This window comes from Spirosoma endbachense (genome assembly GCF_010233585.1).
GTDB classification, from domain to species: Bacteria; Bacteroidota; Bacteroidia; order Cytophagales; family Spirosomataceae; genus Spirosoma; species Spirosoma endbachense.
This window is the reverse complement of record NZ_CP045997.1, coordinates 865,535-1,096,220: the sequence shown is the minus strand read 5'-3', so window position 1 is coordinate 1,096,220 and position 230,686 is coordinate 865,535. Positions and strand designations below refer to the sequence as shown.

184 protein-coding genes, 1 tRNA gene and 1 pseudogene (2 of these 186 cut by a window edge) are annotated in these 230,686 nt (G+C 48.4%); 115 read left to right on the top strand and 71 right to left on the bottom strand.

What is annotated here, in order from left to right:
* The 8 genes from GJR95_RS04440 to GJR95_RS04405 all read right to left on the bottom strand — a co-directional run.
* Window positions 1–1,919, bottom strand: partial view of a glycosyl hydrolase 115 family protein gene (locus tag GJR95_RS04440; RefSeq protein ID WP_162384734.1) — the 5' portion only. The gene continues 1,027 nt to the left of window position 1, outside the view; the window shows 1,919 of its 2,946 coding nt (coding positions 1–1,919); it begins with the start codon at window positions 1,917–1,919; its stop codon lies beyond the left edge, outside the window.
* Window positions 1,920–2,618 carry a GDSL-type esterase/lipase family protein gene (locus GJR95_RS04435; RefSeq protein WP_162384733.1) on the bottom strand — a complete coding sequence of 233 codons (699 nt, stop codon included), beginning with the start codon at window positions 2,616–2,618 and terminating at the stop codon, window positions 1,920–1,922. It abuts the gene before it with no gap.
* A gap of 20 nt (window positions 2,619–2,638) precedes the next feature.
* Window positions 2,639–3,631: an alpha/beta hydrolase family protein gene (locus GJR95_RS04430; RefSeq protein ID WP_162384732.1), complete on the bottom strand. Its 993-nt coding sequence runs from the start codon at window positions 3,629–3,631 to the stop codon at window positions 2,639–2,641.
* Between the two features lie 25 nt (window positions 3,632–3,656).
* Window positions 3,657–5,069, bottom strand: coding sequence for a family 43 glycosylhydrolase (locus GJR95_RS04425; RefSeq protein WP_162384731.1), 1,413 nt, complete (start codon window positions 5,067–5,069; stop codon window positions 3,657–3,659).
* Between the two features lie 115 nt (window positions 5,070–5,184).
* Window positions 5,185–6,882 carry a RagB/SusD family nutrient uptake outer membrane protein gene (locus GJR95_RS04420; protein ID WP_162384730.1) on the bottom strand — a complete coding sequence of 566 codons (1,698 nt, stop codon included), beginning with the start codon at window positions 6,880–6,882 and terminating at the stop codon, window positions 5,185–5,187.
* A gap of 16 nt (window positions 6,883–6,898) precedes the next feature.
* Complete coding sequence (locus GJR95_RS04415; protein ID WP_198424805.1) at window positions 6,899–10,237, bottom strand: SusC/RagA family TonB-linked outer membrane protein; 3,339 nt, start codon at window positions 10,235–10,237, stop codon at window positions 6,899–6,901.
* A 222-nt stretch (window positions 10,238–10,459) separates the two neighbouring features.
* Window positions 10,460–11,539 (bottom strand): FecR family protein, encoded by a 1,080-nt coding sequence (locus GJR95_RS04410; protein ID WP_162384729.1) that lies wholly within the window; start codon window positions 11,537–11,539, stop codon window positions 10,460–10,462.
* A 106-nt stretch (window positions 11,540–11,645) separates the two neighbouring features.
* Window positions 11,646–12,239 carry an RNA polymerase sigma factor gene (locus GJR95_RS04405; protein WP_162384728.1) on the bottom strand — a complete coding sequence of 198 codons (594 nt, stop codon included), beginning with the start codon at window positions 12,237–12,239 and terminating at the stop codon, window positions 11,646–11,648.
* A gap of 161 nt (window positions 12,240–12,400) precedes the next feature.
* Here GJR95_RS04405 and GJR95_RS04400 point away from each other — a divergent pair, with 161 nt between their 5' ends.
* Window positions 12,401–15,061, top strand: coding sequence for a hybrid sensor histidine kinase/response regulator transcription factor (locus GJR95_RS04400; protein ID WP_162384727.1), 2,661 nt, complete (start codon window positions 12,401–12,403; stop codon window positions 15,059–15,061).
* A 12-nt stretch (window positions 15,062–15,073) separates the two neighbouring features.
* Here the strand turns inward: GJR95_RS04400 and GJR95_RS04395 are convergent, their stop codons facing one another.
* Window positions 15,074–15,928 (bottom strand): Rpn family recombination-promoting nuclease/putative transposase, encoded by an 855-nt coding sequence (locus GJR95_RS04395; protein WP_162384726.1) that lies wholly within the window; start codon window positions 15,926–15,928, stop codon window positions 15,074–15,076.
* On the opposite strand from GJR95_RS04395, the gene GJR95_RS04390 reads away from it, so the two are divergent.
* Together GJR95_RS04390 and GJR95_RS04385 are read left to right on the top strand one after the other, a co-directional pair.
* A complete protein-coding gene (locus tag GJR95_RS04390) occupies window positions 15,927–16,100 on the top strand; it encodes a hypothetical protein (protein ID WP_162384725.1) in 174 nt (57 codons plus the stop codon). The two genes, GJR95_RS04395 and GJR95_RS04390, sit on opposite strands and share 2 nt — an antisense overlap.
* Entirely contained in the window at window positions 16,097–16,234 is a 138-nt protein-coding gene (locus GJR95_RS04385) for a helix-turn-helix domain-containing protein (protein ID WP_162384724.1), read from the top strand. Before GJR95_RS04390 ends, GJR95_RS04385 begins: the two co-directional genes overlap by 4 nt.
* 271 nt (window positions 16,235–16,505) lie before the next feature.
* Here the strand turns inward: GJR95_RS04385 and GJR95_RS04380 are convergent, their stop codons facing one another.
* From GJR95_RS04380 to GJR95_RS04370, 3 genes are read right to left on the bottom strand one after another with little or no spacing between them, the layout of a single operon-like run.
* Window positions 16,506–17,312, bottom strand: coding sequence for a helix-turn-helix domain-containing protein (locus GJR95_RS04380; RefSeq protein ID WP_162384723.1), 807 nt, complete (start codon window positions 17,310–17,312; stop codon window positions 16,506–16,508).
* Window positions 17,309–17,965, bottom strand: a complete 657-nt coding sequence (locus GJR95_RS04375; RefSeq protein WP_162384722.1) for an NAD-dependent epimerase/dehydratase family protein — start codon at window positions 17,963–17,965, stop codon at window positions 17,309–17,311. Before GJR95_RS04375 ends, GJR95_RS04380 begins: the two co-directional genes overlap by 4 nt.
* Window positions 17,966–17,971: 6 nt before the next feature.
* Complete coding sequence (locus tag GJR95_RS04370) at window positions 17,972–19,000, bottom strand: SDR family oxidoreductase (protein WP_162384721.1); 1,029 nt, start codon at window positions 18,998–19,000, stop codon at window positions 17,972–17,974.
* A 420-nt stretch (window positions 19,001–19,420) separates the two neighbouring features.
* Here GJR95_RS04370 and GJR95_RS42010 point away from each other — a divergent pair, with 420 nt between their 5' ends.
* The 4 genes from GJR95_RS42010 (at window position 19,421) to GJR95_RS04355 (ending at window position 23,484) form a co-directional block, all read left to right on the top strand.
* A complete protein-coding gene (locus tag GJR95_RS42010; RefSeq protein ID WP_262889756.1) occupies window positions 19,421–19,837 on the top strand; it encodes an IS110 family transposase in 417 nt (138 codons plus the stop codon).
* Window positions 19,794–20,531 carry a transposase gene (locus GJR95_RS42485; RefSeq protein WP_262889755.1) on the top strand — a complete coding sequence of 246 codons (738 nt, stop codon included), beginning with the start codon at window positions 19,794–19,796 and terminating at the stop codon, window positions 20,529–20,531. Before GJR95_RS42010 ends, GJR95_RS42485 begins: the two co-directional genes overlap by 44 nt.
* A 433-nt stretch (window positions 20,532–20,964) precedes the next feature.
* Window positions 20,965–21,681 carry a TonB-dependent receptor plug domain-containing protein gene (locus GJR95_RS04360; RefSeq protein ID WP_162384720.1) on the top strand — a complete coding sequence of 239 codons (717 nt, stop codon included), beginning with the start codon at window positions 20,965–20,967 and terminating at the stop codon, window positions 21,679–21,681.
* A gap of 75 nt (window positions 21,682–21,756) precedes the next feature.
* A complete protein-coding gene (locus GJR95_RS04355) occupies window positions 21,757–23,484 on the top strand; it encodes a SusC/RagA family TonB-linked outer membrane protein (protein ID WP_162384719.1) in 1,728 nt (575 codons plus the stop codon).
* 17 nt (window positions 23,485–23,501) lie between these two features.
* On the opposite strand, the gene GJR95_RS04350 is transcribed toward GJR95_RS04355, so the two are convergent.
* From GJR95_RS04350 to GJR95_RS04330, 5 genes are all read right to left on the bottom strand, one after another.
* Window positions 23,502–23,906, bottom strand: a complete 405-nt coding sequence (locus tag GJR95_RS04350) for a VOC family protein (protein ID WP_162384718.1) — start codon at window positions 23,904–23,906, stop codon at window positions 23,502–23,504.
* 257 nt (window positions 23,907–24,163) lie between these two features.
* A complete protein-coding gene (locus GJR95_RS04345) occupies window positions 24,164–25,084 on the bottom strand; it encodes a helix-turn-helix domain-containing protein (RefSeq protein WP_162384717.1) in 921 nt (306 codons plus the stop codon).
* Window positions 25,085–25,147: 63 nt separating this feature from the next.
* Window positions 25,148–26,056: an SDR family NAD(P)-dependent oxidoreductase gene (locus tag GJR95_RS04340; RefSeq protein ID WP_162384716.1), complete on the bottom strand. Its 909-nt coding sequence runs from the start codon at window positions 26,054–26,056 to the stop codon at window positions 25,148–25,150.
* Window positions 26,057–26,212: 156 nt separating this feature from the next.
* Window positions 26,213–26,677: a nuclear transport factor 2 family protein gene (locus GJR95_RS04335; protein ID WP_162384715.1), complete on the bottom strand. Its 465-nt coding sequence runs from the start codon at window positions 26,675–26,677 to the stop codon at window positions 26,213–26,215.
* A 168-nt stretch (window positions 26,678–26,845) separates the two neighbouring features.
* Window positions 26,846–27,691: an alpha/beta hydrolase gene (locus GJR95_RS04330; RefSeq protein ID WP_162384714.1), complete on the bottom strand. Its 846-nt coding sequence runs from the start codon at window positions 27,689–27,691 to the stop codon at window positions 26,846–26,848.
* A 121-nt stretch (window positions 27,692–27,812) separates the two neighbouring features.
* Between GJR95_RS04330 and GJR95_RS04325 the strand changes: the two genes are divergently transcribed.
* From GJR95_RS04325 to GJR95_RS04290, 8 genes are all read left to right on the top strand, one after another.
* Entirely contained in the window at window positions 27,813–28,397 is a 585-nt protein-coding gene (locus tag GJR95_RS04325) for a Crp/Fnr family transcriptional regulator (protein WP_162384713.1), read from the top strand.
* 42 nt (window positions 28,398–28,439) lie between these two features.
* On the top strand, window positions 28,440–29,804 hold the full coding sequence (locus tag GJR95_RS04320; protein WP_162384712.1) for an FAD-dependent oxidoreductase: 1,365 nt from the start codon (window positions 28,440–28,442) through the stop codon (window positions 29,802–29,804).
* 295 nt (window positions 29,805–30,099) lie between these two features.
* Window positions 30,100–30,738 (top strand): RNA polymerase sigma factor, encoded by a 639-nt coding sequence (locus GJR95_RS04315; RefSeq protein ID WP_162384711.1) that lies wholly within the window; start codon window positions 30,100–30,102, stop codon window positions 30,736–30,738.
* A gap of 68 nt (window positions 30,739–30,806) precedes the next feature.
* Window positions 30,807–31,928, top strand: coding sequence for a FecR family protein (locus GJR95_RS04310; protein WP_162384710.1), 1,122 nt, complete (start codon window positions 30,807–30,809; stop codon window positions 31,926–31,928).
* 131 nt (window positions 31,929–32,059) lie between these two features.
* Window positions 32,060–35,461 carry a TonB-dependent receptor gene (locus tag GJR95_RS04305; protein WP_232541077.1) on the top strand — a complete coding sequence of 1,134 codons (3,402 nt, stop codon included), beginning with the start codon at window positions 32,060–32,062 and terminating at the stop codon, window positions 35,459–35,461.
* Between the two features lie 13 nt (window positions 35,462–35,474).
* Window positions 35,475–36,983 (top strand): RagB/SusD family nutrient uptake outer membrane protein, encoded by a 1,509-nt coding sequence (locus GJR95_RS04300; RefSeq protein ID WP_162384709.1) that lies wholly within the window; start codon window positions 35,475–35,477, stop codon window positions 36,981–36,983.
* Between the two features lie 66 nt (window positions 36,984–37,049).
* Window positions 37,050–37,688 (top strand): 3-keto-disaccharide hydrolase, encoded by a 639-nt coding sequence (locus GJR95_RS04295; RefSeq protein WP_162384708.1) that lies wholly within the window; start codon window positions 37,050–37,052, stop codon window positions 37,686–37,688.
* A gap of 164 nt (window positions 37,689–37,852) precedes the next feature.
* Entirely contained in the window at window positions 37,853–40,147 is a 2,295-nt protein-coding gene (locus GJR95_RS04290; protein WP_162384707.1) for a DUF7133 domain-containing protein, read from the top strand.
* 52 nt (window positions 40,148–40,199) lie between these two features.
* On the opposite strand, the gene GJR95_RS04285 is transcribed toward GJR95_RS04290, so the two are convergent.
* The gene (locus GJR95_RS04285) at window positions 40,200–41,222 is read right to left on the bottom strand and encodes a LacI family DNA-binding transcriptional regulator (protein ID WP_162384706.1); all 1,023 of its coding nucleotides are present in this window, start codon (window positions 41,220–41,222) and stop codon (window positions 40,200–40,202) included.
* Window positions 41,223–41,594: 372 nt separating this feature from the next.
* On the opposite strand from GJR95_RS04285, the gene GJR95_RS04280 reads away from it, so the two are divergent.
* The 14 genes from GJR95_RS04280 (at window position 41,595) to GJR95_RS04215 (ending at window position 65,041) form a co-directional block, all read left to right on the top strand.
* The gene (locus GJR95_RS04280; RefSeq protein ID WP_162384705.1) at window positions 41,595–44,672 is read left to right on the top strand and encodes a SusC/RagA family TonB-linked outer membrane protein; all 3,078 of its coding nucleotides are present in this window, start codon (window positions 41,595–41,597) and stop codon (window positions 44,670–44,672) included.
* A 14-nt stretch (window positions 44,673–44,686) separates the two neighbouring features.
* Window positions 44,687–46,102 (top strand): RagB/SusD family nutrient uptake outer membrane protein, encoded by a 1,416-nt coding sequence (locus GJR95_RS04275; protein WP_162384704.1) that lies wholly within the window; start codon window positions 44,687–44,689, stop codon window positions 46,100–46,102.
* 87 nt (window positions 46,103–46,189) lie between these two features.
* Complete coding sequence (locus GJR95_RS04270; protein ID WP_162384703.1) at window positions 46,190–47,956, top strand: exo-alpha-sialidase; 1,767 nt, start codon at window positions 46,190–46,192, stop codon at window positions 47,954–47,956.
* A 2-nt stretch (window positions 47,957–47,958) separates the two neighbouring features.
* Window positions 47,959–49,908: a LamG-like jellyroll fold domain-containing protein gene (locus tag GJR95_RS04265; protein WP_232541076.1), complete on the top strand. Its 1,950-nt coding sequence runs from the start codon at window positions 47,959–47,961 to the stop codon at window positions 49,906–49,908.
* 184 nt (window positions 49,909–50,092) lie between these two features.
* A complete protein-coding gene (locus tag GJR95_RS04260; protein ID WP_162384702.1) occupies window positions 50,093–50,821 on the top strand; it encodes a D-lyxose/D-mannose family sugar isomerase in 729 nt (242 codons plus the stop codon).
* Between the two features lie 25 nt (window positions 50,822–50,846).
* Window positions 50,847–52,196: a bile acid:sodium symporter family protein gene (locus GJR95_RS04255; RefSeq protein WP_162384701.1), complete on the top strand. Its 1,350-nt coding sequence runs from the start codon at window positions 50,847–50,849 to the stop codon at window positions 52,194–52,196.
* A gap of 266 nt (window positions 52,197–52,462) precedes the next feature.
* Window positions 52,463–53,845, top strand: coding sequence for a sulfatase family protein (locus GJR95_RS04250; RefSeq protein ID WP_162384700.1), 1,383 nt, complete (start codon window positions 52,463–52,465; stop codon window positions 53,843–53,845).
* A gap of 118 nt (window positions 53,846–53,963) precedes the next feature.
* Complete coding sequence (locus GJR95_RS04245; RefSeq protein ID WP_162384699.1) at window positions 53,964–55,331, top strand: sulfatase; 1,368 nt, start codon at window positions 53,964–53,966, stop codon at window positions 55,329–55,331.
* Entirely contained in the window at window positions 55,328–56,974 is a 1,647-nt protein-coding gene (locus GJR95_RS04240) for an arylsulfatase (RefSeq protein WP_162384698.1), read from the top strand. Before GJR95_RS04245 ends, GJR95_RS04240 begins: the two co-directional genes overlap by 4 nt.
* A gap of 497 nt (window positions 56,975–57,471) precedes the next feature.
* Window positions 57,472–58,638 (top strand): pyridoxal phosphate-dependent aminotransferase, encoded by a 1,167-nt coding sequence (locus GJR95_RS04235; RefSeq protein ID WP_162384697.1) that lies wholly within the window; start codon window positions 57,472–57,474, stop codon window positions 58,636–58,638.
* Between the two features lie 64 nt (window positions 58,639–58,702).
* Window positions 58,703–60,277, top strand: a complete 1,575-nt coding sequence (locus GJR95_RS04230; RefSeq protein ID WP_162384696.1) for a flavin monoamine oxidase family protein — start codon at window positions 58,703–58,705, stop codon at window positions 60,275–60,277.
* A gap of 101 nt (window positions 60,278–60,378) precedes the next feature.
* Window positions 60,379–61,398: a Hint domain-containing protein gene (locus GJR95_RS04225; RefSeq protein ID WP_162391566.1), complete on the top strand. Its 1,020-nt coding sequence runs from the start codon at window positions 60,379–60,381 to the stop codon at window positions 61,396–61,398.
* A 197-nt stretch (window positions 61,399–61,595) separates the two neighbouring features.
* Window positions 61,596–62,804, top strand: coding sequence for an acetyl-CoA C-acetyltransferase (locus tag GJR95_RS04220; protein WP_162384695.1), 1,209 nt, complete (start codon window positions 61,596–61,598; stop codon window positions 62,802–62,804).
* Window positions 62,805–62,878: 74 nt separating this feature from the next.
* Window positions 62,879–65,041: a 3-hydroxyacyl-CoA dehydrogenase NAD-binding domain-containing protein gene (locus GJR95_RS04215; protein WP_162384694.1), complete on the top strand. Its 2,163-nt coding sequence runs from the start codon at window positions 62,879–62,881 to the stop codon at window positions 65,039–65,041.
* Window positions 65,042–65,169: 128 nt separating this feature from the next.
* Here GJR95_RS04215 and GJR95_RS04210 read toward each other — a convergent pair whose 3' ends face one another.
* Window positions 65,170–66,189, bottom strand: coding sequence for an AraC family transcriptional regulator (locus GJR95_RS04210; RefSeq protein ID WP_162384693.1), 1,020 nt, complete (start codon window positions 66,187–66,189; stop codon window positions 65,170–65,172).
* A gap of 243 nt (window positions 66,190–66,432) precedes the next feature.
* On the opposite strand from GJR95_RS04210, the gene GJR95_RS04205 reads away from it, so the two are divergent.
* Window positions 66,433–66,831: a nuclear transport factor 2 family protein gene (locus GJR95_RS04205; protein WP_162384692.1), complete on the top strand. Its 399-nt coding sequence runs from the start codon at window positions 66,433–66,435 to the stop codon at window positions 66,829–66,831.
* Between the two features lie 55 nt (window positions 66,832–66,886).
* Here the strand turns inward: GJR95_RS04205 and GJR95_RS04200 are convergent, their stop codons facing one another.
* The 4 genes from GJR95_RS04200 to GJR95_RS04185 are packed head-to-tail and all read right to left on the bottom strand — an operon-like array spanning window position 66,887 to window position 70,474.
* Window positions 66,887–67,462, bottom strand: coding sequence for a ribonuclease HII (locus tag GJR95_RS04200; RefSeq protein ID WP_162384691.1), 576 nt, complete (start codon window positions 67,460–67,462; stop codon window positions 66,887–66,889).
* A gap of 60 nt (window positions 67,463–67,522) precedes the next feature.
* Window positions 67,523–68,599: a VWA domain-containing protein gene (locus GJR95_RS04195; protein ID WP_162384690.1), complete on the bottom strand. Its 1,077-nt coding sequence runs from the start codon at window positions 68,597–68,599 to the stop codon at window positions 67,523–67,525.
* A 1-nt stretch (window position 68,600) separates the two neighbouring features.
* On the bottom strand, window positions 68,601–69,611 hold the full coding sequence (locus GJR95_RS04190; RefSeq protein WP_232541075.1) for a hypothetical protein: 1,011 nt from the start codon (window positions 69,609–69,611) through the stop codon (window positions 68,601–68,603).
* Entirely contained in the window at window positions 69,608–70,474 is an 867-nt protein-coding gene (locus GJR95_RS04185; protein WP_162384689.1) for a DUF58 domain-containing protein, read from the bottom strand. Before GJR95_RS04185 ends, GJR95_RS04190 begins: the two co-directional genes overlap by 4 nt.
* Window positions 70,475–70,557: 83 nt before the next feature.
* On the opposite strand from GJR95_RS04185, the gene GJR95_RS04180 reads away from it, so the two are divergent.
* The 4 genes from GJR95_RS04180 to aac(3) all read left to right on the top strand — a co-directional run bounded on the left by GJR95_RS04180 (window position 70,558) and on the right by aac(3) (window position 73,996).
* Complete coding sequence (locus GJR95_RS04180; protein WP_232541074.1) at window positions 70,558–70,941, top strand: DUF4296 domain-containing protein; 384 nt, start codon at window positions 70,558–70,560, stop codon at window positions 70,939–70,941.
* The gene (gene hemG, locus GJR95_RS04175) at window positions 70,938–72,284 is read left to right on the top strand and encodes a protoporphyrinogen oxidase (RefSeq protein WP_162384688.1); all 1,347 of its coding nucleotides are present in this window, start codon (window positions 70,938–70,940) and stop codon (window positions 72,282–72,284) included. Before GJR95_RS04180 ends, hemG begins: the two co-directional genes overlap by 4 nt.
* Before the next feature lie 81 nt (window positions 72,285–72,365).
* Window positions 72,366–73,166 (top strand): polyprenol monophosphomannose synthase, encoded by an 801-nt coding sequence (locus GJR95_RS04170; protein WP_162384687.1) that lies wholly within the window; start codon window positions 72,366–72,368, stop codon window positions 73,164–73,166.
* A 14-nt stretch (window positions 73,167–73,180) separates the two neighbouring features.
* Window positions 73,181–73,996 (top strand): aminoglycoside 3-N-acetyltransferase, encoded by an 816-nt coding sequence (gene aac(3) / locus GJR95_RS04165; RefSeq protein ID WP_162384686.1) that lies wholly within the window; start codon window positions 73,181–73,183, stop codon window positions 73,994–73,996.
* A 293-nt stretch (window positions 73,997–74,289) separates the two neighbouring features.
* Here aac(3) and GJR95_RS04160 read toward each other — a convergent pair whose 3' ends face one another.
* Window positions 74,290–74,700 (bottom strand): energy transducer TonB, encoded by a 411-nt coding sequence (locus GJR95_RS04160; protein WP_162384685.1) that lies wholly within the window; start codon window positions 74,698–74,700, stop codon window positions 74,290–74,292.
* A 313-nt stretch (window positions 74,701–75,013) separates the two neighbouring features.
* Between GJR95_RS04160 and GJR95_RS04155 the strand changes: the two genes are divergently transcribed.
* The 5 genes from GJR95_RS04155 to GJR95_RS04135 all read left to right on the top strand — a co-directional run bounded on the left by GJR95_RS04155 (window position 75,014) and on the right by GJR95_RS04135 (window position 81,087).
* Entirely contained in the window at window positions 75,014–75,466 is a 453-nt protein-coding gene (locus GJR95_RS04155; RefSeq protein ID WP_162384684.1) for a hypothetical protein, read from the top strand.
* Between the two features lie 116 nt (window positions 75,467–75,582).
* Window positions 75,583–76,938, top strand: coding sequence for a sensor histidine kinase (locus GJR95_RS42000; RefSeq protein ID WP_232541073.1), 1,356 nt, complete (start codon window positions 75,583–75,585; stop codon window positions 76,936–76,938).
* Between the two features lie 102 nt (window positions 76,939–77,040).
* Window positions 77,041–78,096: a sensor histidine kinase gene (locus tag GJR95_RS04145; protein WP_162384683.1), complete on the top strand. Its 1,056-nt coding sequence runs from the start codon at window positions 77,041–77,043 to the stop codon at window positions 78,094–78,096.
* On the top strand, window positions 78,093–78,791 hold the full coding sequence (locus tag GJR95_RS04140) for a LytR/AlgR family response regulator transcription factor (protein ID WP_162384682.1): 699 nt from the start codon (window positions 78,093–78,095) through the stop codon (window positions 78,789–78,791). Before GJR95_RS04145 ends, GJR95_RS04140 begins: the two co-directional genes overlap by 4 nt.
* A 25-nt stretch (window positions 78,792–78,816) precedes the next feature.
* Window positions 78,817–81,087 carry a CocE/NonD family hydrolase gene (locus GJR95_RS04135; RefSeq protein ID WP_232541072.1) on the top strand — a complete coding sequence of 757 codons (2,271 nt, stop codon included), beginning with the start codon at window positions 78,817–78,819 and terminating at the stop codon, window positions 81,085–81,087.
* Window positions 81,088–81,177: 90 nt separating this feature from the next.
* Here the strand turns inward: GJR95_RS04135 and phnN are convergent, their stop codons facing one another.
* The 6 genes from phnN to GJR95_RS04105 form a co-directional block, all read right to left on the bottom strand.
* Window positions 81,178–81,810, bottom strand: coding sequence for a phosphonate metabolism protein/1,5-bisphosphokinase (PRPP-forming) PhnN (gene phnN, locus GJR95_RS04130; protein ID WP_232541071.1), 633 nt, complete (start codon window positions 81,808–81,810; stop codon window positions 81,178–81,180).
* 85 nt (window positions 81,811–81,895) lie between these two features.
* Window positions 81,896–82,165, bottom strand: a complete 270-nt coding sequence (locus tag GJR95_RS04125; protein ID WP_162384681.1) for a DUF167 domain-containing protein — start codon at window positions 82,163–82,165, stop codon at window positions 81,896–81,898.
* Between the two features lie 5 nt (window positions 82,166–82,170).
* Complete coding sequence (locus GJR95_RS04120) at window positions 82,171–82,560, bottom strand: tautomerase family protein (RefSeq protein ID WP_162384680.1); 390 nt, start codon at window positions 82,558–82,560, stop codon at window positions 82,171–82,173.
* Window positions 82,557–83,471, bottom strand: coding sequence for an SDR family oxidoreductase (locus tag GJR95_RS04115; RefSeq protein ID WP_162384679.1), 915 nt, complete (start codon window positions 83,469–83,471; stop codon window positions 82,557–82,559). The genes GJR95_RS04120 and GJR95_RS04115 overlap by 4 nt, the downstream gene beginning before the upstream one ends.
* Before the next feature lie 100 nt (window positions 83,472–83,571).
* Window positions 83,572–84,276 carry a peptidylprolyl isomerase gene (locus GJR95_RS04110; protein WP_162384678.1) on the bottom strand — a complete coding sequence of 235 codons (705 nt, stop codon included), beginning with the start codon at window positions 84,274–84,276 and terminating at the stop codon, window positions 83,572–83,574.
* A gap of 31 nt (window positions 84,277–84,307) precedes the next feature.
* Window positions 84,308–84,934 carry an ABC transporter ATP-binding protein gene (locus tag GJR95_RS04105; protein WP_162384677.1) on the bottom strand — a complete coding sequence of 209 codons (627 nt, stop codon included), beginning with the start codon at window positions 84,932–84,934 and terminating at the stop codon, window positions 84,308–84,310.
* A 198-nt stretch (window positions 84,935–85,132) separates the two neighbouring features.
* On the opposite strand from GJR95_RS04105, the gene purN reads away from it, so the two are divergent.
* The gene (gene purN, locus GJR95_RS04100; protein ID WP_162391560.1) at window positions 85,133–85,705 is read left to right on the top strand and encodes a phosphoribosylglycinamide formyltransferase; all 573 of its coding nucleotides are present in this window, start codon (window positions 85,133–85,135) and stop codon (window positions 85,703–85,705) included.
* Between the two features lie 139 nt (window positions 85,706–85,844).
* Here purN and ppsA read toward each other — a convergent pair whose 3' ends face one another.
* Together ppsA and GJR95_RS04090 are read right to left on the bottom strand one after the other, a co-directional pair.
* Window positions 85,845–88,523: a phosphoenolpyruvate synthase gene (gene ppsA / locus GJR95_RS04095; RefSeq protein WP_162384676.1), complete on the bottom strand. Its 2,679-nt coding sequence runs from the start codon at window positions 88,521–88,523 to the stop codon at window positions 85,845–85,847.
* A gap of 28 nt (window positions 88,524–88,551) precedes the next feature.
* Window positions 88,552–88,941, bottom strand: a complete 390-nt coding sequence (locus tag GJR95_RS04090; RefSeq protein ID WP_394369984.1) for a MarR family winged helix-turn-helix transcriptional regulator — start codon at window positions 88,939–88,941, stop codon at window positions 88,552–88,554.
* 571 nt (window positions 88,942–89,512) lie between these two features.
* Here GJR95_RS04090 and GJR95_RS04085 point away from each other — a divergent pair.
* Window positions 89,513–89,893, top strand: a complete 381-nt coding sequence (locus tag GJR95_RS04085; protein ID WP_162384674.1) for a YbjQ family protein — start codon at window positions 89,513–89,515, stop codon at window positions 89,891–89,893.
* On the opposite strand, the gene GJR95_RS04080 is transcribed toward GJR95_RS04085, so the two are convergent.
* Both GJR95_RS04080 and GJR95_RS04075 read right to left on the bottom strand, forming a co-directional pair.
* A complete protein-coding gene (locus GJR95_RS04080) occupies window positions 89,894–90,127 on the bottom strand; it encodes a DUF4834 domain-containing protein (protein WP_162384673.1) in 234 nt (77 codons plus the stop codon).
* A gap of 131 nt (window positions 90,128–90,258) precedes the next feature.
* Window positions 90,259–91,803, bottom strand: coding sequence for a M20/M25/M40 family metallo-hydrolase (locus tag GJR95_RS04075; RefSeq protein ID WP_162384672.1), 1,545 nt, complete (start codon window positions 91,801–91,803; stop codon window positions 90,259–90,261).
* A gap of 143 nt (window positions 91,804–91,946) precedes the next feature.
* Between GJR95_RS04075 and GJR95_RS04070 the strand changes: the two genes are divergently transcribed.
* A complete protein-coding gene (locus tag GJR95_RS04070) occupies window positions 91,947–93,701 on the top strand; it encodes a DUF6044 family protein (protein ID WP_232541070.1) in 1,755 nt (584 codons plus the stop codon).
* Window positions 93,702–93,753: 52 nt separating this feature from the next.
* On the opposite strand, the gene GJR95_RS04065 is transcribed toward GJR95_RS04070, so the two are convergent.
* From GJR95_RS04065 to GJR95_RS42935, 7 genes and pseudogenes are all read right to left on the bottom strand, one after another.
* Entirely contained in the window at window positions 93,754–94,647 is an 894-nt protein-coding gene (locus GJR95_RS04065) for a LysR family transcriptional regulator (protein WP_162384671.1), read from the bottom strand.
* An 8-nt stretch (window positions 94,648–94,655) separates the two neighbouring features.
* A complete protein-coding gene (locus tag GJR95_RS04060; RefSeq protein WP_162384670.1) occupies window positions 94,656–95,114 on the bottom strand; it encodes a DsrE family protein in 459 nt (152 codons plus the stop codon).
* Window positions 95,115–95,227: 113 nt separating this feature from the next.
* Window positions 95,228–96,187 carry a c-type cytochrome gene (locus GJR95_RS04055; protein WP_162384669.1) on the bottom strand — a complete coding sequence of 320 codons (960 nt, stop codon included), beginning with the start codon at window positions 96,185–96,187 and terminating at the stop codon, window positions 95,228–95,230.
* Window positions 96,188–96,190: 3 nt separating this feature from the next.
* Window positions 96,191–99,853 (bottom strand): ABC transporter permease/M1 family aminopeptidase, encoded by a 3,663-nt coding sequence (locus GJR95_RS04050; RefSeq protein ID WP_162384668.1) that lies wholly within the window; start codon window positions 99,851–99,853, stop codon window positions 96,191–96,193.
* Window positions 99,854–99,955: 102 nt separating this feature from the next.
* Entirely contained in the window at window positions 99,956–100,852 is an 897-nt protein-coding gene (locus GJR95_RS04045; protein WP_162384667.1) for an ABC transporter ATP-binding protein, read from the bottom strand.
* Window positions 100,853–101,041: 189 nt separating this feature from the next.
* The gene (locus GJR95_RS04040) at window positions 101,042–102,955 is read right to left on the bottom strand and encodes a polysaccharide biosynthesis protein (RefSeq protein WP_162384666.1); all 1,914 of its coding nucleotides are present in this window, start codon (window positions 102,953–102,955) and stop codon (window positions 101,042–101,044) included.
* Between the two features lie 187 nt (window positions 102,956–103,142).
* Window positions 103,143–103,455: pseudogene (locus tag GJR95_RS42935) on the bottom strand (IS701 family transposase); the annotation flags it as partial.
* 115 nt (window positions 103,456–103,570) lie between these two features.
* On the opposite strand from GJR95_RS42935, the gene GJR95_RS04030 reads away from it, so the two are divergent.
* On the top strand, window positions 103,571–104,440 hold the full coding sequence (locus GJR95_RS04030; protein ID WP_162384664.1) for an AraC family transcriptional regulator: 870 nt from the start codon (window positions 103,571–103,573) through the stop codon (window positions 104,438–104,440).
* Between the two features lie 108 nt (window positions 104,441–104,548).
* Window positions 104,549–105,400 carry a nuclear transport factor 2 family protein gene (locus tag GJR95_RS04025; protein WP_232541069.1) on the top strand — a complete coding sequence of 284 codons (852 nt, stop codon included), beginning with the start codon at window positions 104,549–104,551 and terminating at the stop codon, window positions 105,398–105,400.
* Between the two features lie 711 nt (window positions 105,401–106,111).
* Here GJR95_RS04025 and GJR95_RS04020 read toward each other — a convergent pair.
* Window positions 106,112–106,624, bottom strand: a complete 513-nt coding sequence (locus GJR95_RS04020) for a DUF2480 family protein (RefSeq protein ID WP_162384663.1) — start codon at window positions 106,622–106,624, stop codon at window positions 106,112–106,114.
* Window positions 106,625–106,859: 235 nt separating this feature from the next.
* On the opposite strand from GJR95_RS04020, the gene dnaN reads away from it, so the two are divergent.
* From dnaN to GJR95_RS04005, 3 genes are all read left to right on the top strand, one after another.
* Window positions 106,860–107,981: a DNA polymerase III subunit beta gene (gene dnaN, locus GJR95_RS04015; protein ID WP_162384662.1), complete on the top strand. Its 1,122-nt coding sequence runs from the start codon at window positions 106,860–106,862 to the stop codon at window positions 107,979–107,981.
* 60 nt (window positions 107,982–108,041) lie between these two features.
* Window positions 108,042–109,268, top strand: coding sequence for a TCR/Tet family MFS transporter (locus GJR95_RS04010; protein ID WP_162391558.1), 1,227 nt, complete (start codon window positions 108,042–108,044; stop codon window positions 109,266–109,268).
* A 336-nt stretch (window positions 109,269–109,604) separates the two neighbouring features.
* On the top strand, window positions 109,605–110,456 hold the full coding sequence (locus GJR95_RS04005; RefSeq protein ID WP_162384661.1) for an oxidoreductase: 852 nt from the start codon (window positions 109,605–109,607) through the stop codon (window positions 110,454–110,456).
* Window positions 110,457–110,522: 66 nt separating this feature from the next.
* Here GJR95_RS04005 and GJR95_RS04000 read toward each other — a convergent pair whose 3' ends face one another.
* Both GJR95_RS04000 and GJR95_RS03995 read right to left on the bottom strand, forming a co-directional pair.
* Window positions 110,523–110,828: a hypothetical protein gene (locus tag GJR95_RS04000; protein ID WP_162384660.1), complete on the bottom strand. Its 306-nt coding sequence runs from the start codon at window positions 110,826–110,828 to the stop codon at window positions 110,523–110,525.
* A 25-nt stretch (window positions 110,829–110,853) separates the two neighbouring features.
* Window positions 110,854–111,030, bottom strand: coding sequence for a hypothetical protein (locus GJR95_RS03995; protein ID WP_162384659.1), 177 nt, complete (start codon window positions 111,028–111,030; stop codon window positions 110,854–110,856).
* Between the two features lie 320 nt (window positions 111,031–111,350).
* Between GJR95_RS03995 and GJR95_RS03990 the strand changes: the two genes are divergently transcribed.
* Window positions 111,351–111,533, top strand: a complete 183-nt coding sequence (locus GJR95_RS03990) for a transposase (RefSeq protein ID WP_449618980.1) — start codon at window positions 111,351–111,353, stop codon at window positions 111,531–111,533.
* Window positions 111,534–111,677: 144 nt separating this feature from the next.
* Here the strand turns inward: GJR95_RS03990 and GJR95_RS03985 are convergent, their stop codons facing one another.
* A complete protein-coding gene (locus GJR95_RS03985; RefSeq protein WP_162384658.1) occupies window positions 111,678–112,178 on the bottom strand; it encodes a DUF3299 domain-containing protein in 501 nt (166 codons plus the stop codon).
* Between the two features lie 88 nt (window positions 112,179–112,266).
* Between GJR95_RS03985 and GJR95_RS03980 the strand changes: the two genes are divergently transcribed.
* The 5 genes from GJR95_RS03980 to GJR95_RS03960 all read left to right on the top strand — a co-directional run bounded on the left by GJR95_RS03980 (window position 112,267) and on the right by GJR95_RS03960 (window position 116,621).
* Window positions 112,267–113,811, top strand: a complete 1,545-nt coding sequence (locus tag GJR95_RS03980) for a sensor histidine kinase (RefSeq protein WP_162384657.1) — start codon at window positions 112,267–112,269, stop codon at window positions 113,809–113,811.
* Window positions 113,812–113,815: 4 nt separating this feature from the next.
* A complete protein-coding gene (locus GJR95_RS03975; RefSeq protein WP_162391556.1) occupies window positions 113,816–114,454 on the top strand; it encodes a response regulator transcription factor in 639 nt (212 codons plus the stop codon).
* A gap of 199 nt (window positions 114,455–114,653) precedes the next feature.
* On the top strand, window positions 114,654–115,289 hold the full coding sequence (locus tag GJR95_RS03970; RefSeq protein ID WP_162384656.1) for a peroxiredoxin: 636 nt from the start codon (window positions 114,654–114,656) through the stop codon (window positions 115,287–115,289).
* A gap of 201 nt (window positions 115,290–115,490) precedes the next feature.
* On the top strand, window positions 115,491–115,736 hold the full coding sequence (locus GJR95_RS03965; protein WP_162384655.1) for a hypothetical protein: 246 nt from the start codon (window positions 115,491–115,493) through the stop codon (window positions 115,734–115,736).
* A gap of 111 nt (window positions 115,737–115,847) precedes the next feature.
* A complete protein-coding gene (locus GJR95_RS03960) occupies window positions 115,848–116,621 on the top strand; it encodes a glycoside hydrolase family 25 protein (protein ID WP_174260185.1) in 774 nt (257 codons plus the stop codon).
* 63 nt (window positions 116,622–116,684) lie between these two features.
* On the opposite strand, the gene GJR95_RS03955 is transcribed toward GJR95_RS03960, so the two are convergent.
* Together GJR95_RS03955 and GJR95_RS03950 are read right to left on the bottom strand one after the other, a co-directional pair.
* On the bottom strand, window positions 116,685–118,349 hold the full coding sequence (locus GJR95_RS03955; RefSeq protein WP_162384654.1) for an ArnT family glycosyltransferase: 1,665 nt from the start codon (window positions 118,347–118,349) through the stop codon (window positions 116,685–116,687).
* Between the two features lie 128 nt (window positions 118,350–118,477).
* Window positions 118,478–119,326, bottom strand: coding sequence for a 2OG-Fe(II) oxygenase (locus GJR95_RS03950; RefSeq protein WP_162384653.1), 849 nt, complete (start codon window positions 119,324–119,326; stop codon window positions 118,478–118,480).
* Window positions 119,327–119,547: 221 nt separating this feature from the next.
* Here GJR95_RS03950 and pgi point away from each other — a divergent pair, with 221 nt between their 5' ends.
* From pgi to GJR95_RS03910, 8 genes are all read left to right on the top strand, one after another.
* Window positions 119,548–121,203 (top strand): glucose-6-phosphate isomerase, encoded by a 1,656-nt coding sequence (gene pgi, locus GJR95_RS03945; RefSeq protein ID WP_162384652.1) that lies wholly within the window; start codon window positions 119,548–119,550, stop codon window positions 121,201–121,203.
* 288 nt (window positions 121,204–121,491) lie between these two features.
* Window positions 121,492–122,370: an outer membrane beta-barrel protein gene (locus tag GJR95_RS03940; protein WP_162384651.1), complete on the top strand. Its 879-nt coding sequence runs from the start codon at window positions 121,492–121,494 to the stop codon at window positions 122,368–122,370.
* 191 nt (window positions 122,371–122,561) lie between these two features.
* Window positions 122,562–123,467 carry a hypothetical protein gene (locus tag GJR95_RS03935; protein WP_162384650.1) on the top strand — a complete coding sequence of 302 codons (906 nt, stop codon included), beginning with the start codon at window positions 122,562–122,564 and terminating at the stop codon, window positions 123,465–123,467.
* 102 nt (window positions 123,468–123,569) lie between these two features.
* Window positions 123,570–124,136, top strand: a complete 567-nt coding sequence (locus tag GJR95_RS03930) for a precorrin-2 dehydrogenase/sirohydrochlorin ferrochelatase family protein (protein WP_162384649.1) — start codon at window positions 123,570–123,572, stop codon at window positions 124,134–124,136.
* 22 nt (window positions 124,137–124,158) lie between these two features.
* Window positions 124,159–124,692 carry an NADPH-dependent FMN reductase gene (locus GJR95_RS03925; protein ID WP_162384648.1) on the top strand — a complete coding sequence of 178 codons (534 nt, stop codon included), beginning with the start codon at window positions 124,159–124,161 and terminating at the stop codon, window positions 124,690–124,692.
* A 266-nt stretch (window positions 124,693–124,958) separates the two neighbouring features.
* Window positions 124,959–125,834 (top strand): helix-turn-helix domain-containing protein, encoded by an 876-nt coding sequence (locus GJR95_RS03920; RefSeq protein WP_162384647.1) that lies wholly within the window; start codon window positions 124,959–124,961, stop codon window positions 125,832–125,834.
* A gap of 90 nt (window positions 125,835–125,924) precedes the next feature.
* Entirely contained in the window at window positions 125,925–126,767 is an 843-nt protein-coding gene (locus GJR95_RS03915; protein ID WP_162384646.1) for an SDR family oxidoreductase, read from the top strand.
* 199 nt (window positions 126,768–126,966) lie between these two features.
* Window positions 126,967–127,503, top strand: coding sequence for a YceI family protein (locus GJR95_RS03910; protein WP_162384645.1), 537 nt, complete (start codon window positions 126,967–126,969; stop codon window positions 127,501–127,503).
* 175 nt (window positions 127,504–127,678) lie between these two features.
* Here GJR95_RS03910 and GJR95_RS03905 read toward each other — a convergent pair whose 3' ends face one another.
* On the bottom strand, window positions 127,679–128,032 hold the full coding sequence (locus GJR95_RS03905; protein ID WP_162384644.1) for a hypothetical protein: 354 nt from the start codon (window positions 128,030–128,032) through the stop codon (window positions 127,679–127,681).
* 76 nt (window positions 128,033–128,108) lie between these two features.
* Here GJR95_RS03905 and GJR95_RS03900 point away from each other — a divergent pair, with 76 nt between their 5' ends.
* Window positions 128,109–128,567 carry an OsmC family protein gene (locus GJR95_RS03900; RefSeq protein WP_162384643.1) on the top strand — a complete coding sequence of 153 codons (459 nt, stop codon included), beginning with the start codon at window positions 128,109–128,111 and terminating at the stop codon, window positions 128,565–128,567.
* Between the two features lie 220 nt (window positions 128,568–128,787).
* On the opposite strand, the gene GJR95_RS03895 is transcribed toward GJR95_RS03900, so the two are convergent.
* From GJR95_RS03895 to GJR95_RS03885, 3 genes are all read right to left on the bottom strand, one after another.
* Entirely contained in the window at window positions 128,788–129,969 is a 1,182-nt protein-coding gene (locus tag GJR95_RS03895) for a glycoside hydrolase family 88 protein (protein WP_162384642.1), read from the bottom strand.
* 30 nt (window positions 129,970–129,999) lie between these two features.
* A complete protein-coding gene (gene kduI / locus GJR95_RS03890; protein WP_317167044.1) occupies window positions 130,000–130,926 on the bottom strand; it encodes a 5-dehydro-4-deoxy-D-glucuronate isomerase in 927 nt (308 codons plus the stop codon).
* 329 nt (window positions 130,927–131,255) lie between these two features.
* Window positions 131,256–131,726: an Lrp/AsnC family transcriptional regulator gene (locus GJR95_RS03885; RefSeq protein ID WP_162384641.1), complete on the bottom strand. Its 471-nt coding sequence runs from the start codon at window positions 131,724–131,726 to the stop codon at window positions 131,256–131,258.
* 108 nt (window positions 131,727–131,834) lie between these two features.
* On the opposite strand from GJR95_RS03885, the gene GJR95_RS03880 reads away from it, so the two are divergent.
* From GJR95_RS03880 to GJR95_RS03825, 12 genes are all read left to right on the top strand, one after another.
* On the top strand, window positions 131,835–133,292 hold the full coding sequence (locus tag GJR95_RS03880) for a CoA-acylating methylmalonate-semialdehyde dehydrogenase (RefSeq protein ID WP_162384640.1): 1,458 nt from the start codon (window positions 131,835–131,837) through the stop codon (window positions 133,290–133,292).
* A gap of 33 nt (window positions 133,293–133,325) precedes the next feature.
* Window positions 133,326–134,690, top strand: a complete 1,365-nt coding sequence (locus tag GJR95_RS03875; RefSeq protein ID WP_162384639.1) for an aminotransferase class III-fold pyridoxal phosphate-dependent enzyme — start codon at window positions 133,326–133,328, stop codon at window positions 134,688–134,690.
* A gap of 59 nt (window positions 134,691–134,749) precedes the next feature.
* A complete protein-coding gene (locus tag GJR95_RS03870) occupies window positions 134,750–135,793 on the top strand; it encodes a nucleoside hydrolase (RefSeq protein ID WP_162384638.1) in 1,044 nt (347 codons plus the stop codon).
* A gap of 94 nt (window positions 135,794–135,887) precedes the next feature.
* Window positions 135,888–137,405, top strand: coding sequence for an NCS1 family nucleobase:cation symporter-1 (locus GJR95_RS03865; protein ID WP_162384637.1), 1,518 nt, complete (start codon window positions 135,888–135,890; stop codon window positions 137,403–137,405).
* Window positions 137,406–137,635: 230 nt separating this feature from the next.
* Window positions 137,636–139,018, top strand: coding sequence for a dihydropyrimidinase (hydA, locus tag GJR95_RS03860; RefSeq protein WP_162384636.1), 1,383 nt, complete (start codon window positions 137,636–137,638; stop codon window positions 139,016–139,018).
* A 93-nt stretch (window positions 139,019–139,111) separates the two neighbouring features.
* Window positions 139,112–139,978, top strand: coding sequence for a nitrilase-related carbon-nitrogen hydrolase (locus GJR95_RS03855; RefSeq protein WP_174260184.1), 867 nt, complete (start codon window positions 139,112–139,114; stop codon window positions 139,976–139,978).
* An 88-nt stretch (window positions 139,979–140,066) separates the two neighbouring features.
* Complete coding sequence (locus GJR95_RS03850; RefSeq protein WP_162384635.1) at window positions 140,067–141,422, top strand: NAD(P)-dependent oxidoreductase; 1,356 nt, start codon at window positions 140,067–140,069, stop codon at window positions 141,420–141,422.
* Between the two features lie 85 nt (window positions 141,423–141,507).
* Complete coding sequence (gene preA / locus GJR95_RS03845; protein ID WP_162384634.1) at window positions 141,508–142,776, top strand: NAD-dependent dihydropyrimidine dehydrogenase subunit PreA; 1,269 nt, start codon at window positions 141,508–141,510, stop codon at window positions 142,774–142,776.
* 17 nt (window positions 142,777–142,793) lie between these two features.
* Window positions 142,794–144,149, top strand: coding sequence for a uracil-xanthine permease family protein (locus tag GJR95_RS03840; RefSeq protein WP_162384633.1), 1,356 nt, complete (start codon window positions 142,794–142,796; stop codon window positions 144,147–144,149).
* Window positions 144,150–144,242: 93 nt separating this feature from the next.
* The gene (locus tag GJR95_RS03835) at window positions 144,243–145,658 is read left to right on the top strand and encodes an FAD binding domain-containing protein (protein WP_162384632.1); all 1,416 of its coding nucleotides are present in this window, start codon (window positions 144,243–144,245) and stop codon (window positions 145,656–145,658) included.
* Between the two features lie 54 nt (window positions 145,659–145,712).
* Window positions 145,713–148,028, top strand: a complete 2,316-nt coding sequence (locus GJR95_RS03830) for a xanthine dehydrogenase molybdopterin binding subunit (RefSeq protein WP_162384631.1) — start codon at window positions 145,713–145,715, stop codon at window positions 148,026–148,028.
* The gene (locus GJR95_RS03825) at window positions 147,991–148,965 is read left to right on the top strand and encodes an XdhC family protein (RefSeq protein WP_162384630.1); all 975 of its coding nucleotides are present in this window, start codon (window positions 147,991–147,993) and stop codon (window positions 148,963–148,965) included. Before GJR95_RS03830 ends, GJR95_RS03825 begins: the two co-directional genes overlap by 38 nt.
* Before the next feature lie 66 nt (window positions 148,966–149,031).
* Here GJR95_RS03825 and GJR95_RS03820 read toward each other — a convergent pair whose 3' ends face one another.
* A complete protein-coding gene (locus tag GJR95_RS03820) occupies window positions 149,032–150,702 on the bottom strand; it encodes a RagB/SusD family nutrient uptake outer membrane protein (protein WP_162384629.1) in 1,671 nt (556 codons plus the stop codon).
* Window positions 150,703–150,777: 75 nt separating this feature from the next.
* Window positions 150,778–153,804 carry a SusC/RagA family TonB-linked outer membrane protein gene (locus tag GJR95_RS03815; RefSeq protein ID WP_162384628.1) on the bottom strand — a complete coding sequence of 1,009 codons (3,027 nt, stop codon included), beginning with the start codon at window positions 153,802–153,804 and terminating at the stop codon, window positions 150,778–150,780.
* 614 nt (window positions 153,805–154,418) lie between these two features.
* Between GJR95_RS03815 and ureA the strand changes: the two genes are divergently transcribed.
* The 9 genes from ureA (at window position 154,419) to GJR95_RS03770 (ending at window position 160,982) form a co-directional block, all read left to right on the top strand.
* The gene (gene ureA, locus GJR95_RS03810; RefSeq protein ID WP_162384627.1) at window positions 154,419–154,721 is read left to right on the top strand and encodes an urease subunit gamma; all 303 of its coding nucleotides are present in this window, start codon (window positions 154,419–154,421) and stop codon (window positions 154,719–154,721) included.
* Between the two features lie 96 nt (window positions 154,722–154,817).
* Window positions 154,818–155,192, top strand: coding sequence for an urease subunit beta (locus GJR95_RS03805; protein ID WP_162384626.1), 375 nt, complete (start codon window positions 154,818–154,820; stop codon window positions 155,190–155,192).
* Window positions 155,189–156,910: an urease subunit alpha gene (gene ureC / locus GJR95_RS03800; RefSeq protein ID WP_162384625.1), complete on the top strand. Its 1,722-nt coding sequence runs from the start codon at window positions 155,189–155,191 to the stop codon at window positions 156,908–156,910. The genes GJR95_RS03805 and ureC overlap by 4 nt, the downstream gene beginning before the upstream one ends.
* 106 nt (window positions 156,911–157,016) lie before the next feature.
* Entirely contained in the window at window positions 157,017–157,526 is a 510-nt protein-coding gene (gene ureE / locus GJR95_RS03795) for an urease accessory protein UreE (protein ID WP_162384624.1), read from the top strand.
* Window positions 157,523–158,209 carry an urease accessory protein UreF gene (locus GJR95_RS03790; RefSeq protein ID WP_162384623.1) on the top strand — a complete coding sequence of 229 codons (687 nt, stop codon included), beginning with the start codon at window positions 157,523–157,525 and terminating at the stop codon, window positions 158,207–158,209. The genes ureE and GJR95_RS03790 overlap by 4 nt, the downstream gene beginning before the upstream one ends.
* A gap of 87 nt (window positions 158,210–158,296) precedes the next feature.
* Window positions 158,297–158,809, top strand: coding sequence for a GTP cyclohydrolase II RibA (gene ribA / locus GJR95_RS03785; protein WP_162384622.1), 513 nt, complete (start codon window positions 158,297–158,299; stop codon window positions 158,807–158,809).
* Window positions 158,810–158,843: 34 nt separating this feature from the next.
* On the top strand, window positions 158,844–159,482 hold the full coding sequence (gene ureG / locus GJR95_RS03780; RefSeq protein WP_162384621.1) for an urease accessory protein UreG: 639 nt from the start codon (window positions 158,844–158,846) through the stop codon (window positions 159,480–159,482).
* On the top strand, window positions 159,479–160,291 hold the full coding sequence (locus GJR95_RS03775) for an urease accessory protein UreD (RefSeq protein WP_162384620.1): 813 nt from the start codon (window positions 159,479–159,481) through the stop codon (window positions 160,289–160,291). The genes ureG and GJR95_RS03775 overlap by 4 nt, the downstream gene beginning before the upstream one ends.
* A complete protein-coding gene (locus GJR95_RS03770) occupies window positions 160,281–160,982 on the top strand; it encodes a hypothetical protein (protein WP_162384619.1) in 702 nt (233 codons plus the stop codon). Before GJR95_RS03775 ends, GJR95_RS03770 begins: the two co-directional genes overlap by 11 nt.
* Window positions 160,983–161,012: 30 nt before the next feature.
* On the opposite strand, the gene pucL is transcribed toward GJR95_RS03770, so the two are convergent.
* Window positions 161,013–161,873, bottom strand: coding sequence for a factor-independent urate hydroxylase (pucL, locus tag GJR95_RS03765; protein ID WP_162384618.1), 861 nt, complete (start codon window positions 161,871–161,873; stop codon window positions 161,013–161,015).
* 138 nt (window positions 161,874–162,011) lie between these two features.
* On the opposite strand from pucL, the gene allB reads away from it, so the two are divergent.
* The 6 genes from allB to GJR95_RS03735 are packed head-to-tail and all read left to right on the top strand — an operon-like array spanning window position 162,012 to window position 167,709.
* Complete coding sequence (gene allB / locus GJR95_RS03760) at window positions 162,012–163,355, top strand: allantoinase AllB (RefSeq protein WP_162384617.1); 1,344 nt, start codon at window positions 162,012–162,014, stop codon at window positions 163,353–163,355.
* Entirely contained in the window at window positions 163,352–164,599 is a 1,248-nt protein-coding gene (locus GJR95_RS03755) for an allantoate amidohydrolase (protein ID WP_162384616.1), read from the top strand. The genes allB and GJR95_RS03755 overlap by 4 nt, the downstream gene beginning before the upstream one ends.
* 34 nt (window positions 164,600–164,633) lie before the next feature.
* Window positions 164,634–165,380, top strand: a complete 747-nt coding sequence (gene allE / locus GJR95_RS03750; RefSeq protein ID WP_162384615.1) for a (S)-ureidoglycine aminohydrolase — start codon at window positions 164,634–164,636, stop codon at window positions 165,378–165,380.
* Window positions 165,377–165,883, top strand: coding sequence for a 2-oxo-4-hydroxy-4-carboxy-5-ureidoimidazoline decarboxylase (gene uraD / locus GJR95_RS03745; RefSeq protein ID WP_162384614.1), 507 nt, complete (start codon window positions 165,377–165,379; stop codon window positions 165,881–165,883). Before allE ends, uraD begins: the two co-directional genes overlap by 4 nt.
* Window positions 165,880–166,215 carry a hydroxyisourate hydrolase gene (gene uraH, locus GJR95_RS03740; protein ID WP_162384613.1) on the top strand — a complete coding sequence of 112 codons (336 nt, stop codon included), beginning with the start codon at window positions 165,880–165,882 and terminating at the stop codon, window positions 166,213–166,215. Before uraD ends, uraH begins: the two co-directional genes overlap by 4 nt.
* 57 nt (window positions 166,216–166,272) lie before the next feature.
* Entirely contained in the window at window positions 166,273–167,709 is a 1,437-nt protein-coding gene (locus GJR95_RS03735; protein ID WP_162384612.1) for a DUF6986 family protein, read from the top strand.
* A 149-nt stretch (window positions 167,710–167,858) separates the two neighbouring features.
* Here the strand turns inward: GJR95_RS03735 and GJR95_RS03730 are convergent, their stop codons facing one another.
* Both GJR95_RS03730 and GJR95_RS03725 read right to left on the bottom strand, forming a co-directional pair.
* Window positions 167,859–168,659 (bottom strand): CHRD domain-containing protein, encoded by an 801-nt coding sequence (locus GJR95_RS03730; protein ID WP_162384611.1) that lies wholly within the window; start codon window positions 168,657–168,659, stop codon window positions 167,859–167,861.
* Window positions 168,660–168,960: 301 nt separating this feature from the next.
* Window positions 168,961–169,434 carry a CHRD domain-containing protein gene (locus tag GJR95_RS03725; protein ID WP_162384610.1) on the bottom strand — a complete coding sequence of 158 codons (474 nt, stop codon included), beginning with the start codon at window positions 169,432–169,434 and terminating at the stop codon, window positions 168,961–168,963.
* A gap of 296 nt (window positions 169,435–169,730) precedes the next feature.
* On the opposite strand from GJR95_RS03725, the gene GJR95_RS03720 reads away from it, so the two are divergent.
* Both GJR95_RS03720 and GJR95_RS03715 read left to right on the top strand, forming a co-directional pair.
* On the top strand, window positions 169,731–171,998 hold the full coding sequence (locus GJR95_RS03720) for an aconitate hydratase (protein WP_162384609.1): 2,268 nt from the start codon (window positions 169,731–169,733) through the stop codon (window positions 171,996–171,998).
* A gap of 402 nt (window positions 171,999–172,400) precedes the next feature.
* Window positions 172,401–173,012 carry a hypothetical protein gene (locus GJR95_RS03715; protein ID WP_162384608.1) on the top strand — a complete coding sequence of 204 codons (612 nt, stop codon included), beginning with the start codon at window positions 172,401–172,403 and terminating at the stop codon, window positions 173,010–173,012.
* A gap of 113 nt (window positions 173,013–173,125) precedes the next feature.
* On the opposite strand, the gene GJR95_RS03710 is transcribed toward GJR95_RS03715, so the two are convergent.
* A complete protein-coding gene (locus GJR95_RS03710) occupies window positions 173,126–174,610 on the bottom strand; it encodes a helix-turn-helix domain-containing protein (RefSeq protein ID WP_162384607.1) in 1,485 nt (494 codons plus the stop codon).
* A gap of 280 nt (window positions 174,611–174,890) precedes the next feature.
* Between GJR95_RS03710 and GJR95_RS03705 the strand changes: the two genes are divergently transcribed.
* Complete coding sequence (locus GJR95_RS03705) at window positions 174,891–175,223, top strand: hypothetical protein (RefSeq protein ID WP_162384606.1); 333 nt, start codon at window positions 174,891–174,893, stop codon at window positions 175,221–175,223.
* A 190-nt stretch (window positions 175,224–175,413) separates the two neighbouring features.
* Here GJR95_RS03705 and GJR95_RS03700 read toward each other — a convergent pair whose 3' ends face one another.
* Entirely contained in the window at window positions 175,414–176,715 is a 1,302-nt protein-coding gene (locus GJR95_RS03700) for an aminotransferase class V-fold PLP-dependent enzyme (protein WP_162384605.1), read from the bottom strand.
* A 72-nt stretch (window positions 176,716–176,787) separates the two neighbouring features.
* Window positions 176,788–178,122, bottom strand: coding sequence for an NAD(P)/FAD-dependent oxidoreductase (locus GJR95_RS03695; RefSeq protein WP_162384604.1), 1,335 nt, complete (start codon window positions 178,120–178,122; stop codon window positions 176,788–176,790).
* Between the two features lie 364 nt (window positions 178,123–178,486).
* On the opposite strand from GJR95_RS03695, the gene GJR95_RS03690 reads away from it, so the two are divergent.
* Together GJR95_RS03690 and GJR95_RS03685 are read left to right on the top strand one after the other, a co-directional pair.
* Complete coding sequence (locus tag GJR95_RS03690; RefSeq protein WP_162384603.1) at window positions 178,487–179,296, top strand: helix-turn-helix domain-containing protein; 810 nt, start codon at window positions 178,487–178,489, stop codon at window positions 179,294–179,296.
* Window positions 179,297–179,368: 72 nt separating this feature from the next.
* Window positions 179,369–180,802, top strand: coding sequence for an alpha/beta fold hydrolase (locus tag GJR95_RS03685; protein ID WP_162384602.1), 1,434 nt, complete (start codon window positions 179,369–179,371; stop codon window positions 180,800–180,802).
* A 10-nt stretch (window positions 180,803–180,812) separates the two neighbouring features.
* Here GJR95_RS03685 and GJR95_RS03680 read toward each other — a convergent pair whose 3' ends face one another.
* The 7 genes from GJR95_RS03680 to GJR95_RS03650 all read right to left on the bottom strand — a co-directional run bounded on the left by GJR95_RS03680 (window position 180,813) and on the right by GJR95_RS03650 (window position 189,925).
* Complete coding sequence (locus GJR95_RS03680; RefSeq protein WP_162384601.1) at window positions 180,813–181,154, bottom strand: hypothetical protein; 342 nt, start codon at window positions 181,152–181,154, stop codon at window positions 180,813–180,815.
* Between the two features lie 15 nt (window positions 181,155–181,169).
* Entirely contained in the window at window positions 181,170–181,796 is a 627-nt protein-coding gene (locus tag GJR95_RS03675) for a hypothetical protein (RefSeq protein WP_162384600.1), read from the bottom strand.
* A gap of 40 nt (window positions 181,797–181,836) precedes the next feature.
* Entirely contained in the window at window positions 181,837–182,199 is a 363-nt protein-coding gene (locus tag GJR95_RS03670) for a hypothetical protein (protein ID WP_162384599.1), read from the bottom strand.
* A gap of 249 nt (window positions 182,200–182,448) precedes the next feature.
* Window positions 182,449–185,490 (bottom strand): ligand-binding sensor domain-containing protein, encoded by a 3,042-nt coding sequence (locus GJR95_RS03665; protein WP_162384598.1) that lies wholly within the window; start codon window positions 185,488–185,490, stop codon window positions 182,449–182,451.
* Window positions 185,487–186,254, bottom strand: coding sequence for a LytR/AlgR family response regulator transcription factor (locus GJR95_RS03660; RefSeq protein ID WP_162384597.1), 768 nt, complete (start codon window positions 186,252–186,254; stop codon window positions 185,487–185,489). Before GJR95_RS03660 ends, GJR95_RS03665 begins: the two co-directional genes overlap by 4 nt.
* Window positions 186,255–186,665: 411 nt before the next feature.
* Window positions 186,666–189,413 (bottom strand): T9SS type A sorting domain-containing protein, encoded by a 2,748-nt coding sequence (locus GJR95_RS03655; protein WP_162384596.1) that lies wholly within the window; start codon window positions 189,411–189,413, stop codon window positions 186,666–186,668.
* A gap of 32 nt (window positions 189,414–189,445) precedes the next feature.
* Complete coding sequence (locus GJR95_RS03650; protein WP_162384595.1) at window positions 189,446–189,925, bottom strand: hypothetical protein; 480 nt, start codon at window positions 189,923–189,925, stop codon at window positions 189,446–189,448.
* Window positions 189,926–190,403: 478 nt separating this feature from the next.
* Between GJR95_RS03650 and GJR95_RS03645 the strand changes: the two genes are divergently transcribed.
* On the top strand, window positions 190,404–190,817 hold the full coding sequence (locus tag GJR95_RS03645) for a globin domain-containing protein (RefSeq protein ID WP_232541068.1): 414 nt from the start codon (window positions 190,404–190,406) through the stop codon (window positions 190,815–190,817).
* A gap of 12 nt (window positions 190,818–190,829) precedes the next feature.
* On the opposite strand, the gene GJR95_RS03640 is transcribed toward GJR95_RS03645, so the two are convergent.
* Window positions 190,830–192,521 carry an AMP-binding protein gene (locus GJR95_RS03640; protein WP_162384594.1) on the bottom strand — a complete coding sequence of 564 codons (1,692 nt, stop codon included), beginning with the start codon at window positions 192,519–192,521 and terminating at the stop codon, window positions 190,830–190,832.
* 317 nt (window positions 192,522–192,838) lie between these two features.
* Between GJR95_RS03640 and GJR95_RS03635 the strand changes: the two genes are divergently transcribed.
* Entirely contained in the window at window positions 192,839–194,113 is a 1,275-nt protein-coding gene (locus GJR95_RS03635; protein ID WP_162384593.1) for a thioredoxin family protein, read from the top strand.
* 51 nt (window positions 194,114–194,164) lie between these two features.
* On the opposite strand, the gene GJR95_RS03630 is transcribed toward GJR95_RS03635, so the two are convergent.
* Window positions 194,165–195,223, bottom strand: coding sequence for a PA0069 family radical SAM protein (locus GJR95_RS03630; RefSeq protein WP_162384592.1), 1,059 nt, complete (start codon window positions 195,221–195,223; stop codon window positions 194,165–194,167).
* 241 nt (window positions 195,224–195,464) lie between these two features.
* Between GJR95_RS03630 and GJR95_RS03625 the strand changes: the two genes are divergently transcribed.
* Entirely contained in the window at window positions 195,465–196,250 is a 786-nt protein-coding gene (locus tag GJR95_RS03625) for a DUF3667 domain-containing protein (RefSeq protein ID WP_162384591.1), read from the top strand.
* Window positions 196,251–196,328: 78 nt separating this feature from the next.
* Here GJR95_RS03625 and GJR95_RS03620 read toward each other — a convergent pair whose 3' ends face one another.
* Window positions 196,329–198,320 (bottom strand): ABC-F family ATP-binding cassette domain-containing protein, encoded by a 1,992-nt coding sequence (locus GJR95_RS03620; protein WP_162384590.1) that lies wholly within the window; start codon window positions 198,318–198,320, stop codon window positions 196,329–196,331.
* Window positions 198,321–198,418: 98 nt separating this feature from the next.
* Here GJR95_RS03620 and GJR95_RS03615 point away from each other — a divergent pair.
* The 5 genes from GJR95_RS03615 (at window position 198,419) to GJR95_RS03595 (ending at window position 204,320) form a co-directional block, all read left to right on the top strand.
* Window positions 198,419–198,494: transfer RNA gene (locus GJR95_RS03615), tRNA-Thr, on the top strand.
* Window positions 198,495–198,988: 494 nt separating this feature from the next.
* Window positions 198,989–199,999, top strand: a complete 1,011-nt coding sequence (locus GJR95_RS03610; RefSeq protein WP_162384589.1) for a bile acid:sodium symporter family protein — start codon at window positions 198,989–198,991, stop codon at window positions 199,997–199,999.
* A 548-nt stretch (window positions 200,000–200,547) separates the two neighbouring features.
* The gene (locus GJR95_RS03605) at window positions 200,548–200,940 is read left to right on the top strand and encodes a hypothetical protein (protein ID WP_162384588.1); all 393 of its coding nucleotides are present in this window, start codon (window positions 200,548–200,550) and stop codon (window positions 200,938–200,940) included.
* Between the two features lie 132 nt (window positions 200,941–201,072).
* The gene (locus GJR95_RS03600; protein ID WP_174260183.1) at window positions 201,073–202,497 is read left to right on the top strand and encodes a GH1 family beta-glucosidase; all 1,425 of its coding nucleotides are present in this window, start codon (window positions 201,073–201,075) and stop codon (window positions 202,495–202,497) included.
* 293 nt (window positions 202,498–202,790) lie between these two features.
* Window positions 202,791–204,320 (top strand): Gfo/Idh/MocA family protein, encoded by a 1,530-nt coding sequence (locus GJR95_RS03595; RefSeq protein ID WP_162384587.1) that lies wholly within the window; start codon window positions 202,791–202,793, stop codon window positions 204,318–204,320.
* 65 nt (window positions 204,321–204,385) lie between these two features.
* Here the strand turns inward: GJR95_RS03595 and GJR95_RS03590 are convergent, their stop codons facing one another.
* Together GJR95_RS03590 and GJR95_RS03585 are read right to left on the bottom strand one after the other, a co-directional pair.
* The gene (locus tag GJR95_RS03590; RefSeq protein ID WP_162384586.1) at window positions 204,386–204,787 is read right to left on the bottom strand and encodes a hypothetical protein; all 402 of its coding nucleotides are present in this window, start codon (window positions 204,785–204,787) and stop codon (window positions 204,386–204,388) included.
* A 167-nt stretch (window positions 204,788–204,954) separates the two neighbouring features.
* Complete coding sequence (locus GJR95_RS03585; protein ID WP_162384585.1) at window positions 204,955–206,100, bottom strand: FG-GAP repeat domain-containing protein; 1,146 nt, start codon at window positions 206,098–206,100, stop codon at window positions 204,955–204,957.
* Between the two features lie 72 nt (window positions 206,101–206,172).
* Between GJR95_RS03585 and GJR95_RS03580 the strand changes: the two genes are divergently transcribed.
* The 13 genes from GJR95_RS03580 to GJR95_RS03520 all read left to right on the top strand — a co-directional run.
* On the top strand, window positions 206,173–207,189 hold the full coding sequence (locus GJR95_RS03580) for a glycoside hydrolase family 113 (RefSeq protein WP_162384584.1): 1,017 nt from the start codon (window positions 206,173–206,175) through the stop codon (window positions 207,187–207,189).
* Between the two features lie 258 nt (window positions 207,190–207,447).
* Window positions 207,448–209,382 (top strand): tetratricopeptide repeat-containing sensor histidine kinase, encoded by a 1,935-nt coding sequence (locus GJR95_RS03575; protein WP_162384583.1) that lies wholly within the window; start codon window positions 207,448–207,450, stop codon window positions 209,380–209,382.
* 114 nt (window positions 209,383–209,496) lie between these two features.
* On the top strand, window positions 209,497–209,970 hold the full coding sequence (locus GJR95_RS03570) for a DUF6252 family protein (RefSeq protein WP_162384582.1): 474 nt from the start codon (window positions 209,497–209,499) through the stop codon (window positions 209,968–209,970).
* Window positions 209,971–209,974: 4 nt separating this feature from the next.
* Window positions 209,975–210,601: a response regulator transcription factor gene (locus GJR95_RS03565; protein ID WP_162384581.1), complete on the top strand. Its 627-nt coding sequence runs from the start codon at window positions 209,975–209,977 to the stop codon at window positions 210,599–210,601.
* Between the two features lie 218 nt (window positions 210,602–210,819).
* On the top strand, window positions 210,820–211,434 hold the full coding sequence (locus tag GJR95_RS03560) for a DUF3575 domain-containing protein (protein WP_162384580.1): 615 nt from the start codon (window positions 210,820–210,822) through the stop codon (window positions 211,432–211,434).
* A 102-nt stretch (window positions 211,435–211,536) separates the two neighbouring features.
* Window positions 211,537–212,295: a hypothetical protein gene (locus GJR95_RS03555; RefSeq protein ID WP_162384579.1), complete on the top strand. Its 759-nt coding sequence runs from the start codon at window positions 211,537–211,539 to the stop codon at window positions 212,293–212,295.
* A 314-nt stretch (window positions 212,296–212,609) separates the two neighbouring features.
* Window positions 212,610–214,304, top strand: coding sequence for a hypothetical protein (locus GJR95_RS03550; RefSeq protein WP_162384578.1), 1,695 nt, complete (start codon window positions 212,610–212,612; stop codon window positions 214,302–214,304).
* Between the two features lie 10 nt (window positions 214,305–214,314).
* Complete coding sequence (locus tag GJR95_RS03545) at window positions 214,315–222,132, top strand: hypothetical protein (RefSeq protein ID WP_232541067.1); 7,818 nt, start codon at window positions 214,315–214,317, stop codon at window positions 222,130–222,132.
* Window positions 222,129–224,135: a fibronectin type III domain-containing protein gene (locus GJR95_RS03540; protein WP_162384576.1), complete on the top strand. Its 2,007-nt coding sequence runs from the start codon at window positions 222,129–222,131 to the stop codon at window positions 224,133–224,135. Before GJR95_RS03545 ends, GJR95_RS03540 begins: the two co-directional genes overlap by 4 nt.
* Window positions 224,136–224,146: 11 nt before the next feature.
* Window positions 224,147–226,987, top strand: coding sequence for a fibronectin type III domain-containing protein (locus tag GJR95_RS03535; RefSeq protein ID WP_162384575.1), 2,841 nt, complete (start codon window positions 224,147–224,149; stop codon window positions 226,985–226,987).
* A complete protein-coding gene (locus GJR95_RS03530) occupies window positions 226,984–227,424 on the top strand; it encodes a hypothetical protein (protein WP_162384574.1) in 441 nt (146 codons plus the stop codon). The genes GJR95_RS03535 and GJR95_RS03530 overlap by 4 nt, the downstream gene beginning before the upstream one ends.
* Before the next feature lie 93 nt (window positions 227,425–227,517).
* A complete protein-coding gene (locus GJR95_RS03525; protein ID WP_162384573.1) occupies window positions 227,518–228,255 on the top strand; it encodes an IclR family transcriptional regulator in 738 nt (245 codons plus the stop codon).
* A 192-nt stretch (window positions 228,256–228,447) separates the two neighbouring features.
* Window positions 228,448–230,686, top strand: the 5' portion of a protein-coding gene (locus GJR95_RS03520) for a SusC/RagA family TonB-linked outer membrane protein (RefSeq protein ID WP_162384572.1). 761 nt of this gene lie beyond the right edge of the window; the window shows 2,239 of its 3,000 coding nt (coding positions 1–2,239); the start codon lies at window positions 228,448–228,450; its stop codon lies off the right edge, out of view.

Sequence of the window (230,686 nt, the reverse complement as noted above, 5' to 3'; positions counted from 1 at the left end):
TAAGTGGTTTCCTTTCCGATTGCCTCATAGGCTTGTTTTGACAGCGTCGCATACTGCTGAGCGCTGATTCGTCCCTGTTCTGCGTAGCGATACGCTTTATCCCGATAGAGAAATTTTTTATTCATCAACGACGCGCAGACGACAGGGTATTCGACCAGCTGGTAGTACGAATCTCTTTGCTGTACGGGTAATTTTAACCCGATCGCCTTAACCACGTTTTCCAGTTCACTATATCGATCCAGCCGTCGTTGGGCCTGATCGCCGAAAAAATGATGATTATAGGCCGTCAGCGGCTTAATCGGCGTCGTTGGTTCGGTTTGACTCCAGCCCATAAATTCGGGTTTACGCTCGAAAGCTAACTGATAATAGTCCCATAAAGCACCCGAAATGGTCGTAGCAAACTGGTCCCCAAACAGACACCTTACCCAGTTTTGTAGATGCTGTTTCGAATACTGGCTATCCAGAAAGGGATCGACCCGATAGGCCATATCCATAAAGAGCTGCAAATCATATTCTCCGGGCTTAATATCGCCTACGTTGACGACCCAGACCTGATTTGCTTTCGTCGCATACGCTTTGGTCATTTCTTCGCGAATCAGCGCGGGATGGGTCGTCGATAACCATAAATAATCATGGGGACGCCCCCAATAGGAAGCGTGGTAGTAGACGCCCGAACCACCCGGACGATTTGCCTCTTCCGCATTGCTCAGTTGGTGGATATAGCCATAATTGTCATCAGGCCAGATCAGGGTAACATCATTCGGGACCTTCAGCCCATTCGCATAGACCTCCAGAACCTCTTTATAGAGCGTAAATACCTGGGGGACTTTCGTCGCGTCAGGATTGATGTATTTCTGGAATAAACCGCGCTGGTCGGCAAAAATCTGCTCAATTAACGGAACCGCTTCTTTGGGGTCTTTAACACCTTCCATGCCACTATCATGAACACCGCGCATACCGATGGTGTACATGACATTTGTGGCCCCGGCTTCTTTCACCCGACTCTCCCAGTAGCGATAAATCGCAGATTTGTTGGTGATATAATTGAAGTCGCCCATGCTTTTTTTATCCCATTCGCGGACGTTATTGCGCAGCATCGGTTCGGCATGAGACGTACCGACAATTAGTTCATAGGCATCCGCCACTTCTTTGTTGCCTGGAATCGTATAAAATGGCTTTGTACTGGGATGCATCGCTGGCCAGATCAGGTTTGCTTTAAGCCGAAGCAGGAGTTCGAAGACTTTGGCATATGTTTTAGGCCCGATGTCGGCGGTTTCGGGTTCGAACGTTTTGGCCGCCCAGGGTTGTAATCCCCAATCTTCATCATTGATAAAAATACCCCGGTATTTCACGGAAGGTGGTGATGAAACATACTCATCCTGCTGAATGATTAGTTCACGGTTCTGCTTTACCGGCACATCGGCCCACCAGTACCAGGGCGACACGCCCAGCTTTTCTGAGAGTGTGAAGACACCATAAGCGGTCCCGCGCGAATCACTCCCCGTAATGACCAGCGCTTTGGAAATGGATGCCAGCGGCTTCTCCACCACAGTCATTCCAAAGCATTCCCACTGTCCCTGAAGTTTGCGCTGAAACAGCGACTGTTGGCTTACCAGCTTTAGGATAAGAGTCGATTGAATCGGCCCGATGGCAATGATGTTGCCCGATGCCTTCGACAGATCGGTTATTACCTTCGGCTTAACTGTGGTGACTCGCTCAATATCAAGGGCCAGCAAATGGGCTGCTATTGAGTCAAGCTTAGCAGCATTCGGGTTATAAACAATGGTGACTCGGGACGTGTGGGTAACAATAGGGAATGGGGTAGCCTTTGCCAAAGGGCTCTGAGTCAGCATAGCCAGAATCCAGAACCCGAATAGCCCCAACCGTATCGCTTTATAAAAAAATAGTTCTGCCGACATTTAGTTCAAGAGTAAGCTAACGATGGGTTCGATCAGTTTTCGGGAACCGTTGGCATCGAGATGCAAACCGTCGGCCGTCATGGTTTCAATGTCCAGACCGGGTATAGCAAAGCCGCTGACAAAAAAACAGTCATTCCGTTGAGCGACTTGTTTAAATGATTCGCCCATCGCTTTCACCCGTTGCCCACCGCCTGCATATTTTTCGGTAGCCTCCGCCTTGGTTCCGTAGGGTGGTGGCGAAACGATGACAATTTTTGCCTTTTTCAGAGCTGCGTACGGGCAGTTCTGAATGCTGCGAATGAGTTTTTCCAGATTGGCGGGCACTTCCTGCTGACGGTCCGCAAAAACCGCCTTGGCATCGTTGGTACCCAGTTCGATGACAATGAAATCATAGGGGCTGCTTCCGGTCGATTCGGATGCTTTTTTTAGGTTCTGATCGATGACCATGAGTGAATTGAGGGTGCTATCTCCCAGATTCAAAAATCCGACGGTTCGGCCCGACTTACTGATATTATAGACATGGGCATTCGGAAGTGCTTGCCTCAGCTGCTGTGGCCAGCTATAGGGGAATGTGCCATTGCTGTCGCCAAGGGTAAAAATGCTGAGTCGCTTTTCGGAGAGAATAGCCTGTTGAGCAACAGCTACACTATTGACATACAGTTGCAAAACAAACAAATAGCTGATGGTTGCTTTTTTCATCTTTAGGGTTTGTGCTAGCGTTACTCGTTCAGGAGTTCATTCAGTGCATAGTCTGTCAGCATTTCATGAGCCCCTTCGAAAATAGTTAGTCTCACGTTGCCGACTTCTTTTTTCAGGCAGATCGGTCGGTCAGCGATCTGGCCGAGCTTACCTAATGGCTGGCGAAATTCAAGCAACGTCAGCTTCTCCTGGTCGGACACGTACTTAGATCGATCGGTTACCGACAAGTCCTTCAGTAGCTTGTTGTAGAAATTAATCGAGTGCGTAATTGGTACACTGCCCTGTATACCGTCATATACCCCTGCGTAAATGAACAGCTTCGCCTGTTTCATTCTGTTCACCGGCGTTTTCATATAGAGCGGTGATCTCAGTCGGGCACTTTCCAGATTCAGGCTTTCTCTGGAATCCGTGCAGGCCAAAATATCCGTTGCGTATTTAGCCTTCCTAATCGTACTTTCCCGATACCAGGCTTCCAGATCCGAAATGGAAGCCCATGCCGAAAATTTTCGGATCGGATGTTTCGATTTCATGAAGGTACTCAACGTAGCATATCCGCCACCACTGACACCGATCACGTAGATTTTGCTGGTATCTACATTGGCATGTTGGCGGGCAAACGTGATCGCATCGTCAATGTCGGTTAAGGCCAATTCGCTGCAACAGGCACTCGCCGTCTTGTTGGCTCCGCGAAAATCCGGATGGATATAATTTAAATCCCGCTGCTTACAAAGGGGGGCCAGATCATCCTTTTGCTGATAATCTCCGCTCCAGGTGTGTAAGGAGATGATCAGCGGTTGAGGCCTGGCCGACCGTGTTTTATAGAAATAGGCTTTTTGAATCTGACTATCCGCACTGGACTGAATACCGACTAATTCAACATCCGACGGCCAGGTCGTACTACGCGTATCATCGAACTTGATATATGACTCAGTGGCAGGCTGAGTTTGCGCAATGGAAACAGCACACTGTAACCAAATGATAATCAACACGAACGCGCGAATAAAAGTCTTCATAAATAGAACGGGCATAGTAGATCGCTTAGTTATTAATTAAAATTTTATCAAGCGATACAAAGTTATCTATACTGCCGTAGTTCGACCTTCGTTTATCCGACCAGGTTCCGTGTTCTCCTGCCACCGTAACGGTTAGGGTATATTGTCCTTTAGTCAGAACAGGCGAAAGAAACGCCAGTGATCTGACCGGATATTTACAATACATATCTACCAAGGCTGAACACAGTTTTTTCCCCTGGGCATTGGTCAGCGTTACCTTCGCATAACCTCCATTTGGTCGTAATAACCCGCGCAAACCAACCTGCCTTCCCTTGAATTTCAAGGAGAATGTAGTCCCCTTGACGTTTGAACTGCTTATAGTTGCCGTGTCAGACGTGTGCTGCCACTCGCCCTGATAGTCAATTAATGTTTTATCGATGTTATCGATTACCTTTTTCCCGGCTTCGGCAAAAGACGTTGTTCCGGTTTTCAGATCAATCCGCCAGGCTTCCCGGTAGGTTGGCAGTGAAAGGGACGTACCCGAAACGGAAAGTGGCTGCCAGACGTAGGTTGCCGAGGAAGCCTGACGAGGGAAGGACCATCGGTCACCCATATACATATACGTCGTTTCTTTTGTGCCCGTGATGGGTAAAATAAACGTAGTCTGCGAGTTCCAGGTGAGCGTTCCCTGTGGAGCGAAGGTGCCCCGGTTGATCCAGGGGCCTTTCAGCGAGGTAGCCGTATAGTAGTAATTATCATTACGCTCCCAGCTGGTTAAGTGCGAACCCAAAAAGTAATAGAGGCTGTCTTTCTTTAAAATGGCTGGTGATTCAAATCCTGAAGTCATGCTTTTCGTTAGCTGTTCCGTAACGGATTTGTAATCATCACTGAGTTTATAAATCTCCCCACCGTGAATTAGAACATACCCGGAACCATCGCTGTCCTGAAACGTACCCATATCCCATTTACGAATGGGCAGGCCATTAAAAAACAGTGGCCCCCGAAACGTATAAGGCCCCGTAATAGCGCTTGCCGTAGCATATCCCACAAATTGATCGGTATAACCAAGTGTGTCGGCGTGCATAAACATAATGTATTCTCTCGTTTTGGGGCATTTCATCACCTTCACCCGTTCGCCTACCCGATTAGGACCTAATTTTCCAGAGGCTTGAAGTGGCAACGCCACACGCTCAAATTTCCAGTTGTAAAGGTCAGTCGAGGAGTAACAGGTAAAGCCTGCGAACGCGTTACTGGTATCGCTGTGTGCTTCTCCGAACAGATAAAATCGCCCATTGTCTTTCACGATACAGGCTCCGTGTGCACTGACAACCTGGCCTCTATCGTCGAACCAGGGAATACCGGAATAAATGGCCCCGTAAGTGCCTGGATTTTGCGCGCTGGAACTCAAGGTAGCCGTTAGCGCCAACAGGATCAACGCGAGCGAGGTGAGCGTTTTCATAGGTATTCTGGACACGGCTCGGCTTAACCAAAGAAGTTTGAGCCGGGCAGTGTCAGGAAAGATTTTTTCACCAGCGTAGAGAAATGATCGCTACGCTGATTCGGGTAAGATAAAATTAATAACCTGGATTTTGGGGATATCCGCCGGTATCCCGATCCCTGACCGTTTGCGGAATCGGGCGCAGGTAATACTTGTCCATGACGCCAGCTGGATTTGCCATTTTCGTCAGGATATTTTGCTCAAAGGCCCGGTTCAGTTTATGGGCACGCTTGAGATCCAGCCACCGTTTGTATTCACCTTCCAGTTCTCGGGCGCGCTCATCGAGAATGAAGTCGAGCGTAACGTCGTTGGCTGTAACAACCAGACTTTGACCCGGCAATGTGGCCCGTTTGCGAACAACATTCAGTTTTTCAGCCGCTTTATCTACTTGGCCTCCTTTAAAATAAGCTTCAGCGGCAAGCAGATACGTTTCGGCCAGCCGAAACAGAATGATATCTCTGGTGTTGCGATAATCGTGTTCATTATTGCCGGGGGGCTGAGCCGCCGGATCAAAGAACTTATTGACCATAGGGAATTTCAGCGCCCCGCCAATTCCGTTGAAATCCTGTTTCCATCGGTTGAACCGAATGATCTCAACGTTGGGATTGGCCGTCTTCAACGCAATCGAATCCTGGGCAGTAAACGCCTGATCGGGCTTTGGAAAATAGAAGCGTAAATCCCCTTTCTTCACTGTAGCCGTACCTAGTTTGGCATCCTGAACAGCATAAAACTGGCTTAAGAACGTCCCATCGTAACGGGCATCTTTTCTGGTATCATAGAGGGTGTAGAGAAACTGGGTCGGCATAAAATCAGAGGTACGACGGTTATACAGGGTCGTTTCGCCATCGTAGAACCCCGGTTCCCGGAAAATCCGCCACCCCAGAAAATTGTTCTGACCATTGCCAATCGTTTTATTGCGCAGGCTGGTGGCATCGTATTGGACCGAGAAGATAATCTCCTTATTTTTTTGATTGTCTGCGCGGAAAACATCGGTAAAGGCAGGAAGCAGGGTATAATTCGCCCCGCTGATCACCTCCTCCGCGTACTGGGCTGATTTGGTAAAATCGGTACTGGTTCCGAACGTTTTATAGCCTTTGGTCAGGTAAATCAGCGACAATAAATGTTTAACGACGCCCTGGGTTACGCGGCCAAAATCGGTGGTCGTAACATCCACGCTTGCTACCGCAGCATTCAGGTCGGCCAGGATAAACTCATAGACCTCGGTTTCAGTATTGGGCACGAAGTGGGTTATCGCCGTATTGATTTCCTCCTGAACGATGGGAATACCACCATAGTTTTCGACCAATAGATAATAGTAAAATGCCCGTATGGTACGAACCTCGCCAATGCGCTTGTTCTTCTGACTTTCGGAAAGTCCGGGAATGGTATTTCCTTTATTGATAGCTGTATTACAGCGTTGAATTCCCGCATAAATCATCGTAAAGAATTCATCACTACCTGAGTTATCGGAAGATAAGGTATTGTATTCATTGAGCTGGGTAGCCCGAATGACCCGGTCGCCTACCGTACCGCTGACCGGCTCGATTTCGCCCCGCGTGGTGATGTCGGTTCCCCATTCAAACATTTTAGGGTCACTTTCATAAATATCGCGCAACGAGGCATAGCAGGAGTTCACCAGCGATTCGTAGCCAGCGGCATCAACATAGTAGTTCTCCGCTGTAATGCCGCTCAAATTTTCCTCTTTCAGAAAATCACTGCAGGAAACCAGGCTTACGGTGAGGAGTACAGTTAGTATGGAATATATTTTTTTCATGTTCGAAGGTTCTGATTTAAAAGCCAAGGTTTATGCCAAACAGATAGGAAGCTGAGCTAACGGCTGTTCCATAGGTATTGGTGCTGGTCCACTCGGGGTCGAATCCCTCGTACTTGGTGAATAGAAACGGGTTGGTAGCCGTTCCGTAAATGCGTAAGTTATTGATTTTGTATCGCTTAAGCAGATTGGCTGGCACGTTGTACCCCAGTGTAATGTTGCCTACCCGGACGAAATTGACATTCCGGTATGTCGGCACAGCGGAGTAAGGCCCAGGATTACCGGGCTGAAACCAGGTTTGTGAGGGATTCGTTGGCGTCCAGTAATCGACTTTGAGCTGATTATAGTCCGCATTATAATTCATAAAGGTGGCGTCGAAACTACTGACAAATTGCTCCCCCTGACGGGTATACACCTGGACAAACAGGTCTACATTGCCGTAGCGGAACGTATTGCCAACCGATCCCGTCCAACTGGGAACCCGTTTACCGATAATCTGCCGATCATTGGCATTGATGACGCCGTTGTTGTCCAAATCTTTGACGCGGATTTGTCCCGGTTTTTGATTGAATTTGGCAGCCTGATCAATTTCACTGGTTTGCCAGATGCCATCGTACACATAGGTATAATTCACCTGAACGGGCTGACCGATGAACAGGCTGTTACCGACATCGTCTTTGGTGCCGCCATAGAGCTCAAGAATCTTATTTTTATTGGCATCAAAGACAAAATCGCTTTTCCACATGAATTTTCCAGCGTGAATATTGACCGTACTCAAACCAATTTCGACCCCCGTATTGCGTAGTTTACCGATGTTATCCGTGATGGAGCTAAATCCGGATGGGGCTGGTAACTGACGGTTTAACAGAATATTGTCAATCAACCGGTTATACACGTCTACAGTACCCGTGATGCGATTATTGAGCAACCCAAAATCGAGCCCCAGGTTGATTTCTTTCGTTAGCTCCCAGGTTAAATCCTTATTGGCCAGCTGATTAGGCGCATAGCCGAGAGCGAGGGTTCCGCCAAAATCGTAATACGTTTGGGCGAGGGTGGCCTGCGAAGAATAAGCGGATACACGGTCATTCCCGCTAACGCCGTAACTGACCCTGAATTTAAGGTCGTTGATGGCCGTTATATTCTTCATGAACGCTTCCTGCGACACACGCCAGGCTACTGAAGCCGACGGAAAAAAGCCCCATTGGTTACCTTCCGCCAGTCGTGACGAGCCATCCCAACGGCCCGTAGCAGTTAGCAGATACTTATCTTTGTAATTATAATTGGCACGGCCCATGAATGAAGAGAGTGTATACTTGGTATAGCCCGTGCCATAGCCTTTCACCGTACCGCCCGAGCCCAGGTTGTACCACAGTGATTTATAAGGAAGACCGGCAATATCCAGGTTACTGGTTTCAAGCCGATCCTGCTGCATACTTTGCACGGCTGTAGCAGTAAGCTTATGCTCTCCCCATTGACCTTCGTACGTGGCCTGGTTATCCAACACCCAGGTAAATTGTTCGCTATTGGAATAAATGCCCTCAGTTGGCACGGAACCCCCAAGACTCTGCTTACTTAAGGGACCGTAGTAGGACCCCGAGCGAGCGGTGGACAGGTTGGGTGAAATACTAGATTTCAGGGTCAACTCAGCTGTTGGCTGGAACTGTACATACAGATTACCAAACGCCCGCAAATTTCGGTTTTGACGGAGCTCGTTTTCCTGGTCAAAAACCGGATTGGTAACCGAGTTAGTACCGTAAACGCGAAACGTCAGGTTGCCATTGGCATCGTAGGGATTGGTTATTGGGGGTAACCGGTAGGCTGACCGCAAGGCTTCCGAACTACCCAGATCCTGTAAGCTTTGTACCAGATAAAGATTCAATCCCGTACGCCAACGGTCGTTGATTTGCCGGTCCACATTGCCACGAAGGCTGTAGCGTTTAAAGCTTTCGGGTGAAACATTGCCATTTTCCTGCAATAAGCCGGCACTAATTGCAAAACGGGTCTTGTCATCCCCTCCACTGGCCGTTATATTATGGTTCATCTGCAAACCATTTTTCAGAATCAGGTTTGGCCAGTCAGTAAACTTACCAGCGTCAATGTTTGCCCACTGTTCAGGCGTGAAAAACGTGGTATTGTTCCGCGAGACATCCTTGCCCTGAGCCTGGAACATAGCCGTACGAAAGGCAACATACTCCGGTCCAGTAAACATATTCGGTAAATGGACGGGGACCCGTGCACCCACGTAGGCGTCGTAGGAGAGGGTCGTTTTGCCCGATTTACCCCGCTTGGTCGTTACGATCACCACCCCTTTTGCCCCCCTGGAACCATAAATGGCGGTCGCCGAGGCATCCTTCAGGATGTCTATTTTTTCAATATCGGCCGGATTAAGGTCATTCAGGCCCGAGGTAGTAGGTATCCCATCGATGACATACAAAGGAGAATTAGATGAGGGTAAATTTGAGCCGCCGATGGAACTGGTCCCCCGAATACTAATACTATAACCACTGCCGGGTTTACCGACGTTTTTGACAACTACTGCTCCAGGCACCCGGCCCTGCAAAGCACCGGTGGCATCCGGGGTAGCCGCCTGGGTGATGGCCGTTGAACTGATCGAGGCTATCGCGCCGGTTACATCGGCTTTTTTCTGGGTACCATACCCTACGACGACCACTTCACTGAGGGTTTTGTCGTCGGGTTGCATCGTAATAGCAATAACATTCTGCGCCCCAACCGTAACTTCCTGTGGTAGGTAGCCCACAAAGGAAAAGACCAGAGCAGTTCCTTTTGATGGTACCGCCAGTCGGAAATTGCCATCGGTATCGGTGGTTGTCCCCCGAGTTGTCCCCTTGACCACGACACTAACACCGGGTAACCCCTGCCCTTTCTCATCCGATACTTTCCCCGAAATAGTTTCGTCTTCGGGCATGGCCGTTACCATGGAGGCCATATCGGACGAATTGGCATTTGCTGAGCCAGCAGACGGGTGATCAGTTCCTGAATTTGATTCCCGATTCAGGATAATGTACCCGCCCGATACGGCATACTGAATGTGTAAAGGACGAAGCAGTTTGTTCAGCACCTCTTCCAGGGGTTGGTTTTGAGCAGTAAGGCTCACTTTACGGTCCCGGATAAGCGAAGGAACGTAGGAAAAGCGAACCTTAGCCATCTTTTCCAGTTGGCTTAACACAACTTTCAACTCCCGTTGTTCAACCTCAACCGTAACGGATCGATTGAGTAAATCCTGTGCTAAACCATCCCGGCCGTAGGTCATTCCAGCCAGTAGCAGAACAAGCAGCAGGGGTACACTAATTTTCATGAGAAGCGCAATACGTTTGCGTTTGGTAATCGTTTTTTTCATAATTTACCAACTGTTTTTGATTTTTAGAAAACAAAACCCTCCCTGGCTCCTGTAGGAGGAGCAATGTTTGCCAAGACATCGAGGGAAGTAACTTCAGTCGCGGGGTAGAAATGAACTTGGTTCCAAGCAGGTTCATTTCGATAGCCCGGCGACTTTTTTTGTGGGCTGTACTTGCGTTAGTTCATAGAATAGATTAAGGGTTAAAGACTTGTTACGGAATGGCTATTTACAACCTTCACTGGAAATGGTGATCTGGGTACCGTCCACTTTATAGCTGGCGCCAATGGTTTGGCAGATGATGTTCAGCTTGGTAAAAAAAGGCTCATCCCGCAGTGGAACCGTTAATTGGCAGTTTTGCATCGTCACCTTGTCATACTGAATCGTCAAACCATACGCCTTTTCCAGCCGGGCAAATACCTCCGATATGGGTGTGTTGTCGAAGTTAAAGCTGACCGGCTGGCTCTCAGACTGTAAGGCATGCGGATCGGCAACGATAGTCGGAGTCAGTTGATTGGCTTCAGTAAGATAGGTTGCCTGCTGATTGGGAGTAAGCATCAGGTGGCTTTCCGAATGTTGAGCAGAACCTGATTCATGCATTGGGTAGACGGCCACGCGCCCGGTACGTACCAATACCGATACCTGTTTGCTCCCGGTCCGGATGGTGAAGCTTGTACCAACGACGCGCGTTGTTAATCCATCGGCGTATACTAGAAACGGCTGCCGGGGATTTTTGGTCACCTCAAAGAAGGCTTCGCCCGTTAGAAAGACTTCCCGTTCTGACCGCTTTGTCATATCACGGGCATAACTTAATCGGCTGTGGCCTGCCAGCGTAATCCGACTGCCATCGGGCAAGGTTACTGGCTGCGCTTTATTTTGCGAATTGTTAACTTCCGTTAAAGGTAGATTGGACGATTCAATAACCTGTTCGTAGGCGTAGGTTGGAGTCGGTTTCAGACCTTGCCAGATACCCCAGCTAACGCCTGCCAGCAGTACTACCGCAGCAGCCACCTGCCACCAGGTTGCCCGGCTGTTTAAGTATCGTACCGGTACTTCCACAACTGGAGTTGTACTGGCTAAAATCCGTTGAATCTCCTGCGTAAGTTCAGTGTCGGATAAACTCGACCCCGTTTGCACCTGTACTAAATAGGCACGTGCTTCTTCCAGATCAGCCTTCTTTTCCGGGTAGGTCGTCAGGAGTTCATCCCATCGCGTTCCAGTGATCGCTGATCCATCCCGAACCCATTGGGCAAACTCATCATCGAGCAGGAAATCTTCGACCTCATAATCCTTATATTGCTTCATGGCTGAACACCATTTCAAAGTGCGTCTATAAGGAGGATAAAAAACAGAGCAGATTATAATGAAAAAAAATAGACTATTTTTTTACTAACTTATAACTATCTCATTATTAGCTAATTATAAAAAGTCGAATAAAAACGTATACGAAGACAAAGAGCAAACCCCACTGTTCCCGGAATGATTTTAACGCCTGCGACAAGAGGTTGGTAGCGGCTGGTCGGGAAATGTCAAGGACCTGTGCGATTTGCTCATTTGACAGGTTTTCATAGAATTTCAGATGAAGAACCTCCTGCTGACGCTTCGAGAGTCGACCAATTGTTTTTTGGAGTTGGGATAATTGCTGCTGATCAACTTCGTCGTCGATAATCCGCTTTTCGGCATGGCTACTGGCTTCGGCCTGCTCTTCATCCCATTCGGGAGGGAGTTCAGTCCAGATTGTATTTTTTTGCCGCTGCTGAAAAATGAGATTGCGAAGCGCCACAAACAGATAAACTTTGAGGTTGGTCACATCGCCTAAAAATAGCCGGCGCTCCCAAAGATTAACAAATAGATCGTGAACACAGTCTTTCAATAGATCTCTATCTTTCAAGAACTTAGCCCCATAATCGAATAAAGGTCTATAATATTTATGCAACAAAGCCTCGAAGGCCTGTCGGTCACCTTCCCGAAACGAATGCCATAAAATTGTGTCCTGTTCGGTCACCGTGAAAAACGACTAAAGGGTTGCTATACAAATATATCGGTAGCTCAAATAAAGAACAAAATAAATGGTAATGATTCAATTGAGGCTTTTGCGAAGATCATGCGGGTAACCTCTGGGTGGGTGCTGATGGCGGTGGCCTGAAACGGCTGAATCGGCAAACGATGACCTTCCAGCCGATTACTCCGGACCCGTTGGGGAAGACCAAATTTACGGGTAGCTTACTCATTTCCATCAATGAAGACCATGACCAGAATGTCTGGATTTGTACCGAAGAGGGTGGCCTGAATCGGTACGACCTGCGCACTAACCGGTTTTCGCATTATTTCAACGAGCCAACTATCAAACAGGACCTGGTTGTCATCTTCACCGATAGCAAAGATCGATTGTGGATTGGCAAAAAGGGACTCTACCTCTACAACCGGATTCGCGACCGCTTCGAGTTGTATCCCAATAAAGCGGGTCTAACGAATGAGTTTATCAAAGGTATTCTGGAGGATAAGAAAGGGAACCTCTGGATTTCGTCGTCGAATGGATTGACCCAGTTTAACCCGGACACCCAATCCTTCCGAAAATTTAATCCTCGCGATGGCTTGCAGGGATTGGAGTTTGAGGATAATTCCTGCCTGATGACCCGCGATGGCACCCTATTCTTTGGGGGAGTCAATGGGTTCAATACGTTCAAACCGGAGCAGCTTAATATCAATCGGTTTGTGCCACCCGTTTACGTGGCGGAGTTTCAGGTCTCAAACCATAACGTTGGGGTTGGTTCGGAAGACTCGCCGTTGACAAAAGACATCAGTTATACGGATGAAATTCAATTGGACTACGATCAGTCTACGTTTTCCCTGCTGTTTTCGGCCCTCAACTTTGTCGTTCCCGAAAACAATCAATACGCCTATAAACTCGACAGACTTGAAGATAACTGGATTACCGCCGGTACGGAGCGACGGGCCAGCTACACGAATCTTCAGCCAGGGGATTATACCTTTCAGGTGAAAGCGTCCAACAATGACTATGTCTGGAACAAACAGCCCCGAACCATTCACATTGTTATTTCGCCCCCGTTCTGGGCAACCTGGTGGTTCCAGCTACTGGTGCTGATCCTGGTTCTGTATGGTGTGTTTGCTTTTTTCGAGTTCAGACGCAAACTTGAATTGAAGGCTACTCTGGAAAAACAACAAAATGAGCTGTACCAGCTTCAACTACAGTTCTTTACCAACATTAGCCACGAGTTTCGGACGCCACTCAGCCTGATTCTGGGACCGCTGGAACGGATCAGGAACATAAACCCCGACCAGGAATTTGCGCACTACTACAATACCATTTACCGGAACGCCAATCGATTGATGAGCCTGATTAACGAGCTAATGGATTTTCGGAAAGTGGAGACGGGGGCGCTGAAGTTGAAAGTAAAACCGGGTGATTTACGCCAGTTCCTGAATGGGCTAGTTGATGAGTTCAAAGACTTTTCCAGTCAAAAGCAGGTCACGCTTCACGTTCGGGATAGCGGTGATTATGGGCAAGTTTGGTTTGACAGCAACGTGCTAGAGAAAATCATCCTGAATTTGCTCAACAACTCGTTTAAATACACCGGACAAAATGGGGTGATTACCGTAGACGTGTTTTCGTCACTAACTGATTTTCAGCCAACCTTCACCAATAAACTGGCCTTTGAAGAGCCGAAACGGGCAGGCAATTATGTCTATATCCGCATTGCTGACAATGGGATTGGTATTTCGAAAGAATCCATTACCCATCTGTTCGAACGGTATTTCCGGATCAGTCCGGCGCATCTGGGGTCGGGCATTGGGCTGGCGTTCGTTAAAAGCCTGACGGCACTGCACAAAGGCGATATCTATGTGTACAGCGAGCGGAATGAGGGTGCCGAAATTATTGTGGGTATTCCTGCTGATGAAACCAGCTATGACAATGCCGAAAAGCTATCCAATGTGATCTACGATGGGGGTGTTGATCTGGAGTCGGGCACGATGTCGTTTTTTGCCGATACGGTGACCATTGACCCCGCCGAAGATGCTGCTCCAACTCTTGGGAAAGATAAACGGGAAAGTATACTGTTCGTGGATGATAATGCTGAGTTGCGCCAGTTTCTGCGCGACACCTTGCAGACCAAATACCAAATCTACGAAGCCGAAGAAGGCAATGCGGCTTTTGAGATGGTCCGGCAAATTAACCCTGACCTCATCGTCAGCGACGTCATGATGCCGAGTGTCAATGGCATTGAGTTTTGTAAACGCATCAAAACCAACTTTGAAACCAGCCATATTCCGTTTCTGATGTTAACCGGGCGTGATTCGCTGGAAGCCAAAATTGAGGGGGTGGGTTCAGGCGCCGATATTTACCTGTCGAAGCCGATCAGCGTAGACCTGCTCATGCTGACGATCCGGAATATTCTGGAGCAGAAGAAAAAGTCAAAAGAGCGCTACCTGAGCGATTATTATACGGAAGCGCGTGGCCTGGTCAGTTCGGAGAAAGACAAAGACCTGCTGGACAAACTGAATCAGGTCATGGAAGAAAACCTGATGAATCCCGAACTGGACGTTGAGTTCCTTTGCAGCGCCATTGGGGTGAGCAAAACGAGCTTATTCCAGAAGATTAAAAGCATTACTGGCCAGTCGATTGTCGAATTCATCCGCACCTTCCGACTGAAAAAATCCGTCCAGCTCATGACCGAAGAAGATGTACCGCTCAGCGACGTAGCCTACCGGGTCAGCTTTCAGGACCCTTCCTATTTCAGTAAAGTATTCAAGAAAGAGTTTGGTAAATCGCCGAGTCAATTTCTGGACAGTTTGAAGAGGAAGTGAAGGGGAATACTGCTAACTGGCAGATAGATTTCGTTGAATGTAAAGAACAAAATCCATTGAAACACCGCTATCTTCAGCTATTTCGTCAAGGGTAAGTTTTCCCCGCCTTAAGGCTTTTGTAACAGTCTCAATTTCTTTCTGTTCGACTGCTTCCCGAATCTTTTGTTTTTCAGCTTTTACTGCTTCGGCATTGGCTGCTGTCACACGCGCAAAATAGGCACGCTCTTCGGGTGTCATCTTACGCGTATCCAGTTCATCAATTGCTCGCTTAAGCCATTCCTCATCCCAAAAAGCCGGGTACTGCGTGGGCTCGGTCGTGTGGAGCGTCTTCATGGTATAAACCAGTTTCTCTAGATCAGTTTCTATTTCAGCGACTTGCTTAGTAAACTTAGCCAATTCTACGATGATAAACGTCATTTGGTGGTCAATGATTTCATTCTGTTGGCTCCGTAAATTGGCTATTGTATGAAAATGAGCCGTTGGCAGAATGTTCTTTTCCAGAATCGCAATAGCATAAAGTTTGGGTAAGTTAGCATAATCGAACTCGCCCCGTTCCACTAGGGTATTGAACTTGTGCAAAGCATAGAATTTCAGGCGTTGCACAAAATGCGGTGCCTGCCCTAATTGCATCTCGACAATGAACTGATTGCCATTTTCGTCGGTGCAGGCTAGGTCAAAAATGCCACTTCTACTGTCGACAGTAAGTGCCTCGAACGAATTTTTATCAAACTTGACTTCTCGGATGCGCGTATCAGATTTGATAAGTGCCTGTAATGCTATTCGAAGGAATAAACTGTCAGCTTCATTACCGAAAGTGGTTTTAAAGCCGTAATCTGAAATAATAGGAATGTATATACTATTCTCCATGAAGCAAAGTTATCGGAAACGCTTAAAAAGCCTACTTGTAAGCCACTTGCCTCACCTGAAAGAATTCGGGGTGAGCAAAACGAGCTTATTCCAGAAGATTAAAAGCATTACTGGCCAGTCGATTGTCGAATTCATCCGCACCTTCCGGCTGAAAAATCCGTCCAGCTCATGACCGAAGAAGATGTACCGCTCAGCGACGTAGCCTACCGGGTCAGCTTTCAGGACCCTTCCTATTTCAGTAAAGTATTCAAGAAAGAGTTTGGTAAATCGCCGAGTCAATTTCTAGACAGTTTGAAGAGGAAGTAAAGGACTTAGAAGCTAGTTAACAGTACCTAATATCTGATTTGTAGTCAAGTTCAGCCAAGACTGTCGTATGCACCCCAATTTAGCATGACAGATAAATAGTTGTCGTACGAAATGAATGTATTTTGAGAATATAAATCCTGTGGCTTTAATCTGTTTGTGGCAGTAATCAGGTGTCAGGTGAATTGGGCGGCAGTGGCCGATCGTTGGCATGCCAGTCGCGTCTAGTACAAAGGCTTAGTCAAGCCCTTCAGCCGCCATTAGTCTCATCTTGTTAGCAGCGGATAAGCATCCCCTGTTCATAAAGCGTTGTTGCGGTTGTTCCAAACTCCTTTTTAAACACAAACGAAAAATGCGACAAATCTTCGAAGCCTAAATCCTGGTAGATATCGGTGGGTTTGTGGCCCTTTTCTTCAATCAGGAAACGGGCTTCCTGCAACCGCCGTTTCACTAGCCAACGATTGGGCGTTTCATCAAAGATACTTTTGAAATCTCGTTTGAAGGCCGACAAACTGCGCCCGGTCAGAAAGGCAAAGCGTTCCAGATTTACGTTGAATTTATAATTCTTTTGCATAAATGCTTCCAGATCTACCCGGCCCGGAACCCCATAATCGAACAATATATCCGACAAGTCGGGATGCAATGCCAATAGGATAAGCAGCAATTCTTCTCGTTTTAAGTCAGAAAAAGTGGCGCTGACCATTCCGGACTCATTGTAATAAGGCTCGAGCGACAGCAGAAAGCTGTTGAGTAGTTTGTCTTTTTTGAGCCGGATAAAAGCGTCCCTGGATGAGTGCTTTTGAAACGTTATGATGTGCTTTTTCTGGAAATTTTTTAAAAAGGATTCATCAAAAATGAAGACGACTTTTTCAAACTCGTTATTCTCTTTTACTTTGTTATAGCGGGCCAGTCTGTTTTTGCGAACCAGGCAGCTTTCACCGGGCCTAAGTATATAGTGTTTAGTGCCGTCATATCCGTTCATGAGTCCTTTTGCCAGAAATATAAAGAAATGTTCGGCAACGAATTGCTCTGGTGAAAGAGCAGGGCCAACAAAACACGATTTTATTTCCGTTATTTTCATGGCTTCGCCTGCAATTTTATATCCTGTACTTCTAAAATAGCTTTATCGTATCCTCTGGATACGCAGTTAATCATGGCCAGACCTACTTCCCGCATGGTACAGGTCCAATTGGGTAAAATGGATAGCCATAAAGGATTTAACGCTTCGAAAACGCGATAAATCAGCCGAACGTTCTGCTGCCCTTTGACCGGTTTCATAAAGCCAGGACGAAAATTGTACACCGCTTTAAACGGTAGTTTCAGCAACGCATTTTCGGTTCGCCCTTTTACTCTGGCCCACATTACGTTTCCCCGCTCGGTGCTATCGGTACGGTTTCCCGAAACATAAATGAAAACCAGTTGCGAATTGATGTCGGAAAGCGTTTTGGCAAACGGAACCACAAAATCATACGTCTTTTTTGTAAACGATGCTTCATTTTCGCCAACCGCACTGGCACCGGCACAAAAAAAGCAAGCATCATAGTTTTTCAGGCGCTCACTGTAATTTTTGATTTCTGAAAAATCAGTTACGATCAGCTCGTTTAGCTTTTCGTGTTTACGGCCCAGTGGCCTTCTGTTAATGACCAGCACTTCGGTCACTACAGGGTTTTCCAGGCAAACCAGCAAAACGCCTTCGCCAACTAATCCGGCAGCACCGGTAATGATTAGTTTCATAGCTGTTTAGTTGACAATACTTAATTTGATTAAACTAGTCGCCGTCGCCAAAATGGCGTCTTCGGTAGAGCGAGGCTTCCAGCCTAATTGGGTAATTGCTTTTTCACTGCTTGCTCTTTTGATCATGCCTAAATACGGTTCAACCGCTTTCAGTTTCGGAATGAATAGGGCCAACAGTTTAATGAGCCAATTCGGTAATTCTCTGGTTGGAACTTTCGCTGCTTTTTCTCCCAGATTTTTTCTGAGCACATTGGCCGTATCCAACAGAGAAAATCCTTCGCCTGCCACTGCTATAAAGCGTTGCCCGCTTGCCTGGGGCATGGTCATGGCTTTCACATGCAAGTCGGCAACGTCACGGACATCTACGTAGCCCGAAATTAGCTTAGGACAGGCTTTCATATCCCCATTCAGCATTTGTTTGATATTCTGAATGGAATGCGAAAAATCGTCCGACAAAACGGGGCCCAGCACTCCGGTAGGATTGACCACGGCCAGTTCCATTCCGGCACCTTCATTTTTGATAAAATCCCAGGCTGCTTTTTCAGAAATGGTTTTCGATTTTTGATAGGGGAATACCGTATCGTTCAACACTGTCCAGTCTTCCTCTGTATACGGCGTGGTTTTTACGGTACCAAACCCCACGGCACCAAAAGCCGACGTAAGTACCACTCGTTTTACGCCCTCTTTTTTAGCTGCCCGCAACACAAAAAGGACCCCATTTCTTGCCGGGACAACGAAATCATCCTCCGTTTTTGCCTCCGTATGCGGTGTTGGTGAAGCGACGTGTATAACATACTGGCAGCCTTTGGTTGCTTTTTCCCAACTTGGTTCATTCTGTAAATCAGCTTCTACGAATGATAAATCGTCGACGGAATGAAGACCGCCTTGTTTGAGCATTTGTTTTACCAATTCAGCTTTTTTAAGTGAACGCAGTGTAGCTTTTACTTTATACCCCTCCCTGAGCAAAGCCATGATGCAATAAGTAGCAATAAAGCCCGAACCTCCCGTTACCAATACGGTTTGTTTATTTTCCATTTTATGATTGACATGTTGATACGGCAAAGTTCAATCATGAAACGGGATGTTAGTTTGTTAAAAAGTCCAAAGTTGATTGTTGAAAAGGCCAATTATTTCTAAACTATACCAAGGATGCAGCGGTGTACTGTTGGCGGCTGGTATGCCAACGGTCGGCCGCTCATATCTTTGTTTTGATTGGAGGTTGTTCGAAAAAGTGCAATTTTTGAGTAAGACCTGACACAGGTAGCCAGTACCTCGGGTCGGCCGCTGAGACACCCTCCGGTGATCTTGATTAGGCTGGTTGTGCTGGCTCCCTTGTCGCTTTCCAATAAGCTCCGACAGTACCCATAGACGCGGCTTGAAGCCGTTATCTGCCATCGATGTGCCAGGGCCAGGAAAGTAGTCAGGTTCATGTTTCACTTTTTTATCCCCTTTGTTATGACTTCTTTTCTACGGTACTGCGTGGGGCTGGACATCAGCAAAGACACGCTTCAGGTTTGTTTATCGGTGATGGAGTCCACAGGCCGTGTAACGGTCAAGGGAACAACCAAACTACCCAATAAATCCACTGGCTTTGCCACCTTAATTACTTGGGTAGCCCGTCATCGTAAGCTTGACTTACCCTTGACATACCTTATGGAGTCCACAGGGGTCTATCACGAAGCGGTTGCCTGGTATCTCCATCAGCAGGATCAACCGGTCAGTATTCTCTTACCCAACAAGGCTAAGTACTATCTCAAGAGTCTGGGCTACAACCGGGCAGCCGGCGCTGTCCAAGAACGACAAAATCGACGCCCAAGGTTTGTCCCGCATGGGTCTGGAACAGCAACTGCCGGTCTGGAAACCGCTGTCTAAAAATCTTTATGCCCTTCGTCTATTAACCCGACAGCACCAGCGATTGCAGGAATTAAAGACCCAATCTACCAATCAGCAACATGCCCTATCTCATAGCGCCTTTGATAATGGCTTTATCACCAAGCAACTCACTAACCTGGTCAATGTATATGACCAACAACTGACCGCTTTGGAGCAAGCCATTGCTCAACTCATTGAGGAAGACCCCATCCTCAAACCCCGCATCGAGGGCTTAGTCAAGATCAAAGGTCTTGCCCTGTTATCGGTAGCGGTGCTGATAGCCGAAACTAACGGCTTCGAGGGCTTCACCAATCAGCGGCACCTAGTGAGTTATGCAGGCTACGATGTGGTAGAGAACCAGTCTGGTAACCATACCGGCAAAACCCGCATCTCCAAGAAGGGTAACAGCCGCCTTCGTCGAATCCTGCACATGCCCGCCTTCAATGCCGTTCGCTTCAAGGAGCCAACTTGTAAAGCCCTGTATGATCGGGTCTACGAACGGAGCGGCATCAAGATGAAAGCTTACGTGGCCGTTCAGAAGCGATTACTGCTAATGACCTACGCCTTGTGGCGTCACGGAGTCGACTATGACCCTGAGTATTTGGCGAACCGAGCCGAGAAGGATAAAAAAATAGTCCCGACCGGCGGGACTACACAGGATCAATTAGCCGAAGCCGAGTTGTCCTACTTGTAGTCCAAAGATAGGAAAAAAATCCTATCTCAAAAGTTGCTTTTCACGACAGTACCAACCACCCAGTTCCCTTGACACTTCTCCTCGCTAGATTCTTGCCAGTTCACTGTCTCTTTAAACGCCCGTGGCTGTAGAACGGACTTGTCGATCCCTAGTTTAAGACTTTTCTTAGTCGGATAAGAAGCAACAATACTCCGAAGAGATGACCGGAATTAATTAGTTTTTCCATTGGTCATCTTCCCGGTTAGCCTATAAAATGCCTCCCAAAACAGCTCTGAGCCATTTTTAGCCAGTCGAAGCGAAATTCGCAAATAGCTGAAAATGTCTAAAATTACCAGAAATAAGCCTAAATCTCCATCTCATTTGCTACCGTTCGACTGAAATTTGTCCTACTTAATTCAGGGAAATTCCAGTTTAAATAAACCCAATGGTTGCAATGAAAAACCTATACCTGTTCGTATGGATGGGGCTTATTCTACTTTCCGTTTTGGAAAGCCTGGCCCAAAAATTGGTCGTAAAGGGGAACGTAAAAGATACTGATGGCCATGAATTGCCCGGTGTCAACGTGGTGGTGAAAGGTAGTTCGCAGGGGACCACTACCGACGGTAGTGGAGCGTATACAATCAGCGTCGATCAGACAGATGCTACGTTAGTCTTCTCCTTCGTCGGATATCAGGCGAAGGAAGAAAAACCCGGAAGCCGGGCGGTTCTGAACGTCGTGCTGAGCACCGACGACAAAACCCTGAATGAAGTGGTGGTGGTGGGTTACGGAACGCAGCGGAAAAGTGATATTACAGGCTCCATTGGCTCGGTCTCAGCCAAAGAATTAAGAAGCTTTCCGGTAGCTCGGGTCGATCAGGCGTTACAGGGCCGGTCGCCGGGTGTGGTGGTGCAGAATAATGATGCTTCCCCCAATGCCAGCGTTAGCATTCGGATACGCGGCAGTAACTCCATCAATGGGTCGAACGATCCACTGGTTGTGATCAACGGCTTTATCGGGGGTGATCTGTCGTCCGTGAATCCAAACGACATTGAAAATATTGAAGTGCTGAAAGATGCGTCGGCAACGGCTATCTACGGCTCACGCGGTGCTAACGGCGTACTGCTGATTACCACCAAAAAAGAGCAACTGGCAAGCCCGTTGTTCAGATAAACACCTTTGTGGGATCGCAGTCGCTTCGAAAAAAGCTGGACTTATTGCCCGCTGGTCAATATGCCGAATCTGTGAATGCCAACCGGCAGGAGATCGGGGCTAATCCGGTCTATTCAGCCGCTGAAGTTAACGGCTCAGATCATGGGTGCCGCCCGCCTGATCGACGATGAAGAGAGTTATTACATCAATATGAAGGGAACAGGTGGTGTGGGCGACGCGCAGGCAGGTATTACCAACCGCCGACGGATGCTGTTGCAAAACACCAACCAGCTAACGTACCAGAAAACCATTGGTACTGCACATAACCTGTCGATTACCGCCGTGTATGAACAGCAGCGTGAAGAATATAACGACAATTTTGCTGGCTCTAAAGGTTTCAATACTGATGCGCTGACGTACAATAACTTAGGCTTTGGTAACTCGCCCTATTATCCATCCTCAAACCGGACAAGCAAGACGATTCAATCGGTGATGGGCCGGATTAATTACGCCTACAATGATCGCTACCTGCTCAGCTTTACCAGCCGCTACGACGGGGCTTCGGTATTTGGTCAGGACCATAAGTGGGGCTTTTTCCCGTCGGCAGCCGCGGCCTGGCGGATCAGCAATGAAGACTTCTTCAAAAACGTTTCGCAGATCAGCAATCTGAAACTGAGGGTTAGTTATGGTCTGACCGGTAGCCAGGGTGTAGCGCCCTATACATCACTGGATCAACTAAATACCTATTCGGCTTACTCCATCAACGGCTCGACGCTATCGCCCGGGGTTACATTGGGCGTACAGGGAAACCCAGACTTACGTTGGAAAAAAACAGCCCAAATGGACCTTGGTCTTGATGTTGGGTTGTTGAATAATCGCATTGAGTTCACCGTCGATCTCTACCGTAAAAAAACAAGCGATCTTCTATTGAACGTACCACTTCCGCTCACCTCAGGCTATACGTCGGTGCTGAGAAATGTGGGGCAGGTAGAAAACAAAGGAATCGAACTAAGTTTGGGCGGAACACCCGTGCGGGGATCCTTCACCTGGAATTCGAATGCCAATCTAGCCATCAATCAGAATAAAGTACTTGCCCTGTCGGGTGGGGACGAAATTACGCTGGGTGCACCGGGCTTACCCAATTTTGACAATACCATTTTTCTGACGGTTGGTCAGCCGATGGGTGTATTGAAAGGATACAGTCAGAATGGCACCTGGGGTACAACTGAAGCCGATCAGGCAGCCAAATACGGTGCCATTCCCGGCTCGCCTAAATACGTCGATCAGAATAACGACGGGGTGATCAACGACAAGGATATTACCTCGATGGGCACTACGTTCCCAAAATTCACCTACGGCTGGACGAACACATTTTCCTATAGCAATTTCGATTTGAACGTATTTATCCAGGGTGTTTCGGGAAACCAGATCTGCAACTTGTCTCGTGTGTACATGGACCGCACCTCATCGGATGCCGATGCAACCAGTACCCGAATTCTGGATCGCTGGACGCCAGATCATCAGAATACGAACGTACCGTCTTTCGCTGGAACGAATAAGTCCGAACTGCTCCAATCGAACCGGTGGCTGGAAAATGGTTCGTACCTGCGGGTCAAAACGATTACGTTAGGCTACAACCTGCCTAAGGCGATTGCTAACGTGGCCAAAATTAAAGCGGCCCGGCTTTATGTCAGCGGGGTTAACCTGATTACGGTGACGAAATACACCGGCTATGATCCGGAAGCCCGTACCGGCGTAGACACGTTCGGAGGCATCGATCTGGCCACCTGCCGGATCAAAGCAAGGGATAAAAAGAGAGATTAAATGGGCGCTTAGTGCGACTACCCATCAAACTTTTTAAGCGCTTCTGTAGTAACCGGGGTGAAGAAGTTAACCAGATTGCCATCTGGATCCCGAAACAGCAACGACCGGTTTCCCCAGGGCATGGTCGTTGGCTTCTGAACAATTCGCTCGCCTAAAATAGCAACTAGCCTCTGATAATCAGCATCTACATCATCAACCCGAAACTCGATAATAGCCGAGTGGTTGTCGGCAGGTTTTGCTACGGTGTCTCCTCCGAACAGCTGCAAAGTCCGTGTACTTCCGATCGCTAAAGTGGCCGAAGGCGTATGCAACTCGGCGAAATCATCGGTATACTGCGTTACTGGCATACCTGTAACCTGCTCGTAAAACCGAATAAGCGGTTTGATATCTGTGGTAATAATCCGAACGGAGGCTAAATTCATAGGGCATCTGAGTTTTTAAATGATACAAAATAAAGCACAGCCACTGACAGCCCTATGTCAGTAGAAATTTTGTATCCACTTAGTTTTACCCGATCCTGATTGAGTTTATCGAATTATTTACGCGAGTTTTTCGCCAGAATTCATACTCATACAGGCCATGCAGCGGCTTAGCGCAACGGCCGGTATACCGGAGCGAGACGTAGCTACCAGCTATTTATGAGACAAATCCATAAGATGGAACAATCGTTGAAAATCTGTTAATTGAACGAACGTCTGAAGGCCAATGGCGAAAGGTTAGTTTTCGTTTTGAACAGTTTACTAAAGGATTGTGCGTGCTCAAATCCTAAAGCGTAAGCCACTTCCTGTACCGTTAAATTGGTAGTAGACAGATTCTCTTTTGCCTTTTCAATCAGTTTATCATGAATATATTGCTGGGCATTTTGCCCGATCAAGGACCGCAGCATATCACTTAAATAACTGGGCGATAAGTTTACGTGTTCTGCCAGATAGCCGACCGTAGGCAATCCCTGGCTCAACGAGGTTTTATTGGTAAAATAGTGATCCAGTATCTCTTCCAGCTTTTGGAGAAGATCATGGTTTACCGCTTTTCGGGTAATGAACTGCCGTTTGTAGAAGCGATTCGCATAGTTCAGCAACAACTCAATTTGAGAAATAACAACGTTCTGGCTGAAGTCGTCGATCCGGCTGGCTAATTCCTTTTCGATCATTTTAAAGATCTCAAAGAGCGTTACTTTTTCAGCTTCTGAAAGATGCAACGTTTCATTGGTTGAATACGAGAAGAAGCCATACTGCCTGATGTTTTTGGCCAGAGGATACCCTAAAAAGAAATCCGGATGAATCAGCAACGTATACTCGGAACACGCGCTGATATCGTTGTCATGACTGCCGATAACCTGGCCTGGAGAAGCGAATAATAAACCACCTTCATCAAAATCATAATAACTCTGGCCGTACTTTAATTTGCCGTTCAGTTTTGGTTTGTAAGCTATTTTATAAAAGCCCAGCACATGATGGTGGGTAATTCTGGACTCATCGACCTGAGTATAGGAGCCGTTGATCAAACTGACCAACGGGTGCTGCGGCTTAAGTAAACCAAAGGCCCGGTGCGCATCGGCCAGGGATTCAATTTTTTTTGGGCTATTTTCTTCTTTGTTCATCCCTCAGTACATAAAAAATGATAACCGATACTCGTTAAACTATCGGTTATCACGGCTGTTTTATCAAGCAATTTCACTGGTTGCGAGTTCCTTATCTGGATTACCCTGAGCTGAATTGGAAAGTTCTTCCCACGCTTCCCAGGTAGCTAATCGCTCTGTATAGGCCTGACGCACCCAGGGCAAATTATGGCTGCCCAGAAAGAACCGTAACGGAGGATTTTCTGCATCAACAACGTTGAAAAGTGCTTCAGGCGTTGCATCCGGATCACCTTTCTCCAGGTTTGTTAACGTCTCGAAAAACTGTGCCTTAAAATCTGTGTAGATGTCGTGGCCTTGTGCGAACTTCAAGGATTCCCGACTTCCAAACTCGGTGGCATAGGCGCCCGGTTCGATGATGGTTACGTCAATCCCGAACGATTTAACTTCCTCAGCCAGGCTTTCGTGGATGGCTTCAAATGCCCATTTTGACGAAGCGTAGTAGCCGATCACCGGTAAGGTTACATGACCCAGATTGCTCGATGTGCCGAGAATGTGCCCGCTGCCCTGCTTTCTCAATAACGGCAAGGCCGCCTGAATAACAGAAACCGGCCCAATGATATTGGTTTCATAAAGGGCACGAATATCATCCGCGCGGGCCTCCTCTATGGTGCCAACCAGTGCATAACCAGCATTATTGAAAACAATATCAAGCCTGCCGAAGTGAGCGTAAGCTTGCTCTACGGCTGTTTTTACCTGCTCGGGCCGGGTCACGTCAAGCTCCAGGGTAAGCACGTCTTCACCATATTTTTCGTTCAGGTCGGCAATGCGTTCCAATTTGCGTGCGGTAGCTGCCACCTTGTCGCCACGCTTCAGGGCAGCATCAGCCCACACACGTCCAAACCCGCGGGAAGCGCCCGTGATGAACCAGACTTTAGGCGATTTTACAGGAATTTCCTCAGTTTTAAGGCTTGCCTTTTCATTCAGATGTATCATGTTTTATAACGTTTAATGATACGTCAAAGGTCAGGCTATCCAATTCGTTACCTGTAGTCTAATTGAGGGGATTTGTAGTCAAAATGAGAAAATGATCAGGGTTCAAATACGATCTTTTTTTAGCCAAAAGTAAGTCGTTTCCCCGAAATCGTTAACTTAAGATGGACTGGAAGGTCGTTTATCGGTCCAGTCAATGATGAGCTTGCGCTCAGCAAAGAGCCATTGTCCTTCTTTTCGCACATACATGTCGTCATAGCGAATGCCCATGACCATCAACATCCGCTGTCCGTTTTCGACCCAGCTATGATGGGCCAGACAGTAGACTTCACCCCTGGCTCGGTCACCATCGAGTGCTACGGTATGCTGACCATTAACATGTTGGGTCACATCGTACGTTTTCAGGTCAGCAAAGCCAGCCAGTAACGCCTGTTTACCCTGTATGGTTGTAACCGGCTCCTGTTGATCTGGTTCGCCCTCATAGATGACGATCCTTGCGTCTTCGGTAAAAAGATCTGCCTGCCGGTGGGTTTCCCGGCGATCAGCGTAGCGGGCATAGGCATCGACCAGGGTCCGGATGGACTGCTGATCAGTCGTTTCGTGAGATTGTTCCTTGAATGTCATAGCTATTATAAATGGGTTAATTGCGGTGTTATTGATCAACTTAATGTTACTTTTGATACGAAGGAATTCCCGTTCAGGAAAGTGAATTGGCAACTTCAGACCTTTGGCGTTTATCGAGTATTCGATACAAACCACCCCGACCAACAGCTTAACTCGTGTACCGGAAAGCTATTCCAGTTTCAGCGCCTTATTCGCTGTATTTTTCGTAACAAATCGGTCCATTTGTGCCAGGGCTTCCTGGGCTCCTCTCGTGCTGATATCCAGAAATGGCCATACATGCTGCTCCCCTGGGAATAATTGTAGCTGGGCCTCAACGCCTGCCTGGATCAACCGTTTATGCAGGGTGACAGAATCGTCCTCCAGGATTTCATGAGTGCCACATAAGATCAATACCGATGATAAGCCGGAAAACGAACCCTGAATGGGGAAGACTAAGGGGTTATCTAATGCGGAAGGTGCATACAACTGCGCGGCTTCCAGCAGGAATACTCGCGATAATATGGTATCGACAGCTTTATTCCGGGTGTAACTTGGCAGTTGACAGCGTAAATCCACCCAGGGCGAAATCAGGATACTGTATTGCGGTAGGGACCTTTTCGTTTGCTGTAAGACAAGCTGGGTTGCCATCGCCAGATTTCCCCCGGCACTGTCCCCAATCAGGCCAAAGTTAACCATTGGGTAACGATCGCAGAAAGCCCGAATAACGGCCACACAATCCTGAAGACCGGTGGGAAAGGGGCTCTCCGGTGCCAGCCGATACTCAATGAGGAGAATCTTTCGGTTCAGATGTTGGGCCAGGTAACTCACCAGGGCAGCGTGGGAATTGATCGATCCAAAAATAAAGCCACCCCCATGGATGAAAAAGATAACTTCATCCATGGGGGCATTGATCGGGAAAAACCAGCTACAGGCGATCCCGGCAAGCATTATATCGGCACGATGGATGTTTTTGGCCGGGGGATAAAGTGCACCAAGTGATTCAAAGCCCAGACGACCCTCATTTAGCTGTATCATGGACTTCCGGGATTTGTTCACAAAACACGAACTTACCTGGGAGAAAAAAATTAAGATATCTTAGTTTTTTGCTGAATCGGGATGTGCGATTTTTGTGAGTTTTACTCGTAATCTTATTGTCATGTCGGTCAACAGCCTTTTGGAAAACGTCAGGCGTTATACGTCACTAACTGCGGAAGAAGAAGCTCAATTTTGCACGTTGTTCACCGTCAAAAGCCTCAAACGAAAAGAGGCCCTTTTGCAAGCGGGTACTATTTGTCAGCATGAATACTACGTAAAGGCTGGTTGTTTGCGGACTTATTTTCTGGATACCAAGGGCATTGAGCATACTATCTATTTTGCGATCGAGGACTGGTGGATCTCCGATTTATATAGTCGAACCCATTCCGCCCCTTCCCTGGTAAATATCGTAGCCGTTGAGGATTCGGAGCTTTATCAGGTCAGTCATCTGGACCTGGAGGAGTTTATGAGAAAAACCCCGGCCATGGAGCGGTTTTTCCGACTATCCTATCAGCAATCGCTGGTTAGTCAACACCTGCGAAGCATGCAGATGTTGTCCATGAGTGGTCAGGAGCGGTATGTCCACTTCCGCGAGCAGTATCCGCAACTGGTCAATCGCATACCCCAGAAACACATCGCTACCTTTATCGGGTTAACTCCTCAATTTTTTAATACCATCCACTCAAAAGTCTTACGAGCGGAATAGAAGGCAATTGTTCGTACTTCGTTTACTTTAATCCTGTCAGTGATGAAATCAATCCATAGCTCGTATGATGCCCTAATCATTGGTTTTGGTAAAGGGGGCAAGACACTGGCTGCTTATCTGGCCAATCAAGGCTGGCGGGTGGCACTGGTTGAACAGTCTCCACTCATGTATGGGGGCACCTGCATCAATATTGCCTGCATACCCACCAAATCGCTAATCCATAATGCCGAACTTGGCAAGCCCTATACCGAATCGATTCATGAAAAGGATCAACTGACCGCAGCCCTTCGGCAACGAAATTTCAACATGGTCGACCAATCACCCAATGCCACGGTGATCACCGGGAAAGCCTCGTTCGTGTCTTCCCATCAGGTTTCTGTTCGACTGACGGATACGCAGGAAGATATCCTAATCGAAGCCGAGCGGATTTTTATTAACACAGGCGCTAAACCCATTATTCCGGCTATTTCCGGCCTTCAGCAAAGCCAGCGGGTATTTACCAGTACAACCCTCATCGGGCAGACCCAGCTCCCTGCCAGGCTGGTTATAATTGGTGGAGGCTATATTGCGCTGGAGTTTGCCAGTATGTACGCCCAATATGGCTCGAAGGTCACCATTCTGGATCGATCTACCCAATTCTTACCAAATGAGGATCGGGATATGGCTGATGCAGTCATGGCTGTTCTAGTGAGCAAAGGCATCCGGATCGAGCAGGCAGTGAACGTAGACGAAATTATTCCTGACGGCGGAGATCGTCAGGACACGGTTGTCTATCACACCCAGGCAGGTGATAGACAGGAAGTTCAGGCCTCCGCCATTCTGGTGGCTACTGGCCGACAACCGTATACGGAAGGATTGAATCTATCGGCAGCAGGTATAGACCTGGATGCGAAAGGGTATATTCGGGTTAATGAATACCTGCAGACCAACGTTCCGCACATCTGGGCCATTGGCGATGTAAATGGTGGGCCCCAGTTTACGTATGTATCCCTGGACGATTATCGAATCATCCGAAGCCAGTTCTTCAACTACAAGCCGCATACACTTCTTGATCGCAACCTGGTAGCCTTCAGTTTATTTACCAGCCCTCCCTTTTCTCATGTCGGTCTGCGCGAACAGGAAGCCCTGGCCAAAGGATATCTCATCAAAGTAGCCACCTTACCGGCCGCTTCGATCACGCGCGCTCAGATTTTAAATGAAACGGAAGGTCTGTTGAAATGCATTGTCGATGCGGATACGGATCAAATTCTGGGCTGTACTTTACTTTGTGCGAACTCGAGTGAATTGATCAATCTGGTTCAACTGGCTATGCGTGCCAGATTCGATTATACCGTATTGCGGGATACAATTTACACCCACCCAAGCATGAGTGAAGGCCTAAACGACTTATTCGCCAGGGTGCTATAAAGCTTGAATGATACCTTCTGCTCCCAAAAAGACATATAGCTTAACTAACCGCGAATACGTCACCAGTTGTATTGACCAGGATTTCAATAGGATCTTGTTTGTCATGTCTGGCCGTTGGTTTAGGCAATGGCCCAAACAGGTGGTGTAAACAACGAGCGAACGATGAAGAATCGGGCGTAACTTTATTTGTATAATACTGAGTATTATTTGAATTATCTCACCTATTAACGAGTGTATACGATTTCGTCGGGACGTGTCAGACAATTTATCGAATCGCTCTTAATGGGAAGAGATCATGCTGAAACTCAACATAGGCCAGCAAGCGCAAAATACGTGGGAGAAAACGGACGAAACCCTGCTCTGGCAACAGTTCAGGGAAGGCCAGCAGGATGCTTTTCAGGGGCTGGTGCAGCACTTTTACCGTGAACTACACTTCTATGGTGGCCGCTTCACCCGCGATTCTGATTTGCTGAAAGACTGTTTGCAAGACCTGTTTCTGGATTTGTGGATTTACCGGCACAAGATTGTGCAAACGCCCTATATTCGGCCTTATCTCTACAAATCCTTACGGCGAAAAATCTACCGGGAAGTGATGCGCCATTCGGCCGTTGTCAGTGATGATAATGTCCCGTTCGATGATGTATGTTCTGAAGAAATTACAGCCGAACAAGCCCTGATTCGCACTGAACTGTCTGAATATCAAACCGCTCGCCTAAACGCGCTATTAGCAACCCTGTCTGATCGACAGCGGGAAGCCATTCACCTGAAGTTCTATGCTGAATTATCGAACGATGAAATCGCCGATATACTGGCGGTTAACAAACAATCGGTGGCGAATCTCCTACATCGTGGGTTAACCCGTTTACGGGAAAGCTGGCCGTCCTTGCTGGCATTGGTCGGAAGCTGGTTGTTGAACGAGTGGTTTCCTAAATAATCTGGCTACTGAGTATTGTCCAACAAAACGCCCCTATTAACGAACGAGATGGTTGACTCTCATACGCTATGAACACGTATCAACACTATACCGTCGAGGATTTTCTGACCGATAACTGGTTTCTGGCCTGGGTAAAACATGATCAACCCGAAGCGCGGCAGTTTTGGGAGGAATGGCAAAAACAGAATCCTGCCCGACGACATACACTCCTGCTGGCTAAAGACATGGCCGAAGCCCTCAAAAACCGCCCGCATACCTTATCAGTCGAGCAGGAACTTCTGGAAGTAGAACGGATTGTTAAACTGACCCGCCACGTACCAACCTCCTCACGCTGGGTTGTGCTTAAGGCATCGTTGAACCAGTATCGCTGGCTGGCTGCGGCACTGTTACTCGTGGTTCTGGGTGCGGGTTGGTGGGTTAGTCAGCATCAGTCGCCAGTGATGCAACTGGCCAAAACCGAGCGATTCTCCGGTCAGGAAAATCGCTCAGACGAACAGTGGTTTAATCAGGTCAATGGCACCTCTCAACCGGTGGTCTTATCCCTACCCGATGGGAGCCAGATGACGCTGATGGCGCATAGTCAGGCATCGTATCCGCGCTCGTTCGATGCCGACAAACGGGAGGTGTATCTGAAAGGCGATGCGCTGTTCTCGGTTGTTCACGAAGGAAAGCGGCCTTTTCTGGTGTATAGTGGCACCCTGGTTACCCGCGTACTGGGAACACGATTCCGCGTTCAGGCGCGCCCCGGTGAAACCCACATGCGGGTGTCGGTTATATCCGGCAAAGTATCGGTCATGGACCAAAAAGCCTGGGCGGCTTCCCGAACGTCGAGCCGTAACCCGGTGTCGGGCGTGGTATTAACGGCCAATCAACAGGTAACCTACGATCCGGGTCAGCATAGCTATCAGAAAGAATTGGTACCCAGACCGTTGGTTATTGCTCCGGTAGCAGAAAGTCCGGAAACGTTCAATTTCGACGATGTAGCCGCTACAAACGTTTTCGACCGATTAAAAAAAGCCTATGGTGTAGAAATCATCTATGATGCTTCGGCCCTACGGCATTGCACCCTGACGGCCTCACTGGCGGGTGTCTCGCTGTATGATCAGCTTCAATTGCTGTGTGCATCCATTGGCGCATCGTATGAAGTAGTCGATACACGCATCATCATTACGAGCAAAGGCTGCTCCTGAATCCAGTTTAAAAAAATCCCGCTATGCTGCGAACATAGCGGGGGTATTTGACCGATCGGGCGGCAATTTCGGGCCACCGCCGATCGGTGTAGCTACTCCTTTGCCCGGAATAACTAAACCTACCACAAGTTATGTACAAGTTTACAAACCACGAAACGATTCGGATGCTTATGCGAATTTCGCTACTCCAGTTGTTGCTTACGGTTGCGTTGGCGAATGGGGTGCTGGCAGCTAAGGGCCAGGAGCTTCTGGAGCAACGGATCAGCCTTCGGCTCGATAATAACACGATCCGGCAGGCTCTGCTGACGCTGGAAAAAACCGCCCATGTCAAGTTCGTATATAGCCGGCAGATTGTCCAGATCGACCGGAAGGTTTCATTGTCGGCCTCAGAAGAAAAACTGGCCATTGTGCTCGAACGACTATTGAAACCGCTGCAACTTCGATATGTGGTTACGGGTAGCCAGATTGCCATTGTACGTGGACCAACAACAGAGGACGTTGGCGATCTGGACCCCGCTCCTTATTCAGCGTCCGCTGAGTCTGTCGACCTAACCATCACCGGGGTTGTCACCAGCGAAACGGGCGAAGGGTTGCCGGGTGTAAGTGTCGTACTCAAAGGTACTACGCGCGGCACCACCACCGATGCACAGGGCAACTACAAGCTTGTCGTTCCCGATGATCCGGGCAACAGGGCGACTACAACGCTGGTTTTTTCGTTTGTTGGCTACAGCAATCAGGAAGTGCTCGTTGGCAACCGTACTACAGTGGATGTGCAACTGGCTCCCGATCTGAAGTCGCTAAATGAAGTGGTTGTGGTTGGTTATGGTACGCAGCAAAAAGAAGATATCACCGGTGCCATTGCCATTGCTTCAGCTAAAGAACTCAAAGACCCACCTGTTGCGCAGGTTGCGCAAATGCTACAGGGTAAACTGGTTGGTGTACGTATTGACCAGGTGAGCGGACGGCCCGGCGAGGGAATGAATATAAAAGTTCGGGGTTCGGTTTCTATTACCGCTGGTGCTAATCCACTGTATGTTGTCGATGGAATGCCGATTACCGGTGATATCAATTCGATCAATCCGGCCGAAATTGAAAGCATCAGCGTGTTGAAAGACGCAGCTTCCTCGTCGCTCTACGGATCGCGGGCAGGGAATGGGGTCGTACTGATTCAGACGAAAACAGCTAAAGCGGGCAAAACACAAATCGACTTTAGCTCGTACTATGGCTTTGAAACGATTCCCAACGCCCGGAAGCTGAAAATGATGAACGCGGAGGAGTATGCCCAGTTTCAGAAGGAAATTGCCGAATCGAATGGCAGAGCCGTGAATCCGGCTTTCCAGAATCCGGCGCAATACGCCGGAAAAGGCACCAACTGGTTTGATGTTGTTACCCGAACCGCACCGGTTCAGAGTTATAATCTTAGCCTTCGTTCCGGCGCGAAAAACTTCCTTACCTCCGTTACTGGTGGCTATTTTAAAGAGGACGGGGTAGTGATTGGAACAGGTTTTCAACGGCTTTCGCTGCGGATAAATACCCTGTTTACGCCCAGCGATAAAATCAAAATCGGTTTCAATCTGGCGCCCAACTACTCCTACAATACCAATTTTGCCACCGATGGTGGGCCGTATGGCACCGAAAATATCATATCCGGAGCGCTGGCAACGAGTCCATTGGCCAGTCCTTACAATGCCGATGGGAGTCTGGCGCTGACCGCTTCGGATCCAGCTTCATTTGGCAACCCAAACTGGCTACGGGTTGCCCAGGAAAAAGTGTATAAGAACAAAACGCAGGGGCTGCTTTCGAATGCCTACGTTGAATACGAGATCATAAAAGGCTTAAAGGCCAAAACAACGGCTAATATTCAGCTAAGCAACAACAACATATTCCAGTTTAACCCGTCCACCATAGGCGTTTTGTTCACTCCTCCGCCCCGCATTCCGAGTGGCTCAGATAATACGACCCGGATGTATAACTGGGTGAATGAGAATTCACTAACATACCAGAACGAATTTAACGGTCATAGTATCGATGCGCTGGTCGATTTCACGGCTCAGCAGTTTCGGAGCGAGAACAACCTGATCACGGCAACCAATTATACCGATGATAAAGTGCAGGCAGTTAGTGCAGCCGGACGAGCTGTTGTTACCAGCGACGTACAGAAATGGGCCCTGCTGTCGTTTCTGGCCCGACTAAATTACAATTATAAAAGTAAATACCTCTTCACGGCATCGGTTCGTCGCGATGGTTCGTCGCGTTTTGGCCCCAACAATCGCTGGGGCAATTTCCCATCGGCTTCGGTGGGCTGGATTGTTTCAAAAGAGAATTTCTGGCGCGTAACGCCTGTTTCCTTTTTAAAGCTACGGGCTAGTTACGGCATCACGGGTAACTTCGAGATTGGTAACTACTCCTTCCGGTCGACGGTTGGCCCGGTCTACTACGACTTCGGCAATACACTTTTTCAGGGTAGAGCGGCCAATAATCTGGGCGACAATGACCTGGGCTGGGAACGCAAAAAGCAGTTTAACATCGGGGCCGATGTGTATCTGTTGAACGATCGGATTCAGTTGACGTATAACTATTACCGTACCACCTCCAGTGACCTGCTCTATAACGTTTCGGTTCCCGTGTCGTCGGGGTTTAGTAGCATTCAAACCAATATTGGTGAACTGAAATTCTGGGGACACGAAATTGGTCTTAATACGACCAATATCCGTAACAGCCGGTTCACCTGGACGACGACCCTCAATCTGTCATTCGACCGGAATCGGGTCGATAAACTATCGACCGAAAAAACCAATGCAATCTATCAGGGCATGGTCAATTATGGGTTTTACAGCCATATCTCGCAGGTTGGTTCGCCCGTTGGGTTGTTCTACGGAGCCGTCTGGGATGGCGTTTATAAAAATCAGCAGGATTTCGACAATTCGCCCAAATACACTGACTCGCAGGTAGGAACCATCAAGTTCAGGGATCTCAATGGTGATGGCAAGATTACATTCCCCGAAGATTATACCACAACCGGAACGCCCTGGCCCAAATTTATCTTTGGCCTGACTAATCAACTCAATTTCCGAAATTTTGATCTGGGTCTAACGATTACGGGGAATTATGGGAACCAGATTCTGGCCCACTATGAAAACTGGCTGACCAATCTTGATGGTCCGTTTAACGTGCTGGAAGAAGTAAAAGACCGCTGGAAATCACCCACCGAACCCGGTGCTGGCAAATACGGCAGTGTGCAACAGGGAACTACTTACCTGGAACGCGACCGCTGGAGTACCCGCTACCTCAAAGACGGCAGCTTCCTGTCGTTCAAGAACATTACCCTGGGCTACACCCTTCCGCTAAAAATAAAAACCATCCGGAGCCTGCGAGTATACAGCAGCATCCAGAATGCCTGGCTGATTACCAGCTATCCGGGAAATCCGGAAGTGAACACGCGGAATGTATCGAGCGGCAGTTCGCCGGGTGTCGACGAAGGATCGTACCCCGTTCCCCGCACGGTCAGTTTTGGAGTAAATATTGGTTTTTAAATAAGGAGTCGTCATGAAAATCAAACTCATAGCCATAAGTGTCCTGTTTCTTTCGCTCAGTGCCTGCCGTAACTTTCTGGATGTTATCCCGGAAACGTCGTTGACTTCAGATAGTTTCTACAAGTCGCAGGCAGACTTTGAACAGGCGGTCGGAGGTATTTACGCTCCCCTCCAGGGGATTTACAATCAGGATTGGATTCTGAACGAGATGCGTTCCGACAATACGTTCTTTATTTATAATGTTGCCCAGCGTGGCGGAAAGCCGCAGGAAGACCCGGCAACGTTTACGATTGAAACAAACAACACCTATACGGCTGGCAAGTGGACGAATTGTTATCTGATTATAGCCCGGGCCAATCAGGTACTAAAAACAATTGATGCCGCCAGTTTCGATGAAGCTGTCAAATCGAACCTGAAAGGACAGGCGCTTTTTTTGCGGGCCTTTGCGTATTTCGATCTGGTAAAGAATTTCGGCGGTGTTCCGCTATTTCTGGAACCAGCCACGGGCTATAAAGATACCTTTAAAGCAAGAGCAGAAGCCGCCGACGTCTATAAGCAGCTAATTATTGATGCCGCAGCAGCCGCCAAACTCTTACCCGCCAAAGCCTCGGCTCCAGGCCGGGCCACGTCGGGGGCAGCTTATACGCTCCTGGCCGATGCTTATATCAACCAAAAATCCTGGGCTGATGCCGAAGCAGCGCTGAAAACAGTGACAACACTTGGGTACAAACTCTTGCCCAGCTATGCGGATATTTTTAAGCCGACCAACAAAGGCAACAGCGAGCTAATTTTCGATGTGCAATATGCCGAGGGAACATCGCAGGCAATCTATAACGCACTGCCTTATCTGTTTATCCCCATCCTGGCAGACCCGTCGATCCTCACGGGTGTAAAGCCCGCATCGCAACAGAATTACGGCGGCTACAATGTGCCGACGCCCGATTTACTAAAGGTATATGAAGATACGCTTAAAGACCAGCGGTTTTCGGCGTCCATCGGCTTCTATACGGGCCCCTCACCCCTGATCGGAATAACGTCGTATAACCGTACGCCCTACATCAAAAAATACCTGCATCCACACGCCGTTTATGGACAAACGGCTGATAATGGACCGATCTACCGGTATGCCGAAGTCCTGTTAATGCTGGCTGAATCCACCAACGAGCAAGGCCGGCAGGCGGATGCTGCTGGCTATCTGAATCAGGTACGGGCGCGGGCGGGCTTACCGCCGTTGACCGGTGGTAGTCAGGCTGATATGCGGGCCAGTATTCTGAAGGAACGTCAGATCGAGCTGGCTTTTGAGAATAAACGCTGGCACGATCTGGTACGAAGCGGACTGGCTGTTCAGGTAATGACCGCCAAAGCTGCTAAAATCAAGGCTAATCCGCAGGCGTATTACTATCCGGCGGGTAGCGCACCTATTGCCACCGCTTTTAACGTTACGGACCGGGACCTGCTTTATCCGATTCCGGTGAGTGAAATCATTACCAATCCTGACCTGAAGCAGAATCCAGGGTATTGACTTGAGTTAACCCGTATCGCGTTTGGTTAAAGGGCGATACGGGTTCCGATCATTTCGTTTACACTTATGAAAACTTTTCTGTTTGTTTCCGCGATTGCTACCCTGTTTCTCGTGGGCTTCTTGCCTGTTCCTTCCAAAAGAAATGTTTCCCTTTTTGATGGCAAAACCTTTCGGGGTTGGGAAGGCGACACCGTAAACACCTGGCGGATTGAAAACGGTACCATTGCCGCCGGACAACCCGGCCAGATGGCCCCACACAACGATTTCCTGTGCACTACCCGCAGCTACGCCAACTTTGTGATGCGGCTAAAAGTCAGACTGATGGGCACGAAAGGATTTGTTAATGCGGGTATACAGTTTCGCAGCAAACGGCTCACGAACCCACCCTACGAAATGATTGGCTATCAGGCCGATTGGGGGCCCAAATACTGGGGAAGCCTGTACGATGAATCACGCCGGAAGGTAACGCTGGTCCAACCCGATTCCGTCCAACTTGCTAAATGGGTGAAAATTGACGACTGGAATACGTACGAAATCCGGGCCGAAAATCGCCGTATCCGCCTGTACGTCAATGGTCATCAAACGGTCGAGTATACCGAGTCGGACGAAACCATTCCACAATCGGGCTTGATTGGTCTGCAGATTCACGGAGCTGGCATAACGCAGGTTGCTTATAAAGAGATTACACTCGAAGAACTTCCTTAATGGATTTGTGGTGTCAGATGTGAGCATCTGACACCGCGAGGTTTCTGAAAACCTATTAGTACGAATAGTAGGTTTTGAAAAACCTCGCTCTATTGGTTTTAAGAAACCGACACCACAAATCCTGCCCAAAAAACTACGTCTACAACCTTGACCACTAGAATAGTATGAAACGTAATTTCTGGATTGCTGCCAGTAGTCTTCTCATTTCGGTATTGTGCCTTTCTGCTGCCCGGTATTCGGATCGTATCAATACCCAGTCGCAGGAGGACCCGTTCGAAACACCCCGTACGGTGAGTCAAACCCCATCGACCGTTCCGCTTTCTCCGCAGGAAAGCATGAAAACGTTCCGGCTACCCAAAGGCTATCACCTTGAACTGGTGGCCAGTGAACCGATGATTTCAGAGCCGGTGGCCCTGGCCTGGGATGGCAACGCCCGCTTGTATGTGGCGCAGATGGAAACCTACATGCAAACTGTACTGGCCACGGGCCAAAGTCAGCCTCGAAGCCGGATCATACTCCTGGAAGATACCAATGGCGACGGCAAAATGGATAAGCGTTCAGTGTTTATCGATCATTTATTGATGCCTCGCGCCATTCTGACTGTCGGCCATGAGCTACTGGTCAACGAAACGGATTCCTACAACATCTATGCCTATCGGGACACCAACGGCGATGGCAAAGCCGATAAAAAAAGACCCGTGTTTCAGAGTAAACGGAAGGCATTTGGCAATGTAGAACACCAGCGGAGCGGTCTGGACTGGAATCTGGATAACTGGATTTATGAAACCATCGATCCGATTCGCTATCGGTACAAAAATGGCATATTGAAAGCCGATACTCTGCCGAATGCCGCTGGCCAATGGGGCCTGACTCATGACGATTACGGGCGGGTATTTTTCAGCCGGGCGGCTGCCGGAATCGCAGCTTCGGGCTTCCAGATCAATCCGGCCTATGGGCAGCTTGATTTTCCGGATGCCTTTGAGGAGGGCTTTAACCATGTCTGGTCGGCAATCAAAACGCCCGATGTGAACGGTGGCCCAAAAACCCTTCGTCCCGATAGTACCATGGCCGATTTTACCTCCATCTGCGGACAGTCTGTTTTCCGGGGAGACCGGCTCCCAAACAGTATTTTCGGTGATTATATCGTAGCCGAGCCCGTTGCCAGAGTTATTCGACGGGCTAATATTCAGCACAAAGACGGGAAAGTTCTGCTGTCTAATGCCTATCATCAGGACGAGTTTATCTCATCGACCGATATGAATTTTCGGCCCATCAACACCTATACGGGGCCGGATGGCTGTCTATATATCCTGGATATGTACCGGGGCATCATTCAGGAATCGACCTGGGCTCAGCCGGGCAGTTACCTCTACGACCAGATCATGACCAAAGGGCTGGATAAGAACGTTCAACGGGGCCGGATTTATCGCCTGGTCTACGACAGCCTGAAGCCCGGACCCGCTCCCAACCTATTGAGCGACCCGACCCGAAAACTGATCACCTACCTGGCACATCCGAATGGCTGGTGGCGAGACAATGCCCAAAAAGAAATCATTGTCCGAAACGACAAATCCGTGATCGCATCGCTCAGGCAAATTGCTCTGGGCGAAAAAGGTCCATTAACCGAAAAACCATCGACCATTACCCGTATGCATGCGCTTTGGACGCTGGAGGGTCTCGACGCCATTGACAAACCGATCATCCTGGCCACACTGAACGATCCTGTTTCGGAGGTGCGAAAAACAGCGGTGTGGCTTAGTGAACCCTGGCTCAAAAAGAATGATGGTCAACTGCTCGACAAGCTGGAGTCGCTAAAAAACGACGAGAGCTACGATGTTCTTTCTCAACTGGTGTTATCACTTTCGTATAGCAAAGCCGATAAAGCCAAAGCTATCGTACAATCTGTTCTGACCGGTCATGCCGATAATATAGTACTGACAGGCATTGAGCGTACGTTGAAAAAAGCGGAAGAGACCCGAAAAATCGGCAGTAGTCGATTGGCAGCGTTGAACCCAGCCGATCGGCAACTGGTGCGGGAAGGTGCTCAGATTTTTACGGCGCTCTGTGCCACCTGCCACGGATCGCAGGGGCAGGGAACGCCTACGAAAATTGCTCCCCATCTGGCCGGGAAATTCAAATTACTGGAAAATCGCGACGAAGTGATCAAGATCCTGCTTCAAGGGCTGACTGGGCCTGTTGAGGGTGTTACGTACCATGAACTAATGCCGCCCATGGGCACCAACAGTGATGAATGGATTGCATCGGTCCTTACGTATGTCCGGTTGGAGTTGGGCATGCAGAGCTTCCCGGAAATGTCGTCGGGCTATATGAATAACTTCGTGTTGGTGAAACCGGAGCAGGTCAAAAAAATCCGGGAACAAACGGCTAGCCGCACAAAGCCCTGGACCTGGGACGAATTGATCAAAGAACGCGATCTGTTACGGCAGAGCCGGAAATGAGAACGTCTGTGACGTCGGTTATAAGTAACCGACGTCACATTTGCCATGCGTTCTATACTAACTCGCGCGTTGACTTCCGAATCACCAGAGCGGTATCCAGCACATGTGTTTCGGGTATAAACTGTTGGGGAGCATTGATTTGCCGTAGGAGTAACTGGGCTGCCAACTGCCCAATTTCATGAATGGGCTGCACAACAGAAGTCAAAGGTGGCGTAACAAACGTACTGTGGGGAGCATTGGAAAAGCCAACTAACGCGATGTCGTTCGGGATGGACAGCTCGTTTTCCTGAATACAGATAAGGGCTTCTACAGCCGTTGGGTCATTGACGGCAAACAACGCATCGGGTCGGTTGGGCATATCCAGCAGTAACTGTGTGCAACTTCGGGCGCGCCCTTCCACAAAATCGCAGTGCATTATCAACGAGTCATCAACGGGAAATTGATGCGTTTTTAAGGCATCGAGATACCCATTTAGCCGATTCCGGCCAATGGTCATATTCTCCGGACCCGCCAGATGGGCAATCCGTCGGCAACCCGTTTGAATGAGATGCTGAACGGCCATAAATGCACCTTTATAATCGTCCACCATGACTTTAGAGCCTTGCAGTTCATCGACAATCCGATTAAAAAACACAATCGGCAAACCCTTTCGTTGGGCTGCTACAATGTGTTCATAATCATTCGTCTCCCGCGTAATGGCCAGAATCAGGCCATCAACCCGGCTCGATACCATGGCCTGTAAATTATGCTTTTCAATGTCTAATGATTCGCTGGATTGCATAACCATTACCTTGTATCCAGTCGCATTGGCCACCTCCTGAATCCCCAAAATTACATTGGGGAAGTAGGCATGAACGAATTCAGGCACCATCACCCCAATAATATCCGTCTTGTTCTTCCGCAGGCTGGCGGCAACGGTGTTCGGCTGGTAATCAAGCTGATGCGCCAGATCCAGAACGGCCTTTTTGGTTTCTGGATTAATGTCGGGCGCATTGCGTAATGCCCTAGAAACAGTCGATATGGAGACATTGAGCTTAATGGCAATATCCCAGATAGTGGGTTGTTTACTTCTCATAGCTCAACCAATCCGATCAAAGCGTTTAGCCTATTCATTATTGTATTTTTTAGCGATAAGCCTTCTCTCTGAAAATACGTTAAAAAAAACCTACCCTGAACCGGCGAAAGACCGCCAGCTACCAATCCATCATTTTTCCTGACTAGTTCAGCGTTCCGATTCTGTTTCCGGCAACGTTTCCGGTAACGTTTTTTCACAAGAAAACCTCAAAAACAGCCAATTCTACTTGTTATCACGCCACTAATTCCTATAAATTCAAGGGTAGTTCAGAAAATAGACCTGCTGTTTGAGAGCAGTCTGTCGCTGGCAAAAACTACCTCTATCTGGCACGAAAGATCTGTACAATATAACTATTCCAATCCTTATATGCTCATGAACGAATCTCTAAAACAAGTAGGATGGGTATTCCTTTTTTTATCCTTACTAACTGTCAGTACAAAGCTGATGGCAAACGGAACACCAGGAATGTCGCCCAGGGCTGTTTCCATTAAAGGAACTGTTACCACCGAAACCGGCGAGACCTTACCGGGCGTGACGATTGCCGTAAAAGGCACAACCATTGGCACAACAACCAATGAGTCTGGTCAATACAGTCTTAGTATTCCTGATGGAAATGCTACGCTGGTATTCAGTTCGGTAGGGTATGAAAAACAGGAAGTATCGATTGGTAATGGCCGGACAACGATTAACGTCGTGTTGCAGGCCGACACCAAAGCATTAAATGAAGTGGTTGTGGTTGGCTATGGCACCCAACAACGACGGGATTTAACGGGATCGGTGGGGTCCGTAAAAGGTAAAGAACTGGAGAATCTGCCCGTTCGGGGTCCGCTCGAAGCCTTACAGGGGCGGGTTGCCGGGGTACAGATCACCAACAACAGCGGCTCGCCCGGCGCAGCCCCGAATGTACGAATCCGGGGTGTTACGTCGCTGAATGCGGGCAATGATCCCCTATACATTGTTGATGGCGTACCCATTACGGGCGATATCAGCGTCGTAAACCCAAATGATATTCAATCGATGGAGGTGCTGAAAGATGCCTCCGCCACGGCTATTTACGGTGCCAGAGGAGCCAACGGTATTATTATCGTGACAACAAAACGCGGGAAATCGGGTAAAACATCGATTGGGCTAAGCACCTACACCGGTTTTATGGATGTCAGAAAGACCGTACCCATGCTGGATGCCTATCAGGAGCGAGATTATATCCTGAATGCCGTGGCTAATGCCGGAGTTCCCGAAGTACGACTGGGCCTGGACACGCTCTTCCGGAATGGAGTTGCCCTGTATAATACCAACTGGCAGAACGAGATCTACCAGCGGGGGGCCGTTTCCAATTACGAAGTGTCATTACGGGGTGGAAATGAGAAAACCACCTACGCGGCCAGTCTGGGTTATTTTAATCAGAAAGGGGTCATCGTCAGTTCGGGTTATGATACCTATCGGGGCCGCTTCAGCATCGACCACCAGGCCTCCGCCCGCTTTAAAACAGGGGCTAACATTCTGCTATCTACCGCCAAACGTGACCGTGTTCCCGAAGGCGACGATATCAATGCAATTATACCAAATGCCATGCGGAATCTGCCTTTCTCACCCGTGTATAACCCCGATGGTTCGTATACCTACCTTGATCAGATTCAACGGCCTAATCCGGTAGGTCTGGCGATGCTAACCTCCTGGTTTACCGTCAGCAATCGGCTGGTGGGGAATGTATACGGCAACTACGATATCTGGAAGGGCCTAACCCTGCGTTCGACACTCAACGTCGATTATGCGGGCACTCGTGACGAGCGGTTTACGCCGAGCACCATTCAGGGTGGATCGGCCCGTCCCGGTACGGCGTCTTATGGCGATGTATTTACCTGGGTCAACGAAAACACCTTGAACTACACCCATTCCATTGGGCGGCATAGCGTGTCGGGCTTGCTGGGGTATAGTGTGCAGCAGTCTAAAAGTTTCAATCTGTCGGCGGCTGCCAGCCAGGGTGCAACCGATAACATCACCACGCTGAACGCAGCGGCCAGTCCAACGGGTGCGTCCAGTAGTAAATCGTCATGGGGTCTGGTCTCGTATTTTGCGCGTTTGAATTACAGCTACAACGATAAATACCTCCTGGCGGCTACGGTGCGTCAGGATGGTTCGTCCCGCTTCGGAGCCGACAAACGGTACGGTCTATTCCCGTCTGTTTCGGCTGGCTGGCGTATTTCGGAGGAGTCGTTTATGAAAAGCGTTCCGTTTATCAGCGACTTGAAATTACGCGCCAGTATGGGCGTTGTTGGTAACCAGTCTATCAGTGATTTTGGCGCACAGGGCTTGTATAGTACCGGTAGTAACTACCTCGGGAAAGCCGGGATTGCGCTGTCGGCTATTCCAAACCCATCCCTGAGCTGGGAATCGACCACACAATCCGATATTGGTCTGGATATTTCTTTCCTTCATAACCGGATTAACCTGACGGCCGATGCCTACCTGAAAAAGACAAATGCGCTGTTGTTGTCCGTGAACCTACCCACAACTACGGGATTTGGTTCTGCCCTGCAAAACGTGGGCAATACCCAGAATAAAGGACTGGAATTCAGCATTTCCAGCCAGAATATTGTGGGTGGTGCCGGGGGCTTTAGCTGGAGCACGGCGTTCAATATCTCCTTCAACCGAAACAAGATCCTGAGCTTATCGAACAACAATGCCGATATCATCCAGACCAGTGCCGATGCGACCTTTTATGGAACGGCTCCCCAGGGTCTTGGCCGGGTAGGTGAGCCGATTGGTGTCTTGTTCGGACAGGTCTACACAGGTCGGGTTTATGCTACTTCCGAAGAAGCAAAAGCCGCCAACATGCGGGATGGTAGCGCGTCGGGCCCATTTTATGTGGCCGGGGATATGATTTACAAGGATTTGAACGGAGATGGCATCATCAACGACGCCGACCGAACCATCGTCGGCAATGCGAATCCCAAGCACATTGGTGGCCTGACGAATAACTTTTCTTACAAGGGCTTCGATCTGTCGGTGTTTATGCAATGGTCATACGGCAACGACATCTTCAACGAAACCCGTGAGGCTTCGAACCGAAGTTTCGTGTATAATGCCGCCACGACCGAAGTGCTGCGAAGCTGGCGCAAAGAAGGTGATGTTACGGATGTTCCCCGCGGCACGCCCAGTACCATTGGCCGGAATGGATTTGCCTCCAGTCGGTGGGTCGAAGATGGTTCCTATCTGCGCGTGAAAACCGCCACACTGGGTTACACCTTTCCATCGGCTCTGCTCAAGCGGGTTAAGATTGATAATCTGCGACTGTATGTGTCCGGGCAAAATCTGTTCACGTTCACCAACTACTCGGGCATGGACCCCGAAGTGAACTTCCGCAGTACGTTGCCCCTGCTTCAGGGAATCGACCTGGGCACCTATCCGATGGTACGTACGATCACCTTTGGCCTGAATCTGGGACTCTAAACCTGACCTTACTCATGAAAAAAATAATCAATAGCACCCTGGCCATCACACTGGTCATTCTGGTTGCAGGCTGCACCGATGTCCTCAATCAGGTGCCGGTAAGTGCTCTGACTCAAAGTTCTTTTTTCCAGAATGCCGCCGACGCTGAAGCGGCTATCATCACCGGTTATGATGCTTTGCAGGGCGACGATGTCCGGCATATTGCCTGGGGGGATGCACGGGCTGATAATCTTCGGGTGCCGGTTAATGAAATTGGTATCACCGATGGAGGAGTTCTGGATTTCCAGAACGACAATATCAGTACCAGCAGTGGGTATGCGACCTGGAGTCGTTTCTATTCAGGAATTAACAAAGTCAACAATGTGCTGGCCCAGGTGCCGACCATTAAAAGTCCAACCATCACCAGCGTTCGGGATCGGATTATGGGTGAGGCTTATTTTCTGCGGGCTCTTAATTATTTCTATCTCGTGCGCTTGTGGGGGGCTGTGCCGCTGGTGCTGGAGCCAACACTTTCGCTCGATAAAAACTTGCAGCCAGCCCGAACACCTGCCGATAAAATACAGGATCAGCTCATTGCCGATCTGAAACAGGCCGAGAAATTACTGCCGGTTAGCTACGCATCGACGATTGAAACCAGGGGTCGGGCCACACAGGGAGCTGCTCAGGCTCTGCTGGCAAAGGTTTATCTCTGGCGGAGTTCGTACAATCAGACCAATGAATGGCAACTGGCAGCCGATTACGCGGCCAAGGTTATCGCCAATACAACCTATAGCCTCGTATCGGGAGCCAACTACAGCACCATTTTTAGGACGAAAAACACGAGCGAATCCATTTTCGAACTCCAGTACAATTACAACAATCAGGAAACGAATGGTCTTTCGGCCTATTTCCTGCCCCGTAGTAGTAAAGTAACGACGGGAGGAAACCAGACCGTGATTCCGACCCAAAAGCTGGTCGATGCTTTTGAGCCGGGTGATCTTCGAAAAGCGGCCAGTTTTTATACCAGCGATCCAGCCACCGATCAGTTCCCCAACCTGCCTACTGTAGCCAAATACCTGGGAACAGTGGTAGGCACCACCCGCTATAGCGACAGCAACCTTATTCTTCTGCGGCTGGCCGATGTGATTCTGATGCAGGCCGAAGCACTGGCGCAAGTTGGTCAGACGGCCCCTTCCATCGCGCTGGTCAACCGGATTCGGAACCGCGCCGGCCTGGCCAATACCACCGCTACATCGAAAGATGCTGTTCTGCTGGCCATTGAGCAGGAGCGCTTTGTGGAACTCTGCTTTGAGGGGCATCGGTGGTATGACCTGCTTCGAACCGGGCGGGCAAAAGCCGTGCTGGGCGTCGATAAAAAGGCGTTGATGCCCGTTTATTTCACCGAAATCCAACTAAATCCGAATCTGTTGCCTCAGAATCCGGGCTATTGATAACACGTAAAAAAAGCCCCTCTCCTGTTATAGCAAATCAGGAGCTATCCAAATGAGTAAGACTTTTCCTCTAAACCATTGCCTGGTATGAAATTGAAAGAAGCCTGTAGTACGCTATGGTTATTGTGTAGTCTGGTGACTTTAGGCCGTTCATTACAGGCCCAAACGCCTGATAATCGGGATATTTCTCTGGGCTTCTCCATTTACGAAAATGGCTATATGGATCAGCCTTACGTATCGGTTCTGCCGAATGGAAACTGGCTTTGTTTGTTCACAACAGGATCGGCCAGCGAAAGCAGGCCTGGTCAGCATGTAGTCGCAACAACCAGCACCGATCAGGGCCGAACCTGGTCGAACCCCGTTGATATCGAGCCCAGTACGGGGCCATTGGCTTCGTGGGCCATGCCGTATGTAACGCCTTATGGACGAGTCTATGCCTTCTACGATTACAATGGCGATAACATCAATTCGCTGAACGGCAAGCCCTTAAAACAAGTGGGCGAGCTCGGCTGGTATTGCTATAAATACTCGGACGATAACGGTCAGACCTGGTCGGAGCGGTACCGGTTGCCCGTTCGGAAAACGCCGGTCGATTTCAATAACGACTGGAAAGGCGAGGTGCAATTACTCTGGGGGATAGCGAAGCCAATTGCTGTAGGCGGAAACATGTATTTCGGTTTTACCAAGCTGGGTAAATTCCAGCAGGATCTGGGCGAAGGCTGGTTTTTCAAATCCGACAATATCGACACCGAGAAAGACGCCACGAAACTACACTGGCAAATGCTGCCCGATGGGGATCAGGGGCTTCGTAATCCGGCGTTTGGCTCTGTGCAGGAAGAGCAAAATATCGTTAGCCTCAGCAAAGGCGATTTGTACTGCATGTATCGGACTACGCAGGGTTTCGCAGCTCATGCCTATAGCCGGGATGGCGGCCATACCTGGACCATGCCCGAGGCCGCTTCGTATACGCCCGGCGGCAAAATCCTGAAGAATCCGCGAGCATGCCCCAGGGTGTTTAAATGCCAGAATGGAAAATTCCTGTTCTGGTATCATAACCATAGTGGCAAGGATTATACCGGCCGTAATCCGGTCTGGATCAGCGGAGGGGTGGAAAAGGATGGATTTATCCACTGGTCACAACCCGAAATCCTGCTCTACGATAACGATCCAAAAGGCCGTGGCATGAGTTATCCCGATTTGATCGAACAGGACGGTAAGTACTGGATGACCGAAACCCAGAAGATAAAAGGGCGCGTCCATCGAATTGATAACAGCCTGCTGGACGGTCTATGGAAGCAGGCAACAACGACTGAACTGACCCGAAATGGCCTGGTTGTGAACAAAACAGCCACCAAACCCAATTCGTCGATTCGGATACCAACGATACCCAACCTGAAAACCGGAGGCTTTAGCCTGGATTTCTGGTTGACCTTCAATGACCTGCAAGCGAATCAGATTGTATTCGACAGCCGGGATCAGCAGGGCAAAGGCGTCTGGATTGCTACCACCGACCAGCAAACCCTGCGTTTATCCATGTCTGACGGAGTTCGCACAGAGGGTTGGGATACAGATCCGGGCAGTTTACAGGTAGGTAAACCTCATCATGTTGTTTTTATAGTCGATGGTGCACCAGACGTCATCTCGGTAATCGTTGATGGAACGTTGTGCGATGGAGGAACTACTCGTCAATACGGTTGGGGTCGATTCAACCCACAGCTTGAGGACGTCAATGGAAACCGGAAAGCGCAGCTGGCACCCAGTCTGCACGGACAGGTCAATGCGTTGAAACTGTATGAGCGGTATCTGACCACCAGCGAAGCCGTCGCTAATTTCAACGCCAGTAAACCCCGCTAACCGTGAACTTACACGACAAAGACTTTACCCTAAAAACCGCGAATTTCATGCGTGTACTGCCAAGAAACGTATGTGCTTATCTAGCCATTCTGACAATTGTGACTACCCAATTTTCCGGGTCACTTTATGCTCAGGACAGTCGGCACATTACAACCGGAACCATTATTCCCGACGAGACGTATAGCGACCAGCCGTATATCGTAAAAACCAACGACGGAGCGTGGCTGTGCGTATTAACCACCGGAACGGGTCACGAAGGGGCAACAGGTCAGCACATTATTACGCAACGAAGCCTCGATCAGGGTAAAACCTGGATCGACCGGCGCGATGTCGAACCGGGCGATGGTCCCGAAGCGTCTTACGCGGTGCTGCTTAAAGCATCATCGGGCCGGATTTTCGTGTTTTACAACCACAATACCGATAACATCCGGGCTGTAAAAGGCGACAACCCACCCTATCAGGACGGACTGGTCAAACGGGTAGATAGCCAGGGCTATTTTGTCTTCAAATACTCGGACGATAACGGCAAAAGCTGGTCGGATAAGCGGGTGACTATTCCCATTCGTAATTTTGAGATTGATCGAAAAAACCCCTATCAGGGCAAGATTCAGTATTTCTGGAATGTTGGCCGGGCTTTTGTCGACAAGGGAGCGGCTTTTGTGCCGGTTCATAAAGTGGGCGGTTTTGGCGTCGGCTTTTTTACATCGAGTGAGGGAGCCTTGCTGCGTAGCCCTGATTTATTGACCGTAGCAGACCCAGCAAAGGCAACCTGGGGCACCCTTCCCGATGGTGATATAGGCTTACGGACTCCTCCCAATATAGGCGGACCAATTGCTGAGGAACAGAGTTTCTCGGTCCTGAGCGACGGCACGTTCTATTGCGTTTACCGAACCATCGACGGGCATCCGGTTTACACCTACAGCCGGGATGGCGGGCATACCTGGGATACTCCGCAGTATTTGCGCTACGCCAATGGCCGACTGGTCAAGCATCCGCGAGCGGCCAATTTTGCCTGGAAATGTGAAAATGGAAAATTTCTGTACTGGTTTCACAATCATGGCGGGCACTTCATCCGCGACCATCCGAACCGACGAACTATGGCCTACGAAGACCGTAATCCGGCCTGGGTTATAGGCGGTATCGAAGCAGATTCACCCAAAGGAAAAATCATTCGGTGGACACAACCCGAAATTCTGCTGTATGACGACGATCCACTGATTCGGATGAGTTATCCTGATCTGGTTGAAGACAAAGGGGCGTATTACATTACCGAAACACAGAAGGATATAGCCCGAGTCCATAAAATCGATGAGAACCTACTGACCAAACTCTGGGGCCAATTCGACAACCGGAATAAAACAACCGACCAACTGGTCGTCAACTGGGCCTATCAGAAGGGCAGCTTCCCCCAAACCGTTGCGGCCCCAGCTTTGCCCGAGTTTTACAAACGGGACACAAAAAAACTGGAGCAACCGGGCATGAGTGCTCCCAACGGATTTACCATCGATCTGGCGTTTAGCCTGAAAAAATTAACCGCCAACCAGCTACTGGCCGACACGCGCGACAGCACTGGCAAAGGCTGGTATGTACAGACCACGGATAAAAAAACGATTGAACTGGTACTGAATGATGGGCGCACGCAATCATCCTGGGCCTGCGACGAACGGTTGTTAACGGCGAATCAGCCTCATTACGTCAGTATCATTGTCGATGGAGGCCCAAAAATTATCGCCTTTGTGGTCGATGGTGTTATGAACGATGGGGGTGATACCCGGCAGTTTGGCTGGGGTCGGTTTAGTCCGTACCTGAAATCGGTGGTGGGTGCCCGGCAATTAACCCTGGGAACTTCCCTTGATGGGCAAATAACACAGGTTTCGGTCTATAATCGGGCATTAACCATTTCAGAAGCCATCGGAAACTATAACGCACAAAAAAAGCAATCGGACCATTAAAGCCGAAGCTCACCAAACGTACCCTTTAAATAGGTTGGCTTTAAGTAAAGTCTCATCGACAGACATGCCGGTTCTCTTCCTTAGCTAACCTTCTTCCCAATTTGTTTTTCATACCCTTAACCCCGTCTGTAGACGAGGGCAGGCACCGCTTTTTCTAAAAAATCACCTCTAACCAATAAAGTTTATGCAGTTAAAACGATCCATTGTTAACGCCAGCATTAACACGGCGAAAACTGTTATTGCTCATTTCGGGATGCATTTGCCGCCCTTCGCCCATTGGTCCGTTGAGCACTGGCAGCAAGTCGGAGCTGACTACAACGAAATCCGGGATTGCATGCTGGGATGGGATGTAACAGATTTTGGCAGTAAAGACTTTTACAACATTGGCCGGACGTTGTTCACCGTTCGTAATGGTCGGATGAACCTGGCAGATTACCCGAAACAATATGCCGAAAAATGGCTAATCGACCCTGAAAATCAGCGCGCTCCGGCCCATTTTCATCGTTCAAAACGAGAGGACATCATCTGCCGGGCGGGGGGTAATGTACTGGTTCAACTGACCAAAGCTGATGCCGAGGGCAATCCGTCCAACAAAACCTTTATAACACAGGTCGACGGGTGCTCGCGTCGGTTAGGACCGGGCGATATTGTTCGCTTACAACCGGGAGAAAGTCTGACCATTCATCCTGGAACCATTCATCAGTTCTGGGGCGAAGAAGGAACGGGCTGGCAAGTCGACGGGGTCGGTTATACGCTCAGTGCTGAGATTTCGAGCGTTTGCGATGACCTGAACGACAACGTTTTTCTGGTCGATTACGGCGTTCGATTTCCGGAAATCGACGAAGACGAAGCGCGCATCTGTTACCTCTGTCATGAATATCCAATGGCTTCAGCTGACCTCATTAGCCACTAGCTCGCTGGCCTGACTCCTCATTCCTATGCGTTTCTCCTCGATTCTGTTGACACTGGCTAGCCTGCTATTGCTGAGTACGGGTGTACTCACGCTGGCAGCTAGCCAGTTCCCAATTGGCCCACTGCTCGTGCTGGCCCTGGTTTTACTGGCCATCGCCTTTCGTGGCTTCGCTTCCCTGAAAGGGTTTTCGTATACGATCTGGATTCTGGCTGCGGTTAGTGTCGCTATGTTTTATCCGGCCTATTTCTTTACCATCGGGGATTTTCAACTCAAGCGACTAATTGTTCCGTTTGTGCAATTGACCATGTTTGGCATGGGTGCGCACATGAGTTTCGATGATTTCAAGGGGGTGATCAAAATGCCGAAGGGCGTCTTCATTGGCATCGGTTGTCATTTTATTATCATGCCGCTGGTTGGGTTTTCGCTATCCCATCTCTTTGATTTTCCTCCCGAAATTGCCGGGGGTGTAATTCTGATCGGGTGCGTGTCAAGCGCTATGGCGTCCAATGTAATGTCTTATTTGTCAGGCGCTAATCTGGCTCTGGCCGTCACGATTGGAGCCTGCTCGACCATACTGTCGCCTTTTGTTACCCCATTTCTGATGAAATGGCTTGGCGGGCAGTATGTCGAGATCGATATTGCGCACATGATGATCGACATCACGAATATGATTATCATCCCGATTGTGGCGGGGTTTATCTTCAATCTGTTTTACTACGCTCGGGAAACGCAACGGGCTAAAACCATTCAGCTCGTTGTGTTTGCCGGAATTATTGGCTTGACAAATCTGCTGCTTCAGCTCATTGTCAAACAACCAATCGGCCATTTCCTGGTAGCACTGGGTACGTCATTTTTCTGGTTTTACGGACTGCCTCTGCTACTGGCCATTCTACTTAAAAAGCGGTCAGGTATTAGCCGGGCGATGATCGAAACCTGTCTTTCGTTTGCCGCTATGCTGGGTATTGTGATCAACACAGTCATCATTACCGCTTCTGGACGAGACAATCTGTTACAGGTCGGTGGCTTGCTTATTATTACCTGCCTTTTGCATAATGTAATTGGTCTGAGTATTGGGTATTTAACAGCCCTGCTCGCCGGTCTACCCGAAAAAGATCGTCGAACCATTGCGTTTGAGGTGGGTATGCAGAATGGTGGGGTAGCCACGGGGTTGGCTTTGCAAATGGGGAAAGTCGCCACCGTCGGGCTGGCGTCGGCTATTTTCGGACCGTTGCAAAATGTAACGGGCTCGGCACTCGCCAACTGGTTTCGGAAAAGACCCGTGCAACCTACTCCGTTGCCACCAGGTAATGAATCTGATACAGCCGCTGCATGGACCGAAACGACCGATGTGCCAACAAGGTCCCCGATAAATTGAGTTTTACGGGCATCTCCGAATTACACAATTAATGAATGGCAAGGGAGACAAACCGCTTGCCTTCGCCAATGCCGACGATCAGTGGTCAGACCACTGATCGTCGGCATTGGCGCTTACCAACTCCGGGGTGATTGACTCCCCTCCTGCTTCAATTTAACTCTCGTCGCGGATATATATACCGTGTTGTTGCCTTTTCAGCAAAATCATTAAAGTCACTTTGATTTGGATAAATTGCAGAAATCCAATCTGAAATTGGGCCAGTAACCATGAAAAATATTATTGCTATTATTCTGCTGCTAATCAGGTTCGGGGCGTATTCATTCGCTCAACAGCGTCCAGTGAGCAAACCAAATGTAATTATCATTATGGCCGATGATCTGGATAGTCAGCAATTGAGTTGCTACGGTGGCAAAAATCTCAACACCACCCATATCGATAGGCTAGCAAAAGAGGGCTTGAAATTCAATCAGATTTACACCTCTGAAGCCATGTGTGTACCCACGCGCGCGTCACTGTTTACGGGTTTATATCCCGTTCGACATGGATCCTTCCAGAATCATAAACCCGTTTATGACAAGCTAAAAAGTGTAGGACACTATCTTGCCGATCTTGGGTATCGGGTCGCACTAACCGGCAAAGATCATAGCACCAAACCCAAATCGGTCTTCCCATTCGAGATTCTAAAAGGCTTCGAGCCCGATTGCGTATCCCCCACAGACGACTATGAGCTTGACGACGTAAAGCAATACATTGCCCGAAGCGACCAGCCCTATTGCCTCTTTGTCATGAGCATCAATCCGCACACGCCCTGGACCGTTGGCGATACGACCGAATTTGATCCGAACAAACTCATTCTTCCTAAAAACTGGGTCGATACCAAAGTAACACGCACTCAGTTCGTCAAATACCTGGCCGAAATCCGGCGGCTAGACAATCAGGTTGGCGATATTACCCAATTATTGAAAGAAACCGGTCAGGACAAAAACACCATTGTCGTCTTTCTGGGCGAACAGGGCGCCCAGTTTCCGGGTGCCAAATGGAACCTGTGGGATGTCGGCCAGAAAAGTTCGATGCTGATTAAATGGCCCGGTGTAGTAAAACCCGCTACCCAAACGGACGCGCTCGTTCAGTACGAAGACATTACCCCAACGTTGATCGATCTGGCAGGTGGAAAGCCAGTCGCCGGACTGGACGGCAGGAGTTTCCTGCCCGTCATACAGGGAAAAAGCAAGGGCTCCCGGCAGTACGCTTATGGCATTCATAACAACATACCGGAGGGCAATTCCTACCCAATCCGTAGCATTCGCGATACCCGCTACAAACTGATTCTGAATCTGACACCTGATCAGGCGTATTATAACCGCTTCATGATGAATCCCAGGCAGAAAGATCGCAATTCGGTCTGGTTTTCCTGGATTGACCAGCAACAAGCCGATCCGCGGGCAAAACGAATCACCGAGCGAATTGAGAAACGTCCCGCCCTTGAATTCTATGATACGCAGAGCGATCCGTGGGAACTCAACAACCTGGCAGGCGACCCAGCCTATCAGGATCGTATACGTCAGTACAACCAGAAGCTTCAGGAATGGATGAAGCAGCAGGGCGATGCAGGAGCCGCGATTGATATTGTGTACCCCAAAAAACCATAACGAATGGAGCGTTATTGATTTTTGAACCAGGCAGCAAGTTTAAGAACCATCCAAAACATTCCGTTGCCTATGAGTTCATAGTCCATAAATTCACCGTAGGTAAAAAAGCACTCGATTTATGATACAGGTTGTTCCTTTCCTCGTTTGCCTTCTGGTAGCGTTATCTGGTTTCTCGCAAAAAATAAAAACGCCACCCAATATCATCCTGATTCTGGCTGATGACCTGGGATGGAGTGAGTTAGGTTGCTACGGAAACCGTAACGACGGACCGCGCTTCAATGAAACCCCTAACCTGGATCGTCTGGCTGCTGGTGGGATGCGTTTTACGCAGGCATATGCCACCGCACCCGTTTGCACACCCACGCGCATTGCGCTCATGACCGGTCAACATCCGGCGCGCGTTGGCATCACCGATTATCTGGATGCCAAAGACGAAAAGTTTCTGTCGCCAGACTACGTAACCATCAATGAACAGCTTAAGAAAGCAGGTTACCATTCCGGCTTGATTGGCAAATGGCATCTCACAGGCGATTATACGAAGAAAAAAGGCGAACCGGCTAAACACGGCTGGGATGAAGTAATCTGCTCCGAAACAGGCTATATAGCCAACGGCGATTATGTTCATCCGTACTTTTTCATGCCCGATGTTCAGGCCAGAACCGAAGGCGAGTATCTAACCGACCGGCTAAATCAGGAAGCCGTTGACTTCATCAATCGCAACCAGAAACGTCCATTTTTCCTGTACCTGTCGCATTACGCGGTCCATACCAAATTGGCTGGCAAGCCAGCAGACGTAGCGAAATACCGACAAAAAGCTGGCGTCGGCACGAAACAGAATAACCCGGAGTTAGCCGCCATGCTGGAACGTATTGATGAAGGCGTTGGGAAAATCGTCGCTACATTGACCGAATTAGGTCTGAAGGATAACACGTTGATTCTGTTTACGTCCGACAATGGCGGTGAGCTAAATGTAACGTCGAACGCGCCCCTTAGGGGTGGCAAATCGGAATTATTTGAAGGAGGTATTCGGGAGCCACTCATCGTATCCTGGCCAGGGGTGATACCCGCAGAGACCGTCTCCACGCAAGTGGTCAATACACTGGATATCTACCCTACTTTACTGGAACTTGCTTCGATCAAACCAGCTAAAAATCAACCCATTGATGGTATCAGTATCGCATCTGTACTGAAAGGCACTTCGACGCCATTTTCCAGGACGCTCTACTGGCATTATCCGTTACCGAAGCCCCATTTTCTGGGTGGGCGCTCTGCCGGGGCAATTCGAATTGGCGATTTAAAACTGATTGACTACTTCGATAACGGCCAGATTCAGCTCTTCAACCTTGCCGAAGATCCTGGTGAGCAAACGGATTTATCGGAAAAGCTACCGGCCCAACGGACTCAGTTAGTTGCTCAATTACGGGAATGGCGCCGTAAGACGGCCGTCGATTTTTCAGCAACCACGAATTCTCCTGTCAAACCATGAAGAAAGTTCTTATCCTGGCAATAATCTCATCTGCATTCTTATTGCTGGGAGCAATACCACCTGGAAAAGTAGTGGCTAAAAAAAGTCCAGAGAAACCCAATATCGTTCTGATCATGGCCGACGATATGGGCTACTCCGATCTGGGGTGTTACGGCTCTGAAATTCCAACGCCAAACCTGGACAAACTTGCCAGTCAGGGGGTCCGATTCACCCAATTCTATAACACGGCTCGCTGTTGCCCAACCCGTGCATCGCTGATGACGGGCCTGTTTCAGCATCAGGCGGGCATTGGTCACATGACCAAAGAGCCAAGCAATCGCATCGACTATGACTACGGCGTTTATGGCTATCGGGGTGAGATCAATCGCAACTGCGTTACGTTAGCGGAAGTTTTAAAACCTGCCGGTTATCATACCTATATGGCCGGGAAATGGCATCTGGGTTCAGGTAGCCCTGATTTACGCCCACGCCAACGGGGTTTTGACCGATACTACGGTTTATTGGCAGGCGCCAGTAGTTATCTCGATCCTATACAACCACGTGGTATCTGGCTGGATAATGAACCGATTGACAAAGTAAACCAGCCCTTTTACACGACCGACGCCTTTACAAACCAGGCAATTACATTTTTAAGCGAGCAGAAAGACCAGCAGCCTTTTTTTCTGTATCTGGCTTTTACCTCGCCCCACTGGCCATTACATGCCTTGACGGAGGATATTGAACGGTTCCGGGGAAAATACCAGCAGGGTTGGGACGCTCTTCGGGAACAACGGCTCCGTAAACAGCTCAAAGAAGGCATTGCTTCTGAAAAATGGGGCCTTTCTGCCCGTCCGGAAATTTACCCGGCCTGGACTGAGCAGGATAGCACGAAACAACGGGAGATGGATTATCGTATGGCGGTTTATGCCGCACAGATTTACCGGATGGATCAGAATATCGGGAAGCTGGTCGATTACCTCAAAAAGGCGGGCAAATTAGAGAATACGTTGCTGGTATTCCTGTCCGACAATGGGGCCTGTCAGGAAGGAGGTGTCCTGGGGGGAGGAGCTCTGGCTGATATCAACGACCCGGCCAAAGGCGGTGCCATATCGTACGGGGGCGTCTGGGCGAATGCCTCCAATACACCTTTCAAGGGATTTAAGCATGTTTCGTACGAAGGAGGCATTGCAACCCCACTGATTATTCATTACCCTGCGGGCATGACAGGCAAGAAAGGCCGCATTACGTCGACACCGGGTTATCTAATCGACATTATGCCTACCTTCCTGGAGGCAACTGGAGCGAAGTATCCAACGGAAGCGAAAGGCCAAAAGATTCACGCAATCGAGGGCAAAAGCCTATTGCCGGTACTTACGAAAGGGACCCGCCAGCCGCACGAGTATATGTATTGGGAGCACGAAAATCACCGGGCCATCCGGTTTGGCAACTGGAAAGCGGTTGGGACCATTGGTGCTCCCTGGGAGTTATACGATCTGGAAACCGACCGAACCGAACAACACAATCGCGCTACCGACTACCCAGATCTGGTCAAAAAGCTCGATCGGCAGTGGTCTACCTGGGCAAATTCGCATCGTGTTTTCCCCAAAGGATCAATGAAAACGGATTTTACTAAAGAGTGGAATTTCGTCAAGACAGCGGATTAGTTGTTCAGCCGTTAACCCACTCTCAGCATTAAGCGGTATTGAGTGATCAGGTGATACCAAGATTGGCCACCCATTGCAATTTGTTTACAAAACGCTCCCGTTCTTTTTCAGGACAGGACATTTTCAAAAGCTCATTTACCAAAAGCTCCGACTAAGGCTTGGGCCTCAGCCAACATAGGTAGAGGACAGCTTTTTCAAAAGCCGGATCCGATAGTACAAGTACCTAGTAACGAGACAAACCGCCCATGCCGTTCACTAAATCATTCACGCAGGCTGGAAGCAAAACTGATTGACAGTATTCCTTTGGCAAATATCAAATTACCAGCCTATAAATTTTGCCTACACAGAATTTATTAAAATAAAATTAAAGGCGTTTTCGGATCGAAGATGCTTTTTTTAGGTATTAATTCGTACTTTCACAACACCCTATATACTAAGGGTTTACATTTTGCTTTACTTTTATTTTATCGTAGATAAATACAATAAAAGCCACTATCATGTCTTCACAACTTACTCGTCGGGACTGGCTTCGCGCCAGCGGTTTGATGACGGCCGGGCTCAGTCTGAGTCGGTTCGCTCCCGCTGAAGCGGCTTCGACCGCCGAACAAGCCCAGTCAGCATTCACGAATGAATTTGCCTTTACGACTCCACCCGACATGCCCAAATTGCGGGCACGGTTGTTCGCCAATGAGAACCCGCTTGGCATTGCACCCAGTGCTAAAGAAGCACTGATAAAAGCTGCCGATATCGGTAATCGCTATGCCTGGATGGAATTTGGTCAGCTGAAACAACTTCTCGCGGTCGATGAAGGGGTGAAGCCGGAAAATATTATGATGTCGCCCGGATCGTCAGATATTCTGATGGCCGCTGCCGACCATTTTGCCAAAGGGGGCGGTACTATTCTTACCAGCACCATGACCTATGACGATCTGCTTCAGCGTGCCGAAAAGTTTGGCGCAAAGATCAAGGCCATGCCCATGACGAAAGACTTCAAGTTTGATCTTCCTGCGATCAAGGCAAACATCACGCCTGACGTGAAAATGGTCTATATCGTCAACCCGAATAACCCAACCGGTACTATTATTCCTACGGCTGAACTGGAAGCCTTCTGCCGCGAAGTAGCGCCCAAAGTCCCTGTGTTCATCGATGAAGCCTATATTGACTTCTATGAACCAGCCGATCGGCCAAAACTTGGCAAACTAGTAGCTGATGGTCTGAATGTAATTCTGGCGCGTACATTCTCGAAAATCCACGGCTTCGCGGGTCTTCGTCTGGGCTACGCGATTGCCCAACCCGACATGTTGAAAACGCTTCATGCCTATACCAATGGCGAATTTGCGGTCAGCATCACGACACTTATGGCCGGAATCGCCAGCTACAAGGATAAGGACTGGCAGAATCACTGTCGCGCCGAAAATGCCAAAGCCCGGACTTACACCACCAAAGCCCTGACCGATATGGGCTATGAGGTAATTCCGTCATCGGCCAATTTCATCCTGTTCCCAATTCGTATGAAAACCAAAACGTTCGAAAACCAGATGTTTGCCAACGGCATCGGTATTCAAACGCGCGAGTTCAGCGGGCAGCCTTACTGCCGGGTGAGCGTTGGGACGATGGAGGAAATGGTCATGTTTATGGACGGATTCAAAAAAGTAGTGGGGTAGACTAATGAATACCCTACAATGGATTTATGCCTATCCATTGTAGGGTATATTATTCATCAACTGAATGACGAGAAGAGACTTTATTAATTCAACGAGTGCTAGTTACGCTAGTCTTCTGGCGTGGGGAATGCTTCAGCCCGCTCCGGCGTCGGCGTTAAATCTGCCGGCAAATGGTCGGCAGAGTGATGGAAAAGGTCGAAAAGTAGTGATTTTGGGGGCAGGTTTAGCGGGTATGGCTACTGCCTATGAACTCGGTAAATTAGGTTATGACTGTACCCTTCTGGAAGCCCGCTCCCGCTCCGGTGGCCGCGTCTGGACAATCAGAGGTGGTACTAAGGAAACTGAACTACATGGTGGTACCGCCCAAACCTGTTCATTTGAAGAAGGGCTCTATTTTAATGGTGGCGCAGCCCGAATTCCGCACCATCATCAGCTTACGCTTCATTATTGCCGTGAGTTAGGCGTGCCTTTGCAAATGTTCAATGGCAACAACGAAGCAGCTTACCTCTATAACCACGGCGGCACGGGCGATCTGGCAAATCGCCGGTTACGCATCAAGGAATACCACAACGACATGCGCGGCTATACAGCCGAATTACTGGCCAAGGCATTGGATCAGTCGGCGCTGGACCAGCAGCTGACCAAGGAAGACATTGAGAAATTGGTTGATTTCCTAAAAAACGAAGGTGATTTGAATACAGCTCACCTTTACAAAGGCACCAACCGACGCGGCTATAAGACCAAAGATCATCCCGGCGCAGGCCACAAACCCGGCAACGTTACGGATCCTTTCGGGCTAACCGATCTACTTCGTTCGGGGTTCATGCAACCGGTGTTCTATAACGTTGGCGACTATATTTACGAACAGCAAACAACGCTGCTTCAGCCCGTTGGCGGTATGGATGCCATTCCGAAAGCACTGGAGAAAAAACTGACGGGTAAAATTATCTTCAACGCGCCCGTTTCAGAACTGCGTAAAACCGAAACGGGTGTTCGGGTCGTGTATCAGAAAGACGGTAAACCGGTGGAAGTTACAGGTGAATTCTGTGTCTGTACGCTCCCTTTACCTATGCTGAAAAACATCGAATCAGATCTGTCTGGCACGGTGAAACGGGCATCTGATTTTGTACCTTACATCAAAACGGGCAAAATAGGTCTTCAATTTAAACGGCGATTCTGGGAAGAAGACGACTGGATTTATGGGGGTATCTCGCGCACCAACATGGATATTAACCAGATCTGGTATCCATCATTCGGCTTCCAGGGCAAAAAAGGGGTCCTGATCGGTTATTATAATTTCTATAGCCGTGCCGAAGCGGTAGGAGCGCTATCCGTTGCTGAGCGCGAAAAACTGGCCCTGACGCAAGGTGTCAAAATCCACCCACAATATCCGGCGGAGTTCGATAACTCGTTTTCACTGGCCTGGCATCGCGTACCCTATAGCGGGGGTGGCTGGGCTACTTACGACGATGCAACCCGAAAGAAATATTATCCAGCACTGATAGAACCAGATGGTAATATCTATTTTGCTGGCGAACACACAACCTACCTCACCGCCTGGATGGCCGGAGCGTTCACCTCTGCTCACCGTACTGTCGAAGCGATTCACGCACGGGTAGGCGAATACACGAAGAAATAATTTTGTCTGGGCTAAGCCGCTATGGCAGATTACTCCCACCTGACAAATAAAAAGTATACTTACAAAACGGGCCAAGTGGGAGCTTGACCCAACCTATTATGATGAAACACAACCTGCTCTCGATTCTTATTTTCCTCTGTTGCGCTACTGCCACGCAGTTGCTCAGTCAACGCGTTTCGGCCCAGACAGCCTCAACCGCCAGCGCATCCACGCCGGGCATGACCCTTGAGCAACTGACTGCCATCAAGGCCATAAAAGTTGCCAATCTGGATAAAGACACCTACTTCAAATCGGGTGGCTTTATTTTGGACCGTTACGAGGAACGTCCCGCCTATGTTTTTGCCTTTAGCGACGGAATTACGCGCAAGATCTATTTGTATAAGGTTTTTACTGCCGCTGATACGAAAGAGCTTGGCCTACTGGCCATTTACAAAAACGAGAAATCGGGCGACGTAAAATCATTCGTAATTCCCGGCGCATCGGCTGACCGCAAAGCATGGGATGCTTACATCGACGACCTCAAGTATGTTGGCGAAAAAGAGGCTGGCCTGATGCCAACACTCACCTTTGTGCTGTCACGTGAAATGGCCAGCCTACTATCTGGTGGCGGTGGCAAATCAGAAGAAGGCGACGGAAAGAAAAAGGAAGAATACAATTTCTGCTTTGCGCCCGACGCTCCCGTAACACTGGCCGATGGCTCTTCGAAAGCCATTCGTGACGTAAAAACGGATGATGTCGTATTGGGTTACGATGCGAAAACAAAAACCCTCACGCCTACCCGCGTAAAGAAAGTAGACGCCCACAACGGCGACTTCACGCTGGCTGGCGTGTGGCTCTCTTCGGTCAATGACCTGACTGCTGACAACCGGAATGCACTAACCGCGCCAACACTGCTTGAAGCAACGGCTAACCACCCGGTCCTGACTGCAACGGGCCGGAAAGCCCTGGGCGAGGTGCTGGCTGGTGAGATTTTATACCGCTACGATGCTACAACGACTGGCGTTTCAGCGTATAAAGTTGTTCGGGTGGAGAAATCCGTACGATCGGTAAAGAACGTTTACAACCTGTCTACCGAGTCGGGCGCCTACCTGATTGGCGAGACAGTTGTTCTCGACAAATAAATCAACAGGAGACTTTCTAAAAGCCCCTCTCTTTTTCGTATTCTGGATAACTAAATCAGAATACGAAAAGGAGAGGGGCTTCATTTTAAATGAGAAATTTGCATTTTAACCCAAACGAATTGCCGTATTCAGCTTTTGCCCGTACTTTTGCCGGATCAAAAACCAGTATGCAAGCATACTAATTTTTCGACAGGATTATGGCTGAAGCCTTCATTTATGATGCCGTTCGAACACCTCGTGGGCGAGGCAAGAGCGACGGTTCGCTGCATGACGTGCAGCCTGTTCAACTCCTTACGAGTGTCCTGCGCGAACTCCGCGACCGCAACCAACTCGATACGTCGCTCGTCGACGATGTCATTATGGGTTGTGTTACTCCCATCGGTGAGCAAGGTGCCGACATTGCCCGTACAGCCGCCCTCGAAGCCGGATACGATGAGTCAGTTGCGGGTGTTCAGCTCAACAGGTTCTGCTCGTCGGGGCTGGAGGCTATCAATATGGCCGGAGCTTATGTCATGTCGGGGCAAGTCGATGCTATTGTAGCCGGTGGCGTCGAATCGATGTCACGAGTGCCAATGGGTTCCGACGGGGGTGCGTTGTTCATGAATCCGCTGATTGTGGCTCGTCATCACATTGTACCACAAGGCATTTCTGCCGACCTCATAGCCACTAAATACGGTTATTCGCGTTCCGACGTCGATGCATTCGCGGCTGAGTCATACCGCCGGGCGGTGGAAGCACAGGCTGATAATCGATTTCATAAGACACTCGTGCCAATCAAAGATGAGATTGGTATCACTGTTCTTGATCGAGATGAAGGCGTCAGGCCCGGCACAACGACCGAGAGTCTGGGTAAACTCAAACCCGCTTTCGAAACCATGGGCCAAATGGGTCTAGATGCCCTTGCACTACTCAAATATGCCCAATTCGATAAAATCAATCACGTACATCATGCCGGTAATTCCTCTCAGATTGTCGATGGAGCCGCCGGTGTCCTGATTGGTAGCAAAGCCTTTGGCGAACAATCGGGCCTGAAGCCACGCGCTCGCATTAAAGCCTTTGCCATTGTCGGTTCTGAACCAACCATCATGCTCACGGGTCCAATTCCGGCTACCCGCAAAGTGCTCAAACGAGCGGGTATGAGCATCAGTGATATTGATCTGTTCGAAGTCAACGAAGCCTTTGCGGCTATACCGCTGCTCTTCATGGACGAATTATCCGTCGATCATAGTCAGTTGAATGTCAACGGTGGCGCTATAGCCTTAGGCCATCCATTAGGCGCAACCGGAGCCATTATTTCGGCTACGCTCATTGATGAACTGGAACGTTCCGGCAAACAGTTTGGTCTCTCAACGCTTTGCATCGGTGGTGGTATGGGCATTGCAACGATTTTCGAACGAGTTAATTAATTAAGAATGAAGCGTGTAGACTAGGTTATGACAAGTCTACACGCTTCATTCTTAATCTTCATGCTTAGCTAGACATGATAAAATACAGCGTTGACCAGAACGTGGCTATCATTTCGTGGGAAATGACGTCAACTCCAATGAACGTCCTCAACGACGAATCAATACCTCAGTTTGAAGCGGCTTTACAACAGGCATTTACCGACGACTCAGTGAAAGGTATTATCATCACATCGGCCAAACCCGAGTTTGTGGCAGGTGCCGATCTGAAAATGATCCTTCGCAACAATGATAAAGAACCAGCCCAGATGCTGAAAGTCTCGTCGGAGTTGAACCGCGTGTTTCGTCGTATCGAAACGTCGGGTAAGCCAACCGTTGCGGCTATCAATGGTACAGCGCTCGGAGGAGGTTACGAGATCTGTCTGGCCTGTCACTACCGCGTGGTACTAAACAATCCGAAGACATTAATTGGTTTAGTCGAAGTGACCATCGGCTTGTTACCCGGCGCAGGGGGTACGCAACGGCTTCCCCGTATGATTGGCATACAGGCGGCACTACCATTGATTCTGGAAGGCAAAAAAGTAGGTGTTCAGGAGGCAAAAAAACTCGGCATGGTCGACGACATTGCCGACAGCCCGGCCGAAATGCTTGCGAAGGCACATGCCTGGATTGCTGCTAACCCCAACCCACTCAAACCCTGGGATGAAATCGATCGCAAGACAGGCAAGATTGTCGGTAAAGACAACTTCAAGGTTCCGGGTGGTAATGTTCAGAGTATTGTTGGCGTACAGACATTTAGTGCAGGAACGGCCATGCTGATGGATAAAACCAAAGGCAATTACCCCGCTCCACTCGAAATCATGGCTTGCGTATATGAAGGCTTACAGGTCAATATTGACCGAGCTTTAGCGATCGAAGCCAGGCATTTTGTGAAGGTAGCCACATCAAAAGTAGCCAGGAATCTTATCCAGACGATGTTTCTGGGAATGAACGAAGCGAATAAAGGAGCCAGCCGCCCCAAAGACATACCCAAAACAGACGTTAAGAAACTGGGTATTCTGGGAGCAGGTATGATGGGAGCAGGCATTGCCTATGTAGCTGCACAGGCAGGCATCGAAGTCATTCTTAAAGATGTATCGGTTGAAGCCGCCGAAAAGGGTAAGGATTACTCGCGAAGTCTGCTAAAAAAAGGCGTTGAACGTGGCAAAATAGACCCGCTGAAAGTTGACGGAATCCTTAATCTGATCCAACCCTCTGCCAATGTTCAGGACTTACAGGGGTGTGACCTCATCATTGAGGCTGTGTTTGAGAACCGCGACTTAAAAGCGCAGGTAACGAAAGAAGCTGAACCTATGCTGGTCGCTACTAATAATCCAGCTGGGGGAGTCTTTGGTTCTAATACATCTACCTTACCGATCAGCGGGTTGGCTCAGGCATCCGCCAACCCAGCCAATTTCATCGGTATTCATTTCTTCTCGCCCGTCGATAAAATGATGCTCGTTGAGATCATTATGACTAAGCAAACGTCCGATTACGCACTGGCCGTTGCCATCGATTTCACCCGAAAAATCCGAAAAACGCCAATTGTGGTCAATGATTCACGGGGGTTCTATACGTCGCGCTGTTTCGGTACGTATTCGAGCGAAGGGATGGAGCTGCTCAAAGATGGTGTTAATCCAATCCTGATCGAAAATGGCGGAAAAGATGCCGGGATGCCTGTCGGACCGCTGGCCGTTACGGATGAAGTTTCCCTGGATCTGGTCTACAAAATTGCAGGTCAGGGTATAAAAGACGGATTCTTAAGCGAAGATGACACGAGTTATCAGATTGCAAAGCAGTTTGTTAACCTAGGACGGTCTGGCAAAAAAGCGAAAGCCGGATTCTATGACTATCCGGAAGGAGAGCCAAAGCAGATTTGGTCTGGTCTAACCGATTTGTTTCCGCTGGCCGATCAGCAACCCTCGCTCGATGAAGTAAAAACCCGTTTACTCTACCGCCAGGTTATTGAAGCCGTACGGTGTTTTGAAGAAAACGTTGTCCGGACGAAGTTAGATGCCGATCTGGGGTCAATTCTGGCGTGGGGATTCCCGGCCTATACGGGTGGAGCTTTGTCGTTTGTTGACTTCGTGGGTATCGACACATTCATAAAAACCTGCGATCGACTCGCCGAGCAGTATGGCGAACGTTTCCGCCCGACGGCGAAATTGCGCGAACGCGCAGAGCAGCAGGAATTGGTTTAGTATCCGATTAACAATTCTCTAAAGCCGATTTTGTAGTGCAACGGTTTATACTCGCCGTCTCTATCAATAGGTCGTCATCTATCGGTAGAGACGGTGGGTTACGGCTACGACGGTCAGCTTACCCGCTATTAAACCTGCTTTATTTCCCGTTGATAACTGACCGGCGTTGTCCCTGTCCAGCGCCGGAACGCCCGATTGAACGCACTCAACTCGTTATAGCCCAGTATATACGACACTTCTTTGACGGGGTACTGACCCGATTGCAGATAGTGCAGGGCTAAGGATTTTCGGATTGAATCGGTCAGTTGCTGATACGTTACGCCCTCTTCCTGTAGTTTTCGCTGCAAACTCCGACTACTAACATTTAAATTGGCCGCAATGGCGTCAAGGGTAGGAACGCCCAGATAAGCATTCGCAAGCAGGAATTTATTGATTCGCTCACTGAGTGCTTTTGTATTCGTGAACGCATCATTCATGGCACTCACCTTCCGGAGCAGTAATCCCTGTAATTCATAATCAGCCGTCAGAATAGGCTCATCCCAGTATTTATGATCAAACTCGATCAGATACTCACTACTGTTCTGAATTGACCGACAACGCAACACCCGTTCGTATTCCGGCAAATCAGGGCCTTCAACCGGAAGCATTACCCGAATCGGCTGCATTTTACGCAGAATCAGACCATCGACCTCGTGAAGCGTAAAGGCCATAAAAAAGTCCATTTTCTGCCGAAAAGCGACCGGCGATTCACGTCGACGTTCTTCGTTCGGAATAAACCGAATGGCAACCGACTGATTGGACTGATCCAGTTCCATCACGAATGCGTCTGTAATCAAATGGGCAAAGGCAACAGCGTGAGTCAGTGCTTCGCCAATGGTGCGGCTATGCCGGATTAGCTCGCCTACAACCCCCAACGCAGCCGCCTGCAATGACTCGCCAAAATGAAGACCAAACAAGGGATCATGACTCAGTTCAATGGCATTGAGCCAGAGTTTATTAACCTGTACAGTAGTTAGTTGGTCTTTTGTTTCGCTTCGCAAATCATCTATTTCCAGCCCTGATCGACTGCATAAATCATCGACAGATGTATTCTTCTGAACGGCATAGGCCAGCAGATTGAGCGCCAAAAGTTTCTGATAGTCTTGCATGAAGTAAAGTTACTGAAATATCTGACCATGAATTTCCTGGTGTCGTGAAATGGTAATTGGTTGGCGTTTGAAGGTAAAACATGCCCCTAAAGGCCCCGATACCTTTGTCAAAAAAACGACATGAAAACAATCGTCCTTGCGCTAATGATCGCTCTAAGTCACTCCGCAACTCCTCAGTCAACTAATAACAATCCAACTAAATCCGGTCGTCAGATGACCACAAACCAATCAAACAAAAAAGCCATGGAAACACAATCAATGCAGGTAGTGAGTGATTTTTTAACCGCCGTTCAGCAGGGAAATCAGGCAAAACTGGCGTCATCTTTACACCCAGATATCGAATGGAGTCAGCCCGGCAACAACCGCTTCTCCGGCACAAAAAAATCGAGTGCAGAGGTTTTCAAGATGGTAGGTGGCATGTTTGACGTATCATCCAACACACTGGCATTGACCGATGTGAAGGTTCTTACGGCTAACGGAAATAGCGTTGCCTGCCTGGTACACTGGAAAGCGGTTCAGCCTAACGGCGGCATACTCGATGTCGATAACATTGACGTTTATACCGTTGAAAATGGCCAGATTACCAGGGCTAAAGTATACTCTGCAGATGTAGCGCACGAAGATGAATTCTGGCTCAAGTAAGCGGGTATAATTGCACCGGACTACATAGCCACTGCGATATGAGCAGTGGCTTTTTCTATAAAAGCCGAAAGCTCATCCGGTGGTATTTCGTTGGGCCGAACTTCCGAATAGCCTCCCGATGAACAGGCGTTGGATAACCTACATTCCTGGCCCATCCATAAGCGGGAAACTCCAGCCCCAACTGCTCCATCAAATCATCACGATAGGTTTTCGCCAGCACTGAAGCAGCTGCAATCGACAGAAAATGAGCATCACCCTTTATAATACACGTATGCGGAATCATCGGGTACGGTACAAAGCGATTACCATCAACCAATAAATGCTCCGGCCGAATCACAAGCGAATCGACGGCACGATGCATGGCCAGAAAACTCGCTTTCAGAATATTGATCCGATCAATATCCTCGTGCGAAACTTCAGCCACTGCCCACGCCAGCGCATCGCGTTTGATGTCGGTGCGGAGTGTTTCCCGTTGCTTGCGGGTCAGTTGTTTCGAGTCGTTCAGAATCGGATGCGTATAGTCTTTGGGCAGGATCACCGCAGCTGCTACTACCGGGCCAGCCAAACAGCCGCGCCCAACTTCATCCAGCCCAGCTTCGATTGCGTCAGCATTATAATACGATTTAAGCATATGCGATTCGGTTTACAACATTCGGCTTATGGTTTGCAACGGCATACCGAATCCGGCTAATTAATCTTCCAGAATATTTCCGACAATGGTGGTTTTCAGACACAGCGCAAACAACAGAAATGAGATTGCCCAGTATAAATAAGCCCGGTAGCAGTCCTGCACATCTTCGTAGACCATCATTCGAACAGGCGCTTTTTCCAGGCGGTCGATCTGGGCAAAAACAGACCGCAATCGACCGGCATCGATTGCCCGGAAAAAACTGCCACTGCCAATACCGGCAATCGTTTTCAGGATACCCTCATCGATGGTCGAAGCCGACGTGCTGGAACGGGTAACCCGACCAACAGCAATGGTATAGAGCCGGATATTAAACGCTTTGGCTAAACGAGCTGCCGTAATGGGGTCGAGGTTACCAGCCGTATTATCACCATCACTGATCAGAATCACGATCTTACTCCGCTTCTTCGCAGATTGCGTTGAATCCTGACTTAACACACCAGATTCGCGCATCCGGTTAATGCAACGAGCCAGTGCATCGCCGATGGCGGTACCCGATGCGTCGATCATCTTGTCGTCAAGTTCGCTTAAATACTGTTTCAGCAAGTCATGATCGGTCGTGAGTGGGCAAAGAGAAAACGCTTCACCCGCAAAAATAACCAGCCCAATGCGGTCACTTTTACGACCATTGATAAACGTTTGGGCTACCCGTTTAGCCGCTGCCAGACGATTGGGCGGCAGATCGGTTTCGGTCATAGACGACGACACGTCCATAGCCAGCATAATATCAATTCCTTCTGACTGCTCCACACGATGCGTTTCCACAAGCTGAGGCCGCGCCAGGGCTACCAGTAAAAGGCTCAGGGCGATTAAGATGCTACTGGGCAACAGAAAGCGTAACGAACTAATCAGAATCTGATTGGCCCGAACCGCATTCTCATTAAACCGCTCAGCCTGACTCCGCCCCCCTACCGACCCCAGCGACAGGTTCAGGCGTTGTTGCGCCCCCCGATGCAGGTAGTACCGTATTGCCAATAGTAACCCTACCGTTGGAATCAGGTAAAGAGCCAACGGATTAGTGAACCGAAATTGCGCCCATAGATCCGGGTCAAACCAATGAAGTGAGTACCAGGGTTCCATGTTACGAAAAAGTTGACGACTCCGCTCTATCCGACAACGTTTCGGGCCTGGCAGGTACTGACGATGTCTGCATTACATATCGACGCCGACGATAGGCCTGACTAGCAACATCGCGCAACACCCGCAGCGCATCCGGCGACTGTGCCGAAAACGTTCCACCATAAATCATACGGTCGGCTTCCCGTAGCGCGTCGGCAACACGATCATCGCCGGTGCGATCCGCAATTTCAGGTGTTGTCAGCGATGCATAAGGCTGTCGTTCCAGTTGTTCAAGATACGTTTTCCAGAGAATAACGGCCTGATTAGCACTTTCGGGGGCCGTATCGGCATTTAAGCTTCGGCTTAGCCGGGCATAATCCCGCAGAAACCGTTTATGCTGCTGATAAAGCTGATAGATACGTAATTGCCGACGAATCGACTGGCCAAACAGCAGGTAGATCAGCGTCAACAATGCCGTTGCCACAAGCAGCACCTCTCCTAAAACCGGGTAATTAAACTGCTGTTGCAAGCGGGCCAGCTGGGTTTGTGACGCCAGGGTCAGGCTTTGGTTCGACGCAGTATTCGCGCCCGGCGATGTAAGTTTCGATCGCAAAAATACAGTATCGACCAGAGTGGTCAGGTAGGTACAATCACTGGCGTTAATCAATCGAATAGGTACCTGCAACAATTGCACAGAGTCGGTTTCAAATGAAATGAGCGTATAAACGGCACTGTCCCGGCTAATGGAAGCAAGGCCTTCGCCCGTTGTCTGTGTCGGCGAAACGCTTATTTCTTTCACTCGAAATGGAAGAAAATGCCGGGATGTGTCGGGAAAAAGGACCTCGGCCGATGGCGGATGACGATAGGTAAGCGCATACCGAAACGGCCGTCCGATTTCAATACTATCGTCCAGAAATTGCCCTTTTAGTGCTGGTTTCGCAGGCGGCTGCGCCCACAACGACACTGTAAACAGACAGAAACTACTAAGTAATCGAATTGTATGAGCCACTAATCTGCCTTTGTCAGAATTCATTGATACTTTCTGATCCGAAACAAGTCAATAAGCTTCGGTATAAAATCTTCCTGCGAATCGAGCACCAGATAATTGGCATTAAATTGTTTACAAAGCCGCTCCAGCCGGGACTGGTTTTGCTGAAACGTTTCGCGCAGGCGGTTTCGGAATGAGGCCGACGAGGTATTGAGCCAGACAGTCCGGCCATTCTCGGTATCGTGAACCGGAATAATACCAAGCCGGGGTAAATTCACCTCGCGCTGGTCATAAAAATGAATAACGACCAAATCGTGTTTTCTTGCCAGCGCCTTCAGATTATGTTCGTATCCCTGATCGATAAAGTCGGAGAGCAGGATAACGACACTACGGCGTTTAAGGCAGTTCAGCGTAAACAGCAACGCATCAGCCAGATTGGTGCGGGCCGATTCGGGCTGTAACTTAAACAGGCTCATTATCAACTGATAACCCGTTTTTAAGCTGTTTGAGGGCTTGATATATCGCTCTTTCTGATCCGAAAAACAGTACAGACCCACGTGGCTGGCTTCGCGAATGGCCGACATGGCCAGCACCCCACACACCTCTTTGGTGGCATCTAATTTAGCCCGGTGCTGTGGACCAACCTGCTGCGATGCGCTAACATCCACGACAAAAAAAACGGTCTGATCTTTCTCTTCCCGAAATACTTTTACGAACGTACCGTGTCCTTTCGACGACACGTTCCAGTCGATAGCCCGCACATCATCACCGTACTGATAGATACGTAAATCACTGAACTCCAATCCCGATCCTTTAAAAACAGAGCGAAAGCTACCACGCATCTGCGAATTGACTGCCTTTCGGATCTGAATATCGAAATTACGTAGCCGGGCCAAGAACTCGTCCATATCAATTAGGCGTTATGTTATTTTAACAACCAATCCCGAACTTTGACACGCCGGATTATCTTACAAAATTAACGCTTAAAACTATGCGTTGGCATCTGATGAAACAAACCATCTGGATGGCCCTGGCAATGCTTGGTATAGGACTGTTGCCGAGTTGCCAGTCCGCCGAAGATAAACGCCCGGAAAATCTAATTCCTGAGGATCGTATGGCCAATATTCTGACCGAAGTACATATGGCCGAATCGCGCGTCAGTCGTTTGGGGCTTCGATCGATCGATTCGTCTAATTTAGCGTATAAGCACCTTGAAAATCAGATTTTTAAGAAGTTTAAGGTAGATACAGCAGCCTATTCGAAAAGCTATACGTATTACTCATCGCACCCGAGTGAGATGGAAGCTATCTACAAGCAGGTCGTCGACAACCTGAAAAAGAAAACGGAAGCGCCCAAAAAACCAACCCGTTCATGACTATTGGCATTATTGGCGCAGGAATTTCGGGGCTTACACTGGCCTATGAACTCCAGCAGCAGGGTATTGACTATCATATTTGGGAAGCAGCCGGACGAGCCGGTGGCTATATTGGCTCACAATGGGCAACCGGACCGGCAGGACAACAATATCTGCGCGAGTTAGGCCCTAATTCGTTGCTTGGCGACGCTGATCTATTGCTTTGGCTCGACAAACTGGGCCTCACCCCAGAACTGACGTTCAGTAAACCCGTTAGTAAAGCGCGCTATATTTTTCGCGATGGTCAGTACCGGCAGTTACCATCAGGTCCGCCATCGCTTTTGTTCGGCAATTTTTTTAGCTGGAAAACAAAACTGGCGATCTTCCGAGAGCGGAACAACAAAACAAAATCGCCGGAAGGGGAAACGTTAGCGCAATTTTTCAGACGCCGTTTTTCCAATGAGATTGTCGATTATGCGCTGGCACCGTTTGTAGGTGGAATTTATGCGGGCGATCCCGAACATCTGCTGGTCTCCGAAACGTTTCCGATTCTTCTGCACTATGAAAAAGAATATGGATCGGTACTACGGGGGTTGATAAAAAATCAATCAGCCGCTGGACGTCGTCAGTCGTTCAGTTTCCGGAATGGGATGCAGGCATTGCCCAATGCCCTGGCCAACCGGCTCACCAGTCTGTCGCTCAACGATCGGGTCGAACGTATTACCCGAACCAGCGACGGCTGGCAGGTTGACGCAGCAACCGGCACCCAAACCGTTGATACACTGGTACTGGCTATTGGTACTGATACAGCCGCCCGGTTGGTAGCAGCTACTTACCCTGACTTTGCAAATGCGCTTCGTGAGGTCGAATACCCGCCCATGACCGCCGTTCACTCGGTCTACAAACGGGCTGATGTTCAGCATCCTCTAAATGGTTTTGGCGGACTGAATCCAAAAGTCGAGGGGCGTTTTGCATCTGGACACATCTGGAGCAGTTCCATTTTTGATGGTCGTTGCCCCGAGGATGAAGTGCTGATTACGACTATGGTAGGTGGTCAGTCGGGTGAGCGCAACGCTCGACTTCCCGATGGCGTACTGTTCGAAAAGGTTCATCAGGAATTAAGGACCAGTTTTGGAATAACGGCAAAAGAGCCTGTTTTTCGAGCCCTTACTCGCTGGGAGCGCGCTATTCCGCAGTATGATTCCAGGATAGTGTCGGTAAAGCAGCAGGCTGAAGCCGTTGAAAAAGATGCGTTGCTGGTATGTGCCAATTGGTATAAGGGTGTTTCGCTCTCCGATTGTCTTGGTAAAGCCCGGCAACTGGCTAATCAATTGAGCAGCAAATCACTGATTAACAAATTTTAATAGTTATTTTGTACAAAAACTACCAATATCGTTGTTGTAATAGTACCGATATTGGCCACTTGCTAACCCACTCAATAGGTCGTGAAAGAACGTCTGGTAGTAATTCCCACTTATAATGAAATTGAGAACATCGAAGCTATTATCCGTAAAGTGTTCTCACTGCCAGAGCCGTTCGATCTACTGATCGTTGACGATGGCTCACCCGATGGCACGGCCCGGCGCGTCCGTGATTTACAGGAAGAATATAATGGAAGTGGATCGCCGTCCCGGTTGCATCTGCTCGAACGGCGCGGTAAACTCGGCCTGGGCACGGCTTATATCGATGGGTTTAAATGGGCCTTATCGCGGGGTTACCACTATCTCTTCGAGATGGACGCCGACTTCTCGCACAACCCGGATGACCTCATCAAGCTTTATCATGCGTGCGCCGATGAAGGGCCTGATCGCGCTGACGTAGCAGTTGGCTCTCGCTATATTCGCGGAGTTAACGTTGTCAACTGGCCGATGGGGCGGGTACTGATGTCTTATTTTGCTGGCGTGTATGTGCGATTCATTACCGGCATGTCGATTATGGACCCAACGGCGGGTTTTGTGTGCTACCGCCATGATGTACTGGAAGTGATTCTTCACAATCCAATCAAATTTGTTGGTTATGCCTTCCAGATCGAAATGAAATTTACGTGCTGGAAATACGGTTTTCGAATTAAAGAAGTGCCCATCATTTTTACTGACCGTACAAAGGGCGTTTCTAAAATGTCCACCAAAATATTCAAAGAGGCAGTTTTCGGCGTTCTGCAAATGAAAGTCAGTAGTTTTTTCCGGCACTACATTCCACGCCGACAAGCCGCCGAAACAATGGCCGAGCCGGTTGATGCGGTTTAGTCTGGAGCTTTTGTATGCTACTGGTTGGAGATAGCCTTTACTGGACACGTCGCTTACTTGGCGAACAGTTAACGACTATTTGGCTACACGCCGGAAATGCTGTTATGGTGCATGCCAGCTTACGTGCTGTGGGGCCAATGCTTAACGGTCCAGATGCCCTGATTGGAGCCATTCTGGATGTAATTGGTAGTGAAGGTACGCTGCTTTGTTACGTTAACTGGGACTCGCAGCATGAGAATGCGCTCGATGAAACGGGACGAGTACCGAATGCACTTAAAACTGATATTCCTCCTTTTCATCCTCTATATTCCAGAGCGAGCCGGGATCATGGTGTTTTTGCTGAATTTGCCCGCACAATCCCTGGGGCTCAACGAAGTTTAAATCCGGGCGCATCAGTCGTCGCCATTGGTGGGCGGGCCAATTGGTTTATTGCTGATCATCCGCTCGACTACGGGTATGGACCAGGTTCGCCCTTTGCAAAGCTGGTCTCTGTATCGGGGAAGATTCTGATGATTGGCGCTCCCCTCGATACAATGAGCCTGCTTCATCATGCCGAGCACCTGGCCCGGATACCGGGTAAACATATCCGCCGAATGGAGGTTCCCCTGCAAATCAATGGCCATGTTGATTGGCGTATGATTGAAGAGTTCGATACAGTCGATCCGGTAGTAGATGGACTGGATACTGACTATTTCAAAACCATTGTCGAAGAGTTTCTAGCAACAAAGGGTAGTAATCAAGGGCTGATTGGTGCTGCGGCTTCTGTGCTTCTACCAGCCGCCGATATCGTTCCCTATGCCGTTCGGTGGTTGGAAAAGCGTTTTGGCTAAAGCGCGACTAAGAAGTAATACCATTCAATGCAACAAATCTCTGTAGTGTAGCGGTACTATCTTTTTATTGATCCGTAAAGCACTCGGTGAGCCGTGGGTTTGTTAACGATGTGGTGTCGGTTTCTTAAAACCGACACAGCGAGGAAGGTTCGCCCTTTGGGTCGGACGCAGCCTCTCAAGCTACAGAGGTGAGGTTGAAGAACCTGACCTCACGCCAATATCCACTAAACCTGTGTCTACGCAGGTAGCCAGTTCAGCAACTTTTCCGATTGAATCACAGTCAGGGAGTCCTCTTATAATGCAAAATTTACAGGGATGTTGTAACGACAAGCTACCGGTTGCCCCCCCTGCCTGGCCGGTTTCCAATTCGGCATACTTTGGACCAATCGTACCGCTTCGGCATCTAGCTCAGGGTCGACACTTTTCAGGGCATAGACTTGCTGAATTGCTCCGTCCTCTGAAACAATAAAAGTAATGAAGACACGGCCCTGAATTCTGGCCTTTCGGGCGGCCTCCGGATAACGTAGATTGGTCCGAAAATACTGACTCAATTTGTTCATACCACCCGGAAACTCGGGTTGCTGTTCGACGACGGTAAAGATTGGTCGATTCTGGGTAGAACTTGAGTCAAGGTGAGACTGCTGTGCCTGAGTGGGAAGCCAAAGTGCTCCAACCAGTAGGAAAAGAAGTGAAATAGTCCGCATAGCTATTGTCTTTTTAGACGGTCGATTTACTAGTGTTGATAGAGAATTAAATTTAGTCATATCCTCAATGCGCACGGAACACTTTTGAGGGTATGGTCAGTTAATATCTGAAATTCAGACGACTAGGTATAAATGATGCTAGATGCTAGCCTCTCTGGCTACGTCGTGTAAGACTCTTAACATAACCAGATTTAGTACGCTACTCACCACGTATAAAGCCAGCCACACCTGACACCTAGTTTGACCATTGGTGTTTCTTCGGCATACTAACTTTGGACTCGTAACCGACCAAACTAAACGTAGTTGATGCCCAATGAAATGTAGCCCTTTAACCGTTATCCTGAGTTTGCTTTTTATCGTGATGCTGGGCTTTCACAGGGGGCACGCGCAGCCCCCAACCGAATCTTCGTTGATTGTACACCTCGTCAGGGAAGCCAGTCAGCCCGGTGCCCATTCAGAAGGTGACGTTTTTCTGCTGGTCAAAATTGGGACAGTTGATTATATAGCCGAACTCGAATCGGGCAAGGTGGTCAGCCAGCGAAAGGCGGCTGTAGCTGGTGGCGGAATCTGCGATACCTATGCCGAAGTCAGTATAAACCTATTGGATAAAAATAAGCAGGAAACTGCCCAGGGAGCTGGTCAGATCCTGAAGTTAAGCCGGGGAAAATGGAAAATGATTGCCTTGTCGGAAGGAGATTACCCCTGCGAAAAATTGAAGGGAATTCCGACGAGGGTTAGGACTTGTCTGAAAGTCGAGTGCAATTAAGTCAGGACTTTCGCTCAGAAGCACGGCTATTTATCTGGTTATAAGTCGGTATAGTATGCCATTTTACCTCATCTGTGTATATTCGTAGAAACAAGGAAAATTCCTCTCGTTTCTGTATGTCTGGCGAAACAGTTATGTTTTTCTACTTTGGGGCAGTTAGTGCCATTTGGGTACTAAACGCTGTGCGGTGGAGCTTTTCTCAGAGTTGGATCGACGGACTGTTTACCTTACTGGTGCTTATCTCATTTGCCCAATCGGTCTTCTTCTCACTTTTTGCCGAAAGTGTTCCGTTGTCGAAAGCGGGCTATCTGGTTATTCATAGTCTTCATAGAGGTCTCATAAAAATCATTTTTCTAGAGTTAATCTATTTACTTTTCAACGGGATTACCTGGCCAATTTCATCGAGAAAATGGTGGCGAATCGGGCAGCTTGGTTTGCTAGGTTTCCTCTTGATCGATATCGGGCTGCTTTTGTTATCAGACGAAAATTGGTATCGGTCATTGACGGGCCATATCGTTTCCGGATTGTACTGGTGCCTGCTGATCGGAATCAGTGTGCTCGGCATCCGGATAGCCGCCAAACGACAGGATGCTATCGGAAAGACATTTATCATGGGCAGTATTTTTATGCTGCTGAATGAATTATACGTGTTGGTCTATGCTTTGCTGCATACATTTCCTTTTCCGCCAAACGTCGTGTCGATTGATCTGCAAAGGCAGGCACTCTGGGGAGGACGTATCCTAGAGTTGCTTTGCTTTTCGCTTTGTCTGGTATTTTACCAACGCTATGTTGCCGTAGTAAAAGCGGTAGAACAAACACAATTGGCAGAGCAAATAAAGCAGGAACGGCTGGAGGCTGAATTGTCAATGCGCCGATTAGAGCAGGAAAAAACCAATGTTCAACTGCGGGCCTTACAAGCCCAGGTTAATCCCCACTTTCTTTTCAATAGCCTCAATTCGTTATCGGCTTTAATAGACGACGACCAGGAGCGAGCCAGTCAGTTTGTCGATCAGCTAAGTCAGGTTTATCGATACCTTCTCACAACTAGAGATCAATCCGTAGCGACCCTGGCCAGTGAGCTCGCTTTTATGGAGTCGTATTATCACCTGCTCAAAACCCGGCACGGTAGCGGGTTGATACTAACCGTACAAGTCAACCCTGCTGATCAGACCAAATTATTGCCCCCTCTGACACTTCAGTTACTGGTTGAAAATGCCGTGAAGCACAACATCGTCCTGGCCAGTGAGCCGCTGCGTGTTGACATTGTTACGGATGAAGCCGGGTATTTAGTCGTGAGTAATAACCTTCAACGTAAACGTACCTCTATCCTGTCAAATGGTGTCGGGCTATCGACGATTCTTGTCCAGTACCAAAAACTTGATCAGCCAGCCCCGGACATTGTTGAAGGGAAGGACACGTTTATGGTTCGGCTACCGCTCATTCAGCCCCTGACTGAATTGGCTCAGCAATAGCGAGCCTGGCTGACATTCATCCCCAAAATCCTGCGTTCCTGTACTTTATTTTATCATTGCCGACAGATTTTGTTGCTTTGACTAAATATAGCAGATACCCCCTTGAAAAATCGATTATCCCTTTACTGGAAATGTCAATTGGCCGGTTGGTCGCTGGCGGCCCTTTATTGGGGATATACCGGTATCACAGGCGGGACATTCAATGTTGCGTTAGGCCTTCTTCAATTTGTAACGGATGTTGCAGCTTATAGTCTGATTACGCACCTATACCGAAACTTTGCGTTACGCCAGGGATGGACAGACCTGGAAATCAATCCGTTACTTAAACGCATAATCCCTGCCGTTTTTGTACTGGGGCTTGTTTATCTGGTGGTTACGGCGGCTAAAATCGTTTTGTTCAGGTTGTGGTTTCAAACTGGCCCGATCCAAAGTTTTCCTGTGTTTTTTGAGCTTAATGGCGTTGCCATTTTTATTGCCGGTATCCGGCTGATGTCCATATGGCTACTTGCTTACCATTTATACCACTATGCCCAGCGGGAAGTCAAATCAACCCGAGAGAAGGCCCGACTGGAAATCACGACCCGAGATGCCCGTTTAAGTAACCTCTCGGCCCAGCTCAACCCACACTTACTGTTCAATTCACTGAACACCATAAAGGCGCTGGTAATTGATGAGCCCGAATCGGCCAGACGAGCTATTGACCTGTTATCCGATTTACTACGAACGGGGCTGTATACTGGGGATGATGTACTTATTTCGGTGAAAGATGAACTCGCCCTGGTGAAAGATTATCTGGAACTGGAAAAACTTCGCTTCGAAGAACGGTTAACGTATCAGGTGCAACTGGATGATAGCCTCTCATCGGTGCGGATACTGCGCTTATCCATTCAGACATTGGTGGAGAATGCGCTCAAGCATGGAATAAGCACGCGGAAAGAAGGAGGCTGTGTCCGTATCCAGCTCTCAGAAGAAGCCGGGTTTCTTACGATCATGGTCCAAAATCCGGGCCGTCTCGATGCGCGTATACCCATAACCGGTTTAGGGATTGCCAATTTAAAGGAACGGCTGCAACTCAAATTCAATGGGCAGGCAAATTTGCACTTACTGAACGAACCGGAAGGAATTGTTTCAGCTGTCGTACGGATACCAATCGCATGAAGAAGATAAGCGTACTGATCATTGATGATGAGCGTCATGCCCGAATGGAGCTCAAGCGACTGATCGCTGGCTTTCCCGAACTGGATTGTATTGGCGAAGCCAGAAACGCCGATGAAGCACAACAGCTTATCGAAGATAAACACCCGGATCTGTTGTTTTTAGATATCCAGATGCCCGAACGGAGTGGGTTCGACTTGCTGCAAGCCTTAGATAATGTACCCGAAGTCATCTTCGTCACGGCCTTTGACCAGTATGCCATAAAAGCGTTTGATGTGAATGCACTGGATTACCTGTTAAAACCAATTCGGGCAGAACGGTTTGCGCAGGCCATAGCCAAACTGACCATGAAAGCTGCTTTTTCTGGCCAAAGCAAGCAGATTTTTGTGAAAGACCGAGATCAATATCATTTCATCCGGTGGAACAAGGTCTACCTGATTGAATCGATGGACAATTACGCCCGGTTATTTTATGAGCAGAAAAATGTCTGGCTGAAAAGCTCGTTGAACCAGTTGGTAAAAACACTGGACGAAGCCATATTCTTCCGGATCAACAGAGCGCAGGTGGTCAATATGCATTTTATTCAAACGATCAATACATCTGAAAATAGCCGACTAACGATTACACTCACGACTGGGCAAACGCTGAAGGTTTCGCAACGGCAATCGGCCCGGCTAAAAAACGCAGGAAACATCTAAGCCAATCGATAAACTAAAAAATGACATGAAGGAAAGAATCATGATGGGATTGCTATGCCTTTTCCTGACCACTATATGCCAGGCCCAAACCTTTATCCTGGCAACGGCAAACGTATCCGATAGTCTCGGCGTTGCTCAGGCGATGCCCGAACTGGCCAGAAAAGTTTTAGCCAGCAATCAACCCCAAGCCGATCAAAAAGCTTTTTTCAATGCCGTTTTTCGCCTGCAATTAGTTGCCGGTCAATACGCCGAAGCCCAAAAGAGCATCGCATCCTTGCGGTCGCTGTCAAAAGATCCCTTCGCAGACTTACTGTATAAACAATATGAATTATTCGCCGAAGCCCACTTAAGGCAAAGGCAGAATGGAACTGGTTTTGGGGCAAATTTTAAACCGATCTTAAGTACCCTTTTTGCAGGGTTGGACGATCGAAGAGCCGTAGCAATTTCAACGGCTTTTAGTAGCCGGGATGGGCTCACTGGCTTGGAGAATGACCTGGAGAAACGTTTATCAGCAGTGAAAAAGGATAGTTTGACTCTGTCCGAGGCCATAGCGCTTTGTAGCAGCTATAATACGTTACAGGTCTATAAGCAGATCGAGGCTATTGCCCAGCCAGTTATAAAGGCTGATGAAGAGCGTCGATTTATTCGTGACGATAGCGTGCTGATTAAAACGAAGGATGGGGCAACGCTGTCTGCGGTAGTCGTTCGTAAACGGGGGATTACGACTCCTCAACCCACAGCTTTGCTCTTTTTTATTTATTCGAATACAGATCGGAGTTTGGCAGAAGCGAGGTATGCCGCAGCGCGAGGGTACGTGGGAATCGTTGCCGATACCAGGGGAAAACGGCTAAGTCCAGATCCGATAGCGCCTTATGAGCATGAAGCCAAAGACGTTAATTCGGTGATTGACTGGATCGTTAAGCAGCCCTGGAGTAATGGGAAGGTGGGCATGTATGGAGGGAGTTATTCTGGTTTCGCACAGTGGGCAGCGACGAAGTACCTGCACCCGGCCTTAAAAACGATCGTGCCTTATGTAGCGGCCATTCCGGGCCAGGGTTTGCCGATGGAAAATAACGTATTTCTGAACGCCAATTATCAGTGGGCGTTTTATGTCACGAACAATAAGTACGTCGATAATGAGGTAAATAATGACAATCAGCGATGGCGTCGGATGCGCAACCAATGGTATCAGACCGGTTCAGCTTACAGTAAGATCGACAGCATTGACGGAACGCCTAATCCGTGGTTGCAACGGTGGCTGAAGCATCCTGACTATGATGCATACTGGCAAAGAATGGTGCCGTATGGAAAAGAGTTTGCCAATATTACAATTCCGGTATTGAGCATTACGGGTTATTACGACGACGGGCAGATTTCGGCTATGCACTACATAACCGAGCATTATAAACACAAGCCCAATGCTGACCATTACCTGATCATTGGCCCTTACGATCATTTTGGGGCGCAACAGGGAGGGGTGCCTGTTTTGCATGATTACAAGGTGGACCCCGTTGCGTTGATCGATACGAAAGAAATCACGTTCAACTGGCTGGATTATGTACTTAAGGGTGGGCAGAAACCAGCTCTATTGAAAGACAAAATCAATTATGAGGTTATGGGAGCCAACTCCTGGCAACACGCGCCATCCATCGAAAAAATGAGTAATACGAGCCTGACACTTTACATGACGGACCAGAAAGACGGTGATAATTATCGGCTGACCAGGCAAAAACCTAAAGTACCCAGATCACTTAAGCAGGAAGTTGACCTGGCCGACCGCACTACTTCGAACAATGATTACTATCCAGATCCGATCGTAAGAAAAACACTCAACCGGAGCAACGGGCTGTTTTTTATCAGCGAACCCTTCGATCACGAGATTTCCATCAATGGGATGTTTTCGGGAGAGTTGAAAGCTGTCATCAATAAAAAAGACATGGATATAGGTGTCATACTTTACGAAGTGACACCGCAGGGCGAGTTTTTCGAGCTGTCGTACTATTTGGGAAGGGCAAGCTATGCCCGAGATGCGAGCCATCGAAATCTGTTAAAGCCCGGCGTTATGGAAACCATTCCGTTTTCGAAAACAAGACTGGTCAGCCGCCAATTGAGAAAGGGAAGTCGCCTGCTCGTCGTTTTAAATATTGACAAAAACCCTTTTGCCCAGATCAATTATGGCACCGGAAAAGACGTAAGCCAGGAGACGATCAGAGATGCCGGTGCTCCTTTAACGATTAGGTGGTTTACTGATAGTTTTATCAAAATTCCCGTTCAAGAAAATCCAGCTCGTTTTTGATTGTCTGGAGACCTGCCTGGGGGTAGGTCTCCAGATAACTGGAAGGATAATAAGAAGTACTCTTCCGCAGGCCGATCTGATGATCTGGTATCAACTAGTCAGCATATCAATAAACCTTGCTCCACTTTCGGCCAGGGATGCATCATTATTGAGTATCAATAAATTCGGATGATGAACTGCTGGAATCTGCTGGTTGCGCTCAATCCGGGCGTTGATCTCTTCTGTTGTTTCACGGCCTCGGTCGGTTAGTCGCTGCCGCAGTACATCGGGGCTCACGTCGATAAGAATAATCTGCATTTCCGGGAAACGCTGGCTGGCTGTTGGCAGGTATTTCCGGGAGCCGTTGACTACGACATTGGCCCCCGTGCTCATCCAGTATGTAATTTCGATACCAATGCCATAAAAATTCCGGTGGCTCTGCCAGTCGAACGCAAACAGGCCCAACTCCCGCCGTTTAAGAAATTCGGCCTGCGTCAGGCAAACATGGTTTTCGCCACCGGCATCCATTGGGCGCGTAATGTAACGGTGAGCAAACAGAATTGGTAACCGACCGGCCACCTGCTCCCGGGCATAGGTCATCAACGAATCTTTACCAGACCCCGATGGGCCAATTACATAAACCAATTTTCCTTCTGCCATAGGTCGATACGATACGATGAGTTGCCAGCTTAGTGCCGGCAAAATCAGTAAATTGGAGCTACCGGGCTGTATCCATCGATTCACGGTCTGATTGACTTCTATCAGGTCTGTTACAATGCACTCAGACGCGCGGTATTTCTGACGAAAGGTTTTGCCTGGAACTATAAAACTAAGATTTCCTCAAAATCTGCTCCCGAAAATGCTCATACTCCTCATCATTGATTGCTAACTCAATCCGTTTGTGCGGGTTTGTAAAGCCCGCAACGATGGTCACGCCTGACTTTGCGATACCGAATTGTTTCGCCAGAAATTCGACCAGGTAGGCATTGGCTTTGCCATCCTGAGCAGGAGCTTTAAGTTTAACCATAAGAAGCCCGGCAGCGTCGTAGAACAATTGGTCTACTTTGCTGCCGGGCTTTACTTTCAGGTGTAGGATCACGTCCGTTAAATAGTCACGTTATAATTCAGTTTGATCTCATCGCCAGTCGAACCTCGAAAGCCCCAGTTATGCGCCGGGCTTTCCAGAATGCAGATTTCAAGATCGGTCATGGCTAATTTAATTTGCTCAGCAATGCGTTCATAGAGCAAATGAATCAGTTTTTTCTTGGTCTCAACAGTACGTCCTTCCATCATGATAAACTCCAGAATAACATAGCGTTCTGAAGCCGTAGCAGGCATGAAGAAGTCCTCTTTGTCAAGATAGAAAAATCGGTGTGCGCGCTTATTCTGAGGAAACTGTAGCGCGTCGACCACACACGAATGAACCACCTCCGAAAGCTGATCCCGAATGGGCAATAAGTGCTCCCGAACACCATAGATCTTTACCTGACTCACGCTGGTTGTTTTAACTGGCTAGCCAAAACGGCAATTCCCTCTTCAAATGTATGCGGATCATAGCCCAGCATCGTAACCGCTTTATCGAGAATAAATCCGGTACGTGGAGGACGGCGGGCAATCTGCGTAAAGGTCGATGCATCGGCCTGCGTGATCAGCGATTTGTCCAATCCGAAATAATCGGCCGTTTTAATCGCCATATCATACGGGGTCAGCACCTCCTTGCCCGAAATATTGAAAATACCTTCTGCTTCTTTATCGGCGATGAGGTAGCAACCCATTGCCAGATCTTCGGCCAGCGTCGGGCTACGCCACTGATCCGTTACGACCTTAATGTTCTTGCCATCTTCGAGCGACTTTTTGACCCATAAAATGATATTACTGCGGCTCATGTCGTGAGCAATACCATATACGAGTACTGTCCGCGCAATAGCCCAACGCAACCCACCCGAATGTTTCACTGCCGACTCACCAGCCTGCTTGCTCCAGCCATAAAAACTAATTGGATTAGCTTCGGCCGTTTCGTCATAGGGGCCTGCCGCTCCATCGAAAATAAAGTCGGTTGACACGTGAAGCAGGAAAGCATCAATTGCCCGGCAGGCTTCAATGATATACTCAACGGCATGAACGTTCTGCGCCCAGCAGTTATCTTTCTGAATTTCACACTTATCCACATCCGTCATCGCGGCTCCGTGGATAACTACGTTCGGGCGCACATCGCCGATCACATCAAGTACTTCCTGACGGTTGGTGATGTCCATTGATCGATAGGTATAGCCTTCTGAATAAGGCAGACGATTGCCACCGCGTGCCGTAGCGATTAAGTCGACATCCGGCTGCTGAACCAGCAAATCGACCAATTTTTGCCCCAATAAACCATTGGCACCTGTGAGAAGAATTCGTTTTTTCATAATTTTCTGTGTAGAGACCGGTCTGCCAGCGCAGTCTCCTGACTAAATGGCTTTGCCGGTACGTATTCGTATTGACGCAGGTAAGACGCAAATTACGTCTCTACAAGTATTGATAGCCGTACTGTTTTTTAATCTTTTTTTTCTTTATCCAGGAACCAGTCATACTCATACGAACATCCTGATTCGGGCGATCCATTTCATTGCGGGGCTGTTTGACAATGCTATCCACTACAGCCAATCCATCAATTACTTCGCCAAACACGGTGTAGTTGCCATCCAGATGCGGAGATCCCCCCAGCGTTTGGTACACTTTTTTCTGCTCATCGGTTGGCAAACGGCCTTTCATTGTCTGAATCCGGGCAATTTGCTTCTGAAAATCCTCATCGTTCCAGACACGTCCCTGCACAATGTAGAACTGACAACCGCTCGATGCTTTCTCGGGGTTATTATCACGAGCGGCAGCCAGCGCGCCTTTCTTGTGAAAAAGCCCCGGCGCAAACTCCGCCGGAATTTTGTAGTCTACAGCGCCCATACCTAAGGGTTCGTCGGCCTGCGATTTTCGCGAGTTCGGATCACCTCCCTGAATCATAAACAGTGGGATGATTCGGTGAAATAACAAGCTATCGTAAAATTTCTGATTAACGAGTTTAATGAAGTTTTCTTTATGTTTCGGAGTCTGGTCATATAGTACGAGCCGCATGGTGCCAAACCGGGTATTGAGCGATACGAGATAATCTTTTTTCTTGCGATTTTGCCCCATTGTCAGCAAAGGCAGGAGCAGGAAAACAAGTAGAAATTTGCGCATTAGACGATATAAGCTACGGTAAACGATAAACTCAAAGGGCTACCCGGTTCTGAAATACATCCTTCAGGCGCTGGTCGTGGGTAACAACAATCAGACTAGCACCGATCTGTTCCGACTGTTCGCGCAGGAGCTTAACGACCCGAGCGGTGTTTTCATCGTCAAGGCTGGATGTTGGTTCGTCGGCCAGAATAATATCGGGCTGATTCATGACCGCCCGCGCAATACTGACCCGCTGCTGTTCGCCCTGGCTCAACTGATGGGTTTTCTTAGGCAACTGATCGCCAAAGCCTAACTGACCGGCCAGATCGCGGGCGCGGTTTCTGTCCTGCGGCTTACTGGCCAGGTAGTTGGCCAATACCAGGTTATCCAGCACCGATAGCGAACTGACAAAATGAGGCTTCTGATAAATAATACCAACGTGTTTAGCCCGAAAAGCCGCCGTTTCGGCTGGGCTCAGTTTCGTCAGGTCAGTCTGGTCAATAACGACCGAACCACCCTTTGGTCGAAGCAGTAAAGCCAGTAGGTGCAGGAAAGTTGTTTTTCCTGTACCGGATCGCCCCAGAATCAGAAGGGCTTCGCGGTTAGCGCAGTATACATCCGGAAATGCGAACTGTTTCGCAGGACCGTATTCAAACGTGAGTTGATTTGTTGCCAGCATCGGATTCGGGCGAGTAGTCACAAAAATAGGCAAAAGTATGGCAGGCTGACTAGTTAATGGATAATGTACAACAGATAATGAATAATTTTACCTGCCATTTCTTACGGGGCTTCCACTGGGAATTGCGCTACGATTAATCATAATTCCTGTATGAGTGTGACTCGTCTCCTGGAAAAAGCCCCATTATTCAGTATACCCTTGAAACGTATCGCCCTCTTTGCTTCCGGTTCCGGCTCGAACGCCGAAAAAATTGCAACTTATTTTGCTGACAATACTGATATAGACGTTTCGCTGATTGTCTCCAACAATCACAAAGCGGGGGTTATCGAGCGTGCCCGTCGGCTTCATATTCCGGTTTTGTTATTTGATCGGAAAACGTTTTATGAAACAGATAAAATCACGCAACTCCTTTTGAATCAGGAAATCGACCTGATCGTTCTGGCTGGATTTATGTGGCTGATGCCGAGCGATCTGGTTCGTGCATTCCCCAACAAAATCGTTAATATTCACCCGGCATTGCTGCCTAAATTTGGCGGAAAAGGCATGTACGGCCACTTTGTACATGAAGCAGTCGTTGCGGCTGGCGAAACTGAATCCGGCATAACTATTCATTACGTAAATGAACGGTATGATGAAGGCCAGGTCATTTACCAGGCTCGTTGCCCGGTCTTACCAACAGACACGCCGGATGATGTAGCCCGGAATGTTCAGGCGCTTGAGCACACCCATTATCCACATGTAATAGCCGAAGTTCTGGCAGGGCTTTCCTGATGCGTGAGTAGGGCTGGAATAAGTTGAGTGAGGTCAGGTTCTTCGACCTGACCTCTCCATATCTCGTATTTAGGCTTCTTTACTGATGAATTCACGGATTAAAAATAACTATTTGGGGGTTATCTATCACCTTCTCTTTTTATAGTATTTCTACATATCCGTCCGTTCCATTCACCCGGATTCGTTGCCCGTCTTTGATCAGTTTGGTCGCATTTTCTACGCCAACAACTGCCGGTAAGCCATATTCACGTGCAATAACGGCTCCGTGGGTCATCAGTCCGCCCACTTCGGTGATCAGTCCTTTTATAGAGACAAACAAGGGTGTCCAGCTCGGGTCAGTAAAGGCAGTGACCAATATATCTCCTTCTTCCAGATCAGCATCTTCCATATTTACGATGACCCGGGCGCGTCCCTCGATAACACCGGACGAAACAGCCAGACCGACAAGAGCGTCGGGTGGAAGATTTTCTCGCTTGTACTTGCCTGTTATGATTTCACCATCAGACGTGATCACACGCGGTGGAGTTAGTTTTTCATAGATTTTGAACTCATCTTTTCGCTGGTCGATGATCTGGTAATCCAGCTTATTGGTCTGGACGACCTCACGAAATTCGTCGAAAGTGAGATAATAAATATCTTCTTTTTCGCGAATAACGTCGGCTTTTACGAGTTGCTCGGCTTCTTTCAGTAAAGCCTGCTTATAAACGAAATAACGACTAACTATGCCGTATTTTGGATATTCACGATACCCGGCAAAATTCCGGATCAGATCGATCATTCGTTTCGTTTCGCTGGCTTTTTGTTCACCATCGGGCAGTTGCTTCAATCGACCCAACAACTCCTGTTCTTTTTTCAGAGCTTCCTGTCGTCCCTGTTCAAACTTCCGCTTGCTTTCATTAGGCTCGAAGTTTTTGATATTACCAAGAATGATAGGAACGAGTGTCGTTGGTTTTTCGCTCCAGCGAGTTTTAGTAATATCGATTTCTCCGGCACAGCGCATTCCGTATTTGTCCAGATAAGCTTCAATAGCGTCGCCGGTTTCCTGTCCACCTTCAAACTGAACCAGTTCATCCAGAAAATCATCGTCTTTTACCGGCGAAAGGCCACCCCATGGAAGGCCGCCCCGTTGTAAATACGCAATTACTTCCGTATAAGGACGGATCACATCGGCTACATCCAATAGTGCAAGCCCCATTTCCGAAGTAATATTGTTGGGCGCAGATTGAGAAAGCGTATCTGCAGCATTTTTCTCACCCAGCCACTCGTTCATTTTCTCATTGATCCAGGATGAAGCATTCATGCCCGTCATAATCACACCAAAGCTCTGTGAATCAGCGTTGGTCTGCTTTAACTGCTGGATATCTTCCAGGATAAAATCAAACAGATCCGATCCCGATTTCATTTGGATGTTCTGCTTTAACTCGTCTATCGATGTTTGACTACGCTTGATCAAATCCGAAACGATTGTTGGATCGTAATCTTTTAGTATTTGAAAATCCGTATGCGAACGACCTTGACTGCTTTTACCGGGATTTGGTCCTGGTTTATCATCTGGCAACAAGTTGATAAAATCTTCCCGCTCTATGATGGTTGTAAGTGCGTCTTTCATGAGTGGATCAGATTTCCCCAAGGTAACATTTACTATAGTTTCTCTGCCGACAGGTGAAGCCAGCATACCTGTAACATCAACAAACAACCTTCCACCAGCAGTGTACATGGGTGCCCGGGTCGTTAACAGGAAAAAAGACAATCCCAATGGTTTCATGGCATCGGTCATCATTTGGTTATGACCGACCGATACAAAGACATGCGGACCACGCTTGGCCGGGTCGCGCCTGACATTTTCGGAATTATTCGCTTCAGGGATCGGGTATAACGTTGTGATCGGACGACTCTGGACAATATAAAATGAGTCGTCCGCCAAACACCATTCGATGTCCTGCGGGTTGCCGAAAAGTTCTTCAATTTTTCTGCCCAGCCGCGCAAGCTGTAAAATCTGCTCTTCCGTCAGCGCCTGCCGGTTCTGCTGCTCAGGCTCAATGGCCTGTTCGTGCGTACCGCCCTCTTGTAAGGCATAAATAGCCAGTTTCTTGGTGGCTATCTTCTTATCGATAACCTTGCCGTTGCACACTTGATAGAGATCAGCATTGACGAGTCCGGAGACCAGGGCCTCTCCCAGTCCGAAGCTGGCATCAATGGATAATACGTTCCTATTTCCAGAGACGGGATCGGCCGTAAATAAAATGCCTGCCACCTGCGGGAAGACCATCTGCTGAACAATCACCGACAGGCGGACTTTACGGTGATCGAATCCATTTTGAAGGCGGTACATGACTGCCCGCTCGGTAAATAAAGAGGCCCAGCACTTGCTGATATGGGTTAGAATTGCCGCCTTTCCGATCAGATTCAGATACGTATCCTGCTGACCGGCAAAAGAGGCCGTTGGTAAATCCTCTGCCGTTGCGCTGGATCGCACAGCATAGGCAGTTTTTTCACCAAGCCTGGAGAGGAAATGGGTAATTTCTTCCTGAATGTCTTGAGGAATGACGATCCCTTCGATAATCCTGCGAATCTCAGAGCTCAATTCACCGATTTTATCCCTGTCTTCCACCTTCAGCAGCGATAACTGATCCAGTAATTCGTTCAAAGACGACGTTTCCTCAATGATTTTTTTAAATGCTTCCGTAGAAATACAAAAGCCATCCGGAACGAGTATTCCTTCAATCTTGCCAAGTTCCCCAAGGTTCGCGCCTTTACCGCCGACTAGTGCAAGTTTTGTCTTATCAATTTCCTGAAAACCAAGTATGTAGGTGTTCATATTTTTCATTTTTTATACTTTTCAGCAATTATTTGTTGTTGAGTTGATTCGTCGTCTCATTCATTATGTCAATTGCTTTTAAAAAGTAGGCTTCAATAATTTTGGCCTCCTCGTCTGAAAATGAAGCGATCAATTTTTCTGACTTGCTTCGGAATTCTTTGTAGAGTGGTACCAGTAGTGCCATTATGGTTGGGGTGTCTGGGACAATGAAAACCTTCCGTCTGTCGTCTTCAGCATATTGTCTTTTCACCAGGTTTTTCTTTTCAAATCTGTCGATCAAACCGGTAACCGCACCCGTCGTCAGACCGGTTAAGGTCGACAGCTCGCCTGCTGTCATTTGCCCTTTTTCCATTAAAAATCCCAGGTATTTATGGTCAGTTCCTGAAAGCCCTGCCTTTCGGGCAACGGCTTCGTGCATCTGAATGGAGGTGTATGCATACTGCTGGCTCAGTTTTCTGATCTGTTTGAGAAGGTCATCCTTCATAATATATCTTATTAACTAAATATCTTAGCCACAAAGATAATATTAAATTTGAAACCCGTCCAAGAAAATTTTTGATAAAAAAGCACTCGCAAAGCGATCTATTGAAGGAATCTATATCCGGGTATTGGGAAAAGGATTAAAGACGCTGGAGCCGACTAGAATAATCAGCCTTGAAGCATGCGCAACTGTTCGCTATTTTTCCTGATTATAAGCAACTTATCCACATCTACACCCTCTCCTACTACAACTATAAACTTTGCTCTGTAAATATCCTGAAATCAATGTTTCGCTTCGAGCCATACCACGGCTCGAAGCGAAAAGTCTATTATAAATATGGGCAATATTTTTTTATTTATTTTGTCTGCAATTTCTTTTAGATTGGTTGTTTCGGTAAAAGTTTCTGCGCCAGCAAAACGTAGTTTACAGTTATAGATCCATCTGTTCTTCAACAAAAGGAGGTTGGATTCTTTACAGAACAATTCGCGGATCAATAACACAGATACTTATGAAAAACGTATTCGTAATTGTAGTACTACTCAGTATGACGGGCTGCTTTAAGCCTATGGTGTACCTGCAACATAAGAATCACTATCCCGTTGACGTATTTTATGACGATCAACGACCCGAACGGCCGTTTGATCCACTTCAGGATCTGGAATTGAAAGGAGAAGTACCGCTGACACAACGGCAATCGGAGAATCAGCGTATGCTCAGTCGGGGAAACGACGTGCAGCAGAAAGAACTAATGCTGGCCCGATTGACAATGCAGGCGAAAAAGATTGGTGCAGACGCACTGGTAGCCGTTCGATATACGTACTACACATCGACAACCGACAACGGCTATGTAATGACTGGCCTTGCCGTGAAATATAAAAAAGAAAATTAACTACTTAACTTCTTCGTAGTCAACGTATTCACCACCCGTATAGCGAGAGCCCGAATCTTTTCCTGGTCGGGGTTCTACCCGAATTTCGCCCTCCCGGCGACCACCCTGGCCGTTGCCCTGCTGTTTCTGTTGCTTCACTAACTGCCGGCCAACGAGCAGGTAAAAGACAAATCGACGCACAGGCGGTACGAACAGAATAACAAGGGTGATGATGAAGAGATATTTAAACAGCATGTCCGAGTATTGTTAATAGTAAAATAACGCTGGGGCGGGTCGTTTAGTTTTTCGTTACGCTGAACGGCTTTTATTCGGGTTAATCGGTCGAGAAGTAATTACCTGAATAAAAGCCGCCAGCTATAAACTAACTACTGTCCATACAAGGCTTTTCCGGCCGCTTCATACTTATCACCCGCCGACCATTGTGGCCGCATTGGCCGGTCGGCAATCAAACGGGCCGCATAAGCAAACGCCTGGCAAAATTTTTGAACGTAGTTAAAATCGAGCGATTCGGGGTTATCGATAGCCTGGTGATAATATTTTCCAATGGCTTCATCGAAGGCTTTAAAGCCAGCCGAAAAAGTAGGCGCCGGAACCCCTTTGACGGCAAAGTTAACATTGTCTGATCGATCAAATAAGCCCTGCTCGGGAGCTGGTTCAGCAAATACACCCAGGCCGAATGTTTTCGCGGCTGTTTCAATTTCATTTTTCGCACCGGTTCGTTCAAGGCCAATTACCGAAACAATCGTGGTATCATTGTAGCCAGCGCCATCGGTGTTGAGATCGAAAATCGTTTGTTTGAGTGGCACCAATGGATGTTCGGCGTAGTAGCGACTTCCAAGCAGGCCAACTTCTTCGCCCGTTAGTGCAAGCACCAGGATTGACCGTTTTGGGCGTTGCTGCGAAAGTGTTTTGGCTGCTTCCAGAATTGAGACCGTTCCGAATGCATTATCCCGTGCTCCATTAAAAATGCTATCGCTGGGCTGGTAAGCGCTGCCACCCTGTTTGCCAACACCAACATGGTCAAAATGGGCCGACAAGATGACGTATTCGCTTTTAAGTTTGGGATCAGTGCCTTCGATAATGCCAGCCACATTAGCTGATGACACCATCGATCGCGGCCGACCTGAGGTTCGAAACACAACCGTTTGCCCGGCCTCTTTTAATTGCTTGTATTGGTTATTGGCATTATTAACCCATGCATGGGCTATGGGAGTATTGCCCGCTTCTGTTGCCGGAATAGAAACCTGTTCGCGACTGAAATACTGGTTCACAAAGCCCCAGGGAATAGATTCACTGTAGAGTTCGATCAACGCAGCAGCCCCTTTACTGGTAGCCAGTTTACGCTTTTCGGCCGAAGCCCGAAAAATTTCGCCCGGCCCTTTTGCATCCGGAGAACCGCCCTGTGCTACCAAAATACGCCCTTTTACATCGCGTCCTTTGTAGCCATCCTCACCATCGGTAAGGCCATAACCAACATAAACAACCTCGCCCGATACATTCGTAGGGCCGCCCGCCATAACGACCAGCTCTTTGCCCAACCGGAGCGTATCCTTACCCAGGATCAAGCTAGCACTACTGGCAGCCTTCACTTTTTCCAGGCCAATTTGTTGAAAATAATCGGTTTGGCCGGGTGGCGTATTTAACCCCAACTGTCGGAATTGTTCAGCAATGTAACGGGCGGCCACCTGATTACCAGGCTCACCTGTCCGGCGCCCCATCAGTTCATCAGAAGCCAGAAAGCGGGTATGGCTCTCAACCTCAGCCCGTGAAATAGAGAATTCTGGCAGTTTAGCTGCCAACGGGGTTTTAGAACGCGAAGCTGTTTGTTTGGCAGGACCGGTCTGCGCCTGCAATGATCCAGTAGTTAACACGAGACCGGCCAGTACAGCGACGAGAGAAGAAGTTTGCATGGTGATTGGGTTTACGGTAAAATTACGAAAAACCCCAACGGCTTTTCAGGATTCCCTACCTCTCAGCGATTTTCAGTAATTTCGTTTTTCGAACCCGCACCGGATTTTAATAATCCAGCCGATTTGGACTAGTAAATTGCGTTATGCCTCCTGTTCCTCTTTCAATTGTCGACTCACCCACCGCTTCATCCGAAAAGACGTATTTACGAATGGCCATTGGCCTGTTAGTACTTTATGTATTTCCGTATGTCTGGCTCGGCGAAGGTGCTCATTTAACTATTCACGATAATCTGGATAGCGATTTTCTGTATCTGTATCTCCTGAAGATTACCGGCACAGCCTTCAATTTCGATCTAAATACACTAATTCCGAATGCGATGAGTGGCGGGAGTTTCACGGGTATTCCCCGTTCGGCTTTCCGTACTGGCCTGAATCTTGAAGTGCTCTCGTTCTGGCTGCTTCCGCCTTATGCCGCACAGGTTCTCAATTTTGCCGCCGTACACAGCATTGGTTTTTGGGGCATGTACCTGTTGCTGAAGAAGCACATTTTACCCGCTCCTCAGTGGGCGTTCACACGGGTAGCCATCGCATTTTTGTTCGCGTTAGTACCTTGTTACACCGTGCATGGTGCATCGGTCAGTGGGCAACCGCTGCTCCTATTCGCCTTTCTGAACCTGCTGACATATACAAGCCGCTGGACCGATTGGCTGATCATTGTTCTCTTTCCCTTTTACTCCTTTTTTGTCTGGGCTGGCTTATTTATCTGCATAGCCCTTGGTGTAATTGGGCTGATTAGCCTGATACGCCATCGAACGGTCAACTGGCCGTTCCTGCTCGGGTTGGCTTTACTGTCGATGGTGTATTTAGCCAGTGAGTGGGAGCTGATTTATGCGTTTATCAACCAGACGTACGTTTCCGAACGGGTTGAGTTCGATTATGCGCAACTCCGCTCCATGAAGATTCTGGACAGCCTGCGCCGAAGTGCTGATTTGTTTGTCTGGCCGATGTTTAACACGGGCGCCTTTCTGACGCTGGGCATTGTAACGGTAAGTGGTTTAGGCGCATGGCGAGCCTATAAGCGGCATAATCGTCGAGCCGTTTGGTGGCTCGTGGGGTTGCAAATCATAGCCGGTATTTTCTGTCTGATTCATGGTTTTTACCATTATCTCATCGTATGGCTCGGCGATAGCTCGCTGGGAATGAAATTTCGGGTTTTTCAGTTCGACCGTTTCTATTTCCTGCTTCCTACGCTATGGTTTTGTCTGCTTGCCTTATCCCTCCAGCAGTTTAGGGCCAATGGCCGCTGGAATCGTCTGGTTCTGGCTGGGCAGCTCTTGCTGATGGTCGTGGCCAACAAAGAATGGTGCATTAATGTGGGTAAGCTGGCTGGATTTGTCACAGAAGCGCAGCATCCATCCTTCCGGGCCTTTTTTGCCGAAAAACAATTCACCCAAATTCGCGACTACATCCATCGACCACAGGCCGATTACCGGGTAATCTGCCTCGGTATGCATCCGTCGGTCGCACAGTTCAATGGATTTTATACGCTGGATAGTTACCAGAATAATTATCCCCTCCCCTACAAACACGCTTTTCGAAAAATCATTGCGGCTGAACTGACCAAAGGAACCCGACAAATGCGGGTTTATTACGATGCTTATGCCTGCCGTGTTTACCTCTACACGGCTGAACTAGGTATGAACTATCTGTTCGGCAAGACCCAAAATCGGTCGGTAAGTCATCTCCAGATTGATACGGATGCGTTGAAAGCCCTTGATGGCGACTATGTCGTATCTGCGGTACCGATCCTTAACGCAGCCCAAAACCGACTAAGCCTGGAAAAAGTATTTGACGAGCCGGAAAGCTACTGGCAAATATGGTTGTATCGGGTGCAATAGCGTGGAACAGAGTTCGTTTTATCGCCCTGTCCCAGGCACTTCCCCTACTGGTTTACCGCTTGTAATGCTGCCGGGCGAATCGCATGAATGTATCGGCCAGCCCTTCGCTAACGCCCTGTAACTGAATTGAATAAAATTCCCGATGAATAGCAAGTCCCTGTACATCAAGCACTTTTAGGATGCCCGCGCGCACTTTGTCCTGCACGGCAAAAATCGACACAAAGGCCATGCACCGCGAGCTACCCAGATACGACTTAATGCTCTCGGTACTACCTAGTTGCATTTCGATGGTTAGATCAGTAAGCCGAAGCCCTACGCCCCTGAGCGCGTGTTCGATGACCTCCAGCGAACCCGATCCCCGTTCCCGCAGTAGAATAGGAACCGTTCTTAATTCATCGAGCGTAATCTCATCGCGGTTGGCCAACGGATGGTCGGCCCGGCAGACGAGCACTAGTTCATCTTTTACAAATGGCGTATATCGGATATCACTATGATGCGTTCGCCCTTCTACCAGACCCAGTTCAATATCATTGTGGAGTAACTGTTGTTCCACCTGTTCGGTATTACCGCTCAGGAGCGAAATGGTGATATCGGCCGAATGTTCATGAAAACGAGCCAGTACAGGCGGAATGACGTATTGCGCAACGGTTGTGCTGGCCCCAAGCCGAAGCGTTCCACCCGGCTGACCTTTGAGTCCGTTCATGTCGAACTCCAGTTGGCGATAGGTTGCCACAATGGTTTCGGCATGACGAAGCAGCAAACTCCCGGCGGCCGTTAAGCTAATCTGATTACCCCTCCGATCAAAAAGAGCCGTACCGAAGTGATGTTCTAACTCCTGGATATGTTTCGTTACGGCAGGCTGCGTCACATACAGTTCGGCAGCCGCTTTGGTAAAGCTAAGCCGTTTGGCAACCGTATAGAAGACGTTCAGGCGAAAATCGAGCATGGCCAACGTTACGGACGGATGATAGCCCAGCCCTCCTGTTCGCGGATGATGAGTTCGCCGTTGGCCGTTGGTACATAGCTAATGATGGGGAATAATTCATCGCGGCTGATTTTCCGAATCCGCATGGTGTTTTCGCACATAGCCATAATGACTCCCTGCTTTTGCAAACTTGTGACTTCTTTCTCGAAATACGGCTTGTCTTTTCGGTATGTAGCTACCGCTCCGCCATAGACCACGAGTTCGACCTCTAATTTACCTTTCAGGCGTGGGTCGTTCAGGGCATTCTGAATATTGGCCAATGCATGCCGGATAACGGCGGTATCGGCGGTATTGAGTTGGTAAACAGCGCGATATCGATCTTTCGTTGGTTGAGCTCCATGGAACACACCGGTTTCGTTTGTTTGGGCCATAGCTGGAGCTAAAGCACTCAGGGAAACCAGTATGAACAGATAAGTCAATTTCTTCATGATTATTAGTTTTTGATTTTGAGTAAACAGCGCTTCCGCTGGGAGTCATACCACGTTTTCTAAGGGTGTTTGAACGACCCAATGCATAGCTCCCGGCAAAAGCGTTGGTAAAGCTACTTCACTTTTCGCGCATCAGCAATCGGCTGAAACGGGCCAAATTTGTGTTGCCGCTCACTGAATGAGTCTGAATACGGGCCAAATGGGAAGTCAACGGGCTTGCTGGCTACCTTGGGCCAGTCGCTATTCTGATCTTTGTGTGGCCGGGGCATGGCATTAATAAAAGCGGCTACATCCCAGGCTTCTTCGTCGCTTAGCTGCGGACTGGCATACGTGGACCCAAAAGGCATATTGTTTTTGACATAACCGGCAAAGTTCGACAATCGATATAACCCGGCTCCATCGTTATAGCTTTGTGGACCCCACATCGGCGGATACACATACTCTGAAGCGCCAGCCGCTTTAATACCTTCGCCGTTTACACCGTGGCAGACCTGACATTTGGTCACATAGACTACACGACCTTTTGTTGAATCGGCCTCCCGATCCAGATAGGCCAACTTAGCCAGCCCCACCCCATCGGGCCGCTGCCCCTTGGGAACGTCGGAACCCAGCCATTGGATGTAAGCCACAATTGCCTTCATCTCACGGCTCGTACTATCCGGGGCTTTGCCGCCCAGACTACGCTCAAAACAATCGGATACCCGCTTCACAATTGATTCGACGGCACCCGAGCGGTCACGAAATTTCGGGTAAGTTGAAAAGACAGCCGAGTAATTGTTCCCCAACACCTTTGTCCCGGCTTCAAGGTGGCAATTCTGGCAATTCATACCATTGGACAGATGCCTGACCGATCCCGCTGGGCCTAAATATTTTGCCGTATGGGCAATCAACTCGCGACCATACCGAATCTGCTTTCCCAAATCACCAGCCGGAATCCGACTATCGGCTGGTGGACGCCAATAGTCGGGTGGTGTCAGTGCCAGCAGACCGATAGCCAAAATAACCAGACTGGTGAGTCCATAAACTTCTTTTCGGGTAACTATCGAACGAATGTCAACAACGTGATTTTTCATGGTCTATGGCAAATCTACAGTCACTAGATTATCGTCAGATACGCGGTCAATCAGCTTGTTATAAGGGTCGATACCCGCTTTGACTGGTTTTCCCTTCACTGTCACTTCGATAACGTGTTCGCCCGGTGTCAAACTACGTTTTTGCATAAACAAAGGTACTTTAATTGTCAGACCATCTTTGTTCTTGCTGTCGTCGGTTAGTACGGCTACATCGACAATGACCGGACCTTTGCCCTTCGAAAGTTCTTTACCCGCTTTGTCGTAATATTCCGTTGCCGAACGAACATACAATTTCACACGGTATTGCCCATTTCCCAATGGCTTTGCTTCGGCTTTGGTGATGCGGTTGTCATAGAGGGTCAGCTTCTCGAAACTATCGGTCAGCCAGGTCTTCAGCGAATCGGGAGTGGCCGATTTGAGGAAACCATACCATTCCAGCGAGGTAGTAAACGGCGCTTTCTGCCGGAAACGAGCCGCCTTCATGTAGTCGTTCATCGCCTTATTGACCCGATCTTCGCCTATATAATCCTGCAAGGCATACATTAGCATCGAGCCTTTGTTATACCAGATATACGAACGGGTGTCGTTATCGAGCATATTCGCTTCGAACTTGTCTTCATTGGATCGGCCCCGCAGGTATTGATCAAGACTATACTTCAAAAATTTCGGCATGGCATCGGCTCCATACCGCTCTTTTAGCACCATCAGGGCCGAATATTCGGCCATCGTTTCGGAAATCTGATTGGAACCGCGTGTCCGGCTGGGCATAACCTGGTGTCCCCACCACTGGTGCGCTACCTCGTGAGCTGTTACATAATAGGCATAATCGGTCTTGTTCGGATCGCGAAAATCGCCAACCCAACCAAATTCTTCCGAGTAAGGCACGGTTGTCGGAAACGACTGCGCAAATGAAGCATACCGTGGAAACTCCAGCACCCGCAAAACCGGATAGGGATAAGGAGCGTAGTTTTTTGTGTAATAACTCAGAGACGCTTTCATGCTGGCGATGAACCGATCCAGGTTGCGGTCGTGACCCGGATGGTGGTAGACTTCCAGCGCCACAGTTTGCCCATCTGCCCCTTTCCACGTATCGCGTTTGACCCCATATTTGGCCGAACACATGCTAAAGAAATAGTCTGAAAAGCCGGGCAGTTTGTAGTTAAAATACGTTCGTGGCTTCCCATCCGGGCCAGCTGACGTCCAGGTTTTCAATAACTGACCGGGCATAATAGCGGTTTGGTCGGGCGTGGTCGAGATGATTCCTTCGAAGGTGACCCAGTCCGCATCATCGGTAAACAGGAAATCACGCAGACCGCGCGGATCGTTTTGAGCAGGCACTGTCCATTGTTTAATAGGCAATCCATATTTCTTCCGGTATTTATCGCTGGTCAGTTCAAGTCCTTCATTATAGCCGAAGCCCGGAAAGATACTCACATTAAAGAATGTACCGTTAGCGAGAACATCCCGGCTATCGCCACTATTGCTGAACCCAACGTATTGTCCCGTCACGGCCATGTTCATCCGGGCCGTATCGCCGGGGTTCAGACGCCTGGGTAGGCGGTAAATATAATAACCTAACTTGCTATCATTCAGCACTAAGGCAGGCGCTTTGCCATCGACTAGTAGTTTGGTCAACTGCCGGTGGAAGTTATCGGCCGGAAGAGTCAGGTGGAGCGAGTCGATCGGTTGGTCGCCTTTATTAACCATCACAAACGCACCCGAAGCAACCGCTCTGAATTCATCGGGGAATACATCAACATTGACTTTTGCGCTGGTGATTTTCGGTTGCAGCACATCAAGGTATTTGTGGTATGTTTTCTCAAATGTAGCCTGTAGCTCGCGTTGCTCATCGGCCGATAAATAGCGGTTTTTAACGCTGACATTAGTGTATATCCACGCGCCCATACTCACAAACGCGAGCAAAAGAAGAGCGAACATCGCCATCGAAATCCGGCCCATTCGCTGCCGGGCCAGTTGCCAGCGCGATTTAAGACTCGTATCGGCTCCCCGGTTCCAGAACCACAGGGCAACCACTAAAAGTACGCCACCAAAGGCATACCAATACAGCCGGAATGAAGCCAGTGCGGTCAGGTAATGGCCGAAACCGTTCATATCCGAAATCTGAACACTACCTCCCGAAAAGGGAATTGCCAACCGGTAATTGAACTCGGCAAACTGTGGCACGGCCCAGATAACAACATATACTGCCAGTGTCACGATATGGCCCACAAATTTTTGGTTGACCATTGTATGGACAAAAAACGCCAGCATTACCAGCTGAAAATACTGCGAGAAGGCAACGCCGTATACATCTCGAAAATAGAGTGGCAGCTCGTAGTTGAAGTACCCTTTAACCGTCTGATTCAGCACGCCAGACACGATGATAAGCGTACAGAGCAGCACACAAACGTAAATCATCGACAGGAGTTTAGATCCGTAGTTCATCCAGTCGGGTACGGGCAGCGCGTCAGCAATTGTGTCGTAATGAACCACCTTATCACGATGAACGACTTCGCCGGTATAGAAGATCAGGACGATCAGTACAAAGAAGAAAAAGGTGCCATTTCGCGCTTCGAGCATCGCGTAAGTCGTTGGCAGCGATGATGTACCGAATATCTGTGCGCCAAACCAACCATCTAAAAAGAGAAACAATACGGCACCGATTAGAATAGCAATGAAGTAGGGGTCTCGAACAATATTGCCAAACTCCAGCCTGGCCTGCCGAAACATCTGCCTGATGTAAGCCCCGGTCTGAAAAACAGGCTTTGGCGTGGGCAAACTTGCCAGCGATGGCACAGCCCCGTCCTCTTCGCTGACTTTCCCTTTTTTTCGTGACGACGCCCGACCCAGCTTTACGGCCAGAAAGCGGGAAAAGCTAAACCGCACTATCGTCAGGATAAACACCAGCAGCCCCGCGCCTGTCCAGATGAGTCGATTGGTTAGCAGATCGCCTTCCAGTGGTGCCAATAAGGCGTTTTGTTCTACCGGCGACCAGTATTTAGTAGCGGCATCGTAGGCGTATGATCCGAATGGATCAAGTAGATTGACAAGGTGTTTATTCTCCAGATCCTGCGACAGCGTAGATCCCAACAGGTAGCCAATAAACAAGAGTATACTACCGGCATAGGTCGTGAATACCTGCCGCGAAAAGGCTACCAACCCAAAGAAGATACTACCTGCCAGAAACATATTCGGCACGACGAACAGCACAAACGGATACGCATAATCACGAAACCGGATAGGTCCGAAGCGTTCGGTATTATCCGCCAGATTAAAGACTGGCCCTAACAACGAACCAATGACAATGCCCAGCATGCCGACAGCCATAATGCCCAATAAGACAACGAATGAACCAACGAAACGGCCCAGCAGATAGCCCCGCTCGGTAATTGGAAAGCTGAAAAAGTAGTTTTTCGTATTGTGTTCGATGTCTCGGTAGACCGGCACGCCCATAATCGCCGATGCGATAAGCATCCCGAAAACGGTCAATACAACTACAAACTGGCTGATGGCATACGGTGAATTGACATTTGTCTTCTCCGATGCGGGGCCACTACCATAGATGACAAAGAGAAACGTAAACAGAAACAGAATCAGAGCGTATAGGTAAGTCGCAGGTCGTTTTAGCCGATAGGCTAGTTCGAAGCGGAAGATTTCGGTAAACATGGCTAGGCTATAAGTAGTAAGAGCGAGGAGTAGGAGTGAGGAGAATCAGTTATCGTTTAGCTTCAACGGCATTATAGTAAGCCGTCAATAGCCGGGCCACTACTAAACCGTAACCACATCCATCTTTTCTGTAATCTTGGCGAAATAAACATCTTCTAAATCCGGGGCAACCGGCTCAAAATCAGCCAGCGGCAGGTCACTATAAGCGTGAAGACGGGTTTTACCACCTTTGAGCTGGGTTGAAATCACCCGGTGGGTTTGCCGGTAGGAATCGATTTCGGTTTTTTCGACAAATTTCTGCCAGATTTTACCCTTCAGGTCAGCCACTAGATCATTAGGATCGCCGGTAGCAACGACTTCGCCGAGGCATATGATTGCCATATCGGAGCAAAGGTTCGTTACATCCTCAACGATGTGAGTGGATAGGATGACAATTGTGTTTTCACCAATTTCAGACAGCAGGTTATGAAAACGATTCCGCTCGGCGGGGTCAAGCCCAGCGGTTGGCTCATCGACAATAATGAGCCGTGGGCTTCCAATCAAGGCCTGCGCAATGCCAAAACGCTGCTTCATGCCGCCCGAATAAGTACCCAGATTCTTCTTGCGAACCTGGTATAAGTTCACCTTCTGCAAAAGCCCTTCAACAATCTCTTTCCGTTCGCGACCGTTGGCAATTCCTTTGAGCGAAGCGATGTGATCGAGCATTGCTTCGGCCGTTACGCGTGGGTAAACGCCAAATTCCTGCGGCAGGTAGCCCAATACCCGACGCACCGCATCTTTCTGGGTCAAAACATCCAGATCTTCGGTCAGGCCCGTCAGCCGTACACTACCGCTGTCGGCTTCCTGTAGCGTTGCAATCGTCCGCATCAGTGAGGATTTACCCGCACCGTTTGGGCCAAGTAAGCCAAACATGCCCTGCGAAATAGTCAGCGAGACGTTTTTTAACGCCCGAACACCGTTAGCATATGTTTTTGATAGACCTTGAATTTCGAGTTGCATACTGAAAGGGAATGAAGATTTGGCATTATAGAATTAGAAACGAATATCCTAAATGTACCTGAAAACACTAGCCAAACTTTTTCAGACGGTAGTTATTGAGTCCAAAAGGCACAAAAAAACTCCGCCAGCAGCGGAGTAAGGTAGTTATTCAGATTAATAAGCCCTACAGATTGCGATGTAGTATTAAGTTTAATTTACCTTAAACTTGGGCTCGTCCAGCTTCGAAAACGGCGAATTGTTGCTGATATATTCAGGAATAAGTTCTTTTAGAATGCCAACTAACGTCATATCATCAGCATCACTTAAGACCAGTTTGAGACGTGCCATAGATTTTTGCAATAAAGCCGAATCAAGCGGCTGAAGACGGGCTATTTTAATTTTTGGATGATGGGTCAGTAAGCAATCTTCGCTGGTACTCAGCAATTCTTCGTACAGCTTCTCGCCCGGCCGTAAACCCGTAAAGTGCAACTCAATATCTTTATTCACTTCGTAGCCCGACAAGCGAATCATTTGATAAGCCAGATCAGCAATGCGAACGGGCTGGCCCATATCAAATACAAATACTTCTCCGCCACTACCCATTGCAGCGGCCTCAAGTACCAGCTGGCAGGCTTCCGGTATGGTCATAAAATACCTTGTAATGTCAGGGTGTGTCACCGTAACCGGGCCTCCCGATTCAATCTGGTGCTTAAACATCGGCACTACAGACCCGCTAGAACCCAACACATTACCAAAGCGGGTTGTGATAAAATGAGTGGACGATCCAGCATTCAAACTCTGTACATACATTTCGGCAAGGCGTTTGGTCGCTCCCATTACGTTTGTCGGATTAACGGCTTTATCCGTCGAAACCATCACAAATTTCCGCACGTTAAAGGCCACCGCTAAATCAGCAATGACTTTCGTACCCAGTATGTTGACCTTAATGGCTTCATAAGGATGTTCTTCCATCAGCGGCACATGCTTATAAGCGGCTGCATGGAAGACAAACACAGGCTGGTACCGTTCGAATAATTTACGCATCCGCCCCGCGTCGGTTACGTCGGCAATCTGGCTCCTTAGGGCAAGCCCCTGAATGGCACTCCCCAGCTCTTTACGAAGTTTGAAAACCAGATTATACAACGCCGATTCGGATTGGTCCAGCAATATAATCTCGCTCGGGCTATGGGATAATAGTTGATGAGCCAGCTCACTACCGATCGATCCCGCTGCCCCTGTTACCAGAACGACCTGTCCACGAATCTGTTTACCGATGGCAGCATTGTTTAGCTGGATGGCTGGGCGTCCCAGCAAATCTTCGATTTGAACATCGCGGATTTGACGGGTGCTCAATCGCCCATTTATCCAGTTCTGCGTTGATGGCACCATTTTGGCAATAACCTGATAGCGAAGGAGAAAATTAGCAATCTCGTTTCGGCGGTGAGCTGGCAGGTTGTTAATAGCCAGAATTACTTCGGGATTGTTCGTCGTTCGGAGAAACAGCGTAGCCGCCTGAATCGGGCTAAATACGGGTACGCCCTGTACCGTTTTCTGAACTTTGGCTGGATTGTCATCAATAAATCCCAGGATACGATAATCGGGATTACGTTGCAGAATGCCTTTCGTATGAATACCCATCACACCTGCACCATAGATGAGTACAGGCCGCGATTTGCTGATTGGCCCTGCAATCAATAATTGATACAAGTATTTGGTAGTGAACCGAATAGTGACCAGCAATACGATACTAATAAAATAGTCAATGACTAAAATTGAAACGGGAATATAGAGCATTGGATCGCTGTAAATCACGCTTAGGCTGTAGGAGCCAATGCCAGCCAGTAGGCTACTAAGCGTAACGGCCTGCCCAATCAACTGCACATCTTCTATCCCTGTATGCCGAATAACGCCCGCAAAAGGTCGAATCCAGAGAAACAGTACGAATCGGCAAAACAGCAAGCCCAAAAAGTGATTCCAATGCCAATTAGCCGGTTCAATCGCAAAATTGAATCGTAAGGCCCAGGCGCAGATGAACGATAAAACAGTTATTGTCAGGTCGACCAGCAGGACAACCAAACGAGGGGCAAATCGAGTAGTAACCTTCGCTGACAGTAATTGCTTCATTACAGGCTTTTATCGTTACAAAGTCGATGTGGTTACGGGCACAGTAGTCAATAAAAACTGACTATTCGACTAGCAAAGATAAATAAGTGACTTAGGCTGGCAAGCATTTATGTAACTTTTACATAAATTTAATTTCTATATAAATAGACGATCTGCTTGCAAGTAGAGTAACTAAACGGTTTTTTGCGAGTTGATCGATACCTTTGGCCGAGCGACCTTTGATTTGGTCAACGTGGTAACTGATCAACTCATTGGTTTGACTGTTGGGTTTTTCTTCGACGGTATCATCCAGCAGTAAGAGTCCCTCTGGGTCAACTATCTGTTACACAAAAGCTTGATAACTTGCCAGCGTTGAGCCGAGCCATAGTCGGCCTGCTCAGGCTACGAGTTAGCCGATCATGGCTAAGCTGCTGTTCTAAAAGAGCGCCCAATCGGGTGGCGGTGGCCTGTTGCTGATTGACCAATAGATAGTCCGAATATAAATCTTGTTCCAGCGTCAGTCCTTTCATACTGGCAAAAACGGTAGATTCTGCCCAGATTGCGACAAAGGCACAATCACTGCGTAACATCAGCTAATAACTAGTAAAATTCAGCAAACACTATATCCATTGATCCATGCCGGAATCGATTAAGACATATGACTTCAAACCCGGTTTGTCTGCTGAGATTGAATTAGCAGCTATTTCAGCCATTTTTCAACAGCATCAGCTTAATATCATTAAACCTCACCGAACTGATTTTTATCATATCTTCTGGTTTACTCAAGGTACACCGGTCCATACGGTTGATTTCATTCCGATCACGCTTAAGCCCAGCACACTGCTTTTTATCAACAAAAACCGAGTGCACTTTTTTGATCAGACAGGTAATTATGACGGCTGGGTGCTCCTATTCACCGATGCTTTTTTTGCTCGAAATACGCAAGATGCTCAGTTTCTACGGAATACAATTCTGTTTCATGACCTGCTGGAAATTCCAACTATTCAACTGGATGAAGCCCAAACAGATTTAACAATCATTTTCCAACAAATGCAGCATGAGCTAGCGGAGCCTAACGATCCAGTCCATGCGTCGGTATTACAGAACTTAGTTCATAATTTGCTGTTACTGGCGGATCGAGAGCGACGGCGACAAGGCTTTACCGAAATTAAGAAAGGCCCCGATTTGGATCATACTTTGCACTTCACAGAGTTGATGGAAAAACAGTTTATAAGGCTACGATCCGTTAATCAGTATGCCCAACAAATTGGTATTACTGAAAGACGTTTACAGCAGGCGATTGCTAAATCGGTTGGCAAAACCCCTAAACAACTCATCGAAGAACGGGTCCTGTTAGAAGCCAAGCGGCTCTTAGTGCACACTAATCAATCAATAAAGGAAATTGGCTTTATGCTGGGTTTTGATGAACCCAGCAATTTTTCCCGCTTTTTCCGCCAGCAGATTGGCCAAACACCTGCCGAGTTCCGAAAATCGTTTATAGTTTAAGTTCGTTTCGCGTTTTGATCAGTCTTTCTCGGATTTCTATCTTTCTTCAAGCGGCTTGGAAAGCGACCTTTGCATTGTCAAAATCATCTTAACAAACCGATGAAAATCATGCATTTACATCATACCGCCTTGTCGCTGGCCCTGTTTATTGGGCTGGGTACAAGCCAAGTTAGCTGCGCACAAAAAAAGATAGAAACCATGAACAAAAAAGATCAGGTTGTTGCTTTGCTAAGAAGCATCGAAACTGGGGAGGCTGGCCCCGTATCCGTTATCAATCCCAACCAGTATATCCAACATAATTTAGGAGCCGCTGATGGGCTGGCTGGTTTTGGTGCCCTACTTCAACAACTGCCTAAAGGCTCAGCTAAAGTAAACACAGTTCGAGCGTTTGGCGATGGGGAGTATGTGTTTACTCATACGGATTATAACTTCTTTGGCCCTAAGATCGGCTTTGATGTATTCCGCTTTGAAAACGGTCAGATCGTCGAACATTGGGACAACCTACAGGAAAAGCCTACCACAGCTAACCCTAGCGGCCATACAATGCTTGATGGCCCCACTCAAGCTGCTGATGCCGATAAAACCGAAACCAACAAAGCATTGGTCAAATCATTTGTTGATGATATTCTGGTTAATGGCCGAATGGAGAAGCTAACCGGCTATTTCAATGGCGACTCGTATAGTCAACATAATCCGCAAATTGGTGATGGTCTATCTGGCTTAGGCGCGGCCCTGGAAGCAATGGCTAAGAAGGGCATAACGATGAAGTATGATAAAATTCACAAAGTATTAGGTGAGGGTAATTTTGTCTTAGTAGTGAGTGAAGGTACTTTCGGAGGAAAACCAACTTCATTTTATGACCTGTTTCGGGTAGAAAGCGGCAGGATTGCTGAACATTGGGATACGATTGAAACCATTCCCGCCAAGGCAGAATGGAAAAATAACAATGGTAAATTTTAGCTTGACTTTAGCCATTTAGAAGAAGCCCGCTGGGATTTGATATGTAGATTTAGGCTACCAAACTTACTTCTATATGCCCCAACTCCCCAGCGAGTTTCTTTCAGTAAGATTATTCTATGCGAACCTGTTCTGTTAACGGGTTTTAGTCATGTTCAACTCTTAGTAGCTAGCGCTGTACTTGCTCCTGGCAAACGCATCGTTAGTTTCGTGCTACGAATTGTCGGTTTGAGTCAGGTGAAGCATTTCACAAGTATCATCGGGTGCTAAGTCAGACTCGATGGTCGGCACTGACCGCCAGCCGACTTTTATTGAATCAGTTCTTGTCAGTATTTATTGGAGAACAACCGGAAGTGGTGGGTATTGTTGAAACATTGAAACAAAGCGGGGGCGCCAACATCAAGGCCAGAGATTGTAGCGAGATGCCGTTCTTGTTTTCGATCATTACCTTGATGACTAACTCACTACAGAAGTAAGGTCAGTTAGTTAGTCAGGTCAGCCGTTGGTATGCCAAAGGCCTCTTGACGTTCAGTGATGCCCTAGCGGCTGTGAGACGCTATTTGTGGCGGAAAATGATTTTTTCCCTTCTGATTCAGAGAGGATACACGTAAAAATGAGCCAACAGCAGCGGCAGCCGCAGCAGTATCATCATGGCAAAACGCCTTAGCCTGGGAAGCATAAGGCTAAGATCGAGCAATAAACTCCATATACAGCTTATACTTTGGGGCGCTTATAAAGGGGTACGGTACTGCATGGTTCACCAAAAAGAAGGCTCTGCACAACAGGACGTAATACACGAGTCAATTCGACATAGGCAGCTGTTGGAACCGGAACTTTAGAACACCCTTTCACCACGACACGAGCATCTCGATAATCGTCAGGATTAATCTGTGCAATAGCATCGAAATAGAGCTTTTCTTCCAGATCGGTGAGATTTCCGAAGACAATCGTATTGGCGAAGGGTTGCAGTTGGATCGTCAGCAGCATATAGGCCCAGGTTGGTACGATCGCATCTTCGGTGCAGGTAATGGCTACATTCTTGCCGTCGTACTGACTCCAGTCGTGCTCTTTCAGAAAAGCCCGAAAATCTTTCTCCTTAAGAATCAACCCCATATAGAGGTTATCTTTTAAATCATAGACAACCCGTTCGCCAGGATGATAGTACGATTCCAGATCAAGCGACACAAGGCCACTCGTAGCAACACGGTTAATAATCTCAGTTTCCATTCGTCCAGTTGTATTGATCTATAGCTTGCAATCAGAAGCGTATAAGCAGAGAACCAGGAATGTGCCATGATTCTGGAAAATCGTATACTATCGACTGCTCACTATTTTCTTTGCAACAACCCTTTACTATCGAAAGGTTCTTTATAACCGTTGACAAAAAGCCGCCCGACAGTCCACATTTTTTGCTACTTTTGTCTTTACATCTATTTATGAACTGCCCTTAAACGATTGGCCCATGAAATTCATCGTTTCCTCGTCCGTACTGCTAAAAAACCTTCAAAATATTAACGGCGTCGTGGCAACTAACCCGATTGTGCCGATCTTGGAAAATTTCCTGTTTCGCATTGACGATGGTACGCTGACCGTAACCGCTTCGGACCTGCAAACGACCATGACAACGGAAATTCCGGTCGATGCATCCGAGAACGGAGCCATTGCTATTCCGGCTAAATTGCTGCTCGATACACTTCGTAGCCTTCCCGAACAGCCCGTAACGGTAAATATTGATACAGAGACATTTGGAACTGAAATCCTGACCGACAACGGTCGCTATAAACTGTCCGGCGAAAACCCGATCGATTTCCCCAAACTGCCGACCGTCAACAAGAACATGTCTGTCGAGATGTCTTCTGACATCTTACTGGGAGCGATCAATAATACAGTTTTTGCAACGAGCACCGATGATCTTCGCCCAGCGATGACCGGGGTTTATCTGCAAATGAGTCCGGATAATGCGACCTTCGTGGCTACCGATGGGCATCGGCTCATTCGCTATCGTCGGACCGACCTGGGTGCATCGGCCAGTTCGTCGATCATTATCCCACGGAAAGCGTTGCAGTTGCTGAAAGCATCCTTACCCGACAACGTTCCGGTCACGGCTGAATTCAGCCAGGCAAACGCATCTTTTACGTTCGGGCCAACGCAACTGATCTGCCGGTTGATCGATGAGCGATTCCCCGATTACGAAAACGCGATTCCGACCAACAATCCAAATGTAATGACCATCGGCCGGACTGATCTGCTCAACTCGCTGAAACGGATCATGATCTACGCCAATCGGACTACCCATCAAATTCGGCTGTCGCTCAAAGCAAATTCTCTGACCATTTCAGCTGAAGATCTGGATTACTCCAACGAAGCCAATGAGAAACTCCTCTGCGACTACGATGGCGAACCGATGGAGATTGGCTTCAACGCCAAACTGATGTCGGAAGTATTGAGCAACCTCAGCGCAAAAATGGTTTCCCTCGAACTATCGGCTCCCAACCGCGCGGGTCTGCTGATTCCGGCCGATAAAGAAGAAAACGAAGACATTCTGATGCTGGTAATGCCAGTTATGCTGAATACATACGCGTAATGGGAATGCCGAACGATGAGTGCTGGTTCAGCACTCATCGTTCGGCATTCATTATTCTTTATGGCCCCCAAACGTACGGCTCCGGCCCTTATTTTCATTTTCATTACGCTCCTGATTGATGTTACGGGATTAGGTATCATTATTCCAGTCTTCCCGAAACTGATTGAGCAACTGATTCACGGTAATATTAGCCAGGCAGCGCACTGGGGTGGTTTATTGACATCTTCCTATGCGCTCATGCAGTTTGCCTTCTCACCGATTCTGGGTGGTTTGAGCGATCGGTTCGGACGCAGGCCCGTACTTTTATTCTCCCTTTTTGGTTTTGGCCTCGACTATATCCTTCAGGGCTTTGCGCCCAGTATTGGCTGGCTATTCCTGGGCCGAATACTGGCGGGCATTACGGGAGCCAGTTTCACAACCGCAACCGCCTATATTGCCGACGTTAGCCCTCCCGAGAAACGGGCACAGAACTTTGGATTGGTCGGAGCAGCGTTTGGTGTTGGCTTTATTTTAGGTCCTGCCATCGGTGGATTTCTGGGACAGTATGGACCGCGGGTGCCGTTTTTTGTTTCGGCGGGGCTAACAATGGTCAACTTTCTATACGGTTATTTTATCCTCCCGGAATCACTCCCCGTCGAACATCGTCGACCTTTCAACTGGCGACGCGCGAATCCGGTAAGTTCACTGGCGCGTCTGGGAAAATATCCTGTCATTCTTGGTTTAGTGGCCTCGCTGGTTCTGGTTTATATTGCCGGATTTGCCGTACAGGGAACCTGGACGTTCTACACGATGGAAAAATTCAAGTGGAATGAAAAAACCGTGGGTTTATCCCTGGCCGCCATTGGCGTATCGTTTGCTGTCGTGCAGGGTGGCCTAAGCCGGGTAATTATTCCCAAATTAGGTCAGCAACGGTCGGTTTATGTCGGCATGCTGTTCAGCGCCATTGGCTTCGCTCTGTTCGCTTTTGCGAATCAAAGCTGGATGATGTTTGCTTTTATGACTGTGTATGCAATGGGCGGTATTGCCGGGCCGTCGATACAGGGTATCATTTCGAATCAGGTTCCGGCTAATGAACAGGGTGAACTACAGGGCGCGTTGACCAGCCTGACCAGCACGACATCTATTGTTGGTCCGTTCATTATGACAAACCTGTTTTCCTTCTTCACCGCAACCACTGCTCCCATTTATTTCCCTGGTGCACCGTTCGTATTGAGCTCCGTTCTCATTCTTATCAGTGCCGTTTTGGCCAGACGTGGACTGAATCGTGAGCGGGAAACGGCTAGTTAGCCTTCTTTATCAGGCCCCCATCTATATACTTGTATTTTGTAATACGACAGGCAAAATACCGGTTAGCCTGGCCACTTTATAGTAGCACCTCAGTATGTCATTATGCATCATATGGCAGATGCGGGCTATTCCATGCATTTTTAAACACAAACACCTATTTTCTGCCGCGCTAAGAATTGTTTGATTTGCGCAAGTATCCGTTTGATTCAGGTAAGCCCTGGTCTGTTGCCCGGTTCTACTTTTGTGGTACACAAGCAGCAGATTGTGCGCAACTGCAAAAGACAGTTCAGCACAGGAAACACAACTGCCAGGTCTTGTCTCTGAACAAAATCAATCATGGATACAGCAACAAAAAAAGTATGGTTTGTGACCGGTGCCTCCAAAGGGCTGGGACTCGTATTGGTACAAAAATTATTGCAGCAGGGATACGCCGTAGCGGCTACGTCCCGGAATCAGAAGGAGCTTGCCGATGCCGTTGGCAACACGACGGCCTCTTTCCTGCCTTTAGCGGTGAATCTTACCGATGAAAATAGCGTCCGGCAGGCGATCGACACCACAATCCGTACGCTTGGCGGGCTGGATGTGGTCGTTAACAATGCCGGATATGGTTTATCGGGCAGTGTTGAAGAACTGACGGATCGGGAAGCCCGCGATAACTTCGAGGTTAATGTATTTGGCTCCCTGAATGTGGTCCGGCAGGCAATGCCTTATCTGAGACAACAAAACTCCGGCCATATCCTTAATATCTCGTCAATTGGTGGTTTTTTCGGTTCCTTTCCCGGATGGGGAATCTACTGCGCCACGAAGTTTGCCGTAGAAGGATTTTCGGAGTCGTTAGCAACCGAGGCAAAAGCTTTCGGGATTCATGTCACGATTGTTGAACCTGGCTATTTTAGAACGAGCTTCCTTACTGCCGGATCGATGGGTGTTTCTCAAAACCAGATTGACGCGTATAAGGAAGTCCGGGAGTCGCAGCACCACCATCAGCATGTTCTGAATGGAAATCAGCAGGGTGATCCGGAGAAGGCGGCACTGGCCATGATTCAGATCACTACCGAACTGAATCCACCCGTGCATTTATTCCTTGGCCAGGACGCGTATGATATGGCCAATGCGAAAATAAGTGCGATTCAGGAAGAACTGGAGCGCTGGAAAGAGCTTACGGTTTCTACGGGCTTTGACGCGTAATCGCTTTTTAAAAACGGACTGTTCCGATCTTCGAGACAGCCCGTTTTTTGTAGTCAATAGCTGACTTTACACCCATCCGAGCCAACCCAAACCAAAGCTTATGGCATTGCACGTGAAGCCAATAAGTAGGCTTAATGGCCAGGATGTATTCCAGAGAAAACGTACCCAAAAGCTTTCAACGAAAGCTACAACTAGTTCGAGCAAGACGATATTACCGCCAATCTGAGTCCTATAATAGACCAAAAAAGGCCAGGTCGATGCGCTAATTAAGGCCCCGAGCAATAAAATAGGAACAGGCCGGTCGTATTTGTGCAAAAACAACAACAGAATGGGAAGTTCGATGAGCCACGTTTTTAGAAGATCGATCCACATCGTTTTCAGAATAAGTTCGTGGTGTTTACGGCTGCTTTCGCTTACGAACCCGGCGCACAATCAGCAGGATAGCGACGGCGAAGACGCCGACAATGAGCAGATAGTCTACAGTAGGGCTTCCTGTTGGTTGGGTACTAATGACATCGGCCAGTAAGCGCGAATGAATGCGAGGCAGGACTAACGAAAAAACAGAATTCTCCATAATTCATGCTATTGTGTTAAGAACTGATGTTACGCCACCTTTTGGATGGCTGGTTTAATTTTGAGTATGCAGACAACCCTCGACCTCTATACTGACTACTTACTTAGTAGTTTTGGCCAGACTACCGCGACTGGCTTGTCACGGCTGACACACACGCCAAAGGCGTAAAACACATCTAATAATTGTAAAAAATGGCTATCACTTCCGAATTACTTCCGAATAGGAACGTAATTGTACTGATTATCAACACATCTTGATTTTCCGTCCGGACCGCCACTGAAAATCAAGCACTTATCAGAAATGGTAAGTGCTTTTTTCGTTTGTTAGGGCGGACCGTTCGATTCAAAACCATTATCAGACCCATCCTGAACTACTTTGACAACCGCAGCACGAATGCGTCGGCGGTGTCCTTCAATGCCAAGATCAAAGCCTTCCGAGCCCAATTCAGAGGAGTCAAGAATGTGGCGTTCTTATTACATCGCCTAACTCCGTTATATGCTTAACCCCAGATGCTCCACAACTTTTGACATTGCTCCTAATTCACCCTTATCAATCATTTATAGACTACCCAGAATCAGCTGATGGACAAACCAAAAAAGCCAGCAAATTTCTGATTTGCTGGCTTTTTTTAGTGTATTCTATTTCCCTTACTGCTCGATCATCTCAGCATCAGCCAGGATATAATTGAGCTCGTAAATATTATCAGCATTCAGTTTGAGCGTTCCATGAAAAGTACGGCGCTCATCGGTTTTAAACTTTTTACCATTTTTCTTGAATTTCAAGGATACAACCGACTCCGGTCCTGCTCCTCCACAAAAAAAACAGGCACTGTATGGAAAGGCCGACAATACATACAGATTTGATTCCAGATCCACTGGCAATACATAGCCAGTTAATTCAACCGTTTTTCCATTAAGTTTCTGAATGCCCTGCCCAAACGTTGGATAAAGCATATAAACGGATTCTTCCGCATACCACTTCTTTTTGAAAGTGACGTCGCGTAAAACCTCCCACGACAATTTAACCGGTTCGGCAGTTGCCAAAATAGCCATTGAAGGGGTTCTACGGCCTGGGTTTAGTGGCTCCAGAGGCCGGAAAGAAAATGCAATAAAACTGGCGAATAGCAGAGCAACGAGTAGGCGATTCATGGCGTTGGGCACAGTATGGGACAAGTGTGAGGTAAAACTACGAAATTTACTACATTTACTCAATCATTTGGCTTCGATCTAACTGACCGTGTCCGAACTACTCAGCGATAACACAAAAAACGATCAGGCAATTCCATTTCGGTTCACGCGCCTGTACGTAACTTTATTTATTATACTGGCCGTTCTCCTTACGGGGGGCCAGATTCTGACTCAGTGGCGTCTAAGCACTGTGCAGGATGAACTATGGATTATACGCTATACAGCGCTCCAACGTCACCAAAGTCAGCAGATTGTCAAACAGGCACTTCAGGTTACTGACATTAATGAACGCGATAATTTCAATCAGAATCTTTCAGAATTAAGCCACGTATTCAGCACGTTTGAGCGCTATCACCTTCAAAGTCGGGAAGGGCAGGTAATTGCTCACAATGTACTGATTCCTAACTCTAACACGGTTCAGCGGCTATACGATAGTATCCGTCCGGAATTTTCCGCTTTTCAGCGTAGCATTGGGCATCTGATCCGGTTGAAGCGCCCCGAAGATGTAACGAGTCCAGATACACAGGCTAGCCTGAAATTACTCCTGGCCAATGAAAAGCCGTTTCTGGAGGAAATAGACACAATAGTACGCCAGCATACGAGCGAGTTACGGAATCAGCTTACCAGGCTTGAGTCCATTGAACTCTACTTATATCTGGTATCTATAATGGTTTTGCTGGGAATTGGCTTATTAATTTTCCGACCGGCTACACGTCGGCTCAAGCAGACCATTGCGCAGCTCATTGAAGCTGAACGACAGGCAAGTATTGCCAATAAACAACTATTGAGCGTCAATAAATCGCTGAGTGAAACGAGACAGAAATTGTTTGAGGCTACCCGGTTGCAGTATCAGCAGGAAATCGATGAGCAGAAATTGCGCACCTCTTACCTGATGGCCGGGCAGGAAGACGAGCGGAAACGACTGTCGCGGGACCTGCACGATGGGCTTGGCCAGATGCTGACAGCAATCAAACTTCAAATTGAAGGTCTGGAAGCTGGCCTAAAGCGTTCGTTAGCCGGGTCTGAAACAACAGAATTTATGGTTCGCTCTAAAAGTATTAGCAACCTGAAAAAATTAGTCACCCAAACGATCCAGGAGACACGCACCATCTCTAACAATTTAATGCCTAGCGTTTTAAGTGATTTTGGAATTATCCCCGCCATTAAAATGCTGGCCGAAAATGATCGTAGTGATACCGTCGATGTAACGTTTGAATCGAACCTTACTACCGATGATCCTCGTTTAGATAAAAACGTTGAAATTATGCTGTATCGGATTACGCAGGAAGCCCTGAGCAATGCTGTTCGCCATGCTCATCCCTCGCAAATCCATATCGAATTAATTGAACGGCAAAATTATGTCCACCTGATTGTCACTGACAATGGCCGGGGGTTTCGACCAGCAAGCCAGCGTTCAAAGCTCTCGCAGCCAGCTAAAAATGATCGCGCTCCTTCACAGGGGCTCCATAATATGCAGGAACGTGCCAAATTGCTTAATGGTAAGTTAAAAATCAGTTCGGTGCCCGGTAAAGGCACCAAAGTTCAAGTTAGTATTCCGTATAAGATGCAATCCGCTCACTATGACATCAATTAAATTAATGCTGGTAGACGATCATTCGATCGTCCGCGATGGGATTCGGCTTTTGCTGGAACAAGCCGAAGGCTTGGAAATTATCGATGAAGCCAATGATGGTGAAGAGGCTCTCGAAAAACTTAAGACTCATCAGCCGGATCTGGTCCTGATGGATATTTCATTACCCGGCATGTCGGGTATCCAGACAACGCAGGTTATCAGCCGATTATACAAAGGTGTGCGGGTATTGATGCTATCGATGCATAATAATGAAGATTATATCCTGCGTTCGGTAGAAGCTGGAGCCTATGGCTACATTCTGAAAGATTCGTCCTCCGATGAAATGATTAAAGCGATACGCATGATCGCAGCGGGGGAAAAATATTACAGTTCGCCGGTGGCCTCCATTATTCTGAGCGGCTACATGCAGCAGTTGAAGAAAGGAAGTAAGCAAGGTCGTGAGGTTCAGCCATCGCGCCTGTCGAACAAAGAAAAAGAAATATTACAATTTCTGGTTGATGGCATGAGCAGCCGTGAGATTGCTGAACGGCTTCAACTTAGTGTTCGTACCGTCGATAACCACCGGGCCAATATGATGCGCCGATTACAGGTTCGCAATGCAGCCGAACTGGTTCGGATTGCGGTTGAAGAAAAGCTTATCTGATCAGTAGATCGACAAGAGAATGGTTTTTTGCAGCCTCCGGTGAGCAAGTAACCCCACTAACCTTTTAGTCAAACCCCATTGCGAACCTGGAAAATCTTTTCTACGTTTGCTTCGTGAAACCGGTCTGAAAGGCCGGTTTTTCCATTTTGCTTTTACTAGATTAAGTATATCGAATTAATCAACAAAACCTGTTTCAATTATGTCACTTCGCTTAGGAGACATCGCCCCCGATTTTGAAGCCGATACTACGCAAGGCCATATCCATTTTCACGAATGGCTTGGGAATTCATGGGGAATGCTTTTCTCGCATCCGGCTGACTTTACGCCTGTCTGCACAACTGAGTTAGGGAGAACCGCTCTTCTGAAAGATGAGTTTGGTAAGCGGAATGTGAAGGTTATCGCCGTTTCAGTCGATGATCTGGATTCGCACAACCGCTGGACACCCGATATTAAGGATGTTACTGGCTCGGAGGTAAACTTCCCAATCATTGCCGATCCTGATCGGAATGTAGCGACCCTCTACGATATGATTCATCCTAACGCCAGCGAAAAAGCAACTGTGCGTTCGGTGTTTGTAATCGGCCCCGACAAAAAAATCAAGCTAACACTGACGTATCCAGCCTCAACGGGCCGGAATTTCAATGAGTTGTTGCGCGTCATTGACTCGTTGCAACTAACGGCTGACTATCAGGTTGCTACCCCTGCCGATTGGCAGCAAGGTGATGATGTAATCGTAACACCAGCCGTAACCAACGACCAATTGGAGGCTAAATTTCCGAAGGGTGTGACGTTTGTGAAGCCATACCTTCGCACTACGCCCCAGCCAAATAAGTAAGCTTTTCTAAGGTCAACAAAAGCCGGGCCACCAATACGATGTCTATATAGATCTTGTATTGGTGGCCCGGCTTTTGTTTAACACCCATTTTTAACCGGTGCCTAACGACATTAGGCAAATAATGTAAAGACTATAGTCTAACCTGAACAAAGGCTTTATCAACTGGTTAAGGTCTCGTTATCAACTAAACTTTTCAACGGTATGGCTAAGCAGAAGAATTCAAATCCAGAGCATAATGAAGGCCAGGTTACGAAAGCAATTGAAGAACAGACCGCCAAATTACCATCCGATATTTTCCTTTGGGCGGCCTTAGGCTCAATGGCTTTGTCCTTATTTCTACAATATCAGGGTTCTAAACATCGTAGTTTGTTTGTTGGACAATGGGCAGCCCCGTTTCTGATTCTGGGACTCTATAATAAGCTCGTCAAACTCGAAGGCCATGACTGATTTTTTACAATCAGGATATAACTGGCCCACTGCACGTTGCAGCGGGCCTTTTTTATGTTCGTTACATTCGCCGGTAAAGCTGTAATTTTGTGCCAAAAGTTAGTCCTCTGCATGAAAACACGCGTTCTGGTCAACATCATTTTTCGACGATATGGTCTTTGGATTTCGGCGTTTATGGTGTTGTTTGTCGCCTACTGGATCTTTCGATCTTTTCGACAGGACGACATGGACTGGCGCTTTGTTCGGGCATTCGGTATCCGCCTGCCCATGCGTTATGGCATTCATGGCATTGATGTCTCACGGCATAATGACCGCATTAACTGGAAACGAGTCCGGCAGATGGAGGCCGATGGGGTTCGACTTCAATTCGTTTTTGTTAAAGCGACAGAAGGAGCCACAATGACCGATAAACACTTTGATAAGAACTGGACTGAGGCAAAAAAATCAAACCTGCGCCGGGGCGCTTATCATTTTTATCACCCCACCCGAGATCCGGTCAAGCAAGCCAATAATTTTATTCGACACGTTGAGCTTTCGACTGGCGACTTTGCCCCGGTTGTTGATTTTGAGGTCACGAATGGCCAATCGGAGGAGGCCATTGTTGCTGGCCTTCGGCTGTGGCTGGCAACCGTAGAAGAACATTATCGGGCCCGCCCTATTATTTATACGAATGGGAGCCTCTATAAACGCTATATCAAAGGCAATTTAGATGAGTACCCGCTCTGGATTGCTGACTACTCTACCAAACACCTTCGGGCCTATGACCCTGATCGCCTGTACTTATGGCAGCACAACCAGAACGGCTGGGTTCAGGGTATTCGCGGACAGGTCGATTTCAATGTCTTTGTTATGGACGAAAACCGGCTACAGGAAATCTGTTTGTAACAGGTTATGGCCTTCGATTAGCTGATCTAAGCAGACACGTCAGCTAACCGAAGGCCAATTCGTTTATTTCGCCTTCCGCAGATAAAAAACGAATCCATTTTCCTCGCCCGTTTTTCTGATGTCAGGCAAGGAGTCGAGTGCTGTATGCTCTTCAACGTTCTTCTTGATAAACCAAACATCTTTGTCGATTTTACCGCGTAGAAGCCAGTTTTCGTTGTAGTAATTGGGGTTTGTAATGGCAGGTTTCTGCGTATAAAAGAACGGGCCATAACTACGATAGCCGTAGGATTTCACATACACATTCTGGCCCTGCGCCTTCTCGAAAAAGCGCATGGCCGCATCCTGAGAGATGCCTTCGATCCGACCGATAAAAAACCAGAGAGTCAGTGTAATAAACACAGCCATACCCCCAAACAAGGCAACAATTGCCCGGTCGGTCTGGCGTTGATCGAACCAGATCAGGCTCAGCGACAGAACAATAAGCAGCCAGATACCGGGTATTACCTCCCAGCCTGTCCAGTTAATTTTTGCGTTCAGGTTAGCCTGCGTAAAGGCATCCTGATCAGCAACAGCCCGCACCAGATCCATGCGATGCGCCAGAATAGGCAAGCCAATGGTAGCCAGAATATATATCCCGCCAATAACAATCAACCCAGCCCGCAACCAGTTGTTGAACCGGATTTTATTCGATTCCAATTGCGTCAGCGTCAGAGTGGCCATATAGGTCAGCGGGAAATAACACATGGACGAATAGTGGACAATTTTAGACTGTACGATGCTAAACAGGATCAGGACAACCCAAAACAAAATGAGCATCCACTTCCGGAATTCACGCTGGTAATTACGCTCGATCATCAGCGGAGCAAACGCCCGCAGAGCAAAAATCGAGGCCGGAAAGCAGCCAACCAGCAGGATCACAAAATGATAGCCGGGGAAACCTGAATGACCTGCATCAGGCGTACTGAACAGGCGAAAATTATACTTCAGAAATTCGGTGATGAAAACCGGGCCGTGAAGGAAGGTTTCCAAACCATACCAGGCCACAGAAACCAGCGTAGCCGCTACCGAATAAAACAGAAATTGCAGGGGCGTGATAAACCAGCGAAACCGGCTCAGAATCCAGTAAACACCCAATGTCAGACACACGATCAGGTAAGCAACCGGCCCTTTCGTGTTAATGCCCATTCCCAGTACAAACCCGCCGATAAACAGGTAATTCCAGACGCCACGGGGCAGAAGCATACTACTGGCGGTACCTTCTCGCTTCCAGGAGGCAAAAATCAGATTAATTAACCCAATAAAAATGAACAGGTTAAAGAACGGATCAATAATACCCGAGCGAAAATACAGATGAGGTGTAACGGAGCCCAGGTAGGTTAGCGCCCAAATCAGGCCAAAACGATGGCCGTGTAGCTTAGCGCCGAGGTTATACAGGTAAATCAGCGAAATAATACCACAAATGGCATTCGGTAGCCGAGCCGCGAATTCATTGGTGCCAAATATGTTCATCATCAACGACTGACACCAGAAGAAAAAAGGCGGTTTCTCGTAAAATGGCTTAAAATCAACGTGAACCCGCAGGTAATCGCCCAGCACAACCATTTCGCGGGAGCACTCGGCGAAATTGATTTCGTCCCAATCAAACAGTCGGACTCCTCCAAGAAAGGGAACGAATAGTAAAATGCCCAGTGCCGCAAAGAGGAGCGAATAAAAAAGTTTTTGATTCATACGTAACGCAAAAAAGCCCTGTCCACAAAAGTGAACAGGGCCGTAAAAGTAAGGAAAATGTTTGAGCCAGCATCCCGTAAGGTTCTGTCCAAATCTGTTCTATCGTCAAAATAGCAAAGTGCTCCGGCTTATTTCTTACCACTTAGTCGGTTCAGGATATTGCTGATGAACGCATCATCAATACCCAGTGCACGTTTTAAGGTTGTATAAGTGGCCACCATTTTTTTGTCTAACCAGATCAGAATCGCTTTGGCACCATCGTCGGGCCGGGCTTTGTAGTTCGTTGCCCGAAGCGTTGGCGTTACGGCTTCTTCCGTAAAATAATAGAGTGCGATTGATTTACGCGTCATATCTTCCGGACACAAAATCGGATCGGGCAGACCGTGATAGGAGTCCTCATCCGTGTTAAAAACAACACACCGGTTAAAGATCGGCGCAATTTTCTGTACCACGCCTTTCATCTGTCGGTCCCAGAGTTCCAGATCACCCCGGTATTCAGGTTTCCAATCGTGATTGAGGTAAATCAGTAAATTTACGCGCCGACGCCAGTTGCGTTTATGCGGGTGAACGGTAAAATCGGCGTGAACATTCAGGAAACCGTTTCGCTTCGACTGGTGAAGTCCGCCACCCTCCAGTGAATCATCCGAAATCAGGTTGGGAATACCCGTTAGTTTGCTTAGGTAAGCCACAAAACGGGGCGAATTCATTTCGCGAATAACATCCTGAATGGCAGTCGGCAGTAAATCCATTTTGTTCAGGCCGTGTTTTTTTTCATTGACGTGAACGTAATGAATCCAGCCAGCATCGCCAACAGCGGGGAATGACGCGAGTGCCCGTTCGGCTGCCCAGGGTTCCAGAAAATTCTCGAGCGCAATGTGCGGGTAAGGTTGGTTCTGTTGGTACCGTTGAGCATCAGCGGGCAGCGATTTCTGCCAGCGTTCATAGTCGAAGAGCGTATCGGTCGTAATCGTATTCATACCACAAAGGTAAGTTGAGAATTGAGGCAGTTTATAAGGAAACCGATTTATACAAAAAAAGATTGCGTTGGAAATACGATATTCGCGCCGACATTCTGAACTGGTTTACAGTTTTCAGGTGGCAGCGTATAGTGCGCACTTTGCGAATTGGTATGCAAGCTTATGCCAGCTCAACCTGAATACTGCCAACTGAAGATTGTACACTAAAAACTTCCTTTCTTATGCTTCCGAATCATCGATTTACCAGTCTCCCTGCTTACGCTCAATTACAAGCTCATTACGACGTATTAAAAAACCGGCATCTCCGCGATTTATTCGCCGAAGATGCCGAGCGTTTCCCGAAGTTTACCCGGCAGTTCGAAGAAATTCTGCTCGATTTTTCCAAGAATCGTATTACCGATGAAACCTTTGGTTTGCTGCTTCAACTCGCCGGGCAGGCGGGTCTGACCGAAGCAATCGGGAAGATGTTTTCGGGCGACAAAATCAACCGAACCGAAGACCGCGCCGTATTGCATGTGGCCCTGCGCAATCGGTCGAACACACCCGTACTGGTCGATGGGAAAGATATAATGCCTGACGTAAACGAGGTGCTGGCACACATGAAAGAGTTTTCGGAGCGCGTTCGGTCAGGCGCCTGGAAAGGGTATACGGGCGAAGCCATCACCGATATCGTAAACATTGGCATTGGGGGTTCAGATCTCGGCCCGGTTATGGTAACAGAAGCGCTGAAACCCTACGCCAGTCCTGATCTTCGGGTGCACTTTGTCTCTAACGTCGATGGCGTTCACATGTATGAAACGCTGCAAACGGTTAAACCCGAAACCACGCTGTTTCTGATCGCATCGAAAACGTTTACGACCCAGGAAACGATGACCAATGCCCAAACAGCCCGGCAATGGTTCCTGGATACCGCCAAAGACGAAGCAGCCATTGCCAAGCATTTTGCCGCGTTATCAACAAATCAGGCAGCCGTTGAGAAATTTGGCATTGATCCGGCCAATATGTTCGGCTTCTGGGATTGGGTTGGCGGTCGCTATTCGCTCTGGTCGGCCATTGGCTTGTCGATTGCCCTGTATATTGGCTATGACAAATTCGAGGAACTGCTGGAAGGCGGTCATGCCATGGATCTGCATTTCCAGAACACCCCCGCCGAACAAAGTCTGCCTGTTGTTCTGGCGCTGATCGGTATCTGGTACAATAATTTCTTTGGCGCACAAACAGAAGCGATCCTCCCCTACGACCAGTACATGCACCGATTTGCGGCTTATTTTCAGCAGGGCGATATGGAAAGCAATGGTAAATCGGTCGATCGCGACGGCAATCCGGTTGACTGGCAGACGGGCCCGATCATTTGGGGAGAACCCGGCACTAATGGCCAGCATGCGTTTTACCAGCTCATTCACCAGGGCACAAAACTAATCCCCTGCGATTTTCTGGCTCCGGCAATTAGCCAACGGCCCATTGGCGAACATCACAAAATTCTACTGGCTAACTACTTCGCCCAGACCGAAGCCCTGATGAACGGCAAAACGGCCGACGAAGCCGCCGATGAATTACGCAAAGCGGGTAAAAGCGAAGAGGAAATCAGCTTTTTGACGCCTTTCAAAGAGTTTTCCGGGAACAGACCAACAAACTCGATTCTGTTCAAAAAACTAACTCCCCGCACGTTGGGAAGCCTGATTGCACTTTATGAACATAAAATTTTCACGCAGGGCGTAATCTGGGACATCTATAGCTTCGATCAATGGGGCGTGGAACTGGGTAAGCAACTGGCCAGCCGGATTTTACCCGAGTTGCAGGATGATGCACCCGTAACTACGCACGATAGCTCAACTAATGGCCTGATAAATACATTCAAGAAATTGCGTAATGAGTAAATAATTATTCCCGCAGACGACCGTAGAAAAGTGTGAATTTTTGGACGTTTATCTGCGGGATATTTTGTTTTTTCCAGACAGACAAAATAAACGAATCGTTTTGCGAATGAGTTTCTATAGATTCAATAAGTTAAGGCTTTTACCGAAGGATATGAGTAAAGAAACTTACCATATTAACATACGAAGAAATTAGAATAATCTAAAAACATTGACCGTAAGCGGTCTGTTAATAGGGTGTAATGTCAATTACACCTTTTTTTTGTGCAACTCAACGCGATAAAGAACATTATGAAAACTCAACTTACTTTGCTGGCATCCTGCCTGCTTGGTGTTGGCCTTGCTAGTGGCCAAACCACCACCAATCCCTCATCGACAACGACGGGTACGTCAACGTATAGCGCGTCGCCAGTAACGGATACAACCAGCACGTCGAACAGTACGTATTCAACGACGCCAACAACAATGTCGTCGGATAGTGCGTCGAGAGCGAATATGAATGCCAATGGCACCTATTCAACGACGCCGACAACGAACAGCTACAACAACTCAGCGGCAACAACAACGACGACAACCGATACGTACACAACGACGACCCGCGACAAGAAAACAAAGGATTATAAAAACTTTGTTTTTGGCATCTATGCGGGTTTAAATACGACACGTTTTAAGGGTGAAGATGTCAATGGCGATAACCTCTCGGGTCGTTTAGGATATCAGGCGGGTTTCTTTGTACGGGGTGGTGGTCGATTATTTGGCCAGTTAGGCGGTGAATATTTTGCCTCAAGTTCAAACTACTTCCGTAAAGGAGATGGGCAGACGGCTCAAAACATTCAGGATCAGATCAATATCCAGTATGTTCAAATTCCGGTATATATCGGCTATAAGCTGGTTGAATCCGATCGGGGTATTTCTGCCGTTCGGTTACAGGTAGGTTTAGAGTATGCCAATCGGATCAACTCCAACAGCAACTCATTCAACCTGAGCAATTCGGAAATCAAGAGTGGTACGTTCAACGGTTTGGGCCAGCTTGGCTTCGACATTGGTCCGTTGCTGATCGATTTGACCTATCATTACGGATTCAGCAACTCGATCGAAGCCGTTAGCACAACAGGTTTCGCTGGTTCGCAGCGCAGAATTTTGAGCGCCAGTGTAGGGTTCAAGTTCTAAGCGATACGTTTTTCTGCAGTAAAAAGCCGGCTTAAAAAAGTCGGCTTTTTTTTTGTCGTTCCAGCACAGCATGTACATAAGCCTTATCTGCGAAGGAATAGTAGCTATGTCGATAAATAAGCGAAACATTCAATAAGGAGACATGGTTGTAAGTCAATATAGGCATATGCCGTTGCTCAACTCAACACGTTATGAAAAAAACAGTAAATGCAGCGTTACTGCTGGCAGGAGTATGCAGTGCCGGTCTGGCACTGGGTCAGCAAAATTCCTACGACGACCGCTACGATCGGGATAGGGACTATCGCCCGTCGTCGCGTCGGGATGAGCGCCGTTATGATCGGCAGCTCGATGATCGGTTGGATGAACGCAGAGATTTTAACCGTCGAAATGACGAAAATAGCCGATACAACAATCGCTACGAAGATCGGACGGGAAACGACCGAAACTACGGTCGGATGTATGATGAGCGCGATTTAAGCCGGGCCTATGACGATGGCTATCAGGATGGTCAGCGTAGTACGGAAGTCGAGGAACGCAAAGCACATCGGGAAAACTACAAGAATTTTACATTTGGCGTATATGCCGGAGCCAACTCAACCCGGTTTGAGGGTGAAGATGTTCAGGGCAATAACCTGAGTGGTCGGCTCGGTTATCAGTTGGGTTTCTTTATACGGGGTGGCGGCCGGGTTTATGGGCAGATCGGCGCTGAATATTTAACGTCGAGTTCTGATTTTTATCAGGCTGGCGATGGTCAGGTAAACGGAATCAAAGACATCACATCGAATGTCGACCAGAAATATTTACACATTCCGGCCTACATTGGTGTCAAGGTAGCCCAATCTGAACGGGGCATTTCAGGAGTCCGCTTACAGATTGGTGCTGAGTATGCAGCCCCCCTGGGTGTCAATAATAATGCATTCAATTTCTCGCAAAGCGATTTCGCTGCGGCTACCGTCAACGGTCTGGCGAATATTGGTTTCGATGCCGGGCCGCTGTTTCTGGATTTTGTGTACCACTATGGATTTGCTGATGTACTCAATAATGTCAGCAACACCAAACGCCGGATTCTGGGTGTCAACTTAGGATTTAAGTTTTAATCCATTAACTCATCCGCAATAGTCGGTAGTCGTTCGTTTATAGTCGTAAGTTTGTTAGTAGCTACTGCAACCGACTATCGCCGAACGATTACCGACTTTTTTATGAATACCTTATTCCCAATATATGTTAAGGCCGAAAACCTGCATACACTCATCGTAGGGGGTGGTTATGTGGGTCTGGAGAAAACAACGGCCCTGCTGGCCAACTCACCAGATGCCCGCATCACGCTGGTGGCCCCCGAAATTCGGGCTGAAATCCGGGAACTGGCCCGGCAACATCCTAAACTTGCCCTTATTCAGGAGCCTTATCATGAGTTATTCCTGGCCGACAAGGATCTGGTTATTGTGGGCACAAACGACAAAAATGTGAACCGGCAGGTACAGGCTGATTGCAAAAATCGACGAATTCTGGTCAATGTGGCCGATACGCCTGATCTGTGCGATTTTTATCTGAGTTCGGTCGTCAAAAAAGGAGATCTGAAAATTGCGATTTCAACCAACGGCAAATCGCCAACCTTTGCCAAACGATTCCGTGAAGTATTAGAAGAAATTTTGCCCGATAGCCTTCAGGAAACGCTTGATAACCTGACGGCCATTCGCAATCAGTTAAAAGGTGATTTTGTGCAGAAAATGGAGAAACTAAATGAAATCACGAAGGTGTTGAAATGAGCACAACTACGACCAAACGCTCATGAAAATTCTGGCGATCTCAGGCAGTTTACGCCTAAATTCGACGAATACAAAACTTCTCCGTGCCATCGTTCAACTGGCTCCTACCGACGTTGAGATTAACTTATATGATAAACTAGGCGCTATTCCGCCCTTTAATCTTGACCTCGACAATGAAAATGCGCTGGCGGCCGTAGCCGACTTTCGCTCTGAACTTCAGGCGGCTGATGCTATCGTGGTTTGCAGCCCTGAATACGCTCATGGCGTATCGGGTGTTCTGAAAAACGCGCTGGACTGGATCGTCAGTAGTGGCGAATTTATGAATAAGCCAGTAGGCATTATCAATGCGTCACCGCGTTCTCTCTACGCCCACAACGCCCTCATTGAGACACTTACAGTCATGATGGCCATTATCATTCCTGAAGCTTCACCAGCGGTGCCGGTTGCTGGCCGGTCGCTCGACGAAGCGGGCATTCTGGCCGATCAGGAACTAGCCACCAGCTTGCTCAACGCTATCGATGCCCTGGTAAATTTTACAGAAAAAAGCGATCATTAAGCGAGTAGAGACAGGGTTTTTCATCCAAAAGTTCTTTTCCTGTCTCCTGATTCTACCCTAAAACTGCTGCATAACAGCCACGAAGGTTTTATATGGCGATTAGATACAACGAATAAACGACTCTATTCTACACTACGTTGCCTTTCTTCACAGCATCATTCTCGTCCATGGTGGAGCTCATCCGCATAAAACCTCATGCGTAGCGCACATGGCCTATCGATTCCAGGGCACAAATTTATTATCTTTGATTTTCTTAACTTTGCGCCATGAATAAGTCGGAAAGTACTCGCACGTCAGATTTTAATACCGAACTAAAGCTAAAGGGATTTAAAGTCTATGAAACAGACAGCAAGTCGAATGGACACAACTATAGCCGCAAAGACTTCTACAAAATCAGCCTGACGTCTGGAAAGTATATTTTTCATTATGCCGACAAAAGTTTTGAAACGGATGAGCCCATTTTATTTTTTGGCAATCCGCGTATTCCTTACTCCTGTGAGATTATTACACCGACAATGGACGGTTATGCCTGTCTCTTTACTGACGATTTTCTGAAAGTAAGCGACCGGTCTGAAAGCCTTCTGCAATCACCCTTATTTAAGCTGGGCGGCACACCCATTTTAACGTTAGATACGGAGCAAAAAGACACCATCGCGACGATCTTTCAAAAAATGCTTGTAGAGCAGGATTCCGACTATGCCTTTAAGGATGAGTTGATTCGTAACTACCTCAACCTGATTATTCACGAAGCGTTGAAAATACAACCTTCCGAAAGCTATCCTGAGCACAAGAATGCGGCTGTACGAATCACCTCGGTATTTCTTGAGCTTTTGGAACGACAATTCCCGATTGAAAGCATCAATCACCCACTAGAATTAAAAACAGCACAGGATTTTGCCAAACAGTTATCCGTACACGTCAACCATTTAAATAGCTCGGTAAAGGAAGTTACCGGCAAACCCACGACAGTTCACATTGCCGAACGAATTATCAGCGAAGCCAAGGCACTCCTGCAACACACGAATTGGACTATTGCCGACATTGCTTATGCCCTTGGGTTTGAATACACGACTTACTTCAACAACTTTTTCAAAAAGAAAACGGGTGAGATACCCAAATCGGTGAGAGCGGCCTCTCTTTGAAATTCTTATTTTTTTCTTTGTTTTTCGTTAACGGCTGGCATACAGGACGCTGATCTTTGTACCGTCAATTAACAACAAAGAAAAAAGAATATGACTATCCCTAAAGTTTGGCTCATCACTGGTGCCGGACGCGGTTTAGGCCTGGATATTGCCAGAGCGGCTCTTGCCACTGGCCATAAAGTGGTTGCTACCGGTCGAAACACAGGCAAAGTTGCTCAGGCTCTCGGCCAAACTGAGGATTTGTTGGTCGTAAAGCTGGACATTACCAACCCTTCTGACGCCGAGTCTGCGATTAGGGCAACGATCGACCGGTTTGGCCGCATCGATGTTCTGGTCAATAATGCCGCCAGCTTTTATGCAGGCTACTTTGAAGAACTGACACCGGAGCAGATGGAGAAGCAGCTGACGACTAGCCTCATCGGGCCCATGAATGTCACCCGCGCGGTACTTCCTCTCATGCGTAAACAAGGCTCAGGACAGATCATTACGATTTCATCAACCGCTGGACTCGTCGGATTTGAGTTTGGTACTGCCTACGCTGCGTCGAAGTTCGGTCTGGAGGGTTGGATGGAGTCGCTTCAGGCCGAGATAGAACCCTTTGGCATCGATACCATTATCGTCAACCCAGGTTTTTTTCGCACCGAGCTACTTACCGAGGAGTCTACGAATTACGCCGAGCCTACCATTGAAGACTATAACGAGCGTCGAGCAAAGCAAATGGAATTTTGGAAAGGCGCGAATGGTCAACAATCAGGCGATCCGGCTAAGCTCGCTCAGGCACTGATTACAATCTCTGGCCAGGATCGGCCACCACGACGCTTCATTGCCGGGGCTGATGCCATTGGCACTGCCGGGCAGGTGATCGCCGTGCTTCAACAGCAGATCGACGCCTACCGTGAGCTGTCTATCTCGCTGGCCCATGAGGATGCGTAATTGCAACCCATAGTCCACCATCAATACCTTTTGTGAGCCAGCGATTTCGCCCTGCGCTATACCAAAGGATACCGGTATCCTTTGGTATAGCGGTACATTACCGATCCAATTGAGAAATAAATTTGGTGCCCAGGCAAAATTGTCATCAGGACAATTGCTTGCTAAAGCTTACCGAGTTTAAATCTAAAGATCAACCTGTATGTCAAATACAACATGGACTGTAGATAACCTACATTCAGAAGTACAATTCAAAGTCAAACATCTTGTCATCTCAACGGTCACGGGTACATTTAAATCATTTAGTGGTCAGGCCATTACGAATGGAGATCAGTTTGAGGATGCGCAGATACAATTCGACGTTGATGTAAACAGTGTAGATACTGGCCAGCCCGGTCGTGATGAGCACCTTAGAAATGCAGACTTTTTCGAAGCGGAAACGTATCCTAAATTCTCCTTCGTCTCTACTTCATTTAAAAAGGTCAAAGGTGATCTGTACAAACTTGTTGGCGACCTCACGATCAAAGGCATTACAAAAGAAGTAGCGCTCGACGCCGAATATGGTGGTACGGAAAAGGATTCATGGAACAACATCAAAGTAGGTTTTGAGGTAACTGGTACAATTGATCGCAAAGCGTTTAATGTTACCTTCAACGCCCTGACCGAAAGTGGAGGGCTTGCCTTAGGCGAGAACATTAAACTCCTGGCAAACATCCAATTAGGAAGACCAGCTGCCTAGAACCAGCCTTCATAAAACGAACAAACCGTTGGTGACTTACCAACGGTTTGTTCGTTTTATGAAGGCTATTAGACGCTCCTAATAGATTATATGAGAAGAATTTCCTGATTTGGCGATAAATATGCCGCACCAATACGGAACGGGCTTGCCTGTGCGCGTTCGGACATCTCCTGAATTAGAATAATCCCTGGCCGAAAATCTTGCCTATCGACATTGGCTCATTGTGCAGAATAAAGAAATAAACCAAAACGGCAAGTACTACATAGCTAAATGCCAGCCATTTTTTCTTCTGGGCAAACTCACTGGGGTGGTGGTAATAGTCATAAATCATTGATGCCGACAAGCCCATTACCATCAGAAAGAACGCGAAGACCCCAAAATCTGTTCGGTACATGCTAACCGAATGCATGAAACGAGCACCCGACACGATATAGAGTAGCCAGCAACCGAAGCCCGCCCGGTAGAGGTAAACGCTCAGCCGTCTGTCATTTTTAAGATCGAAAAGATCGTCGGTGAATTTCTCGGACATGATTTTGGTTGTTTGGGCTGCGGGGCCACCCGTGCTGTGAAAATACAAATTATAAGCTATAAACGCAAAAAGTACCATGCTTGATTCACAACCAGTTGACACGGTTCAGGAATTTAATACAATGCAGGTTGAACTCGTGCGTGTGGATGACGCCTTTCATTTCGAAGCCATTGGAAAATCGGGAGTGGCGCAGCACATTGACGGAGCAGTTGATATTGGCGGCCATAATGCAGGGGCCAGACCAATGGAAATGCTATTGATGGGCCTGGCTGGCTGCACGGCCATTGACGTGATTCTGATTCTCCAGAAACAGAAACAACAAATTGACGATTTCCGATTGAAGGTCGACGGGTTACGCGAAAAAGGAGCTGTTCCCGCTCCTTTCAAAAAAATTCATATCACTTATCTACTAAAAGGTCAGCTTAATGCCGATAAGGTTAAACGGGCAATTGATCTGTCGATGGACAAGTACTGCTCGGCTACGGCACAGTTCCGCCCTTCAACTGACATTACCTACTCATTTGAAATAGCGTAGTGGTTTACTGAGTCTTAAGCCTTTGGTTCCGAAGCCTTAAAGTGGTGCTGAGTCTTGTCTTGACCGCCGTTTTGTTTGCTGAAGAAACTCACGACTCCACTGCACGAAAGAAAGTCATGCCTGCCAGGCAAGCTTACTCAAAAACGCCGACCGGATCGGATACCCTATCTTCGAGACAGGGCATCCGATCCGGTCGGCGTTCAGGCCTATTCAATAGGCTTTACGACTTATTCTCTGGCTTTTTACGGAGGGTATCGTAACGCAGTAAACCCTCCAGAAAATAGTAATCGGCATAAATAATGGGCGTATCCACTTCGCTCTTGCCCGGCTTATGTCCGACACTATGCTTCAGAATAAAATTGTTATTTTCACCCAAATTGGCTTTATAAGCCGGACTGGCCAGGCTTTGCAGCATTTTCACGGCCGACTGATAGTAGGTTTTAGCCGAAGGGCCGCCATAGGTTGATAGCTCAAGCAAAGCCGAAGCGGTAATCGCACCAGCCGACGCATCGCGCTCTTCGTTCGGAAGATTCGGCGCGTTGAAATCCCAGTACGGGATTTTATCAGCGGGAAGATTCGGATGGTTCAGGTAAAAATCAGCAATGTGCCGGGCCTGATCCAGGTATTTTTTGTCTTTCGTTTCGCGATACATGACCGTATAGCCGTATAATCCCCAGGCCTGACCCCGCGCCCAGGCCGACCCATCGGCAGCCCCCTGAGCCGTTTTTTTCGCGGCTACCGTTCCGTCTGGATTATAGCAAATGACGTGGTAACTGCTGTAATCAGGACGAAAATGGTTTTTCAGCGTGTTGTCGGCATGAGTGATAGCGATGTCGCGAAACCGCTTATTACCCGATTCTCTGGCCGCCCAGAACAATAATTCCAGATTCATCATGTTATCGATGATAACTGGATATGTGTAGTTCTGAAACTTATTCCAGGATTTAATGACGCCGACTTTCGGATCGAAACGAGTCGAGAGTGATTTGGCTCCGGTCAGCATAATCGGCTTATACGATTCGTTTTTAGTTAGCCGATAGCCATTGCCAAAGGGACAATAGAGCATAAAGCCCAAGTCATGTGTACCGGTATTGTCCTGTTCTTTTGCGACTGCCATCGACCATTTATGAGCAGCGTCTTTCATAGCGGGAGCTTTCGTCCGTTCGTATAGATACCAGAGCGATCCACCAAAGAAACCACTGCACCACCAATCCGATTTCATGTCCCGAATCGTACCATCGGGGTTCGTCGATTGTGGAAATTTAGTCGTATCCGGGTGAGTTTTCAGCATTAGTTCGTATTGCTTCGTAGCAAAAGCGAACTCCTTATCAACGTCTATTGGCGTTTGGGCAAAGGCAGAAAAGGTAAGCGAGGCAAAGAGAAGACTAAAATAGTGTTTCATGAAAAAGAGAGTTTAAGAAAAAGGAATCTACTACCGCAAATCAGCGATCGCAGTCATATCCATATCGGCGTAATCCATATTTTCGCCAGCCATTCCCCAGATGAACGAGTAGTTCGTTGTTCCGCATCCCGAATGGATCGACCACGGAGGAGACACTACGGCCTGATGATTGGCCACGAGTAGATGTCGGGTTTCGGCAGGCTGGCCCATCAGATGCACAATCCGGTGAGCCGGGTCAAGATCGAAGTAAAAATAGGCTTCCATCCGGCGGTCATGCACGTGGGCAGGCATTGTATTCCAGACGCTTCCTGATTTCAGAATCGTTAAACCCATAACCAACTGGCAGCTTGGCAGCCCATCCCGGTGAATATACCGGTAGATGACCCGTTCATTAGCGCCTTCTTTCGACCCCATCGGTGCCGAAAAAACATCATTTTGTGCCGCCTTTTGGGTCGGATAGGTCGTATGGGCAGGGGCCGACAACACATAAAAAAGAGCAGGATCGCCTGCCGACTGGCTTCCAAATGTCACTTGCCGACTACCCCGTCCGACATAAAGACAGTCCAGTTTAGCCAGTTCGTAGCTCTGCCCATCAACCTGAATGGTTCCGGGGCCGCCAACATTGATTACGCCTAGCTCCCTGCGTTCTAAAAAATAGTCACTCTTTAGTTCGTCATAAGTCGTCAGTTCGACCAGTGAATCGACTGGCTTTACGCCCCCAACAATAACCCGATCAAAGTGACTGTAACAGAGCTGAACCGTATCTGGAACAAAGAGGGTTTCAATCAAAAAATTCTCCCGAAGCTCGTTCGTTTTGAACGTACTTGTTTCATTCGGGCCAACAGCATAGCGTACCTGCATGTTCAGTGAATAGTTGGTAATTAAACGTTGTAATTCGTAGATAAATGCAATTCCAGATGAATCGGCCTTTCCTGCATAGCTAGTCAGGTTCTGCAAGGCATAGAAGCTTATACTGGCTTTTTACAGAATATTATCTGAATTATTCAACTATTCAAAAGAATTGCCATAAGAATTACCCGCATATCAGTATAAAAATCAATGCAACCGCTACCGCAAACGTTTGCATACACGTCCTTTCGTCCATGTTTTTTTAGGAATCTCTGCTATTTCCAGGATGTCCCTTCTACCTCCATCTAGCTTAAGAAGGCTGGTCTGTTTTTGAAGAAGAACTATGAAATTTTACATTTTACGCAATAGCCTTCGGTAGCCTTGTCGTAGCCAGACACAGGCATCGTATGGCCCAAAAATCTTGGGCGCAAACATCTTTACTTTAACAGATTCAAATCTGGCTGAGCGTATTTATAGACCTTAAAATAAAGCGTCGTTTTGGTTTGATAGACACCGTCAATTGCTGAAATTTCGTTTATGAATTCAACCAAGTCGTTATTAGTCTGGCACATGACATCGACCTCCAAATCATAATCGCCGGATGTACTGGCCAGAAAACTAACTTCAGGCCGGGTCGAAATTTCCTGCGCTACGTGCTCTTTCAGCGTAGCCGGGCGCACATATACGGCAACGTGCGCGTAGGCACGAAATCCTACTTTATCGGGATCGACCCGGCCGACAATACTAATAATTCCTTCTTCTATTAATCGGTTAAGTCGGGTTCGGGCTGTGCCAACGGATACATTTAATTGCTCGGCAATTTCTGTGAATGACATCCGGCCGTCTTTTTGGAGACAGGACAGAACAGCAAAGTCCAGGTCGTCGAGCGTACTATGATTTTTTTCCATCACCGTGATTTTGTCTGGCAAAAATATTGCTAAAATTTGACTTAGATTTAAATTATTTTTAGTTTGCACTTCATATTTCTGCAAAAAATGCAGAACTACAACAAAACCATGAAGTATAGTCCCATACAGAATTACATAAACGGTCAGTTTATCGATGCGGCAACGGATCAGACACTGGCGGTCATTTCACCAGTAGATGGCACCCTGCTATCGACCGTACCATTATCGACTGCCCATGATTTAGATACTGCCGTCAAAGCGGCAAAAGCCGCCTTCCCGGCCTGGAGCAGAACAACCATTAAAGAAAGAGTACAGGTTTTCTTCCGCTATAAAGCGCTGCTGGAGAAGAACATCAACGAATTGGCGGCACTGGTCCAGGAAGAGAATGGTAAAACCTACGATGAGGCCGTTGCCGAAATTGAAAAAGGTGCTGAGCTGGCAGAATTTGCTTGTTCGTTACCGCAAATCGTCACTGGTGAAATTTTGGAAGTGAGCCGGGGCGTTGAGTGTCGAACTGAACACGTACCCCTGGGCGTCGTTGCCAGCATTGTTCCGTTCAATTTCCCAAGTATGGTGCCAAACTGGACAATTCCGAATGCCATTGCGCTAGGTAATTGCATGATTATCAAACCCTCGGAGAAGGTACCCTTGAGCGTAGGTCGACTAGCTGAACTGCTCCAGGAAGCGGGTTTGCCCAAAGGCGTCTTCAACGTCGTTCACGGCGATCGGGAAATCGTTGAAGCCATCTGTGATCATCCGGGTATTGAAGCCGTTTCATTTGTCGGTTCCACAAAAATCGCCAAAGCCGTTTATAAGCGGGCAACCAGCAATTACAAACGCTGTCTGGCGCTGGGCGGGGCCAAGAATCACCTGATTGTATTACCCGATGCCATTCCGGGGATGACGGCACAAAACATCACGGCATCGATGGCGGGTTGTGCGGGTCAGCGGTGCATGGCAGCATCGGCCATGGTTGCCGTTGGTCCGGTCGATCACATTATCGAGAAACTCTGTGAAGAAGCCCAGAAGATGGTTCCCGGCAAAAATCTGGGTGCCGTGATCAATCGTGCCTCCAAAGACCGCATTGAGCGATACATTACTGAAGCCGAAAGCCAGGGGGCCAAAGTGCTGGTCGATGGGCGTAATCCGACGGTGGAAGGCAAAGAAGAAGGCACCTATGTAGGCCCAACTGTTATTGATTATGTACGACCAGATATGGCCATTGCTCAGGAAGAAATATTTGGCCCGGTCATTAGCATCATGCGGACAAATACGGTCGATGAAGCGCTGGCCATCGAGAATGCGAACCCATACGGCAATGCAGCCTCCGTATTTACTCAAAACGGTGGCATGGCGCGCTACGTGATCGATAAAGCCAGCGCCGGAATGGTCGGCGTTAACGTGGGCGTACCTGTTCCGCGCGAACCATTTTCGTTTGGTGGCTGGAATGATAGCCGCTTCGGCGTCGGCGATATTACCGGCAAAAGCTCCATCGAATTCTGGACGAAGCTCAAAAAAAGCACAACCAAATGGAACCCCGAAGCCGGCATTAACTGGATGAGCTAACTTTAGACAAATTAACCATTAACGCTTTTTCTTATGCTTGACACAACAACGCTTTCTGAAACGCAGGAAGTGCTTCAGGATAGTTTCGATTATACCGTATTTGCCTGGAGCAAACAGAAAGGTATTTCACCCATTGCGGTAAAATCTGCCAAAGGAGTTTATATGTACGATTACGACGACAAACGTTATATCGACTTCTCATCGGGCCTGATGAATGTCAATATTGGACATGGTAATCAGCGCATTACGGAAGCAGTTGTCAAGCAAATGCAGGAGGTGAGCTATGTAACTCCCTACTGCGTAACAAAAGTCAGGGGTGAATTGGGCAAAAAACTGGCCGAAATCTGCCCCGGCGATCTAAATAAAGCCTTCTTTACGTTATGCGGTGCGACGTCAAATGAAGCGGCTATTAAGCTGGCGCGTTTGTATACTGGCCGGCATAAAATTCTAAGCCGCTATCAGTCCTATCATGGTGCTACGTATGGCACCTTATCGGTTGGTGGCGACCCGCGCAAACTACCAGACGATTCGCAGCAGGCTCCTAACTTCGTACACATCGATATCCCGTATCGTTATCGCTGGAACCACGATGAAGAAAGTATGCTGACCGACTCCGTTGCCCAGTTGGAACGGGTCATCGCCTACGAAGGCCCCGGCAACATAGCCGCCATCATGCTGGAAGGTGAGTCGGGCACATCGGGTTGTCTGCAATACCCTGTTGGCTATTTAGCCGCCGTTCGGAAAATCTGCGATAAACACGGTATTCTGATCATCATCGACGAAGTGATGAGCGGTTTTGGCCGTACCGGTAAATGGTTTGGCTTTGAAAATCACGGTATTGTTCCTGACATGGTTACGATGGCCAAAGGTATTACCAGTGGCTATATCCCATTCGGATGCCTGATGGTTACGGATAAAATCGCAGCCCGCTACGATGATACCGTATTGGCAACCGGTATGACTTATGCTGCTCACCCGGTTGGTTGTGCAGCGGCTCTGGAAACGCTGAAAATTTATGAGGATGAAAATCTGATTGAAAACGCCGTTGAAATGGGCAAATACATGGATGCACAGGCGGCTATCCTGATGGAAAGGCATCCGAGCATTGGCGATTTTAGAAATACCGGCCTGTTAGGCTGTTTTGAACTGGTCAAAAACCGGACGACGAAAGAACCAATGGCTCCCTTCAACGCCAGACCGGAAGAAATGGCCGTTATGAGCAAAGTAGCTGCCAGGATCAAGGAGTTGGGTATGTACACCTTTGTTCGCTGGAGTTATGTGTTCGTCGCCCCTCCCCTATGCGTCACGAAAGAACAAATCGACGAAGGGCTGGCAATCATCAGTGAGGCTCTGAAAATCGCTGACGAGTACGTGGTAAACCAACCAGTAAACCTATAAGGTCTTTATAAACCTATAAGGTCTCAAAGCCCTTATAGGTTTATCGAATCGTAACAAGCATGCTCACTTCAAGACGCAGATTTATTGGGGCACTTTCGGTAGGTACAGCATCGGCTTTACTGCCAGCTACAACGTTTGCGTCCATTGGTAAAGCAGATCCGGTTAAGCGAATTATTCTTGACAGCGATACCGCAACCGATGATGCGCTGGCAGTTCTGATGGCCGTGACTTCGCCTAAATTGAAAGTCGAGGCCATCACCATCACCTGTGGTAATGTGGGGTTCGACCAGCAAACTAAAAATGCGCTTTACACGATTCAGCTAGCCGGAAAGAACGGCCAGGTTCCCGTTTTTCAGGGTTCTGCCCGTCCGCTCGTTCGGCAGGTCCACGGGAATGCAACGTACGTACACGGTAGCGACGGGATGAGTAATTCGTTCTTCCCCGATCCGCAGCAAAAACCAGAGAAAGAACACGCCGTCGATGCCATTATCCGGCTCGTCGATAAATACCCAAACGAGATAACGATTGTTGCCATTGGTCCGCTCACCAATGTTGCGTTGGCGCTGTTGCGTGAGCCATCCATTGCCAAAAAGGTCAAAGAACTGTATTTCATGGGTGGTTTCTACAAGTTTTACGGCAACATCAATCCGGGTGCGACCTACAATGCGTGGGTCGATCCGGAAGCGGCCCGCGTTGTTTTCCAGTCGGGAATTCCCATAACGACGGTTGGTTTCGATGTGAGCGTAAAGAGCTCGGTTTTCACGGATGACGACTACGCGAAAGTGGAAAAACTCGGCACTAAATACGCTGACTTCTTCATGAAGATTAACCGAATTCGGCGAAAATATTGCAAAGAACACCAGAAGATGAATGGCTCTAATCACCCGGATGCCATTACCATTGCGGCCGTTATCGACCCCAGTATTGTTTCGCTATCCGTATCGCGTTTCGTCGATATCGAAACGCGGGGAGAATTAACGCTCGGGGCTTTGGCCATCGACGAGCTGGGCGTCTGGGGCAAACCACCGAATGCCACCATCTGCGTGGAAGCCGACGAGGCAAAGTTTAAGAAAATGGTATTCGATACGTTGAAAATGAGTTAATTGGTTCGTAGTTTACAGTTCATGGTATTGAGTTGACTGGTTTATGCCTGACCGAACCCAATACTAGAAAACCAGAAACAGTAAATCTGACATTATGCAGTTAGCAACTGAAGCAAACGTAGACGAATCATCCGCTCTGTATAGCGAGGATTTAGCTCCCATCCCCATGTCGAAACGGACATGGACTACCTGGAATTATGCCGCTCTCTGGATCAGCATGAGTTTGTGTATTCCAACGTATATGATGGCTAGTTCACTTATCCAGGGCGGTATGAACTGGTGGCAGGCTATTTTCACCATCTTTCTGGGCAATACCATTGTTTTGATTCCAATGGTATTAAATGGTCATGCCGGTGCCCAATACGGTATTCCTTTCCCTGTTTTGGTACGATCCAGTTTCGGAACCAGTGGTGCCAATATTCCGGCGATGCTTCGGGCCATTGTCGCCTGTGGCTGGTTCGGCATCCAGACCTGGATTGGCGGCTTTTCGATCTACCAAATGCTTCGGCTATGGATTCCGTCGCTGGAAACATTACCCCAGGTGTTCCCCGTTTCGTTTGGCTTACAAACCGGCCCTGCCATTTGCTTCTTTTTGTTCTGGCTGCTGAATATGTATGTCGTTTATCTTGGTGTCGAAAGCATCAGAAAATTGCTGGTATTCAAGGCATTTTTTCTGCCTGTTGCCGCGCTGGCACTGCTCTGGTGGGCCATTTCGGCCGGAAACGGTCTTGGGCCTATTCTCGAGCAACCGGCCAAATTCACGACCTCGGCGGAGTTCTTTGCCTTTTTCTTTCCAGCCCTAACCGGCATGGTCGGTTTCTGGGCCACTCTGTCGCTGAACATTCCGGATTTTACGCGCTATGCAACCAGCCAGCGAGCCCAGGTACGCGGTCAGATTATTGGGCTACCTCCGGCCATGACATTGTTTTCGTTTATTGGCGTTGTCGTTACCTCAGCAACGACTATTATTTACGGGACAACCATCTGGGACCCGCTCGTTCTGGCCGGAAAATTTGATAGTAAACTGCTGGTCAGCATCGCTATGATTGCGGTGGCCATTTCGACCCTGGCAACGAACATTGCGGCCAATATTGTTAGTCCGGCTAACGATTTTGCGAATCTGGCACCGTCGAAAATTGATTTTCGGAAAGGCGGCTACATTACAGGTATCATTGGCATTTTAATTTTCCCCTGGAAGTTAATTGCCGACCCAACCGGATTCATTTTTACCTGGTTAGTGGGTTATTCCAGCTTACTCGGGCCGGTTGGTGGCATCATGATCGCCGATTATTTCTTCCTGCGCAAACAGCAACTGGTACTGAGCGATCTATACAGCGAATCAGGCAGGTATACCTACAAAAACGGGTTTAACCCGGCTGCTATTATTGCCTTACTCGCGGGTATACTGCCCAATATTCCGGGCTTTCTGACGACCATTCAGGTGATTCCGGCCGACAGCGTTCCTGGCTGGATTTCGCACCTTTATAATTACGCCTGGTTCGTCGGTTTTTTGGTGAGCGGGTTAGTGTATTTGGGGCTAATGAGAAACAGTATTTTTACCGCAAAGGACACAAAGCTCTTCGCAAAGAACACAGAGAATTTATCTATTTAAATTTCTGTGCAGCTAAAAACCAACTTATACCACAAAGTAAACGAAGTTGTATGACGGAAATGAAGTGTCGCATAAGGCTAAAAGATGGTATTAGGCGAGTTGTAAACGGCTTATAAACCTTTGCGATTCATTGCGTTTCTCCTTCGTGTTCTCTGCGGTTAGTTTTTATTTTTTACCGCAAAGGACACGAAGGGGAAACGCAATGAATCGCAGAGAAAATAATTGATTAAATGAGCATTTTGATTAAAAACGGTCGGATTGTTACGGCTACAGACGATTACGTTGCCGATATTTTCGTGGAAGGCGAAACGATTAGCGCCATCGGTAAGAATCTGCCCGTTGAGGCCGATTCGACCATCGACGCGTCAGGGAAACTGGTATTTCCTGGTGGCATCGACCCGCATGTGCATTTGGCTATGCCGTTCATGGGGACGTTCTCAAGCGATACGCATGAAACGGGTACCCGTGCAGCTCTCTTTGGCGGCACGACTACGGTTATTGATTTCGTCTTGCAAAAACAGGGGCATTCGCTGAAAGAAGCGCTTGCCGACTGGAACTCCCGTGCCCGTGGCACTACCGTAGGCGACTACAGTTTCCATATGGCCGTGACTGATTTTAATGAAGATACGAAGGCCGAAATAAAGGAGATGGTTGAAACTGAAGGAATTACTTCGTTCAAAACCTTTATGGCCTACAAAGGGGCGTTGATGATTGACGACCGGCAAATGATTGGTCTGATGCAGGAGGTGAAAAAGCAAGGCGGTATGGTTACGGTTCATGCGACCAACGGCGATGTCATCGATTACCTGACGGCCAAACACCGGTCTGAAGGCAAGTTGGCTCCGCTGTATCATTACCTCTCGCAGCCCGAAGTGACGGAAGCTGAAGCCAGTGGCCGTTTCGCTGACATGGCCGACTATACCGGCTGCCCCGGCTACATCGTTCACATGACCTGCGAAGGTGCTCTGAATGCCGTTCGAAACGCCACCCGGCGTAATCAGAAAGTGTTTGTCGAAACCTGTATCCAATACCTCATTCTCGATGCATCATTGTACGAGTCTAATTTCGAGGGGGCCAAATGGGTCATGAGTCCGCCGTTGCGGGAAAAGAAAGACCAGCAATCGCTCTGGGCCGGTATCAACCAGGGTTTAGTGCAGATCGTGGCCACCGATCATTGCCCGTTCATGTGGGAGCAGAAACTGATGGGCAAAGATGATTTCTCGAAAATTCCGAACGGGCATCCGGCCATCGAAAATCGCATGGAATTGCTCTATAGTGAAGGTGTTCACAAGGGTAAGATCACACCGAACAAATACGTTGAGGTTGCCTGCACAAATCCGGCTAAAATCTTTGGTATGTTCCCGCGAAAAGGAACGATCGCGATTGGTAGCGATGCCGACATTGTCATCTTCGATCCAAACGAAACGCACACGCTCTCGGCCAAAACCCACCATATGAATGTCGATTATTCAGGCTACGAAGGATGGGAGCTAACGGGCAAAGTCAAAACTGTTTTGCTGCGTGGTAAAGTTGTTATCGACGACGATAAATGCCTGGCCGACAAAGGTTATGGCCAATTTATTAAACGCAATAAAGTGAGCGGAAAGATCTAGGGTATTTTTATAATTCGGTGTTTTTTCCTGGCCACTATCGTTGAACCCAATGGCTGGAGCCGGGACAAAAAGATCATTAACTTCTACGTAAGCATGCCACGAATTATTAAGTCGGGATTGATACAAATGAGTCTGCCGAAGACCGAAGGCGAAGGTACAATTGATGAAATCAAGGAAGCGATGGTCGAGAAGCATCTGCCGCTTATTGATGAAGCCGGTCAGAAAGGGGTTCAGATTCTGTGTTTACAGGAAATTTTCAATACTCCCTATTTCTGTCCGGGGCAGAACAGTGCCTGGTATGCTTCGGCAGAATCAGTTCCGGGACCCACGACGGACCTGATGGCCGAATATGCCAAAAAATACAACATGGTCATCATTGTTCCCGTCTACGAAAAAGAGCAGGCAGGAATCCTGTATAACACGGCAGCTGTGATCGACGCCGACGGAACCTATTTGGGCAAATATCGCAAGAATCACATACCCCATACGTCGGGTTTCTGGGAGAAGTTTTTCTTCAAACCCGGCAATCTGGGCTATCCGGTTTTTCAAACCCGCTATGCGAAAATTGGTGTGTATATCTGCTATGACCGCCACTTCCCGGATGGTGCCCGCTGTTTAGGTCTGAATGGTGCCGAAATTGTCTACAATCCGTCGGCAACGGTAGCTGGTTTATCGCAATACCTCTGGAAACTGGAACAACCTGCCCATGCTGCTGCCAACGGCTATTTTATGGGATGTATCAACCGGGTTGGCGAAGAAAAACCCTGGAATCTCGGCCGATTCTATGGCTCATCTTATTTCGTTGATCCACGTGGTCAAATCTTCGCCACAGCTTCGGAAGATAAAGACGAATTGCTGATCGCCGATTTTGATCTGGACATGATCGAAGAAGTTCGTAATGTCTGGCAGTTCTTCCGCGATCGGCGTCCGGAGACCTATGATAAGCTGGTTGAATTGTAAATGACTATAAAATGGATAATGCATCATGCAGAAATCCATTTCTAGTGGAGTCTGCCTGAGAAGTCCATCTGCATTATCCATTCACAATATGGCAATAACCAATAACCGATTAACGGCTGAACAATACGAGCAAAACTTCAGCGACATCCACCCGCCTTTCGACTCACGGGAAGCAGCTCTGGTGGACGCGAATCGTTGTCTGTTTTGTTATGATGCCCCGTGCACGAAAAGCTGCCCGACAAGCATCAATATCCCCAAATTCATCAAGCAGATTACCACCGATAACATCAAAGGATCGGCCTACACCATTCTTGATGCCAACATTATGGGGGGTGGCTGCTCGAAAGTTTGCCCGGTCGAGAAATTATGTGAAGGTTCCTGCGTCTTTAATTTGATGGACGAGCCTCCCATTCCGATTGCCAAACTGCAACGTTATTCCACCGAAAAGGCCATTGACCACAAATGGCCGTTGTTTCAGCGCAAACCATCGACCGGGCGAAAAGTAGCAGTTATAGGGGCTGGTCCGGCGGGCTTAAGCTGTGCTCACGTCCTGAGCCGGGAAGGCATCGATGTGACCATCTTTGAGAAAGAACGTAAAGGCGGTGGTCTGATGACCTATGGTATTGCGGCTTACAAGGTGACGCCGGAGTTCTGCGAGGACGAAGTCAATTTCATCACATCGTTAGGCGGGATTGAGATTAAGTATGAGCAGGAGTTGGGCAAAAATGTATCACTAGCCGACCTTCAGGCCAATTACGACGCCGTATACATTGGCATTGGCGTTGGTGTTGCGAGACAACTGGCTATTCCCGGCGAAGATTTAGCAGGTGTTGAGGACGCCATCCGTTTCATTTACGACATCCGCGAGAAAGGCTATCCATCCGTACCCGTTGGTGATCGGGTCGCCGTCATTGGCCTCGGCATGACTGCTATTGATGCAGCTACACAAGCTAAGCGACTGGGGGCCAAAGAAGTAACCATCGTTTATCGTCGAACGCAGGCCGAAATGCCCTCTACCGAAGTTGAGCTAAATCTGGCAAAACTAGATAGCTGTAGCCTTATCTGGCTGGCATCGCCCAAAGAAATCAAAGGGGAAAATGGACAGGTTACGCAACTGATCTGCAACGTAATGGAATTAGGTGTACCCGATACCAGCGGCCGCCGGACCCCGATTGAAACAGGCGAGACCATTACGCTGAACGTCGATATGGTTATCAAAGCTGCGGGGCAGGTTCCGTTTGAAGACCTGGTCGATAGCAACCAGCTCAACAACTGGAAAGGGAAGATCGCTATCGACAGCAACTGCGCCACGAATATTCCGGGTGTATTTGCTGGTGGCGACTGCGTAAACGGCGGCAAAGAGGTGGTCGATGCTGTTCAGGCAGGCAAGGATGGGGCAAAAGCGATATTAGGTTTTATGTATAAAGAGCGAGCGAGTGAATGAGCGAAAGAGCGGGCTGACGTTCCAGTGAACCATCTAGCCAGTTATTTCACTCATTCAATCTTTCGCCCATTCACTCATTGAAAACGTGGCAGATTTAAGCGCAAATTTCCTCGGCATCAAATCGCCAAATCCGTTCTGGCTGGCGAGCGCCCCCCCGACGGATAAACAATATAATGTCCTGAGAGCTTTTGAAGCGGGCTGGGGCGGAGTGGTCTGGAAAACATTAGGCAGCCAGGTTAAAAACGTGTCGTCTCGCTATTCGGCGGTTGATTACGGTGGCTCCAAGGTTATGGGATTCAATAACATCGAACTCATTTCCGACCGACCGCTCGATATCAACCTACGCGAGATCGCCGAATGCGTTCGCCTGTTTCCTGACCGGGCGATGATTGTGTCGCTCATGGCCGACAATAGCCGCGAGAAGTGGCACGAATTAATTGCTCAGGTTGAAGATACGGGTGCCCACGGCCTCGAACTGAATTTCGGCTGTCCACACGGAATGACCGAGCGTGGCATGGGCGCAGCAGTTGGTCAGGACCCGGAGATTGCCAAAATGGTCGTTGAATGGGTCATGGAAAAAGCGACTCTGCCGGTTATTACAAAGCTGACGCCCAACGTACATTCGGTGGTGCCGACAGGCCGTGCATCGGTCGAAGGGGGTACGAATGCGCTATCGCTCATCAACACGATCCAGTCAATTACCGGCGTCGATCTGGACACATTCGTGCCAAATCCATATGTAGCAGGGAAGTCGGTGTATGGCGGTTATTGCGGCCCAGCCGTCAAACCGATTGCGCTGAAAATGCTGACAACCATTGCCCAGGACCCCATCACGTCACGAATGCCTATTTCTGGAATTGGCGGTGTCAGTACGTGGAAAGATGCTGTTGAGTTTATGTTACTGGGAGCGTCAAACGTTCAGGTCTGTACGGCGGTCATGAAGCATGGCTTCCGCATCATTGAAGACATGTGCGATGGCATGAACAACTGGATGGACGAAAAAGGCTTCAAAACCCTCGATGACTTTATTGGCAAATCCGTGCCAACCATTACTCATTGGGAAGACCTCGATATCAATTACCACATCGTCGCGAATATCGACCAGGACAAGTGCATTCACTGTGGTTTGTGCTACATCGCCTGCGAAGACACCTCCCACCAGTCGATTAATCTGTCGTACGGCAATCCCTACAACACCTATTCAATTAAAGAAGATGAGTGTGTTGGCTGTAATTTGTGTAAATTAGTATGTCCCGTTGACAGTTGTATCACGATGGTAGAGCAACGCAAAGGTGACGAATACCTGAACTGGAAAGAATTTCAACGGCGCGGTTTGCCCTTGAACGATCATTAACAAAAGCAGCCCAACCGATGAGCGAACCCGTTAACGCGCAAACTACCCGTCTCGTTTACGGTCTGGAAGATAAAGTTCCTCTGATTCCGGCGCTCCTGGTCAGTTTACAACAGGTTGGGGCAATGGTTGTGGGAACCATCACGCCAGCACTGATCCTGTCGGGCATTTTATCCATCAGCCCGCAGGACACGGCTTATCTGGTCAGTATGGCACTGGTTGCATCGGCCCTGGGTACGTTTCTGCAAACAATGCGGTTTGGCGTTATTGGTTCCGGACTACTCAGCATTACAGGCACCAGTTTTGCGTTTCTGGCACCGCTGATTCAGGCAGGTACAACGGGAGGACTGCCGCTCATGGTGGGCATGTCACTGGCCGGAACGCCCGTACAACTTGCCCTCGCGCCCTTTTTGCCAAAGCTGAAGCGCGTATTTACGCCCCTGGTTTCCGGTATTGTTGTGTTGCTAATCGGACTTTCGCTGATTCCTACGGGTATGCGTAGCATTGCCCGATTACCCGCTGAAGGCGCACCGGCCTGGAGTGGCGGGTTGATTGCCCTGGTCGTTATTGTGGTCATGGTGATTGCTCAGTCGATTGGAAAAGCCTGGGCACGTATGGCCGCCGTGCTGGTTGGGGTCGTAACGGGCTATACAATATGTGGGCTGATGGGGTGGCTGCAAAGCCCAGCTCAAGGTAGCGGTTCATGGATCACGGTTCCCCAGCTTTTTCCGTACGGGTTGGCATTCAAATGGGAGTTGCTGTTTCCGTTTGCATTTATCTATCTCGTGTGCGTACTGGAAGCCATGGGCGACATTACGGCGACCTCTCAACTATCTGGCTTACCTACCGATGGCCCTGATCACTGGCGTCGGATTCGTGGGGGTATTTTAGCCGATGGTCTTACCTGCATTGGTTCGACGCTGTTCGGTGGTTTTCCCAGTGCAACGTATGCGCAGAATAACGGGGTGATTCAGATGACAGGTGTTGCCGCCCGGCGCATCGGTTGGATCATGGCCATTATCCTGCTTTGTCTCGGTCTCTTTCCGCCCGTAGGTCGTTGGATTACCGTCATGCCGCCCTGTGTGTTGGGTGCGCTTGCCCTTATGCTCTTTGGTCTGGTGGCCGTATCGGGATTACGCCTGATGGTTTCAGGAGGATTATCGCAACGGGATGCGCTCATTGCTGCCATCGCTTTGGGTGTTGGCATTGGTGTTCCTTCGCAGGAAGAGTGGCTAAAGACATTGCCCGGTGTGGTTCAGACGTTTCTGGAATCGGGCGTTTCGGCTGGCGGATTGGTTGCATTACTCCTCAATCTGCTCATACCAACCGGAAATAAAGCGCAGAAACTGAAAGAAGAACCTGCCGAAATGTTGTAAATTGTAAATCACGTTTGTTTAGCGCCATTAAGCGAAACAAACGTAGATCAGCATTTTATCAGCACTCCAAATAGTCAGACAAAGTAAATATCCTTGATAAAATTCATCCTAAATAATAAAGAAGTCAGTACGGCGATGCCATCTGGTACGCCGGTGCTCGATTTTGTACGCTATCATCAAGACCTGACCGGCACAAAAATCGGTTGCCGTGAGGGCGATTGTGGCGCATGCACCGTCGTTGTAGGCGAATTAAAACATGGGGAATTGCGGTATCGATCGGCAACATCCTGCCTGATGCCGCTGGGAAATGCGCATGGGAAGCACATCGTAACCATCGAAGGTGTCAATATGGACGAGCTGAATCCTGTGCAACAGGCTATGGCCGACGAATCAGCGACGCAATGCGGGTTTTGCACACCGGGTTTTGTGATGTCGATGGCGGGATTTTGCCTGAGCAAGACAGTGCCAACGCCACAAAATGCCATTGCCGCCGTTGACGGAAATATATGTCGGTGCACCGGCTACAAGTCCATTGAACGGGCAGCCGGTCGCGTCGCCAATCGTTTAAAGCAACGCAGCGCTGAAGATCCAGTTACCTTTGCCACAAAGCAAGGCATTTTGCCCGCCTATTTTTCTGGTATTCAGGAACGGTTGCAGGTAATGGCCTTAGGGCTGAACGGCGAACTGGCCAATGACAATCCAGTTGCTCAGCGCGTTGGTGGTGGCACGGATTTATATGTACAGAAACATGACGAAATTAAGGATGCATCCATCCGATTTCTGTTCGATAATGCTGATTTAAAGGGAATTTCCCAGATTGGTAACCACTGCGTAATTGGTCCGTCAACGACGGTAACTGACCTGATCGAATCACCGGTAATGCTGGCCCATTTCTCCGATTTCAACGCGTACACAAAGCTGGTGTCGTCTACACCGATTCGCAATATGGCGACCATCGGAGGCAACTTCATCAATGCCTCACCCATCGGTGATTTCACGATTTTCTTTCTGGCCTTAGACGCTACCTTGACGTTGAATGATGGCACTACATCGCGGGAACTACCCCTTCGAAATCTGTACCAGGGCTACAAAACGCTGGACAAAAGCCCGGAAGAACAGCTGGAACAGATCCGGTTTGAATTGCCTGATGCACGCGCACGTTTCAATTTTGAGAAAGTCAGCAAACGGACCCACCTCGACATTGCCAGTGTTAACTCAGCCATTTTTATTACAGTAGCCAATGATGTCATTACCAGCGCCAGATTGTCGGCCGGAGGTGTCGCACCCATTCCGAAACAATTGGCAAAAACGGCACAATTTCTAACCGGGAAGCCGATAACGGAGGAATTGATCATTGAATCCACAGCCATTGCTCAAACTGAAATTGCCCCAATCAGCGATGCGCGCGGTACAGAAGCCTATAAGCGTTTATTGCTTAGTCAACTGATCAAAGCGCATTTTATAAAGCTATTCCCGGAGTTGAATGTGAAGCAATTGCTCGCCCAATAGCACGTAGATACCTAACATTCAACTAGTTACTCTCCACTCATTTTCTAAAAAGAAATGAAAAATATAGATTCCAGAACACACGTAAGGGGCGAGTCGATTTATCTGGACGATATTCCGGTGATTCGCGGTACGTTGTTTGGAGCAGCCTTTGGTTCGCCGGTTGCGCATGGTGTCATTCGGCACCTTGATCTGACCGATGCCGAAGCAATGCCCGGTGTCGTGCGTATTCTGACCTATAAAGACGTAACCGGCGAAAATCAGATTGGCGGCATCGTCCCCGACGAACCGCTGCTGGCCGAACAGCATGTTCATTACTGCGGTATGCCGATTGCTTTTGTAGTCGCAGAAACCGACGATGAAGCCCGTGCTGCGGTCAAAAAAATAACGGTCGACATAGACCCGCTACCTGTCATCACCGACCCCCGCGAGGCACAGGCACTCGACGAATTAATCATTCGTCCGCGAACGTTCCGACTGGGTGACACGGCTACTGCCTGGGAGCAATGTGCTTACATTTTTGACGGAACCGCCGACACCAACGGTCAGGAGCATTTATACATCGAAACGCAGGGCGCTTATGCGGTTCCTCAGGAGAACAACGGCATAAAATTGTATTCGTCTACCCAAGGCCCGACGGCCGTGCAACGGGCCGTAGCCCGGTCGTCGGGTTTGCCGATGCACCAGATTGATGTCGATGTTACGCGTTTAGGCGGTGGCTTTGGGGGCAAAGAGGATCAGGCCAATATGTGGGCGGCTCTGTGCGCACTGGCAGCACATGTACTCCGAAAACCCGTCAAATACGCCCTGCATCGAATGGAAGATATGGCCATGACGGGAAAGCGTCACCCCTACTCCTCCGACTTCAAAATTGGGCTTGACAACGACCTGAAGATTGTTGCGTATGAAGCGACTTTCTATCAAAATGCGGGTGCCGCGGCCGATCTGTCGCCAGCCGTGATGGAACGTACGTTGTTTCACTGCACGAACAGCTATTTTATCCCGAATGTAACGGCAACGGCTTATTGCTGCCGGACAAATCTTCCGCCTAACACTGCCTTTCGGGGATTTGGCGGCCCTCAGGGTATGTTTGTCATCGAAGCGGCCATTACCAAAGCGGCTGAATCGCTGGGAGTTGATGCAGCCATTATTCAGGCAAAAAACCTCAATAAAACCGGCGATGAATTTCCGTATGGGCAAAAAGCGGTGAGCGAATCGCACATCTGCTGGAACAAAGCTCAGGACGTATACGAAATCGATGTAATCCGTGGGCAAATAGCCGCGTTTAATGACACCAGTGCGTTATACAAAAAAGGTCTGGCACTTATGCCGGTCTGCTTTGGCATCTCGTTCACGAATACCCGCATGAATCAGGCGCGGGCGTTGGTACACGTGTATACCGATGGTAGCGTGGGCGTCAGCACGGGTGCCGTCGAGATGGGTCAGGGTGTGAACACAAAAATGGTGCAAGTCGCTGCTCATGTGCTTTCCATCCAGTCGGAGCGGATAAAACTGCACTCGACAAGTACCTACCGGATAGCCAACACATCGCCCTCCGCTGCCAGTGCAACCGCTGACCTGAACGGGAAAGCCGTAGAGATGGCCTGTACCAGCATTATCCAACGCCTTAAGGCCGTAGCAGCCGAGGAATTGCAGGTTCGTGTTGATGAAATCACCCTGAAAGACGAGTTTGTTTATTGGGGCGACAAGAAGACAGACTGGTACTGGCAGCGGCTGGTAATGGCCGCTTACACGAAGCGCGTCAGCCTGTCAGAACACGCCCATTATGCTACTCCCGACATTCATTACGATGCGACCAAAGAAAAGGGGCATCCGTTTGCCTACCATGTCTACGGTTCAGCTATCGTGGAAGTGACTGTCGATTGCCTGCGGGGCACGTATGAAGTAGATGCGGTCAAAGTAGTGCATGATTTTGGCGTTAGCATGAATCCACTGGTCGACCGTGGTCAGATTGAAGGGGGCATCGTGCAGGGCATCGGCTGGATGACAATGGAAGAAGTGGTTTTCGATAAAGCAGGCCGATTGCGTTCCAATGCGCTGTCTACCTACAAAGTGCCGGATATCTATTCGGTACCGAAACAGATTATCATCGAGCCGCTGAAAACGGAACAGGACAACCTGGCCATTTTCCGGTCGAAAGCCGTTGGCGAGCCGCCGTTGATGTACGGCATTGGCGCTTATTTTGCGTTACGCAAGGCCGTTCTGGCATTTAATCCGACCGCTATAATCCCGTTTGATGCACCCATGACGCCCGAAAAAGTCCTGCTGGCATTGTATAACGCCAATGCAATTCGTAGCACCATGCCTTTTGCTAATGACCACACAGCTAATAGTCTGGAAATCAATCCTTAAAAGCATTCAGCAGAAGCTGCCAGTCATGCTCTTGTACGTACTGGAAAGTCACGGCAGCAGCCCAGGCAGGCAGGGTTTTCTGATGGCTGTCAATGCGGCTGGCGACATGGAAGGCTCCATTGGTGGGGGTATCATGGAGCACAAGTTCGTGGAACTGGCGAAAGAAAAACTGACGAATCAACCAACTGAACCTACGCTTTCGATCCGGACACAGTACCACGACAAAAGTGCGATCAGCAATCAGAGCGGCATGATCTGCTCCGGCGACCAAACGATTCTGATTTACCGGATTCAGCCGAACGATGCGCTAGCTATTCAAGGTATTATAGACTGCCTGCAACAGCACCAAAACGGCTTGCTTACGTTATCGCCCACAGGTATTCAGTTTTCTGCCAATAAGCTCCCTGAGGTTGACTACCAGTTCACGATGCAGTCGGAGCAGGAATGGCTGTATCAGGAGCGCATTGGCTATAAAAACCAGCTTTTCATTATCGGGGGAGGCCATTGTGCATTGGCCTTATCCAGAATGATGAGTCTGATGGATTTTTACATTCACGTGTTCGATGATCGTTCAAACCTGCACACGATGATGCTAAACGATATAACCCATGAGAAAACGGTGGTCAATAGTTATGACGAATTGTCCAGTCATATTTCTTCCGGGACGCATCACTATGTAGTGGTGATGACATTCGGCTATCGCACCGACGATCTGGCAATCAGAGCGCTCCTAAATAAAGAGTTGACCTATTTGGGCGTACTGGGCAGTAAGGCCAAAATTAAGAAGCTATTCTCCGACTATCGGGCGGAGGGAATCAGCGAAGAAAAGCTAAAGCGCATCTATGCCCCGATTGGGCTGCCTATTAACAGCCAGACACCCGAAGAAATCGCGATTAGCATTGCCGCAGAGATCATTCGGGTGAAGAATACAAAATAGCAAACCCCTAAGCGGTCATTAGTCGCTTAGGGGTGCTGAACTATAAGGACACGTCACTAATTCTGATTAATAGCCTTCATTTTGCTTCAGATAGCCGGGCAGGTTAGATGCTCCGTCGATGGCCGTCTGCGGAATCGGGAAAACCCGTTTCAGCTTATCGGCATTGGTCTTCTCGGTCCAGGTGCCTTCGTATTTACCAAACCGAACCAGGTCGCTCCGACGGACCATTTCCCAGTACAACTCAAAACCACGTTCGCGTAGCAGCAGGTCGATATTCATACTGGTCAGGGCAGGTGCACCGGAGGTACGCGAAGCCCGAACCGTATTCACATCGGCCAGGGCACTGGCGGCATCGTTGCCTTTACGGAGCTTAGCCTCGGCGCGCATCAGATACACATCGGCCAGACGGACGATGGCAATGTCGGCATCACCCAGGTTCCGGCCCGATTGTGATTTTTTACCAAACTCATACTTCAATACCCGATAGCCCGTGTTGTAATTACTACCCGCTACAGAAAAATCGACCTGCTCGGGGAAACTTACCGGCAAGGTCGGTCGGTTACGGGTCACGTAGAAGAGTTTACCGACCCGATAATTGTTACCACACCGGACAAACGCACCGTTTACCCGGAGCAACCCATATTGCTGGCCCCGCAGAATGCCCCGGTCCATAACAATATCGCTGGCTGCCATACAGGAGTCGGCAGGAAGGGTCATGTTCTTTTTATAAAAGCGAGGATCAACCCCAGCCGGGTCATTGGGGGCGTAGGCATTCACCCAGGTACGGTAGAAATCCGGCGTTATAGCTGGTCCGTCGGTGCCGTTGGCAGCCGGGAAGGCAGGTAGTGGAAACTGATCGCCTGATATCGAGAAATAGGCCAGACGATTGTGGCCATTCAGCTCGGCACGCTGGTCAACGGCAAAAATCAGCTCTTTATTATCGTGGTTGTTGTCGTTGAAAATTGAGAAGTAATCCTTGGACAACTGGTACTGATTAGAACTGATGATCTTATCGCTGTATTCCACCACCTTGTCCATGTCTTCAGGTTTGAATGTAAACTGGGTAGCAAACCGGTCGCGATAGACAGCCGCGTTCAGGTACAACCGAGCCAGCAGCCCCCATACCGCCCCTTTAGTCAACCGACCGGGGCCAACCGTCGTCAGCAGGTCGGGTTCAACCGCCAGAAGCTCATTTTTCACGTATTCCAGTGCCTGTTCACCGCGAAGAATTTGCGAGACTGCCTCTGCGTCCTCCTTTACAAATACCAGCCCGAACAGGTCGAGCATCAGCATATTGTAGTAGGCACGCATACCCCGTGCTTCGGCAATGTAGATTTTAGCGTTCGAATCCTTGTTGGTAGGCAGGGTATTCAGCGCCGTCACCGCTCGCGAAATACCCTGCGCCAGGACCAGCCACGTATTCCGGATGTTCGGATCTGTGCTGGTGTGCGTATGCTGATGCAGGGCGATATAAATACCATTGTCGCCCCAGTCGGTTCCACCCCGATAAGGCAGAATAGCTTCGTCGGTCGAAATCTCCTGAATGGCGAAGTAGTTTGTGTGCGTAAATAAATCCGGTAGACGCGCATACACCGGGGCGATGTTCCCATCGGCAGCCTGTTTGTCCGTTAAGCCGGTTGCCGAGGCTTCGTCGAGCACATTCTCGGTCAGGTCTGTACAGCTGTTGAGGCTGATCAGACTGGTTAGTATCAAGGTGATTATAAAAGACTTTTTCATGATTTTTGGTTAGACCAGTAAGGTTTTAAACCGGGACACATAGTCCTTACAGCAGTGATGAACTTATCAGTCTGATTAAAATGTCAGATTCAGGCCGAATACAAACGAACGGGCTTTGGGGTAGCTTAGGTAATCTATCCCGTACGACGAAATGCCATTTACCGTCCGATCGGTGTTTACCTCTGGATCATAACCGTTGTACTTGGTAATCACGAACAGGTTCTGTCCCGTTGCCGACAGCCGGACGTTAGAAATCCAGCGCTTCATCCCGATAAGTTTCGGATCGAGACTGTAGCTCAGCGTCAGGTTGTTTAGCCGGAAAAATGCACCATCTTTCAGGAAGCGGGTCGACACAGGAGCCGAGTTGTTGATCGACTCATTTGGCTCACCAACGGCTTCGGCAGGGCCATTTAATCCTTTTACCAGACGCGCTTTGTAGAAGAAAGCGTTGGCCGTGTTGTCGTACAACTTATTGCCCGACACACCATTGAAGTTGGCTGTCAGATCGAAGCCCTTATAGCCAACCCTGGCGTTCAGGTTGAACTGCTGGGTCGGCAGTGCGCTACCAGCGGCAATCCGGTCTTTATCAGTCCCGCCAATGCCATCACCGTCGATATCGCTGTACTTGCTGACTCCCTTGTCGTCAATGCCGATGTACTCACGCAGGAAGAAGGTCCCAATGGGCTGGCCGTTCACATAACCGTTAACCGTAGCCGACGTCAGACCTGCGCCCGTGGCCGATCCTGACGTAATTACAGAGTAGGGCGAGTTATTTACCACGTTTTTAATGAACGTAATGTTACCCCCAAGGTCGAACCGGAACCCGCGCTGGCTTGCGTAACGGTAGTTCAGACCTACTTCTACCCCCTGGTTCGTGATGCTCATATCGGGCACATTGGTCCAATAGGTAGCAGCCGGCTGAATGGGGTCAGCGGGAATTACTTCGAGCAGAATTTTGCCCGACACCTTCCGAAAATAGTCAATTGTACCAGTCAATGCGCCTTTAAACAGGCCAAAATCCAGCCCAACGTCGGTCTGGGTTGACACCTCCCACTGAATGTCGGGATTGGCAAGCCGCGTGTAAGTCGTTCCGGCAGGGTAGTTCGTCGAGTTGTCCAGTGGATAGCTGGTCGTTGCGCCAACCTGCGACGTAAACAGGGCCTGAGTGATTTTTGACGGAATCTCCTGGTTACCCGTTTGACCCCAGCCTGCCCGAAGTTTCAGATCAGAGAACGGTCCTGATTGCAGAAAAGGCTCTTCAGACAACCGCCATCCCGCCGAGAATGACGGGAAAACGCCGTATTTGTTGTTTGCCCCAAACTTGCTCGACCCATCGGCCCGCACGGTAGCGGTGAACAGGTAGCGATCCCGAAACTGATAATTCAGACGGCCAAAGAACGACTGAAGCTCGTTTTCGATCGACGATCCGCCTGGCCGGTTGTTAGCCAGTGTGAGATCCTGCCCAAGACTTGGATTGTTGATTGGTTCAATGGGCGAGATCGGAAATTTATTGATACTCCAGCTCCGCTCCTGAATATAAAATTTCTGATACGAATGCCCCACCAAAGCCGTCAGATTGTGATTAGCCCACCCCCGCGTGTAGGTGAAATAGTTCTCAATCAATACGTTCCGATTGGTCTTGTAGATACTTTCAAGCCGGCCATCCTGTTGGGGTACAGCACTGGCCAGCGACTGCAAATCACGGGTCGACGTTGCATTATCGATACCCAGATTCAGCTTATAAACGAGGGCGTTGGTAATCTTGTAGGAGGGTGATATCGTTGCTACTACCCGGTTGATCGTCGTTATATCTTTCTGCAAAGCCAGCGACAGCACCGGATTTGTAAACGCCTGATATCGTGCCGGACCACCGGTAGAGTCGTAGGCTGGATAGGTTGGGTTGGCCGATAGGGCCGCACCAAGAATACCCTCAATGGGAGGACGTTCGTTGACGGTTTGTGAAGCGGTTAGGTTTACATCGAGCGCCAGTCGATCATCAAGGAATTTCTGCGATGCATTAAATCGGCCGGTATAGCGTTTTAAACGGCTATTTTTCAGCACACCTTCCTGATTCTGAACACCCAGCGAACCGTAGTAGGTTAGCTTTTCGGCACCACCGCTAAAACCAAGATTGTAATCCTGCGTAATGGCAGTCCGGCTGATTTCGCGCTGCCAGTCGGTCGAAGCCTTCTTATCGTCGACAATACCCCCAACGGCCACTACCTGCTTTCGGTACTCGTCGGCATTAAAAACAGGAATAGGCCGTGCTACGTTTGAGATGCCGACGTTGGCGGAAAGAGTCAGATTAGAAGTGCCCGCTTTCCCTTTTTTGGTCGTAATCAACACGACGCCATTGGCCCCACGTGCTCCGTAGATGGCAGTAGCCGATGCATCTTTCAGCACGTCAATCGCTTCGATATCCTGCGGGTTCAGGAAGTTGAGCGGGTTGGTAACACCACCTGTACTGGAGTTGTCCAGCGGAATACCATCCAGGACAAACAAAGGCGTACTGCCTGTACGAACGCCACCCGGCCCCCGAATTGTAATACTCTGAGAAGCACCGGGTTCGCCACTGGCAGAAGTAACGTTAACTCCGGCCACTTTACCCTGCAAAAGTTGTTCGGGTGAATTGATTATACCCCGATTGAAGTCCGTGCTTTTCAGGGTTGTCATGGCACCGGTAGCGTCCTTCTTTGTCGTAGTACCGTAGCCGATAACGACAACCTGTGTAAGTTCAGAAGCAGCAGCAGCCAGGGATACATTCAGTGTTGTACGATTGCCTACCTGTATCTCCTGCGACACAAACCCAATAAAGCCAAACACCAGTACTGCATCGCCACTGGGAACGACAATCCGATACTCACCTTTGGCATCGGTGGTCGTGCCACGCTGTGATCCTTTCAATACGACAGTACAGCCAGCCAGCGATTCGTTCGTTGCCGCATCGACAACGCGCCCACTGACAGTCAGCTCAGCCTGGGCTTTGCCGGTCCGAAAATCAGGACTTTTCCCCTGAACGGCCAGTGCACTGATTGCCAGGAAAAACCAGCACAATACGCTCCATTTTTTTATAAATGGAGGTGAAATGTAAAAAATCTTCATGATTGTAGACTTAATTAGAGGTAGCAAAACGTGATTTCTCAATAAATTTCAATTAACGAAGTAAGTATTAAAAAAAAATTAAAAATTCCCAGAAAAATACAAAGAGATATCAACTAAGTAGCCCCATAACCAGGAATGTGCTACAGAAGTATGGTCTAACAGCCGGGTTATTCATGAGACCGGTTTAGTAAATTTCACCTGACTGGCTGATGGGCTACTCTGCAGAAGGCTGGCTGACTTATGGAAGATTTCGGCGAAAGACAACTGCAAATCCTGTACTCAACAGGTCTTTCCCTAAGAATTGAACATTGTAGAAATCGCACTGGTAATGATTCTTGTGGAGCGCAAAATTAACCGGAAGGCGCGTCACCACCCCAAAATCTCCATTCAAGGGTATGTTAACAAATCAACGACACATTTAATGTTTCCATAAAACCCCAATACAGATCGCGATATACGGCACTGAATAACAGGTTACTCCTGATTCAATACGAAGCCTTACTTGGTGGTTGGATAGATAAATCCAGCTCCTCATCAGATGCGCCTTCGTATGAAAAACTAACTCCTTTTTGGCTTATATTGCTCTAAAATCAGTGAATCCCAATTCGTAACCTATGCATCTGACACCACGCGAAAGTGAAAAGTTACTCCTGTTTCTGGCGGGTGAACTGGCCGAGAAGCGAAAAGCCCGTGGCTTAAAACTCAACTATCCTGAAGCGATTGCGCTTATTAGCAGCCAACTCCAGGAAGCCGCCCGCGACGGCAAATCGGTGGCCGAACTCATGCAATATGGTACCACGATTTTAACCCGCAAGGATGTAATGGATGGCATTCCCGAAATGATCCATGAGATTCAAATCGAAGCGACGTTCCCCGACGGAACCAAGCTGGTTACCGTCCATGATCCAATTCGCTAAATCCGTTCGCCGTTATCGGTCGATGCCTATACTGTAAATACCAGCCGACCAGCTCCTGACTTTTGGAAAGCGACTCCTCATAAACCGTAAATCAACATGATACCCGGAGAATACATTCTTGGCAACGACCCGATCGAGTGTAATGCGGGTCGGCCGACCGCCAGCCTAACCGTTGTTAACACCGGCGACCGACCCGTGCAGGTTGGTTCACATTATCACTTTTTTGAAGTCAACAAACAGATGGAATTTGACCGCGAGAAGGCATTTGGTATGCGGTTGAATATTCCAGCCGGAACGGCGGTTCGCTTTGAGCCTGGTGAAGAAAAACTCGTTGAGTTGGTTGCCCTGGGCGGAAATCGTAAAGTCTACGGGTTCAGCAACTTAACCAATGGCGATACGATTGATGAGCTTAGCAAACAACAGGCGATGAAACAGCTACACGCTCAGAAGTTTAAACATAAGCCATCATGAGCCTATCCATCAGCCGAATAAAATACGCGAACCTGTATGGCCCGACGGTGGGCGATAAAGTACGTCTGGCAGATACCGACCTGATCATCGAAATCGAAAAAGATTATACGGTTTACGGAGACGAAGCCAAATTTGGTGGGGGCAAAACCATCCGCGATGGCATGGCTCAATCGGCTACGGCCACTCGTGCTGAAGGCGTTCTGGACATGGTCATTACCAGCGTCATGATCATTGACCATTGGGGCATCGTGAAGGCCGATATTGGGTTAAAAGACGGCAAAATTGTTGGCATCGGTAAAGCTGGAAATCCCGATACAATGGACGGCGTAGACCCGAACATGGTCATTGGTGCTTCGACCGAAGTTCATGGTGGTGCTGGCCTGATCGCTACACCGGGCGGCATCGATTCACACATTCATTTTATTTGTCCGCAGCAGATCGACCATGCTTTGTTTAGCGGCATTACAACGATGATGGGCGGTGGTACCGGCCCTGCCGATGGCACCAGCGCCACAACCGTAACACCCGGTGCCTGGAATATCCAGAAAATGCTCGAAGCAGCCGATGCGTTCCCGATGAATCTTGGCTTTATGGGCAAAGGCAATTGTGCCACCACGGCCCCGCTTGAAGAACAGATTGAAGCCGGTGCGCTGGGCCTGAAAATTCACGAAGACTGGGGTTCGACACCAGCGGTAATCGATGCGTCGTTGACGGTTGCGGATAAATATGACGTTCAGATTGCCATCCATACCGACACGCTGAACGAAAGTGGTTTTCTGGAAGATACCATCAGCGCCATCAACGGTCGGGTGATTCATACATTTCATACCGAAGGTGCCGGTGGCGGTCATGCCCCTGACATTATCAAGGCAGCGATGTACCCGTATGTGCTCCCATCGTCGACCAATCCAACCCGCCCGTACACCATCAACACCATCGACGAACACCTCGACATGCTGATGGTTTGCCACCACCTTGACAAATCGGTGCCGGAAGATGTTTCCTTTGCCGATTCGCGAATTCGTCCCGAAACCATTGCAGCAGAAGATATTCTGCACGACATGGGCGTTTTTAGCATGATGAGTTCTGACTCGCAGGCGATGGGCCGCGTGGCCGAGGTAATTACGCGAACCTGGCAAACCGCCGATAAGATGAAAAAGCAGCGGGGATTTTTACCGGAAGATGAAGCGAATAAAAATGATAATTTCCGGGTGAAACGCTATGTAGCCAAGTACACGATCAACCCCGCCATTACGCACGGTATTTCGGACTATGTTGGGTCTATTGAAGCCGGGAAACTGGCCGATCTGGTTTTATGGAATCCGGCAATGTTCGGGGCCAAACCCGAAATGATCATTAAGGGTGGCATGATCATCGCCAGTAAAATGGGCGACCCTAACGCGTCGATTCCAACCCCGCAACCCGTTATTTACCGCCATATGTTCGGGGCCTATGGCAAAGCCTTACATAAAACCTGCGCAACGTTCGTGTCGCAGATTTCGCTGGAAAAAGGGATCGTACAACAATACGAGTTGCAGAAAATGACTTTACCCGTAAAGAATTGTCGGACCATCTCAAAAAAGGACCTGATCCACAACGATGCCACGCCCCGGATTGACGTAAACCCCGAAACTTATGAAGTGAAAGTTGAGGGCGAAACCATTACGTGTGAACCAGTTGCCGTCTTACCCTTGGCGCAGCGGTATTTTTTGTTTTAGGTAATCTATTCTTTGTCATCCCAACGCAGGAAGGATCTTCGGGTAAGACGAACACTTTTAGCTGCATCAGGATGCGTCCTACTGTTGGCATGACAAAAACAAAAAAATGCTTATTCAACAGAAACTCGGCCATATAGACGCTATCGACCCTGGCGACCGCACCATCGACTGGTTGCCGCTGGAGTGGTTTGAAACCAGCAAGCGGATCATGCGAAAGCGAACCCAATCGGGGCAGGAAATTGCGTTGAAGTTTCTGGCCGAAAATCCGCAACTGACACAGGGAGACGTGTTATACGAAGATGCTCAGACCCTGATTGTGGTTGAGGTGCTTCCGTGCGATGTACTTGTCATCAGGCCAAAGTCCATGTACGAAATGGCATCGGTTTGTTACGAAATTGGCAATAAGCATTTACCTCTGTTTTTCGATGACAATACGCTGTTGGCCCCCTATGATGCCCCTCTGTTTCGGTTACTGACCGCATTGGGCTATGTTGTAGAGCAGCAACAACGAAAATTAGTGCAACCCCTGAAAACGACTATTTCGCCCCACGGGCATGCCAGCAGTAGTGAAAGCTTATTTTCAAAAATCCTTAAACTCACTACACCCTCAGCATGAATACTGGTCTGATCCGTCTCCTGCAATTAAGCGATCCAACCCTACCGATCGGAGGTTATGCGCACTCGGCGGGCCTCGAAACCTACGTACAGGCTGGTGTTGTGCATAATGTTACAACGGCAAAAATGTTTGTCGAAGAAATGCTGGGCAGGAATCTGTTTTACACCGATGCGGCATTGGCCTCCTTGGCCTATGATGCTGCCACCCGGAATGACTGGAATGAACTGGTAACGCTGGATGACGAATGCACAGCGGTAAAATTGCCGAAAGAAATGCGGCAGGCCAGCCAGAAACTGGGCATTCGGCTGATGAAACTATTTCAACCGCTTTGTGATAACGCACTGGCAAATCAGTATCGGGAAGCCATACAGAATCAGGAAGTTATGGGGCATTATTGCCTTGTGTTTGGCCTGTTTGCACAGGCATTACAAATTCCGAAAGCAGATGCCATGACCGGGTTTTATTACAATGCAGCCGGTGGTATGGTTACGAATTGCGTTAAACTGGTTCCGCTGGGCCAACAGGACGGTCAGGAAATTCTGTTTTCGCTGCACCCACTGATTCAGAAATTGGTTACTGATACGTTACAACCCAATCGTGAGCTAATTGGCCTTTGCTGCCCCGGTTTCGACATCCGAAGCATGCAGCACGAACAATTGTATTCACGGCTGTATATGTCTTAACTGGATGGAAACGGGCAAATCTGAGGCTTTCGCTCAGCGCCATGCGGGCATCGCCGATACCACTACTAACCATAAAGTAAACTTGCAATGATCGTTAAAATGGCCGAGGGAAACCTCAAAACAAAATTTGGTGAGTACCACGAAATTCTCTTTTATGATGGACAAAAAGAGTCGATTGCGCTAATCATGGGTGATGTGGATGGCGAAGAAGACGTACTGTGCAGAGTTCATTCTTCCTGCCTGTTCGGCCATGCCTTTAACAGCATCGAGTGTGATTGTAGAGAGCAAATGGAAATATCCCAACAACTCATCCAGCAAGCCGGAAAGGGCATTATTATCTGGCTAGAGCAGGAAGGGAAAGGAAACGGGCATTTTGCACTTTTAAAAAGCGTAGAATATAAACGAAAAGGCTTGCCCCAGGCGGATGCGTATGAAGCGGTAGGCTTTAAACGGGATGCCAGAGACTACACGAAAGCAGCCGAAATTTTAAGCGAACTCGGCGTTAAGTCAATACGTATGTTGACCGACAATCCGAAAAAAGTAGAAATGCTGACCCAACATGGCGTTACGGTCGTTGGCATTAAGTCTACTACCCTGTGATCAGAGAAGTTCTATTCTGTAGAAAACCTACGTAATGAAGTCAAGAACCTACGTAAAAATTGGTGTGGCAGGACCGGTTGGGTCGGGAAAAACGACCCTGATTGAGCGTCTGTCGCGCCAGATGGCCAGCCAATACAGCATTGGTGTCATTACCAATGATATTTATACCAAAGAAGACGCGGAGTTTCTAACCCAAAACAGCCTGTTGCCCGCCGACCGAATCATTGGCGTCGAAACGGGCGGTTGCCCGCATACAGCCATCCGCGAAGATGCGAGCATGAACCTCGAAGCCGTTGAGGAAATGGCACAGCGGTTTCCGGATGTCGAACTTATTTTCATCGAAAGTGGTGGCGACAACCTTTCGGCTACCTTCAGCCCCGATTTGGCCGACGTGACCATCTTCGTCATCGATGTGGCCGAAGGCGATAAAATACCCCGCAAAGGTGGACCCGGCATTACGCGTTCCGACCTGCTCATCATCAACAAAATTGACCTCGCCCCCTACGTGAACGCCGATCTGGGGGTGATGGAACGCGATGCCCGCAGGATGCGCAATGGCAACCCGTTTGTATTCACCAACTTAATGAGCTCACAAGGCCTGGATAGCGTCATTGACTGGATACGTCGGTACGCCTTACTGGAAGCTGTAGACGAGCCAAAATTGTGGCGATGAAAGCTGAGCTACACATCCAGACTGCTCTGCGCCACACCCAGACTTATCTAAAAAAAGCGTTTTTTACCCCACCCTTCAAGGTAGCAAACATTACAGAGGATAAACGGGCCCATCAGTTAAAGCTGATGCTGATGAGTTCGTCACCGGGAGTTTTAGATGGCGACGACTATCAACTCCGAATTGATCTGGCCGAAGGTTGTTCGCTGGAGTTGCAGACACAATCGTACCAGCGATTGTTCACCATGAAGCGGGGAGCGTCGCAGCGCATGCATGTTCAGATGGAAAAAGGATCGTCGTTTTGTTTCCTGCCTCACCCGTCGGTGCCGCATGAAAAAGCCAGTTTCTCAGCAACCAACCAGATTTATATGGCCGATGGCTGTTGTCTGATCTGGGGCGAGGTACTTACCTGCGGCCGAAAACTGAACGGTGAGGTTTTTCAGTTTTCGAAATATCATACGGTTACGCAGGTATTTATCAACAAAAAAATGGTGATCAAGGAAAACGTCCTGATCACCCCGGCAACGATGAATCTGAGCGCAATCGGGCAACTGGAAGGCTTCACCCATCAGGCTGGCCTGATTTATCTGAATGAAAAGGAGCCTGTTCATGAACTCAGCAAAACGATAATGGCCTATTTAGCCCAGCAGCCGGGCATTTTGTTCGCCGTCTCAGTAGCTCCGGTCAATGGGCTGGTGGTCAGACTACTTGGACAACATAGCGAGCAGCTTCATACATGCCTGAAAACGATTGCCGGGCAACTACCTCAACCTACGCTTCGTCAATCCAAGTCCGTAGCCTATGAGCCATGAAACCCAGCTGCTAGTACTAACCTCCATTACCGTTGCTTTTTTGCACACGGCTACCGGACCTGACCACTACCTGCCGTTTCTTGCGTTAGCCAAAGCGCGGAGCTGGTCACTCCCGCGGACGATCGGCTGGACCATCGTTTGCGGCTGCGGACACGTGTGGAGTTCGGTGCTGTTGGGTTTGGGTGGTGCTGCTCTCGGCTGGTCGGTTGCCAAAATTAACTGGTTTGAATCGATCCGGGGTGGAATAGCCGGTTGGGCGTTATTGGGTTTTGGGTTGATTTACAGCGTCTGGGGGCTTTTTCGGGCTTATCAGAACCGGCCCCACAAACATTTTGACCTACAGGACAACGGTGAACTGTATGTTTACGAGCATAAGCACGATCTGGCTGTATCTCCACAAAATCGCTATAAAGTCACGCCCTGGGTTATGTTCCTGATTTTTGTACTGGGGCCCTGCGAACCGATGATTCCGCTGCTTTATTTTCCGGCAGCTCAACAGTCCTGGAGTGGTATGCTGCTTTTAATCGGCACTTACACAGTCTTTACGCTGGCTACAATGACCAGCCTGGTTCTGCTTGGATACTATGGCATTTCCCTTCTGAAAACAGAGCAGTTAGAGCGTTATATGCATGCGCTGGCCGGGCTGACCATTACTATCTGCGGTGCAGGCATGGTGTTTCTGGAATGGTAATTCATTCGTGACGACTAATTGCTCCGATTGCTATTCTTCATTACCCTGCTCCCTCGTCACTGTCCCGGTAATGTAGCCGTACGGTTCGTCGGTGGCGATGAAAATATCGTTATTGTTGTCCAGACCAAATTGCTCCAGATTGAACGGTATATGGTGCTTGTTGGGCATGATCAGACTAATCTCGCTCACAGCCTCATTCTCTTCCAGAACGGCCGAACCCATTGCCAGCAAGGTTTGCTGGACCGATAGACTTTTATGATGGGCAAACGTTTTCAGGAGTGTTTCTCTAATTTTTGCAAAGGCCGCGGTAAAGTCAAGTTTCTGTGTTGCATATGTCCAGGTAGCCTCGCATTGGGTCGCAAATATGCGATCGGCCGTTTCTTTTAGCGTTGTGTACTGGTCTTTGATATAGCCTTCGAAGCCCGAATCTGTCGTTTTCAGAATCAGCAGGTCTTTGATACCAGAAGAAATGACAATACGGCTCCCGGTCTGTACGATTGTCGTTGTGTATTTCTCAGAACCACCTCCCAGGTAGGCATGGTGATGCGGCTCGCCGTCGAACGTCATACGGCGATACGGATGCTCGACAATGTCGATTGTCGCCTGGGTTACCTGTGGATTATTGGTGATAAAATAATTCGCCAAATACAGCCCGAAGTTTTCGATGGAATCCACGAAATGCGCTTGCGCAAGCGCATAGACAGTGTTCTTCTGCGTATCGGTGGGGAGTATTTTCGAGTTATCGCCTAGGGTATGCGCGGTTTCAAAATCGCCCTGCAAGGATACATTCACGGAGATCTGCCTGAACTCATGATACGTAGGGTGCCGAATTATTTTTGACAGATTCACGGCGTTCTTACCGTACGCATTTTTTTTCAGTATAAGCTTCATGGTTGTTTCGGCTGTTTTAGGTAGTATTGACCCCTATTATAGAAATTAATTTCCTATTTTTAGTCTACCTCCTCAACTCTTCAAGGCTACCACTTACTACGGCCACGCCAGGGATGACCTCAGATAATAGCTCATAGTATGATTGATTTCGCGATCAAAGGAAATAATATTCTTACGCCTGAAGGACTCCAGAAGGCGGTAGTTCTACTAAAAAACGGGTTAATTTCTGATGTTTTAACAGACCTGCCATCAACTATCCATGTTGAAGTCATTGATATTCAGGACAAGGTTCTGATGCCGGGAGTCATTGATCCCCACGTACATATCAATGAGCCTGGCCGGACCGATTGGGAGGGTTTCGACACGGCTACGCGGGCAGCTATTACCGGTGGATTGACAACACTGGTCGACATGCCCCTGAACTCATCCCCGGTAACGACATCGGCGGAAGCTTTCGACCAAAAACTGGCAGCCACCGCAGGCCAACTTCACACAAACTGCGGTTTCTGGGGAGGACTCGTGCCGGGAAATACCGACGAAATTGAAAAACTTATCACCAAAGGTGTATTAGGATTTAAAGCCTTTCTGACTCATTCCGGTATCGACGATTTCCCGAATGTTACCGAAGCGGATTTACGGAAAGCGATGCCCATTATTGCCCAACATGGGCTACCATTGCTCGTCCATTGCGAATTATCTACCAACGAAGTACTGGCGACCGGCGATGTTCGATCCTACCAAAATTACCTGTCATCACGGCCAGCCGAATGGGAAGATAAAGCCATTGCTTTAATGATTCGGCTGTGCGAAGAATACAACTGCCGAACCCACATTGTGCACCTATCATCGGCCAATTCCATCGAACCCATTGCCAAAGCCAAACAAAAAGGGTTACCGCTAACGGTCGAAACGGCACAGCATTATCTGTTTTTCAATGCTGAAACCATTCAGGATGGTCAGACGCAGTTCAAGTGCGCACCACCCATTCGTGAAAAGGAAAACAACGACCAGTTATGGATAGCATTACGCGACGGCATCATTGACTTTGTGGCTACTGACCACTCTCCTGCCCCACCCGACTTAAAACTACTCCAACGTGGTGATTTTATGAAAGCCTGGGGCGGAATCGCATCCCTTCAGTTAGCCTTACCCGCTCTATGGACAGCCGCCCGGCAACGCGGCTTCGCGATAACCGATGTAGCCCGCTGGCTAAGCGAAAAACCAGCTCAATTAGCGGGATTATCGCATCGAAAAGGGCGAATTGCAACCGGATACGATGCCGATTTAATCGTATGGGACCCCCAAAATTCGTTCACTGTTTCGGAAGAAGTATTGCAGCACAAGCATAAAATGACCCCTTATCTGCATCAGGAATTGCATGGAGTGGTCGAACAAACCTATCTCGGTGGCCTGAAGGTTTTTGAGAACGGAACGATCAGCCAGTTGAATGCCGGAAAACTTATTACGCCCTCCATGAAATGACCGATTATTTAAACCGGGCCGAAAACGTACTGAACAAAATCAACGAACTGGCCGCGATCAGTGAAGACCCAGCATGCATCACCCGCACCTTTGGCACTACGGCGTTTCAGCAGGGAAGCCGCATCATTCAAAACTGGATGCAGAATATTGGCCTGGAAACGCGGGTTGATTCTATTGGCAACGTACGAGGTCGATTGATCAGCCCTCAGGCGAATGCCAGAACGTTTGTCATTGCCTCGCACATGGATACGGTCGTGAACGCCGGAAAATTCGACGGGCCGATGGGTGTTATCATGGGCCTGGACCTTATCGAACAGCTCATTCTGGCGGGTAAGCCGCTGCCGTTTAACCTCGAACTGATCGCGTTTAGCGACGAAGAAGGTGTTCGCTTTCACACAACTTACCTTGGCAGCAAAGTCGTTGCCGGTTCATTTGACGAAGCCCTTCTCAACAAAAAAGACGAATCGGGTATCACCTTAGAGGAAGCTATCCAGACAATTGGTGGGAATTCGGCTCAGCTACTCTCCGACTCGATTGCAGCCGATAAGTGGCTGGGTTATTTTGAAATTCATATTGAGCAGGGTCCTGTGCTCTATGAACGTAACGTTCCGGTTGCCGTTGTAACAGATATTGTGGGGCAAAAACGCATTGAAATTATCTTTAGTGGTATGGCTGGTCATGCCGGAACCGTACCGATGACGATGCGGCAGGATGCTCTTTGCGCTGCTGCTGAATTCATTCTGGCAGCCGAGCAACTGGCTGTCAGTGAGCCCACTCTGGTGGCTACGGTTGGCAAACTGAACGTAGTCAATTCGGCGAGTAATGTCATTCCCGGCGAAGTAAGCTGTAGCCTGGATGTACGAAGTAATGATGCATCCATCCTGGCGGTTGCTTACCAAACCTTGCACGATAAATGTGTCGAAATCGGCCAGAAACGGGCAATTACTATCCATTGGAAACTAATTCAGGAAACCACATCGGTAGCCTGCGACCCAGTCATCAGCGACTTATTGGCAGAGGCTATAAACGATTGTGGTTATGAAGTGATCAGGCTGGTAAGTGGTGCCGGACACGATGGCGTACCAATCTCGCAGGTTTCACCGGTTTCCATGCTGTTTGTGCGGTGCTTCAAAGGCATTAGCCATAACCCGCTGGAAAACACAGAATTGGCCGATATGGCTGCTACCCTTCAGGTGGCCGATACCTTTATGAGCCTCTATATCGAAAAACAACTGATTATGTGATTTTTGTCAGCCTGACAAAACGTAAATTAAACCTATGGAAATTTCAGCACTTACCCGATCGGTTGTCAAACGCAATCACGCCATCATTAGCCCCGACGGCTACATCAATAGTCGTGTACCCGGCTGGGATAACTGTACTGTCAACGTGATCATCAATGAGCAAATGGGCGCAAACCTGTGTCAGACGCTCATCACGACAACTGAAAACAGCAGGCTTACGGGTACCACGAAAGCGTCGCAACTGTTTTTCTACGTCATAAGCGGCCAGTGCACAGCAACGGTAAGCGGAGATGAGCAGCCGTTAAAAACAGGGCAGTTTGTCTATATCCCAATTGGCAAAGATTACCTGATCGAGAAAACAGAAGCCGGTACTCAACTGTTGACGTTCCATAAAGTCTACGAAAGGCTGGAGGGCTATGCTATACCGCCCGTTATTTTTGGCAATGCTGCCAACGTAGCGGCTCCAGCCTATCTGGGCGATCCGGCTCTACGTTTGCAGGTGTTACTCCCCGATGAACTATCGTTCGATATGGCAGTCAATATTTTCACCTACGATTCGGGGGGTCATTTGCCGCTGGTCGAAACGCACATCATGGAACACGGCCTTATTTACCTGCAGGGGCAGGGTGTGTATATGCTCGATCAGGACTGGTATCCCATCAAAAAAGGCGATTCGATCTGGATGGCTCCCTATTGTCAGCAGTGGTTCACGGCGATGGGAAAAGAACCCGCCGTCTATATTTATTACAAGAACGTAAACCGTTTTCCCACAACTGTATGATCCTGCCTGAATTAAATCAGTTGCCTGTTAACCAGTTAAAAGCAGCCCTGGTTACGTGTTGTGGGTCAACGGCCTGGGTGAACGAGATGGCCAAAACCTTTCCGGTCGAGAGCAAAGAAAGCCTGTTCGAACAGGCTGAAATCAGCTGGTTTTCCCTCAACGAAAGCGATTGGCGGGAAGCATTTGACCATCACCCGAAAATTGGCGACATCAATTCACTCCGGGAAAAGTTTGCCAATACAAGCACCTGGGCTTCCGGTGAGCAATCAGGCGTTTCAACGGCATCACAACAGGTTTTAGAGGATTTATCGGAAGGAAATCGGCTATACGAAACTAAATTCGGTTATATTTTTATTGTCTGCGCCACCGGGAAGTCGGCCGATGAAATGCTGGAAATTCTAAATTCCAGATTACCCAATTCGCCCGAAGACGAAATCCTGATTGCGATGCAGGAGCAGAATAAAATTACCAAGATCCGTCTTGAAAAACTTCTGGTATCATGAGCCAACTAACCACCCATATTCTTGATACAACACAAGGGAAACCAGCGGTAGCCGTTAGCGTAGTTTTGTATCAACAGCAACGGGAATGGACAGAAATTGCCCGTGGAATTACCAATTCAGATGGGCGGATCAGCGATTTATTGCCCAACGAAGCCGTCTTACCAACCGGCACGTATAAACTACGGTTTGAAACCGGAGCTTATTTCGATATGCTTAACACGCCAACGTTTTATCCGTATGTCGAGATTGCGTTCCAGCTCATTACGGGCGAGCATTACCATGTTCCCTTATTACTGAACCCGTTTGGCTATTCTACCTACCGCGGTTCCTGATCGTGAACCATTAAGATTACGCCTACACGGCGCCATGTCCGAAAAAAACATATCATTATGAAGTTATCGATTCAGGAAAGCGACAAAAACCGATTACTTGATAGCCTAAAACCGGCCAATCTGGCGTTTCAGGCAACGTATCCCGGCGACAAACCCGACCGGCAGCCCGTACATACGGTCTACGGTGGAGCCAATCTGTTTAAGTCGGACACCTGCATCCGGATGGGCGAAATCGCGTTGAAAAACCTGCAAACGTATTCACCCAATTTCGTTGTACTGGCCAATGTGCTGCAATTGGATGGATACGACCGTTTGCCACATCTGCGAAAAGACATTGCCGATCTGACCGATCGTTTAGACGGCCTGTCGGAAGCCGAACGCAGAAAAGAATCGGCCTGGCTAGCCTATTCCGTTTACAACAAAATCGTCCAGAAACTCCAGACCGAAGCCGTGGAGGATTTCCGGATTGACTTTGAAGATGGCTTTGGCAATCGCCCCGACGATGAAGAAGATGCAACGGCCGTTCAGGCGGCTCTTGAAGTGGCGGAGGGCATGAAAGATAAAACGCTATCGCCGTTCATCGGCATTCGCATCAAACCGTTTACCGAAGATTTAAAGTTTCGCGGGGTTCGGACGTTAGATATTTTCCTATCGACGCTGCTCGAAAAAACCGGCGGGGTATTGCCCGATAATTTCGTTGTGATGCTCCCCAAAGTGACCATACCCGAACAGGTAATCACGATGGTGCGCTTATTTGAAATTTTAGAGAAGGAGAACAATCTCGTCCCCAACACCCTGAAAATGGAAACAATGGTGGAGGCTACGCAGATTGTTATGGACGAAGAAGGTCGCAACCCATTAATGCGCATTATCAAAGCCAGCGAAGGCCGGTGTATTGCCGCTCATTTTGGCACATACGACTATACAGCGTCCTGTGGTATTACGGCCAAATACCAGACAATGGATCATCCTGTTTGCGACTTTGCCCACCACGTGACAAAAGTCGCGCTGGGCGGTACCGGTATTTTTCTGTCCGATGGTGCTACTAATGTTATGCCCATCGGCCCCCACCGGGGCGACGACCTGACATTCGAGCAGCTGGCCGAAAACCGTACAGCCGTGCATAATACATGGAAAATTGGGTATAACCACACCATGCATTCACTCATCAACGGGTTTTATCAGGGCTGGGATCTGAACCCGGCTCAGTTGCCGATGCGGTATGCCGCCACGTATAATTTCTTTCTGAGCAGTTACGAAGACGCTGTATTTCGACTGAAAACGTTTGTGGAGCGGTCTGCAATTTCGACGCTAACAAAAGACATTTTCGATGATGCGGCCACCGGACAGGGCTTACTCAATTTCTTCCTGAAAGCGATGAACTGTGGAGCAATATCAGAGGAAGAAGCGCTGGTAACGGGCTTGACAATAGACGAAATACGCAGTCGCTCCTTTTACCGGATCCTGGAAGGAAGACGAAATCATAACGGGTAATTTGGAATGTTACTTTTCATTATCCATTCCAAATTACCCGTTACAGAGCTTTCGCTCAGCATAGAAGCGTGCCACGGTTATTAGGAGTAGCATCAGTAACCGTGGCACGCTTCTATGCTGAGCGAAAGCCCTATATTACCTATCGTAGGCTACTTGATATCACCCCGAATTTCACCCGCCGGAAAGACCGCGGTATGTAAATTGGCGTAATAAAATCCGTTCAGCAAACTATCGACTCGGGTCGCTGTCGTCAAGGTAGTCGTACCTATGATTGGGGAGGTCAAACTCGCGAACGGAATTTCGACTGGCCCGGTACCATTAGCCGCATTGACTCGATGGAGGTGACCCGCCACAGGGCTTAATCCCGAATAGGTAACTGTGTAGCTCAATACACGCGTCGTTGGATCGACCACCCCAACAAACGCGCCGGTAGCTGCTGAAGCATTCGGTATGGGTTTTTCGGCAGCTCCGCTCAAAGCCGCGGTTAGTTTAATTTGGCCATCAACACGGACATTCCCCCGAATTTCGCCCGCCGGAAAGGCAGGCGTATGAAGATTGGCATAGTAAAATCCATTAATTAAACTATCGACCCGGGTTGCCGTTGTCAGCGTAGTAGTGCCTATAATTGGGGAGGTCAAACTCGCAAACGGAATCTCAACTGGCCCGGTGCCATTGGCCGAATTGATTCGGTGGAGGTGACCCGCCACGGGACTTAACCCCGAATAGGTGACCGTATAGCTCAATACGCGGGTAGCACGATCAATTACACCAACAAACGAACCGGTGCCTGCCGACACAACAGGAATTGGTTTCTCCCCTGCTCCACTTAAGGTTGACACCAATCGAATTTTTGCATCGGGAGGTAACGCCTGGTGATCATTGCAATTCATCAGGAAAGAGCTTAGTGCCATGAAAACAGCCACTAACAGGAAGGTAGAGTTCTTTGTCATTTTCATTAATTGAGAAGGTAAGAGTTAGCGAAAACTTGTATTGATACGAACAGAATGAACGGGTAAGGCCTTTTAGACCTATGGCAAAATACGTTGTTGACTATAATTGTTCAAAAAAAATGGCTTTATAACGATACTGACTCTGTACACGTTGGTTTACTTGCAAATACGTACTTAAAGGTATAATTAGATTCTTAGAAACTATTGGTTTTCTGTATGTTATCTTTACTTTATCTCTTTAACGAAAGCAGGGCAGCCTCATGATGAGACAGCCCTGCTTTCGTTGCTCTATAGCTTCTATTTACTGTTTCTTGATATCTCCGCGAATCTCACCAGCAGGATAGAGGGTTGTATGTAAATTGGCATAATAAAATCCGTTCAGCAAACTATCGACCCGCGTTGCTGTCGTCAGTGTAGTCGTACCACTAATTGGCGAAGTAAGGCTCGAAAACGGAATCTCGACAGGCCCAGTGCCATCTGCTTTAGTAACACGGTGTAAATGACCACCCGTCAGTGTTGACGAGAATGGGCCAGTATAAGTAAGCGTATAGCTAAGCACTCGAGTCGTTGTATTTAAATCGCCAACAAAGTTGCCTGTAGCCGTCGATGTTGTTGACGTCGGTTTTTCACCAGCCCCATTTAACGTCGCCACCAGACGCGTGGTTGTTGGAGTGGGTACAGTGGTTGTCGGATTCTCTTCGTCTTTACACGACATAAACGTCGTTCCAAGGGCCAATAAGGCCGCAACAGACAGGATTGCACTTTTCTTGTTCATAAAAATAGGCGTCTATGTGTACAACTGGGTTCAAAAATAGATTGAATTACCCAAAAAGTACGCAGTACTTACAGGTAGAATGGTGAATCAATCGGTTTATTGCCAAGCATACATCAAACCGAGGAAACGGTCGAACTGTTTGCCTGCTCAAAAGATCTCTAGCGACTCATTGTCAGATTATTTCCAAAACGCGGCAGAATCTTCTAATTTTGACCCGCGAACCGGAATCCATTTTGCGATTTCGTTGGTTCTCTCTATAGAGTATACCTTTCAGTAACCCCGTTATCCTATTTGCTATGGCTTTTGATTTAGACATGATTCAGCGCGTTTACGCTAACCTCGGCGAACGCGTCGAAGCAGCCCGGCAGGCAGTGGGCAAACCGCTGACCTTGTCGGAGAAGGTTTTATACAGTCACCTCTTTGCCGGAACTCCGACTCAGGCGTTTGAGCGGGGTAAGGCTTATGTGGACTTTGCACCCGACCGGGTAGCCATGCAGGATGCAACGGCTCAAATGGCTTTGTTGCAGTTTATGCAGGCTGGCCGCCCCCAGGTAGCCGTTCCGTCAACGGTTCACTGCGACCACCTGATTCAGGCCGAAGTAGGGGCCGTCCAGGATCTGGACATCGCCAAGAGTAAGAACAAAGAAGTTTACGACTTCCTGTCGTCTATTTCTAACAAATATGGAATCGGCTTCTGGAAACCGGGCGCAGGTATTATTCACCAGGTGGTGATTGAAAACTATGCATTTCCAGGCGGCATGATGATCGGTACGGACTCGCATACACCCAACGCGGGTGGTCTGGGCATGATTGCCATTGGTGTTGGCGGTGCCGATGCCTGCGACGTCATGGCAGGTCTGGCCTGGGAATTGAAAATGCCTAAACTGATTGGCGTAAAACTGACCGGCAAACTCAGTGGCTGGGCATCGGCCAAAGACGTTATTCTGCGGGTTGCCGGTATTCTGACCGTAAAAGGTGGTACGGGCTGCATTGTCGAATATTTTGGCGAAGGAGCAGAAAGTCTGTCGGCAACGGGTAAAGGAACGATCTGTAACATGGGTGCTGAGATTGGTGCTACCACATCGATCTTCGCCTATGATGAGAAGATGGCTGACTACCTGCGGGCTACCAACCGGGCCGACATCGCTGAAGCTGCCGATGCCGTCAAAGCAAATCTTCGCTCAGATGAAGAAGTCTATGCTGATCCGGCATCGTACTTCGATCAACTCATCGAGATTGACCTCAATACGCTCGAACCGCACATCAACGGTCCGTTCACTCCTGATCTGGCCTGGCCGCTGTCGAACTTCGCCAAAGCGGTGAAAGAAAATAACTGGCCTGCTAAACTTGAAGTTGGTCTGATTGGCTCGTGTACGAACTCCAGCTACGAAGACATGACCCGTTCGGCGTCGGTAGCGGCTCAGGCAACGGCCAAGCACCTGAAAACCAAAGCTGAATTTACGGTAACACCGGGCTCGGAACTGGTTCGATTCACGGCTGAACGCGATGGATTGCTCACTACATTCGAAGAAATCGGTGGTGTGGTATTGGCCAATGCCTGCGGGCCATGCATTGGGCAGTGGGCGCGCCATATGGACGATCCTACCCGTAAGAACTCCATCATCACGTCGTTCAACCGGAACTTCGCCAAGCGGAACGATGGGAACGCCAGCACCCACGCCTTCGTGGCTTCGCCCGAAATTGTGACAGCTCTTGCCATTGCCGGTGACCTGACGTTTAACCCGATGACGGATACACTGACCAATGAAGATGGTGAGCAGGTGAAACTCGATGAGCCGCAGGGCATCGAGCAGCCCATCAAAGGATATGCGGTTGATGATGCTGGTTATCAGGCTCCTGCAGCAGATGGCTCTGGGGTTTCAGTCATCGTTAGCCCAACCTCCGATCGTCTGCAATTGCTGGCTCCCTTTAGCGCCTGGGAAGGTACCGACCTGACCGGCCTGAAATTGCTGATCAAAGCCAAAGGCAAGTGTACGACTGACCATATTTCGATGGCGGGTCCCTGGTTGAAATACCGTGGTCACCTGGACAACATCTCGAATAATATGCTGATTGGCGCGGTTAACTTCTATAACGAGAAGACTAACAGCGTGAAGAATCAACTCACGGGCGAGTATGGTGAAGTACCGGCTGTTCAACGAGCTTACAAGGCTGCTGGTATTGGCTCCATTGTGGTAGGTGACGAGAACTACGGTGAAGGTTCATCGCGTGAGCACGCAGCGATGGAACCCCGTTTTCTGGGCGTTCGGGCGATTCTGGTACGGTCTTTCGCCCGTATTCACGAAACGAACCTGAAAAAACAGGGGATGTTGGCATTAACCTTTGCTAATCCTGCCGATTACGACAAGATTCAGGAAGACGACACGATCGACATCGAAGGTTTGACCGAGTTCGCACCGGGTCGTCCGCTGGAAATCGTTCTGCATCATGCAGATGGCACAACTGACGAGTTTATGGTTAACCATACCTACAACGAAGGTCAGATCGAGTGGTTCAAGGCAGGTGCTGCCCTGAACATCATTCGGATGAAACAGAGTGCATAATTAACCCAGACAGCTTGAGCTTGTCTGTTCTATACTAAATCAACCCGGTTAGCTGCTTCCAGCGAGGCAGTTATCCGGGTTGATTTTTTGTATACAATTATCATTAAATCAGCCCTATACTAACCTTTTAGTAAACTATCATTTCGTTTAATAGTTATTTTAACCATAAATAGAAACCACGTATTAGTTTAAAGCGTTTTTCTGTTCACCTCCATTAGCATTAGTTAAATCTATCAACGCTCTGTTTGGCAAGTCCAGTTTCGCCGGAGCAAAAAAAGCAACTTTCTTAAACAAGTGGACTTTCGCAGAGAAGCGTGCCACGGTACGACGGAACGTGGTTATTAGTACCATCATCATTAACCGTGGTACGCTTCTCTGCGAAAGTCCTAACAAGTATACTTTATGAAAAAGCTACAATCTACGTTCGCCATTCTCACTAGTGTATGTTTGTTTGTGTTGATTGCCCATTCGGCGCTTGCGCAATTTTCGGTTGGCATTAATGGCTCTGTGGCCTCTTCGGATGTTGAAGGCTCCGAAACGTTCTATGGTGGTGGTTTAAATGCCAAAATTTTTCCCACGTCTAACTTTGCTATTGGACTGGGCATCAAAGCCTTTGGCGAATCCCGCAAGTTTAGTGCAGCAGGCCAAACTCTTGAATACTCCGCGGGCATTATTCCTATTACGGCACTAGTCGACTATTACTTCACCGATGGCTTCTTACGCCCCTACGTAGGTGCAGAAGTGGGCGTTTATGCCGTGGCGAGTTCGATTAAGTTTAATGGACAGGAAAGCAGTAAAGTTAATTCGACGAATGGGGGCGTTGCTCCGAAAATTGGTCTATTACTTGCCATTGGCAACCTGGGCATTTTTGCCGAAGGCGCTTACAACATAATCTTTGGTAACAAAGACGGAAACGCGAATGTGGGCGGACTCAATAATGTCAACTTTGATAAAACCTCGAAGTTTTTTACCGTCAACGTCGGCTTACAAATTGGTATTCCTGGCGGGAAATAATCGCCCGAGCACTGTCAACTGGGTCTTATTTTTGTCATTCTGGTGTACGACTAACCGCCGGAATGACAACTACAGCTCATGGCCGGCATTTCGGCAAGGTTAGGAGCACGCTCCTATCGCAGCTTCTCCATTGCCTTCTTCATCCCGGCAAACTGGCGTTTTTTCTGCAATACGGTTGGGGCCGCTACCCGCTCGCGACAATCGAAAATACCGCAACGCTCACAAGCTTCATTGACGACACGAAACGGCAGATCGCCGGACGGGGAATTCATAAACTTCATTTTGCTTTTCAGGGCATCGTTCACGGCAAAACACATCGAGACACTTATGTTCTGCTGAGTTTGCGGCTGAAAGGGATGGGCTACTGAAATAATCAGGTATTGAAGTCCAGAATCGGCGTATTCAGACAGTTGTGCCCGACACAGAGTTCCGTCAAATTCTTTATTCTGCTGCAACGATTGAAGCTCCTGCAGAATAGTCCAGGCAATCCATCGGCGGCAAAAATGCTCATCGACAATACCGCGCGGGCCCTGTTGCCGTGACAGGTGCATTTCCTTCGTTAGTTGGAATGTTGTCTGGCCTGCAATGTGATTGAAGCGGTAGAAAAACAATTGATCGATTCCGAAATGGCTGGGTAATACGTTGCTAAGTCGATAGAAGAATCGCTCAGGAGTAGAGCCAAAATCGGTGATGAGTTGCAAAAAAGCGTCGTTGCTCCACGTGTCACGAGCAAATAAATCAGTCAATTTTGCCACCAGTGCATCCCGACGAATCAGGATAGCTCCGGCAAAATAAGATGCTTTATAGTTATTCAGAATCTGCTCGAATGACTCCGCTTCGACCCAGGAGTAGGTATAAGGCCTGTTTTTCAGACCCAGATACTGAAATCCAACCTCCCGTGCCAGAATAAAGGCCCGCTGCTCGGCCGTTAGTGCCGCATTGAGATGCAATCGACGATGCTCTGGCCGAAAAACCGACCGCAAAGATACCAGTTCAGGTTGTGTGAGCGGGTCGAATTGCTCAATATGAATATCGTAACGGGTCTTAAGTAAATTTATCAGCAACGCTTCACCCACTGACTGACCCTGCTGGGCAAATTCATTCAGGAAGCGCTCGGCATCCGTTTCAATTTCCGGAAAGTAGTTATCATGCATTTCCTGATAGGACCGTAACATGGTCAGATACAGGCGTTCGACACTCATGTTGTAGCTCAGGGCAATATCCATGAACGTGCGAATCATGGCACTAACTTTAGCCGGAGCCTCGGCCAGCAATTCCAGAAGATCTGAAGGATCGATCCCAAAGAGTTCGAGCGGAATTTCGGTCAGGAACTTGGAGCGCAATAGATCTGATATTGGCTCCAGCTTCTTACTGAGTTTCAATGAAACGAGCGCATCATAATCTACCTGCATGGCATTAGCCAGCGCAGAAATCTTATCGGCCTTGGGGTATTTTCGCCCCTTTTCGATTTCTGTTACATAAGAGACAGACAAACCTGACTGCTGTGCCAGTTCACTGACAGACAAGCCCTTGTCGAGTCGCATCTGGCGCATTTTCAGGCCAAATAACAGGCGGATATGATCAGCGGGTAGATTCAACGGATACGTGAGTAGTTAATGAGAGTATAAACCGTATGGTGTAACAACAGGATAAACGATATACTACAAAAGAATTGGTAAAACTACAAAACTGCCGTGAATGAACCTTATACTCTTAAAGCATCGGTCATATTATACCGAGCTATCGAACTCATGAATAGAACCCGATGGCTATGATTTGGCTAATAAGACTACTAAATGCAAAAAACCAGAAAAATATTCCATTCTTTAAAGTGACTTTTATTTAATCATAAAGTCAAATAGTAACAAGCCCACGATTATGGATGCCCAGGATGCTATCAGGTATAAATACGAAGAATTAAAATCTGCCAGTGGTTCACAAGACCTGGAAACAATTAATGAAATCGTTGTTGATATTCTTTCACTTTTACACAAGCAATGGATCAGTATGGCAGGTACCCAAAAAGATACCTACGAAGAGGCCTATTGCTTGGTCGATAATACATTCACAGCCCACCAGACAACAAAACAGGATACCACCAATAGTTATTATCTAAATGAAATCGGCCTGCAAATTGGTCGTGATCTGCATCCGGTTCTAGCCACACCACCCCTAAGGCCCACAAGAGCAAATAAAAGAATCGTGAGTTAATCAGGATAAACTTTTTTAGGGCATTCAAGAACAATAAATCCCGCCATCATACTTGATAGCGGGATTTTTCAATTAAAGTGCTGCCCTTTCAATCCGTATTGATCGAACGAATTTAACGCCTGATTCGCACCGTTGAATTCCAACGGATTTTACGGCGTATATAGGTAAACCTATTGTTAACGAAGTCAGCTTAGCTCTTTTTTTGCTTGCCCGCCATACTGGCAATAGCCGCAACCAGGCGGTCGAGGTCTTTCGGTGTCGTGTATACATGAGGAGTTACACGGACACCATGAATATTCTCCCAGTCGATGCCAACAGCGTGAATCTTGTGTGATCCAAACAACTGGCTATCGACTTCGGTCGATTTCATACCATCAACCGAGAACAGTGCAATAGCTCCTGCCCACTCAGGTTTGAGCGACGTATGCACATGTACCCCTGGAAGGTCGCGAACCCGTTCGGCCCAGTAGTTTTTGAGGTAATGTAATCGAGCCTGCTTCCGGGCCGACCCAATTGCCTGATGAAAATCGACGGCGGTTCCAATCGCCATTTCGGACGCAAACGACCGCGTCCCCAGTGACTCAAACTTCCGAATATCCGCCCCGTCGGGTTCGGTGTTCGATAGCAGCGCCCAAACGTTTTTTATTTTATCTTTCCTGATGTAAAGCATGCCACTGCCAAATGGCGCACAGAGCCATTTGTGGAGGCTGGTAGCATAATAATCGCAGCCGAGATCGGGAATTTTGTAGTCGAGGTGGGCATACGAATGCGCGCCATCACAAATAACCTCAATGCCTTTGGCATGGGCAGCATCGGCAATTTTTCGGACTGGCATTATCTGACCGATCCAATTGATGATGTGCGTAATATGGACCACTTTTGTGCGGGGAGTAAACGCTTTCACATACTTCGCCACCAGTTCATCTTCGTTTTCGGAAGGCAATACCAAATCAAGCCAGACCAGTTTGATACCATCCCGTTTCTCGCGCTGTTTCCAGGCGTTGATCATATTCGGATAGTCCTGTTTTGTCAACACGATTTCATCACCCGGTTTGAGATTCAACCCAAAAATTACGGTGTTCAGCCCTTCGGTCGAATTACGATTGATGGCCAGTTCATCGGGTAAGCAACCCGAAAGATCGGCCAGTTTTGACCGCAATGCTTCCCGTCCCTGATCCAGAACCCGCCACATGTAGAATGACGGCGCTTCGTTCGCAAATTGATAGAACCGAATGTGCGCATCCTGTACCGACTTCGGCTGCGGACTAACTCCGCCATTATTGAGGTTCAGCACGTTTGGCGAAACAGTAAACTCAGTTTTAACCCATGCCCAGAAATCTTCGTCCTGTGCCCACTGCTGCGGTGATTTTAACGTCTCAGGAAACTGCTGTAATGACGTCAGCGCGTTTGTTTCAGACCAGTCGGGCAAGACCAATGGGCTGGCGGCTGCCGCGCCAAGCTGTCGCATGAAGGATCGACGGGATTGAGGCATAGTGGAAAGAGTTTACGAGTGAATAAAGAAGGCTTTGCCAAGATACCAAACACGCACCGAAATCACTAGCAATCAACCTCTAAACAAATTAAATAACCCTTTTTTCGCCTTTAACTTCAGCTCCCGACCTGGATTTTCAGCATTGAACTGCGCTATAATTTCGGACTCGTACTGACGAAAAAATTCCGGATCGAAGTTGGCCTGAGGGAGATGCTCCAACACATAGCGTATGTCTTTACCCTCTACAATCCACTGCTGCCAAACTTCCTGTCGTTGCCGAATTCCGAACGTATTCATACCAACTACGGCTCCGAGCGTCTCCTGATAATTAATCCGTAAGGCAATTTTTCGGTTTGGGTGTTCCCAATAAAACGATTGCTCGCCATCGGGAAGCTGATTATAAACAGTACCATAGGTTTGATACTCGATGTCGAAAAACTTCGCGGAGTTAAAGAAAACTCCCGGCTGATATGGTGTTCGATTACCCAGAATCGTTCTGGCAACGGTTTCGCCCATAATGCGCCCCGTATACCAGATCTGCTCCACCGGCTTCCGTCCCGGCGGGGGTGTCAGGTGCTGCACGCAATCGCCAATGGCATACACGTCCGGCACATTTGTTTCCAGATACTGATTAACCAAAATACCCCGATCCGTTTCCACTGGGGTATTTTTCAGAAAATCAATACTGGGACTAACGCCAACGGATATACCCACAAACTGAGCCGGAATTTCGGTGCCATCTTTCGTAATAACCGACTTAACCCGGCCCGTACCATCGCCCTTAATTTCAGCCAGTTCCGTATTGGTCTGGATATCGATGTGATGCTCCCGAATATGCCGGGTCACCAATGCCGATTCGTCGGCGGGTAATACAGAGTTCCAGAAACTGCCTTCGCGTACCAGAAACGTAACCTGAATGCCACGCGAATTCAACATTTCGCAGAGTTCAATACCAATTAACCCTCCGCCAACGATTACTGCCTGTCTGATATCGTTTGTATTGGCCTCCATTTGATCGAGATCAGGTTTCCCATACAATCCCTGAACGCCCCGCAACTGCTGCCCCGGCCAATCGAAAAAATTAGGTTTAGAGCCAACCGCCAGAATCAGCACATCATACGAAAGTGGTTGCCCATCGGAATATAGGAGTCTCTTCTGGTCAAAGTCCACGCCCGTTACCTGCGCCCTTACCAGTTCTATTCGGTTTTTCGCCCAGAACCAATCTTCATAGGGCTTTGTATGGTGAAACTCCAGATGCCCCATATAAACGTACATCAGAGCAGTCCGGGAGAAGAAATGGTCTGTTTCGGCGGAGACGACGGTAATACGGTCGTCACTTTTTTTACGGATCTCACGGGCAGCGGTGATACCGGCAATGCCGTTACCAAGAATAGCGATATGGCGCATAAAGCAAAAGGTGAATCAGGATGTTGTTTTTAGAGCGCGGGCTCTGCTTCCAAACGTCCACTGCTAACCGGCAGATTCAACAAAATACGACATTATTTACCAAGCGGATTAGTCTTCCGGGTGACAAATCCGGAAAATACGAATTAAACGATTACCCAGTGACTTCTGACAGGTTAACGGGTAAGAGACAGTTATCTTAATAGCTGGCAAAAAAGAAAAGTCGGCAAAGAGACTGCCATCCGTATGAACATAAATGGTATCTCCTTAACTTAACCACTGAAGTGCCAGCGCGATCAATACGCTACGTAATCGGGGAATAACTGAATTGCCAATGGATCAGGCAGTAAATGCATGTCGACATCAAATGACCGAGATTTTCGATAATATTCGAAAGCTCTACCGATTCTACACACCCCGCCATGAACTGGCCAACTATATAGAGTTTTTCTCTGAATCATCGGCCGAGGAAACCTATCATCATGTAGGTGATAATCGATTTATCATTAAGATGTTTCCTAGCTGGACACCGACCTTCTATATCAATCTAGGTCAACCTTATCAGTTAGCCGTTGGCGCTAACCGCTTCCTGATTCAAAAAAGCACGGATGTACTTATCCTGAGAAACAACATTGTTGAACGGCATAATTTGCCAACAGATCACATTTTCACCATCAAGTTTTTTCCGGGTGGGCTCGAAGCGATACTAGGTATCAATCAGGTTCAGTTTTCTGACCAGGTGGTGAAATTAGAAACCGTTTTGCCCGAAGCCCTGATTCATGGGGTCAAACAAGTAGCTGATTTTGACGAGCGTATCGAATTGCTCGAGAATTTCTTTTTAAGTCAATACAAGAAGAAAAAAGCCAGCGCATATTACGTTGACGTTGTGCAAAAAGCCATTGAAACCTATACTGCCAGCAACATGGAATTTACCAGCAGCCAACTGGCTAGTGAGCTATTTGCAACCAACAAAACCCTTTATCGTTACTTTATCAGGGTGATCGGCACCACACCCAAACAGTATTTTTCTACCGTAAGAGCCAGAATGGCCTTAGCTGGCTATGTAGCTAATAAAAAACTATTTTCTCCCGACGATTATGGCTATTACGATATGAGCCATTTTTACAAAGACGTCATCCGGTTCACTGGCAGGAAATTAATTGAGAACGTCGGTTGAAGATGTCCATTTTTTACTAAAAAATCGGACCCTCCCCTCTTTAGATTTGTCGAAAATTAGTTCATAACCCGTATGGCTAACTCTTCGATACTGATAGGTCTGTTGACCCTATTTCTGCTACCCATTTCAAATGCCCAAAGCCAGCCTGGCGTTGTTCGTACTCTTGAGCCATGCGCTTGTCCCGTGGAGGTAGATACGAGCTTTCGCACCCGCTGCGCTTACCTGATTGTGCCCGAGAACCGGAAACAAAAGAATGGAAAAACCATTAAGCTACCTTTTGTGCTGGTACAAAGTAAGAACCCCAATAAAAAGAAAGACCCGCTTCTGTTTACGGGCGGTGGACCAGGAGGCAGTTCGCTGGGCTGGGCCAGGGGAGTTGCCAGAAGTCCAATCATCAACGACCGCGATTGCATTGCCTTTGAGCAGCGGGGCACCTATTTTGCCCTTCCCAGGCTATCGGGCAACGAATTAGATGATGCGATCCGGGAGTCTTACCGCAAAAATCTGAATAAAGATAGCATGATGGTAGTTGGCGGTAAACGCTACAAAAAGGCGCTGGAAGCAAAGGGCATTGACCTCTCAGGCTACAACACCGACGAAACCGTATCGGACATTCATGACCTGCTGGCCACTTTGCAGATTGATTCCGTTAATCTGTCGGGTATCTCCTATAGCGGTGGGCTCATGCTGGCCGTACTTCAGAAAGACCCTGCCCGGATTCGGTCCTTAATCCTGGATTCACCGCTCCCAACGTTCGTTCCTATCGATGAAGATGAGCCCGCCAATTTCAACGAATCACTCACGATCTTATTCCGCCATGTCGATACAGATTCGACCAATAAAGCATTGTATGGCAATTTGAAAGAGAAGTTCGAGCGCTATTTTACCTCCATCGACGGGAAAAAATTTTATATTCCTTATGTGGAGAAGGGCACCACCGATACGGTGCGCATTCAGTACACCAGAAGCGACTTATTGGGCGTTCTCGTGAACACTCGCATGAAACACATTCCTTATGTGATTACCGAAATGATAAAGGGGAATCACTATAGCTACATTAAACGAGCCCTTGATGGTATTTTTGAACACAGTACGGCTCCTTCGGGCATGAGAATTTCGGTTTATTGTGCTGATCAGACCGCTTATCATAGCGAAAAAGTAGGCCACCAACTCTACGATGCGTATCCCTATTTGAAAGGCTACCACATTAATGATGTCTATAAAGAACTGTGTGATTGCTGGAAGGTTCCACCCATAAGACCGGAAACCAAGCAACCTTTCTATTCCAACAAACCGGCCTTATTGGCCGATGGCGAAATGGACAATGCCTGCCGACCGCTTTACATCGACATGATTCATCATTATATGCCGAATAGCCAGCGGCTGCTTTTTACCAAGTACGCACACGGGGTTGGTGGTGACGATATGACTCGTTTTATGCAGTTATTCCTCGATCAGCCGTACCGGAAAATAGAATCGAATAAGAACGATATTATTGCTTATTGATGGCAACTGGTTATCGACCCGGTTCTTTGCCCGTATAAATGGTTATAAAATCATCATCTATTCGAAAATAACCACCACTGGATACCTGATCGCGAACTACTTGCTCGCCAATAAACTGTAAGATGGCAGGCCGCTGCAAAAGGGGCGTTTGGGTAAGTTGCTGCCAGTATTGGGGTGTAGGGATGTTGATAATCGCCAGCGCGTTTCCGCCGGCAAACTCATACCACATATCAAAAGCAGCCTCCTCACTCCTGTAATGAACCGTACCACTACGTCCTTGGCTCGTGTAGAGTACGCGGGCGTTGGTCATAAACGACGAAGAATTGCCAACCGGATTTTGTTGCTTTGCCATTGAAAGTTGACTGGATTAGTTTTTGCCCTTAGTTGAGCCGGTCGTTGCTATACCGGATAACTCAATTTTGCCATCGTTCAGCACTTTACCCGTTATCGCTTTGACGTACGCATGAGTTGTACCCGGAATTACTTTACCGTCATCGTTGCACTCGCCACTCACTATCGAATCGGCCGAATAAATCGTGTAGTCTTTTCGAATCAGTACGGTTTCTGTACAGCTAAACCCACAATCAGTGCCACACGCACCAATAGCCAGCTGCCGCTCACTGATTTTTTCGCCTGATTTGGTAAAGGTGCTTAGCATAACCCGATAGATTTCGGCCGGAGCCAGCCAGACAACCCGATAAACGGTAGCCGTGTCGGGCAGGATACCGAAACACCGGTTGGGCGTATCGGGGTTGTTGACAAACAGGGTATCGGTAGAATTAGGGTCGGTGGCCGGAAAAATCTCTGGCGAAAAATCAGCGGTGCTTCTGATTTCCATTGGCAACGATAAAACTCTGAATTTTTGCAGGAATTTATGAAATGCTTTTCCCTTTGCGGTTGCTGGTATCGATGTGGTTTTGTCAGTTGATGTATTGGTGGAGCAGGATGAAGTAAAAAGCAGGCTCGTTAATACAATTATTCGTACGTAATTCATTGGTTTGTCAGTAAGAAGAAACGGCGAACGAGCGTCACTCCTAGACCTCAAACGGCAGTTCGTAATCCTTTGTAATGACTTTAGAACTACGCGTTTTTACGGATACCCTGGCCTTAAGGGGCGATTCATTCACCAAATAAAATTTAACGAACTGATCCTGATAATACATCCAGGAATGGTCTTCCAGTAAATAGTCGGTTACACCAGCCTTGGATGCCTGATAAGCCCATCGTTCTACATGCAAAGGTTCATAATTAATGATATTACCCATCGAATAAATCTGAAGGCCAGGGAGTGACTTGTTTCCCAGTTCCGTACAGCTCACTACCGTGATAGTTAGTGATGAACCGTCTTCGAGGTCCCGAACCGACCATTCGTCGATGGTAGTCTTTTCATTTGCCATTGAATTACAATCAGTTAAGTGGTTTTATAGCAGCGCCACTCGTTTCCATACGGACTTGTTGCCAAATCATCAGGTAGCGCTTCGTTCAGTACAAAGGTGTTGGCCACTGTCACTATGCCCAAAGATTTTAGCACGAATAGTATGGTTGGCCGAACGAATCGCGCAAAGCAGCCCATGAGTTGTTAATGCGGTTCAGGCATCCTGCCTGGTTTGTTCTTGGGAAAAGGATATGACTCCCGTTGGCCTGACTCATAATAGTGGCACAATCACCGTAAAATGCGTTGCCGTTTCGTTTACTTCTACCTCACGCTTACTTAAATAATGATAGAGCGATTTGAGACTGGCCAAACCCTGTTTATTCGAGGTTTCCACGAATAATTTCCGCTGTAAGGTGTTCATGACAATCAAGCTTTCGGCTTCGGTATACACCTGAATGATGAGCGGATTCTCACCTTCGATGGTATTATGTTTTATAGCATTTTCAATCAGATTCTGAATTGTTACGGGCACAATCTGCCGCTCAAGCAACTGAGGATCAATCGTAAAACTTACCAGCAGCCCATCCTCGAATCGTGACTTCTGGAGTTCAACATAATTCCGGGCAAAAGCGAGCTCATTGGCCAGGCTGATCACTTCTTTATCTTTATTTTGCAGGATGTACCGGTAGATGGCCGACAACTTCCTCAAAAACAACGATGCTTCTTTAGGCTTTGTGAGTATCAGGCTATTTAACGACGTCAGACTATTGAACAGGAAGTGCGGATTAAGGTGATTGATCAGGTTCTGGTAATGGATTTCGGCCTTATCGCGTTCCAGCCGGGTTGCCTGTAGGTTCAGGTGGTGTAGTTTCGCAGTTTGATACGCTTTTGATCGAATCGAGCGATAAAGTAATCCAAGTACCAATAGGGCAATCAGCGCCCAGAACCAGATCGATTTATAAAAGAGCGTATCAATATGAATGGCCAGGGTACTGACTGGCGTCTCGACCCCATTTATATCGACCGCTTTTACCTGAAACGCATAGTTGCCACCAGGCAGTTTACCGTATGAAATACTCCCCGGTGTTATTGCTTCCAGCCAGTTGTTGTCGTACCCTTCGAGTTTGTATAAGTAACGATAGGGCGTTTCCTGAAGCTGCGCCAACACAGAAAACTGAATTGAAAAAGTATTGTCAGTGGCCGCCAACTCGATTCCATCGCCAGAACCCGGCAGCAGGTACGTTGTGTCAGGCAGTATCATGCTGCTGATCAGGACCTTCTCTTTCGTTGGTGGGTGGTTGATTTTTTCGGGTTTAAGCTCAACCAGATACCCCTTTTGTGCCGAAAGAATATGCCCGTTTCGCAGCGGGAACAGATAATTCTGGTATTCGATATTTGATTGGTTCAGTGGCAACGTAAAATTCAGAAAGCGATTCTTCGCAGTCGAAAACACCGAAAACTTATTGTGAGCGCCTATCCAGATAGTACCCGAACGATCCGCCAGAACTGACTCGCAATAATCGTAGGAAAGTCCTTCATTTTCTGTCCAGCGGCTGACCTGTTTTTTATAGGGATCATACCGGATCAAGCCGTATCCACCGGAGGCCATCCAGAAACTCCCCTTTTTGTCCTCCGAAAACGAGGTAATTGTTTGTTCATAAGGGGTGCCCTGCGGTACATCGACCAGCGTAAACTGGCCATTCTGTTTCGAAAACCAGGCAAGCCCCTCCGGATATACTTCCAGCCAGAGATTTCCTTTCTGATCGATCAGGGAAAAACGCACCCTAAATCTGGGGTCTTTCGAAGGTGACAGGATCGGATAGTTTGTCCATTTTTTTTGAGTAAGCTGGTAACAAAATGTTTGTTTGCTTTCACCGAATACCCACAAACTGTCGTGTTGCAACCGAAAGTTTCGGAGGTAAATAGTCTTCTCCCGAATCACTGATGGCAACGGTAGGCCGGAGAACGTTTTTCGGGATTTATCGAATACAAACAGCGCATTTTGAGTTCCGATATATAATTCATTTCCATAAGCCTGCAAACCGGTGATCGGCAAGCCATATGGATACTTCGGTGTCCCATCCGGTAGCCTATATACGTCGAGCTGATTCGTTTGTGGGAAATAGTGCAGCAGCCCGCGGATTGAGGTGCCAAGCCACCAGGAGCCGTCAGCATCTTCCAGAAAACTGATAATACCGCGTTCGTCTACTAGTTCGGAAAATAATGTACCCAGATCATATACATCGTAGAATGCCCGCTCTGGATTCGTGTAGGAAATACCGTTGACGGTTCCCAGCCAGATTGTACCATCAGGGTGTTGCCAGCCTGCCCAGAAAAAATCGGCGGCAATCGATGTATTCTTCGCATTTGTATGGGTTAATTCAGTACACTGATAGCTCCTGGCTTCGATGTAAAATACGACATGATTCCAGGAGCTTGTCCAGAGGTTATGTTGCCGATCCACAAAAATAGTGGCAATGTCAAATACGTCACGTTGAGCCCGGCTAACCGGCGTAACTGTTCGCTCAAGCTGCTGTGTATGCAAATTGTAGACAACGATCCGGTGATCGATATTGTCTGAGAAAATCAATCGCTCCGTACCATCCAGGGTTAGTGCTGATGTATGGTGCTGATTAAAGATGGGTAATGCGCGAGGGTTATGGCGGCTATCGGTAAATTGTCGGCTGCCGATGTCAAAATAGCGCAGTCCTCTGCCATCCGCAATCCAGAGCCCATTCTGATGAGGGTCCAACAGCAGACCGTTTTTCACAATTCGGGTCGTTGTTCCCAACGGATCGTGAACGGGATCATACGGAAAAGCCTGAATCGTTCCGGGCGAAATCAGGTACCGAAACAAACCCTGCCGATCACTCGTAAACCATATATCACCGTTACGATCACAGAGAATATTGTTACATGAGCCGAGTGCACGACCGTTCATTGAACTGATATACCGAAACTGCCTCGTTTTTTTTCCATACCATCCAATTCCCCCTTCCATGGCCATCCAGATGTTGCCATCAAGGTCTTCGCAAAGGTCATGTACGGCGTTATTCAGCAGGCCATTCTGGTTGGTACGAAGGTATTTGAAGGTTGTAAAATGATTTCCATCGTAGCGATTTAACCCATCGAATGTACCGACCCACAGGAAACCGTCACGGTCGTGCAGGAAGCAGCTGATAAAATTGAAACTTAACCCATCTTCCTCCTGTACGTGCCGAAACTCGAATGACACGGGTCGTTGCTGAGCGTTAAGCAACCCCAGCCCGATCCAGCCGTATAGGATGGCCCCTAAAAAAAGAACGACTCTCATTTTTCGAGCCATTTTTTAAAGGAAGGTGCTTTATCGCGGCTGATTTCGATGTCAATTAAATGATTAGGGGCTTTAAGCTTAACAATGAGTTTAAGATTACTCATTCCTTTCACACTCTGTACGGCCTCAAGGTTAACGATCGTGTGTCGATTGGTACGATAAAACTGGTCGGGGTTAAGCAGCGTTTCAATTTCGTCGAGCGAGTCATAATCCAGAATATACCGCTCACCCGCGTTAGTGACCATAAAATTTAATTGATCGCGGGTAAATAAAGAAACTTCCGCCACTTTAACGGGCACCCAGCTGTTGCGGGTATTTCCGAGAAAATGCTCTTTAAATACCGGCTTCACGGGTACGTTCAACGCGAGCATCAACTTCTGGATATCAACAGCTACATTACCCTGCGCTTTAGTCAGCATACGGGCTTTGTTAATGGCTTGCCGTAGTTCATCCCAGTCAACGGGTTTGAGCAGGTAGTCGATTCCATTGGCTTTAAAAGCCTGAATCGCATATTCATTATAAGCCGTTGTAAAAATGATCGGACACGACAGCTTAAATCGATCGAAGATCGTAAAGCTCACACCATCAGCCAGTTGAACATCAGCAAAGATCACATCGGGTTCGGCATTTTCGGCGAACCAACGGAGGGCAGTTTTCACAGAGCCTACGGTTCCAATAACCTTAATACCCGGATCGACTTCAGCGATACTGGCCATCAGCTCAAGGGCAACTAACTTTTCGTCTTCAATGATGAGCGCGTTCATGAGAGATCTGCTGACATAATCAGGGCTAAAGTACTGGTAAATATTTCGCGCTCAGCCGATATGAACAACTTTTCAATCCTGAATCGTAGCGAACAGGCCACGAATGCCGCAAACGGACTCACGAATTGTTTGTAAGCCACTACCGAAGGTTGATTCCCCAAAGTGACGATCTGGCTTCAGAAGAACCTTGACAGTACTACATTACCCTGATGCTGTGTACTCCGTATGGTTTAGGGAGTCATCAACCGAAATCCAACGGATTGATCCGGTGATATTCGCTGGCTCCATTTTATAAACGATAAGGCTGGGAATAGCGCTTTTGACACTTAGGTTGAGCATAAATTGGCAGTCTTACCAACGAATCCAAACGAGTAGCTTATATTGGATTCGTTGGTAGGACTGCCAATCCGCTTATTTTTGAAGGATTAGCTTTTTACTGCCTCGAATCGAGCCGTGGCTGACTTGAATGAGAATCGTACCAAACGCCTTATTCGATAAATCAAACTTATTTTCGTGCGAAAAGCCATTACCCATAAATTTACGTTCTTCCAGGATTCGCCCAAACGAATCCGTAATGATAATTTTATACTCCTGCTTTTCTATCGTCTCCATGAGGAGGCTGAATGAACCATTGCTCGGATTGGGAAATACATTAAACTCTTTGGTCTCTTCTATATTATTGGAAAGAGAGCGTCCAAAGGTCCCCATTCGAGCGCCTAAATTACAGCCATTGGTAAAGTTGATCGCAATTTGATTGCCTGACTGAGTAGCTGAACCCGTAACGGTTCGCCCCACTTTCCCATCACTAGGGAAGGTATAGGTCGTTACCGTATTGGGATTCATGGTACCCCCAAAGATTCCGGGTAATGATACAGTAACTGGAGAAGTATCCCCACTGGTGAATTTGTATTGCAAAACACCGGTGTTACAGTCATAACTCACAATCTGAAAGTTTAAGCTTCCGCCAGATGGCGGATTAGTTGGGTTCGTCGGATTGGTGGGCTGGTTTGGATTACTTCTCGGATCCTCTTCAGCAAAGCAATTGGCCTGACTGTAACTGATAGCTTCCAGCCAATGGCGGGGTTTGAAGTTCGTTCCATCCTGGTAGGCAGCGTAGAAATAGCCATTGTAGAGATGGGCATAAATAGCTTCCCCCCAGGACGTCGTTAACAAGTACTGACCCTCCGAAAACGAGCAACCGGCTGGTGGATTCGTCGGGTTGGTTGGATTCGTTGGATTCGTTCGAGGATCATTCTCGGCAAAACAAGACACTTTATCTGGATCAAATCCGACCGATCCCGAAGCAGCCTGCATCCAATGCTGAGGCTTAAAATTGGAGCCATCCTGATAAGCCGCAAAAAGAACACCATTCGAATAATGAGCATAGATCAGTTCCCCGTAAAAATTAAACAGAAACTGGCCTTCTGAAAACGAGCAGCCCCCCACATTCCCGTTGCCAGAACCTGCCTGCGTGATCGTAATCGTCTTGGTTATACTGCTATTCGATTTTGCCCGAAGGGTCACCGTACCAATCCGACTGGATACGCTGGTGTTAGGTTGAATAAAAATGTTCAGCGTTTGTTTATCGGTTAAATCCGTATTGTACAGACTTAAACTGATCCAGGAAGGATCACTGACGGTAGCAATCCAGCCCTGGGTAGCTCCATTATTGGTGACCGATTCATTGATTGTACCCCCTGAACTACCTATACTGGGTTGTTCCTGAGAGACCGATATAGTCGGGATGTTATTGGCTGCCGTCGAAAAAATAAGGAGATAATAGCCGCTTCCCTGGGAGGGATTTGCTACTTTTATTCGGTAAACACCCGGCGATAGATTCACCCCTAATTCGGAGAATTGGGTGCCATTGGCATCATCATTCTGGTTGATTAAATTTCCGCCAGTGTCATAGAGTAAAAGGCGTGTATTAGCGAGCGGGAAGTTGCCGGCCTGTTGGGTCCGAACCGAATAGGTTCCACTGGTATTGACCGTAAAGGTTACCCAATCTTCGTCACATTGGCCTCCGTAGGGTGTGGAATGGAACGAGTGAAGCTGAGCCTCACCCTCTGAAATGAATTTCGCATTTTCGGGGAAATTATCATTCTCGTATGAATCGACATCATTATTGGTGCAGAAGGCTTGTTCATTATTGACGTTATAGGAAGCCAAAAAGGTGCTATGTTTGAGGGCACCATTATACAAGACTCCTTTTTGCATCCGGGTAATCTGGGTATTACAAAGCGGATTACCATAGCCCATAATGTTGTAGACGGGTGGCGTCCAGGCATCTCCCCAATTATCGGTACCTTTTGTCCCTCGGTACGTACAGACTCCATTGTTATCCCGAGTAATGTCATTAATAGCAAGTGCCGGATCGGCCTCTGTATCGGCGATTATATCCCCATTCACCATGCATTTTAGTAAGCCGCCCGTGCTAAAACAAAAAAAACCTTGTGTCCGCGTCCGGCTTACCGATTCCTGAAAGCAATTACCCGCGCTTCCATTGGTAGCTGCCAGGGAATACCTACCCGATTCAAACGTATGGTACAAGCCCAGGGTATGGCCAATTTCATGGACCAGGGCATGAATAAAGGTTGTTGTAACTTGGCGTTGTGTTGTAATCCAACACGAATATCGTTTGTTTTGCCAGGGGTATAAGGATGAACCTCTTGTATTAGGATTAGGCGCGTTTGAGTCAACAAAATGGATATTGAGCGCATGGGAATCGTAAAAATCATCGAACATCTGCGCTCTTGGATTATTAAAATAGGAGCTATTATTGATGATTTCAATTTGGCTGCATTTAATGTATAACCGCATATCCACATTGTTTTGCTGGTATATGTCGTTAACGCCATTAATATATTGTTCGGCCTGAGCCGCTGTAATGGCAGTACCTGGACCTTGGGCCGCAGCGTGTATCCAAATTTTTACAGGTAGATTAAATGTTTTCCCATTGGCACTGGCGCTGCGGCATCCCGAGCAACTCTCAATTTGATTGACTAAATCCGATAAGACTTGATTGTTATTGAACCAGGGAAGGGATTGAGTAATGGAGGAATCCGATTGTTCAACGGCGCAATTGGTATCCTGTGCCCAACCGACTAAGGGAAGAACCCAAAAAATGAGCATAGCAATGCTAAAGCAAATCTGTTTCATAAGTGCTGGTGAGAAAAAAGAAAAAAGAAAATTTACTTGATCAACTGGAGGAGGGGTGATGAATGCAAGGTATCTGAGGCAACCTGGCTTACGAGGTGATTATTAAAGGTGGATGTGGTCAGGTAGGTTTCCGTATTACATTTTCCCGAAACATTGGTTACCTGGTTGTTGACTAGTAACGTATCGATGTCTGTATGATTGATATAGAGATAAAATGTATCTATTTTATTGGTAGTAATTGGAATAACCCCAAAGACATAGCCATTTGTAATGGATAGGTATTTCGACAGAGTCGTATAGGGGCGAGGTGATAACGTATTCAGGTAAATCTGCAAGCTATCGGGATTATCCTTACTGACTTCATAATAGGGCTTACCGGTTTGTTTATCGGTCAGATAAAAAGAAAGCAAATAGACTTGGTTCTCACATTCATTGATACAGCCACTCAGTAACAACAAACATCCCGTAAGGATTAAAATAAGGGGACTGAGTTTCGTTTTTATTTTTTTCATGATTCGTATACTCTACCAAGCGTCTTCTGGCTTAAATTAATGGATTATCATCGATGGAGTTACACTTGAGGGATGGGTCCATTTGCCCGCAAATCTATTACAAAAAGCAAGCATTTTTCAGCTATTCCGATGGCTCTAATGCGTGAAATAACCATTTGATCAAATGAAACTATTTTAAAAGTATTGGCACACTTTGTTATATACAATTAATTAGTAATTTTATACTTTATTGTCTATAAAAACTATATATTAATCAATATTTAATGTGTATTAAAATACCGAAAGCGATTTATATGCACGCAGAATAAGTAAATACACTAGCTAAAGAAGGTTTAGCGAAAACAACCATTGTAGGCCAGTACCGATAGACCCACAACGGTTGGTACCCCAAAACTGACGATTCGTGGCTAAAAAATTGGTTGCCGGGGTGGATCATCGGTCTTTTATAGTGCGTAATCGCAACCTACATACCTAATCGATGAGAACGAAAATGACACCCCAGCAATTTATAGTTGTTAAGCAGAGCTGGAGGCTCCTTCGGGCTATTAACCCAGCTTTACTGGGAGAAGTGTTTTACGGGCAGTTATTTATGCGCTATCCCGCGTTGCGCCCCTTTTTCCCCGGCCCGATGGAAAGTCAATACCAAAAACTAGTTGATATGCTCAGCCTGATCATCGCTCGTCTTGACCGGGAAACGGTAACCGAAGAAATTGCCCAGTTAGCCCAGCGCCACAAAGGCTATGGTGTTAAGTCCGAACATTTTGACGCGGTAGGACAATCTCTTTTATGGACGCTGGAACAAGGTTTAGGAAGAGACTGGAACGATACTGTTCGAACAGCCTGGGAAGCCTGCTACACGGATCTTCGTAACGCCATGCTGGAGAAAATGTAGCTCCCTGCCGATTTATTCTTCCCAGACCACCACTTCTTCCCGACTAAACCAGGGTTCATAGTGGGTGCCATAGTGGGCATCAATAATGTTGCGTTTCATTTTCATGGTGGGCGTCATCAGGTTATTTTCAACGGTCCAGGGTTCTTTTACAACAATGAGTTTCCTGACTCTTTCGTAGGTATGCACCCGCTGATTCAAGCCTGTAAGCGTTTTTTCCAGACTTTGCGTAATCGTCGGCCGATCTGTTTTTCGGGCGGCTTCCGAAAGAACAACCAGCGCAATGGGTTGCGGCAACTGCTGTCCCGTTACGCAGATCTGTTCGATGTTGTTATTATCCGCAAAGCCAAATTCAATCTGCGCAGGCGCAATGTATTCCCCTTTTGGACTCTTATACATTTCCTTAACCCGGCCGGTGATTTTCAGAAAACCATCCTCATCCAACACACCAACATCGCCCGTATACAGCCAACCATCCTTCAGGGTTGATGCCGTCAGGGCTGGTTCCCGATAATAACCGACCATATTCCACCGCGAACGCGTCATGATCTCACCTGTAATGGGATCGGTACGCACCTCCATACCCTCATTCACACGTCCTACGGTCCCGTCTTTAATCTGGTCAGGAGGCATCATCGATACCGCCCCCAGGTTTTCGGTCATGCCATAAGCTTCCTGGATATGAATACCTAATCGACGAAACCACAGGAGCAACGAGAGTGGCATTGGCGCAGCACCGGTTAGAATTATTTTTGCATCATCGAGGCCCAGGCCCTTTCGGATCTTGCGGGTGATGATGCCTGACAGAATCGGAATACGTACTAACCAGTCTAATTTTTTCTGTGGCATCTTAGCCAGAACGCCCATCTGGAAACGTGTCCATATTCGGGGTACGGCCAGAAAATGAGTCGGACGGGCTATCGCCAGATTTCGGGCAAAGGTTTCTAACGATTCCGCAAAATACACGGTTCCGCCGGTAGCGATGCTGGTCGCTTCAACTATATTCCGCTCGGCAATATGGCATAACGGCAGGTATGAGAAAAAACGTGTTTCGGGCAGATCATGGGCCATCTGGCGATGGGTTTTATCGATTGCCTGCACCATGGCATCGTAGGTAATCATAACCCCTTTCGGGTTGCCCGTTGTGCCAGAGGTGTAGATAATCGTAAATAAATCCTCCAAGGCCGGCACCGGATTGCCTTTCATGGGTGCATAATTCGCCATGACATCATTCCATTGAGTAGCTTCGCTATCGACAGACGGCTTGTCCGGTGAATAGGATGGAAAAGCAATTTTATGGACGTCATCATCAACACCAATTTTCATCGAGGCCCAATCGTCCAGTTTGCCAACAAACAAGACCTGGCATTCACTGTGGTCAAGCACCTGTCCTAATTGCGGGCCGGTCAGTGTCGGATAAAAAGGCACCGATACGTGTCCACTCATCAGAATCGCCATATCGGCGATAAGCCAATGCGCACAATTCTTGGAAACTAGTCCTATATTACTCTTTGGCGGCAAACCGAGCGAGTTCAGATACGTGGCCATTATCCGCACCTGCCGACCGGCTTCTCCCCATGTAATATCGATAAAATGATCACCTACCGGTTGGCGCAGAAAGACTTTATATGGTTGTGAGCGTTCCCATTCATAGAAGAAATGTACAAGCGTTTTATAGGGCTGGTCTTGAAGTACAGTCGTTTCCATGACGAGTTGAAAAAATTCAATCAAATATAACTTTATTAGAAATAGTAAAACATTTTCCAGTAAAATACCTACTATGGCCTGTACTCAGTCTTTATAAAGTCCATTTTTCAACGATTGGACGCTGATCGAACAGACAGGCATCACTTTTGTAGAGTCAGAAGAAATTGATATAATTAACTATCAGAGGCCTTTCGCTTCGAGCCGTGCCACGGTTTACCTAGCGGGATAAATCAAACCGTGGCACGGCTCGAAGCGAAGGGCCTGTATAAATAGCTCTGTAAAAACCTGTTCTAATTATTCATTTTACATTCCTGTTCATGTTACACCAATCCAAACAACTTCTCCGATTCTTTATCATTTGTTTTTGGGCAACATGGCTCAGTTTCGGAAGCGCTTTTAGCCAATCGGGCAAAGAAGTTCAGCCAGGGATTCGCTTTCTGAATGGAACTTTTCAACAGGCAGTTGCCGCTGCCAAAACGGCTCGAAAGCCTTTATTCTTAGAAATCTATCTGACCGGTTGCCCACACTGCGAAGCGCTGGCCCCCATTTTGACTGAAAAGCAGGTAGGCGATTTTTTCAATGCTAATTTTATTAGCTGGAAAGCAGAAGCCAATTCTCCGGAATCGAAAACAGTACAAACAGAAAAAGGGCTTACGTATCCCGAATTCCCCGTTTTACTTTTTCTGGATACGAATGGCAAACTTATGCACGTTGCAACGCCCGCCGAACGGCCTACTAAAGCAGAGTTTATTGATGAAGTAATTCAACACGGCCGTACGGCCCTTGATCCGAAGCAAAATACATCGGGTTATGCGGCACGATTTCAGGCAGGTGACCGCGATCTGGGCTTTCTGATCAACTTTGGCAAGTACACAAAAACCACAAAAGACACCACCCGATTACACCAGATTAACGATGCGCTGGGCAAACTGCTGGTTCTCCCACAGGACATTACAAGTCAGACGGGTTTCTATGTTCTGCAACGGCTCACCGACGATATCGACAACCCATTGGCAACCTATTTCTTCGGTCATCTCACCGAGTTTTCAGCCAAATATTCAGCCAAGGACGTAAAAGAAGCGGGCGAAGGTATTATTTTCCGGGCATTATACGGGGCAAAGGGCGATAGTTATCCGGCTGCCAAGATTATCCAGATGCGGGAATATATGGTTGGATTAGGCGTATCCCCCACTGAAGCCTCTGCCCGTACGTTGCTAAAAGAACTGGATGCACACCTGCGAGCCCGGAATACGTCGGCTGCCGTCCAGCGCTTCAATGAGTACCGGAAACAGTCACCCAGAATCAGCCTGGCCGATTATGCCTACCTGATGCACTATTTCAACGAGAAAGCTACCGACGATTCCTATCTTCCGCTCATGCCTGTTTGGGCAACTGATGGTATTAGACTGGTCATGCCTGCCCAACAAAATACCAAACAGGTAGCCGACCTGTATTATGAACTAGCCCTGGCTTATCAGAAAATGGGGCAGAAACCTGAAGCGCTGAGTCATGCTCAGAAAGGGTTAGCCATTGCCCGAATAGCAAAGCTGGACACCAAACGTTACGAAGCACAAGTCGCAAAATTGAAGTAAAAAAGGGGAACTCGAGAATTGTGGTAATTCGTAATGGGTGCCAGATTACGCTTACTCAAACAAATTAATCTGACCGGCTGGTCGAAACAAAGTCATGGTCAGTTGGGGTGGCCTTCGTCCGGCAAGGTATTTCTGGCAGGCAATTCGGTGCAGTTGGGCAATGTGTTGTGCATATTGACCTTCGCCCGACATACGCTTACTGAACCGCGAATCGTTGAGCCGCCCTCCATGACAATCAGCAATCTGATTGAGGATACGATCGGCGCGATCTGGAAAAGTCTGTTTGACCCAATCTGTAAACAACGGCCCAAGTGCCCCATTAAGCCGCACAACTGTATAAGCAGCCCAACAAGCACCCTGTTTAGCCGCCTGCTCCACAAGCTTAGGTATCTCATGATCGTTTAGGCTGGGGATTATCGGTGCGGTCATAACACCCACAGGTATACCCGACTTATGCAACGTATTTAGTGTGCGCATCCGCTGCGAAGCAGTAACCGTACGCGGTTCCATCAATTGGCGCAGGTCTTCGTTTAGCGTTGTAATCGAAATGGCTACACCGATCAGATTCAGTTCAGCGAGTTGCTTTAGAATATCCAGATCGCGAAGAATCAGGGCATTTTTAGTAATGATCGACACCGGATTTCGGTAGTGCAAACAAAGCTGAAGCATTTGTCGGGTTAACTGGTAGGTCCGTTCAGCGGGCTGATAGCAGTCCGTATTTCCCGAAAAATGGATCACTACTGGTTTATACGAACGGGCCTGAAACTGTTTTTCGAGCAACTTAGGCGCGTTTTTTTTCACCATTATTTTACTTTCAAAATCCAATCCGGCCGAAAACCCCCAATATTCGTGCGTTGGGCGGGCATAGCAATATATACAACCGTGTTCGCACCCCTGATATGGGTTTATTGACGCAGAAAAGCCAACATCCGGGCTTTTAGGTCGGCTAATAATTTGTTTCGGGGTTTCCTCAAAAAACGTTGTTTTAAGAACAGGTTCAGGAAAATCGTCGTCAATCCAGCTTAGTTCATCCGGCTCAAACCGTTGAGTCGAAAATGAATTAGCTGTGTTGAACTGCGCTCCCCTCCCCTTTTTGTAGTCGCCCTCCATAATACAAATAAAATATAATTATACTATAGATGTACTATAAAGCTAAAATTTTATATATTCTATCGATATCCGCTTTAATCAGAACTTGGGTAGCCAATGAGCGTCCGGAGCTGTGTTCCGGTTAGTTGTACTTTCTAAGTGAACCGCAGCACGGCTCCAAACGAACGTTCGGGAATTGACTAACTCATTAATTTAGCCCAGATTGCAGAAAACTAGGAGCTTATAAGCCAACCTGTCATGCATGGAGAAGTGTCCAAATTGCTCGACTGATCTGGAAAATCATTTTGTCCATTGTCCAACCTGTGGTCAGACGGCGCATCTGCCCCGCTTTAAGATTCTACATATTCTCTACGAGTTTTTTCAGGCCATATTCAGCGTCGATAAAAGTGTTCTCTCGCTGATCAAAAGCCTGGCACTTCAGCCTGGTGTTACTGCCCGTGAATATGTACTGGAGAAGAAGCGTAAAAAGTACTTTAATCCGTTCTCGTTTCTCTTACTGGTACTAGGGCTCAATTTATCCGTCAATATTCTGATAAAACCATATACGATCAATTATTCAGAGAAACAGCAAACCACGCAACAGCTAAAGCCAACTGTCACTAAAGAGATGTTGCCTTATGTGATGCGCCGTCGGCAGGCCGTGCTTTTCATCGAAGAAAACATCAACATCGTTGGTCTAGCCGCCATACCACTTTTTGCGTTCGTTTTCTGGCTGTACTTCCGACGAACCGGCATCAATTATGCCGAGCATTTAGTTGCTCAGGTTTTCTTTTCGAGTTTTTTCTCGCTATTCAGTATTGTCTTAACCTTAGCACTGGGACTGCTTTTCAGGGACTATTTACCGTATCTAAACAGGTCGTTACTATTGTTTCAACTGCTCTACTTAACGGTTGCCTATTACCAATTCCTGAACTACCAAAAGCCCGTCAACTACCTTAAAACCAGCGCTGCTACCCTGCTGGCTCTTATCAGTTGGGTAGTTGTTTCCGGTGGCGCTTTCTTTTTATATGTGCGATTCGGCTCTTAATTCCAGACGATATACAGCAAAAGCCGGAAAGTTAATCCTTCCGGCTTTTGCTGCATTAAACTAGTATAAGTCGTCTGGTTACGCCAGCTTCTTTTCCCATTCTTCAGCTTCCAGCATGGCAATTTCCCACTCGTCCTGGAGTTGATTGATTTGGACCAGTATGTGGCGATACTCGTCATTTTTGGCCTGCATCAGCTTATCGTCGCCATAAGTAGCTGGATTGGCAAGTTCGGTTTCAAGCCATTTTTTCCGATCTTCCAACTGGGCAATTTTAGTTTCCGACTCCTGAGCCTGGCGGTTCAGGTTCTTGAGCGTCTTTTGCCATTCTTTCCGTTCCTCTTCCGAGACCCGCCCATTCGTAGCTGACTTGCCATTTCCATTGAGCGCATGACCGTTTGTAGCCGGTGCAGGGCTGGCTACTGGCAGTGTTTTTGACGTGTCAACAGGTTGTTTCGTTGTCGGTAAGCCCTGCGCTTTGCGCTCTTCCTGCCACCACTCGTATTCGTCGTAGGTGCCAGGGTATTCTTTAATCTGTTCGTCTTCGATATACCAGATTTTGTTGGCAATCTGCGACACGAAATACCGGTCGTGTGAAACAACTACGTACGTTCCTTCATACTGTTGCAATGCCTGAATCAGAATGTTTACCGACTGCATATCAAGGTGGTTGGTCGGTTCGTCAAGTAGCAGAAAATTGGCTTGAGAGAGCAACACTTTTGCCAAAGCCACCCGCGATTTTTCACCCCCCGACAGCACTTTGATTTTCTTGAAAACGTCATCACCCGAAAACAGAAAGCATCCCAGTACACCACGAAGTTCACCGTCCGATTTGGTTGGGTTTGCCTGCTTGAGTTCGTCCAGCATCGAATCATCTACCCGGAGCGATTCAAGCTGGTGCTGGGCATAGAAACTAAACGAGACATTGTAACCCAGAACCCGCTCGCCTTCAATGGGTTCTGAACCGGAAATGATACGCAGCAACGTTGACTTTCCGCGTCCATTCGCGCCAATCAAGGCGACTTTATCACCCCGTTCGAGCCGGGCTGTAGAATGGGTCAGAATGCGTTTTTCGCCGTAAGCCTTCGAGATATCATCCAGGTGCAAAATATGACGGCCTGGTTGCTGCGAGAAGTTAAATTTAAAGTTGACCCTGGCGTTACTATCGATCACGTCGTCGACAAGCTCCATCCGTTCGAGTTGTTTAACCCGGCTTTGTGCCTGTTTGGCCTTTGATGCCTTCGCTTTAAACCGTTCGATAAACCGCTCCGTTTGCCGGATTTTTGCCTGTTGGTTTTCAAAAGCCCCCTTCTGAATCTCATTACGCAGTGCCTTTTCCTCCATATAATAGGAGTAGTCACCGGCATAATAATTTAATTTAGCACCCGATACTTCAACAATGGTATCGACCACATTATCAATAAATTCTCGGTCGTGGGAAACCACGATAACGGCTCCTTCGTAGTTCTGAACGTATTTTTCGACCCATTGAATCGAGGGTAAGTCCAGGTGGTTGGTTGGCTCATCAAGCATCAGCAGCGAGGGCTTTTGCAAGAGCAGTTTAGCAAGCATAACCCGCATTCGCCAGCCACCCGAAAACAACTTTAACGGCTTATGTAAATCGTCGGTCGAGAACCCAAGTCCTTCCAGGATTTCTTCCGCTCTAGACTGAATCGTATAACCATCCAGGGCATCGAACTCTTCCTGTACTTTACCCAGTTTATCGACCAGTTCATCGCGATAGTTGGTTTCCATTTCGTGGAGCAACTCGTCGATCTGTTTTTGCAGTTCATTCTGACGGGCAAATGCCTGCATGGCTACCGACAGGATCGAATCATCCGTCTGATATGAGAGTAAATCCTGGTTCAGGAAGCCGATTGTTACATCACCTGCTTTAGAAATAACACCCCCATCGGGCTGGTATTCGCCGTTAATAATACGGAGCAATGTCGACTTACCCGTGCCATTCAGGCCAATCAGGCCGATTTTCTGGTTGGGCTTGATGTGGAGCGAGGCATTTTCATAGAGAGCCCGGCTACCCAAATAATACGAGAGGTTCGTAATGGAAATCATGCTGCAAATTTACCAAAAATAGAACGGATAGTTGCGTTATTAAATTCCGGCCTGTTATATTTGCATCGCTCGGCACCCCAGCCGCAATTGCATAACAAGCCTCCTTAGCTCAGCTGGTAGAGCGACGCATTCGTAATGCGTAGGTCGCAGGTTCGAATCCCGTAGGAGGCTCCAGTTTCACAGAAAGGCTAATCAGTTTACGAGCGTAAAACCTCTAAATCAACTGATTAGCCTTTTTTCTTTATGCAGGTTTAGTCGAGTTGGATACGTGAATCCGCTAACCGTATTTGGATAGTTCGTAGCTCGACGGTAGACGGTTGATTTCATCGAAAAACCCCATTAAAACCATATTCGATAAGCACATTACGTGTTTTTTGAAGGATGTCCCTATCGACTCGCCAACGCTGATTAGCCTCGTTTTTCGTCACGGTAATGCTCAATTTAAAACGTTGGCTGATCATCCACCGTCAGCCTCTCAACAAATTTGAAGAAATACCACTGACTCGCTGATTCTGTGCCCTTTATAAGTCGCTTATTTTTTAGGACAGGCAGACTTCAAACTAACAAGCCATAAAAATTCCTGATACTTTTTATCCGGATTCTCCAGATACATAAAACGAAATGAATTGACAGAAACGAAACCGGCCTGAAGCCAGTTACCATTTTGTATGGCAAAAAATTCGTTAGGCACACTCCTGGCCCGCGTCGGGCTTGATTGGTTTATACTTGCTTTATTGGCTATGATCGGGCTGGCGAAGCTTTGGCCTAGCCCCGGTATTCAGGAAGGCCCATTCTCGTTATCATCGCTCGCAAACTATGGCGTCTCGATGATCTTTTTTTTCTACGGCCTGCGCCTGAATTTCGATCAATTACGGGTTGGCCTTCGTAACTACCGGCTTCACCTAGTCATTCACGTAACCACATTTATTGTTTTTCCGGCTGTCGTATTAACGGCACGATCGCTCCTGATGACGCCCGATACCGAATTATTGTGGCTGGGCATATTCTATGTTGCTGCGTTACCATCTACAGTGTCGTCGTCGGTCGTGATGGTATCGATTGCGGGCGGTAATATTCCGGCGGCTATTTTCAATGCCAGCATTTCCAGCCTGATCGGTGTTTTTATTACGCCTGTCTGGATGAGTTTTCTGTTGACCAGCACAACCGGTCAATATGATCTGGCCGGTGTTATCTGGAAACTGACCTTACAGGTGATTGTACCCGTTGTGCTGGGCCTGTTGCTCAATCGTCGGCTGGGGTGGTTTGCCGAACGGAATAAGTTCTATCTACGCTATTTCGATCAGTTCACTATTTTGCTCATCGTATACACGGCCTTCTGCGAATCATTTTCTCTCAACCTGTTTGCCAACTATTCAGTGAGCGATCTGCTCTGGCTGGCAGCTCTCCTGCTTGGGCTATTTTTTCTCATCTTCGGGCTTATCACGCTATTGAGCAAATCGCTCAATTTTAGCCGCGAAGACCGCATTACGGCCTTATTCTGTGGATCAAAGAAATCGCTGGTGCAGGGCAGCGTAATGGCGAATGTACTTTTTCCAGGCAACATAGCAGGTGTAGCCTTGCTACCCATTATGATGTATCATGCGCTCCAACTCATTGTGGCCAGTATTATCGCACAGGCCATGGCTCATCGAAAACGGCAGGAATCTAATCCTGTATAGCGGGGTCTAATTCACACAAAAAAGGGTGATTATCAGGACACGAATGGGAAATTACCCGTTGCTTTCCGGACAGCCAACAGCCTACATTTGCAATACGGTAAACTTACCTATCCACACTATCTTCTGTTTGTTATCTGATGTACGCTTATCTTACCACCCAGCTGCTCAATAGGACTTTCTTCCATCCACACGTCTCAAAACAGTACTAAAAACCTGTCCCGCTGCCGACCATCTGCTCCACCTATTGGGAGCAGATAGGCAAAAAATTCTAAAGGCCATTATCGACCACCTGAATACGCATTCCAGAGCGGGAAGCCCGATCCAGCTTCCCAATGGTATTGGCAATAAGTTAGGATTAAGTGATGGAATAGCGTTTTTGGCGAAGTATGTCAGTTGACCGACAGCAACCAACCGGGATTCAGAAACGACTTCGGGCGATTCAGCAATCTAAAAACGGCATTCGTCCAGAAGTGCCTATAGGTCCATTAAACGCAGGGCCATGATTAGCTTCTAAGAATCAGTAACGCACAAAAAAACACTTACTGACCATGAAAAAGACAATCGCAGCCGCCCTTACTTTCTTCGCCCTTTCGACCGGTGTAACCCTGGCTCAACGCGTATATTCAAAACCTTTTGACAACCGTACTCCTCAATACGGAGGCACTCGTTACGACAGAGACCAATATCAGGACGATCTGAAAATTGATCGTATCGACGCTATAGTTGGGTTATCCCGCCGTCAGGAAAAGCAGTTGCATAAAATCGAAGATAATTACGATCGCATCATGACCACCTCTCGTCTGACACCCGACGGGCTTCGCCAACTTCAGCTTCGTAAACGTCAGGACATGCTGGCCGTATTAACGTCGGCTCAACGCGACCGGTTATTTGCCCAGCAACAATCCGGTCCTCGTAATGCGCCATATGGCCGTCGGGGCTAGTTATAACCCTTAATTGATCACACGCCCATCTGATTAATTTGTTAATCTGGTGGGCGTGTTTTATTACCAGCTAACCGCTAATTTTGGCATGGCCTGTGCCTTTGCCCCAAATTTTAAGTACGTACCAATCTATTGCACCAATTGACCGATTATTCGGGTTTCGATCGCCATACTTTCGGCCCTGATTTTGTTTGGGGAACCGCCACGGCTGCCTATCAGATTGAAGGGGCTGTTGACCGCGATGGCCGTTCGCCTAGCGTCTGGGATACGTTTAGTCGGCAGAAGGGGAAAATCAAAACCGGCGAAACCGCTGATATTGCCTGCGAGTTCTACGACCGCTACGAATCCGATTTGTGGTTACACAAAGAATTAGGTTTCGACGCCTTTCGGTTTTCGCTGTCATGGTCACGCATTCTACCCGATGGTGTTGGCCCCAGTCAGGGGGGGCGCTTAAACGAAACGGGGCTGGCCTTTTATGACCGACTGATCGATCATTGCCTGGCCCTGGGTATAACACCCTGGATCACGCTCTACCACTGGGATTTACCGCAGGCCCTTGAAAACAAGGGAGGATGGCCGAACCGCAGTGTTGTGGACTGGTTCGGCGAATTTGTGGACATTTGCACCAAAGCTTTTGGTCACAAGGTCAGGCACTGGATTATCCTGAACGAACCCCTGGCATTTTCCGTGCTGGGTTACTTTACGGGCCAGCACGCGCCCGGTCGGCGTAGTTTCCGGAATCTGCTTCCTGTTATTCACCATACGGCACTGGCACAGGCCGAAGGAGGTCGCATCGTTCGGCGAAACGTGCCGGGAGCGCACGTAGGCACCACCTTTTCGTGTTCACCGATCGATCCGTTTACGAACTCGGCCCGCGACGTGGCCGCAGCCGCCCGTGTAGATGCACTCCTGAATCGACTCTTCATCGAACCGGCTCTTGGCCTGGGTTACCCAGACAAAGAACTCCCGTTTCTGGCTGGTATTACCAAAAAAGTAGCTAAACCCGGCGATATGGAGCGGCTCGCATTTGACTTCGACTTTATTGGCCTGCAACATTATTTCCGGGCTGTGGTCGAGCATTCTTACTTTATGCCCTACCTGTGGGCTGCCCAGGTATCGCCCCTCCGGCGCAGTGTGCCAACGATCACCGAAATGGGCTGGGAAGTGTATCCTGAAAGTATGTACCGGATTATTCAGCAGTACGGCCGTTATGAGGGAGTCAAAAAAATCTACATTACCGAAAGTGGCGCGGCTTTTTATGACACGGTTCAAAATGGTGCCGTAAATGATTTGGCCCGGCTTGAGTACCACCAGAATTATCTCCAACAGGTATTGCAGGCCAAACGCGACGGCTTACCGGTAGCCGGGTATTTTGCCTGGACATTTCTCGACAATTTTGAATGGGCTGAAGGCTATCGCCCTCGTTTCGGACTGGTCTATGTCGATTTCCGAACTCAGAAACGAATCGTAAAAGCATCGGGGCGGTGGTTCCAGCACTTGTTAACCAATCCCAAACCAGCTGCCCATAATCTGAATCATTCAAAAAAACGATTTTAGCAAGAACATCAATAGCTAGTCCTATCGGTCGATGTTTCGATGGCCGTTTTTCAATAGGCAAACTGGGCAATACCCAAACTCACGTCTGTCCGCGCCCTGATCAACACTGCTCAACCCGGCTGCCATGAAGAGTTGAACAGCATCATTTGAACGATTTGGGCGGTTGTGATAAAAATAGATTAATCAGCGTTGATAGACACCTGGCATGATTTAACCCAAAAAACACATTGCGTCGGGGGTATAAAAAGGAGTCGATTCGCTTTTGTAAAATGGATCAGTTCAATACTCATTTTATGAATCAACCAGACAACTCAACGCCCGGCCAGATTGCCGGTGCGGTGGATTCGCCAACTCCAGATAAAGGGGGTACGTCACGGCGTCAATTCATTCAGGCTGGCGCTTTGGCCGCCACCAGCTTCCTGATTGTTCCCCGTCACGTATTGGGCGGCAAGGGCTTCATCGCTCCCAGCGACAAGCTCAACATTGCGGGTGTTGGTTTCGGCGGTAAAGGTTTTAGCGATACCAACAATTCCTATAACAACGGTGCCAATAACATTGTAGCCCTTTGCGATGTAGACTGGGGACTGGCCCGCGTTAAAGAAAATTTCACGAAGCACCCCAATGCGAAACGCTACAAGGACTTCCGCGAAATGCTCGATAAAGAAGGCAAATCCATTGATGCCGTAACCGTTTCGACAGCTGACCATACACACGCTGTTGTTGCCATGGCAGCGATGCAGCGTGGAAAACACGTATACGTGCAGAAGCCCCTGACACACAACATTTACGAAGCCCGGATGCTAACCGAAGCGGCCCGTAAATACAAAGTCGTTACGCAGATGGGTAATCAGGGCTCGTCGAACCCACAGCAAAAACAAATGGTAGACTGGTTCGACAAAGGGCTCCTGGGAACGGTGCATACCGTTAATCTCTGGACAAACCGTCCAGTCTGGCCTCAGGGCATTCCGGTGCCACAGCCAGCTGGTGAAACTCCCGTCGATCTGGATTGGGATCTCTGGCTCGGACCTGCTCAAAAAGTGGGCTATACCCCTGCCTATCACCCATTCAAATGGCGCGGCTGGTGGAATTTTGGCGCTGGCGCTCTGGGCGACATCGGTTGCCACATTATGGATACACCTTTCCGCGTTCTCGGACTTGGCTATCCAACCGAGGTTGAAACCAGTATCGGTCAGGTATTCCTGAAAGACTGGACACCGGAGTATATTCCGGAAGGATGTCCGCCATCGTCGCACGTGGAATTAAAATTCCCGGCAACGGCCAAAAATAAATCGGTCGTAAAAATGATCTGGGAAGATGGTGGTATTCGTCCATTCCGCCCCGATATGCTGCCCGAAGGAGAACCGATGCCCGAAAATGGTGAAAACGGTGTGCTCATCCACGGCGATAAAGGCTTACTGATTTGTGGCATGTATGGCGAAGATCCAAAACTCTACACCAAAGATGGCCAGAAAATAGTGGGCGATCCGAAACCCAAACCAGCTGATGGAAGCAAGCCCCTGCCCGAAAACGGTCACCAGGTGCTGTGGACAGAAGCCTGCAAAGCCGGTTTCAATAGCAAAGAGCACAAAGCACTTACCTCTTCGTTCGATTTTTCGGGTCCGCTTACGGAATCGGTTCTGATGGGTAACCTGGCCATTCGCAGCTATACGCTTCGTCAGGCTAAAGCCGACGGAAAAGGCTTTACGTATCCTGGCCGTAAGAAACTGATGTGGGATGGTAAAAACATGAAAATTACCAACCTCGACGAAGCTAACCAGTTTGTGAAACGCGAATACCGCGAAGGCTGGTCGCTGACAGCATAACAAAAGTGATTGAGTAAATGGGTAACTGAGCGGAAAGATTCTGCTTAGTTACCCATTTACCGTTATTACCCTCTCACAAACAAAGACTGCATCATTGTCCGAAGGCGACCGTTGGCAACGTAAGCCCAGATCAGGAGCATATACATTGAAAAATCCTGATAGGACACCGGCAATGGCGTGCTGTCGATATAATATTGCGTTGACGTAAAATCGAGCGTTGGCGTAAAACCCAGCAGGTTTTCATAACCCAGTACAAACGTCAGACCTAGTGCGTAGAACAAGTACTGTGGCTTTCGAAAGGCCCACAGAATCCCCGCCAGAGCAGTTGCTCCAAAACCAAGATAATGCTTCCAGGTGAGTGATAAATCAGTGGTCGTAGCCACGTAAACGGAATAAATCTGGACGGCGGCTAACACAATCAGGATTAAACCATAGCCATAGAATTCTTTCAATTGAGCACGCTGCATAAGCCAATACGTTTCTAAAGAGGAGTTTTCTAAACCTCAGAAGATTGGCTCGCAAGGGTTCCACAATCTAGTCAATTGTCGATCGCGGCACGGTGGCAAGCCAGCCTTCTGAACTATACGAATGATAAAAATACAATAAACTCCAATATAGATAGATTAAATATAGCTTATTTTTTTCGAGCACTTTCATTAAAAAATACTACTAATCCGTCTTTTCCGGCCACTACGATGTCATTTCGGCCGTTTTTGTGCAAATCGGCAACGGCAAAATAAATACCCGTTCCCTTGCCAACACCAGCTTCTCCAAAGGCAATATCATGTTTCACGAATTGCTTCCGGGCGGTGTCCCAGGTAAAATAATAGAGACCGACGGGATCATAGCTGCCCGGATCGTTGTCATTGTGTGCCCGAAAACGCTTACCCGTAACCAGATCAGGACGACCATCGCCCGTAATATCGATCCATTCGAGGCAGTGATACTGTGAGTTTTTATCGTCAATCAGGTGTTTGGTCCAACTGCGCTGCCCTTTACCATCCTTAGCCTGCTCGTACCAATGCAACCCATAGCTATGTCCCTGTCCAACAATGAGGTCGTTAAGCCGGTCGCCGTTCACGTCAGCCACAATTATGGGTACACTAGCCGTACCGAGGGCAAACTCCTTGTGTAATGTCCAGGGGCCACTTTCCCGATCAGCTGGGGCTTCGAGCCAGCCATCGCTCACAATAAAGTCGCCCCGACCGTCGGCATTGATATCACCAAATCCCAGGCCGTGGCCCTGCGTTGGGGCAATCGTGACCATTTTGAATACGCCCGGACTCGTTAATTTGACGTATTTCAATGGGTGATTCGGATTATTAGGCACAATTTCAACGGTGCCATCGCCATCGATGTCCCAGGCACGCGTTGTTTCAACATTGCCCACTTTACCGATCTCATGCAACGGCCAGGTGGGATTTCCTTTAACGGGTCCTGGATTTTCGACCCAGCGAAGCGTTTGATCAAACCAGCCACCCGTCACAAAATCGATCCGACCATCGGCATTTACATCGATTGGAATGGTCGAAAAGTCGTCGTAATACTGATCTTTTCGTGGTTCGTTGCCAATCAGATGCCGACGTCGGAAATTGGGACCTTCGTACCAGAAATCGCCGGAAACAAGGTCGAGTGTATCATTTTTATCGACATCAAAAACGCCCACAGATTCGTAACTTTCGGCTGCGACAAAATAGCGTTTGAAGTGGGTAGTTGGTTCTGGCGCAACAGAACCACCGATAATAAAGAGGACAAGCAGGCTAATGGCAATTCGTTGCATACTCGAATGTAGTTGACGGGTAGTTAGGAATAAGATAAATCCTTTTTTCGATGTAATTTACTTGCCTCTCCTATGGTCAATCGCTTCTTTTTGATTTTATGCTCCCTTTTAAGCTGCCAGACCCAGCCGCCTTTTCAGTATTCTGGCCATAAATTCAAAGGGGTCAATCTGGTCGCTCCCCCACGCCAACCCGACTCGCTGGCACTGGCACCCGTTCGGGCAATTGGTGGCGAATGGGTTGCTATTGTGCCGTATGGTTTCTGCAAGAAAAATGATCCACATTTTTTCTTCAGCGAAAACAGGAAGGAACAAAGCAAGTGGCAATGGTGGGGTGAAACAACGGCGGGCGTAGCCGGAACGGTGCAAATGGCCCGGAAGCAGGGGCTGAAAACGATGCTAAAACCGCATGTCTGGATGCAGGGCGGCTCTCACCTCGATCTTGAATTCTCAACAGAAGCCGACTGGCAAAGTTTCGAGCACGATTATGCGCAGTACATTCTGCATTTCGCCAAAATTGCAGACTCCTTACACATCGATTTATACTGCATCACAACTGAGCTTGACCGTTTCGCCGTTGCCCGACCCGCCTTCTGGCAAACTTTGATCAAGCAGATCCGGCAGATTTATAAAGGACAATTGACCTACGCAGCCAACTGGGACCGCTACGAACGGATTCCATTCTGGCAACAGCTGGATTTCATTGGTGTAGACGCTTATTTCCCGATTTCCGATAAGCGGGAACCATCGGTAGGTGAATTGACCAGAGGCTGGAAGAAACACCTAACCGTATTGCAGCAAATGAGCAGTCAATGGCAGAAACCAATTCTATTTACGGAATTCGGCTACCGAAGCTGCGATCACACAGCCCAACGCCCTTGGGAGTCCGAGACTGATTGTAAGCCCAATCCAACGGCTCAGGCCAATGCCTACGCAGCCATGCTCGAAGCGGTCTGGCCACAGCCGTGGTTTGCCGGTGGTTTTCTCTGGAAATGGTTTCTGGAGATTGAGCCGCGTCACCGGGAGCGCGACCAGTATAGCCCGCAAGGCAAGCCAGCCGAGCAGGTGTTGACGAAAAATTGGCAGAAGTAGAATCCCTGGTGCAAGCGTTGCGGACGTCGGCGTGATTTCCTGTAGCCGACCTCCATACTCATCGATAAGTGGTCCAAATGATGACAAACCTATAAGGTTTTTGACACCGCATCGGCGGCCCGGCGCATCGGCGGCCCGGCTTATAGGTTTAAATTGGCCGAGCACCGGTTCAATTTAGTCTAAATGACCGATGCCTAAATGAATTTTCAATTGTCTGATAATTCATTAATATTTAATGTTTTGACTCTATAGAACAAGATGAAACACGGCTACTTGATTGCTGTATTGCTGGTTAGTTTACAGATCAGTGGATTACCTGATGTATTTGCCCAGGTGCCGCAGACGCTTGATTCGGTTGTCGTTTATTTAAAACACCATACCAGTAAAGACACAAATTACGTCCGTGCGCTGAATGTAATGGGCCGCGAACTTCATTCGGGCGCCAATCCTGACTATGCAAAAGCTGACTCCGTATTGCAAGTATCGGAACATATTGCCACCCAGCTTCAATACGGTATGGGACTGGCAAAAGCCTATACCAATCGGGCGTCGATTTACTACCTGACCGGTCGGCCCCAGCAGGCACTGGACTATTTTCAGAGGGCACTGACAGCAGCCGAAAACCACAAACTAAACCCACGTTTTATTTGCGGAGCCATATCAAACGTAGCCGCAGCATTGAACAAACTACATCAATATGATAAGGTAGTCGCTATGCAACTTCGCTCGTTGCGCCTTCAGGAACAGTATAATGTACAGCCACGGATTGCCACTACCTATGGCGGCATTGGCAACGCTTATCGAGATCTAAACAAACCCCGCGAAGCCCTTTCTTATTATCAACAAGCGCTGGCATTGATGCACGTAGAAAAAAATACCAGTGGCATGGCCATTATCGAGAACAGCATCGGTGTATGCTATGATGGGCTGGAACAGTATGATAAGTCGCTGATTTACTATAAACTGGCCTTGAAGCATGCTACAGAAATTGAGTTTGCCCTGCTCCAGGCCGACATTCTGGTAAATATTGGCCTCGCTCTAAAATTAGCAAAACGCCCTCAGGAAGGCCTCCCATTTGTGGAACGCTCTTTAGCTATTGCCCAAAAGCAACAAAATAAAGAGAGTATGGCCAATGCTTATTTTAATCTGGGGCAGATCTATGAAGAACTAAAGCAATACACTCCCGCGGAGAAGCACCTGAAAAAAGCACTCGATTTGGTCACCGAGACCGGGAACAAAAAGAAGATTGCTGATTATACGCAGGGGCTGGCCGACCTATATGGCGGGATGAAAAATTTTCAGCAGGCCTACGTCTTCCAACTCGAAAAGAATAAACAGATTGACTCGACGACTGCCGTTCGTACCAGCGCTGAAGTCCAGCGGTTAGTTGCCCAATACAAAGCCGAAAAGAAAGAACAACAGATCAAACTGCTTCATCAACAGGCACAGCTCCGCGAAAAAGAACTGATCAATAAGAAATTGCAAACCAATGGGTTACTAATTGGCGGTGTCTTGCTTTTATTATTAGGCGCGGCCGTAAGCGCTTGGCTACTGAACCGGGCACGTCTTCGCCGACTGGAAGAAGCCCAGCGTTTACGAAAGCAAATTGCCCACGATTTACACGATGAAGTGGGCAGTACGCTGAGCAGCATTTCACTACTCAGTGGCATGGTCAATAGCCTTATTGCCCAAAAACGTCCCGAATCGGTTGAGCGGGCTGTTCAGAAAATTAACTCTGATGCCCGGCAGATTCTGGAGGCTATGGACGAGATTATCTGGACTATTAACCCTGGCAATGACTCCTTACAACGGATCGCTTTACGGTTACAGGAGTACGCACAACCCTTAATGGAGTCTAAGAATATTCGATTTTCGTTCGTAACGGACCCGGCTTTATATGCCGTACCGATTTCGATGGAAGTTCGACGGAGTTTGTATCTGATTGGTAAAGAAGCAATTAACAACCTGATTAAATACTCAGAAGCCACAGAGGCCACTGTCCGGTTTGAGCGGAAAAATAACCAGCTTCAGGTCCTGATCGAGGATAACGGCCGGGGATTCGATCCGGCCCAGCCAAGCCAGCGTACCGGCCAGAGCAGCATGAAGCAGCGGGCCGAAGCGATGGGCGGTATCTTAAAAATACACTCGTCGCCAGGACAGGGAACTCGTCTGCAACTGGTCGTCGGTCAGTGAGAGTCATACATTTATCCGATTTACCTGCATTAGTAGGCACGGTATTTTTGTCTGACAAGCAACGTCGGCCAAACAGGCTGTTCGTGTAGTTTTTCAGACAAATTTTCCTGCCTTATGAAATCGCTCAAATTCACCTTTATACTTTGCTTAGCCGTTGTTTCTCTGTCCTGTAGTAAAAAGGACGATACGATTGCGCCAGCCAGTACGAGCGTTATGACAGCACAGGTCGACGGGCAAGCGTTTACGTCGGAACAGGCGACAGCAACCTATAACAAAGCCACTAAAGACCTGACCCTGGTTGGGTATAACAGTGTTCACATGATGGGTTTTACGCTGGTAAATTTCACGGGCACGAGTACTATAACGCTGGTAGACATTAGCAAAACGGGCAGTACGGGGAATTATATCGATGTAAAAACCAACACCACCTATGCCAATAAAGAGGGCCGGACGGGGACGGTAACTGTTACAAAATTTGATGGAAGTATTCTTGAAGGAAACTTTTCGATGAAGACCTATAACTCGCAGCAAAAACGGGAAGTCGTCGTGACGAATGGCACATTTAACGTAAAAGTAGAAACTATATAACTCTATGATTCGCGTCTCAATTTTCGACGATAATGACTCCCTGCGTGAAACGCTGGCGCTGGTCTTCGATGCAACCGACGACCTGATCGTGACCGGTCAATACCCCAACGCGCTAACGGCTGTTGAAGACGTTTTATACAATCAGCCGGATGTCATTTTGATGGATATCGATATGCCCGGTCGTACTGGAATTGAAGCGGTTAAACTCATCCGGCAACAGACAACACGCCCTAAAATACTAATGCTGACCGTTTTTGAGGATGTTGAGCGAATTTTTGCTGCCATTTCGGCGGGGGCTGTTGGTTATCTGTTAAAGAAAACACCCGCCGATAAAATCATTGAATCCATTCGCGAAGTGATGAATGGAGGAGCAGCCATGACACCTTCCATTGCCCTAAAAGTACTGGAAGCCTTTCGGCAACCCAAGACCGATGCATTTCTGCTGACTGATAAAGAAAACGAGGTACTCCGGCGATTGGTGGAAGGAGATAGCTATAAACTTATCGCGCACCATTGTAACATCAGCATGGGTACGGTTCGCACGCACATTGTCAACATCTACGAAAAACTCCACGTCAACTCAAAGTCCGAAGCAGTAGCGAAAGCGTTAAAGACCGGACTATTCAAGTAAGCAAGCAGATTAGCCCTCAATTGCAGTACTTAATAGGCTGAGTTCCATCCATCCTCGTTTTGATTGCACAAGATCAGGAATCGATGGTATTTCCAATCTCAACGAAGCTCTTAAACAAGTGATGATGGAGGTGGCTAGAATAAAAACTAAGTGAATCAGAGCTTTTCTCAGAGAGTCATGCCTATTGGTAACCACACCACTTTTCTTCCACATCGACTATGCATTATACTGCTATCCGTCTGCTGCTTCTTTTGTGTAGTCTTTCCCCTGCTTTTGTCCCGGTTCTGGCTCAGGACTCAACCCGACGATGGAGCCGTCCGAACGTTCTGAAAACCAATCTCCTGGCCCCAATTTCCGTATTTTACGAGCGGGCATTGACCCCGCGTTTTGCCCTCCGTACCAGTATTCGGTGGTGGCAGTTTGGCATTGTTTCTAAAGATGAAAAGTTTGTCAATGCCACTCTCGAAGGAAAATTCTATACGGCCAAACTGGCACGACTAATGGCTAAGGGGCACCCAAGCGGCTTTTTTATCAATCCATATCTGAAAGTCCGGACGTTGCAGTATGTCAACGAAATTGGTTCCGGACCTAATAAAATCAGTGAACTTGATGAAATCAGGGTTAAATCAATTGGATTTGGACTGACTGTTGGGTATATGTGGGTACTAAAACGAGGGTTTGTTGTGGAGCTGGTTCATGGCGGAGGCTTCATGCCAGATGCGCTGACCAGCTTTGAACATACAATGCGCTACAGCACAGTAACGTCCGATTCTGGCCGGGATTACCTGATGCTGGACCTCCGAACGGGGGTTAGTCTGGGCTATGCTTTCTGAAGATTTTCGCGCTTCATTTCCGACATCCGTTCTTAACATATCGCTGTTCTGAAGGCCATTGCCCCCACCTGACGAATCTATTTCCTTACCATAAAACCGCTTATGCCGCTCCGATCTCTACAACTGTTTTTGCTACTGAATGCTACTTTAACAGCCTGCCAGCCGAAACGATCAACAACCGATCAGGCAATCAAACAACCGCATGCCGATTCGCAGGCAGTGGTAGGCTCAGCTCGATCTGATAATCCCGATCAGGTCATAGCCAACGATTTTTTAATCGTACCCGGCAAACAGGTTGGTCCTATCCGACCGTCGACCTCCGAAGCTGACCTGCTCCGACTTCTTGGGCCATCAGTCGTTACGGTAGGTGACACGTTATACGGGGCTGAAGGCGAAGAGTTTTTGGGCACTACGCTTTATAAAGGTACAGCCGACGAAGTACAGATTATTTATACCGATAACGAGAAACGAACCCAACCCCAGACAGTGCTTATTCGTCCGAAACGGTTCAATGACGAAGGTTTTCCTATTCCAAACGTCGCACCCACGCGCTGGATCACGGCCAGCGGATTACGAATTGGCACGACGTTAAAAGAGTTGGAAAAACAAAATGGCAAACCCTTCAAAATCTGGGGTTTCGAATGGGATTATGGTGGTATGGTGTCTACTTGGCAAGGAGGAAAACTGACACCATTGAACAAGAAGTCGTTTCTATCCATTTCGCTGGCAGCCCCCGTTACCAGAACCCCGGCGCAGGAGAAAGCGTATAAGGGACTAATGGGCGATAGTGAATTTCTTTCTTCGGTGGCTGCCATGCAAGTGCTCAATCCGTCGGTGCAGGGCATGCAGGTGAGTTTTTAGCCGCTGATAAATCACCCAAGTTCATTCGCATATGAATCCAGATTAATGCCCGTTGCCAGTGGTTAACCAATAGTATGATGATTCAGTGACAACTGGCTAGCAGCTATTCCTAACTATCCTTTGGGTAAAACTACGTACCAGCTAAAATAAAGGTCAGCTCATTTATTTTTCATACCACTGACTATCAGTTATATATAAATAAATTTTAATCATACGTAGTTTCCCTATCATACATTTATCCGATTGATGGGCGTTCGGGCTGTAGGTAGTTTTGACACAGGTTTTCGATAATACACTCAACCTTGTGTCAGGCAATGCGCTCAACTTTACTACTTGTCCTTTGCGGGTTTTGGCTGAGTTTTCCAACCCTGGCTCAGACCGATTTACCAACCTCCAGATCAGTACCGGTAAAAATATCGGGCGGCCTGAATGCTTATGCAGGTTTCTACATGGCCAGCGGTATTGCCGCCCGCAACCAAACATCGCCCTTCGGCCTGAGCGGTTCCGTAACCGTCGCATTGCCGGGAGGCATTTCATTACCGTTTTCGGCGGTGCTGGGCAATCAGGGGAATAGCTTTCGACAGCCTTTTAATCAATTCGGTGTTTCGCCAACTTACAAATGGGTCACTGCCCATGCGGGCTACCGCAACGTTAGTTTCTCGCCTTTTACGCTGGCCGGTCATACATTTCTGGGAGGTGGGGTTGAACTCAATCCCGGTAAGCTACGGCTGGGTGCCGTGTATGGTCGATTCAACAAAGCGATCTCTACAAATTTAGCTGAACCCGATATTATTTCGGCCTATCAACGTACAGGCTATGCCCTGAAGGTAGGCTACGGCACTTCCGGCAACTATGTAGATCTGATTATGCTTCGCGCAAAGGATGATTCTGCCTCCATTGTATCCGCACCACAGTCAGTTTCTCAAACCGTTTCACCCGCCGAAAATATGGTGGTCGGCATCACAACCCGGCTGTTGATTCTAAAACATATTACGATTGAGTTAGATGGTGCCCTGAGCGCCTATACCCGTGATGTACGGAGTACAGAAGTATCGGCGGAGGGCCGAAATTCGATTGTGCGTTTCTTTGGTAACCTGTTCACTCCCCGCCTGTCGACTCAACTTACCCAGGCGACTCAGGCAACCATTGGTTACCGAACAAAAAACGCCGGAATCAAACTACAGTACAAACGGATCGACCCCAATTTCCAGACCATGGGGGCCTACTATTTCCAGAGCGATATTGAAAGCTACGCCATTGTGCCCAGCCTTACTTTACTGGATGGAAAATTGCGACTTTCGGGCAGTTATGGTATCCAGTATGACAACCTGGCCAATAACAAAAACGCACGCACAGGACGAACAATCGGGTCGCTGGTAGTGGCCTACAACCCGGCAACGGCGTTTGGCCTCGACGTTCAGTTGTCGAACTACGGAATCAGTCAGCAAGCCGGTCTTCGGCCAGTTATTGACACGGTCCGGTTGGCGCAAAACAATTTTTCGGCAACGGTTAATACCCGCTACACGATTCAAAACGAAGATGTTGTCAATCTGTTTACGCTCTCAGCGACACGCCAGCAACTTAGCGATCTCAACCAGCGGACAGCCGCCTTCACCAACAATACGAATACAAACCTGAATCTGGGCTATTTCTACCAGCGTGTCAAAAACGGACTGGGCGGTAACCTGATGCTTTCGTATACGCAGGCCAATCTGGCCCAGGGTATGTCAACGAAATTTTACGGCCCCACCCTGGGTATCACCAAAGGCTTTCTTAACAATAAGGTAAGCACATCGGCCACGGCCAGCTACCTGATCAACCAGCAACCCGACCTCACCGGCCAAATCGTGAATGGGCAAGTCATTAATGCATCGGCCAATGCTGGTTATCAGATCGCCAAACGCCAGAATCTGACCCTGCAATTGCTGTATCTAAAATCAAACACAGGTGTTGCCGAGCAACGCTATAACGAACTTCGGGGGACTTTAGGCTATGGTATCTCTTTCTAACCACATCCATATGCGGCTTTTGAAGCCGGGCAAATGCCTTTACCTGGTGCTGGGTCTGCTTATGGGGTTTACCCAGATCATACGGGCGCAAACGCAGGTGCAGGTAACCATTAACGTGATGCCTCCTTATAGTTCCTATTTGCAGGATTATGCCGGAGCAGGTCAGCAGCTTCAGGTACTGATCCGCAACCTGACCCTGACAGCGCTCGATGTTCGGTTACAGGGGCGTGTGGAAGGCGACAATGGCGTTCTGATTCAGACTCTCCCTAATTTTCGACCTGTCCGTCCGCTGAAACTAGCCCCAGGCGAAACCCGGATTCTGTCCCGTGCTGATCTGGAAGGCTCATTCGACCTCAACCAGATTAGCGTAGAAGGACTTAGCAAAGAGTTGTTGTATCAGGGAAAACCGTTACCCGAAGGCAACTATCAGGTTTGTGTACAGGCATTTGATAACCGTACCAGTCAACCCCTTTCGTCGGGATTCCCGTTGGGTTGTTCGCCCCCGTTTTCGATCCGAACGATCGAACCGCCTATTCTGATTTCGCCCCTGTGTGACACCGACATAACACCGACAACGCCACAGGCTACTGTTTTCACGTGGGCTCCTCCGGCGGGTATTCTGCCTACACAGGTCAGCTACATTCTGCGAATCATTGAATTACCGCTCGACAACGTTGACCCCAACGTCTTTATTGATGCCGTAGCGTTGCCACCTTCCGGTATTGAAGTGAGGAACCTGACGACCAGCACATTTTTGTACGGACCACAGCATCTGCCGCTTAAAATGGGTAAACGGTATGCCTGGCGTGTTCAGGCGGTGGACAGGTTCGGGAAACTGAACCTGCTCAACGACGGCAAAAGTCCGGTTTGTGCGTTCCGATATGGACAACCCATAATTGCCGATTCGCTGGGCTTACCCATGACTGATTACCTGGTATTCATCAAGCCGGGTGAGTCGACCGGGAAAAAGCTACCCGAAATTAGTGTTGGCTACGGCAATCCGTTGTACCTGAACTGGGGCCTGTCCGCTAAGATGGCGAGTCAACTGGCCATGATTTTTCCTTTGGCCAATCTGATGCAGCAAAGCAATACGCTTTCCTCGATTCCGGGCAGTTCGCTACAGAAACCAAATCAGACTATCGTCATACCCGGACAGGCTGCTCCTGAATCAACGGTATTGACCTCCATTCCAGGTAGTTCGCTGCAAAAGCCGAATCAGGAAATGGCTTTGCCTAAGCAGAACGACAATGAACAGGCGTATCTCAAAGCACTGGATTTAACCAAAACGAACCTGAGTTATCGAGTCCGTATCAAAGCACTGGATAAGTCGGGCAAACCCGGTGCGGTAGTGCTCGACCGGCAGGTAAAAACGGCTTACCTCAGTGCCGAGCAGGCCGATTTGCCCCCCGGCATTGTTGCTCAGGCACCCTATGGAGCTGAAAAAAATTATCAGGCCGAAGTCGAACTGGTCGGTCTGACACCTGCCCAGATCAAGCAGTTGAATCTGCCTACAGGAAACCTGACAGCTGAACCCCGCAAGTTTTCGCTGGTACGAAAAAATACGGGTAACCAGTCCGATACGGTCTATGTGAAGGGGTTGCTGGTATACAAATACCCCGGCGAAACGGGCTCAGGTCATATCATGCCCAATACGATGGTTACGCTGAAACGCGTAGAAGCCAGTGGCTATGAAAACAACATGGGGTTTGCAACGACTAACAGCGCCGGTGAATTCACGGTAGGTCTGCCTCGCTGGCAGGTGTCGCCGACAGACACAATCATCAGCGACAAAAAAATAACGGTCAGTGGCTCTTTCAATAATACGGGCAGTTCGACCGTAACGAAGACAGTAAAGGACACGTCGTTTTACAACGCGGGCTACCGGATCGTACCGAACAATATTTACCTGATGCCCGCCGAACTTACCTTTTCCCTATCGCCCAAACAGGTCGGAACGTTCGACGCCGGCACCATTCCGGTAGTAGCTAAAGGATATACCGTTCGCATTACGGCTCGCCAGGCCTACAAAGACTGGCCTGGAGCTCCGACTATTAATCTGGCCGGCAAACGGTTGGTTATCTTCCGTAAGCCAAACAAACAGGTAGACATCTACAAGTTGCCCGTTGAAGGGCAGATGGACAGAGGCACCTCGTCGGCGCAGGCGAAAAACGGGAGTAAACCCGCATCAGCATCGGAGACGGCTGCGCAAACGGAAGTAGAAAAGGCGGGGTACGTGTTTGTTGGAACCACGCTGCTGCTCGCAGACGGAAATGCTTACAAGGCTAACCTGGAGCGGTTCCTGTACGCTTACAATCCACTGGATCGCTACGCCATCTATTGCCCCGACTGCGGTCAGAAACCCGATGATGCCGAAACCTTCCGGTTCGATCTGCCGAAACAGCCTCTCTCAGCCACTGTTGCCCGCACTGAAAGCTATACGTTTACTGTGCAGACTACCGAAGCGCCGGTGATGACCTTTTCCGGCAAGCTGACCTATAAGTATGCCGATAAAGGTCTCGATGGCGCACAGGTAAAACCGCTCGGCAATACGCGCGTTCGTTTACAGGTCGTCTATGCAGTAAAAGGCACAAACGCGTATACGACTGCCATACCAAGCTTCCCGGAACTAACCAGTTTTCACGAAAAATTCAGCACGCTGCTGGACACGAAAGTAACGAGTGAGGATGGCTCATTTACATTTTCTGCCAAGCTCCCCGGCCCGCTGCAATTAGGCGAATTACCGCCAACAGTGAGTACAAAAACAGGTGAACTTGGCATGGCATCAACCGTATACATCCGGGCCTTGCGTGTCGTTGTCGATAACCCTTACTACACCAGCCCATCGGCAACGTTTGGCGATGACGCAAAAGAGCAGGTGCTGCCCCAGGGATCGTATGACTTCGGCTCTATTACGGCAGTGGTACGGAGCTATAGCCTGGTTACCCAGATCCGTTCCGACGTTACGGGCGAAAAAGGTGGTAACCAACAGGTGAATGGCATCAAACAATCGCTATCTGGTGTAAAAGTATACGCTATTCGAGAGAACCGGAAAGGGTACTTTCCCTTAAGCCCCATTATGGGCCCACCACTCGATGAAGGCCAGGGACTGACCGATAAAAAGGCATTTGGAGAGAGTTCCATCAACTATATCGTTGTCGCTCAGGGCGTATCCAACGCCGAAGGAACGGTCATATTCCCCCGCATGGTCATGGCCAATGGCAAAGACGACACCTATCTGATTGCGACAGAGACTTCAGTCGATGGAATCAATGCCTACCAGATGAATGGTAAACCCAAACGAATTCTGGTCAGTGAAGACTATGGCGATCTGTATTCAAAAACAGCAACTGACAGCGAGAAAAAACTGGCAGAATCAAAGAATAAAGTACAAACTGTTGATGGCGATAAATGCAAAACCGTATGGCACGTTTTCATTAAGCAGGCGGGCGGTTCGACGGTGGAGTATACATACGATGAGTCCATCCCGAGCCAGGCCAAAATTCTGGATGGCTATCGTCAGATGGCCAAGACAGATCCGGACGTATCGGTCAGTCCAAAAACAACCTGCGACAAAGTAAAATCCTACTGGATTGGCTCAGGCTTGGGCGATCGGGATATCAACAGTAAAGTCCTGCTACCATCAAATTCTGAGTTTGCCGACGATTACAAACCATTCCTGTCCGATACGGTCAAGCGGTTCCTCAAACCAGCGAATCCCATTATCAATGTACGCGTCGTCGACAAAACGAACCCAACTCAGGGTATTGCCAATGCCGATATTCGATTAACGTACATCCAGGCGAATGGAAATGCCTATGCCGAATGGAGAAAAACGGATGCAAATGGCTGGATCGCTGAGCCTTTTATGGTCAATCCCGGCACCAAGGCAATCTTAAAAATCCTCGCTGACGGCTACATTTTCTCCGGCTATGTCGATCCGGCGAAGGGAGATCCCGAGAAGGAAAATGCGCCGATTGCCCCCGTGGATGCCAAACAAACCATTGACATCGGCTCCCTGATGCTTGGTCAGAATCTCTATTATTCGCGGATGCTGATGCAGCCCAACACGCGCTACACCGGATACACCATCGATCAGGATGCCTTAGAACTGGACCCCAAGGCAAAAAATGCTACGGTGGAAGCCTATGTGCAGATTGGCAATGGGAATTATAACAAAACGACCTATTCGGATGCCGTTCATGCTCACCGCTTTAATAATGTATATGGCGCTGGTGGCCTAGGCGATTCACTGAAAATATACCCGGTCGACATCAGCTACTTTAATGAATCCCGGGCCATCAGTCTGCTGCCGAAGCCAGAAAAAAGCGATGAAGGGGCTGGCATGTTTATCGTTAAAGTGGGCAAAGTACCTATCTATCAGCGCGATCACCGGATCATTTTCAACCTGCTGGCTCTGCACGACAACAAATGGGGGCCCGTCAAAGGCGGTACGGTAAAGCTGTTTGGCCGCGACGAAAAAGGCTTTGTTTTTGGCCCAGGCAATGCGCAGGGTTTGGTAGAGGCCAAGTTCAAGAATGTTTCCATCGAGAATCTGTTCGTGGAAGTATCGGCTCCCGGTTACGTGACAAAAACCCAGTCGGTAACGAATGTTGAGTCGAAGTCGTCGAAAACGCAGCAGGTGTTTCTGGAAGAGGCCAATCTGATCCAGGGGAAAGTTGTCGTCAAAACGGCTGATGGCAAAGAAATACCGCTCGCAGGTGCCGATGTATTTGTGGCCGGGGGCAGTAATGTACAAACGCCTTACAGCACGAAATCGGTCGCGGGTGGTTCCTTCACGCTGGCTGTTGGGAAGCAGCTCAGTTCTGTCACGGTACAGGCTACCTATCAGAATGAAGGTGGTACTGTCGGGGGAGGATCGGTGAGCCTTAATGGAGCCGACGTTAAAGTGGCGAGTGTAGTCATTCCGGCAGAGAGTTATATAGGGGCTTCCAGTAAGCAATTGCTTCCGCAGGCAACCAAGGAATCGCTCAAGCTGACGCTGACCACATTCGAAAAATACAAAATCACCACGATCTGGGGCTTCCCGGTTAAAGTAGAATCCCTGACTGCACTGTCCAACGGAGCGGTGAAGGTATCGGGTGAGGTCGACTTGCGCGACAATCGGTTTGGGCCGTTTGCCATTCTCGATCCCGATGTCCGGGTACGTTTCGAAAACGTTATTTTCATACCGGGCAATAACGGTGCAGGCGTGCCCGCATCGGCTACTGTCTCGCTAAAAACAGGCATACTGGATAATCTGGGCTATTACAGTAAGCCTACCTATAAATCGGGCGATGTACCACTATACAACATCCGCCTGTCGGGTACGGGTAACTCGTCGTCGGGTGGTAATCTGCAAATTGTGCAGTCGCCGGGCAAAACGACGGGTACAATTATGGCACAGGCTCAGATTATCGACAACTCGTTTAAGTTCTCGGAAAACCTGCTCAGCTATAAAAAAGGTCAATTTTCTCTCTACGACCCTGACAAGGGAATTCAGGGAAACGTACCGCTGGTTGTGGCCTTCGACGCCGGTGATGAACCAAAAAAACGGACCAATTTTGGTCTTTGCAACCAGAAGGGGCAGCCTATTGAACTGGAATTGCTGGCCTTCAAGGCAATCAGCACCCTGGAAGGATCGCGGCTGGCTGGCGACGAAATTCACCTGAATCCGATTCTGAGCTGCACCGTTAAAAATGCCAACACCGGCAATCTGACCGATAAGAGCAGCCTGACTATCAACGTAGGCGATCTGGTGCTCAAGAACAATACGATTGATAGTAAGTCGGGACAAACGCCCCTTACATTTGGTCTGGCAGGAAAATGGAGCGTAGAGGTTCGTAATTGGGTACTCGATTACAAACAGGGTGGCTTCTACGCAACTGAGGGCGTGGTAAAAACTGGCAAGATCGACGTACCAATCTCGCTGTTTAACCTCCGGGCCGACTTCTTCAAACTCGAAGCCAACAACATACCGAACCTCGATCTGGCAGGCATCGCGAAGGTAAAAATCGGTGGTAAGGCGTTCTTTGGCTACGATGAAGCCACCGGTAACGACATGAAAGGGCACTGGTCGCTGGTGGTAGTGCCCGATGGCAAGAATCAGGCGGGCGTTGTTTCCAGTAACCCCCAGGCGAATCCTAAGCTGCCGGGATTAAACAGTGACCTGGCATTTGAAACCATTTCACTGCTTGATAATGGACAGGACGTGTTCTCGTTCAGTGCCAAAAGCCAGGAGCTGAACTACTACAAGGGCGTGATGACGATCCGGCCTAAAACCATCGAGACCGGAGCCGATTATTTCGCCTTCGATGCGGGCATGTCTACCTCCATTCCGAATGCGCCCAAGGATGTACCGATGCGCCTGACTTATTATAAACCGGGCGGAACCGGGCCGGTTACGCTCAAAACCATTGTAGCCAGCGATTACGTCATCGATACCAAAGGGCAGGTGCAGTTTGTAGCAGGTCAATACAAGGCGGCTGACAATTCTATGAAGACCGCGTTTTACTTCGCCGATGGTGTTATGGCGATTCGGGGTATAGCGAAGGAAACCGGTAAACTGCTATTGGGTAACCCAGCTGATTTACCCACCGACAACGAAAAAGCGGCCGGTGTGATGCTGGTTCATTCGACAGGTGATGCCGGTAAAACCTTTTCAACCTACCTCACCCACGACCGGAACCTCGATCTGACGAAGGAGAGTAACGTGTCGCTCCTGTCGAAAAAACCAGCGCATACCGACTACTATAAACCACTGAAGATCAATCTGGGCAACAAGTCCTTCGGCACCGTTTACTGCGATCAGACCGTTACCAATGGGCAGTGGAATCTGCTTACTTTCTCAGGTATTCCAGCGAATTACACCATGATTCCCGCAACGGAAGAGAATCGGCTGGCCTTTACGAACTATGGCGGCATTACGGCCAGCAATCAGAAAATCAAGGCCGATGGATTAGGTGGTAAAGATGGAATCCCCGGTATAAGTCTGGAGTACGACATGGCAAACAGTCGGTTTACGGGCACTGTTACGCTGCCGCCTGGCTTGCCCCTGCCGCCAACGATGAGTGTTGAGTATGGGGTAGCGCAGATTCGAATTGATGGAAACGGGTTTTATCTGGCCTCGGCGGCTACTGTCCGGGATGTGCCCCTGATCGTTCCGGTGACCATGAAAGCAGGGCTTCTACTGGGTTATTACGACAGCCCGGATATTAAAGATGCCGAACCCGTACTGTTTGGAAATACACACCGTAAATCGTTGCCCTGCGCCTTTCATAAGTCATTCAAAGGGGTGTTTGTCAACGGAGAACTCCCGATTCCCCTCATTGATAACTTCGAGTTCAAGCAAAGTTTTGGCGTGGGCGAAGTCAAAATGGGGCTAAACGCCTATGTCGATGGCTATTCCTACGCCGATTACAATGCCGGGTCGTTCAAATTTGGCTCGGGTCTGGGAGCGGGTGTCCATTTCTACGCTTACGGGCAGGTGCTGAATGTAGCCGCTTCGGGTTCGGTGGATGTGGATGGCTCGCAGGATTTCGGTCTGACCATAACGGGCAACCCGCTAAAGGCACTGAGCGAACCGGTTACTGTATCGGTAAATGCGAACATGCAGTTTTCAGCCAAATTCAACGCCAAGCTCTATGTCGATCTGGGTATCGATTCCTACACAACCAGCGAATCCCTTGGCTTCTGTCTGGGCCTGACTATTCCGAACATATCCTACACGACGGGCGGCTTAGGCAGCATTAACATTGCCACCCCCAAGTTCACCTGCAATTTTAACGCCTGCGACGAAACCAGTTGCCAATCTACCGCCCAGAATCAATGAAAACGTTCATCGCCAAACTCATTAGCCTCCTGCTGTTAAGCTTATCGGCTCAGGCTCAGTACCCGCTGATTCAGGCAGGTCGCTATGGGGTATTTATCCAGGTCGACCGCCTGTTGCATGGCCCTCGCTTTGCGCTGGAACGGCTCGAAGCGGGTACCCGCGACTGGAAACGGATTTATACGAATGAAGATGCGCCCCGTTCGGCGCAGGCACTCAAAAATCGGCTGATCCTGATCGCGCCCAAAAACCCACTGTATGAACTGCCATCCGACACCCTGGCCGCTGTTTTATTCAGTCAGTTTATAGTAGCCCCAACAACCGATTCGCTGGCCACCTATGGGCGGCATCCGCAGATGCTGGAGGCCCTGGGCGTTGGATATCTGGATACGGCGGTCATGGCCGGGCGTCGGTATGATTACCGCATTCAATTAGCGGATGAACCAGCAGGGTCACCTGTTCGTACCACCCGGACAGTAGTGATGCCCGAAATCAGCTCTATGAAGGCGCAGTTGGCCACAACGGCTCGATCGATCCAATCCGAAGCAGAGGGCCGCTCGGTTCGGATCACCTATCAACTCAAAAAAGGAACACCCACTCTGAGCGGTCTACGGGTTATGCGGGCAACCTATGCACAAACAGGTTTTGCCGAAATCGGCGCGGAATGGGGATTTATAAAAGGCCAGAAAGACAGTGTATTTGCCTTTTTCGTCGATCGGAATGCCCGGCAGAAAATGATTTATCAATATATGGTGATCCCCATCGATGTGCTGGGGAATGAAGGCCAGCCATCCGATACATTAACCATAACCAATTTGCGTGACGGTGATGCATTGCCCTTAATTACGGCCTTAAAAACCAGCAGCGAAGAAAAGAATGGGGCAATTCGGCTATCCTGGCGGCTGTCGGCCACCAAAGACCTGCGTTCGGTTGAAATCTGGCGCAGCAATCGCTACGACGATGGCTATGCACGTATCGCGTCGGCCCAGTCTACCGATACGACCTATCTCGACAGTCAGGTTGAACCGGTAGAAAGTTACTACTATCAGATTCGGCCGAACGGTACCTATGGCCAGCTAACGGCCTCGGTGAAGGTGTCGGGGATGGTGAAAGCCTACCGCAAGGCCACGATAGCTCCATCGTTTCTGCGCCTGTCGACCGTGAATGATACGCTGCATTTCACCTGGCAACGGGCCGATTTCGATACGCGGGGCTATTATCTGTATGTTTCTTCTGAGCCGCGTGGCGACATGCAACAGTATTCCCCCCTGATTGAATCGCGAAATTCAGAGATCCATTATGCCGTACCCATCAAAAACCTCCCGATTGGAACGAGCCACCGCTGGGCAATGGCCGCGCTCAATACAAGCTACAACCTCAGCCCCAAAAGTAATGAGGTGTATTCGACTATGCGTTTCCCCGATCGGGTCGCAACTCCGCTCAATCCAGTTGTACTGCGTCAGGAGAAAGGTGTACTGGTGATTTGGGACAATATGAAAGAAATTGATCCGTATATAACCGGCTATGCGGTGTATCGATTGGAGGATCAACAGAAAGAAATACTCCTGCACCGCCAGACGCAGGACGACCAGGCACAGAATGCGTTTGCCGATTCGACGGTTCAGGCCGGACATCATTACATTTACCGGATAAAGGCATTTCGGTCTGACAGTAAAGAAAGTGCCTACAGCACAACCACCGCCGATTATTTCCGCCCTTTACCACCCGTACTGCCCATTCGTGGCATGAAGGTATTTGCCGACGGTAAAGGAGTTCAGGTCGTGTGGGATTCGCCACTAGACCAGACACTGGATAAAATCCTGGTGTATCGTTACACCGATAAAACCGACAAGCCCCGGCTGGTCGGAACGGTGCTGGGCCGTCAAACGGATTTCCTCGATCGTGAGGCTACACCCGGTATTGCCTATTTCTACACACTGGTTGCCGTTCAGTCTGATAAACGAGAAAGTATGCCAACCGATCCGATCGGAGTAGAATGGCGCTAATCAACAAACTCATGAAAAACTACCTCTTCCTGCTGTTCCTGGGGTTAGTGTCTACGCGGATACAAGCCCAGTCCAACGCGCCCTCGAACTTACAGGCATCATCCGTCACATACAATCAGGTCAACCTGACCTGGAACGACAATTCATCCAACGAAATAAAGTTTGAAATTGAACGTCAGGGGTTTACGGGCACATTTTCAAAAATTGGCGAAGCTTCAGCTAATTCGCCTTCCTATCAGGATAAGACCGTAACCAGTCTAAACACCTATAGTTACCGGGTTCGGGCAGTGTTTGTCACGAATTCGTCGGTTTACTCCAATACGCTTACGGTCAATACCACCCAGGAGCCGCCCGGCGTTCCAACTGGCCTCACTGCTGTTCCTCAGAGTAGTAACAGTATTAAATTAACTTGGACTAACGGGTCAGGTAGCGCACCAACCGACTACCGGATTGAACGCGGAACAACCGCCAATGGCACATTTACGATACTACAAACCGTTCCCTACAGCCGTACACCCACCTTCACTGATAACGGCGTTTCGGGCGGCCAACCGTATTGTTACCGGATAAGGTCGCAGATAGGTACCCTGGTGTCCGATTTCACAACGCCCGTCTGCGCTACTCCTCCGTTGGCTCCTACCAATGTCAATAACCTGAAAGCAACAGCGCTCAGTAGCAGTTCCATCAAGCTGACCTGGGATCGGTACGGGAAAGAAAATGCGATCAGTATTGAGCGACGTATGGGGCAGACCGGTAACTGGTCGAAAGTTACGGCGACGACGTCAGATCTGGGCGAATTTACAGATAATGGCCTGAACGGAGGAACCGAATACTGTTATCGAATCGCTGAAGACGGCCACGATTATTCAACTACAGCCTGTGCCACTACCCAGCAGAGTGCACCCAAAGCGCCCGGCCGCCTGACAGCCAGTGCGGTGTCGAGCAACCAGATTGACCTGCAATGGGCCGATTTATCAGATAATGAAACCGGCTTTCAGGTTGAGCGGGCCAGTAGCCCGACGGCATTGTTCAGCAGGATCGCAGACCTTGGAGCGAATACGACAACCTATACGGATCAAAGCTTGCAGGCCAGCACCCCGTATTGCTACCGCGTTCGGGCCGTAAACAACACAGGAGCAAGTGATTTTACGGATGTCCAGTGTGCCACCACGCAGGCCCCACCCGTGGGTACGCCACTGAATTTAGTCGCTACGGCGGCTTCTACTACCCAGATCAATTTGACCTGGACAGGCGTATCGGGAGCAACTACCTATCAGCTCGAACGCAGCCCCAATGGGAACGATAACTGGACAAAAATTGCTGATCCAGTCGGAAACGCGATAAGTTATACTGACACGGGTTTAACCCCCAATACGCGCTATTACTACCGGCTTCGGGCTGTTATTGGGGGAAATACGGGACCATACAGCAACACAGCCAATGCCAGTACGCCCGATGTACCACCGGCCGCTCCGGCCCGACTCACAGCAACCGTGATCTCCTTCAGCCAGATTAATCTGCAATGGGCCGATCTATCGGGCAATGAGTCTGGTTTTCAGCTCGAACGCAGCCCCAATGGAGTAGATTCGTGGACGAAGATTACCGATCTGGGAGCTGATGCAACAAGCTATAGTGATCAGGGGCTCAGCCCCCAAACGCATTATTTTTACCGGGTTCGAGCTGTCAATGCCGCCGGACTGTCACCTTACAGCAACACCGCTGACGCCACGACACCGGTAGGGCCACCGGGTACGCCACAGAATTTAGTCGCTTCGGCAGCTTCCACAACGCAGATCAACCTGACCTGGAATGCGGTCTCTACAGCAGTTAACGTACTGATTGAACGCAGTCTAACGGGTAACGACGGCTGGACCCAGATTGCCAGTGTTTCGGGCGATGCGACGACCTATGAAGACAAGAACCTGACGCAGAATACACGTTATTATTACCGGATTCGCGGTACCAATGTATCGGGCACCGGACCATACAGCACGATCGCCAATGCCAGCACACCCGATTCTCCGCCCGCAGTTCCTGCCCGCCTGACGGTTACGACGTTCTCAACGAACCAGATTAACCTGGCCTGGGCCGACTTATCGACCAACGAAAGCAGCTTCGAGATTGAGCGGGGCACTACTGCGACGGGTACATTTACCAAAATTGCCGATGCACCCACCAATGCGACGACGTATGAAGACAGGAATCTGACAGACAATACGTACTATTGCTATCGGATTCGGGCGAAAAATGCAGCGGGTCCGTCAGCCTATACCGATGCTGCCTGCGCTACTACGCCTTTAGCTCCGCCCGCAACGCCATCCAATCTGGTCGCTCAGGTATCTGATTATGATCAGATTCGGCTGAACTGGAACGCGCCGGGTGCTACCGCCGTGACAGTAAGTATCGAGCGATCCACGAACCCGGCCGGCCCTTTTGTCGAAATTAAACAACAACCCGCTACGCAGACAACCTATACGGACGCTGGCTTGCTGGAGTTTACGACCTACTACTACCGTATTCGGGCAAGTAATCCGGCCGGAAATTCGGGCGCTTCGAACGTTGCGCAGGCACGTATTGAAGAGATTATTATTGCTGTAGAAGATGAGTGGATCACCCAGACACAGGTTTTTGTCGTAGACCGCACGCTGCACATTCAAACCGATTGGCATCAGTCCAGTCAGGCACAGATTCAACTTCACACAATGAATGGCCGCGTCCATCTGACCGATACCCGGCGCGTTACGCCAGCTGCGGCCTGGTCCTATTCGCTGGCCGGGTTACCAACGGGTTTATATGTAATGGCTATTATGGCCGAAGGACGGATTTTTTCCAAACGAATTCTACTCCCATGAAAAAACAGCTTAGCCTACTCCTCGTTCTGGCATGTTTCGGAGGCTGCCGACCGAAATCTGTAATGCCCATCACAAACCAGATTAGTAAAATCTGGAAAGCCAATACGGTTACTGAAGCGAACGTACTTGTTTTTACGCTGGGGACTACAACGAACATCAAACCTGGTTATGGTAATTTTCTGCTTGACCTGAGCCAGCCCGATAAAGCTTCCTTAACCGACGTCGATGGTCGTCTGACAACGGGCACGTGGACCGTTTCAACGGATAACAAACGGCTAATCCTGAACAATCTGACCCCGAAACCGACAAACACGGGCGGGATCATTGAGTATTATATTCTAACGGCTCCGGATGGTTCATCACTAAAACTTGAACGCACTGCCGATAGCCGCAAAACGGGTAACACGGTCAACCAGTACGATCTTATTCCACGATAGAATCAGTTGTCAGCTTCAGTGCATCAGTCTACGAATTAGCATTTGCGATTTACAATTAATAAGGCAAGTTTTGTATTATAAAATTAATACAAGATGATTCAAGTTATTAATCGCGCCCTGGACTTGCTGGAACAAATTGCCAATGACCCTGAACGGCCCAAAGCCTTAGGCGATTTGGCCGACAGCCTCAATCTAAACCACGGAACCTGCGCCAATATTTTGAAGACCCTGGTCGCTCGTGGCTATGTTGAACAGATCGGAACAAAGAAGGGCTATATTCTGGGTTCGCAGTCCTATACGCTAACGGCAAATGAAGCCTATCGCAAAGACCTGCTGGAAGCATCCCGGGAAGAAATGGACGCCCTGACCCAGGCGATTAATGAAAACTGTCTTTTGGCCGTTCTCAAAGAGAATCAACGGATTGCGATTTACAGAACCTTTGCTGAACAGGATTTACAGGTACGCACAACCGACATTAAGCCGATCTACGATTCGGCATCGGGTCGTTTGTTGTTAGCCATGCTTCCCAAAGAAAAAATACAGCGCTTCATCGCCAAATATGGCCTTCCGTCTGACGAATCCTGGCCAGAAGTACAGTCAGAAACACAACTACTCGACTCCCTGGCTCTGATGCGCCGGGAGGAACTGGCCTTGCAAACCATTGCCAACAGGCACGTGATGGGCCTTGCCGTACCGATCTATAAAAATGGATTGGTTGTTGCCAGCCTGAGTATTTATTTGCCCGAGTACCGATATATGGCAATGGACAAGCAAAAACTCATCTCTTCACTTCGGCAATGTGCCAAAAATATACATAAACGACTGAATTAAAATACGTTAACTAAAATTCCAACAAGGGCCCCGGCCCTTATTTTTTTGTCAATGACTCATCCACGACCAACGGCAAGTCATTATTTTTTTATAAAAAGACAGGAAAAATTTGGAGGTAATCGATTTTATAGAGTACAATTGTAATGAAATAAAATTTAATTTTATATTATAAAAATTACTCTCCTAAGCCTCATGAAACAGTATGTCCACAAATGGCTTATTATCTGCCTGACGACCCTCCTGGTCTGCTCAGAAGGCTGGGCACAATCGATCGCCATATCAGGTCAGGTAACAGCAGCGGGTGATAAAGCACCGCTACCCGGCACTACGGTATCACTGAAAGGAACAACCACGGGAACGACCACGGACGCTAGCGGCAACTATCGCATTTCAGTAACAAACAGAGAAAATGCTACGCTGGTCTTCTCGTCGGTTGGTTACCTTGGCCAGGAAATAACGGTGGGTAATCAATCGATCATCAATGTTGACCTTGTCGTCGATTCCCGCCAGCTCGACGAGGTAGTGGTGGTGGGCTATGGCACCGTTAAAAAGTCCGATCTGACGGGTTCACTGGCTCAGGTAAAAGCGAAAGAATTAAATGCATTTCCGGCTACTAACGTCCTTCAGGCACTCTCCGGGCGAGCTACCGGCGTGCAGGTGATCCAGAATAACGGTTCGCCCGGTGGTAGTGTCAGTGTTCGGATTCGGGGCACAAGCTCCATACAGGGCAGTAATGAGCCGCTCTACGTAATCGATGGATTCCCTATTAACGGTAGTAATCCGACTCAGCTAAACAACGCCGATATCGAGAGTATGGAAATCCTCAAAGATGCCAGTGCAACCGCAATTTATGGCTCACGGGGTGCAAATGGCGTGGTTCTGATTACAACCAAACGCGGAAAAGCAGGCCGTACGCAGGTAAGTTACGATGGCAGTTATAGCGTTCAGACGTTGCGCAAAAAACTGGATCTGATGAATGCCAGAGAATTTGCCACTTTCTACAATGAACAGGCTGTCAATGACAAAGTTACAACCTATTTTACGCAGGACCAGATCAACGCCATGGGCAACGGCTACGACTGGCAGGATCTGGTATTCCGGAAAGCACCGATGCAAAACCATTCGCTTAACATCAGTGGGGGCTCCGATAAAACGCAGTTTTCCATTGGGGGCAGCGTGTTTAAGCAGGATGGTATTATTAAAAGCTCCGATTACAACCGGTACTCGCTGCGGGCAAACGTAAACAGTGAAATCAGCCGGAAATTATCGTTCAATTTATCAACAATGCTCACCCGCGTGATCACCAACCAGCAGAATTCGGGAGGAGGAAACCGGGGCGGCACCTTGATCTCGGCCGTTATTACGGCGTATCCAACCCTAACTCCTTACAACGACAATGGCACCTATCGCAATCTTGCCACGGCCTACCCCTGGGGATCGAATGTGTTAACGAACCCGCTGAATTTCCTCAATGAACAAACGGCCCGAACTCTCTCGAACAAGCAACTGGCAAACGCAGCGCTGATTTACAAGCCAATTCCGGCATTATCCATTAAGATTTCGGGGGGTATTGAAAACAACGACGACCGGTCAGATTCGTACACAACGCGCAATTTTGTCAACTCTCAGGGGTCTGCCAGTGTCAGCACGACCCAATTCACGAGTTTGCTGAGCGAAAATACGGTAACGTATAACAAGTCATTCGGTAAACATACGGTATCGGCAGTCGCCGGATTTACGTATCAGGATTTTCTGACGACAACCCTTGGAGCCAGTGGAACGGGCTTTATCAGCGATGCCAGCCAGACCTACGACATCGGGTCAGCCAGTACGCCGGGCATTCCAGCATCGAGCTATTCGAAAGCCTCCCTCCTGTCGTACCTGGGACGGGTCAATTATAATTTTGGCGATCGGTATCTGGCAACGGTTAGTTTCCGGGCCGATGGATCATCGCGGTATAGCGATGGGAACAAGTGGGGCTACTTTCCATCGGGTGCGCTGGCCTGGCGGGTATCCAACGAAGATTTTTTCAAGGACATTCGGTTCATGAGCGACCTTAAACTGCGTGTCGGTTATGGGGCAACGGGTAGTCAGGCCATAAGCCCCTACTCGACACTGAATCAGTTAGGCTCCGGCAAAACAGTTTTCGATGATGCCCTCTACACCTATTACGCCCCCGGTACCCGCCTGCCCGGTAATTTGAAGTGGGAAACCACCGAACAAACCGACATTGGGCTGGATGCGGCTTTTCTGAACAATCGGCTCCGGCTAACGGCTGATTACTACATAAAAAATACCCGCGATTTGCTCAACACCGTACAATTGCCTTCGTCGCTGGGCTTTACCAATACCATTCAGAATGTGGGCAAGATCCAGAACAAGGGGGTTGAACTCGGCCTGGATGGTGACCTGCTGACGGGGCCTTTCCGGT

What these genes read in the sequence shown, in the direction of transcription:
- GJR95_RS04435 (WP_162384733.1), bottom strand. Translation starts at nt 2,618, where the DNA reads ATGAAAAAAGCAACCATCAGCTATTTGTTTGTTTTGCAACTGTATGTC.
- GJR95_RS04430 (WP_162384732.1), bottom strand. Translation starts at nt 3,631, where the DNA reads ATGAAGACTTTTATTCGCGCGTTCGTGTTGATTATCATTTGGTTACAG.
- GJR95_RS04425 (WP_162384731.1), bottom strand. Translation starts at nt 5,069, where the DNA reads ATGAAAACGCTCACCTCGCTCGCGTTGATCCTGTTGGCGCTAACGGCT.
- GJR95_RS04420 (WP_162384730.1), bottom strand. Translation starts at nt 6,882, where the DNA reads ATGAAAAAAATATATTCCATACTAACTGTACTCCTCACCGTAAGCCTG.
- GJR95_RS04415 (WP_198424805.1), bottom strand. Translation starts at nt 10,237, where the DNA reads ATGAAAAAAACGATTACCAAACGCAAACGTATTGCGCTTCTCATGAAA.
- GJR95_RS04410 (WP_162384729.1), bottom strand. Translation starts at nt 11,539, where the DNA reads ATGAAGCAATATAAGGATTATGAGGTCGAAGATTTCCTGCTCGATGAT.
- GJR95_RS04400 (WP_162384727.1), top strand. Translation starts at nt 12,401, where the DNA reads ATGACCTTCCAGCCGATTACTCCGGACCCGTTGGGGAAGACCAAATTT.
- GJR95_RS04390 (WP_162384725.1), top strand. Translation starts at nt 15,927, where the DNA reads ATGAAGCAAAGTTATCGGAAACGCTTAAAAAGCCTACTTGTAAGCCAC.
- GJR95_RS04395 (WP_162384726.1), bottom strand. Translation starts at nt 15,928, where the DNA reads ATGGAGAATAGTATATACATTCCTATTATTTCAGATTACGGCTTTAAA.
- GJR95_RS04385 (WP_162384724.1), top strand. Translation starts at nt 16,097, where the DNA reads ATGACCGAAGAAGATGTACCGCTCAGCGACGTAGCCTACCGGGTCAGC.
- GJR95_RS04380 (WP_162384723.1), bottom strand. Translation starts at nt 17,312, where the DNA reads ATGAAAATAACGGAAATAAAATCGTGTTTTGTTGGCCCTGCTCTTTCA.
- GJR95_RS04375 (WP_162384722.1), bottom strand. Translation starts at nt 17,965, where the DNA reads ATGAAACTAATCATTACCGGTGCTGCCGGATTAGTTGGCGAAGGCGTT.
- GJR95_RS04370 (WP_162384721.1), bottom strand. Translation starts at nt 19,000, where the DNA reads ATGGAAAATAAACAAACCGTATTGGTAACGGGAGGTTCGGGCTTTATT.
- GJR95_RS42010 (WP_262889756.1), top strand. Translation starts at nt 19,421, where the DNA reads ATGACTTCTTTTCTACGGTACTGCGTGGGGCTGGACATCAGCAAAGAC.
- GJR95_RS42485 (WP_262889755.1), top strand. Translation starts at nt 19,794, where the DNA reads ATGGGTCTGGAACAGCAACTGCCGGTCTGGAAACCGCTGTCTAAAAAT.
- GJR95_RS04360 (WP_162384720.1), top strand. Translation starts at nt 20,965, where the DNA reads ATGAAAAACCTATACCTGTTCGTATGGATGGGGCTTATTCTACTTTCC.
- GJR95_RS04355 (WP_162384719.1), top strand. Translation starts at nt 21,757, where the DNA reads ATGCCAACCGGCAGGAGATCGGGGCTAATCCGGTCTATTCAGCCGCTG.
- GJR95_RS04350 (WP_162384718.1), bottom strand. Translation starts at nt 23,906, where the DNA reads ATGAATTTAGCCTCCGTTCGGATTATTACCACAGATATCAAACCGCTT.
- GJR95_RS04345 (WP_162384717.1), bottom strand. Translation starts at nt 25,084, where the DNA reads ATGAACAAAGAAGAAAATAGCCCAAAAAAAATTGAATCCCTGGCCGAT.
- GJR95_RS04340 (WP_162384716.1), bottom strand. Translation starts at nt 26,056, where the DNA reads ATGATACATCTGAATGAAAAGGCAAGCCTTAAAACTGAGGAAATTCCT.
- GJR95_RS04335 (WP_162384715.1), bottom strand. Translation starts at nt 26,677, where the DNA reads ATGACATTCAAGGAACAATCTCACGAAACGACTGATCAGCAGTCCATC.
- GJR95_RS04330 (WP_162384714.1), bottom strand. Translation starts at nt 27,691, where the DNA reads ATGATACAGCTAAATGAGGGTCGTCTGGGCTTTGAATCACTTGGTGCA.
- GJR95_RS04325 (WP_162384713.1), top strand. Translation starts at nt 27,813, where the DNA reads ATGTCGGTCAACAGCCTTTTGGAAAACGTCAGGCGTTATACGTCACTA.
- GJR95_RS04320 (WP_162384712.1), top strand. Translation starts at nt 28,440, where the DNA reads ATGAAATCAATCCATAGCTCGTATGATGCCCTAATCATTGGTTTTGGT.
- GJR95_RS04315 (WP_162384711.1), top strand. Translation starts at nt 30,100, where the DNA reads ATGCTGAAACTCAACATAGGCCAGCAAGCGCAAAATACGTGGGAGAAA.
- GJR95_RS04310 (WP_162384710.1), top strand. Translation starts at nt 30,807, where the DNA reads ATGAACACGTATCAACACTATACCGTCGAGGATTTTCTGACCGATAAC.
- GJR95_RS04305 (WP_232541077.1), top strand. Translation starts at nt 32,060, where the DNA reads ATGTACAAGTTTACAAACCACGAAACGATTCGGATGCTTATGCGAATT.
- GJR95_RS04300 (WP_162384709.1), top strand. Translation starts at nt 35,475, where the DNA reads ATGAAAATCAAACTCATAGCCATAAGTGTCCTGTTTCTTTCGCTCAGT.
- GJR95_RS04295 (WP_162384708.1), top strand. Translation starts at nt 37,050, where the DNA reads ATGAAAACTTTTCTGTTTGTTTCCGCGATTGCTACCCTGTTTCTCGTG.
- GJR95_RS04290 (WP_162384707.1), top strand. Translation starts at nt 37,853, where the DNA reads ATGAAACGTAATTTCTGGATTGCTGCCAGTAGTCTTCTCATTTCGGTA.
- GJR95_RS04285 (WP_162384706.1), bottom strand. Translation starts at nt 41,222, where the DNA reads ATGAGAAGTAAACAACCCACTATCTGGGATATTGCCATTAAGCTCAAT.
- GJR95_RS04280 (WP_162384705.1), top strand. Translation starts at nt 41,595, where the DNA reads ATGAACGAATCTCTAAAACAAGTAGGATGGGTATTCCTTTTTTTATCC.
- GJR95_RS04275 (WP_162384704.1), top strand. Translation starts at nt 44,687, where the DNA reads ATGAAAAAAATAATCAATAGCACCCTGGCCATCACACTGGTCATTCTG.
- GJR95_RS04270 (WP_162384703.1), top strand. Translation starts at nt 46,190, where the DNA reads ATGAAATTGAAAGAAGCCTGTAGTACGCTATGGTTATTGTGTAGTCTG.
- GJR95_RS04260 (WP_162384702.1), top strand. Translation starts at nt 50,093, where the DNA reads ATGCAGTTAAAACGATCCATTGTTAACGCCAGCATTAACACGGCGAAA.
- GJR95_RS04255 (WP_162384701.1), top strand. Translation starts at nt 50,847, where the DNA reads ATGCGTTTCTCCTCGATTCTGTTGACACTGGCTAGCCTGCTATTGCTG.
- GJR95_RS04250 (WP_162384700.1), top strand. Translation starts at nt 52,463, where the DNA reads ATGAAAAATATTATTGCTATTATTCTGCTGCTAATCAGGTTCGGGGCG.
- GJR95_RS04245 (WP_162384699.1), top strand. Translation starts at nt 53,964, where the DNA reads ATGATACAGGTTGTTCCTTTCCTCGTTTGCCTTCTGGTAGCGTTATCT.
- GJR95_RS04240 (WP_162384698.1), top strand. Translation starts at nt 55,328, where the DNA reads ATGAAGAAAGTTCTTATCCTGGCAATAATCTCATCTGCATTCTTATTG.
- GJR95_RS04235 (WP_162384697.1), top strand. Translation starts at nt 57,472, where the DNA reads ATGTCTTCACAACTTACTCGTCGGGACTGGCTTCGCGCCAGCGGTTTG.
- GJR95_RS04230 (WP_162384696.1), top strand. Translation starts at nt 58,703, where the DNA reads ATGACGAGAAGAGACTTTATTAATTCAACGAGTGCTAGTTACGCTAGT.
- GJR95_RS04225 (WP_162391566.1), top strand. Translation starts at nt 60,379, where the DNA reads ATGAAACACAACCTGCTCTCGATTCTTATTTTCCTCTGTTGCGCTACT.
- GJR95_RS04220 (WP_162384695.1), top strand. Translation starts at nt 61,596, where the DNA reads ATGGCTGAAGCCTTCATTTATGATGCCGTTCGAACACCTCGTGGGCGA.
- GJR95_RS04215 (WP_162384694.1), top strand. Translation starts at nt 62,879, where the DNA reads ATGATAAAATACAGCGTTGACCAGAACGTGGCTATCATTTCGTGGGAA.
- GJR95_RS04210 (WP_162384693.1), bottom strand. Translation starts at nt 66,189, where the DNA reads ATGCAAGACTATCAGAAACTTTTGGCGCTCAATCTGCTGGCCTATGCC.
- GJR95_RS04205 (WP_162384692.1), top strand. Translation starts at nt 66,433, where the DNA reads ATGGAAACACAATCAATGCAGGTAGTGAGTGATTTTTTAACCGCCGTT.
- GJR95_RS04200 (WP_162384691.1), bottom strand. Translation starts at nt 67,462, where the DNA reads ATGCTTAAATCGTATTATAATGCTGACGCAATCGAAGCTGGGCTGGAT.
- GJR95_RS04195 (WP_162384690.1), bottom strand. Translation starts at nt 68,599, where the DNA reads ATGGAACCCTGGTACTCACTTCATTGGTTTGACCCGGATCTATGGGCG.
- GJR95_RS04190 (WP_232541075.1), bottom strand. Translation starts at nt 69,611, where the DNA reads ATGAATTCTGACAAAGGCAGATTAGTGGCTCATACAATTCGATTACTT.
- GJR95_RS04185 (WP_162384689.1), bottom strand. Translation starts at nt 70,474, where the DNA reads ATGGACGAGTTCTTGGCCCGGCTACGTAATTTCGATATTCAGATCCGA.
- GJR95_RS04180 (WP_232541074.1), top strand. Translation starts at nt 70,558, where the DNA reads ATGCGTTGGCATCTGATGAAACAAACCATCTGGATGGCCCTGGCAATG.
- hemG (WP_162384688.1), top strand. Translation starts at nt 70,938, where the DNA reads ATGACTATTGGCATTATTGGCGCAGGAATTTCGGGGCTTACACTGGCC.
- GJR95_RS04160 (WP_162384685.1), bottom strand. Translation starts at nt 74,700, where the DNA reads ATGCGGACTATTTCACTTCTTTTCCTACTGGTTGGAGCACTTTGGCTT.
- GJR95_RS04155 (WP_162384684.1), top strand. Translation starts at nt 75,014, where the DNA reads ATGAAATGTAGCCCTTTAACCGTTATCCTGAGTTTGCTTTTTATCGTG.
- GJR95_RS42000 (WP_232541073.1), top strand. Translation starts at nt 75,583, where the DNA reads ATGTCTGGCGAAACAGTTATGTTTTTCTACTTTGGGGCAGTTAGTGCC.
- GJR95_RS04140 (WP_162384682.1), top strand. Translation starts at nt 78,093, where the DNA reads ATGAAGAAGATAAGCGTACTGATCATTGATGATGAGCGTCATGCCCGA.
- GJR95_RS04135 (WP_232541072.1), top strand. Translation starts at nt 78,817, where the DNA reads ATGAAGGAAAGAATCATGATGGGATTGCTATGCCTTTTCCTGACCACT.
- GJR95_RS04115 (WP_162384679.1), bottom strand. Translation starts at nt 83,471, where the DNA reads ATGAAAAAACGAATTCTTCTCACAGGTGCCAATGGTTTATTGGGGCAA.
- GJR95_RS04110 (WP_162384678.1), bottom strand. Translation starts at nt 84,276, where the DNA reads ATGCGCAAATTTCTACTTGTTTTCCTGCTCCTGCCTTTGCTGACAATG.
- GJR95_RS04105 (WP_162384677.1), bottom strand. Translation starts at nt 84,934, where the DNA reads ATGCTGGCAACAAATCAACTCACGTTTGAATACGGTCCTGCGAAACAG.
- ppsA (WP_162384676.1), bottom strand. Translation starts at nt 88,523, where the DNA reads ATGAACACCTACATACTTGGTTTTCAGGAAATTGATAAGACAAAACTT.
- GJR95_RS04090 (WP_394369984.1), bottom strand. Translation starts at nt 88,941, where the DNA reads ATGCACGAAGCCGTTGCCCGAAAGGCAGGGCTTTCAGGAACTGACCAT.
- GJR95_RS04085 (WP_162384674.1), top strand. Translation starts at nt 89,513, where the DNA reads ATGAAAAACGTATTCGTAATTGTAGTACTACTCAGTATGACGGGCTGC.
- GJR95_RS04080 (WP_162384673.1), bottom strand. Translation starts at nt 90,127, where the DNA reads ATGCTGTTTAAATATCTCTTCATCATCACCCTTGTTATTCTGTTCGTA.
- GJR95_RS04075 (WP_162384672.1), bottom strand. Translation starts at nt 91,803, where the DNA reads ATGCAAACTTCTTCTCTCGTCGCTGTACTGGCCGGTCTCGTGTTAACT.
- GJR95_RS04070 (WP_232541070.1), top strand. Translation starts at nt 91,947, where the DNA reads ATGCCTCCTGTTCCTCTTTCAATTGTCGACTCACCCACCGCTTCATCC.
- GJR95_RS04065 (WP_162384671.1), bottom strand. Translation starts at nt 94,647, where the DNA reads ATGCTCGATTTTCGCCTGAACGTCTTCTATACGGTTGCCAAACGGCTT.
- GJR95_RS04060 (WP_162384670.1), bottom strand. Translation starts at nt 95,114, where the DNA reads ATGAAGAAATTGACTTATCTGTTCATACTGGTTTCCCTGAGTGCTTTA.
- GJR95_RS04055 (WP_162384669.1), bottom strand. Translation starts at nt 96,187, where the DNA reads ATGAAAAATCACGTTGTTGACATTCGTTCGATAGTTACCCGAAAAGAA.
- GJR95_RS04050 (WP_162384668.1), bottom strand. Translation starts at nt 99,853, where the DNA reads ATGTTTACCGAAATCTTCCGCTTCGAACTAGCCTATCGGCTAAAACGA.
- GJR95_RS04045 (WP_162384667.1), bottom strand. Translation starts at nt 100,852, where the DNA reads ATGCAACTCGAAATTCAAGGTCTATCAAAAACATATGCTAACGGTGTT.
- GJR95_RS04040 (WP_162384666.1), bottom strand. Translation starts at nt 102,955, where the DNA reads ATGAAGCAATTACTGTCAGCGAAGGTTACTACTCGATTTGCCCCTCGT.
- GJR95_RS04030 (WP_162384664.1), top strand. Translation starts at nt 103,571, where the DNA reads ATGCCGGAATCGATTAAGACATATGACTTCAAACCCGGTTTGTCTGCT.
- GJR95_RS04025 (WP_232541069.1), top strand. Translation starts at nt 104,549, where the DNA reads ATGCATTTACATCATACCGCCTTGTCGCTGGCCCTGTTTATTGGGCTG.
- GJR95_RS04020 (WP_162384663.1), bottom strand. Translation starts at nt 106,624, where the DNA reads ATGGAAACTGAGATTATTAACCGTGTTGCTACGAGTGGCCTTGTGTCG.
- dnaN (WP_162384662.1), top strand. Translation starts at nt 106,860, where the DNA reads ATGAAATTCATCGTTTCCTCGTCCGTACTGCTAAAAAACCTTCAAAAT.
- GJR95_RS04010 (WP_162391558.1), top strand. Translation starts at nt 108,042, where the DNA reads ATGGCCCCCAAACGTACGGCTCCGGCCCTTATTTTCATTTTCATTACG.
- GJR95_RS04005 (WP_162384661.1), top strand. Translation starts at nt 109,605, where the DNA reads ATGGATACAGCAACAAAAAAAGTATGGTTTGTGACCGGTGCCTCCAAA.
- GJR95_RS04000 (WP_162384660.1), bottom strand. Translation starts at nt 110,828, where the DNA reads ATGTGGATCGATCTTCTAAAAACGTGGCTCATCGAACTTCCCATTCTG.
- GJR95_RS03995 (WP_162384659.1), bottom strand. Translation starts at nt 111,030, where the DNA reads ATGGAGAATTCTGTTTTTTCGTTAGTCCTGCCTCGCATTCATTCGCGC.
- GJR95_RS03985 (WP_162384658.1), bottom strand. Translation starts at nt 112,178, where the DNA reads ATGAATCGCCTACTCGTTGCTCTGCTATTCGCCAGTTTTATTGCATTT.
- GJR95_RS03975 (WP_162391556.1), top strand. Translation starts at nt 113,816, where the DNA reads ATGCTGGTAGACGATCATTCGATCGTCCGCGATGGGATTCGGCTTTTG.
- GJR95_RS03970 (WP_162384656.1), top strand. Translation starts at nt 114,654, where the DNA reads ATGTCACTTCGCTTAGGAGACATCGCCCCCGATTTTGAAGCCGATACT.
- GJR95_RS03965 (WP_162384655.1), top strand. Translation starts at nt 115,491, where the DNA reads ATGGCTAAGCAGAAGAATTCAAATCCAGAGCATAATGAAGGCCAGGTT.
- GJR95_RS03960 (WP_174260185.1), top strand. Translation starts at nt 115,848, where the DNA reads ATGAAAACACGCGTTCTGGTCAACATCATTTTTCGACGATATGGTCTT.
- GJR95_RS03955 (WP_162384654.1), bottom strand. Translation starts at nt 118,349, where the DNA reads ATGAATCAAAAACTTTTTTATTCGCTCCTCTTTGCGGCACTGGGCATT.
- GJR95_RS03950 (WP_162384653.1), bottom strand. Translation starts at nt 119,326, where the DNA reads ATGAATACGATTACGACCGATACGCTCTTCGACTATGAACGCTGGCAG.
- pgi (WP_162384652.1), top strand. Translation starts at nt 119,548, where the DNA reads ATGCTTCCGAATCATCGATTTACCAGTCTCCCTGCTTACGCTCAATTA.
- GJR95_RS03940 (WP_162384651.1), top strand. Translation starts at nt 121,492, where the DNA reads ATGAAAACTCAACTTACTTTGCTGGCATCCTGCCTGCTTGGTGTTGGC.
- GJR95_RS03935 (WP_162384650.1), top strand. Translation starts at nt 122,562, where the DNA reads ATGAAAAAAACAGTAAATGCAGCGTTACTGCTGGCAGGAGTATGCAGT.
- GJR95_RS03930 (WP_162384649.1), top strand. Translation starts at nt 123,570, where the DNA reads ATGAATACCTTATTCCCAATATATGTTAAGGCCGAAAACCTGCATACA.
- GJR95_RS03925 (WP_162384648.1), top strand. Translation starts at nt 124,159, where the DNA reads ATGAAAATTCTGGCGATCTCAGGCAGTTTACGCCTAAATTCGACGAAT.
- GJR95_RS03920 (WP_162384647.1), top strand. Translation starts at nt 124,959, where the DNA reads ATGAATAAGTCGGAAAGTACTCGCACGTCAGATTTTAATACCGAACTA.
- GJR95_RS03915 (WP_162384646.1), top strand. Translation starts at nt 125,925, where the DNA reads ATGACTATCCCTAAAGTTTGGCTCATCACTGGTGCCGGACGCGGTTTA.
- GJR95_RS03910 (WP_162384645.1), top strand. Translation starts at nt 126,967, where the DNA reads ATGTCAAATACAACATGGACTGTAGATAACCTACATTCAGAAGTACAA.
- GJR95_RS03905 (WP_162384644.1), bottom strand. Translation starts at nt 128,032, where the DNA reads ATGTCCGAGAAATTCACCGACGATCTTTTCGATCTTAAAAATGACAGA.
- GJR95_RS03900 (WP_162384643.1), top strand. Translation starts at nt 128,109, where the DNA reads ATGCTTGATTCACAACCAGTTGACACGGTTCAGGAATTTAATACAATG.
- GJR95_RS03895 (WP_162384642.1), bottom strand. Translation starts at nt 129,969, where the DNA reads ATGAAACACTATTTTAGTCTTCTCTTTGCCTCGCTTACCTTTTCTGCC.
- GJR95_RS03885 (WP_162384641.1), bottom strand. Translation starts at nt 131,726, where the DNA reads ATGGAAAAAAATCATAGTACGCTCGACGACCTGGACTTTGCTGTTCTG.
- GJR95_RS03880 (WP_162384640.1), top strand. Translation starts at nt 131,835, where the DNA reads ATGAAGTATAGTCCCATACAGAATTACATAAACGGTCAGTTTATCGAT.
- GJR95_RS03875 (WP_162384639.1), top strand. Translation starts at nt 133,326, where the DNA reads ATGCTTGACACAACAACGCTTTCTGAAACGCAGGAAGTGCTTCAGGAT.
- GJR95_RS03870 (WP_162384638.1), top strand. Translation starts at nt 134,750, where the DNA reads ATGCTCACTTCAAGACGCAGATTTATTGGGGCACTTTCGGTAGGTACA.
- GJR95_RS03865 (WP_162384637.1), top strand. Translation starts at nt 135,888, where the DNA reads ATGCAGTTAGCAACTGAAGCAAACGTAGACGAATCATCCGCTCTGTAT.
- hydA (WP_162384636.1), top strand. Translation starts at nt 137,636, where the DNA reads ATGAGCATTTTGATTAAAAACGGTCGGATTGTTACGGCTACAGACGAT.
- GJR95_RS03855 (WP_174260184.1), top strand. Translation starts at nt 139,112, where the DNA reads ATGCCACGAATTATTAAGTCGGGATTGATACAAATGAGTCTGCCGAAG.
- GJR95_RS03850 (WP_162384635.1), top strand. Translation starts at nt 140,067, where the DNA reads ATGGCAATAACCAATAACCGATTAACGGCTGAACAATACGAGCAAAAC.
- GJR95_RS03840 (WP_162384633.1), top strand. Translation starts at nt 142,794, where the DNA reads ATGAGCGAACCCGTTAACGCGCAAACTACCCGTCTCGTTTACGGTCTG.
- GJR95_RS03830 (WP_162384631.1), top strand. Translation starts at nt 145,713, where the DNA reads ATGAAAAATATAGATTCCAGAACACACGTAAGGGGCGAGTCGATTTAT.
- GJR95_RS03825 (WP_162384630.1), top strand. Translation starts at nt 147,991, where the DNA reads ATGACCACACAGCTAATAGTCTGGAAATCAATCCTTAAAAGCATTCAG.
- GJR95_RS03820 (WP_162384629.1), bottom strand. Translation starts at nt 150,702, where the DNA reads ATGAAAAAGTCTTTTATAATCACCTTGATACTAACCAGTCTGATCAGC.
- GJR95_RS03815 (WP_162384628.1), bottom strand. Translation starts at nt 153,804, where the DNA reads ATGAAGATTTTTTACATTTCACCTCCATTTATAAAAAAATGGAGCGTA.
- ureA (WP_162384627.1), top strand. Translation starts at nt 154,419, where the DNA reads ATGCATCTGACACCACGCGAAAGTGAAAAGTTACTCCTGTTTCTGGCG.
- GJR95_RS03805 (WP_162384626.1), top strand. Translation starts at nt 154,818, where the DNA reads ATGATACCCGGAGAATACATTCTTGGCAACGACCCGATCGAGTGTAAT.
- ureC (WP_162384625.1), top strand. Translation starts at nt 155,189, where the DNA reads ATGAGCCTATCCATCAGCCGAATAAAATACGCGAACCTGTATGGCCCG.
- ureE (WP_162384624.1), top strand. Translation starts at nt 157,017, where the DNA reads ATGCTTATTCAACAGAAACTCGGCCATATAGACGCTATCGACCCTGGC.
- GJR95_RS03790 (WP_162384623.1), top strand. Translation starts at nt 157,523, where the DNA reads ATGAATACTGGTCTGATCCGTCTCCTGCAATTAAGCGATCCAACCCTA.
- ribA (WP_162384622.1), top strand. Translation starts at nt 158,297, where the DNA reads ATGATCGTTAAAATGGCCGAGGGAAACCTCAAAACAAAATTTGGTGAG.
- ureG (WP_162384621.1), top strand. Translation starts at nt 158,844, where the DNA reads ATGAAGTCAAGAACCTACGTAAAAATTGGTGTGGCAGGACCGGTTGGG.
- GJR95_RS03775 (WP_162384620.1), top strand. Translation starts at nt 159,479, where the DNA reads ATGAAAGCTGAGCTACACATCCAGACTGCTCTGCGCCACACCCAGACT.
- GJR95_RS03770 (WP_162384619.1), top strand. Translation starts at nt 160,281, where the DNA reads ATGAGCCATGAAACCCAGCTGCTAGTACTAACCTCCATTACCGTTGCT.
- pucL (WP_162384618.1), bottom strand. Translation starts at nt 161,873, where the DNA reads ATGAAGCTTATACTGAAAAAAAATGCGTACGGTAAGAACGCCGTGAAT.
- allB (WP_162384617.1), top strand. Translation starts at nt 162,012, where the DNA reads ATGATTGATTTCGCGATCAAAGGAAATAATATTCTTACGCCTGAAGGA.
- GJR95_RS03755 (WP_162384616.1), top strand. Translation starts at nt 163,352, where the DNA reads ATGACCGATTATTTAAACCGGGCCGAAAACGTACTGAACAAAATCAAC.
- allE (WP_162384615.1), top strand. Translation starts at nt 164,634, where the DNA reads ATGGAAATTTCAGCACTTACCCGATCGGTTGTCAAACGCAATCACGCC.
- uraD (WP_162384614.1), top strand. Translation starts at nt 165,377, where the DNA reads ATGATCCTGCCTGAATTAAATCAGTTGCCTGTTAACCAGTTAAAAGCA.
- uraH (WP_162384613.1), top strand. Translation starts at nt 165,880, where the DNA reads ATGAGCCAACTAACCACCCATATTCTTGATACAACACAAGGGAAACCA.
- GJR95_RS03735 (WP_162384612.1), top strand. Translation starts at nt 166,273, where the DNA reads ATGAAGTTATCGATTCAGGAAAGCGACAAAAACCGATTACTTGATAGC.
- GJR95_RS03730 (WP_162384611.1), bottom strand. Translation starts at nt 168,659, where the DNA reads ATGACAAAGAACTCTACCTTCCTGTTAGTGGCTGTTTTCATGGCACTA.
- GJR95_RS03725 (WP_162384610.1), bottom strand. Translation starts at nt 169,434, where the DNA reads ATGAACAAGAAAAGTGCAATCCTGTCTGTTGCGGCCTTATTGGCCCTT.
- GJR95_RS03720 (WP_162384609.1), top strand. Translation starts at nt 169,731, where the DNA reads ATGGCTTTTGATTTAGACATGATTCAGCGCGTTTACGCTAACCTCGGC.
- GJR95_RS03715 (WP_162384608.1), top strand. Translation starts at nt 172,401, where the DNA reads ATGAAAAAGCTACAATCTACGTTCGCCATTCTCACTAGTGTATGTTTG.
- GJR95_RS03705 (WP_162384606.1), top strand. Translation starts at nt 174,891, where the DNA reads ATGGATGCCCAGGATGCTATCAGGTATAAATACGAAGAATTAAAATCT.
- GJR95_RS03700 (WP_162384605.1), bottom strand. Translation starts at nt 176,715, where the DNA reads ATGCCTCAATCCCGTCGATCCTTCATGCGACAGCTTGGCGCGGCAGCC.
- GJR95_RS03695 (WP_162384604.1), bottom strand. Translation starts at nt 178,122, where the DNA reads ATGCGCCATATCGCTATTCTTGGTAACGGCATTGCCGGTATCACCGCT.
- GJR95_RS03690 (WP_162384603.1), top strand. Translation starts at nt 178,487, where the DNA reads ATGACCGAGATTTTCGATAATATTCGAAAGCTCTACCGATTCTACACA.
- GJR95_RS03685 (WP_162384602.1), top strand. Translation starts at nt 179,369, where the DNA reads ATGGCTAACTCTTCGATACTGATAGGTCTGTTGACCCTATTTCTGCTA.
- GJR95_RS03680 (WP_162384601.1), bottom strand. Translation starts at nt 181,154, where the DNA reads ATGGCAAAGCAACAAAATCCGGTTGGCAATTCTTCGTCGTTTATGACC.
- GJR95_RS03675 (WP_162384600.1), bottom strand. Translation starts at nt 181,796, where the DNA reads ATGAATTACGTACGAATAATTGTATTAACGAGCCTGCTTTTTACTTCA.
- GJR95_RS03670 (WP_162384599.1), bottom strand. Translation starts at nt 182,199, where the DNA reads ATGGCAAATGAAAAGACTACCATCGACGAATGGTCGGTTCGGGACCTC.
- GJR95_RS03665 (WP_162384598.1), bottom strand. Translation starts at nt 185,490, where the DNA reads ATGAGAGTCGTTCTTTTTTTAGGGGCCATCCTATACGGCTGGATCGGG.
- GJR95_RS03660 (WP_162384597.1), bottom strand. Translation starts at nt 186,254, where the DNA reads ATGAACGCGCTCATCATTGAAGACGAAAAGTTAGTTGCCCTTGAGCTG.
- GJR95_RS03655 (WP_162384596.1), bottom strand. Translation starts at nt 189,413, where the DNA reads ATGAAACAGATTTGCTTTAGCATTGCTATGCTCATTTTTTGGGTTCTT.
- GJR95_RS03650 (WP_162384595.1), bottom strand. Translation starts at nt 189,925, where the DNA reads ATGAAAAAAATAAAAACGAAACTCAGTCCCCTTATTTTAATCCTTACG.
- GJR95_RS03645 (WP_232541068.1), top strand. Translation starts at nt 190,404, where the DNA reads ATGAGAACGAAAATGACACCCCAGCAATTTATAGTTGTTAAGCAGAGC.
- GJR95_RS03640 (WP_162384594.1), bottom strand. Translation starts at nt 192,521, where the DNA reads ATGGAAACGACTGTACTTCAAGACCAGCCCTATAAAACGCTTGTACAT.
- GJR95_RS03635 (WP_162384593.1), top strand. Translation starts at nt 192,839, where the DNA reads ATGTTACACCAATCCAAACAACTTCTCCGATTCTTTATCATTTGTTTT.
- GJR95_RS03630 (WP_162384592.1), bottom strand. Translation starts at nt 195,223, where the DNA reads ATGGAGGGCGACTACAAAAAGGGGAGGGGAGCGCAGTTCAACACAGCT.
- GJR95_RS03625 (WP_162384591.1), top strand. Translation starts at nt 195,465, where the DNA reads ATGGAGAAGTGTCCAAATTGCTCGACTGATCTGGAAAATCATTTTGTC.
- GJR95_RS03620 (WP_162384590.1), bottom strand. Translation starts at nt 198,320, where the DNA reads ATGATTTCCATTACGAACCTCTCGTATTATTTGGGTAGCCGGGCTCTC.
- GJR95_RS03610 (WP_162384589.1), top strand. Translation starts at nt 198,989, where the DNA reads ATGGCAAAAAATTCGTTAGGCACACTCCTGGCCCGCGTCGGGCTTGAT.
- GJR95_RS03605 (WP_162384588.1), top strand. Translation starts at nt 200,548, where the DNA reads ATGAAAAAGACAATCGCAGCCGCCCTTACTTTCTTCGCCCTTTCGACC.
- GJR95_RS03595 (WP_162384587.1), top strand. Translation starts at nt 202,791, where the DNA reads ATGAATCAACCAGACAACTCAACGCCCGGCCAGATTGCCGGTGCGGTG.
- GJR95_RS03590 (WP_162384586.1), bottom strand. Translation starts at nt 204,787, where the DNA reads ATGCAGCGTGCTCAATTGAAAGAATTCTATGGCTATGGTTTAATCCTG.
- GJR95_RS03585 (WP_162384585.1), bottom strand. Translation starts at nt 206,100, where the DNA reads ATGCAACGAATTGCCATTAGCCTGCTTGTCCTCTTTATTATCGGTGGT.
- GJR95_RS03580 (WP_162384584.1), top strand. Translation starts at nt 206,173, where the DNA reads ATGGTCAATCGCTTCTTTTTGATTTTATGCTCCCTTTTAAGCTGCCAG.
- GJR95_RS03575 (WP_162384583.1), top strand. Translation starts at nt 207,448, where the DNA reads ATGAAACACGGCTACTTGATTGCTGTATTGCTGGTTAGTTTACAGATC.
- GJR95_RS03570 (WP_162384582.1), top strand. Translation starts at nt 209,497, where the DNA reads ATGAAATCGCTCAAATTCACCTTTATACTTTGCTTAGCCGTTGTTTCT.
- GJR95_RS03565 (WP_162384581.1), top strand. Translation starts at nt 209,975, where the DNA reads ATGATTCGCGTCTCAATTTTCGACGATAATGACTCCCTGCGTGAAACG.
- GJR95_RS03560 (WP_162384580.1), top strand. Translation starts at nt 210,820, where the DNA reads ATGCATTATACTGCTATCCGTCTGCTGCTTCTTTTGTGTAGTCTTTCC.
- GJR95_RS03555 (WP_162384579.1), top strand. Translation starts at nt 211,537, where the DNA reads ATGCCGCTCCGATCTCTACAACTGTTTTTGCTACTGAATGCTACTTTA.
- GJR95_RS03550 (WP_162384578.1), top strand. Translation starts at nt 212,610, where the DNA reads ATGCGCTCAACTTTACTACTTGTCCTTTGCGGGTTTTGGCTGAGTTTT.
- GJR95_RS03545 (WP_232541067.1), top strand. Translation starts at nt 214,315, where the DNA reads ATGCGGCTTTTGAAGCCGGGCAAATGCCTTTACCTGGTGCTGGGTCTG.
- GJR95_RS03540 (WP_162384576.1), top strand. Translation starts at nt 222,129, where the DNA reads ATGAAAACGTTCATCGCCAAACTCATTAGCCTCCTGCTGTTAAGCTTA.
- GJR95_RS03535 (WP_162384575.1), top strand. Translation starts at nt 224,147, where the DNA reads ATGAAAAACTACCTCTTCCTGCTGTTCCTGGGGTTAGTGTCTACGCGG.
- GJR95_RS03530 (WP_162384574.1), top strand. Translation starts at nt 226,984, where the DNA reads ATGAAAAAACAGCTTAGCCTACTCCTCGTTCTGGCATGTTTCGGAGGC.
- GJR95_RS03525 (WP_162384573.1), top strand. Translation starts at nt 227,518, where the DNA reads ATGATTCAAGTTATTAATCGCGCCCTGGACTTGCTGGAACAAATTGCC.